This is a genomic window from Chromohalobacter beijerinckii, assembly GCF_023061185.1.
In the GTDB taxonomy this organism is placed as follows: domain Bacteria; phylum Pseudomonadota; class Gammaproteobacteria; order Pseudomonadales; family Halomonadaceae; genus Chromohalobacter; species Chromohalobacter beijerinckii.
This window is the reverse complement of the sequence record NZ_JAKGAK010000003.1, coordinates 1-229,825: the sequence shown is the minus strand read 5'-3', so window position 1 is coordinate 229,825 and position 229,825 is coordinate 1. Positions and strand designations below refer to the sequence as shown.

Annotated in this window: 224 protein-coding genes, 1 tRNA gene and 5 pseudogenes (1 of these 230 cut by a window edge); 139 read left to right on the top strand and 91 right to left on the bottom strand. The window is 62.3% G+C overall.

The features are described 5' to 3' along the window. Positions 1-458, top strand: partial view of a hypothetical protein gene (locus L1075_RS04620; protein WP_075368147.1) — the 3' portion only. It extends 16 nt beyond the left edge of the window; the window shows 458 of its 474 coding nt (coding positions 17-474); its start codon lies beyond the left edge, outside the window; its stop codon occupies positions 456-458. Positions 459-502: 44 nt separating this feature from the next. Here the strand turns inward: L1075_RS04620 and L1075_RS04615 are convergent, their stop codons facing one another. Next, positions 503-1,702, bottom strand: coding sequence for an NnrS family protein (locus L1075_RS04615; RefSeq protein ID WP_246940353.1), 1,200 nt, complete (start codon positions 1,700-1,702; stop codon positions 503-505). After that, a complete protein-coding gene (locus tag L1075_RS04610; RefSeq protein ID WP_281504082.1) occupies positions 1,699-2,079 on the bottom strand; it encodes a cytochrome P450 in 381 nt (126 codons plus the stop codon). The genes L1075_RS04615 and L1075_RS04610 overlap by 4 nt, the downstream gene beginning before the upstream one ends. A 402-nt stretch (positions 2,080-2,481) precedes the next feature. On the opposite strand from L1075_RS04610, the gene L1075_RS04605 reads away from it, so the two are divergent. Together L1075_RS04605 and nirK are read left to right on the top strand one after the other, a co-directional pair. Next, positions 2,482-2,871: a SirB2 family protein gene (locus L1075_RS04605; RefSeq protein WP_246940350.1), complete on the top strand. Its 390-nt coding sequence runs from the start codon at positions 2,482-2,484 to the stop codon at positions 2,869-2,871. A gap of 155 nt (positions 2,872-3,026) precedes the next feature. Continuing rightward, on the top strand, positions 3,027-4,412 hold the full coding sequence (gene nirK, locus L1075_RS04600; protein WP_246895587.1) for a copper-containing nitrite reductase: 1,386 nt from the start codon (positions 3,027-3,029) through the stop codon (positions 4,410-4,412). Between the two features lie 72 nt (positions 4,413-4,484). On the opposite strand, the gene L1075_RS04595 is transcribed toward nirK, so the two are convergent. Together L1075_RS04595 and fnr are read right to left on the bottom strand one after the other, a co-directional pair. Next, positions 4,485-5,849, bottom strand: a complete 1,365-nt coding sequence (locus L1075_RS04595) for an oxygen-independent coproporphyrinogen III oxidase (protein WP_246940348.1) — start codon at positions 5,847-5,849, stop codon at positions 4,485-4,487. Positions 5,850-5,917: 68 nt separating this feature from the next. Next, positions 5,918-6,664, bottom strand: a complete 747-nt coding sequence (gene fnr / locus L1075_RS04590; protein ID WP_246895589.1) for a fumarate/nitrate reduction transcriptional regulator Fnr — start codon at positions 6,662-6,664, stop codon at positions 5,918-5,920. 305 nt (positions 6,665-6,969) lie between these two features. On the opposite strand from fnr, the gene L1075_RS04585 reads away from it, so the two are divergent. Then, on the top strand, positions 6,970-10,749 hold the full coding sequence (locus L1075_RS04585) for a nitrate reductase subunit alpha (protein WP_246940345.1): 3,780 nt from the start codon (positions 6,970-6,972) through the stop codon (positions 10,747-10,749). Between the two features lie 180 nt (positions 10,750-10,929). Here L1075_RS04585 and L1075_RS15715 read toward each other — a convergent pair whose 3' ends face one another. Then, positions 10,930-11,052 carry a hypothetical protein gene (locus L1075_RS15715; protein ID WP_277809875.1) on the bottom strand — a complete coding sequence of 41 codons (123 nt, stop codon included), beginning with the start codon at positions 11,050-11,052 and terminating at the stop codon, positions 10,930-10,932. A gap of 105 nt (positions 11,053-11,157) precedes the next feature. Further along, positions 11,158-12,819: a Na+/H+ antiporter gene (locus L1075_RS04580; RefSeq protein ID WP_246940341.1), complete on the bottom strand. Its 1,662-nt coding sequence runs from the start codon at positions 12,817-12,819 to the stop codon at positions 11,158-11,160. Between the two features lie 286 nt (positions 12,820-13,105). Between L1075_RS04580 and L1075_RS04575 the strand changes: the two genes are divergently transcribed. Together L1075_RS04575 and L1075_RS04570 are read left to right on the top strand one after the other, a co-directional pair. Next, positions 13,106-13,510: a ribonucleotide reductase subunit alpha gene (locus L1075_RS04575; protein WP_246940338.1), complete on the top strand. Its 405-nt coding sequence runs from the start codon at positions 13,106-13,108 to the stop codon at positions 13,508-13,510. Between the two features lie 60 nt (positions 13,511-13,570). Continuing rightward, positions 13,571-13,786: a hypervirulence associated TUDOR domain-containing protein gene (locus L1075_RS04570; protein ID WP_246940336.1), complete on the top strand. Its 216-nt coding sequence runs from the start codon at positions 13,571-13,573 to the stop codon at positions 13,784-13,786. Between the two features lie 9 nt (positions 13,787-13,795). Here L1075_RS04570 and narL read toward each other — a convergent pair whose 3' ends face one another. Together narL and L1075_RS04560 are read right to left on the bottom strand one after the other, a co-directional pair. Further along, positions 13,796-14,437, bottom strand: coding sequence for a two-component system response regulator NarL (gene narL / locus L1075_RS04565; protein WP_246940333.1), 642 nt, complete (start codon positions 14,435-14,437; stop codon positions 13,796-13,798). Then, positions 14,434-16,269, bottom strand: coding sequence for a type IV pili methyl-accepting chemotaxis transducer N-terminal domain-containing protein (locus L1075_RS04560; protein ID WP_246940330.1), 1,836 nt, complete (start codon positions 16,267-16,269; stop codon positions 14,434-14,436). Before L1075_RS04560 ends, narL begins: the two co-directional genes overlap by 4 nt. Before the next feature lie 323 nt (positions 16,270-16,592). Here L1075_RS04560 and L1075_RS04555 point away from each other — a divergent pair, with 323 nt between their 5' ends. The 8 genes from L1075_RS04555 to L1075_RS04520 all read left to right on the top strand — a co-directional run bounded on the left by L1075_RS04555 (position 16,593) and on the right by L1075_RS04520 (position 25,608). Next, positions 16,593-17,945, top strand: coding sequence for an MFS transporter (locus L1075_RS04555; protein ID WP_246895594.1), 1,353 nt, complete (start codon positions 16,593-16,595; stop codon positions 17,943-17,945). Between the two features lie 68 nt (positions 17,946-18,013). Continuing rightward, entirely contained in the window at positions 18,014-19,411 is a 1,398-nt protein-coding gene (locus L1075_RS04550) for a NarK family nitrate/nitrite MFS transporter (protein ID WP_246895595.1), read from the top strand. A gap of 404 nt (positions 19,412-19,815) precedes the next feature. Next, on the top strand, positions 19,816-21,444 hold the full coding sequence (gene narH / locus L1075_RS04545; protein WP_246895596.1) for a nitrate reductase subunit beta: 1,629 nt from the start codon (positions 19,816-19,818) through the stop codon (positions 21,442-21,444). Then, on the top strand, positions 21,437-22,174 hold the full coding sequence (gene narJ / locus L1075_RS04540) for a nitrate reductase molybdenum cofactor assembly chaperone (protein WP_246895597.1): 738 nt from the start codon (positions 21,437-21,439) through the stop codon (positions 22,172-22,174). The genes narH and narJ overlap by 8 nt, the downstream gene beginning before the upstream one ends. Before the next feature lie 17 nt (positions 22,175-22,191). Then, the gene (gene narI, locus L1075_RS04535; RefSeq protein WP_246895598.1) at positions 22,192-22,869 is read left to right on the top strand and encodes a respiratory nitrate reductase subunit gamma; all 678 of its coding nucleotides are present in this window, start codon (positions 22,192-22,194) and stop codon (positions 22,867-22,869) included. A 14-nt stretch (positions 22,870-22,883) separates the two neighbouring features. After that, positions 22,884-23,699, top strand: coding sequence for a peptidylprolyl isomerase (locus L1075_RS04530; RefSeq protein ID WP_246940326.1), 816 nt, complete (start codon positions 22,884-22,886; stop codon positions 23,697-23,699). Positions 23,700-23,764: 65 nt separating this feature from the next. Next, positions 23,765-24,358 (top strand): molybdenum cofactor biosynthesis protein B, encoded by a 594-nt coding sequence (moaB, locus tag L1075_RS04525; RefSeq protein ID WP_246940322.1) that lies wholly within the window; start codon positions 23,765-23,767, stop codon positions 24,356-24,358. After that, entirely contained in the window at positions 24,355-25,608 is a 1,254-nt protein-coding gene (locus tag L1075_RS04520) for a molybdopterin molybdotransferase MoeA (RefSeq protein ID WP_246940319.1), read from the top strand. The genes moaB and L1075_RS04520 overlap by 4 nt, the downstream gene beginning before the upstream one ends. Positions 25,609-25,944: 336 nt before the next feature. Here L1075_RS04520 and L1075_RS04515 read toward each other — a convergent pair whose 3' ends face one another. Further along, positions 25,945-26,547, bottom strand: a complete 603-nt coding sequence (locus L1075_RS04515) for an exopolysaccharide biosynthesis protein (RefSeq protein WP_246940316.1) — start codon at positions 26,545-26,547, stop codon at positions 25,945-25,947. Positions 26,548-26,757: 210 nt separating this feature from the next. Between L1075_RS04515 and L1075_RS04510 the strand changes: the two genes are divergently transcribed. Then, entirely contained in the window at positions 26,758-27,588 is an 831-nt protein-coding gene (locus L1075_RS04510) for an AraC family transcriptional regulator (RefSeq protein WP_246940314.1), read from the top strand. Positions 27,589-27,605: 17 nt separating this feature from the next. After that, the gene (locus L1075_RS04505; RefSeq protein ID WP_246940311.1) at positions 27,606-28,214 is read left to right on the top strand and encodes a LysE family translocator; all 609 of its coding nucleotides are present in this window, start codon (positions 27,606-27,608) and stop codon (positions 28,212-28,214) included. A 62-nt stretch (positions 28,215-28,276) separates the two neighbouring features. Here L1075_RS04505 and L1075_RS04500 read toward each other — a convergent pair whose 3' ends face one another. The 12 genes from L1075_RS04500 to doeA all read right to left on the bottom strand — a co-directional run bounded on the left by L1075_RS04500 (position 28,277) and on the right by doeA (position 43,320). Next, a complete protein-coding gene (locus L1075_RS04500) occupies positions 28,277-29,827 on the bottom strand; it encodes an alkaline phosphatase D family protein (protein ID WP_246940308.1) in 1,551 nt (516 codons plus the stop codon). 142 nt (positions 29,828-29,969) lie between these two features. Then, positions 29,970-30,929 (bottom strand): cyclodeaminase, encoded by a 960-nt coding sequence (locus L1075_RS04495; protein WP_246940305.1) that lies wholly within the window; start codon positions 30,927-30,929, stop codon positions 29,970-29,972. A 60-nt stretch (positions 30,930-30,989) separates the two neighbouring features. Beyond that, positions 30,990-31,985, bottom strand: coding sequence for a hydroxyectoine utilization dehydratase EutB (eutB, locus tag L1075_RS04490; RefSeq protein ID WP_246940303.1), 996 nt, complete (start codon positions 31,983-31,985; stop codon positions 30,990-30,992). A 53-nt stretch (positions 31,986-32,038) separates the two neighbouring features. Further along, entirely contained in the window at positions 32,039-33,445 is a 1,407-nt protein-coding gene (locus L1075_RS04485; protein ID WP_246940300.1) for an aspartate aminotransferase family protein, read from the bottom strand. Positions 33,446-33,626: 181 nt separating this feature from the next. Next, on the bottom strand, positions 33,627-35,096 hold the full coding sequence (locus tag L1075_RS04480) for an NAD-dependent succinate-semialdehyde dehydrogenase (protein ID WP_246940297.1): 1,470 nt from the start codon (positions 35,094-35,096) through the stop codon (positions 33,627-33,629). Between the two features lie 241 nt (positions 35,097-35,337). Then, on the bottom strand, positions 35,338-35,994 hold the full coding sequence (locus L1075_RS04475) for a hypothetical protein (protein ID WP_246940294.1): 657 nt from the start codon (positions 35,992-35,994) through the stop codon (positions 35,338-35,340). A gap of 193 nt (positions 35,995-36,187) precedes the next feature. Then, complete coding sequence (locus tag L1075_RS04470; RefSeq protein WP_281504074.1) at positions 36,188-38,611, bottom strand: FdhF/YdeP family oxidoreductase; 2,424 nt, start codon at positions 38,609-38,611, stop codon at positions 36,188-36,190. A 78-nt stretch (positions 38,612-38,689) separates the two neighbouring features. After that, positions 38,690-39,469: a formate dehydrogenase accessory sulfurtransferase FdhD gene (locus L1075_RS04465; RefSeq protein ID WP_246894942.1), complete on the bottom strand. Its 780-nt coding sequence runs from the start codon at positions 39,467-39,469 to the stop codon at positions 38,690-38,692. Positions 39,470-39,676: 207 nt separating this feature from the next. Continuing rightward, a complete protein-coding gene (locus L1075_RS04460; protein WP_052445027.1) occupies positions 39,677-40,570 on the bottom strand; it encodes a LysR family transcriptional regulator in 894 nt (297 codons plus the stop codon). Between the two features lie 6 nt (positions 40,571-40,576). Further along, entirely contained in the window at positions 40,577-41,053 is a 477-nt protein-coding gene (locus L1075_RS04455; RefSeq protein WP_246894941.1) for an Lrp/AsnC family transcriptional regulator, read from the bottom strand. A gap of 19 nt (positions 41,054-41,072) precedes the next feature. Beyond that, complete coding sequence (gene doeB / locus L1075_RS04450) at positions 41,073-42,089, bottom strand: N(2)-acetyl-L-2,4-diaminobutanoate deacetylase DoeB (protein ID WP_040242723.1); 1,017 nt, start codon at positions 42,087-42,089, stop codon at positions 41,073-41,075. A gap of 31 nt (positions 42,090-42,120) precedes the next feature. After that, positions 42,121-43,320 (bottom strand): ectoine hydrolase DoeA, encoded by a 1,200-nt coding sequence (doeA, locus tag L1075_RS04445; protein ID WP_246940291.1) that lies wholly within the window; start codon positions 43,318-43,320, stop codon positions 42,121-42,123. A gap of 183 nt (positions 43,321-43,503) precedes the next feature. Here doeA and ehuR point away from each other — a divergent pair, with 183 nt between their 5' ends. Then, positions 43,504-44,907: a MocR-like ectoine utilization transcription factor EhuR gene (gene ehuR / locus L1075_RS04440; RefSeq protein ID WP_246894939.1), complete on the top strand. Its 1,404-nt coding sequence runs from the start codon at positions 43,504-43,506 to the stop codon at positions 44,905-44,907. Between the two features lie 63 nt (positions 44,908-44,970). Then, positions 44,971-45,903: a 2-hydroxyacid dehydrogenase gene (locus L1075_RS04435; RefSeq protein ID WP_246940288.1), complete on the top strand. Its 933-nt coding sequence runs from the start codon at positions 44,971-44,973 to the stop codon at positions 45,901-45,903. Here the strand turns inward: L1075_RS04435 and L1075_RS04430 are convergent. The 7 genes from L1075_RS04430 to zwf form a co-directional block, all read right to left on the bottom strand. Next, on the bottom strand, positions 45,897-47,000 hold the full coding sequence (locus L1075_RS04430) for a sn-glycerol-3-phosphate import ATP-binding protein UgpC (protein ID WP_246940285.1): 1,104 nt from the start codon (positions 46,998-47,000) through the stop codon (positions 45,897-45,899). The two genes, L1075_RS04435 and L1075_RS04430, sit on opposite strands and share 7 nt — an antisense overlap. Before the next feature lie 40 nt (positions 47,001-47,040). Next, on the bottom strand, positions 47,041-47,886 hold the full coding sequence (gene ugpE, locus L1075_RS04425; protein WP_246940281.1) for a sn-glycerol-3-phosphate ABC transporter permease UgpE: 846 nt from the start codon (positions 47,884-47,886) through the stop codon (positions 47,041-47,043). Beyond that, positions 47,886-48,764 (bottom strand): sn-glycerol-3-phosphate ABC transporter permease UgpA, encoded by an 879-nt coding sequence (gene ugpA / locus L1075_RS04420; RefSeq protein WP_246940278.1) that lies wholly within the window; start codon positions 48,762-48,764, stop codon positions 47,886-47,888. Before ugpA ends, ugpE begins: the two co-directional genes overlap by 1 nt. A gap of 88 nt (positions 48,765-48,852) precedes the next feature. After that, on the bottom strand, positions 48,853-50,169 hold the full coding sequence (gene ugpB / locus L1075_RS04415; protein ID WP_246940275.1) for a sn-glycerol-3-phosphate ABC transporter substrate-binding protein UgpB: 1,317 nt from the start codon (positions 50,167-50,169) through the stop codon (positions 48,853-48,855). A gap of 215 nt (positions 50,170-50,384) precedes the next feature. After that, a complete protein-coding gene (locus L1075_RS04410; protein WP_040242734.1) occupies positions 50,385-51,047 on the bottom strand; it encodes a bifunctional 4-hydroxy-2-oxoglutarate aldolase/2-dehydro-3-deoxy-phosphogluconate aldolase in 663 nt (220 codons plus the stop codon). A gap of 32 nt (positions 51,048-51,079) precedes the next feature. Beyond that, on the bottom strand, positions 51,080-51,754 hold the full coding sequence (pgl, locus tag L1075_RS04405) for a 6-phosphogluconolactonase (RefSeq protein WP_246940272.1): 675 nt from the start codon (positions 51,752-51,754) through the stop codon (positions 51,080-51,082). Positions 51,755-51,772: 18 nt separating this feature from the next. After that, on the bottom strand, positions 51,773-53,248 hold the full coding sequence (gene zwf / locus L1075_RS04400) for a glucose-6-phosphate dehydrogenase (protein WP_040242736.1): 1,476 nt from the start codon (positions 53,246-53,248) through the stop codon (positions 51,773-51,775). Positions 53,249-53,530: 282 nt separating this feature from the next. On the opposite strand from zwf, the gene L1075_RS04395 reads away from it, so the two are divergent. From L1075_RS04395 to L1075_RS04285, 23 genes and pseudogenes are all read left to right on the top strand, one after another. Beyond that, on the top strand, positions 53,531-54,388 hold the full coding sequence (locus tag L1075_RS04395) for a MurR/RpiR family transcriptional regulator (protein WP_246940270.1): 858 nt from the start codon (positions 53,531-53,533) through the stop codon (positions 54,386-54,388). A 109-nt stretch (positions 54,389-54,497) separates the two neighbouring features. Beyond that, positions 54,498-55,349: a putative selenate ABC transporter substrate-binding protein gene (locus L1075_RS04390; RefSeq protein WP_246940269.1), complete on the top strand. Its 852-nt coding sequence runs from the start codon at positions 54,498-54,500 to the stop codon at positions 55,347-55,349. Continuing rightward, positions 55,346-56,044: an ATP-binding cassette domain-containing protein gene (locus L1075_RS04385; protein WP_246940266.1), complete on the top strand. Its 699-nt coding sequence runs from the start codon at positions 55,346-55,348 to the stop codon at positions 56,042-56,044. The genes L1075_RS04390 and L1075_RS04385 overlap by 4 nt, the downstream gene beginning before the upstream one ends. Beyond that, positions 56,041-57,567, top strand: a complete 1,527-nt coding sequence (locus L1075_RS04380) for a PhnE/PtxC family ABC transporter permease (RefSeq protein WP_246940263.1) — start codon at positions 56,041-56,043, stop codon at positions 57,565-57,567. Before L1075_RS04385 ends, L1075_RS04380 begins: the two co-directional genes overlap by 4 nt. Beyond that, positions 57,561-57,881 carry a YnfA family protein gene (locus L1075_RS04375; RefSeq protein WP_097021993.1) on the top strand — a complete coding sequence of 107 codons (321 nt, stop codon included), beginning with the start codon at positions 57,561-57,563 and terminating at the stop codon, positions 57,879-57,881. Before L1075_RS04380 ends, L1075_RS04375 begins: the two co-directional genes overlap by 7 nt. A 275-nt stretch (positions 57,882-58,156) precedes the next feature. Then, positions 58,157-58,339 (top strand): annotated as a pseudogene (locus L1075_RS04370) (con-10 family general stress protein); the annotation flags it as partial. 613 nt (positions 58,340-58,952) lie between these two features. Beyond that, positions 58,953-59,642: a beta-ketoacyl synthase chain length factor gene (locus tag L1075_RS04365; protein WP_246940260.1), complete on the top strand. Its 690-nt coding sequence runs from the start codon at positions 58,953-58,955 to the stop codon at positions 59,640-59,642. A gap of 98 nt (positions 59,643-59,740) precedes the next feature. Further along, positions 59,741-60,583 (top strand): lysophospholipid acyltransferase family protein, encoded by an 843-nt coding sequence (locus L1075_RS04360; RefSeq protein ID WP_246940258.1) that lies wholly within the window; start codon positions 59,741-59,743, stop codon positions 60,581-60,583. Further along, positions 60,555-60,824: a phosphopantetheine-binding protein gene (locus L1075_RS04355; protein WP_178999250.1), complete on the top strand. Its 270-nt coding sequence runs from the start codon at positions 60,555-60,557 to the stop codon at positions 60,822-60,824. Before L1075_RS04360 ends, L1075_RS04355 begins: the two co-directional genes overlap by 29 nt. Then, positions 60,814-61,077, top strand: coding sequence for an acyl carrier protein (locus tag L1075_RS04350; protein WP_246940255.1), 264 nt, complete (start codon positions 60,814-60,816; stop codon positions 61,075-61,077). The genes L1075_RS04355 and L1075_RS04350 overlap by 11 nt, the downstream gene beginning before the upstream one ends. Positions 61,078-61,082: 5 nt before the next feature. After that, positions 61,083-61,619, top strand: a complete 537-nt coding sequence (locus tag L1075_RS04345) for a COG4648 family protein (protein WP_218976015.1) — start codon at positions 61,083-61,085, stop codon at positions 61,617-61,619. Continuing rightward, a complete protein-coding gene (locus L1075_RS04340; protein ID WP_246940253.1) occupies positions 61,616-63,358 on the top strand; it encodes an ApeI family dehydratase in 1,743 nt (580 codons plus the stop codon). Before L1075_RS04345 ends, L1075_RS04340 begins: the two co-directional genes overlap by 4 nt. Then, positions 63,351-65,108: a glycosyltransferase family 2 protein gene (locus L1075_RS04335; RefSeq protein ID WP_246940250.1), complete on the top strand. Its 1,758-nt coding sequence runs from the start codon at positions 63,351-63,353 to the stop codon at positions 65,106-65,108. The genes L1075_RS04340 and L1075_RS04335 overlap by 8 nt, the downstream gene beginning before the upstream one ends. Continuing rightward, positions 65,095-65,538 (top strand): acyl-CoA thioesterase, encoded by a 444-nt coding sequence (locus L1075_RS04330; protein WP_246940247.1) that lies wholly within the window; start codon positions 65,095-65,097, stop codon positions 65,536-65,538. The genes L1075_RS04335 and L1075_RS04330 overlap by 14 nt, the downstream gene beginning before the upstream one ends. Before the next feature lie 8 nt (positions 65,539-65,546). Continuing rightward, positions 65,547-66,152, top strand: coding sequence for a LolA family protein (locus tag L1075_RS04325; protein ID WP_246940244.1), 606 nt, complete (start codon positions 65,547-65,549; stop codon positions 66,150-66,152). Between the two features lie 5 nt (positions 66,153-66,157). Further along, positions 66,158-68,440: an MMPL family transporter gene (locus L1075_RS04320; RefSeq protein WP_246940489.1), complete on the top strand. Its 2,283-nt coding sequence runs from the start codon at positions 66,158-66,160 to the stop codon at positions 68,438-68,440. Positions 68,441-68,446: 6 nt separating this feature from the next. Continuing rightward, positions 68,447-69,748, top strand: coding sequence for an NAD(P)/FAD-dependent oxidoreductase (locus L1075_RS04315; protein WP_246940241.1), 1,302 nt, complete (start codon positions 68,447-68,449; stop codon positions 69,746-69,748). Between the two features lie 2 nt (positions 69,749-69,750). Further along, positions 69,751-70,377 carry a DUF3261 domain-containing protein gene (locus tag L1075_RS04310; protein WP_246940239.1) on the top strand — a complete coding sequence of 209 codons (627 nt, stop codon included), beginning with the start codon at positions 69,751-69,753 and terminating at the stop codon, positions 70,375-70,377. After that, positions 70,362-71,573, top strand: coding sequence for a beta-ketoacyl-ACP synthase (locus L1075_RS04305; protein ID WP_246940236.1), 1,212 nt, complete (start codon positions 70,362-70,364; stop codon positions 71,571-71,573). The genes L1075_RS04310 and L1075_RS04305 overlap by 16 nt, the downstream gene beginning before the upstream one ends. After that, positions 71,570-72,070: a hotdog family protein gene (locus L1075_RS04300; RefSeq protein ID WP_246940234.1), complete on the top strand. Its 501-nt coding sequence runs from the start codon at positions 71,570-71,572 to the stop codon at positions 72,068-72,070. Before L1075_RS04305 ends, L1075_RS04300 begins: the two co-directional genes overlap by 4 nt. Next, entirely contained in the window at positions 72,067-72,798 is a 732-nt protein-coding gene (fabG, locus tag L1075_RS04295) for a 3-oxoacyl-ACP reductase FabG (protein ID WP_246940231.1), read from the top strand. The genes L1075_RS04300 and fabG overlap by 4 nt, the downstream gene beginning before the upstream one ends. Beyond that, a pseudogene (locus L1075_RS04290) lies at positions 72,798-74,005 on the top strand (beta-ketoacyl-ACP synthase). The gene fabG and the pseudogene L1075_RS04290 overlap by 1 nt, the downstream one beginning before the upstream one ends. 51 nt (positions 74,006-74,056) lie before the next feature. After that, positions 74,057-74,515, top strand: coding sequence for an excinuclease ATPase subunit (locus L1075_RS04285; RefSeq protein ID WP_246940228.1), 459 nt, complete (start codon positions 74,057-74,059; stop codon positions 74,513-74,515). Between the two features lie 82 nt (positions 74,516-74,597). On the opposite strand, the gene L1075_RS04280 is transcribed toward L1075_RS04285, so the two are convergent. Next, a complete protein-coding gene (locus L1075_RS04280) occupies positions 74,598-75,248 on the bottom strand; it encodes a flagellar biosynthesis protein (protein WP_178999240.1) in 651 nt (216 codons plus the stop codon). 317 nt (positions 75,249-75,565) lie between these two features. On the opposite strand from L1075_RS04280, the gene L1075_RS04275 reads away from it, so the two are divergent. Continuing rightward, positions 75,566-76,186: a hypothetical protein gene (locus L1075_RS04275; protein ID WP_246940225.1), complete on the top strand. Its 621-nt coding sequence runs from the start codon at positions 75,566-75,568 to the stop codon at positions 76,184-76,186. Between the two features lie 51 nt (positions 76,187-76,237). Here L1075_RS04275 and L1075_RS04270 read toward each other — a convergent pair whose 3' ends face one another. The 7 genes from L1075_RS04270 to L1075_RS04240 all read right to left on the bottom strand — a co-directional run bounded on the left by L1075_RS04270 (position 76,238) and on the right by L1075_RS04240 (position 83,418). Continuing rightward, a complete protein-coding gene (locus tag L1075_RS04270; RefSeq protein ID WP_246940222.1) occupies positions 76,238-77,095 on the bottom strand; it encodes a universal stress protein in 858 nt (285 codons plus the stop codon). 111 nt (positions 77,096-77,206) lie between these two features. Beyond that, positions 77,207-78,697 (bottom strand): SulP family inorganic anion transporter, encoded by a 1,491-nt coding sequence (locus L1075_RS04265; RefSeq protein ID WP_246940220.1) that lies wholly within the window; start codon positions 78,695-78,697, stop codon positions 77,207-77,209. A gap of 300 nt (positions 78,698-78,997) precedes the next feature. After that, the gene (locus L1075_RS04260; protein ID WP_246940216.1) at positions 78,998-79,729 is read right to left on the bottom strand and encodes an HAD family hydrolase; all 732 of its coding nucleotides are present in this window, start codon (positions 79,727-79,729) and stop codon (positions 78,998-79,000) included. A gap of 61 nt (positions 79,730-79,790) precedes the next feature. Beyond that, on the bottom strand, positions 79,791-80,651 hold the full coding sequence (locus L1075_RS04255) for a slipin family protein (protein ID WP_246940213.1): 861 nt from the start codon (positions 80,649-80,651) through the stop codon (positions 79,791-79,793). Positions 80,652-80,717: 66 nt separating this feature from the next. Next, positions 80,718-82,097 (bottom strand): NfeD family protein, encoded by a 1,380-nt coding sequence (locus tag L1075_RS04250; protein ID WP_246940211.1) that lies wholly within the window; start codon positions 82,095-82,097, stop codon positions 80,718-80,720. Further along, complete coding sequence (locus tag L1075_RS04245; RefSeq protein ID WP_246940208.1) at positions 82,081-82,503, bottom strand: hypothetical protein; 423 nt, start codon at positions 82,501-82,503, stop codon at positions 82,081-82,083. The genes L1075_RS04250 and L1075_RS04245 overlap by 17 nt, the downstream gene beginning before the upstream one ends. A gap of 45 nt (positions 82,504-82,548) precedes the next feature. After that, positions 82,549-83,418: a LysR substrate-binding domain-containing protein gene (locus L1075_RS04240; protein WP_246940205.1), complete on the bottom strand. Its 870-nt coding sequence runs from the start codon at positions 83,416-83,418 to the stop codon at positions 82,549-82,551. A gap of 156 nt (positions 83,419-83,574) precedes the next feature. Between L1075_RS04240 and L1075_RS04235 the strand changes: the two genes are divergently transcribed. The 3 genes from L1075_RS04235 to L1075_RS04225 all read left to right on the top strand — a co-directional run bounded on the left by L1075_RS04235 (position 83,575) and on the right by L1075_RS04225 (position 86,515). Beyond that, on the top strand, positions 83,575-84,801 hold the full coding sequence (locus L1075_RS04235; protein WP_246940202.1) for a TauD/TfdA family dioxygenase: 1,227 nt from the start codon (positions 83,575-83,577) through the stop codon (positions 84,799-84,801). Further along, a complete protein-coding gene (locus L1075_RS04230) occupies positions 84,801-85,739 on the top strand; it encodes an ABC transporter substrate-binding protein (RefSeq protein ID WP_246940199.1) in 939 nt (312 codons plus the stop codon). Before L1075_RS04235 ends, L1075_RS04230 begins: the two co-directional genes overlap by 1 nt. 95 nt (positions 85,740-85,834) lie before the next feature. After that, the gene (locus tag L1075_RS04225) at positions 85,835-86,515 is read left to right on the top strand and encodes a TVP38/TMEM64 family protein (protein WP_246895442.1); all 681 of its coding nucleotides are present in this window, start codon (positions 85,835-85,837) and stop codon (positions 86,513-86,515) included. A gap of 18 nt (positions 86,516-86,533) precedes the next feature. Here L1075_RS04225 and L1075_RS04220 read toward each other — a convergent pair whose 3' ends face one another. Next, positions 86,534-87,841 (bottom strand): glycosyltransferase, encoded by a 1,308-nt coding sequence (locus tag L1075_RS04220; protein ID WP_246895443.1) that lies wholly within the window; start codon positions 87,839-87,841, stop codon positions 86,534-86,536. A 101-nt stretch (positions 87,842-87,942) separates the two neighbouring features. Continuing rightward, entirely contained in the window at positions 87,943-88,869 is a 927-nt protein-coding gene (locus tag L1075_RS04215) for a LysR family transcriptional regulator (RefSeq protein ID WP_246940195.1), read from the bottom strand. A 124-nt stretch (positions 88,870-88,993) separates the two neighbouring features. On the opposite strand from L1075_RS04215, the gene L1075_RS04210 reads away from it, so the two are divergent. Both L1075_RS04210 and L1075_RS04205 read left to right on the top strand, forming a co-directional pair. Beyond that, positions 88,994-90,064, top strand: coding sequence for a tartrate dehydrogenase (locus L1075_RS04210; protein ID WP_246940192.1), 1,071 nt, complete (start codon positions 88,994-88,996; stop codon positions 90,062-90,064). A gap of 101 nt (positions 90,065-90,165) precedes the next feature. After that, positions 90,166-90,603 (top strand): hemerythrin domain-containing protein, encoded by a 438-nt coding sequence (locus L1075_RS04205; protein WP_246895446.1) that lies wholly within the window; start codon positions 90,166-90,168, stop codon positions 90,601-90,603. 110 nt (positions 90,604-90,713) lie between these two features. Here the strand turns inward: L1075_RS04205 and L1075_RS04200 are convergent, their stop codons facing one another. After that, the gene (locus tag L1075_RS04200) at positions 90,714-92,348 is read right to left on the bottom strand and encodes a methyl-accepting chemotaxis protein (RefSeq protein ID WP_246940189.1); all 1,635 of its coding nucleotides are present in this window, start codon (positions 92,346-92,348) and stop codon (positions 90,714-90,716) included. A gap of 253 nt (positions 92,349-92,601) precedes the next feature. Between L1075_RS04200 and L1075_RS04195 the strand changes: the two genes are divergently transcribed. Next, positions 92,602-93,633, top strand: a complete 1,032-nt coding sequence (locus tag L1075_RS04195; RefSeq protein WP_246940186.1) for an SMP-30/gluconolactonase/LRE family protein — start codon at positions 92,602-92,604, stop codon at positions 93,631-93,633. Positions 93,634-93,744: 111 nt separating this feature from the next. Here L1075_RS04195 and L1075_RS04190 read toward each other — a convergent pair whose 3' ends face one another. Next, positions 93,745-95,055 carry a carbohydrate porin gene (locus L1075_RS04190; protein ID WP_246940175.1) on the bottom strand — a complete coding sequence of 437 codons (1,311 nt, stop codon included), beginning with the start codon at positions 95,053-95,055 and terminating at the stop codon, positions 93,745-93,747. A gap of 523 nt (positions 95,056-95,578) precedes the next feature. Between L1075_RS04190 and L1075_RS04185 the strand changes: the two genes are divergently transcribed. From L1075_RS04185 to L1075_RS15855, 8 genes and pseudogenes are all read left to right on the top strand, one after another. Then, positions 95,579-96,571 (top strand): succinylglutamate desuccinylase, encoded by a 993-nt coding sequence (locus tag L1075_RS04185; protein ID WP_246940172.1) that lies wholly within the window; start codon positions 95,579-95,581, stop codon positions 96,569-96,571. A 285-nt stretch (positions 96,572-96,856) separates the two neighbouring features. Next, positions 96,857-97,627, top strand: a complete 771-nt coding sequence (locus tag L1075_RS04180; protein ID WP_246895451.1) for an ABC transporter ATP-binding protein — start codon at positions 96,857-96,859, stop codon at positions 97,625-97,627. A gap of 21 nt (positions 97,628-97,648) precedes the next feature. Further along, positions 97,649-98,365 (top strand): ABC transporter permease, encoded by a 717-nt coding sequence (locus L1075_RS04175; RefSeq protein ID WP_040242856.1) that lies wholly within the window; start codon positions 97,649-97,651, stop codon positions 98,363-98,365. Beyond that, complete coding sequence (locus tag L1075_RS04170) at positions 98,353-99,084, top strand: ABC transporter permease (RefSeq protein ID WP_040242858.1); 732 nt, start codon at positions 98,353-98,355, stop codon at positions 99,082-99,084. The genes L1075_RS04175 and L1075_RS04170 overlap by 13 nt, the downstream gene beginning before the upstream one ends. 77 nt (positions 99,085-99,161) lie before the next feature. After that, positions 99,162-99,956 carry a transporter substrate-binding domain-containing protein gene (locus L1075_RS04165; RefSeq protein WP_246895453.1) on the top strand — a complete coding sequence of 265 codons (795 nt, stop codon included), beginning with the start codon at positions 99,162-99,164 and terminating at the stop codon, positions 99,954-99,956. Between the two features lie 48 nt (positions 99,957-100,004). After that, positions 100,005-101,123: a succinylglutamate desuccinylase/aspartoacylase family protein gene (locus L1075_RS04160; RefSeq protein ID WP_246940169.1), complete on the top strand. Its 1,119-nt coding sequence runs from the start codon at positions 100,005-100,007 to the stop codon at positions 101,121-101,123. A 540-nt stretch (positions 101,124-101,663) separates the two neighbouring features. After that, positions 101,664-102,593, top strand: a complete 930-nt coding sequence (locus L1075_RS04155) for a hypothetical protein (RefSeq protein ID WP_246940166.1) — start codon at positions 101,664-101,666, stop codon at positions 102,591-102,593. A 152-nt stretch (positions 102,594-102,745) separates the two neighbouring features. Next, positions 102,746-102,925 (top strand): annotated as a pseudogene (locus L1075_RS15855) (transposase); the annotation flags it as partial. Here the strand turns inward: L1075_RS15855 and L1075_RS04150 are convergent. Next, positions 102,902-103,021, bottom strand: a pseudogene (locus L1075_RS04150) (helix-turn-helix domain-containing protein); the annotation flags it as partial. The pseudogenes L1075_RS15855 and L1075_RS04150 sit on opposite strands and share 24 nt — an antisense overlap. 126 nt (positions 103,022-103,147) lie before the next feature. Here L1075_RS04150 and L1075_RS04145 point away from each other — a divergent pair. Continuing rightward, on the top strand, positions 103,148-103,459 hold the full coding sequence (locus L1075_RS04145; RefSeq protein WP_246940163.1) for a cupin domain-containing protein: 312 nt from the start codon (positions 103,148-103,150) through the stop codon (positions 103,457-103,459). A gap of 85 nt (positions 103,460-103,544) precedes the next feature. On the opposite strand, the gene L1075_RS04140 is transcribed toward L1075_RS04145, so the two are convergent. Next, positions 103,545-103,811: a BrnA antitoxin family protein gene (locus tag L1075_RS04140; RefSeq protein ID WP_075368248.1), complete on the bottom strand. Its 267-nt coding sequence runs from the start codon at positions 103,809-103,811 to the stop codon at positions 103,545-103,547. Next, positions 103,786-104,097 carry a BrnT family toxin gene (locus L1075_RS04135; protein ID WP_075368249.1) on the bottom strand — a complete coding sequence of 104 codons (312 nt, stop codon included), beginning with the start codon at positions 104,095-104,097 and terminating at the stop codon, positions 103,786-103,788. The genes L1075_RS04140 and L1075_RS04135 overlap by 26 nt, the downstream gene beginning before the upstream one ends. Positions 104,098-104,304: 207 nt before the next feature. On the opposite strand from L1075_RS04135, the gene L1075_RS04130 reads away from it, so the two are divergent. After that, positions 104,305-105,072, top strand: a complete 768-nt coding sequence (locus tag L1075_RS04130) for an ABC transporter substrate-binding protein (RefSeq protein ID WP_246940160.1) — start codon at positions 104,305-104,307, stop codon at positions 105,070-105,072. A gap of 70 nt (positions 105,073-105,142) precedes the next feature. Here L1075_RS04130 and L1075_RS04125 read toward each other — a convergent pair whose 3' ends face one another. After that, positions 105,143-106,249 (bottom strand): AbrB family transcriptional regulator, encoded by a 1,107-nt coding sequence (locus tag L1075_RS04125; protein WP_246940158.1) that lies wholly within the window; start codon positions 106,247-106,249, stop codon positions 105,143-105,145. A 168-nt stretch (positions 106,250-106,417) separates the two neighbouring features. Here L1075_RS04125 and L1075_RS04120 point away from each other — a divergent pair, with 168 nt between their 5' ends. The 3 genes and pseudogenes from L1075_RS04120 (at position 106,418) to L1075_RS04110 (ending at position 108,862) form a co-directional block, all read left to right on the top strand. Then, positions 106,418-107,779 carry a DNA-3-methyladenine glycosylase 2 family protein gene (locus tag L1075_RS04120; protein ID WP_246940156.1) on the top strand — a complete coding sequence of 454 codons (1,362 nt, stop codon included), beginning with the start codon at positions 106,418-106,420 and terminating at the stop codon, positions 107,777-107,779. 1 nt (position 107,780) lies between these two features. Beyond that, positions 107,781-108,281, top strand: coding sequence for a methylated-DNA--[protein]-cysteine S-methyltransferase (locus tag L1075_RS04115; protein ID WP_246940154.1), 501 nt, complete (start codon positions 107,781-107,783; stop codon positions 108,279-108,281). Further along, positions 108,187-108,862 (top strand): annotated as a pseudogene (locus L1075_RS04110) (DUF924 family protein). Before L1075_RS04115 ends, L1075_RS04110 begins: the two are co-directional and overlap by 95 nt. Positions 108,863-108,885: 23 nt before the next feature. Here the strand turns inward: L1075_RS04110 and L1075_RS04105 are convergent. After that, entirely contained in the window at positions 108,886-109,722 is an 837-nt protein-coding gene (locus tag L1075_RS04105; protein WP_246940152.1) for a hypothetical protein, read from the bottom strand. 499 nt (positions 109,723-110,221) lie between these two features. On the opposite strand from L1075_RS04105, the gene L1075_RS04100 reads away from it, so the two are divergent. The 6 genes from L1075_RS04100 (at position 110,222) to L1075_RS04075 (ending at position 114,362) form a co-directional block, all read left to right on the top strand. After that, positions 110,222-110,569, top strand: a complete 348-nt coding sequence (locus L1075_RS04100; protein WP_040242874.1) for a putative quinol monooxygenase — start codon at positions 110,222-110,224, stop codon at positions 110,567-110,569. Between the two features lie 57 nt (positions 110,570-110,626). Continuing rightward, complete coding sequence (locus L1075_RS04095) at positions 110,627-111,502, top strand: LysR substrate-binding domain-containing protein (protein WP_246940150.1); 876 nt, start codon at positions 110,627-110,629, stop codon at positions 111,500-111,502. 159 nt (positions 111,503-111,661) lie between these two features. Further along, a complete protein-coding gene (locus tag L1075_RS04090; RefSeq protein ID WP_246940148.1) occupies positions 111,662-112,246 on the top strand; it encodes an NAD(P)H-dependent oxidoreductase in 585 nt (194 codons plus the stop codon). 181 nt (positions 112,247-112,427) lie between these two features. Then, positions 112,428-113,627 carry a CynX/NimT family MFS transporter gene (locus L1075_RS04085; RefSeq protein WP_246940145.1) on the top strand — a complete coding sequence of 400 codons (1,200 nt, stop codon included), beginning with the start codon at positions 112,428-112,430 and terminating at the stop codon, positions 113,625-113,627. Positions 113,628-113,733: 106 nt separating this feature from the next. Continuing rightward, positions 113,734-114,024 carry a nucleotidyltransferase family protein gene (locus tag L1075_RS04080; RefSeq protein WP_040242880.1) on the top strand — a complete coding sequence of 97 codons (291 nt, stop codon included), beginning with the start codon at positions 113,734-113,736 and terminating at the stop codon, positions 114,022-114,024. Continuing rightward, complete coding sequence (locus tag L1075_RS04075; RefSeq protein ID WP_246940142.1) at positions 114,021-114,362, top strand: HepT-like ribonuclease domain-containing protein; 342 nt, start codon at positions 114,021-114,023, stop codon at positions 114,360-114,362. Before L1075_RS04080 ends, L1075_RS04075 begins: the two co-directional genes overlap by 4 nt. A 55-nt stretch (positions 114,363-114,417) precedes the next feature. On the opposite strand, the gene L1075_RS04070 is transcribed toward L1075_RS04075, so the two are convergent. From L1075_RS04070 to L1075_RS04045, 6 genes are all read right to left on the bottom strand, one after another. Further along, complete coding sequence (locus tag L1075_RS04070; RefSeq protein ID WP_246940140.1) at positions 114,418-114,903, bottom strand: GNAT family N-acetyltransferase; 486 nt, start codon at positions 114,901-114,903, stop codon at positions 114,418-114,420. Positions 114,904-114,963: 60 nt separating this feature from the next. Then, on the bottom strand, positions 114,964-116,310 hold the full coding sequence (astB, locus tag L1075_RS04065) for an N-succinylarginine dihydrolase (protein WP_378112122.1): 1,347 nt from the start codon (positions 116,308-116,310) through the stop codon (positions 114,964-114,966). Between the two features lie 11 nt (positions 116,311-116,321). Next, positions 116,322-117,791, bottom strand: coding sequence for a succinylglutamate-semialdehyde dehydrogenase (gene astD / locus L1075_RS04060; RefSeq protein WP_246940134.1), 1,470 nt, complete (start codon positions 117,789-117,791; stop codon positions 116,322-116,324). Between the two features lie 165 nt (positions 117,792-117,956). After that, the gene (gene astA, locus L1075_RS04055; protein WP_246940131.1) at positions 117,957-118,973 is read right to left on the bottom strand and encodes an arginine N-succinyltransferase; all 1,017 of its coding nucleotides are present in this window, start codon (positions 118,971-118,973) and stop codon (positions 117,957-117,959) included. Then, positions 118,973-120,037, bottom strand: a complete 1,065-nt coding sequence (locus tag L1075_RS04050) for an arginine N-succinyltransferase (protein WP_040242891.1) — start codon at positions 120,035-120,037, stop codon at positions 118,973-118,975. The genes astA and L1075_RS04050 overlap by 1 nt, the downstream gene beginning before the upstream one ends. A gap of 23 nt (positions 120,038-120,060) precedes the next feature. Further along, positions 120,061-121,275: an aspartate aminotransferase family protein gene (locus L1075_RS04045; protein ID WP_246940129.1), complete on the bottom strand. Its 1,215-nt coding sequence runs from the start codon at positions 121,273-121,275 to the stop codon at positions 120,061-120,063. A gap of 219 nt (positions 121,276-121,494) precedes the next feature. On the opposite strand from L1075_RS04045, the gene L1075_RS04040 reads away from it, so the two are divergent. Together L1075_RS04040 and L1075_RS04035 are read left to right on the top strand one after the other, a co-directional pair. Next, positions 121,495-122,289 (top strand): SDR family NAD(P)-dependent oxidoreductase, encoded by a 795-nt coding sequence (locus L1075_RS04040; RefSeq protein WP_246895501.1) that lies wholly within the window; start codon positions 121,495-121,497, stop codon positions 122,287-122,289. Positions 122,290-122,412: 123 nt separating this feature from the next. Next, positions 122,413-123,030, top strand: coding sequence for a class I SAM-dependent methyltransferase (locus tag L1075_RS04035; protein ID WP_040243309.1), 618 nt, complete (start codon positions 122,413-122,415; stop codon positions 123,028-123,030). Positions 123,031-123,122: 92 nt separating this feature from the next. On the opposite strand, the gene L1075_RS04030 is transcribed toward L1075_RS04035, so the two are convergent. Then, positions 123,123-123,602 (bottom strand): GNAT family N-acetyltransferase, encoded by a 480-nt coding sequence (locus tag L1075_RS04030; protein ID WP_040242894.1) that lies wholly within the window; start codon positions 123,600-123,602, stop codon positions 123,123-123,125. 146 nt (positions 123,603-123,748) lie between these two features. Between L1075_RS04030 and tsaA the strand changes: the two genes are divergently transcribed. Continuing rightward, a complete protein-coding gene (gene tsaA / locus L1075_RS04025; protein ID WP_246895520.1) occupies positions 123,749-124,507 on the top strand; it encodes a tRNA (N6-threonylcarbamoyladenosine(37)-N6)-methyltransferase TrmO in 759 nt (252 codons plus the stop codon). A 56-nt stretch (positions 124,508-124,563) separates the two neighbouring features. On the opposite strand, the gene purC is transcribed toward tsaA, so the two are convergent. From purC to dapA, 4 genes are all read right to left on the bottom strand, one after another. After that, positions 124,564-125,274 (bottom strand): phosphoribosylaminoimidazolesuccinocarboxamide synthase, encoded by a 711-nt coding sequence (gene purC / locus L1075_RS04020; protein WP_246895499.1) that lies wholly within the window; start codon positions 125,272-125,274, stop codon positions 124,564-124,566. A gap of 133 nt (positions 125,275-125,407) precedes the next feature. Continuing rightward, on the bottom strand, positions 125,408-126,199 hold the full coding sequence (locus L1075_RS04015) for an MBL fold metallo-hydrolase (RefSeq protein ID WP_246940126.1): 792 nt from the start codon (positions 126,197-126,199) through the stop codon (positions 125,408-125,410). A 13-nt stretch (positions 126,200-126,212) separates the two neighbouring features. Next, complete coding sequence (locus L1075_RS04010; RefSeq protein WP_246940123.1) at positions 126,213-127,163, bottom strand: outer membrane protein assembly factor BamC; 951 nt, start codon at positions 127,161-127,163, stop codon at positions 126,213-126,215. Positions 127,164-127,252: 89 nt separating this feature from the next. Continuing rightward, positions 127,253-128,137 (bottom strand): 4-hydroxy-tetrahydrodipicolinate synthase, encoded by an 885-nt coding sequence (dapA, locus tag L1075_RS04005; RefSeq protein ID WP_246940120.1) that lies wholly within the window; start codon positions 128,135-128,137, stop codon positions 127,253-127,255. A gap of 260 nt (positions 128,138-128,397) precedes the next feature. Here dapA and L1075_RS04000 point away from each other — a divergent pair, with 260 nt between their 5' ends. Beyond that, positions 128,398-128,874: a peroxiredoxin gene (locus L1075_RS04000; protein WP_097022055.1), complete on the top strand. Its 477-nt coding sequence runs from the start codon at positions 128,398-128,400 to the stop codon at positions 128,872-128,874. On the opposite strand, the gene L1075_RS03995 is transcribed toward L1075_RS04000, so the two are convergent. Beyond that, positions 128,875-129,966 (bottom strand): AI-2E family transporter, encoded by a 1,092-nt coding sequence (locus L1075_RS03995; protein WP_246940118.1) that lies wholly within the window; start codon positions 129,964-129,966, stop codon positions 128,875-128,877. After that, entirely contained in the window at positions 129,963-130,214 is a 252-nt protein-coding gene (locus tag L1075_RS03990) for a sulfurtransferase TusA family protein (protein WP_097022057.1), read from the bottom strand. Before L1075_RS03990 ends, L1075_RS03995 begins: the two co-directional genes overlap by 4 nt. Positions 130,215-130,357: 143 nt before the next feature. On the opposite strand from L1075_RS03990, the gene L1075_RS03985 reads away from it, so the two are divergent. After that, positions 130,358-131,803 carry a M48 family metalloprotease gene (locus L1075_RS03985; RefSeq protein WP_246940116.1) on the top strand — a complete coding sequence of 482 codons (1,446 nt, stop codon included), beginning with the start codon at positions 130,358-130,360 and terminating at the stop codon, positions 131,801-131,803. A gap of 19 nt (positions 131,804-131,822) precedes the next feature. Here the strand turns inward: L1075_RS03985 and L1075_RS03980 are convergent, their stop codons facing one another. From L1075_RS03980 to fabV, 3 genes are read right to left on the bottom strand one after another with little or no spacing between them, the layout of a single operon-like run. Next, positions 131,823-132,797: a GlxA family transcriptional regulator gene (locus tag L1075_RS03980; RefSeq protein WP_246940114.1), complete on the bottom strand. Its 975-nt coding sequence runs from the start codon at positions 132,795-132,797 to the stop codon at positions 131,823-131,825. Next, positions 132,784-133,464 (bottom strand): DUF2959 family protein, encoded by a 681-nt coding sequence (locus L1075_RS03975; protein WP_246940112.1) that lies wholly within the window; start codon positions 133,462-133,464, stop codon positions 132,784-132,786. Before L1075_RS03975 ends, L1075_RS03980 begins: the two co-directional genes overlap by 14 nt. After that, positions 133,461-134,666 (bottom strand): enoyl-ACP reductase FabV, encoded by a 1,206-nt coding sequence (gene fabV, locus L1075_RS03970; protein ID WP_246940110.1) that lies wholly within the window; start codon positions 134,664-134,666, stop codon positions 133,461-133,463. Before fabV ends, L1075_RS03975 begins: the two co-directional genes overlap by 4 nt. Positions 134,667-134,851: 185 nt before the next feature. Here fabV and L1075_RS03965 point away from each other — a divergent pair, with 185 nt between their 5' ends. Continuing rightward, a complete protein-coding gene (locus L1075_RS03965; RefSeq protein ID WP_246940108.1) occupies positions 134,852-135,241 on the top strand; it encodes a DUF7079 family protein in 390 nt (129 codons plus the stop codon). 12 nt (positions 135,242-135,253) lie between these two features. Here the strand turns inward: L1075_RS03965 and L1075_RS03960 are convergent, their stop codons facing one another. The 3 genes from L1075_RS03960 to L1075_RS03950 all read right to left on the bottom strand — a co-directional run bounded on the left by L1075_RS03960 (position 135,254) and on the right by L1075_RS03950 (position 137,726). Next, on the bottom strand, positions 135,254-135,748 hold the full coding sequence (locus L1075_RS03960) for a glutathione peroxidase (RefSeq protein WP_075368303.1): 495 nt from the start codon (positions 135,746-135,748) through the stop codon (positions 135,254-135,256). 66 nt (positions 135,749-135,814) lie between these two features. Further along, complete coding sequence (locus L1075_RS03955) at positions 135,815-136,372, bottom strand: NUDIX hydrolase (protein ID WP_246940106.1); 558 nt, start codon at positions 136,370-136,372, stop codon at positions 135,815-135,817. Between the two features lie 121 nt (positions 136,373-136,493). Then, a complete protein-coding gene (locus tag L1075_RS03950) occupies positions 136,494-137,726 on the bottom strand; it encodes an MFS transporter (protein WP_246940104.1) in 1,233 nt (410 codons plus the stop codon). 87 nt (positions 137,727-137,813) lie between these two features. Here L1075_RS03950 and L1075_RS03945 point away from each other — a divergent pair, with 87 nt between their 5' ends. Together L1075_RS03945 and L1075_RS03940 are read left to right on the top strand one after the other, a co-directional pair. Continuing rightward, positions 137,814-138,383, top strand: coding sequence for a TetR/AcrR family transcriptional regulator (locus L1075_RS03945; RefSeq protein ID WP_040242912.1), 570 nt, complete (start codon positions 137,814-137,816; stop codon positions 138,381-138,383). An 88-nt stretch (positions 138,384-138,471) separates the two neighbouring features. After that, positions 138,472-140,124 (top strand): acyl-CoA dehydrogenase family protein, encoded by a 1,653-nt coding sequence (locus L1075_RS03940; RefSeq protein WP_246940102.1) that lies wholly within the window; start codon positions 138,472-138,474, stop codon positions 140,122-140,124. Between the two features lie 19 nt (positions 140,125-140,143). Here L1075_RS03940 and L1075_RS03935 read toward each other — a convergent pair whose 3' ends face one another. Next, positions 140,144-140,752, bottom strand: a complete 609-nt coding sequence (locus tag L1075_RS03935) for a LysE family translocator (protein WP_075368308.1) — start codon at positions 140,750-140,752, stop codon at positions 140,144-140,146. A 51-nt stretch (positions 140,753-140,803) separates the two neighbouring features. Next, positions 140,804-141,178, bottom strand: coding sequence for an MliC family protein (locus L1075_RS03930; protein WP_040242916.1), 375 nt, complete (start codon positions 141,176-141,178; stop codon positions 140,804-140,806). A gap of 107 nt (positions 141,179-141,285) precedes the next feature. Between L1075_RS03930 and L1075_RS03925 the strand changes: the two genes are divergently transcribed. Then, the gene (locus L1075_RS03925) at positions 141,286-141,681 is read left to right on the top strand and encodes an EAL domain-containing protein (RefSeq protein WP_425531262.1); all 396 of its coding nucleotides are present in this window, start codon (positions 141,286-141,288) and stop codon (positions 141,679-141,681) included. A 66-nt stretch (positions 141,682-141,747) separates the two neighbouring features. Here the strand turns inward: L1075_RS03925 and L1075_RS03920 are convergent, their stop codons facing one another. From L1075_RS03920 to L1075_RS03905, 4 genes are all read right to left on the bottom strand, one after another. Next, positions 141,748-144,195 (bottom strand): membrane-bound PQQ-dependent dehydrogenase, glucose/quinate/shikimate family, encoded by a 2,448-nt coding sequence (locus L1075_RS03920; RefSeq protein WP_343310850.1) that lies wholly within the window; start codon positions 144,193-144,195, stop codon positions 141,748-141,750. A 618-nt stretch (positions 144,196-144,813) separates the two neighbouring features. Beyond that, on the bottom strand, positions 144,814-145,488 hold the full coding sequence (locus tag L1075_RS03915) for a hypothetical protein (protein ID WP_246940096.1): 675 nt from the start codon (positions 145,486-145,488) through the stop codon (positions 144,814-144,816). Then, positions 145,489-146,352, bottom strand: coding sequence for a DUF2726 domain-containing protein (locus tag L1075_RS03910; RefSeq protein ID WP_246940093.1), 864 nt, complete (start codon positions 146,350-146,352; stop codon positions 145,489-145,491). Between the two features lie 83 nt (positions 146,353-146,435). Then, a complete protein-coding gene (locus L1075_RS03905; protein ID WP_246940091.1) occupies positions 146,436-146,720 on the bottom strand; it encodes a hypothetical protein in 285 nt (94 codons plus the stop codon). A gap of 122 nt (positions 146,721-146,842) precedes the next feature. On the opposite strand from L1075_RS03905, the gene L1075_RS03900 reads away from it, so the two are divergent. The 13 genes from L1075_RS03900 (at position 146,843) to L1075_RS03845 (ending at position 156,241) form a co-directional block, all read left to right on the top strand. Further along, complete coding sequence (locus L1075_RS03900) at positions 146,843-147,049, top strand: DNA-binding protein (RefSeq protein WP_246895058.1); 207 nt, start codon at positions 146,843-146,845, stop codon at positions 147,047-147,049. Further along, positions 147,046-147,561, top strand: coding sequence for a hypothetical protein (locus L1075_RS03895; protein WP_246940088.1), 516 nt, complete (start codon positions 147,046-147,048; stop codon positions 147,559-147,561). Before L1075_RS03900 ends, L1075_RS03895 begins: the two co-directional genes overlap by 4 nt. Beyond that, complete coding sequence (locus L1075_RS03890) at positions 147,558-147,773, top strand: hypothetical protein (protein ID WP_246940085.1); 216 nt, start codon at positions 147,558-147,560, stop codon at positions 147,771-147,773. Before L1075_RS03895 ends, L1075_RS03890 begins: the two co-directional genes overlap by 4 nt. 373 nt (positions 147,774-148,146) lie before the next feature. Beyond that, a complete protein-coding gene (locus L1075_RS03885) occupies positions 148,147-148,491 on the top strand; it encodes a hypothetical protein (protein WP_246895061.1) in 345 nt (114 codons plus the stop codon). A gap of 16 nt (positions 148,492-148,507) precedes the next feature. Beyond that, complete coding sequence (locus L1075_RS15850) at positions 148,508-148,606, top strand: tail virion protein G7P-2 (RefSeq protein WP_378093229.1); 99 nt, start codon at positions 148,508-148,510, stop codon at positions 148,604-148,606. Positions 148,607-148,709: 103 nt separating this feature from the next. Then, entirely contained in the window at positions 148,710-148,973 is a 264-nt protein-coding gene (locus L1075_RS03880) for a major coat protein (protein WP_246940083.1), read from the top strand. Between the two features lie 335 nt (positions 148,974-149,308). Beyond that, positions 149,309-150,445, top strand: a complete 1,137-nt coding sequence (locus tag L1075_RS03875) for a hypothetical protein (RefSeq protein WP_246940081.1) — start codon at positions 149,309-149,311, stop codon at positions 150,443-150,445. A gap of 2 nt (positions 150,446-150,447) precedes the next feature. Further along, positions 150,448-150,798 (top strand): DUF5455 family protein, encoded by a 351-nt coding sequence (locus L1075_RS03870; protein ID WP_246940079.1) that lies wholly within the window; start codon positions 150,448-150,450, stop codon positions 150,796-150,798. Then, positions 150,798-151,865, top strand: coding sequence for a zonular occludens toxin domain-containing protein (locus tag L1075_RS03865; RefSeq protein ID WP_246940077.1), 1,068 nt, complete (start codon positions 150,798-150,800; stop codon positions 151,863-151,865). The genes L1075_RS03870 and L1075_RS03865 overlap by 1 nt, the downstream gene beginning before the upstream one ends. Then, the gene (locus tag L1075_RS03860; protein WP_246940075.1) at positions 151,846-153,102 is read left to right on the top strand and encodes a secretin N-terminal domain-containing protein; all 1,257 of its coding nucleotides are present in this window, start codon (positions 151,846-151,848) and stop codon (positions 153,100-153,102) included. The genes L1075_RS03865 and L1075_RS03860 overlap by 20 nt, the downstream gene beginning before the upstream one ends. Further along, complete coding sequence (locus L1075_RS03855) at positions 153,099-153,854, top strand: TraX family protein (RefSeq protein ID WP_246940073.1); 756 nt, start codon at positions 153,099-153,101, stop codon at positions 153,852-153,854. Before L1075_RS03860 ends, L1075_RS03855 begins: the two co-directional genes overlap by 4 nt. 70 nt (positions 153,855-153,924) lie before the next feature. Then, the gene (locus L1075_RS03850) at positions 153,925-155,229 is read left to right on the top strand and encodes a hypothetical protein (protein WP_246940070.1); all 1,305 of its coding nucleotides are present in this window, start codon (positions 153,925-153,927) and stop codon (positions 155,227-155,229) included. 1 nt (position 155,230) lies between these two features. Then, on the top strand, positions 155,231-156,241 hold the full coding sequence (locus L1075_RS03845) for a phage integrase (RefSeq protein ID WP_246940068.1): 1,011 nt from the start codon (positions 155,231-155,233) through the stop codon (positions 156,239-156,241). 53 nt (positions 156,242-156,294) lie between these two features. Here the strand turns inward: L1075_RS03845 and L1075_RS03840 are convergent. After that, positions 156,295-156,381, bottom strand: a tRNA-Leu gene (locus tag L1075_RS03840). A gap of 158 nt (positions 156,382-156,539) precedes the next feature. Here L1075_RS03840 and queA point away from each other — a divergent pair. From queA to secF, 5 genes are all read left to right on the top strand, one after another. Continuing rightward, a complete protein-coding gene (gene queA / locus L1075_RS03835; RefSeq protein ID WP_246940065.1) occupies positions 156,540-157,610 on the top strand; it encodes a tRNA preQ1(34) S-adenosylmethionine ribosyltransferase-isomerase QueA in 1,071 nt (356 codons plus the stop codon). Between the two features lie 47 nt (positions 157,611-157,657). Then, the gene (gene tgt, locus L1075_RS03830) at positions 157,658-158,776 is read left to right on the top strand and encodes a tRNA guanosine(34) transglycosylase Tgt (RefSeq protein ID WP_246940486.1); all 1,119 of its coding nucleotides are present in this window, start codon (positions 157,658-157,660) and stop codon (positions 158,774-158,776) included. A 69-nt stretch (positions 158,777-158,845) separates the two neighbouring features. Continuing rightward, complete coding sequence (gene yajC / locus L1075_RS03825) at positions 158,846-159,175, top strand: preprotein translocase subunit YajC (protein ID WP_040242920.1); 330 nt, start codon at positions 158,846-158,848, stop codon at positions 159,173-159,175. Between the two features lie 100 nt (positions 159,176-159,275). Continuing rightward, complete coding sequence (gene secD / locus L1075_RS03820; RefSeq protein WP_246940062.1) at positions 159,276-161,126, top strand: protein translocase subunit SecD; 1,851 nt, start codon at positions 159,276-159,278, stop codon at positions 161,124-161,126. Between the two features lie 12 nt (positions 161,127-161,138). Beyond that, on the top strand, positions 161,139-162,047 hold the full coding sequence (gene secF / locus L1075_RS03815; protein ID WP_178999611.1) for a protein translocase subunit SecF: 909 nt from the start codon (positions 161,139-161,141) through the stop codon (positions 162,045-162,047). Positions 162,048-162,132: 85 nt separating this feature from the next. Here secF and L1075_RS03810 read toward each other — a convergent pair whose 3' ends face one another. Beyond that, positions 162,133-163,548, bottom strand: coding sequence for a sigma-54 interaction domain-containing protein (locus tag L1075_RS03810; protein WP_178999610.1), 1,416 nt, complete (start codon positions 163,546-163,548; stop codon positions 162,133-162,135). Positions 163,549-163,742: 194 nt separating this feature from the next. Here L1075_RS03810 and speB point away from each other — a divergent pair, with 194 nt between their 5' ends. The 7 genes from speB to L1075_RS03775 all read left to right on the top strand — a co-directional run bounded on the left by speB (position 163,743) and on the right by L1075_RS03775 (position 172,241). Next, positions 163,743-164,705: an agmatinase gene (gene speB, locus L1075_RS03805; protein WP_246940059.1), complete on the top strand. Its 963-nt coding sequence runs from the start codon at positions 163,743-163,745 to the stop codon at positions 164,703-164,705. A gap of 49 nt (positions 164,706-164,754) precedes the next feature. Continuing rightward, positions 164,755-166,146: a YjiH family protein gene (locus L1075_RS03800; RefSeq protein WP_246940056.1), complete on the top strand. Its 1,392-nt coding sequence runs from the start codon at positions 164,755-164,757 to the stop codon at positions 166,144-166,146. 10 nt (positions 166,147-166,156) lie between these two features. Then, the gene (locus tag L1075_RS03795) at positions 166,157-167,788 is read left to right on the top strand and encodes a 5-guanidino-2-oxopentanoate decarboxylase (RefSeq protein WP_246940053.1); all 1,632 of its coding nucleotides are present in this window, start codon (positions 166,157-166,159) and stop codon (positions 167,786-167,788) included. 68 nt (positions 167,789-167,856) lie between these two features. Then, positions 167,857-169,254 (top strand): purine-cytosine permease family protein, encoded by a 1,398-nt coding sequence (locus tag L1075_RS03790; protein ID WP_246940050.1) that lies wholly within the window; start codon positions 167,857-167,859, stop codon positions 169,252-169,254. Between the two features lie 5 nt (positions 169,255-169,259). After that, the gene (locus L1075_RS03785) at positions 169,260-170,042 is read left to right on the top strand and encodes a carbon-nitrogen hydrolase family protein (RefSeq protein ID WP_246940483.1); all 783 of its coding nucleotides are present in this window, start codon (positions 169,260-169,262) and stop codon (positions 170,040-170,042) included. Continuing rightward, positions 170,039-170,782: an MBL fold metallo-hydrolase gene (locus L1075_RS03780; RefSeq protein ID WP_246940047.1), complete on the top strand. Its 744-nt coding sequence runs from the start codon at positions 170,039-170,041 to the stop codon at positions 170,780-170,782. The genes L1075_RS03785 and L1075_RS03780 overlap by 4 nt, the downstream gene beginning before the upstream one ends. Positions 170,783-170,792: 10 nt before the next feature. Continuing rightward, positions 170,793-172,241, top strand: coding sequence for an aldehyde dehydrogenase family protein (locus L1075_RS03775; protein ID WP_246940044.1), 1,449 nt, complete (start codon positions 170,793-170,795; stop codon positions 172,239-172,241). Between the two features lie 80 nt (positions 172,242-172,321). Here L1075_RS03775 and L1075_RS03770 read toward each other — a convergent pair whose 3' ends face one another. Beyond that, a complete protein-coding gene (locus tag L1075_RS03770) occupies positions 172,322-173,116 on the bottom strand; it encodes an inositol monophosphatase family protein (RefSeq protein ID WP_246940041.1) in 795 nt (264 codons plus the stop codon). A 133-nt stretch (positions 173,117-173,249) separates the two neighbouring features. On the opposite strand from L1075_RS03770, the gene L1075_RS03765 reads away from it, so the two are divergent. The 13 genes from L1075_RS03765 to der all read left to right on the top strand — a co-directional run bounded on the left by L1075_RS03765 (position 173,250) and on the right by der (position 185,888). Beyond that, entirely contained in the window at positions 173,250-174,029 is a 780-nt protein-coding gene (locus L1075_RS03765; RefSeq protein WP_246940038.1) for an RNA methyltransferase, read from the top strand. A 113-nt stretch (positions 174,030-174,142) separates the two neighbouring features. Beyond that, positions 174,143-174,625: a Fe-S cluster assembly transcriptional regulator IscR gene (gene iscR / locus L1075_RS03760; RefSeq protein WP_246940481.1), complete on the top strand. Its 483-nt coding sequence runs from the start codon at positions 174,143-174,145 to the stop codon at positions 174,623-174,625. Between the two features lie 45 nt (positions 174,626-174,670). Beyond that, entirely contained in the window at positions 174,671-175,819 is a 1,149-nt protein-coding gene (locus L1075_RS03755; protein ID WP_075368320.1) for an aminotransferase class V-fold PLP-dependent enzyme, read from the top strand. Between the two features lie 47 nt (positions 175,820-175,866). Next, complete coding sequence (locus L1075_RS03750; protein ID WP_075368321.1) at positions 175,867-176,193, top strand: HesB/IscA family protein; 327 nt, start codon at positions 175,867-175,869, stop codon at positions 176,191-176,193. Positions 176,194-176,348: 155 nt separating this feature from the next. Then, entirely contained in the window at positions 176,349-176,774 is a 426-nt protein-coding gene (gene ndk, locus L1075_RS03745; protein WP_246940037.1) for a nucleoside-diphosphate kinase, read from the top strand. 60 nt (positions 176,775-176,834) lie between these two features. After that, positions 176,835-177,959: a dual-specificity RNA methyltransferase RlmN gene (rlmN, locus tag L1075_RS03740; protein ID WP_075368323.1), complete on the top strand. Its 1,125-nt coding sequence runs from the start codon at positions 176,835-176,837 to the stop codon at positions 177,957-177,959. A gap of 103 nt (positions 177,960-178,062) precedes the next feature. Next, a complete protein-coding gene (pilW, locus tag L1075_RS03735; protein ID WP_246940035.1) occupies positions 178,063-178,803 on the top strand; it encodes a type IV pilus biogenesis/stability protein PilW in 741 nt (246 codons plus the stop codon). 41 nt (positions 178,804-178,844) lie between these two features. Continuing rightward, complete coding sequence (locus L1075_RS03730; protein WP_246940033.1) at positions 178,845-179,948, top strand: RodZ domain-containing protein; 1,104 nt, start codon at positions 178,845-178,847, stop codon at positions 179,946-179,948. Between the two features lie 7 nt (positions 179,949-179,955). Beyond that, on the top strand, positions 179,956-181,071 hold the full coding sequence (gene ispG, locus L1075_RS03725) for a flavodoxin-dependent (E)-4-hydroxy-3-methylbut-2-enyl-diphosphate synthase (RefSeq protein ID WP_040242945.1): 1,116 nt from the start codon (positions 179,956-179,958) through the stop codon (positions 181,069-181,071). 40 nt (positions 181,072-181,111) lie between these two features. Next, positions 181,112-182,398 (top strand): histidine--tRNA ligase, encoded by a 1,287-nt coding sequence (gene hisS / locus L1075_RS03720; RefSeq protein ID WP_246940031.1) that lies wholly within the window; start codon positions 181,112-181,114, stop codon positions 182,396-182,398. A gap of 73 nt (positions 182,399-182,471) precedes the next feature. Next, on the top strand, positions 182,472-183,131 hold the full coding sequence (locus L1075_RS03715) for a YfgM family protein (protein WP_246940029.1): 660 nt from the start codon (positions 182,472-182,474) through the stop codon (positions 183,129-183,131). Beyond that, positions 183,131-184,294, top strand: coding sequence for an outer membrane protein assembly factor BamB (bamB, locus tag L1075_RS03710; protein ID WP_040242949.1), 1,164 nt, complete (start codon positions 183,131-183,133; stop codon positions 184,292-184,294). Before L1075_RS03715 ends, bamB begins: the two co-directional genes overlap by 1 nt. Positions 184,295-184,484: 190 nt before the next feature. After that, positions 184,485-185,888 (top strand): ribosome biogenesis GTPase Der, encoded by a 1,404-nt coding sequence (der, locus tag L1075_RS03705; protein ID WP_040242950.1) that lies wholly within the window; start codon positions 184,485-184,487, stop codon positions 185,886-185,888. 6 nt (positions 185,889-185,894) lie between these two features. Here der and L1075_RS03700 read toward each other — a convergent pair whose 3' ends face one another. Both L1075_RS03700 and L1075_RS03695 read right to left on the bottom strand, forming a co-directional pair. Continuing rightward, positions 185,895-187,511 (bottom strand): diguanylate cyclase, encoded by a 1,617-nt coding sequence (locus L1075_RS03700; RefSeq protein WP_246940027.1) that lies wholly within the window; start codon positions 187,509-187,511, stop codon positions 185,895-185,897. Between the two features lie 44 nt (positions 187,512-187,555). Further along, positions 187,556-188,425, bottom strand: a complete 870-nt coding sequence (locus L1075_RS03695) for an ATP-binding protein (protein WP_246940024.1) — start codon at positions 188,423-188,425, stop codon at positions 187,556-187,558. A 122-nt stretch (positions 188,426-188,547) separates the two neighbouring features. Here L1075_RS03695 and L1075_RS03690 point away from each other — a divergent pair, with 122 nt between their 5' ends. Continuing rightward, positions 188,548-189,363: a M48 family metallopeptidase gene (locus L1075_RS03690; protein ID WP_246940021.1), complete on the top strand. Its 816-nt coding sequence runs from the start codon at positions 188,548-188,550 to the stop codon at positions 189,361-189,363. A 112-nt stretch (positions 189,364-189,475) separates the two neighbouring features. Here the strand turns inward: L1075_RS03690 and aroE are convergent, their stop codons facing one another. The 4 genes from aroE to L1075_RS03670 form a co-directional block, all read right to left on the bottom strand. Then, the gene (gene aroE / locus L1075_RS03685; RefSeq protein WP_246940018.1) at positions 189,476-190,306 is read right to left on the bottom strand and encodes a shikimate dehydrogenase; all 831 of its coding nucleotides are present in this window, start codon (positions 190,304-190,306) and stop codon (positions 189,476-189,478) included. After that, a complete protein-coding gene (hemF, locus tag L1075_RS03680) occupies positions 190,303-191,223 on the bottom strand; it encodes an oxygen-dependent coproporphyrinogen oxidase (RefSeq protein WP_246940015.1) in 921 nt (306 codons plus the stop codon). Before hemF ends, aroE begins: the two co-directional genes overlap by 4 nt. Before the next feature lie 81 nt (positions 191,224-191,304). After that, on the bottom strand, positions 191,305-191,862 hold the full coding sequence (gene tsaC / locus L1075_RS03675; protein WP_246940012.1) for an L-threonylcarbamoyladenylate synthase type 1 TsaC: 558 nt from the start codon (positions 191,860-191,862) through the stop codon (positions 191,305-191,307). A gap of 103 nt (positions 191,863-191,965) precedes the next feature. Next, positions 191,966-192,943: a LysR family transcriptional regulator gene (locus L1075_RS03670; protein ID WP_343310840.1), complete on the bottom strand. Its 978-nt coding sequence runs from the start codon at positions 192,941-192,943 to the stop codon at positions 191,966-191,968. 11 nt (positions 192,944-192,954) lie between these two features. Here L1075_RS03670 and L1075_RS03665 point away from each other — a divergent pair, with 11 nt between their 5' ends. Continuing rightward, positions 192,955-193,938, top strand: a complete 984-nt coding sequence (locus tag L1075_RS03665) for an aldo/keto reductase (RefSeq protein WP_246940009.1) — start codon at positions 192,955-192,957, stop codon at positions 193,936-193,938. A 69-nt stretch (positions 193,939-194,007) separates the two neighbouring features. Next, a complete protein-coding gene (locus tag L1075_RS03660) occupies positions 194,008-195,195 on the top strand; it encodes an MFS transporter (RefSeq protein WP_246940006.1) in 1,188 nt (395 codons plus the stop codon). A 31-nt stretch (positions 195,196-195,226) separates the two neighbouring features. Here L1075_RS03660 and dprA read toward each other — a convergent pair whose 3' ends face one another. After that, positions 195,227-196,366 (bottom strand): DNA-processing protein DprA, encoded by a 1,140-nt coding sequence (gene dprA, locus L1075_RS03655; RefSeq protein ID WP_246940004.1) that lies wholly within the window; start codon positions 196,364-196,366, stop codon positions 195,227-195,229. Positions 196,367-196,377: 11 nt separating this feature from the next. Beyond that, a complete protein-coding gene (locus L1075_RS03650) occupies positions 196,378-197,289 on the bottom strand; it encodes a peptidoglycan-binding protein (protein WP_246940000.1) in 912 nt (303 codons plus the stop codon). Positions 197,290-197,538: 249 nt separating this feature from the next. Between L1075_RS03650 and def the strand changes: the two genes are divergently transcribed. The 13 genes from def (at position 197,539) to L1075_RS03585 (ending at position 210,575) form a co-directional block, all read left to right on the top strand. Further along, positions 197,539-198,051, top strand: coding sequence for a peptide deformylase (def, locus tag L1075_RS03645; protein ID WP_246919409.1), 513 nt, complete (start codon positions 197,539-197,541; stop codon positions 198,049-198,051). 101 nt (positions 198,052-198,152) lie between these two features. After that, positions 198,153-199,127: a methionyl-tRNA formyltransferase gene (gene fmt / locus L1075_RS03640; RefSeq protein WP_246939997.1), complete on the top strand. Its 975-nt coding sequence runs from the start codon at positions 198,153-198,155 to the stop codon at positions 199,125-199,127. Next, complete coding sequence (gene rsmB, locus L1075_RS03635) at positions 199,124-200,440, top strand: 16S rRNA (cytosine(967)-C(5))-methyltransferase RsmB (RefSeq protein WP_246939994.1); 1,317 nt, start codon at positions 199,124-199,126, stop codon at positions 200,438-200,440. The genes fmt and rsmB overlap by 4 nt, the downstream gene beginning before the upstream one ends. A gap of 80 nt (positions 200,441-200,520) precedes the next feature. Then, a complete protein-coding gene (gene pncA / locus L1075_RS03630) occupies positions 200,521-201,168 on the top strand; it encodes a bifunctional nicotinamidase/pyrazinamidase (protein ID WP_246895098.1) in 648 nt (215 codons plus the stop codon). Positions 201,169-201,204: 36 nt separating this feature from the next. Continuing rightward, a complete protein-coding gene (locus L1075_RS03625) occupies positions 201,205-201,411 on the top strand; it encodes a dodecin (RefSeq protein WP_040242962.1) in 207 nt (68 codons plus the stop codon). Positions 201,412-201,511: 100 nt separating this feature from the next. Beyond that, positions 201,512-202,885 (top strand): Trk system potassium transporter TrkA, encoded by a 1,374-nt coding sequence (gene trkA / locus L1075_RS03620; protein WP_040242963.1) that lies wholly within the window; start codon positions 201,512-201,514, stop codon positions 202,883-202,885. A gap of 46 nt (positions 202,886-202,931) precedes the next feature. Further along, positions 202,932-204,386, top strand: a complete 1,455-nt coding sequence (locus tag L1075_RS03615; RefSeq protein WP_246895100.1) for a TrkH family potassium uptake protein — start codon at positions 202,932-202,934, stop codon at positions 204,384-204,386. A 203-nt stretch (positions 204,387-204,589) separates the two neighbouring features. Next, positions 204,590-205,801, top strand: coding sequence for a serine/threonine transporter SstT (gene sstT, locus L1075_RS03610; RefSeq protein WP_246895101.1), 1,212 nt, complete (start codon positions 204,590-204,592; stop codon positions 205,799-205,801). Positions 205,802-205,910: 109 nt separating this feature from the next. After that, positions 205,911-207,125 (top strand): TraB/GumN family protein, encoded by a 1,215-nt coding sequence (locus L1075_RS03605; RefSeq protein WP_040242967.1) that lies wholly within the window; start codon positions 205,911-205,913, stop codon positions 207,123-207,125. Positions 207,126-207,182: 57 nt separating this feature from the next. Continuing rightward, a complete protein-coding gene (solA, locus tag L1075_RS03600; protein ID WP_246939991.1) occupies positions 207,183-208,325 on the top strand; it encodes an N-methyl-L-tryptophan oxidase in 1,143 nt (380 codons plus the stop codon). Between the two features lie 91 nt (positions 208,326-208,416). Beyond that, on the top strand, positions 208,417-209,007 hold the full coding sequence (locus L1075_RS03595) for a SagB/ThcOx family dehydrogenase (RefSeq protein ID WP_246939988.1): 591 nt from the start codon (positions 208,417-208,419) through the stop codon (positions 209,005-209,007). A gap of 66 nt (positions 209,008-209,073) precedes the next feature. After that, positions 209,074-209,787, top strand: coding sequence for a LysE family translocator (locus L1075_RS03590; protein WP_246939985.1), 714 nt, complete (start codon positions 209,074-209,076; stop codon positions 209,785-209,787). A gap of 95 nt (positions 209,788-209,882) precedes the next feature. After that, positions 209,883-210,575 carry a DJ-1/PfpI family protein gene (locus L1075_RS03585; RefSeq protein ID WP_246939982.1) on the top strand — a complete coding sequence of 231 codons (693 nt, stop codon included), beginning with the start codon at positions 209,883-209,885 and terminating at the stop codon, positions 210,573-210,575. On the opposite strand, the gene L1075_RS03580 is transcribed toward L1075_RS03585, so the two are convergent. After that, positions 210,572-211,468, bottom strand: a complete 897-nt coding sequence (locus L1075_RS03580; RefSeq protein WP_246895104.1) for a LysR family transcriptional regulator — start codon at positions 211,466-211,468, stop codon at positions 210,572-210,574. The genes L1075_RS03585 and L1075_RS03580 overlap by 4 nt on opposite strands. A 4-nt stretch (positions 211,469-211,472) precedes the next feature. Between L1075_RS03580 and L1075_RS03575 the strand changes: the two genes are divergently transcribed. From L1075_RS03575 to L1075_RS03560, 4 genes are all read left to right on the top strand, one after another. Then, positions 211,473-212,525: a HalD/BesD family halogenase gene (locus L1075_RS03575; protein ID WP_378112112.1), complete on the top strand. Its 1,053-nt coding sequence runs from the start codon at positions 211,473-211,475 to the stop codon at positions 212,523-212,525. A 197-nt stretch (positions 212,526-212,722) separates the two neighbouring features. Then, a complete protein-coding gene (locus L1075_RS03570) occupies positions 212,723-214,000 on the top strand; it encodes a M24 family metallopeptidase (RefSeq protein WP_246939979.1) in 1,278 nt (425 codons plus the stop codon). A 57-nt stretch (positions 214,001-214,057) separates the two neighbouring features. Then, positions 214,058-215,059, top strand: coding sequence for a 2OG-Fe(II) oxygenase family protein (locus L1075_RS03565; protein ID WP_246939977.1), 1,002 nt, complete (start codon positions 214,058-214,060; stop codon positions 215,057-215,059). 122 nt (positions 215,060-215,181) lie between these two features. Then, positions 215,182-216,042 (top strand): glycine betaine ABC transporter substrate-binding protein, encoded by an 861-nt coding sequence (locus L1075_RS03560; RefSeq protein ID WP_075368347.1) that lies wholly within the window; start codon positions 215,182-215,184, stop codon positions 216,040-216,042. A gap of 121 nt (positions 216,043-216,163) precedes the next feature. Here the strand turns inward: L1075_RS03560 and L1075_RS03555 are convergent, their stop codons facing one another. The 6 genes from L1075_RS03555 to L1075_RS03530 all read right to left on the bottom strand — a co-directional run bounded on the left by L1075_RS03555 (position 216,164) and on the right by L1075_RS03530 (position 223,228). Then, positions 216,164-217,717 carry a BCCT family transporter gene (locus tag L1075_RS03555; RefSeq protein WP_246939974.1) on the bottom strand — a complete coding sequence of 518 codons (1,554 nt, stop codon included), beginning with the start codon at positions 217,715-217,717 and terminating at the stop codon, positions 216,164-216,166. Between the two features lie 271 nt (positions 217,718-217,988). After that, positions 217,989-219,542 (bottom strand): BCCT family transporter, encoded by a 1,554-nt coding sequence (locus tag L1075_RS03550; RefSeq protein ID WP_246939971.1) that lies wholly within the window; start codon positions 219,540-219,542, stop codon positions 217,989-217,991. A gap of 122 nt (positions 219,543-219,664) precedes the next feature. Then, on the bottom strand, positions 219,665-220,447 hold the full coding sequence (locus tag L1075_RS03545) for a tRNA-uridine aminocarboxypropyltransferase (protein WP_246939968.1): 783 nt from the start codon (positions 220,445-220,447) through the stop codon (positions 219,665-219,667). Positions 220,448-220,502: 55 nt separating this feature from the next. Continuing rightward, the gene (locus L1075_RS03540; RefSeq protein WP_075368352.1) at positions 220,503-221,453 is read right to left on the bottom strand and encodes a bile acid:sodium symporter family protein; all 951 of its coding nucleotides are present in this window, start codon (positions 221,451-221,453) and stop codon (positions 220,503-220,505) included. 100 nt (positions 221,454-221,553) lie between these two features. Next, the gene (locus tag L1075_RS03535) at positions 221,554-222,282 is read right to left on the bottom strand and encodes an SIR2 family NAD-dependent protein deacylase (RefSeq protein ID WP_246939965.1); all 729 of its coding nucleotides are present in this window, start codon (positions 222,280-222,282) and stop codon (positions 221,554-221,556) included. 58 nt (positions 222,283-222,340) lie between these two features. After that, a complete protein-coding gene (locus L1075_RS03530; protein ID WP_097022125.1) occupies positions 222,341-223,228 on the bottom strand; it encodes an EamA family transporter in 888 nt (295 codons plus the stop codon). A 65-nt stretch (positions 223,229-223,293) separates the two neighbouring features. On the opposite strand from L1075_RS03530, the gene L1075_RS03525 reads away from it, so the two are divergent. From L1075_RS03525 to L1075_RS03505, 5 genes are all read left to right on the top strand, one after another. Further along, positions 223,294-224,079, top strand: a complete 786-nt coding sequence (locus L1075_RS03525; RefSeq protein WP_246939962.1) for a tRNA pseudouridine(65) synthase TruC — start codon at positions 223,294-223,296, stop codon at positions 224,077-224,079. 14 nt (positions 224,080-224,093) lie between these two features. Continuing rightward, entirely contained in the window at positions 224,094-224,918 is an 825-nt protein-coding gene (gene tcdA, locus L1075_RS03520; protein WP_246939959.1) for a tRNA cyclic N6-threonylcarbamoyladenosine(37) synthase TcdA, read from the top strand. Beyond that, a complete protein-coding gene (locus tag L1075_RS03515; RefSeq protein WP_246939957.1) occupies positions 224,915-225,145 on the top strand; it encodes a DUF1653 domain-containing protein in 231 nt (76 codons plus the stop codon). Before tcdA ends, L1075_RS03515 begins: the two co-directional genes overlap by 4 nt. 99 nt (positions 225,146-225,244) lie before the next feature. Beyond that, on the top strand, positions 225,245-225,754 hold the full coding sequence (gene purE, locus L1075_RS03510) for a 5-(carboxyamino)imidazole ribonucleotide mutase (RefSeq protein WP_246939954.1): 510 nt from the start codon (positions 225,245-225,247) through the stop codon (positions 225,752-225,754). Continuing rightward, positions 225,755-226,849, top strand: coding sequence for a 5-(carboxyamino)imidazole ribonucleotide synthase (locus L1075_RS03505; RefSeq protein WP_246895726.1), 1,095 nt, complete (start codon positions 225,755-225,757; stop codon positions 226,847-226,849). Between the two features lie 81 nt (positions 226,850-226,930). On the opposite strand, the gene bfr is transcribed toward L1075_RS03505, so the two are convergent. The 3 genes from bfr to L1075_RS03490 form a co-directional block, all read right to left on the bottom strand. Then, positions 226,931-227,410: a bacterioferritin gene (gene bfr, locus L1075_RS03500; RefSeq protein ID WP_040242989.1), complete on the bottom strand. Its 480-nt coding sequence runs from the start codon at positions 227,408-227,410 to the stop codon at positions 226,931-226,933. A gap of 313 nt (positions 227,411-227,723) precedes the next feature. Then, positions 227,724-227,927 carry a (2Fe-2S)-binding protein gene (locus tag L1075_RS03495; RefSeq protein WP_040243348.1) on the bottom strand — a complete coding sequence of 68 codons (204 nt, stop codon included), beginning with the start codon at positions 227,925-227,927 and terminating at the stop codon, positions 227,724-227,726. A 586-nt stretch (positions 227,928-228,513) separates the two neighbouring features. Beyond that, positions 228,514-229,299, bottom strand: a complete 786-nt coding sequence (locus L1075_RS03490; RefSeq protein WP_246939951.1) for a hypothetical protein — start codon at positions 229,297-229,299, stop codon at positions 228,514-228,516. Between the last annotated feature and the right edge of the window lie 526 nt (positions 229,300-229,825).

Here is a 229,825-nt window from a genome sequence, read left to right as displayed (position 1 = left end):
TGGCCCGGGTCGTGCATGTGCTGGCCGTCGTGCTATGGATCGGCGGCGTAGCGATGGTGACCACCGTCCTGCTACCGGCAGTGAAGCGCTTCAAAAGCGATACGGAGCGCGTGGCATTCTTCGAGAAAGTGGAAGCACGCTTTGCCTGGCAGGCACGCATCACCACGCTGCTGGCGGGACTCAGCGGTTTCTACATGCTGGATGTCGTCGGCTGGCAGCGCCTGACGATGATCGAGTACTGGTGGATTCACGCCATGATCGTGGTGTGGCTGATCTTCACGCTGATGCTGTTCGTGTTCGAGCCGCTATTCCTGCACCGCTGGCTCCATGCACGCGCCGAACGCGCCCCCGGATCCACGTTTCGGCTCGTCCAGGGGCTGCACTGGTTCCTGCTCGTCATCAGCCTGATTACGATCGCGGGGGCGGTGGCAGGTAGCCACGGCTGGTTCTGGATATGAACATCCCAGACGGCAATGGGTTTCACCATATTCCGAGCTTGCATTCAGCCGGGGCGCCCGTCAGCGCGTGGTCGGCTCAGGATCGGCCAGTAGATAAGCACGAAAAGTAGAAAAGCAACCACCCAGGCCACTGCCGAGACGGTGAGCGCAGGATAGGCCAGTTGCGGCACGAAGGCCGCAATCACTCGCACCGCCCCCGCAGTGATGACAGCGATATAGATCCATATCGCCAAACGCGGCAGACGCATTGGCCGCCCCGTATGCCCCACCGCTACACGGGTCATCACGCCCAGTATCAAGGTACCGCCTGCTCCGGCCCCCATCGCGTGCATCCAGACACTGGGAGATAGCGCCAACCAAGGCGTCATCGCCTTGAGAAGCAGGGCAACGACAATCCAGGCCATGGCAAAGTGAAGAATCCATATGAGGGGCTCCCCCGAGGCCTTCCAACCCCGCCAAGCATGGAGTCGCCAACCATTGACGAGTGCGGCGAACAATGCCATGAGGCTGGTTAGCACGGGAAACGGCATCGCCAAGTCGACCGGCAGTATAGCGACCATACTCCAGAAGGCCGCACGATCCAGCGCCTCCGAGCGTCTCACCTGGGTGGGATCCTTGCCCTGCATGCGTAGCCAGTTGGCAGTGAACGCCGGTGTGATCCGACCGCCGATTACGACCATGAGCGTGGCAATCAAATCCAGCGCCAGGACTTCACCCAGCCGTCCCCCGCCAAGCCAGGGCCTACTGAACCCCAGGTGCATCAACAGGTTGGCTCCGGTGAGCAGGGAAAGCAGCGCAACCAGCACCAGATTGCGGTAATTGCCATGCCGCAGCAGTACTCGCGCGACATAGGCCGCCATTGCCGGCAGGAAGGCCAGGTCGATCGCCGCGACCAGCCACAGCGGCAGCCAGCCCGACAGCCACATTGCCGCCCGCCCCGCTGTCCATAGCAGAATCAACGCCAGCAGGCCGCCACCCTTCAGAGGCGACGCTCCCGTCCAGTTGCACATGGCGGTGAGCAAAAACCCTGCGATGGCTGCCGGCATCATGCCGAAGAGCAGCTCATGCGCATGCCACTGGACCGGATTCACACCCAGCGGCAGGGGCAGCCCGCCGAACAGGAAGGCGACCCATGCCGCTACCAGGCCCGCCGCGTAGAGCGCGGTGAGCAGGAAGAAAGACCGGAACGCAAAGGCGAGCAGCACGGGGCCGTTGTCATGGCGGAGGCTGGTCGTGTCATTCATGGCCCGGATGCTCCCGATTGAAATGATTGGCGTGGCCGTATCAGGCATTGGATGTCTCCCCCTCCCCGGACATGCCTTCGAATAGCACAGGATGAAGCCATGGAAAGCTCAGCGTTTCGTCTGCGTCTCCAAACCCGCGAGTAGCCACCCGCCGGAAAGCGCGCCCTGACGGCGGGCTTGTCCGCTACGGCAACCAGCGCCCGGGTATGTCCGAGCGGCGCTTGCAGGAACAGCTGCAATTCAATGCGCGCCAGGGGCGCCCCCAGGCAGACATGAACACCGCCGCCATACAACAGGTTCAGATCTGGATCGCGATCCAGCCGGAACTCATCCGGATCGCCGAATACCGCCTCGTCTCGATTGGCCGAGCCCCACAGCAGGGTAAGGCCATCAGATCAGAACGAGCGCGCAGGAGCCTTGACTTTAGTCAGGGCAAGTCATGCGATACCGCCCCGCGCGTTGACTACCCCATCCATCCTGTCGTCTCCGGGGCAGGCCGGGATGACTGGGCACCATGATCGCGACGCGCCAACCGCTCCAGTCATTTGCCCAGGCGACCCTGCGCCAGCCCTTCCTCTAGCCCCAGGGTCAAGATGATGTCAAGATCCTCGACCATCAGCGAGATGCGACGCCCCTCGAGGGTGTCGAACCGCCGTCGGCCCGTTCGAGGGCGTGACGTATGGCTTGCCACTCCACTGGCTGCGCGCCATGCTGTCGTGCAACGCTCCCCCCCCTGACATGACATGCTGGAAGGCGGCTATTTCCTGGTGGAGGTCCGCGTGGACTATTCCCTGATCAAGCAACTCCACATCACCGCCGCTGCTCTCAGTCTGGCGCTGTTCATCCTGCGCGCCTGGTGGTCAGTGAGGGAGTCGCCGCGACGTCGGCAGCGCTGGGTGAAGGTGCTGCCGCATCTCATCGACACGGTGCTGCTGGCGGCGGGCATCGCACTGATGGTCATGTCGCAAGCCTGGCCTACCCAGCAACCGTGGCTGGCGGCCAAGCTGATCGGCCTGGTGGCCTACATCATCGTTGGTACCCTGGCCATCAAGCGCGGCAGGACAGCGACCCTTCGCGCCGTGGCGTCACTCGTAGCCATCGTCATCTTCCTGTACATCGTCGGCGCGGCGATGAATCACCATCCACTTTCCTGGCTGGCAGGTGTCTGAGACTTCGCCGCCATGCCGACGCCGGCGGCCCTTTGCGAACACGCGGTCGAACCCTCGAAGCGGGCTCCTTGAGACGAATCAATAATGGGCGTCCTTCGCGATGCTAACGTGGAGCGTATTTCAAGATTGTCCCAGCAGGGCAAGGATAAGACCTCATGAATAGAGTTCCCCGTCGGTTGATTGCTGGCATGCTTGTGCTGTTGACCGGACTGGCGTGCGCAGCCGGCTTCGCGGCGCCCCAGGACGAGCCGGTTCCCGGCGATGCGACGCCGGATGTGAGCTACACACTACGTACCGCGCTCACTGACGGCCGATTGGCATTCGTCGGCGCAACCGGCTCCATAAAGGGGCAGGTCAATCCCGACCTGAGCGCTCCCGAGGGTGCCATCGTCCGGATCAAGCTGATCAATGGGGACGGCGTCATCCACGACATCGTGGTGCCCGAGTTCGGTGCCGATTCTGGAAAGGTCAGCACCCGGGGGGCGGTCACCACGATCGTCTTCAAGGCCGACAAGAACGGGACCTTCGAATATTACTGCTCGCTGCCCGGCCACAAGGCGATGGGCATGCTCGGCCGCCTTATCGTTGGCGAAGCACGGGAAGCGTCGGCTGACGACACGGGCACCATCGCGCAGGACCCGACAGCGGTGGGCCAGCCGGTCGGCACGCGCGCGCCTCGGCATGTCACACTGGATCTGGAAACTAGTGAGGTCGTCGCCCGCCTTGCCGATGGCTCGAGCTACAGCTACTGGACCTTCGATGGCAAGGTTCCCGGCCCCTTGCTGCGTGTTCGGGTCGGCGACCGGGTAACCGTCAACCTGAGCAACGACGAGTTCAGCGAGCATGTTCACTCGATCGACCTGCATGCCGCCACCGGTCCCGGTGGCGGCGCAGCGGTCACGCAGGTTGCCCCGGGCCAAACCAGGCACTTTACCTTCAAGGCCCTGGCACCGGGGCTCTATGTCTATCACTGCGCCACGCCGATGGTCGCTCAGCATATCGCCAACGGCATGTACGGCATGATCCTGGTCGAGCCCGAAGGCGGTCTGCCGCCGGTGGACAGGGAGTTCTATGTCATGCAGGGCGAGCTCTACACCCGCGAACGCCACGGCAGCCCGGGACCGCAGGCGCTATCGCTCGACAAGCTGCTCGACGAGCGTCCCGAGTATTTCACGTTCAACGGCGCGGTTGGCGCATTGACCGGCATCCACAAGATGGAAGCCAGAGTCGGCGAAACCGTGCGTATCTTCTTCGGCGTCGGCGGCCCCAACAAAACGTCCAGTTTCCATATCATCGGTGAGACCTTCGACAAGGTTTACAACCTAGGATCGTTGACCAGTCCTCCGCTGACCGATGTGCAGACCATCTCAGTCCCCCCAGGCAGCACCGCCATGGTCGAGTTTAAGGTCGATTATCCAGGTAAATATACGTTGGTGGACCACGCCCTGGCCCGTGTCGAGAAAGGCCTCGTAGGCTTCCTGACGGTACATGGCGATAGCAACAGCGACATTTTTCAGGCCCCGCGCGCCCCCGAGCATTGATAACTCATCGTCAACCGCCGTCCCCTCCAAGACAACGGCGCCCTCCGCACGATGTCAACGTGGCAGCGCCGATCAAACCATCTGCAAGTACCGCGGTTTCGATTCGCTGAAGGCGCCGTCGAAGACCATGGCGAGACGGTTCGGCAGTAACCGTCCCGGTGGCGTCAATGCCATGCTGCCGCGTCGGATATCGACCAGACCATCGCCGGCCATCTCCTGCAGGGCCTGCAACTCCGGCGCAAAATAATTGCGGAATACGATGCGGTGACGTTTCTCGATAGTCGCATAACGTACGCTGCCCTTCGCCATGAGGTGCTGAATGACATCGTTCCTCACCCGGTCATCGGCGTTCAGCTCATAGCCCCGGCAGACGGCCAGCTCACCGACATCCAGGCGGGCGTGATAGTCCGACAGTTTTCGCGCATTCTGGTAGTACCCATCGGCGACATGGCTGATCGCACCAACACCGAACCCGATACAGTCGGAATCGCCGTGGAGGTGATAGCCCTCGAGGCAGCGCTGCGACCACCCACGGCGTTGCGCTGCTACCAACGTATCGCTGGAAAGGACAAGCCGCCCCATGCCTGTATGTACGTAGCCCTCCGCCACCAGGCGTTCTATACCTTGTACAAGGAGGGCCAAGGTCTCGCTACGCTCGGGCGTACCGCCCTGATCGCCCGGCACTGAACCGCCAGAGCCCCTTGGCCAGTCAGCTGTGCAGTGACCTACATCGCGAGACAGGGTAATACGCTCGGGACGTAGGCATACCAAGCGTTCGAGCAGCGCCGAGAAACCAGCGGGCGTCCGTCCAGGCAGCCGCAGCGCCAACTCGAGAGTGGGCGGGTGAAGATAAGCTTGGCGAGACGCGGCCTGGATCTCGACCAGGCGCTCTATCGCCGCGGCCCCGGAATCCCGTATATCGATATTGAACCGGTTGAAGCCAAGGGCAATCAAATCGGCCAAGCGTTGCGGCGACAGACGGTTCGGCCCGGTGCGCAGCGAAAAGTCCCTGTCGCGGCTGCGCTTCAGCCCGAAATGGCGACGCAACTCGGTCATCAGGCCGGCCAACTGGTCATCGCCAAGGCACCCCGCGCCATTCCCAGTCAGAACAAGCTGCTCGATGCAGCGGTCGACATCAAACAGACTCCCCTGAAGCGCTATTTCATGCTTGAGATAAGACAGATAGCGAGCCACCCCATTGACCTCGTGGCCCAACCTGGCGGGCACATGCACATGAGCCGTCAATGGTTTGGGGATGGGGTCTTCGTTACTGCCATGCGCCGCCAGCCGGTAATCGTCTGCTGTGAGCTTTGCAGGAAAGCGGACCAGGCTGGGAAAGATCCCATAATCCGGAGCCGGACGATCATGCTTACCGAGAAGAACAGGATTGAGGAAGCGGGTCATTTCGATTACCAGAGCGAGTATATCCAGACTCACTCTAGCGCCCGCTGCGGACGGCCAGGTTGACTGAAGTCACGCCGCCATGAGATGCATCGCGCTCCCGCTCAGGTCCGCGCCGTCTGTGAATCTTCCGCGCCGAATGCCAGTGCCTTCATCGCGCCGCTATCGACGATCTCGATCTCCTTTCCGGCGATGCTGACCAGGCCCTGCTCCTCCAGGCGGCGGAAGGTGCGGCTCATGGTCTCGGGCACCAGGCCCAGGTAGTTGCCCAGGTCGAGGCGCGACATCGGCAAGCGAAAGCGCAACGCCGAGAGGCCACGATCGGCGAAGCGCTCCGAGAACTTGAGCAGCACGACGGCCAGGCGCTGTTCAGCGGAACGACGCGACAGTAGATGATTGGTGCTCTGCTCGGCGAGCAGTTCGCGGCTCATGATGCGCATCAGCCGATGCTGCAGGGCCGGCGTGCGTTCGCTCAGGGTTTCCAGTTCGGCGTAAGGAATCTCGCAAATACTGGCCGTTTCCAGGGCGATCGCGCTCGACGGGTGATCCCGCGAGACGATGGCATCGAGGCCAATGACTTCGCCCGGCAGGTGAAATCCCGAGATATGTTCGTCGCCATTGGCCATCAGGGTCGACGTCTTCACGGCCCCGGTGCGCACCGCATAGATCGAGTTGAAACGCTGCCCGGCCTGGAATAGATAGCCCCCCCGGGATACCGGCTTGCGACGCTGCACGATCCCTTCCAGCTTCCCGATGTCTTCCTTCGGCAGATTGTCGGGCAGGCACAGCGTGCGCAGACGACAGTTGTGGCAGCTATCGCGCGATTCGCTCAGCGTGGCAATGCGGGTCATGGCGTATTTCTCCTTCCTGCGGGGGTTACGCAACATCATGAGCACGATGTTACCCAACCCCCGCTTAGCCCCCGATAACCCTTTAGAGGTAGTCCGGGTGATATTGCGAGGTAAGCGAAGGAGTTCGCTACCCAACTTGACTGAAATCAAAATCGACCCGACGTAGGCTCCTTATGGTGGGTTCAGTTCATGCATGGGAGGTTCGCCATGGCAAGCCTGCTGGCGCAGCCATACCTCATTGGCCCCGGCGATATGACCGAGACGACTCCCTGACTCCTGACCGGACTCCATAGAGGCAAGATATAATGAGCCATTTCCTCGACCGACTGCAGTATCTGGGCAAGCCCCGAGAGGCATTTGCCAATGGCCATGGCGAGACCCGTGACGAAACCCGCGACTGGGAAGACGGTTATCGCGCCCGCTGGCAGCACGACAAGATCGTGCGCTCCACCCACGGGGTGAACTGTACCGGCTCGTGCAGCTGGAAGATCTACGTCAAGAATGGCCTGGTCACCTGGGAAACCCAGCAGACCGACTATCCGCGCACCCGTCCCGACCTGCCCAACCACGAACCGCGCGGCTGTCCGCGCGGGGCCAGCTACTCCTGGTATATCTACAGCGCCAACCGTCTCAAGTACCCGCTGGTGCGCAAGCGCCTGATCAAGCTGTGGCGCGAGGCGCTGGCCCAGCACGTCGATCCGGTGCTGGCCTGGGCCTCCATCGTCGAGAACCCCGAGAAGACCGCGCAGTACAAGAAGGTTCGCGGTATGGGCGGCTTCGTGCGCGCCGACTGGGACGAGCTGGAAACCCTGATCGCGGCGTCCAACGTTTACACCGCCAAGCAGTACGGCCCGGACCGCATCATCGGCTTCTCGCCGATTCCCGCCATGTCGATGATTTCCTACGCCTCCGGGGCGCGCTATCTGTCGCTGATCGGCGGCGTTTGCCTGTCGTTCTACGACTGGTACTGCGACCTGCCGCCGGCCAGCCCCCAGACCTGGGGCGAGCAGACCGACGTACCCGAATCCGCCGACTGGTACAACTCCGGCTATATCATCGCCTGGGGCTCCAACGTGCCCCAGACGCGCACGCCGGACGCCCACTTCTTCACCGAAGTCCGCTACAAGGGCACCAAGACCGTCTCGATCACCCCGGACTATTCCGAAGTCTCCAAGCTCACCGACGAGTGGCTGTCGGCCAAGCAGGGCACCGATGCCGCCCTGGCGCTGGCCATGGGGCATGTGATCCTCAAGGAATTCCACCTTGACAATCCCAGCGCCTACTTCACCGACTACGTGCGCCGCTACACCGACATGCCGTGCCTGGTCGAGCTCGAGCCGCGCGAAGACGGCAGCTACGCGCCGGGCCGGCAGATGCGCGCCAGCGACTTCGAGGCGAGCCTTGGACAGGGCAACAACCCCGAATGGAAAACCCTGGTCTGGGACGAAGCCCGGGACCAGCTGGTGGTGCCGCGCGGCTCCATCGGCTTTCGCTGGGGCGAGGACGAGGTCAACCGCGGCAAGTGGAACCTGGAGTCCCTGGACGCAGACGGCGCCGAGCTTGCGCCGCTTTTGAGCCTCGACAAACGTCGCGACGAAGTGGCTCGGGTGGCGTTTCCGTACTTTGGCGGCATCGAGCACAAGCACTTCGAAAGCGTCAAGAACGAAGGCGTCCACGACGAGATCCTCTACCACAGCCTGCCGGTCAAGCGGGTCACCAAGGCCGACGGCACGGAAGTGCTGATGGTCACCGTCTTTGACCTGATGTGCGCCAACTACGGCATCGACCGCGGCTTCGGCGCCGAGGGCGAAGACGACGGCGCTACCGACTACGGTCAGCTGCGCCCCTACACGCCCGCGTGGCAGGAGAAGATCACCGGCGTGCCCGCCGAGCAGGCGATCCGCATTGCCCGGGAGTTTGCCGACAACGCCCACAAGACCAGCGGCCGCTCCATGATCATCGTCGGTGCCGGGATGAACCACTGGTACCACATGGACATGAACTACCGCGGCCTGATCAACATGTTGATCCTGTGCGGCTGCATCGGCCAGAGCGGCGGCGGCTGGGCGCACTACGTGGGCCAGGAGAAGTTGCGCCCGCAGACCGGCTGGACGCCGCTGGCCTTTGGCCTTGACTGGCAGCGCCCGCCGCGCCACATGAACGGCACCTCGTTTTTCTACAACCACTCAAGCCAGTGGCGCTACGAGAAACTCGAGATCAAGGAGCTGCTCTCGCCGCTGGCTCAGGCCAAGGACTACTCCGGCAACCTCATCGACTACAACGTGCGCGCCGAGCGCATGGGCTGGCTGCCGTCCGCGCCCCAGCTCAACACCAACCCGCTGCACCTGGCAGGCGCGGCACAAAAGGCCGGCATGGGCACCGCCGACTACGTGGTCGACCAGCTCAAGAGCGGTAAGCTAAGCTTTGCCTCGGAAGACCCGGACAATCCGCAGAACTTCCCGCGCAACCTGTTCATCTGGCGCTCCAACCTGCTGGGCAGCTCGGGCAAGGGCCACGAGTACATGCTCAAGTACCTGCTGGGCACCCGCCACGGCATCCAGGGCAAAAACCTGGGCGAGGCCGGCGCGCATAAGCCCGAAGAGGTCAAGTGGCACGACGAGGCCCCGGAAGGCAAGGTCGACCTGCTGGTGACCCTGGACTTTCGCATGTCCACCACCTGCCTGTACTCGGACATCGTGCTGCCCACGGCAACCTGGTACGAGAAAAACGACCTCAACACCTCGGACATGCACCCCTTCATCCACCCGCTGACCGCGGCCACCGACCCGGCGTGGGAGTCGCGCAGCGACTGGGACATCTACAAGGGTATTGCCAAGGCGTTCTCCAAGGCCTGCGTAGGCCACCTGGGCGAAGAGACCGACCTGGTCACCCTGCCCATGCAGCACGACTCCCCCGGGGAGCTTGCGCAAACCGCGGTGCTCGACTGGAAAAAGGGCGAGTGCGAGCCGCTTCCGGGCAAGACCATGCCGAGCCTGGTCGAGGTCAAGCGCAACTACCCGGAAACCTACGAGCGCTTTACCTCGGTGGGCCCGATGCTTGAGAGCGTCGGCAACGGCGGCAAGGGCATCAACTGGCAAACCGAAAGTGAAGTCGAGCTGCTGCGCAACCTCAACCACCGCAAACTCGACGGCCCGGCGAAAGGCCAGCCGCTGCTCGACAGCGCCATCGACGCCGCCGAGATGATTCTCACCCTGGCCCCGGAAACCAACGGCCAGGTAGCGGTAAAAGCCTGGGGGGCGCTGTCGAAAATCACCGGTCGCGACCACACCCATCTGGCCAGGCCCAAGGAAGACGAGAAGATCCGCTTCCGCGACGTGGTGGCCCAGCCGCGCAAGATCATCTCAAGCCCCACCTGGTCCGGGCTCGAGGACGAGCACGTGTCCTACAACGCCGGCTACACCAACGTTCACGAGATGATTCCGTGGCGCACGGTGAGCGGCCGCCAGCAGCTGTATCAGGATCATCCCTGGATGCGCGCCTTCGGCGAGAGTCTGCTGGTGTATCGTCCGCCCATTGACACCAAGGCGGCGGCCAGCGTGTCCGAGCCCCAGGGCAACGGCAATCCGGAAATCGCGCTCAACTTCCTCACGCCGCACCAGAAGTGGGGGATTCACTCCACCTACTCGGACAACCTGCTGATGCAGACGCTGTCCCGGGGCGGGCCGATCATCTGGATGTCTGAAGACGACGCCCAGTCCATCGGCGTGGAAGACAACGACTGGATCGAAGCCTACAACGCCAACGGCGCCATTGCCGCCCGGGCGGTGGTCAGCCAGCGAGTCAAGAACGGCATGGCGATGATGTACCACGCCCAGGAGCGCATCGTGAATATCCCCGGTTCCGAGATCACCGGCACCCGGGGCGGCATTCACAACTCGGTCACTCGGGTATGCCCCAAGCCGACCCACATGATCGGCGGCTACGCGCAGCTTTCCTACAGCTTTAACTACTACGGCACCGTGGGCTCCAACCGCGATGAGTTTGTGCTGGTGCGCAAGATGCACAACATCGACTGGCTCGACGACGAAGGCAACGACAGCGTGCAGGCCAAAGTGGAAGGCTGAAGCCAGCGACTCACCTGCCAACGAATTGCCCCACATCAGTGGGGCAATTTCGTTCGGCACGGTTTACCACCCGACCAGTTACCCCGGCACATCGACATCGGTGACACTCTACGAACGGGGGGAACGGGACGACCGGGCCGACCACATCGGCCGCGTCAACCGCGAGTTGCTGGACGCTACCTACCCGACGATTCGCCCGAATGCTATTTCGTCGATCCACAGGGCTTCATGACCGCGATCGACGAGGCGCTGCAAGAACTCGGCGTGCCCGCCGAGCGGCGTCACTACGAGCACTTCGGGCACGCCCGCCTCATGCGGCTTGAGCCACTCTCCCCTCGCCGGCCATCGACACACGGCCGCTGATCCTGACGAAAAAGCCAGTCGCCATGGCGACTGGCTTTCCCATGCCTACTGAAGCGCAGCCTCTTCGTAATCCAGTTCGCGAATCAGGGTCTGCAGCATCTGTTCATCGATATGCCGCCGCTTGCGCAACCGATAGAGTTCCTTGCGCTGGGCTTGAATGGCTCGGATGCGCAAATCCGTTTCCAGTTGGTGAAGCTGATGCGCCTGGTCGGCCCGATCGTCACGCTCCATCGCCATCGCCTGCATTTCCTGACGATAGGAATCGATGATCCGGGCCGTCACCGATCCTTTCGGTTCGGGCTCGTCGCTCGATTGTGCCTTTGACCACTCTTCCAGCCAGTCGACAGCGGCCTGGGAGGCGATCTGCCGTGCCTTCAGCAACTCGCGTTCGTGCTCCTTGAGGTCGTTCAGCGACAGGAATTTCAAAAAGTAGGGAATGCCCAGCGCGCCGATCAGCAACGACAGGATAATCACCGCGGCCGCCAGAAAGATCATCAGGTCGCGCCCGGGAAAAGACGCGCCATTGATGAACAACGGCACCGAAAGCACGCCGGCGAGGGTAATTGCCCCACGCACGCCGGCCACCGAGCTAAGAGTGGTGATCAACAGCAGCGGCTGGTTCTCTCCGCCCTTGGCTCGCGGCTTGAGCAGGCGGGTCTCGATCCAGTGGTAGGCATAGATGAAGGCAAAGCGGATCGCCAGCAGCAGCGCCATGAGCACGACGGCGTAGAGCACCAGCGTACCCATCGCGTAGCTCTGCGTGGCGGAATCCGCCCACACACGCTCGACGATCCCGGGGAACTGCAGCCCGAGCAGCAGGAACACCACGCCGTTGAAGGTGAAGTCGAGCATTTCCCAGATGCTGCGATTTAGGATGCGGGTGCTGGTTTTCACCGGCAGCATGTCGACACGACTCTGCACCATGCCGGCGGCCACCGCCGAGAGAATGCCCGACATGCCGGCATGCTCGGCAAGGTAGAACGCCGCGAACGGCAGCAACAGGATGGTGACCACGTAGGTGGCCGGATCATAGAGGTTGCGCGCGGTCATCCACTGTTTGATCTTGCCAACCGTCCAGCTCAGCGCGCCACCGATCAGCAGGCCACCCAACGCCACCATCAGGAACTCGCCGGACACGGAGAGCAACGAGAAGCCGCCGGTCATGGCGGCCGCGATGGCTATCTTGAACGAGACCAGCCCCGTGGCGTCGTTCATCATCGCCTCGCCTTCCAGCTGGTGCGACATATGGCGCGGCAGGCGCCCCTGGGCGATGGCGATCACCGACAGCGCATCGGTGGGCGACAGGATCGCGGCCAGCGCGAAACTGGCCGCCAGCGGAATCGAAGGCAACAGCCAGTGGATGAAGTAACCGACCGCCACCACAGTGACCAGCACCAGCAGCAGCGACATGGCGGCGATCTGCCCGCCGTGATCGGTGAACTCCTTCTTGGGAATCTTCCAGCCGTCGTAGAACAGCAACGGCGGAATGAACAGCATCATGAAGATCTCGGGGTCCAGCTCGACTTCCATCCCGAAAAGCGGTGAAGCCAGCAGGCAGCCCATCAGGATCTGCAGGATAGGCAGGGGCAAGGGGATGATGTTGGCCAGTATTCGGCTGACGCCAACGGCCAGGGTGAGCAGAAAAACGAGATTGAGTATGTCCATGGTGTTGGCGGGGCCGGATAGGTCACTAAGAAAGTCTTTCACCAATAGCTATCGACTGCCATGCGGCATCTCTGCAACCCTTTGGCAATACCCCAAAAGAACCACGCTCGGCGTCGTTGCCCTGGTGCCTCTTGTCGCGCATAAGTGGCGCACAGGAGAATTGCTGCATATCTTACTCCTAAAACAGTGTTTTTTTACGCAGTCTCGTTAGATATCCAACCAACATTGATTGAAGTCATCAAAGCCATAAGCCGGACCGGTCAGTGTGGGGCTATGTCGCGTGTTAAATCACGCGTTGTCCAGCCGACATTCTCTTGAGGAAAGCCATATGGCCATTGCCAACTACGCCAAGCTTCTCAGCGAAGCGCACCGCCAGCCCGATCCCCAACGCCTGCTGTTCGTCTTCGCCAGGGCCGAACTGCCCGACAATCCCGACACGCAGCAGCGCAAACGCTTCGAACAGGGTGAAGGCGGCGTGCTGACACCGGCCCTGTGCGTCGACAAGACGCTGGATGAACTGAGCGACATGGAATCGCTGGTCGTGGAATCCCGACTCACTGGCGTGGCCTGGGACATCGTCTTTGTCGCCGCCCTGGCCGGTGACGGCACGAACCCGCCGACCAGCGAAGAGGCCGAACGCCCCCTTCAGCGTATGGTCGAAGCCTTGCAGATGGGCAGCATCGATAACTTCCTGGCGTTCGACCGCCGTGGCGATGCCGTCGATATTCAGTAATCCGACAGAGGTCTATGCTGGATGCAGCGACTCCACTAATCCTCGCAATGGAGGGCCAACATGGCTAAACGTTTCAAGGTAGGCGATCGCGTCCGCTGGAACTCGGAGGCGGGCCATGTCAGCGGTCGGGTCATCCGTGTCCACACCCGCGATACCGAATACAAGGGACATAGGCGTCATGCCAGCGAGGACGAACCGCAGTACGAGATCAAGAGCGACAAGACCGATCACATCGCCATGCACAAGGACTCGGCACTGTGCAAGATCGACGAGTAACGGTTCTTCTTACGAAACTCCATGATTGACCGCCCACACCGCCGCCTCCACCCGCGAACGCAGGCCGAGTTTCTTGAGCAGATTCTTGACGTGAACTTTCACCGTGCCCTCGGTGATATCGAGCCGCCGCGCGATCATCTTGTTGCTCATGCCGCGGGCCAGCGTCCGCAGGATATCCAGTTCGCGCGAGGTGAGCGACGACAACGCATCGGCGGGTGCGGCGCGGCCGCCGCTGACGATGCCCGCCAGGATGGCGGCGAGCTGTGGGCTGATCACCAGCTTGCCCTCGGCGGCCTCCTTGATACGCGCCAGCAGGTCCTCGGGCTCCATGTCCTTGAGCAGGTAGCCGTCGGCACCGGCACGCAGCGCGGCGACCACATCGTCGTCGGCATCGGACACCGTGAGCATCACCAGGCGCGTATCGACGCCATTGCTGCGAATCTGACGCAGGGCCTCCAGCCCATCCATCCTGGCCATGTTCAGATCCATCAGGATCAGGTCAAGCTCGAGCGTGCCGGCGGCCTCGACGGCTTCGGCGCCGTTGGATGCCTCGCCGGCGATGGTCATGTCCGGATCCATCTCGACCAGCTGGCGCACGCCGCGCCGGAACAGCGGATGGTCGTCGACGATCAGGATGCGTGTTTCGCTCATTGAGCTCCTCCCAGCAGATTGACCGATTCGCTCCCGGCGGTGACCTGCGGGATAAAACGCAGTACCACTTCCGTTCCGCCCTCGGCGCGATTGTGCATTTCGAGTGCGCCGCCCAGGCCGGTGGCACGCTCGTCCATGATCGTGGTGCCATAGTGGTTGAGCCGCACGTGCTGCTCGGGCAAGCCCACCCCGTCGTCGCGGATAGACACCCTGACCTGCCCCGAGTCGGTGGTCTGCAAGTGAATATCGCAGTTTTCGGCCCTGGCGTGATGAACCACGTTGGAGAGCGCCTCGCGCACGATCTGCAGCACATGAATCTCCTCGTTGGGGGTCAGCGGACAGTGCCGCAGCTCGTATTCGAGCAGGATTTTCAGCTCAGTGCGCTGGGCGAATTCACGCACCGTCTCGTTGAGCGCGGCCTCGAGCCCCGGCTCGGTCATCTTCAGGCGGAAGGTATTGAGCAGCTCGCGCAGCTGCCGGTAGGCCGAGTTCAGTCCCTCGCGCAGTTCGTCGATGACCGCATCCTGATCGGCTGACGAATTCTGCTGACGAATCAGCATCTGCAGGCGCGCCACCTGGATCTTCAGATACGAGAGCGACTGGGCCAACGAGTCGTGCAGCTCCCGGGCGATCACCGCACGTTCGTCCATCAACGCCAGACGACGCTGCTCGTCGTTGTTCTGAGCCAGCGAGAGCGCCGTGGCAATCAGTCCCGCCACAGTCTCGACCAGGTCCATCTGCCAGCGCAGCGGAGGGGCCCCCGCCGGGTGCTGCATCAACAACACGCCATAGCGGCGGTCGGACTCGCTGACCACCACCGGGCGTACCCGCGGCGGCACCCGATCGCCACTCAGGCAGGGGCCGCAGTCCGGCGCCCGGCAGAAATCGGGGCGATCGCCCAGTTGGGTGGAAATACGCTGATAGGCACGTTCGGCCTCGCCCTGCGACAGGCACAGGGTAATCGGGCCGAGCCCCGTGACCCCTTCCAGACGATTGAGCACGTCGCGGAAGTCCTCGCTGCCGGGGGTCGAGCTGTTGAGCTGCCGTGCGGCCTCGTAGAGCAGCCGCAACGACTCGTTGCTGCGCTTGAGTTCGATCGTCTTGGCCTCCACCCGCTGCTCGAGTTCCGCATACATCCGCGACAGGCTTTCGTTCATCTGGTTGAGGGTGCGCGAGATCAGGCCCAGTTCATCGTTGCCCTCATAAGCCACACGCCCTGTGAAGTCGCCGTGGCGCGCCCGATTGACCACGTGGAACAGCTCACGCAGCGGAGGCATCACGTCATTGACCAGTTTGTACATGGTCCCCAGCACCAGAATCAGGGTCAGGAACAGAACGATGCCCTGAAGCAGATGCAGCATTCGGATTCGCGACTCGGCGCCCTGCTGCAACTGGCCGACCAGGCGATCCACCTCACCGACGAATTCGGCGGTCTGGTCAACCAGAGCCCGGGAGGGGCGTGACTCGGCGGCCAGCAGGGCCGGGCGCAGCATGTCCTGCCACATCTCGGTCACGCTGGCGTAGCGCTGGGTCAGAGGATGCTGCGGATCGTCGGGAATCAATCCGGTAATGACCGGGCTGGTCAGGTCGGCATCGAAGCGCTCGATCCGCTGGCGCAGCACCTCGCCATCCACTGGGGCCTGCAGGTGCGTGCTCAGCAGACGGTAGGCCTGCATGCGCAGGGTGCCAGCCTGGTTGATGGCCGCGGCGTCGCCACTGGCGGTCTCGGCGATCATGATCGACCCGAGCATGCTGGTCAGGGCGAGAACGACGATCCCCGCCATGGCGAGGCCGGCCCGGAAGATCAGCGAACGGGTGAGGGATTGGGACATGCGCGCTCCAGACGGGACTACCACCTATGCCTCGCTACCGCTTCAGCGGACCTCAGCGTGACCCCATGCTTGTTAAAAATGCTTATAAAACAAAACGATGAATAAAAATATCTGGCTACCTCTTAGGGGGTAGCCACGCTAGCCTACCCCGCCCGCCCCATGAGCTCCCTTGATTCGCGTCAACAACGGTCGAGTGCACCGTGCCTATGGTGGCCTCAGGTTCCAGCGGGAGGGCTCGCGATGGCAAGCCAACAAGTCAAGCATATTATCCGTTCTCGTCCTGAATCCCACTCGATCATTTCTTTCGTGTCAGGAAGGCTATCATGAAGAATCTGGAAGGCGTAACGAGGCCCGATCAGTATCGGGCACTGTCGCTGAGCACTGTAGCGTTCACCGTGTGCTTTGCGGTGTGGACGATTTTTTCGATTATCGGCGTGAGGATCAAGCAGGATCTCGGCCTCAGCGAGACGGAGTTCGGCATCCTGGTCGCAACCCCTGTGCTGACCGGCTCCATCAGCCGGATCTTCCTCGGTATCTGGACCGAACAACTCGGCGGCCGCCGGGTGTTCAGCATCCTCATGCTCGTAACCTCGGTGTGCGTATTCCTGCTCTCCTATGTGGAGACCTACTGGATGTTCCTGATCGCCGCGCTCGGTGTGGGTCTGGCCGGCGGGTCGTTCATCGTAGGGATTGCCTACACCTCCTACTGGTTCGAGGAAGAGCGCCAAGGCACCGCACTGGGGATCTTCGGCGCCGGTAACGTGGGCGCGGCGATCACCAATTTCGGTGCCCCGTTTCTGCTGATCGCCCTCGGCTGGGAGCACACGGCGGTGATCTACGCCGTGGTCCTGGCGATCATGGCGGTGGTTTTCTGGGTATTCACCAAGGAAGACCCGATGACGATGGCCCGTCGCCGTGCCGGCGCACATGGCACCTCCGCACTCACCCAACTCGAGCCTTTGCGTCACCCCCAGGTATGGCGCTTCGCGCTCTACTACTTCTTCGTGTTTGGCGGCTTCGTCGCCCTCGCCTCCTACCTGCCGCGCTACTACGTCGGCGCTTACGACGTGAGCATCGCGGTCGCCGGCACTCTCACGGCGCTGTATTCGCTGCCGGCAAGCGTGTTCCGGGCCTTTGGCGGCTACCTCTCCGATCGTTTCGGTGCCCGCGCGGTAATGTATCTGACCTTCATTGTCTCGCTGGTGTGCCTGTTCCTGCTCGCCTACCCGGAGACTCGATACGCCGTTCAGGGCAAGGAAGGCCTGATCGAGTTCAGCCTGGCGATGCCTCTGTGGGGCGTGGTGGTGCTCACGGTGCTGCTCGGCTTCTTCATGTCCCTGGGCAAGGCGGCCGTCTACAAGCACATCCCCGTCTACTACCCGAATCACGTCGGCTCCGTCGGAGGCCTGGTGGGCATGATCGGCGGCCTGGGTGGCTTTTTCCTGCCCATTACCTTCGGAATCGTACTCGACCTCACGGGCGTGTGGACCACCTCCTACATGGTGATGTTCGTGCTCGTCGCCGTTTCCCTGGTCTGGATGCACATGGCGATCCGGCGCATGGAGCGCCGGCGCATCCCCGAGCTCTCGGAGGAGGGCTATCGATACCTGCCGGAAGTCCAGGAATCGACGGGCGGAAACCGTCGGAAGACCGGGGAGACGGATGCCCGAACCTAACCACGAAAACGGTGCAACCGGAGCGCTGGGCCCCGGTCGCCAAGAGCAACTATCAGGAGATAACGAGCATGTCCATGGACAACACGCTACACAAAGGTGAGCAGTCGCGGGTACTCACCGACTGGCGACCCGAGGACACCGAGTTCTGGGGGAGCATCGGCAAGTCCATTGCCACCCGCAACCTGTGGATCTCCATTTTCTGTCTGCTGCTGGCCTTCTGCGTATGGATGGTCTGGTCGGTGGTGGTCGCCAAACTGCCCCAAGTGGGTTTCGACTACACCTCCAACCAGTTGTTCTGGCTGGCCGCGCTACCAGGTTTGTCCGGCGCCACACTGCGCATCTTCTACAGTTTCATGGTGCCAATCGTCGGCGGCCGACGCTTTACCGCGCTGTCGACCGCTTCGCTGGCGCTGCCGGCGCTGTGGATCGGCTTTGCGGTGCAGAACCCGGATACCCCCTATCTGGTGATGCTGATCGTGGCACTGCTGTGCGGCTTCGGCGGCGGCAATTTCGCCTCCAGCATGGCCAACATCTCGTTTTTCTACCCCAAGCGCGAGAAAGGCAATGCCCTGGCGCTCAATGCCGGCCTGGGCAACCTGGGGGTCAGCGTCATGCAGTTCGTGGTGCCGCTGGTGATCACCGCCGGGGTCTTCGGGGCGCTGGGCGGCGAGCCGCAGATGCTGGGGGATAGCCAGCGCCTGTGGTTGCAGAACGCCGGCTTCATCTGGGTGCCGTTCATCCTGCTCGGCGCCGCGGCCGCCTGGTTCGGCATGAACGACATCGCCAGCGCGCGCTCCTCGTTCAAGGATCAGTCGGTCATCTTCAAGCGCAAGCACAACTGGCTGATGTGCATGCTCTATACCGGCACATTCGGCAGTTTCATCGGCTATTCCGCCGGCTTTCCGCTGCTGGCATCCAATCAGTTCCCCGAGGTCGACGTACTCAAGTTCGCCTTCTTGGGGCCGCTGGTGGGGGCGCTGTCGCGTGCCGGCACCGGCTGGGTCTCGGACCGCTTCGGCGGTGCCCGGGTCACGCTGTGGGTGTTCGCGGGGATGATCATTTGTGTCGCCGGGGTACTGTTCTTCCTCGGCATCAAGGACCAGCCGGGCGCGTTCTGGGGCTTCTTCGCCATGTTCCTGCTGCTGTTCTTCTTTACCGGAGTAGGCAACGCCAGCACCTTCCAGATGATTCCCGAGATCTTCCGCCAGGAGGTGGCGCGCCTGATGCCGAACCTCGATAGCGCGGCACAACGTCAGCAGGGCGACAAGGAATCCGCGGCAACCATCGGCTTTACCTCGGCGATCGCCGCCTACGGTGCCTTCTTCATTCCCAAGACCTTCGGCAGCTCCATCGCATTGACCGGCGGTGCGGAATCGGCACTCTACGGCTTCATCGTCTTCTATGCGCTGTGCATGGGCCTGACCTGGTTCTATTACACCCGTAGGAATGCCGAGACACCCTGCTGATACCGCCCTGATCGCACGACTGGAAAGAGAGCCGGCAATAGCCGGCTCTCTTCATTGTTGCCCGTCGTAGGTCTTCCGGCGCCCCTACCCCCAAAGAGCCTGCCTCTTTTCGCGGCTACCTCCTAAGGCATAATCCGAGCAAAAAAACATATTTTAAAACAATTGCTTGCCAACGCCGGCGCGACTACCCCCAAGGGAGTACACGGCGCCTCGGCACCGGGCGGTGGACCCGGCGACTTGATTCGAGTCAAAAACCTCCCTCACCGAAAGGACCAAAGTGGCTGACGAAACAACGCTTCAACGGGTCCAGGGACATCGAGCAGCGGCTTGCACCGGCGGACACCGCCCGGCCCTGATGCACGCTGCCGACTGGTTGAAGACACAACTACTGCGGAGACCGTGATATGAAAATTCGCTCGCAGGTGGGCATGGTCCTCAACCTCGACAAGTGTATCGGCTGCCACACCTGCTCGGTGACCTGCAAGAACGTCTGGACCAGCCGCGAGGGGGTCGAGTACGCCTGGTTCAACAATGTCGAGACCAAGCCCGGCATCGGCTACCCGAAGGAGTGGGAGAACCAGCAGAAGTGGAAAGGCGGCTGGCTGCGCAACAGGAACGGCTCCATCCAGCCGCGCATCGGCGGTCGCTACCGGGTACTGGCCAAGCTGTTCGCCAACCCCGACCTGCCCGAGATCGACGACTACTACGAGCCGTTCGACTTCGACTACCAGCACCTGCATCAGGCCGGCGAAGGCAAGCACCAGCCCGTGGCGCGCCCGCGCAGCGCCATCACCGGGCAGCGCATGAACAAGATCGAATGGGGGCCCAACTGGGAAGAGATCCTCGGCACCGAGTTTTCCAAGCGCCGCAAGGACAAGAACTTCGAGCAGGTCCAGGCCGACATCTACGGCCAGTTCGAGAACACCTTCATGATGTACCTGCCGCGCCTGTGCGAGCACTGCCTCAACCCGACGTGCGTGGCGTCGTGCCCGAGTGGCGCGATCTACAAGCGCGAGGAAGACGGCATCGTGCTGATCGACCAAGACAAGTGCCGCGGCTGGCGCATGTGCATCTCCGGCTGCCCCTACAAGAAGATCTATTACAACTGGAAGACCGGCAAGTCCGAGAAGTGCATCTTCTGCTACCCGCGCATCGAGTCCGGCATGCCGACGGTCTGCTCCGAGACCTGCGTGGGCCGCATCCGCTATCTCGGCGTGTTGCTGTACGACGCCGACCGTATCCAGGAAGTAGCGTCTTCCCCCGACGAGCGCGACCTCTACCACCGCCAGCGCGAGATCTTCCTCGACCCGAACGACCCCGAGGTGATCGCCCAGGCCAAACGTGACGGCATTCCAGAGAACGTGATCAAGGCCGCCCAGGCCTCGCCGGTCTATAAGCTGGCCATGGACTGGGGCCTGGCGCTGCCGCTGCATCCGGAGTACCGCACCCTGCCGATGGTGTGGTACGTGCCGCCGCTGTCGCCGATCCAGTCCGCCGCCGAGGCCGGACACATCGAAAGCGACGGCGTGCTGCCCGACATCGAGTCGCTGCGCATCCCGGTACGCTATCTCGCCAACCTGCTCACCGCCGGGGAGGAAGAGCCCGTGGTGCTCGCCCTCAAGCGCCTGATGGCGATGCGTCTGTACAAACGTGCCCAGCAGGTTGACGGCCACAGGGCCGAGGAGGTGCTCGACGCCGTGGGCCTGACCGAAGCCCAGGTCGAGGAGATGTACCGCTACCTGGCCATCGCCAATTACGAAGACCGCTTCGTGATCCCCACCAGCCATCGCGAGCAGGCCCGAGATGCCTTCCCCGAACGCGGCGGCTGCGGCTTCTCGTTCGGCAATGGCTGCCATGGCGGCGACAGCGATGCCAGCCTGTTCGGCGCGCGCAGGCAAACCACCATGCTGGTCAAGCCAATGACCCACCCGGATGACGAACCCACGGCTCTGGCCACGACAGAGGCCGTCAACCACTACACGCCGACACCGGCCCCGAAACGCCCCGCGCCGGAGGAAGAGTCCAATGCGTAGCCTGATCGTACTTGCCCGTCTGCTCGACTACCCCACCGAGGAATTGCAGCGGGCCGCCACCGAGATGCAGAACGTCATCGCCGACGAAGCCCACCTGAGCCATCCCCAGCGCGCCGCGCTGCATGGCTGGATCGGGCGTATCGCGACCAGCGACCTGCTCGATCTGCAGGCCGACTACGTGGCGCTGTTCGACAAGGGCCGGTCGACCTCGCTGCTGCTGTTCGAGCACGTCCACGGCGAATCCCGCGACCGTGGCCAGGCCATGGTCGACCTGCTCGAACAGTACCGCCAGGCCGGCTTCGAGCTCAGCGCTCGCGAACTACCGGACTACCTGCCGGTGTTCCTCGAGTACCTGTCGGCCCGCGACGAGGCCGACATCGCCCAGCAGCTGAGCGATATCGCCCATATCCTGGCGCTGCTCGCCGCCCGCCTGCGGGAACGCGAGTCCGACCATGCACTAGTGCCCACCGCGCTGCTGGCCATGGTCGGCGCCGATACCGCCATCGACGAGCACGCCGAGGCGGTCAGCAAGGAAGCGCGCGACGACACCCCCGCCGCCCTCGACGCGGTGTGGGAAGAGGAAGCCGTGCGCTTCAACGCCGCCTCCGACGAGGATTGTGCCCTGCAGTCCGCCACCGGCCGTCGCCAGGCGGAACTCAAGCGCCAGTCCCAGGCCGAGATGCCGATCCGCATCGTACCGCCCGTCGTCGACGCCACTTTAGGTCACTGAGTCAGGAGTCTGCCGTCATGAACTATCTCAATGAACTGCTGTTCGGCCTGTATCCCTACGTGGCGGGCACCATTTTCCTGGCCGGCGCCCTGCTGCGCTTCGATCATGGCCAGTACACCTGGAAGACCGGCTCCAGCCAGATGCTTTCCAAGCGCCAGATGCGCCTGGCCAGCAACCTGTTCCACGTCGGTATCCTGGTGATCTTCTTCGGCCACCTGGTCGGCCTGCTCACCCCGCACTGGGTCTACGCCCCGTTCATCAGCGCCGGCAGCAAGCAGATCATCGCCATCGTCGTCGGCGGCATCGCCGGGCTGATGTGCCTGACCGGCGGTGCCATGCTGCTGCATCGCCGCCTGACCAACCCGCGTGTGCGGGCCACCTCCAGCCGTGCCGACATCGTGATCCTGGCGCTGCTGGTCGCCCAGGTGTCGCTGGGGCTGTTGACCATCATCCCGGCGATGGGGCATCTGGATGGTGGCGCGATGCTGGAGCTGGCCGAGTGGGCGCAGTCCATCGTGTTCTTCAAGGGTGGCGCCGCCGAGCATCTGGCCGAGATCGGGCTGGTCTACAAGCTGCACATCCTGCTCGGCCTGACCATCGTGCTGGTGTTCCCGTTCACCCGTCTGGTGCACGTGTGGAGCGCGCCGCTGGGCTACATTGGTCGCCGTTATCAAATCGTGCGTCGTAAAGCATGAATGAGGGCAATCCCATGCAACTGATTTCACTCGAAACCCTGCCCGACAACGCGCAGACCATGGCGATCCCGCCGGTGTGGGTTGGCGACGTGAACATCCCCACCGACGAGATCGCCCGGGAGATGCAGTACCATCAGGCCGACTCCGTGGAAGAAGCCCAATTGCAGGCGGCGCGCGCCCTGGTCGTGCGCGAGCTGCTGCGCCAGCGCTGCGACGAGCTGGGCTGGGACGTCGAGGATGGCGAAGAGGCGGCCCTGGCCGCCCTGCTGGACGCGGAACTAGAGGTACCCGAGCCCGCCGAAACCGACTGTCAACGCTACTTCGAGGCCAACGCCGAGCGCTTCAGCGAACCGCTGCGCCTGGCGGTACGCCATATTCTGCTGGCCGCCGCCCCGGACGATGCCGAGGCCCGCGATCGTCAGTACCGTCTGGGCCGGACGCTCATCGCCGAGTTGCAGTCGATGCCCGAGCGTTTCATCGAGTTCGCCCAGCGCCACTCCGCCTGCCCGTCGAAGGACGACGGCGGCGAGCTGGGCTGGCTGACGCCGGGGCAGACCGTGGCCGAGCTGGACCGCGCCCTGCAACGTCTGCCCGAAGGATTGCACGACCGGCCGCTGGCCTCGCGCTATGGCTGGCATGTGGTCAGCGTCGACCAGCGCGACGGTGGCCGTGCCCTGCCTTACGCCAAAGCCGCCGAGCGGGTCCGACATACCCTGCGCGAACAGGCCACACGCCGCGCGCTGCGTCACTACCTGCTGGCGCTGGAAGCGCGCCTGGGCGTGAGCGGCGTTGCATTGGACGACGAGAGTACCGGCGCACTGATGCAGTAAGTCATTCACAGATGCGCTCCGTAATTTCATATTGCCGCCACCCACGGGTGGACGAGGAGGATTCCATGGCCCACATTCACGCCGATGCGCCCTTCGTGCCGCTCAACATCGCGGTGCTGACAGTCTCGGACACCCGTGGCTTCGACCGCGACGGCAGCGGCGACCTGCTCTGCGCACGCCTCATCGCGGCCGGCCACTGGCTGGGCGAGCGGCGCATCGTGCCGGACGACATCTACCGTATCCGCGCGGTGGTTTCCGAGTGGATCGCCCGCGACGACATCCATGCCGTGCTGGTCAATGGCGGCACCGGCTTCACGCCACGCGACACCACCCCCGAGACGCTTGCGCCGCTGTTCGACAAGGCCATCGACGGCTTCGGCGAGCTGTTCCGGCAGATATCCCATGGCGATATCGGCGCCTCGACGATCCAGTCCCGGGCCATCGGCGGGGTGGCCAACCACACCCTGGTGTTCGCCCTGCCGGGCTCGCCCAAGGCCTGTGCCACCGCCTGGGACGGCATCCTCGCCTCGCAGCTCGACGCCCGCACCCGGCCCTGCAATTTCGTCGCCATGGTTCGCCCCGATGCCACGCCCTGTGTCAGTCGGCAACCCGCCACAACGCCAGTGGCCGCGGAGCGCGTCGAGGAGAAGCCGGCATGAGTTGCGTCAGCTGCGCTACCCTCACTCCCGGCCTTCTCGATCTGGAAGACGCCCGCCGACGCCTGCTGGCCGCCGCGCATCCACCGGTAGCGCGTGAACGCTGCCCGCGCAATGCCGCGCTGGGGCGCATCCTCGCCGCGCCGATCAGTGCCCGCCTAGCCATGCCCGGCGCCGACAACAGCGCCATGGATGGCTATGCGCTGCGCATTGCCGATCTCGCAGCCCCTCACGACGGTCTGCCGGTGCTCCAGCGCATTCCGGCGGGCTGCGCGCCGGCCCCACTTGGCGAGGGCGGCTGTGCACGCATCTTCACCGGCGCGCCGCTCCCGGCCGGCGCCGACTGCGTCGTCCCGCAGGAACGCTGCCACATCGATGATTGGGGCCGCGTGCATGTCCAGGGCGAAGCACTACCCGGCGCCAATATCCGCCAACGCGGCGAAGAGTGCCTCGCAGGCGCGCCGCTGTTGCCCGCCGGCCAGCGCCTCGACGCCGCCGGCCTGGCATTGCTGGCCAGCCAGGGCATCGTCGAGGTCGAAGTCTTCGCCCGCCTCAGGGTGGCGCTGCTCTCCACCGGCGACGAGCTGGTCGAGCCGGGCACGCCCCTGGCCTCGGGCCAGCTCTACAACAGCAACCGCGTCATGCTCGACGCCCTGCTCCAGCAGCAGGACTGCACCGTCGTCGACCTGGGCATCGTTGCCGATACCGCCGCCGCGCTGCGCGAGGCACTATGCCAGGCGCGTGACCGTGCCGACGTGGTGATCTGTACCGGTGGCGTCTCGGCCGGCGAGGAGGACCACGTTCGCCCGGTGCTCGCCGAGCTCGGCGAGCTGATTTTCCACGGTGTTGCGATGAAGCCCGGCAAGCCCTTCGCCTTCGGCCGTCTCCATGGGGCCGACGGCAACGTGCCGCTGCTCGGTCTGCCCGGCAACCCGGTCGCGGCACTGGTGACCTGGCAGGTGCTGGGACAGGCCTTCGTGCAGGCCTGCCAGGGCCGGCATCCACGCCCGCTTCAGCAGTTTTCCGTCAAGGCGGGTTTCAGCCGTCGCGCCACCCACGGGCGCCGCGAGTTGCTGCGCGTCGTTCTCGATCATGCCGAACTCGAACCCATAGCCCAGCTGGCCGGCGGCCAGGGGTCGGCCATGCTCGGCGCGGCCTGCCAGGCGGACGGCTATCTCATGGTGCCCGGCGACACGCCGGTGATGGAAGGAAACGACTATGCATTCCTGCCCGTTGCACAATTCGCCATCTGACGCCGTGCGGCTGTTGCGTGCCACCGACGACGGCCACCTGGAACGATCCGCTGCGTCGAGCGCGGCGGCACGCTGGGCGAGTTGAGTCTGATCTCGCAGCAGACCACGTACCTCTATCCCGCCGAGGCGCTGCGCCGTACCCACGTCCTGGCGATCGGCGTTAGCCGTTGCTGGGACAGCCTGAACCATGAAGACTGCCGTGGCCTCGTCGAGCGCCATCAGTCATCCTCGACCAAAGCAAACTATGTTCGATGCACGACTAGGTGCCTAGGCTATGTGTCATTATCCGCCGCCCAAAGCCTGAGGGCCGGCTCGGAGCACCATTACTGACAGGCCTCACAGCAACGCGACGATCACCGCTCCCACCGTGCCGCCTGTGAGGATCAGCGCCAGCAGCGCCCAAAGGCCATCGTTGGCCATCAGCGACAAGCCGAACATCATCAAGGCAAGCCCCGCGCCATTGGCCGAGAAAGGCACCACTTCCATCAGTGGCATGGCCAAGGCAATGAGAAAGCAGAAAAGCGCCACGAGATAGGTACCGGCACGTTGGGTCAGCCACGTCAGACGCGGTTTCAACAAGCGGTCGATGGCCCGGGCCGGCTTACGCATCCAGGCCACCGCCTTGTCCAGCTTGGCTCGGGAAACCGAGCGCTTCAAAAGCCATTGCGGCAACCAGAACGTGCGGCGTCCAAGCAGCAGTTGGCCCGCCACCAATAGCACCAACAGCGCCATGAGCGTGGGCACGCCCGGGATATCGCCCACCAGCGGCAATAGCGTGATCACCCCGGGCACCAGCAGCAAGGAGCCAAACGACCCCTGCCCCACCGCCGTCAGCATATCGCCAAGCTGGACACGTTCATCGTCGCGCCGGGGCGCCTGCCCGATCCGCTCGAGCAAGTGAGCCAATCCCGCGAGTTCCTGATGTTCCCTTTCCGACATGCACGCGCCCTACCTTTCATGAACCGAGCTTGCAGCCTAGCAGGCCCGGTCCCCCATGCCGACATGCAGCAGACAAGTCCGTACTGGCCCTGGCGGTACGCACCCGAGACGCCGAAAGCACGAAGTGCGCAATTTCGTTCAAGCCCGCTCCCTCGTGACGCGCTAAAGTGGCGTTGTCATGGCACGACCGGGACGTAAGGAGGACACCACATGCAATCCACGAGTCGTTTCCGGTTCATGAAAAGCCGGCATGTGGCACGCATCACTGCATTGCATGCCACGATGAACGACTTCCAGTACGACCGCCATGCGCATGAAGAATATGCACTGGGTGTCACACTGGCGGGACGTCAGGATTTCTTCAGCAACGGTGAATTTCACCGCAGCCCACCAGGTAGCGTGATCACCCTGCATCCCGATGAGGTGCATGACGGCCACGCCGGGGGCGGCGACGCCCTCGATTATGTCATGCTCTATATTCACCCCGACGAGCTCGACCCGCTCATTGCCAATGCCATCGGCGTGCAAGACCTGCAGGCCACTCGCCTGGCCCCCACCCTCATGAAAGATGTCCCCTTGCGCGACGAGATCATCGCCCTGTCACGCATGATCGAGGAACAGGAGACGAGTCAGATCGAGCAAGAATATGCTCTGTATCGCATTGCGGCTCACCTGGCTGAGCGCGCCGGAAATTTTGCCCCAAACGAGCGGGCCAGGCGGCCGGACTCGCTGCTCGAAAGGGCGAAGGACTTCATTCATGAAAATGCCAGATACGATATCAGCCTGGATGACATCAGCCATTCCGCCAACATTTCCAAGTATCACTTCCTGAGAACGTTCAGGACACAGTACGGAATTACGCCGCACCAATATGTATTGAACTGCAGGGTCAATGCCGCCCGGCGCCACCTCGAAAACGGCGAGAGTGTCATGGAGGCTGCCTTATGCTGTGGCTTTTCTGACCTCAGTCATTTCAATCGCCGTTTCAAGCGTATTTACGGCATGACACCACGACAATACCAAGCCCATATTTTTACCTAGCAAGACAGGAAACCCTCATGCTCGCGATGCTCGCCTATGCCATAAGCGTGATGTACACGCCCGGGCCGGTGAACCTGCTTGGCCTGAATGCCGGAATCAACGGGCAAGCCAAGGAATCGACAGGATTTTTCATCGGAGTCGGCACAGCGATGTGGCTGATGCTTCTACTGTTTGGCTGGCTGGGAGGCGTGTTCATCCAGGGAAAGGCACTCCTGATCATCAGTGCGCTCGGCACGTTTTACATTCTTTACCTGTCGATCAAGATAGCCAGATCCACTCCTCACAGGAACGATGTGGATGCGGTATCGCGTCCCTTGCGCTTCAAGGAAGGGTTGTTAATGCAATTACTCAACCCTAAAGGCATCGTCGCCACGCTACCCATCGCGACCATCCAGCTACCCGCAATGCATATAGAAGGGCCAGGCCTCGTCATGGTGGCGCTACTCATCGGCGTGCTGGCAACTGGCGCACCTGGAAGCTACGCATTACTGGGTAGCGTGATGGGAAAAGCCATTCGTGATCACTCCTTATTGCGGCTCATCAATATCATCCTGGCGCTTCTTTTGGCTCTGACGGGCTTGGTTATCGGGTATGAATACGTCGCCTTACCGCTTATCGATTCATAGCATTTCCCTGCCGTTCTCAAGCCTCAATGTCGGAACGCGGCGATGGGGCCGGGGTGCTCGTATTACACCCTCTCCGGCGTCAACTGCTGGCGATGCAGCATGTTGCCGGCGGCGTCCATCAGGCTCACGGTCAATGTCTCGCTGTCGCCGTCGAGGTCGACTTGGCCGAAGAATTGATAGCCCCGTGACGGCGGCAGGTTCGACTCGCCTTCGGGCGGTGCCTTTTGGAAGATCACTTCGGGACCGAAGGTCGTATCCAGCTCGCCAGGGCCGAAGGTGCCAGCATGCAGCGGACCGCTGACGAATTCCCAGAAAGGCGCGAATTCCTGGAAACTGGCCCGCTCCGGCGAATAGTGATGCGCCGCCGTGTAGTGCACGTCCGCCGTCAGCCACACCACGTTCTTGATCTTGTCGTCGCGGATCGCCCGCAACAGCCTGGCGATCTCCAGCTCACGTCCCAAGGGGGCACCCGAATCACCATTGGCGATGGCCTCGTACGCATCGCCATCGCTGACCACCAGGCCGATGGGCATGTCCGAAGCGATGACTTTCCATGTCGCTGTGGACTCTTTCAGAGAACGGCGTAGCCAGTCGAACTGATCCTCCCCCAGAAAGGCCGTCTGCGCGGTGCTCTCGGTCTGGCGATTGCGGCTGTTGGCGCCACGATAGGTGCGCATGTCGAGCATGAACACCTCCAGCGAGGGCCCATACGCAAAGCGCCGATGAATACGTCCCGGCGCGGTAGGGCGCTGGCGCACCGGCGTATGCTCGAGAAAGGCCTGACGTCCGCGTGCCGCCAACAGCGATACGTTCTTTTCCGTGTAGCGCTCATCCTCGAGCCACTCGCCGGGGTACCAGTTGTTGGTCGTCTCGTGATCGTCCCATTGCGCGAGCATGGGCACCTCGGCATTGAAGCGCCGCAGGTTGGCATCAAGCAGGTTGTAACTGTGCTGGCCACGATACTCGTCCAGCGTTTCCGCCACTTTCTGCTTGGCCGGGGTGACCACGTTGCGCCAGGTTTCGCCATTGGCGAGCGTCACGCTCTCTTCCAGAGGGCCGTCGGCGTAGACGGTATCGCCGGAGTGGATGAAGAAATCCGGACGCTGGCGACGCATGGTGTCGTAAATCGTCATGCCGCCACGCGATTCGTCGATGCCCCAGCCTTGCCCGACCGTATCGCCGGACCACACGAAGCGTACGTCTCGCGACTGGGACGGCGGCAGGCGTAGACGTCCCTCGACCGGCTCGCTCAGAGCACGCGGATCATCCAGAGCGGCAAAGCGCACGCGGTAGTGCAGCATATCGATGTCGCCGAGCCCCACGACATCCAGTTTGCCGGCCAGGCCACCGCTCGGCAGCACCTCGGGGCCGCGCACCTGACGCGCGCCATGGAAGGCGGGATTGTCAGCCAGTTCGACGAGCATCCGCGCGGGGCGATCGCTGCGCGACCAGAGCATCGCCCGGTCACTCAGCATGTCGCCGCTCATCACCCCCGAGGTCACCTGCGGGCGACGTGACTCGGCCAGCACGATCGACGGCGCCACCGATACGGCGCCTAACGCCGCGCCAGCCTTGACGCCCCATCCCAATACATCGCGGCGGGAATATCGCATCGCCAACTCTCCACTGAGTGTCCATTATTCACTCAGCATCTCAAGAGGGCATGACGACGACATGGCAGCCCCATGACGATTGAGTGGCACGCCACGAGGCACGTTCCAGACGAGACCTAGACCGCGCCAGAACGCACTCTGTTTAGGCTTCCAACCGCCTCAGGGCGTAATCGGCAATCGCCGTATCCTGCACGCCGGTGCCGGTGAGATCGCAGACGGTGATGCTGGCACTCGAAAGGCGTAGCGTCAGCCCTCGGTCGATTACTTGGCCAAGTTCGAAGACCTTGAACGGCACGTTGGCCGCCGCTTCGCCGGATTTGACGAAGGCCTTGAGCTCACCGTTGTGCTCGCTTTGCGCGCGGGTATCACAGACGAAGGCATCGGCGCGGGTCATCACGCTATCGTCAAGCTCGCGCTTGTCCGGGCTGTCGGAGCCCATCGCCGTGACATGAACGCCTTCGGGGAGATCGGCGGCCTCGAGAATCGGCTGTTGCGAAGGTGTCGCGGTGACGATGATATCCGCCTCACGACACGCCGCATGGACATCGTCGTGAACATTGACCGTCAGGTCACGCTGCCGCAACCGCTCGGCATAAGACTCGGCGGCCTCACGCCGACGCGCCCAGACATCGACGGTCTCGATATCATGCACCAGACGCAAGGCATCGATCTGCAATTCAGCCTGTTCGCCGGCGCCGAGGACCGTCACGCGACGGCTGTTTTCACGCGCCAGATACTTGGCGGAAAGCGCTCCCGCGAGCGCCGTGCGTACCGCCGTCAGATAGCCTTCGTCGAAGAGCACGGCATCTACCAGCCCGGTGCGGGCCGAGAACATCATCATCAGCCCGTTGAGGCTGGGCAACCCCTGCTTGGGATTGTCGAAGAACCCCGAGCTCACCTTGATGGCGAAGCGCTCGAAACCGCGAATGTGAGCGGTTTTGACGTCGACCTCGCCATTGGACTCTTCGATGGCCATCGACAGGATCGGCGGCTGCACGGCCTCGCCACGCCCCAGGGCCGCGAATCCCGACTCGATGACGGTCAAGGCCTCCCTGTCCAGTTGAACGGCGGCTTCGATGGCTTCGCGTTGATGGAGCTGCATGACGTCCTCCAGACGGAAGAGAAAAGAATGAAGAAGGGAAGTAACAAGAAGGGGGAAGTATCAGGCTCCCGCCAACGCCCGAGCGCGGTCAAACGTTTCCAATGCCACACCGTTGCCGGAGACGATCAATGCCACGCGCTGGCCACGAATGTCGAGATCATGTTCGTCGAGCGCCGCTAGCCCCACGGCCGCCGCCCCCTCGACCAGCATCTTCTCGGCGTCGAGCAAGTCGATCATGGCACGGGCGATGGCAGGTTCCGAGACCTGGAAATGATCATCCATTACCTTGCGCACCAGCGCGAAGGTACAGCGATTGTCCAATCCGATGCCGCCACCCAGCGAGTCACCGAGACTCTCGACTTCCGCCACGTTGACCGGATGCCCGGCCTGGAGGCTTTCCCACATCGCCGCGCCTTGGGAAAGACTGATCCCGGTCACCCGCGTCGCAGGACGAATCGCCTTTACCGCCGCGCCGATGCCTCCCAGCAGGCCGCCGCCAGAAAGCCCGACGAGGACCCGATCGAGCGCGGGTTGATCCTCCATCAGCTCGAGGCCGATGGTGCCCTGCCCGCTCACGATCAGCGGATCGTCGAAAGGCGGAATCGCCGTCATGCCCGAGGCCACCAGACGCTCGACCTCGTCGAAGGCGTCGTCCTGACTCTCCCCGACACGCCGCACCTCGGCGCCCAAGGCCTCGATGGCCGCGGCCTTGTTGTCGGGCACCAGCCGCGACAGACAGATGACAGCGGGAATCCCCAGTTGATACGCGGCGTGGGCGACGGCACGGCCATGATTGCCTGTCGAGGCCGTGGTTACGCCACGCGCCAACGCTTGGCGTCCGTCGCGTTCGATCAGCGCGGCAATCATGTTGGTCGCACCGCGCAACTTGAACGCCCCCGTGGGCTGACGGGTTTCCAGCTTGAGGAATACCTCGGACTCGAAACGTTGCGATAGCGCCTGCGACCGAATCAGCGGCGTTCGCGCCACCTGCCCTCGCAGGCGCGCACGAGCGTGGTAGATCGACGCTAAATTGATATCAGACTGGAGATCGGCCATGTGCCCTCGCGCAACGTTCGCAGGTACCCCTCATCACAGTAGGCAAGGCGCTCTCAGGCTTTCAAGTCCCCCGAACGAGACAATTCGTCGGTCACCTTGTCGACGGCGCGCTTGGCGCGAGCGACGATGTCATCGACCTCATCGCGAGTCGTCACCAACGGCGGCGCGAAGCCGAGAATGTCACCTTGCGGCATGGCGCGTGCGATCAGGTTTTCGCTCAACGCGGCGGCACTTACGCGCGGGCCGACCTTGAGCGCGGGGTCGAAGAACGCACGCTTGGCCGGATTGGGCGAGAATTCCAGCGCCGCCAACATGCCCACACCACGCACGTTCCCCACCAGCGGATGCTCGCCGAATGTCTGCTGCATTTGCCGCTGCAAATAAGCGCCGGTCTCGGCGGCATTGGCGGTCAGCCCTTCGCGCTCGATGATGGCCAGGTTAGCGAGCCCTGCAGCACAACCCAGCGCATGGCCTGAATAGGTCCAGCCGTGGCCGATGGGGCCGTATTCACCGGCGCCCTGCTCCAGCACCTGCCACACGCGATCGCCGACGATGACGCCTGACAATGGTTGATAGGCGCTGGTCAGGCCCTTGGCGATGGTGATCAGGTCGGGCTTGATGGCGTAGTGATGACTACCAAAATCGGTACCGATGCGTCCGAAGCCGCACACCACTTCATCGGCGATCAGCAGCACGTCATACTTGCTCAAGACCGCCTGGATCGCTTCCCAATAGCCCTCGGGCGGCGGCACGATACCGCCGGTTCCCAGCACCGGTTCGCCGATGAAAGCCGCCACGGTGTCCGGGCCTTCGGCCAGAATCATCTCCTCGAGCCTGGCCGCGCAATGCTGGGAAAACTCGCGCTCGCTCATGCCCTCCTGCTCGGCGCCACGGTGATAATAGTAAGGCGCTTCGGTATGCAGGATGCCGTCGATGGGCAGGTCGAAATGATCGTGAAACGCCTTGAGGCCGGTCAGCGAGCCTGAGGCGATGCCGGAACCGTGATATCCGCGCTGCCGCGAGATCACTTTCTTCTTTTGCGGCCGTCCAAGGACGTTGTTGTAATAGCGCACGATCTTGAGTTGCGTCTCGTTGGCATCGGAACCCGACATGCCATAGTAAACCTTGGACATGCCCGGCCCGGCCAGCTCGAGAATCTTCTCGGAAAGCTGGATCTGCGGCTCGTTCGAATGGCCGACATAGGTATGGTAATAGGCCAGCTCCAGCGCCTGCTGATAGATCGCCTCGGCGACTTCGGTACGCCCATAACCGATATTGACGCAATAAAGACCGGCGAAACCGTCGATGAACTCGCGGCCGTCCTTGTCGACGATATTGATGCCCTGGCCGCCGGTGACTACACGCCCCGGTACATCGCCGTGCGCGAAATCGCGTAGATGCGTGGACGCATGGAAAGTGACCTTGCGATCGCGATCGACCAGGTCTTGGTGCTGACTCATGTCTGGCTCCTAAAAAATGATCGTAAATAACAGAGTGGGGGCACAAAACTAGAGAGCTCTGCGAGCGACGGCCTGACCAGGCGGGCCCGACGGAGAACAGCGGAGTTTACTGGCCGTAAATGAGCATGTTCGATGTCGGGCCCAACGCCGTCAGGCCGAGCGCAGCTAGCTCCCGGAAAAGCTAGCTCCCAGAGACAGAACCCAAGGCACCCAGACAATAAAACTTCGTCTCCAGATATTCCTCGATGCCGGCAGTGCCGCCCTCACGCCCGAGGCCGGACTGCTTGACGCCGCCGAAGGGTACCGGCGGACCGGTCATCTTCACCGAGTTGATCGCCACCATGCCGTACTCCAGGGCACGCAGAAGCTTCCATATGCGGCGGATGTCGTGGGTATAGACATAGGCCGCCAAGCCATACTCGGTATCGTTGGCCAGCTTGATGACCTCATCGTCATCCTTGTAAGCGGTGACTCCCGCCACCGGCGAGAAGCTCTCCTCACGCCAGGACTTCATGTAGGGCGTCACACCGGTGAGCAAGGTGGGCATGAAGAAATTGGGTCCCGGTGCCATGGATTGATCGCCATGCACCAGCGTCGCGCCGCGCGAAATGGCATCGTCGACAATGCTCGCCGCCTTCTCCACCGCCTGCTGATGAATCAGCGGGCCGATATCGATATTGGTCACCAGGCCATTGCCGACCTTGAGTGTTTCCATGCAGGCGACGAACTGCTCGATGAACTCGTCATGGATCGACTCGTGCACCAGGATCCGGTTGGCGGCCAGGCAATCTTGCCCACCGGTCTGGAACTTGGCGGCGACTGCGGCACGCGCGGCCTCGGCGGGATCCATGTCGGGGCCGACGATGAACGGCGCATTGCCGCCCAGTTCCAGCGAGACGCGCTTGACGCTATTGGCGGACTGCTCCAGCAATAACCGCCCAACGCGGGTGGAGCCGGTGAACGACAGCGCCTTGACGCGCTCTTCTTCGCACAGCAGCTTGGACACCTCGGCGGGCTCACCCAACACCACGTTGAAGACCCCGGCAGGAATTTCGGCACGTTCGGCGAGTTCCGCCAGCGCCAGGGCCGAGAACGGCGTCTCGCCGGCCGGCTTGACGATGACCGTGCAGCCGGCGGCCAGCGCGGCTCCGGCCTTGCGCGTGATCATCGCCAGCGGGAAGTTCCAGGGCGTGATCAATGCGGCCACCCCCACCGGCTCCTTGAGCGTCCCCAGAGCGGCGTTGGGGATATGACTGGGAATGGTCTGCCCGAAGGTACGCTTACCTTCCTCGGCGAACCATTTGATGAAGCTGGCGCCATATTCGATCTCGCCGCGTGAGTCGGGCAACGGCTTGCCCTGCTCGCGCGTCATGATGACCGCCAGATCTTCGCGATGCTCGATCAGCAGGTCATACCACGCCTGAAGACGCTCGGCACGCTCATCGGCACGCAGCGCCCGCCACTGAGCAAAGGCAGCATCCGCGGCATCTACCGCCTCCCGCAATTGCGGAGCCTCGAGCCAGGGAATGTGACCCAGCACTTCACCCGTGGCGGGATCGACGACCGCTTCTTCGCGACCGCCGTCGCCATGAGTCCATTTACCGTCGATATAAGCGTACTGACGCAATAGACGCGGATCGTTGAGTTTCATGCGCTACTTCTCCCAAAAACGAACCGGGCCTGAGTTGACTAGCATCGGCCCGGATAGGTCGTGGCGGACGACGTTCATCCGATGCCCACAGGGTAAAGCAGCACAAGGCGGGAGAGTTTTTGTCTGATGGGGTGATCGACACCGGTTTTTTTCGAGTCACGCTCCAGGAAGGGCGTTTTTTTCTGCGTCGCATTTTTTACGCCCCACCGCCGCAAGCAGGGGCGGCATCGGGGCGATTCGCTCAGATATCGTGGCGCGGTAGTAAATGCAGCTTACGCAGGCGTGCGTGGGCATCCAGATACTCTTCGGCGGGCACCGCACGATACGCATCCTCACGGGCGACATGCTTGACCAGCACGCGGCGCTCACCAGCGATGCAGCCGTTCCCTTTGCCATGCAGGGTCACGACCACATCGGAATCGCTTTCCAGCGTCGCCTGGCAGCGCCCTTCGCTGTCGCTTGCTTGACGCACCACGACGGTTTCGCCCAACAGCCAGCGCGGAGAGGCCCGACGCGAATGATGAAAACGCCGCGCCAAGCCGTGGCAGGCAGCAACGCTCGGTGACGACGCCAGCGCGAAAGCCGCCCAGATAGCCAGAAAGCCCAGCGGCAGACGTAGCAGCCCCAGCGGCAACCATTGCAGCACCAAACTTAGAGCGAACGCGATAGGCGTAGCGGTGACGATCAAGGCACTCAGCGCGAATGACGCTGGCACCCCTGCAAAGCCCAGGGAAATCAAGGTACTGGCGAGATGATCGTCACGCAGGCTGTCATGGTCGAAGCACGAGACGCGTATGACGCGCAGCCCGGCCAACAACCAGTAAATTGCCACTAGTGCCAGCAAGATGAGAAAGAAGGCGAAAGGAAACCCCAATGCAGTCTGGATGAACAGTTCCATGACAGCACCTCCCGGGCGATCCCGTTAAGTTGAGCGGCGTGCCCCCGGTTATAAGAGGGGCATTAATAGCGTCGTCCGAATATTTTGTGTAGTCCAACTTATGTGGCGACGCTTATGTAGTATTTAATAGCATAGCGCCGCAACACCGGTCATGCGTCACAACTTTGGTCGTACGACACGTATCACCAACGCATCAAACGATTCGCTGACTCGGCTCCAGGCGTATCGCGACCGCCTTGGAAGTGGGCGTATCAGTGCCCACGCCGACGCTTTCCAACGGCACCAACGCATTGGTTTCGGGATAATAGGCGGCGGCGCACCCTTCGGGAGTTTCGTAGGCGACGACCCTGAATGCCGGGGCGCGACGGGGCTCACCCTCGTGATCGAGCCCCACCAGATCGACCCACTGGTCGCTTTCGAGCCCCAGTCGCGTGAGGTCGGCGGGATTGACGAACACCACCCGCCGCTGGCCCTTGACGCCTCGGTAACGGTCGTCGTAACCGTAAACGGTAGTGTTGTACTGATCGTGGCTGCGCAGCGTCTGCAGTGTCAGCCAGCCGTCATCGCGGCGTGCGTGCAGGCGCTGGTGCATCACCGCTTCGGGCAGCGGCGCGGCACAGAACGTGGCCCGACCGGATGATGTATTGAAGCGGCGTTGGCTGGCGGCGTTTTCCAACCAGAAGCCACCTGCCTGCCCCAGACGCGCATTGAAGTCCTCGAAACCGGGAATGACTGCCTCGATCTCGTCGCGAATGCGGTCGTAGTTCGCCACCAAGGCGTCCCAATCGACGACGTCGGGCGCCACTCCGCGCCTTGGCAACACCCGTGTCAGCGTGGCCTTGGCGATACCTGCAACGATCGCGGGCTCTGAACGCAGCCACTCGGAAGCCGGCTCCTGAATGCCGGCACTGCCGTGCACCATCGACATCGAATCCTCGACGCTGACCTGCTGCGACGCGCCCGCCTCGCCTTGGCGATCGATCTCGGTACGGCCCAGGCACGGCAGGATCAGCGCATCGCCACCGGTAATCAGATGGCTACGATTGAGTTTGGTGCTGATCTGCACATTGAGCCCAAGGCGTCGGAAGGCGCGCTCGGTGCGCTGACTGTCCGGCGTGGCCCGGGTGAAGTTGCCGCCCAGCCCAATGAAGACATCGGCCTCACCCAGCTCCAGCGCGCGAATGGCACCCACGGTGTTATAACCCGGCGCACGCGGCATGGTGACACCGCTTTTTCCATAACGCGCCTCTAGAGCATCGATCAGCCGCGCGGGCGCCTTCTCGTCGATGCCCATGGTGCGGTCACCCTGCACGTTGGAGTGTCCGCGCACCGGGCAAGCCCCTGCACCGGGGCGCCCGATGTGGCCACCCAGCAGTAGCAAGTTGACCAGCTCGCGAACGGTATCCACCGAATGCTCGTGCTGGGTAATGCCCATCGCCCAAGTGATGATCATGCGCTCGGCACGAGCGACGATATCCGCCACTTCCTCGATCTGAGTGCGCGCCAGTCCAGCCTGGTCCTCGATGTCCGCCCACGGCGTGGCCTCGACCTGAGTCCGCCACTGCTCATAGCCGGCAGTGTGCGACTCGATGAAGGCGCGATCCGGCGTAAAGTCTCCCTGGGCCTCGAGCGCGAACAATGCCTTGGCGATACCGCGCGCCGCCGCCATGTCGCCCCCCATCTTGGGCTGATAGTAATGCGAGGAGATGCGATGGCTGCCCTGGGTGAGCATTTCGCGCTTGTTCTGGGGATCGGCGAACCGTTCCAGACCACGCTCCTTGAGCGGGTTGAAGCTGACGATACGCGCGCCCCGCTCCGCCGCACGGCGTAGATCGCCGAGCATCCGTGGATGATTGGTGCCGGGGTTCTGGCCGAAGACCAAGATGGTATCGGCATGTTCGAAATCTTCCAGTTGGACAGTACCTTTACCCACGCCCAGGCTGGCATCCATGCCCACGCCACTGGCCTCGTGGCACATGTTCGAGCAGTCCGGAAAATTGTTGGTGCCATAGAGGCGCACGAACAACTGATACAGATACGCCGCTTCGTTGCTGGCCCGCCCGGAGGTGTAGAACAGCGCACGGTTGGGATCGGGAAGTGCCGTCAAGCGTTCGGCGATCAGCGCAAACGCCGCCTCCCAGTCGATGGGGACATAGCGGTCGCTGGCCGCATCATAACTCATGGGCTCGGTGAGCCGGCCCTGATCCTCGAGGCGAAAGTCATCCCACCCGCGCAGCTCGCTCAGCGTGTGACGCTCGAAAAAGCGCCGCGTGACGCGTTTCTTGGTGCTTTCCCAAGCCACCGCCTTGACGCCGTTTTCGCAGAACTCGAACGACGAGCCGTGTAGCGGATCGCCCCACGCGCAGCCCGGACAATCGAAGCCTTGCGGCTGATTGGTGGACAGCAATGCCCGCGCTCCCTTGAACGGCGCCTTACTACGCTTGAGGTGGCGTCCCACGCTTTGCATCGCACCCCAGCCCCCGGCCGGGCCAGTGTAGGGTTCGACGCTAGGCGCGCGGGTCAGGGTTGCATCCGCCTCGGGGAGACGTTCCCCGGCTTCACTTGCGGGAGGCGCCTTGCGGTCGTCGGGTAACGGAGTCTGATGATGGGAAGCCATGACAATCTCGGTGACTTAGTGAAGAAGTGAAAGGATGACGCGATGACGGCAGAAAAAGCTCCTGGTAAGCATCCGGCGCTATGTCGCGCCACTCAGGCGTTCGAGGTGCCGGCCGCGATGACAACAGATCAAGTTGAGGTCGCAGGCACGCGCGATTTCTACCGCCAGGGCCGAGGGTAACGACAGCGTGGCCAGGGTCGCGATACCGGCACGCACGGTCTTCTGCACCAGTTCCATGCTACAGCGGCTGGAAAGCAACACCGCCGCCGGCATTTCGCCATGTACCAACCCTTCGCCGATGACTCGGTCCAGGGCGTTGTGGCGTCCGATATCCACGCCGCGCGCCACTACCTCGCCATCGCCGTCGAGGGCCAACGCCATATGCAGCCCGGCACGGGCGTGACGCTGCAAACTTTCCACGCCGCGCATCAAGGCCCAGGGCGGCAGAGGCGCGCACGACGGCAAACGTTTAAGCCCCTGCATCAACTGCGACTCCTCGGCTACCCCGCAGGCGCCACAGCTCGACACCGAGGCCCCGGCACGTTGCAGACTAGCAGCGCGCGCTTCGACCTGCGACGAAACCGACAGCCGCACCAACTGCCCGTGACGCAGCCGTGACACACGAATGTCTTCGACCTGCTCGGCGCGTTCGATCCAGCCCGCCGTGAAGGCATGCCCCAGCGCCAGCGGCTCGAGGGCTTCGGGCGTCGCCAACAACGTCACCATGGCGGTATCGTTGAGCGACAGGGTCAGCGGTTGTTCCTGTGGGCCATCGAGCGTCCGCAAAGGCCGGTCGCGCTGATCGTCATAGCGCGAGGCAGCGGAAAATGAATGCGATTTCATCGGCTCTAGTGGCATATAAAGGTTCCATCGGGAAACGAAATGACCGACGCGAGACACATCCTGTGTAACGCCCGCGCGGGCATCGACTTCCCCTCAGGCGGACTCGCTGCCGGAGCGTTCGCCCCGCGCCCGAACGGAAACACGAAGTACGTCGTTCACCCTAGCGCGTCCTTTCACGCCTAGGCCAATCGAACTAAGCGATGCATCGATAGAGCGGCTCGATCAAGTCGCCCCGGATACCGCTTGCCACAGGTCGAGCACGGCTTGCAGGCGCCGCCCGCGCGGTGTCCTCTGTGGCCACAGCATGCCGACACGGTCTCCCTCGCCGGGCAGGCGACGCGCCACGAGGCCGGGCGCCCCTTCGCCGTCTTGTAGCCAGCGGCGGCGCACGAACTGCTCGGGTAACACCGATACGCCCAACCCCGCAAGCAGCCATTCCCCCAATGCCGCGGTAGCATCGGTTTCGAGGGCAGGCGTCAGCGTCAGCCCCTGGCCCGCCAAGCGCCTTTCCAGCAAGTGGCGCTGATGCATGTCCGGGGTCAGCAGACACAGCGGGTACTCGGCCAACTGCGCCCACTGCGGTGCCTCGGGCACGGCAAAGTGCGCGGGGGATGCCACCAGGGCGGGATATTCATCGAACAGGGGACGATGCGCGAACCCCGCCATCGCCGGCGCATCCAGGTAGCCGATCGCCAGGTCCAAGTCACCGTCTTCCAGGCCCTGCGCCAACATGGGCGTCGCCAGTTCGCGCACGCGCAGAACGAGGCCGGGATGCGCGGCGCGCAGCGGCGGCAGCAACTCGGTGAGCGCATTCAGTGCCGTGGGGATCACTCCCAGGGTCAGGCGGCCGACCAGCGGCGCCGAGGATGCCAGGTCACCGCGTAGGGCTTCGAACTCGCCGAGGATGCGGCGTGCATGTCCCAACACGCGCTCACCCTCGGCGGTGAAACCCTCGAAGCGATGGCCGCGACGAATCAACGGCGTGGCCAGCTCCTCCTCGAGTTGCCGCAGGCGCGCCGACAGGGTCGGCTGGGTCACATGGCACGTCTTGGCGGCGCGTCCGAAGTGGCGCTCTCGCGCCAGGGCACATAAAAACGCAAGTTGGCGATGATCCATGGCGCGCTACGATTCGTCGTCGTGCAACGACAACGGCGGTGTGGTGCGTTTTACGGTCTTGGTGACGATATAGGTGAAGTAGCGCTCGATCCCCAGGCCATCCACCAGCCAGGCATCGATGGTGCGCTGGTAGGCATCGATGGAGTCGGTTTCGAACTTGACCAGGTAGTCGACGCCGCCACCTACCGCGACGCATTCGGTCACTTCCGGTGTCTCGGCGACGGCTTTCTCGAAACGTGCGAAGCTAGCCGCCTGATGGGTCGCAAGCTCGATCTGCACCCAGACGGGAGTGCGCTTGACCACCAAGGTCGGGTTGATCCGGGCGCCATAACCTTCGATGACGCCGGCTTTTTCCAGGCGCCGCACGCGCTCCCAGCAGGGACTCACCGAGAGGTTGATCGCCTCGGCCAGTTTCGACTTGGTGATGCGCCCATCGCGAGACAGAATGTCGAGAATCTTGAGGTCGTAGCGGTCGAGTTTCATGTGGTGTGGCGACCCATCCTCAACGCTCGAGACTATCGACGACTTCCGCGATCACTGCAATCGTATCGCCCATGTTCACTTGTGCCGGGAAGCGCCGCGCCACTAACACGCCATCACGTTTTGCGTGGTAGATGATCGGTTCGCTACCGGTTCGCGTCATGTCATATATCCGTGCGATCACATCGCCACGCCGCACCGTCTCGCCCAGCGCGAAACTCAGCTCCAGCAGACCGCTATGCTCGCTCTGCACGTAGCAAGAAGCATCGGGCATGTCCACGTATACCTGCTGGCCGGCCGGGGATTCCAGCTGCCCTTCGATCAAGCCGTAGTGAATCAGGAAATTGCGCACGCCGCGTTCAGCGATGGCCATGCGCTCCGGCGTGGTCGTGCCGCCGCCACCCAACTCGGTGGTAACGAAGGTTTTGCCCTGGGATTCCACGGCGGTGTCGTAGAGCTTGGTGGCGTCGAGTTCGAACATCATCATCGCCACCGGTGCGCCAAAGGCCACTGCACCGCCCAGGCTTTGCGCTTCCTGATCGTGATCGTCGAGGCGGTGCGCGGCGGCGAAAGGTAAGATGTCCAGGGTACGACCGCCAGAATGTAGATCCAACGCCACGTCGCACATCGGCACCAGTTCGCGCGTGAAGTAATCGGCGATTTGCTCGGTGACGCCGCCATCCGGGTCGCCGGGGAAGCTGCGGTTGAGATTGCCGCCATCCAATCCCGACGTACGCTTGCCGGCAGTCGCGGCGGGCACGTTCATGATCGGCACGATGATCACCCGGCCACGCACGTCCTCGGCACGCAGTGTATTGCTGAGCTTGAGAAGCGCCGTGATGCCTTCGTATTCATCGCCATGGTTGCCAGCAGTAAGCAACGCCGTGGGCCCCGCGCCGTTGTTGATGACGGTGACCGGAATCATCACCGCGCCCCAGGCCGATTCATCGGTAGAGATCGGCAGCTTGAGAAAACCGTGCTGAATGCCATCGGCATCGAAATCGACGGTGGGTGACACCGGGCTGGGTCGCTTGCTCATATCATGTTCTCCTCGTCTCGCATCCCACGACTCAGCACACGAACAGCTGGCGTGGAAAGTTGGCCAGCGTCTCGCAGCCAGTCTCGGTAATCAGAATGCTTTCGGTGATCTCCAGGCCCCAGTCGTCCTCCCAGAGACCCGGCATGAAATGAAACGTCATCCCTGGTTCGAGGATGGTGTCGTCGGAGGGACGCAGACTGATATTACGCTCGCCCCAATCCGGCGGATAGCTGATGCCGATGGAATAGCCACAACGCGCGCCGCCACGGTCGAAGCCGTACTTGTCCATCGCTGCACCCAGTGCCATGGCGATGTCGGCGGCACGATTGCCCGGCTTGGCCACCGCCAGGCCATTCTCGATGCCCTCGAGCAGTGCCGACTCAGCGCGCAGGAACTGGCTCGGCGGCGTGCCCAGAAACACCGTGCGCGACATCGGCGCATGATAACGCTTGTAGACGCCGGCGATCTCGAAGAAGGTGCCCTCGCCCTCGCGAAACGGGGTGTCGTCCCAGGTCAGGTGCGGTGCGGCGGCGTCCTTGCCGGTCGGCAGCATGGGCACGATGGCCGGATAATCACCGCCGTAGACACGCCCGTGCGGATCGACCCAGCCCTCGATGCCCACGCGATAGATCTCGGACACTACCTTGCTCTTGGGCACACCCGGTTGAATGACCTCAAGGATGCGCGAATGCATGCCCTCGACGATCCGCGCCGCGATGCGCATATACTCGATTTCCTGCGGCGACTTGATCGCCCGGCACCAGTTGACCAGCGAATTGGCATCCGCGAAACGCGCGTGCGGCAATTCGCGCACGAGGCTCAAATACGCCTTGGCGGAAAAGTAGTAGTTATCCATCTCCATGCCGATGGTACCCTCGTGCCAGCCACGATCCGGGAGGATCGACTGCGCCAGGTACTCCATGGGATGCATATCGGGATTTTGAACGTAATAATCCGGGTAATAGGTAATGTTATCCGGATGGATCCAACAGGTGCGTAGCGCTCCGTTGGCATCCATGCGGCGTCCATACCAGACCGGCTCGCCTTCCAGGCCGAGCAGCACGCACTGATGCACATAGAAAGACCAACCATCGTACCCCGTCAACCACGCCATATTGGACGGATCGCTGACGATCAGTACGTCGATCCCTCTTTGGGCCATGGCCGAACGCACCTTGTGCAGCCGGCCGGCGTATTCCTCACGAGTGAAAGGCAGGGAAACCTCAGACATGGCACCACTCGCCCGACAGAATTGCTCATCCCTGATCTCCCGGACGGGAGGCAGGACCCTGCATTCGATGAAATAAATTGTACTGACACAAGGAAGGAAGAAAATCAGTACAATTGTCGATCAATGCGTTGTCGACGATACTAGCATTCACGCGCTGCTTGCCGTCAAAGGCTTTATTGTGTCATGACAATTGACCTGACATCTTATCTCCCGGCCCATGGGCCCAAGTATCTAGCCATTGCCCGAGCACTCGCCGAGGCCATTCGCCAGGGCGAGCTCACGCCCGGCACACGCCTGCCACCACACCGCTGTCTTGCCGAGACATTGGCGGTGAGCGTTCAGACCGTTTCGCGCGCCTACGCCCAGGCAGAAAAGATGGGCTTGGTACAGGCCCGCGTGGGTAGCGGCACCTGGATCAACAGCCTCGACGATGGTCAGGAGGCCGAGTACCTGCGTAGCGCCAACATGGCTATGGATGCTTCCCCCATAGATCTTTCCATCGCGCATCCGATCTGCCCGCCCGGGCATCATCTACGCTTTCGCGAAACGCTTCGCGACGTGGCAGACAGCGCGCATCCCGATGTCATCGATGCCTGCCGCCCCATCGCGGGGCTGCTTCACCAGCGCGAGCGCGCCAGCCAATGGCTACACGACACGCTTGGCGTGCCCGGTACGCCCGACGACCGAGTGCTGTGCAACGGCGCTGCCCACGGTGTGATGCTGGCCATCGCCACGCTGGTCCAGCATGGCGACGTGGTATTGACCGAGGCGCTGACCGACCACGGATTGATCGCCTTGTCACGCACGTTGGGCTTGCAGCTACGTGGCGTGGCCATCGACGAACAAGGCGTGACCCCGGATGCCCTCGACGCCGCGTGCCGTCGCTACCGACCGCGTGCCGTGTGCCTGACGCCCACGCAGCTCAACCCCACCGGCGCGACCATGGACAACGCACGCCGTGATGCCGTAGCCGAGGTGCTGTCGCGACACGGCACCTGGTTGATCGAAGATGACGTTCACGCCTTGCTCGAACCGCCGGGACTGAGCCCACTGACCGCACGTTTGCCCCGTCAGAGCTTTCATGTCACCAGCCTGACCAAGGCCACTGTCTCGGGGCTGCGCGCCGGCTATCTCAGCGTGCCGCGCGGTCAACTGCATCACACCCTACCCCGGTTGCGCGCCACCAGTTGGATGGCCACACCGCTCGTCTTCGAGATCGCCGACCGTTGGCTGGCCGATGGCACCGTCGATGCTCTGGCCTGTGAGCAACGGCGTCTGCTTGCCGAGCGCCAGCAGTTGACCCGCACACGCCTCGCAGGCCACGCCATGGCCTCGCGTCCCACGGGCATGCATATCTGGCTGGCCCTGCCCGTGGCATGGCGTGCGGAGGAACTGCAACAACAGGCGCTTCAGGAAGGCCTGGCTATTTCCACGGCACAGTCGTTCATGGTCGATCAGGGCCCCCCACCTCGGCGTATCCGCTTGAGCCTGGGTGGTGAAAACGATCCCGAACGCTTCAATCAGGGATTGACGATCCTCGCCCGCTTACTCGGCGAGGCACCACCACCGATGCTACAAATCGTATAGCGCGATGGGCGCGCACCAACGCTGCCTCTCGTCCACCATCCACGACCACCTCATGAGGACTTCATGCGCATCTTGATCCATGCCGACGACGCCGCGCTCTGGAAAGACAGGCTCGCTTCGCGTTTACCCTCGGCGGAATTCGCCATCAGTGGCGAAACGAGCGATTTTCAGGCTGACTATCTCGCGGCATGGAAGCCCCCGGCGTCGCTCTTCGAAGCCCAGCCAGCGCTCAAAGGAATCGTCAATCTCGGCGCCGGCGTGGATGCGTTGCTCAACAACCCTGCGCTTCCCCAAGACATCCCCATCGTCAAGCTGCGCGATGCCGGTATGGGCGAGCTGATCGCCGACTATGTACGCTATGGCGTATTGCATTTTCAGCGCGATTTCGACCGTTACCGTCGCCAGCAGCATCACACCACTTGGCGCGAACACGCGCTCACGCCCAAGCGCGAATGGGCGGTTGGCGTTCTCGGGCTGGGCGCCATCGGCCACCATGTGGCCCGCCAGCTCGCCGACGACGGCTACCCAGTGCACGGTTGGAGCCGCTCGCCCAAGGCCCTCAAGGGTATCACCTGCCATCACGGCGACGACGGCCTCCAGGCCCTGCTCAGCAAGGTCCACACTCTGGTGACGTTGCTACCCGATACGCCTTCCACACGCGGAATCATCGATCGCGACGCCCTGGCCGCTTTATCCGACGGCGCCAGCCTGATCAACCCCGGACGCGGCACGCTGATCGACGAAGCCGCATTGCTCGAAGCCCTGGGCACCGGAGAGGAAGAAAACGGCCGCTTACGCGGCGCGGTGCTCGATGCCTTTCCCACGGAGCCGCTGCCCGACGACAGCCCGCTGTGGCAACATCCGCGCCTGTGGATAACGCCGCACATGGCCGGCCCGACGCCCATCGACGAAGCTGCCGACCAGGTCGCCAAGGCCCTCACCGCCATGCAAGCCGGAGAGGCCATCGATACGGTGGACCCCAAGGCCGGTTACTGACAGGCCTGGGTCTCGGGCTCGGCCAACGGAACGCGGGCGCCCTGGCTATCGAAGACATGACAATGCGCCACCGCAAACGCGAGTGACAAGCGCTGCCCTTCGCGGGCGGCGTGCGCGCCATCCAGGCGCACCACTAACCATTCTTCAAGCCCCGGCAAACGCGTATAGGCCAGCGTGTCCGCCCCCAACGGCTCGAGCATCTCGACCGTCACGTCCAGGACCGCTGCTGCATCTGCCATGGACGTCGCTTCGACGAGGTGTTCCGGGCGGATGCCAAGGGTCGCCGCGCGCCCTTCGGATAGCATGTCGGGGAGTGCGACCTCTACCCCATTGGGCAACACCACACCGTCGCGGTGCGCCGTCACGGGCAGGAAATTCATCGCCGGCGAGCCCAGAAAGCTCGCCACGAAACGCGTCGCCGGCTGCGCGTAGAGCATCATCGGCGTACCACACTGCTCGACGTGCCCCCCGTTCATCACCACCAAGCGGTCCGCCAACGTCATCGCCTCGACTTGGTCATGTGTGACGTAGACAGAGGTGATTCCCAGGCGCTTCTGCAAACGCCGGATTTCCAGACGCATCTGCACACGCAGCTTGGCATCGAGGTTGGAGAGCGGCTCATCGAATAGAAACACCTGCGGTTCACGCACGATTGCCCGCCCCATCGCCACACGCTGACGTTGCCCTCCAGATAGATGTCGCGGACGCCGATCCAGCAGCTCGGCGAGGTCGAGCAAGCGCGCCGTGTCGGTTACTCGACGACGTATCTCATCCTTGGGCGTGCCTCGATTCTTCAATGCGTAGGCCATATTGTCGAACACGCTCATATGGGGATAGAGCGCGTAGTTCTGGAATACCATGGCAATGTCGCGCTCAGCGGGCTCCAGCGCATTGACGCGCTGCTCGTTGATCATGAGCTCTCCATCGCTGATCGACTCCAGCCCCGCCACGGTCCGTAGCAAGGTCGACTTGCCACACCCTGACGGTCCGACCACCACGATCAACTCGCCATCGGCGACGCTCAGGTCGATGCCATGCAAGGCGGTAATACCATTGGGGTAACGTTTGTGAATGCCGTTGAGTCGTAAAGTCGCCATATAGAATCACTCATTGAACACCGGCCAACGCCGGGTGCACTTATTTTTCGCTGTCGACCAGCCCTTTCACGAAGTAACGCTGCATCAGCAGAATCACAGCGACGGGGGGCAGCATGGCCAGGACCGCCGTGGTCGTAACGTTCTGCCAAGGCACGAGACCGTCAGTGCTAGTCAATAAACGTTTGAGGCTGACCACGATGGTCAGATAATCGGCATCGTTCGTGATCAACAACGGCCACAGGTATTGATTCCAGCCATACAGGAACATGATCACGAACAACGCCGCGAGATTGGTCTTCGATAGCGGCAGCAGGATGTCACGCAGAAAGCGCCAAGGGCCGGCGCCATCGATACGTGCCGCCTCGACCAGCTCTGGAGGAACGGTGAGAAAGAACTGGCGCATCAGGAACGTCGCGGTGGCACTGGCGATCAACGGCAGAATCAATCCCGCGTAACTATCCAACAGCCCCAGGTCGGCGACCACCTCGAATGTCGGAAGGATCCGCACTTCCACCGGTAGCATCAGGGTGATGAAGATCAGCCAGAAACATAGGCGGCGAAAGGGAAACCTGAAAAAGACGATGGCATAAGCGGCCAGCACCGAGATCGCTATCTTGCCGATGGCAATGCCTAACGCCATGATCGTCGAATTGATGAGCAGGGTCAGGACATCGGTCCCCAGGCCACCGAACGAACCGCTGAGCAGGTGGCGATAATTGTCCCACCCCGCCTCTCCGAACCATAACGATGCCGTCTGCGAATAAAGCGCGCCCAGCGTATGAGTACTCGCCGTGAAAGCCAGCCACACCGGTAGTAGAAACAATAGGCAACACAGCGCCAGCAGTGCATGACTCAGCCTATCCAACCCGGGTCGACGATACTGCATCAGTACTGCACCTTTCTTTCGACATAGCGGAACTGAAACCACGTCAGGCCTCCGACCAAGGCCATCAACAACACCGACTGAGCGGCGCTGGACCCCATATCCTGACCGACGAAGCCATCCTGATAGACCTTGTAGACCAGTGTCGTGGTTGCTCCACCAGGGCCGCCGGACGTCACCGTATCGATGGTGCCGAAGGTCTCGAAGAAGGCGTAGACGCTGTTCATGACCAGCAGGAAGAACGAGGTCGGCGACAATAGCGGGAAGATGATGGTCCAGAAACGCCGCCACGGGCCCGCACGGTCGATGGCCGCTGCTTCCAGAAGACTCTTGGGTAGCGCCTGCAACGCGGCGAGGAAGAAGACGAAGTTGTAGCTCATCTGCTTCCACACCGACGCCATGATCACCAAGGCCAAGGCCTGTGCGCCATTGAGCTTGTGGTCCCAATCGATCCCCACATTGCCCAGCAAGCTACTAATCAGCCCTAGCGTCGGATCGAACAAAAATAGCCACAGCACGCCCGCCACCGCCGGCGCGACCGCATAGGGCCAAACCAGCAGTGTCCGGTAGACACGTGCACCGCGTATGACGCGGTCAGCCATGACCGCCAGGAGTAACGCGATGCTCATCGCACCGAGCGCCACTGCAAGCGAGAAGACCAGCGTGGTCCCCAGCGCCTGGTAATACGTCGCATCGCTCAATACGGCCTCGAAGTTGGCAAGCCCGGCGAACTCCCGCGACAGGCCGAAGGCATCCTCGACATAGAAGGCTTGTTCGATGGCCTGCAATGCCGGCCAGAAGAAGAACACCAGGACGATGCCTAGCTGCGGCGCCATCAATATCCAAGGCGTGAGCCGATGACGCTGGAATGGAGCACTCATGACATCCCCCGGCATCTCGATGAGGATCTTCTTGCATGCTCAAAAGCGAACGCCCGGGATCCGGGCGTTGTTTTAAAGATGCACAGTTTCACTGATGGGCGCTCTCGAACTTTTCCAATAGCCCATTGCCACGCGAGACGGCCTCATCGAGCCCCTCCTGCGCGCCTGCATCGCCGGAGAAGATCTCTTCGAGCTCGCCGTTGATCACATCGCGAATCTGCACCATGTTGCCCAATCGCAGCCCCTTGGAGTTCTCGGTGGGCTCGCCGTCGGTAATCTGTTTGATGGCCACATCGGTACCGGGGTGATCGGCATAGAAGCCTTGCTTGCGGGTCAGGTCGGCCGCCGCCTGCGTGATCGGCAGGTAGCCGGAGTACTGATGCCAATCCGCCTGCACCTCGGGCGAGGACAGGTATTCGAAGAATTCGGCCACCCCCTGCTGGTGCGTGTCGTCCAGTCCATCGAACACCCAGAGCGAAGCACCGCCGATGATCGAGTTGTTGGGCTTTTCGACGACGTCGGCATCGTACGGCAGCGGTGCCACACCGAAGTCGAAATCGGCGTTCTCCTTGATATTGGCGTAAGACGCCGAAGACCCCATCATCAGCGCGCACTCACCGGAATAGAACTTGGGCGCAGCATCATCGAAGCGACCGCCATAGGCGAAACGCCCATCCTCCTGCCACTGCGTGAGACGCTCGATATGATCGACCGCAGGGGTGCTATTGAACTGCAATCTAGCGTCGGTTCCCTCGAAGCCATTGGCCTGCGACGCGAAAGGCACGTCGTTGATGGCGGAGTAGTTCTCGAGCATGACCCAGGAAGGCCAGGTCGTGGTCAAACCACAGCTCGCCGCCCCGGAGTCGACGACCTTTTCCAATGCATCGCCCAATGCCTGCCAGGTGCGAGGAACTTCCTCGACGCCCGCTTGTTCAAGGAGCTTGCGGTTGTAATAGGTCACCGGCGTCGAGGAGTTGAACGGCAGTGACAGCATATTGCCATCGGGATCGGTGTAATAGCCGGTGACTGCGGGTAGGTAGGCCTGGGGGTCGAAGTCGACATCGGCCGACTCCATCAATTTATAAACCGGCACGATGGCCCCCTTGGCGCCCATCATCGTCGCCGTGCCGACCTCGTATATCTGGACGATATCCGGCCCCTTATCGGCACGGAATGCCGCGATAGCGGAGGTCATCGTTTCGCTGTAATTACCCTTGAAGACCGGTTTGACGGTGTAGGTGTCCTGGCTGGCGTTGAAGTCGGCCGCGATCTGCTCGACCTTATCGCCCAGCGCGCCCCCCATGGCGTGCCACCAGGTAATTTCGGTATTGGCCTGGGCGCTACTCGCGTAGCTCCCCAAAGCGAGGGTGATGCCAAGTGACGTAAGCAGGAAAGCACGTTGCATGAAAGACTCCTTGACCAGTACAGAGGGGCGATACCATTTGCACTAGGCTAGGCAAGCAATCTTTCAATTAGATGACGGCAGATCATCTACGCCATTCCGGTAACGTACACGAAGCAAAAAAAGACCCGCCAAACGGCGGGTCGGAAGAACAGCATCAGCTGTCGAGAGAGAAGCGGTTACCTACTTAATAGCAAGTAGTCCTAGTAATGAGCAGTTTAGTGATGGAAGCGTTCTGCGGCCTGGCGCGCCAGTTCGCGAATGCCGTCCCAGTCTTCGTTTTCGACCAGAGAATTGGGCGTCAGCCATGAGCCACCCACGCACATCACGTTGGGCAGACTGAGATAATCGTCGGCGTTGTCCACGGTGATGCCGCCGGTGGGGCAGAAGCGCGCCTCTGGAATCGGGCCGCCAATCGATTTGATTGCCTTGGCGCCGCCGCTGGCTTCCGCCGGAAAGAACTTGAAGCGCCGATAACCGTATTGCCAGCCGGTCATCAGCTCGGACACCGTAGCCACCCCCGGCAGCATCGGCACAGGACTTTCCACGCCATAGCGATAAAGCGCCTCGGTCGTGCCAGGCGTGACCACGAAATCTACGCCGGCCTCTTCGGCCAGCCGGTACTGGGCGGGCGTCAGCACGGTGCCAGCACCGATGCTTACGCCTGGCAACGCGGCACGCATGCGACGGATGGCGTCTAGCGCACAGTCGGTCCTCAGGGTAATTTCGAGCACGTTGAGCCCGCCCTCGACCAAGGCACGCGCCATGGGCACGGCATCCTCGAGGCGATCGATCACCAGCACCGGAATCACCTCCACCTTTTGGCAGATGCTGTCGAGTTCCGTCGTGCGAGTGGAAGGAAGCTGTTTGTCGATAGTCATGGGGATGCTCCGGGTGTTCGTAAACGCTGGGCTCAGGGGGCCCAATACGTCGCGATCGGCTGGGAGAGAAAGGTGCGAATCGGCAATTGCCGGGCATCATCGCCACCCAACGCGTTGGCCAGGACACGACGCTTGTCCTCGCCGGTCATGTGCAGGACATGCAGATGGGCATCGGCCAGGCGTGCGGCGCTCAACGTAATGCGCGCCTGCGGGACGCTGGGCGCATGCACCGCCACCGTCGCCTCGGACGTTTCGAGCGCCGTGGCTAGCTGTTCGCTGTCGGGAAACAGCGAGGCCGTGTGTCCATCACCGCCCATGCCGAGGACGACCACGCTGGCCGGCCATGGCAGCGATGCGACACGCGCCGAAACCGCCTCGACGCCAGCCTCGGGGGTGTCGTCATCGGTGGTCAGGGAATGAAAACGCGCTTCGGCGGCCGGCCCGACGAGCAACGTCTCGCGGACCAGACGCGCATTGCTGTCAGCATCGTCGTCGGCCACCCAGCGCTCATCGGCCAGTGTCACGTCGATACGTGACCAAGGCAGCGCTTTGGTGGCAAGGGCGCTGAAGAACGGCTTCGGCGTAGAGCCGCCGGAAACCACCAGCAGCACCCGTTCGCGACTGGCCAGATCGGCTTCGAGCGCCTTGGCCACGGTATCCGCGAGGCGCTCGGCAAGGTAACGACGGCCTTCATCGATGCTTGTCATAATCGGTTGCCTATCCAATCAATAGTCTTCATACCAGGAGCGACCGTCTTGGGTAATCATGGCGATCGACGCCACGGGCCCCCATGAGCCAGCCGGATAACGACGCGGCGGCATGTCCCGCGCCTCCCAGCCGGCGATCAGCTGATCCACCCACTTCCAGGCATACTCCACCTCGTCGCGACGCACGAACAGGTATTGCTGGCCTTTCATCACCTCGAGCAACAAGCGCTCGTAGGCATCGGGAATCCGCGTCTTGGGGAAGGCGTGATTGAAATCCAGGTGCAGCGGCCCGGGCCTCAGGCGCATGCCCTTGTCGAGCCCGCTGTCCTTGGTCAATACCTGCAGCGCGATGCCTTCCTCCGGCTGCAAGCGGATGACGAGCTTGTTGGCCGCGAGTCCACGCTGGTCGGGATCGAAGATGTAGTGCGGCTGCTGGCGAAAGTGGATAACGATCTGCGACATCTTTTCCGGCATGCGCTTGCCGGTACGCAAATAGAACGGCACCCCCGCCCAGCGCCAGTTGGCAACCTCGAGCTTCATGGCCACGAAAGTCTCGGTATGGCTCGCGGTGTTGGCACCTTCCTCTTCGAGGTAACCCGGTACACTCTCGCCGTCGACGGAACCGCCGATGTATTGGCCGCGGACCACGTTGCGCGACAGCTCTTCGCCTACCAAGGGCTTGAGCGCCTTGAGTACCTTGACCTTCTCGTCACGAATGGCGTCGGCATCGAGATTCGACGGCGGATCCATGGCGATCAGACACAGCAGCTGCAACAAGTGGTTCTGGACCATGTCGCGCAACTGCCCGGCCTCGTCGAAATATCCCCAGCGGCCTTCGATGCCCACCTTCTCGGCCACGGTGATTTCCACATGCGAAATCTGGTTCTGGTTCCACTGATTGCCGAACAAGGGATTGGCAAAGCGCAGCGCGATCAGGTTCTGGACCGTCTCCTTGCCCAAGTAGTGATCCATGCGATAAATGCGCGATTCGGGGAACACATCGCCGATGGCATCGTTGATCTGAATAGAGGATTCGAGATCGTAGCCAATGGGCTTTTCGACCACCACGCGAGTCTCGTCATCAAGGCTGCCACTGGCATGCAGATTGGCGCAGATATCGCCGTAAATGCTGGCCGGTACCGCTAGATACACCACCATGGGGCGCGCGGTGGCGTCATGCCAATCGCGAATGGCGTCATATCCCTCGACGGTGGCAAAGTCGAGTTGCTGGTAATCGAGACGCGCCAGGAACCGCTCGAGACAGGCTTTTTCCAGCTCGTTGGGCTTGAGCCGCTTGTTAAGGGCTTCCTTGACGTTGGTGCGGAAACTATCGACATCGCGCTCCTGGCGCGCCAGCCCCAGGATACGCGTGGTATCGCCAAGCAACCCTTCGCGATCCAAGTGGTACAATGCCGGATACAATTTGCGCAGCGCCAAATCGCCAAGCGCCCCGAAAAGGGCCAGATCGACATCGGGCGTGATATCTCGACTCATGACGCGGCCCCCAAAAATCTGGTTAACTTACCTATAAAATAAGCCATATCAGGGCTCCTCGGCAAATATATTATGTAAATTTACTACCATTGCGGCACGCATTCGATCTCACCCACGAACGACTTGGCTTGGCGACCCTGCGCCACCACGCTAGGATGCCTTATCTAACACAACGTAGTTACTTGAAAACGTAGTCACTTGAAAAAGTAGCTACTGGAAAATGTGGTTACGTGACAACGTAGTTAATTCGACACCCTTGGCAGACAGAGACTCCCATTACGCATGCCAGCCTTCGATCTGATCGACCGTATCCGTTCCCGTTTGGAGGAACTCAATCGTTCCGAACGCAAAGTGGCCGACGTGATTCTTCACGACCCGGCCGCCGCCACTGGCATGAGCATCGCAACGCTGGCGCAGGCGGCAGCGGTCAGCGAACCAACGGTCAATCGCTTCTGCCGTAATTTCGACGCCAAGGGGTATCCCGACTTCAAGATCAAGCTGGCCCAAAGCCTAGCCGGCGGCACGCCCTATGTCAGCCGCAGCGTGGAGCGTGACGATGGCGCCGCGAGTTATGGCGACAAGATCTTCGGTGCCACCATTGCTGCCCTCGACGACGCCCGCCGCGCGCTCGACGCCCAGCGTGTCGAGCGTGCCGTCGATTATCTGATCCAGGCCAAGCAGATCAGCTTCTTCGGCCTCGGCGCCTCGGGCCCCGTGGCCCAGGACGCGCAGCACAAGTTCTTTCGCTTCAACCTGCCCGTCACCGCCTACGAAGACGTGCTGATGCAACGCATGGTCGCCGCCGCCACACACACCGGCGACGTCATCGTCATCGTGTCCTACACCGGCCGCACCCGCGAGCTGGTCGAGATCGCCCGCGTGGCACGTGACAATGGCGCCATCGTGCTCGGCATCACCGCCCCCGAATCGCCACTCGCCCACGAGTGTACCGAAACACTCGAGGTCATCACCCCGGAAGACACCGATGTTTACATGCCGATGACCTCGCGCATGATCCACTTGGCCTTGATCGATGTACTGGCGACGGGCGTCACGCTGCGTCGCGGCGAAGACTTCCTGCCGCACCTCAAGAAGATAAAGGACAGCCTGCAAGCCACGCGATTTCCGCTCCACGACTGAGCGTCGTGGAGTACGCTTGCCGCCGCAACGCGCAGTCACGACAATGAGCGTCTCACCGCTCTCATTGAGCCGTTTTTATTAAATGGCTTTTCTTCCAAGGAGTATGCCCATGCGCTGGCTCGTCGCCTGCCTGTTGATTCTCGTCAGCACAGCCGCCACGGCGGAAACGTTTCGTTTCACGGCCATCCCCGACGAAGACCAGTCGCGGCTCGAGGAGCGCTTCGACAAGGTCGCCAATTACCTCGAGGATCAACTGGGCGTGGCAGTCGAGTACGTGCCGGTCAAATCCTATAGCGCTGCCGTCTCGGCCTTCCGCAACGGCCAGGTGCAACTGGCCTGGTTCGGCGGACTGACTGGCGTGCAGGCGCGCCGCCTGGTGCCCAACTCTCGCGCCCTAGCCCAAGGCCAGGAAGACGCCGAGTTCCGCACCTACTTCATCGCCAACCATGACAGCGATGTCGACACGCAGGGCGATGACTTGCCCAAGAACGTGCAGGGCAAGTCGTTCACCTTCGGCGCCAAGACCTCCACCTCCGGGCGGCTCATGCCCGAGTACTTCATTCGCGAACAGTTCGGAGCGCCACCCAAGTCGCTGTTCTCGCGCGTCGGCTTTTCCGGCGACCACTCCCGCACTATTGCCTTGGTCGAATCGGGTGCGTACGACCTCGGCGCGGTCAACTTCAAGGTCTGGGACGCCGCCGTGGCCGATGGACGCGTGGATACCGACAAGGTCGATGTAATCTGGAAAACACCGACCTACCCCGACTATCAATGGACCATACGTGGGGACGTTGACGACCGCTATGGCGACGGCTTTACCGGGAAGGTGCGCAAGGCGTTGCTCGATATGCACGATCCCGAGCTGCTCGAGAGCTTCCCCCGTCAAGGCTTCATTCCCGCCGACAACGATGACTATCAACCCATCGAAGACGTCGGCGAGAAACTAGGCCTGCTGCGTTGAGTGTGGAGGAACTCGTTCGCTTCGACGGCGAGGCGCTGGGCCATGCACGCCATACCGTCCTCGCCGATCTCACACTAGAACTTCGGGCCGGCGAACGCGTGGCCCTGCTCGGTCCCAGCGGGGTGGGTAAATCGACCCTGTTGGCCGCCTTGCGCCGGCGCCTCGGGCAGCGCGCGGCCTGGTGCCCACAAGAGCACGGCTTGGTGCCGCCGCTGTCGGTCTATCACAACATCTACATGGGCCGCCTGGAGCGCCACTCTGCGCTCGCCAACCTCGTCAATCTGCTGCGCCCGCGACGCGACGCCTGGCGCGACATTCAAGCGCTATGCAGAGAACTGGGCCTCGAAGGACTTCTCAAACGTCCTGTGGCACAGCTCTCCGGTGGTCAACGCCAGCGCGTGGCCATCGCCCGGACGCTCTATCAGGCGCGCGAGGTATTTCTCGGCGACGAGCCGGTCGCCAGCATCGACCCGCACCAGGCACGCCGCCTGCTTAATATGATCCAGCGTCAACACGCGACCTGCGTGATCGCCCTGCATCAGCGTGAACTCGCGTTGACGCATTTCGACCGCGTATGGGGCCTGCGCGACGGCCAACTGATACTCGATGCGCCAGCGCGCGAGTTGACGCTTGAAGATCTCGACACGCTCTATCCTGACGCCCACTCGCCTGATGCCTCACCGGAGCCGGCATGAGTGCCGAACGTGCGCCAGGTCTGCTCGCCGGTGACTCCCTCAATTTGCGCCTTGCCCGGCGCTCGCTGGGGCTGATTGCGCTGTGTCTGGTATTGCTGCCATTCGCCGACCTGGCGATCACCACCCACGATCCTTGGGCCGAGCTGGGACGCATGATCTCCGGCCTGCTGCGCCCCGACATCCTGGCGACCCAATCGCTGCCCCATGCCATCGCCCTGACCATCGGTTTCGCGCTGTGGGGAACGCTTCTCGGCGTGGTACTGGGCTTCCCGCTGGCCTTGCTCTTCCCACGTTCGCGCCTGCTACGCGGGAGTTGTGCGTTCGTACGCGCCATTCACGAGCTATTTTGGGCGCTACTTCTGCTGCAAGTCTTCGGCCTTTCCGCCGTCACCGCCATCGCCGCTCTGACGATTCCCTACGCCGGCATCTTCGCCAAGGTCTACGCCGAGATCCTCGAGCTCACGCCGCGTGCACCGGTCGATGCCCTTCCTGAGGGCGTGGGCCGCTTCTCGCGTTTCGTGTATGCCGAACTGCCCATGGTCTGGGCGAGGCTATCGAGCTATACCCGCTATCGCTTCGAATGCGCCATGCGCTCGAGCGTACTGCTGGGCTTCGTGGGTCTACCGACGCTAGGTTTCCATCTGGAGAGCGCCTTCCGCGAGGGGCGCTACGCCGAGGCCGGTGCCTTGCTGTGGGTGTTCTATCTCATGATCGCCTCGCTGCATCTATGGGGACACCGCCGCCTGCTGCCGTGGGTCGCGCTGGGCAGCCTGTTCCTGCTGGGGCCATGGCCGGACATCGACGGCGCGCTGCTGTGGCGATTCATGAGTGTCGACCTATGGCCGAAACCCCTGCTCGACGGTGATCTGGCAGGGCTTTGGCAATGGTTCGGCGAAATCCCCGACCTACTGCCCGCCATCGGCAACACCCTGCTACTGGGGCTGATGGGCACCGCCGGTAGCCTGGTGGTGGCCTTGCTGCTGTGGCCATTGGCCTGCCGCCATTTCGGCAACCGTCCGACCCGCATGGCAGGCAAAGGCGTCTTGATCCTGATGCGCTCGACACCGGAATTGATGCTGGCGTTCATCTTCCTGTTGATGCTCGGCCCCTCGATGCTGCCCGCCTGGCTGGCGTTGTCGTTACATAACGGCGCACTGATCGCTTTCCTGGTGGCGCGGCATGCCGATGCCATCGTGCCGGGCAGCCACGCACTGCCGGCATCTGCCCGTTATACCTACGAGTTACTGCCACGCCTCTATGGCGGCTTGCTGGCGCTGCTTTTCTACCGCGCCGAGACGATCATTCGTGAAACCGCACTGTTGGGCATGCTCGGCATCGCCACGTTGGGCTTTCACATCGACTCCAGCTTCGCTTATCTGATGTTCGATCAGGCATTCTTCCTGCTGCTGGTCACCGCCGGCCTGAACATCGCCGTCGACGCCTTGGCGCGCCGCTACCGGCCGCGCGAAATCGCCGACACCATAGGCGAACACGACCGGTCCACGGGGGAAGCCACATGCTGATCACGACGCTGCTGTTCATCGCCACCGCTCTGGCGGAAATCGTCGGCTGCTATCTACCCTGGCTGTGGCTGCGCCAGCAAGGCTCGCCCTGGCTGCTAATCCCGGCGGCCGCCAGCCTGGCGCTATTTGCATGGCTCTTGACGCTGCACCCCGCCGCCAGCGGGCGTATCTATGCCGCCTACGGTGGCGTCTATGTGGTCTGTGCCTTGGGCTGGCTGTGGGCGGTCGATGGCGAACCGCTGCAACCAACCGACTGGATCGGCGCCGGCCTCGCGCTTGCCGGGATGGGCGTGATCGCCAGTGGATGGCGATAAGAAAACACCGCAGAAGATTACGTTTTGCTGCGCTGTGTTGCACGTGAACCTGCTAATGTCTGGAGACGATGTGCCGCCCCATGGAGGGGGAAACATCGCCAGTGACCCGGCTAATTGCCTGGTCTCGTGTCGCTAACGTGTTCCATTGACGAAGGTTCACATGACCACACCGCCACGCCCGCTGATCAAGGACGAAGAGACACCGCCCCCCAGCATCGCCTTCTTCAACGCCAAAACGCAGCACCAGCAATTTTGCCAATGACCCCGGACGCGCCGCCGAAGCTGGACGCAAGGGCGGCCAGGCCAGCCCCACCAACTTCAAGAACGACCCTGGGCGCGCCGCCGAAGCGGGACGCAAGGGTGGCCGGCAGAGCCCGGGCAACTTCAAGCAAGACACCAACCGCGCTCGTGAGGCGGGCCGTAAGGGTGGGCGCCAACGCTCATCCCATGCCTCGTAACGATCACCCAGTGCATGGCCAGTCGCTTGCGCCGCCCCGCGGGCATTGCCTACGCCTTTCGCCACCATGTCTGACAGCCAGCTACATGGCGCTGACATAGACTGACACCTAACAGCACATACCACTCGCGTTGCACATCAGCGCCAAGCGCCGTTTCCCTGCGCCCGCACATGCGGGTTTGGCCTCAGGCCGGACCGTCCGCCAGGACGGTCTTTTTTTGCGTGCGCCACAACTCCCATGTCGGCGCCCCGAGACAGTAGCCATCACCCATCGCATTTCATGACACCAATGATGGCCGCTCTGCGTCACAATCACCTCGCGCATGGGTATTCCTCTCCAGATTGGCAGCCAGCATGCTAGCCAGTAAGCTATGCCCAGTAGAGGTAGCCACTCAATAACCGTTACCCGTCGACAGTGAGACCGAACCGGGACGCCAACGCGCCCCATCGGCCTTGGTTATATCGAGTTAAAGAATCTCCTCCCATTGCCGATAGGTTTTTCCTGGCATTAGATTTCTTTCACAGCATGTAGGTGTTGTCTGAAAAGTCAGCGAACCTTGGGCAACGGGAGCGGATTCCGTTAGTATTCTGGCCCGCATTATCCGGATAACGCGATGTCTTCGAGCTTACAGATAGAAAGTTGGTATGCGTGGAGCGCGGCCCCTGTTAGCTGCGCCGGGGACGAGCGTCATGACATCGCCTCTTTGTCCGACCTCGAACCGCTACCGCCACTGTTGCGGCGACGCCTCGACCAAGCTGGTCGCGCCACCTGCCAGATCCTGCGGCGCCTGGATCCGGAAGCGGCCTGTCCGATCGTACATGCCTCCCGCCATGGCAACACGTCGCTCACCTGGGGGTTGCTCACCGAGCTGAACGACGGCAACCCCTTATCCCCCGGTCGATTTTCTATGTCGGTACACAATGCTGTGCTAGGCCTGCATGCCATTGCCCGCGATCACCGGCAACCACTACAGGCACTGGCCGCTTGCGGCGACGAGCTGGATGCTCTGTTCGACGAGGCATTGGGCTATCTTGCCGAAGGTTATCCCGCGGTGATCGCCGTATTTTCGGAATCAGCGCTACCCGAGGCCTATCAGGGTTTGACGTCGCACCCTGCGGCACCCTGTGTCGTGGGCATGCGTCTTGCTGCCTCGCCAGACCAGAGCATCGCCGATAGGCCGTTTGCCCATACGCTTTCCCTTTTGTTCGGCGATAACGCGCAACCCACGCCACTCGATGTCATCGCCTGGCTGAATGACCTTGACGACCAGCAGCGCTTGGAGCGAGGCAACGCGTGTCAGTAAAAGAAACCCAGAATCCATCGGCGAGCGGGACGCGGTGGACGGCACACCATCGCCAGGCGCCAGACGCCGGGGCGACGGAACCTCCCGTAACGCCAGAGGTGTCTTCGAGTACCCTGCGACACAGCAATTCGCCTGCGCGGACATGGATATCGCGCCACCTGAATCGCGGCTGGCGGGCGCTGGGCACCCTGTTTTCCTTTACCCTTTTTGGTTGTGGCGGACTCGTCATCGGCCTGCTGGCCGCTCCGATGCTGAACGTGCTCTACAGGGAACCACGCAAGCGCCAGCACACGGCACGGCGGTTGATCGCGTTCTCGTTCCGTGGTTTTCTCATGCTCATGCGTGGACTCGGCGTGCTCGAATACCGCTTGTCCCATGTCTCCCGGCTCAAGCGCCCAGGGCAGTTGATACTCGCCAATCACCCGTCGCTGATCGACGTTATCTTCCTGCTGGCCTACACCCCGAATGCCGACTGCGTGGTGAAAGGCAAATTGGCCACCAACCCTTTCACGCGTGGCCCGGTCCGTGCCGCCGGCTATATCACCAACCAGGATCCCCAGGACGTCCTGGAAGCCGCTGGACACAGCCTGGCCCAGGGCCATTCGTTGATCCTCTTTCCCGAAGGCACCCGCACGACACCGCAGCGGCCGATCAAATTCCGCCGGGGCGGTGCCAATATCGCGCTGCGTATCGGCACACCGATCACGCCGGTGCTCATCCTCTGTGCGCCGCCGACGCTAAGCAAGGAGCACCCCTGGTACCATGTGCCGGCACGCAAGGTGGAAATCGAGCTGCACGTGCTCGACGACATACCGCTGCCCACCGACAAACAACAACCGATGGCGCAGACCGCAAGGCGGCTGACGCACCAGCTAAGCGATTATTTCAACCAGGAACTGGAACAACGAAGACATGAGCGAAACCCTCGACCTGTCGCTTGAACTGAAGCGCATGATCATCAAAACCCTGGAACTCGAGGATATTACGCCCGAGGATATCGACCCCGAGGCGCCCCTGTTCGAGGAAGGACTGGGGCTGGACTCCATCGACGCCCTGGAAATCGGTCTCATGCTGCAAAAGCACTACGGGATCAAACTCGATTCGGAAGCCGAGGAGACCCGCCAACACTTCGCGAGCCTCAATGCGCTCAAGGCCTTAGTGGAGGCGCATCGTGACCACTGATTCCCTGTCCCAACGCGAAAACATCTATCAGCACGTCCGCCAAACACTGGCGGAGCTTTTCGAGATCGACGCCGCAGAGATCACGCCGCAAGCGCGACTGTACGAAGATCTCGACATCGATAGCATCGACGCCGTGGATCTCGTCGTCGAATTGAAAAAATACACCGGGCGGCGCATTGATCCTAGCGATTTCAAGAGCGTCAGGACAATCGACGACGTCGTCAGCGCCGTCGAGCAGATCATGCAACGTTAAGCGCCATGTCGCGACGTGCGCTAACTATGGCAGGCGGCTGCCTGGCGGCCGCCTGGCCTCTCATCGTGCTGTTCCTGCATGAGGACGTGGGCAACTGGCCTCTGCTCGCGATTGGTATTGCCCTACTCGCCTGGCGCCTGCCCGGGTCGTTACGGGTAGTGTTCCCACTGGCCGTCGTCCTGCTCGGGCTGGGACTAGTGGGGCGCGCCGAGTGGGGGGTGCGCGCTTATCCGGTGGCAGTCAACGCAGGCATGCTGATGCTGTTTGCGGCCAGCCTGATGCATGGCCCGCCCATCGTCGAACGCCTGGCGCGGTTGCGAACGCCGACGTTACCACCGCACGCCATCAGGTACACGCGCCGCGTGACCCAGGCCTGGTGTCTATTTTTCATGATCAATGGCGGTATCGCCGCCGGGACCGTTTTCGCAGGTGATCTTGCCTGGTGGTCGCTCTATAACGGGGCGATCAGCTACCTGCTGATGGCGGCGATGTTCGCTGGCGAATGGGTGATTCGCCGCTACCGGATCGGGAAATCCGTATGACGTTCACTTCTTTGTGTCACTTGCCCTGGCGTCGGGCCGCGTCGTCAAGCGGGGCGCGACCTGAAATACACGCGCTGGGCGATGCCTGGCTGACCACCTCGCGACTGGCCAACGAGATCGACCGCTGGCACGCCTGGCTCGCCACCCAGCCGCAAGGCGCCTGGCTGCTTTATAATCGCGACCCAGCCCTCTTCTGCCCCGCGCTGCTGGCGTTATGGGAAACGGGCCAGACCGCCGTGCTGCCGGGAGACGATCGCCCCCAGACTCTGGCGGCGATGGCATCCCAAGTGGTGGGACGCATACCCGAGCGACTTCCCGACGAGGCCCCGCGTTCACGCCCCATGCCGGCGATTCCTGCCACGCTCGCCCGCGATGCCATCGCGGTCACGCTGTATACCTCTGGCTCCACCGGCGCGCCGGTCAGCGTCGATAAGCTTTTTGCCTGCTTGGAAGCCGAACTCGACGCGCATCACGCCCTGTGGCCGCTGGTCGGCGGCAAGCCCAACGATGCCGCCGTGATTTCCCAGGTCAGCCATCAACATATTTACGGCCTGTTGGTGGGGCTTTTGCATCCCTTGTGCGCTGGCGTGCCGTTTTGTGCCCGGGATTGCGGCTATCCCGAGGTACTCAGCGCACGACTCGAAGAAGCCCACGCCGCCGGGAGGACGGCAGTCATCGCCAGCTCGCCACCACAGTTGGCACGCTTGCCGGCGTATTTGGAGTGGGCCGCACGGGGTCGCATCGAGCGCCTCTTTTCCTCCGGCGCGCCGTTGCCGCAACGCCATGCCGCGCGCACGGAAGCGCTTCTGCAAGCGCCCGTCATCGAGATCTACGGCAGCACCGAAACCGGCGGCATCGGTTATCGCCGGCAACGTGACGACACGGACTGGCAGCCCTTTCCCGGCGTCGAATTTCGTATCGAGGCAGGCACCCTGCGGCTGCGCTCGCCGTTCTTGTCAGACGCGCCATCGCCCCCCCAGTGGTGGGCACAGCCGGATCGCGCCGAAGCCAACGGCGAGCGTTTTCGCTTGCTGGGCCGCCAGGACCGCATCGTCAAGGTCGCCGGCAAGCGCGTCTCGTTGACGGCGCTCGAACAAGCCTTGCACGAATGCGACGCCGTGCTCGATGCCCGCTGCGTCACGCTGCACGACGACCAGGAGCGGCTAGGCGCCATCGTGGCCCTCGAGGCAGATGCCATCCCCCAAGCGCGCGATGAACGCCATGCCCTGCTGACGACGCTGCGCCAACACCTGAGCCAACGTTTCGAGGGCGTGGCAATCCCCCGTTATTGGCGCTTCGTCGATGCCGTGCCACGCAATACACAAGGCAAACTCGACAACGTGCTGGTGAAACGGCTATTTGCCGACCTCAACGACTCCCGCCTGCCTCGCTGGCTGGGCGACAGCCACCCGGCGCCGAACACGGTTCGGGTCACCCTCGAAGTCCCGGAGCAGTTGCGTTATCTGGATGGCCACTTCGATTCCCTGGCGCTAGTGCCCGGCGTCGTCATGGTGCAGTGGGCCTACCGGCTGGGCGAGCAGTACTGGGGCAAGCTGGGCCCGTTCCGCGGCGTCGAGCGGGTCAAGTTCCAACAGATGTTGCGCCCTGGTACTCGCTGCACGCTGACGCTCGAACGCCATCCACGCCATATCGCATTCCGCTTCTCATCAGGGCACGCATCGGGGCAGGAACACTACTGCCTCGGCAAGCTGCGACTCGACGAGGTCACGGATGCCTGAGATTCGCCCCTGCGCCCTGGTTCCCGTTTACGACCACCCGACGACCGTCACCGGAGTCTGCCAGCGCCTGGAACGACTCGGGCTACCGGTGATCCTGGTCGATGACGGCAGCGGCGACGCCTGCGCCAGGGTGCTCGACGCACTACATCGCCAAGGGCATGCGCTCGTCCGACATGCCATCAATCGAGGCAAGGGCGCCGCCTTGCGTAGCGGCCTTCGCGAAGCACAGCGCCTGGGCTACACTCATGCGCTACAAGTCGATGCCGACGCCCAGCATGACATGCAGGACCTGCCGTCATTCCTGGCCGCCCTGGAGGCGCAACCGGACACCCTGTTCGTCGGCTACCCGCGCTATGACGACAGCGTGCCCCGCGCTAGGCTCTACGGGCGCTACGCGACCCACGTCTGGGTGTGGATCAATACGCTGTCGCTGGCGATTCGCGACACCATGTGCGGCATCCGCGTCTACCCCGTCGCCGCCGTCAATCGGCTGCTCGCGCGCCACGATTGCGGCGACCGCATGACTTTCGACACCGAGATCCTGGTGCGCTGGCATTGGGCCGGCCACGACCTCGTCAATCTGCCGATCAAGGTGCACTACCCCGAGGATGGTGTCAGCCACTTCGCTCTGTGGCGCGACAATCGCCAGATCAGCCTCATGCACGCCAAGTTGTTCATCGGCATGCTGTGGCGCGCGCCCCTGCTGCTCCGTCGCCGCTGGCGGGCAAGGCGTGAGACCACCAAGGCGACACAACGCACCAATGCCCGTTCCACACACTGGTCCAGCATGAGAGAACGCGGCACTCTAGGCGGTATGCTGTTGCTGGTCCGGCTACGCCGCTGGCTGGGCCGCTGGCCGTTTCGCGTTGTCTTGTGGCCCGTGATGCTGTGGTACTTCCTGACCCATAGTACGGCTCGCCAGGCTTCAACCGCCTATCTCAAGCGCCTCGACCCTGCGCTCACGCATCGCCCCGCGCGCTTGTTCGGGCAAAGCTTCCGACACTTTTTGTCGTTCGGCGATACCTTGATGGACAAGGTCGATGCCTGGAGCGGACAAATCGCCCGCGAGCGCCTGACCGGGCCTGGCATCGACGCCTTCGAGTCCGCCATCGCGCAGCAAGCCGGCGGTCTCATACTGGTCGCGCACCATGGCAATCTGGATGTCGTCAACGCCTTGACCCAACGACATCCACAGCTCGACCTGACGGTCATGCTGCATACGCGCAATGCCGGCAAATTCAACGAGCTGCTCGAAAGCGCCAGCGGGATCGGGCGCCCCAACGTCATCGAGGTCAGCGAGATCACTCCCGGCACCGCGCAACGACTAGCACGACGCATCGAAGCCGGCGGGTTCATCGTCATCGCCGCGGACCGGGTGCCGCTCTCTTCGAGCCGCACCCGCGCCGTCGATTTCTTGGGCGAGCCGGCCGACTTTCCCGAAGGCCCGTTTCATCTGGCGGCACTGCTGCGCTGCCGAACCTATTATCTTTCCTGTATTCGAGACGAGAGGCGTTTCGTCATCGACTTCATCCCGCTGGAGAGCGCCAAAGCCTTATCCCGGCGCGACCGCCACGCCTGGATCGGACGCTGCATGCAGCGATACGCCGACACCCTGGCGGCGCAGGTGCGCCGCGCGCCGCTACAGTGGTTCAATTTCTTCCCTTTCTGGGGGCAGGATCGCGAATCCGACGTGAATCCTCGGAGCCCCGACACCGACGCTCGATACGAGAACCGACATGATCCCCGATGACCGCCCGTTACCCCATACCGAAGTCGAGCTGAGCGTTCCCTTCCACGATGTCGACATGATGCAGGTCGCTTGGCACGGTCACTATGTCCGCTATCTGGAGATAGCCCGTTGCCAGTTGCTCGACATGATCGACTACAACTACCCGCAAATGCAGGCATCGGGCTTTGCCTGGCCCGTCATCGACTTGCGCCTGCGCTACGCGAACCCCGCCACCTTCGCCCAACGCCTGGCCATCGAAGCCCGCCTGACGGAATGGGAGCATCGCTTGAAGATCAATTACACCATTCGCGATGCCGGCACCCGCCAGCGCCTGACCCGCGCCTGGAGCATTCAGGTCGCGGTCGGCCTTGATGACCATGATATGTGCCTGGCCTCGCCGCCGGCATTGGTGCAGCGCTTGGTCGCCTGGCAGCAGGCTAACGAGGCATGAGGAACTGCATGAGCGACAACCGCACCACCGCCCGCATCGCATGTCTGCTGGCACTCGTCTGCCTGCCGACGTTTGCCTGGGCCGCCCCTACGCCCCAGGCGCTGAGCGAGCAGTTGGCAGAGCATGCCGAGCCTTGCGGGCGCTTCGAGCAGTCCCGACATCTGGCCGATCTCGATACCACGCTCGAGAGCCGGGGCATTTTTCGACGCGACGGCGAGCGCCTGATCTGGGAAACGCAATCCCCCATCGAGGATCGGGTCGTGCTGGGCCCGAACAACCCGGACCTGCCACCGCAACTGCAAACCATACTGCCGATCTTCGACGGCTTGCTGGCGGGGAATTGGCAAGCGCTGTCGCGGCATTTCACATTGCACCTGGAAGGTACATTGTCGGCGTGGCACGCCGATCTGGCGCCCAAGGACGCCGCCGTTCGTTCGCGCCTCACGCGTCTTGCCGTAGGCGGCGGGCAGCAGGTCGAGACGATCAAGCTGGATTTCGATAACGGCGACGCCCTGACCCTGTCGCTATCGCCGCATGAGTGCGCGACCACCGGCCCGGCCGGGGCGTCGTCCCATGATGCCGACGGAAAGTATGTGGATGGTAAGTCGCCTTGACGCGTATGTCGTTCACCCGGCCCACCCTGGCCGCGCTCGTCTGGCTCGCGGTGATGATCGGCTGTGGGGGGGCGCTGACGCTCCTGCTAAGCCAGGGCGGAGAGTTCGACACCCGCATTACCGCTCTGCTGCCGGATGACGAGAGGAGCGCACTGATCGCCGCCGCCGACCAACAGCTTTCGCAGCAGGTCGAGAACCGTTTCGTGCTCTTGGTCGGCGGGCCGGACGCGGCGGCGCAAGTCGCCGATCTCAAACGGCGGCTTCAGCGCTCCGGCATGGTGGCCGACTTCGACGATGACATACCGCTGGCCTCACTCGATGCCCTAAATGCCTATCGCTACCGATTATTGGCACCGTCGCTGGCCAAGGCGGACGCCGCTGCCTGGACACGACAGGCCTTGCAACGCCTGTTTGGCCCCGGTGCCCAGGTCGACCCGATCGAGGATCCCTTCGGCTTGCGGGATGCCTGGCTAGCGCACCGCCTGCAAGGCCCGGTCACCCTCGTCGACGGCATGCCCACAGTAAGCGATGACCATGGCCAAACCTGGTTTGCGGTGAGTGGCCGAGTGCGGGGCAGCCCCTTCGACATGGGCAAGCAACAGCGTTTGCTGGCCACCATCGACGCCTTCCGGGACGCGCATCCCGATACCCGACTGCTGCGTGCGGGGCTGATCTTCCACGCCGCGGCCGGTGCCATGCAAAGCAAGCGGGAAATCTCCACGATCGGCTTGGGCTCCCTGCTCGGCGTCATCGCCATGATCTGGCTAACCTTCAGGCGCTGGCAGCTCGTGGGGCTGCTGCTAATTCCGATCGCCTGCGGCATCCTCTTCGCCCTGCCCCTCACCTGGCTGGCGTTCGGCACCCTGAATCTGCTGACCCTCGCCTTCGGTGCCAGCCTGATCGGTGTCAGCGTCGACTATGCCCTGCATTTCCACTGCATGCGCCTGCTCGCCCCTGAGCAGCCGTTGCGACGGATCTGGCCCGGTTTGTGGCTCGGCTTGATCTCCAGCCTGGCCGCGTACCTAGGTCTATTGGCGACCCCCATGCCGGGCCTGCGGCAGATGGCGACCTTCGCCCTTCTAGGACTCTCGGGCGCCTGGCTGACCGTACGCTTGTGGCTGCCGTTGCTGCCCGTCCGCGGCCATCCCGCGACGCCCGCCATCGCGGCCCGGCTCGACAGCTTGCGCGTGCCTCTCTCCCAGCCCCTGCGACGCGATCCGCGCTGGGTGTTGCTGGGCGTGCTCGGTATCGTCGCGGCCGCCGTGGCACTTACCCAATCGACTACGAGCGATGACCTACGGCAGTTGAATCCCTCTCCCCCGGCGCTGATCCAGGAGCAACAACAGGTCCAGACATTGATGAACGCGTCGTTCGATGGCAGCTACCTGCTGGTCACGGCCCCTGACGAGGCGGCGCTGCTGACCCAACTCGAAGCGCTGAATCCCCGCCTAAACGCGCTGGTCGAAAAGGGCCATCTCGGTCACTACCGCCACCTGGCCCAGGCAGTACCCGCCCCCGCCACGCAGAATGCCAACCTAGAGTTGGTGAGAGAGCGTTATCGCCACGTGTTGCCCACGGTCTTCCAGCAGGCCGGGCTGTCCGACCGCCTGCTGGATCAGGCCCAGGCGCGGGTCGCACAGCCGGTGCCGGTATTGAAGGTCTCGACATGGTTGCAACAGCCGCTGGGCGAACGTAACCGCTCGCTCTGGCTCGGCACCTCACCGCATTGGGACGGTACTGCCGCGCTAGTCGCACTCGGCCACGCCGATGCCGAGGCCGCGCAGGCCCTGAACGCCATCGCGACAGCGCCGGATATCCGCTATCACGACAAGATAGCCAGTCTGTCGTCGCACCTGGGGCAGCTACGCGACACCCTCTCCCTGTGGCTCGGCGGGGCCATCGTGCTGCTGTCGCTGCTGTTCATCTGGCGCTATCGCCGCCGCGCCTGTCGCGTGCTGTTGCCGCCCCTGGGCGCGCTGCTGGCGACACTCGCCACGCTGGCACTGCTCGGCAACGGGCTGACCCTGTTTCATGTGCTGGGATTGATGCTGGTCTTCGGCATCAGCATGGATGCCGGCATCTTCAGTGCCGAGCACACCCAGCATGCCGCCAGTTGGCTGGCAATCACGCTGTCCTGCGCCTCCAGCATTCTCGCCTTTGGCCTGTTGGCCTTCAGCGCAACGCCGGCCCTGCACGCCCTGGGGCTGACCTGTCTGATCGGCCTCGCGGCCACCTGGCTGCTGGTGCCCTTTGCTCGGGCGAGCCGCCCCGTTTCCTCATCGGAGTAACCCACCATGAACCGACCCCACCAGCCGCATACCACCTCCGACCTTGCCGCCTCCGACTCTGTGGACAGCACCGATATCGCCATCATCGGCGCGGGCCCGGCCGGTGCCGCCGCGGCGGCCTGGCTCGCCCGCCGCGGCTGGCGAGTCAGCGTGATCGAACGCAACCACTTTCCGCGTTTTTCCATCGGCGAGAGCCTGCTGCCGCAATGCATGGTGCATCTCGATAGCTGCGGACTGCTCGATGCCGCCCGTGCCGGCCATTTCCAACCCAAGAACGGCGCAGCCTTCACCTATCGCGGCCAGGACTCGGCCTTCGACTTCCGTGACAAGTTCAGCGACGGTCCCGGCACGACCTGGCAAGTCGAGCGCGCCGATTTCGACCAGCGCTTGATCGCAGGCGCGCAGGCGTTCGGTGCGCAGGCCGAGTTCGGCATGCAGGTCACCGACTTCTCCGGCGATGCCGACGGCCAACGTCTGACGCTGGTGGACGAACAAGGCGATAGCCGCACCCTGTCGGCCCGCTTCGTGCTGGATGCCAGCGGTTACGGCCGGGTGCTGGCGCGCTTGAACAGCCTCGCCCGCCAGCCGTCGCTGGAATCCCGCTGCGCCTTATTCACGCATGTCGAAGACCGCATCGCGGATCCCCGCTACGACCGCGAAAAGATCCTCATCGGCCTCCATCCCCAGGATCCGAACGTCTGGTTCTGGTTGATTCCATTCGCCAACGGTCGGGCCTCGCTGGGTGTCGTCGGCGAACGCAGCCGGCTCGAACGAGGGGGCGCGGATGACGGTGAGCGCCTGTGGCATTTCGTGCGCCAGGAACCCCGCTTTGCCGAGCTGCTCCACGACGCCCGCAGCGTGCGCGATGTTGACAGGATCGAGGGCTATTCGGCCAGCGTCGAGACCCTGCATGGCCCCGGCTACGCCCTGCTGGGCAACGCCGGGGAATTTCTCGATCCCGTCTTTTCATCCGGCGTGACCATCGCGCTGGACTCCGCCATGCGCGCCGTGCCGCTGGTCGAGCGCCAGCTCCAGGGCGAGAACGTGGATTGGCAGCAAGACTTCGAGCAGCCCATCCGCCGTGGCAGCGCGACCTTCCGCGCCTTCGTCGAGGCTTGGTATGACGGACGCCTGCCCGCTATCATCTTCCACCATCGTCAATCTGCGCGGATACGCACCATGATCAGCGCGGTATTGGCCGGTTACGCCTGGGACGAACGCAACCCCTACGTCAGCGCCAGCGAACGCCGTCTGAGTCGGCTTGCCGAAGTCTGCCCCCCACTCACGTCTTTATCCGTCGAAGCTTGAACATGTCGCCGATTCCCGCCAAACGTTTGCTTGTTTCATGTGGGGCACTGTGCCTGGCCTGGCTGGGCGGCTGCGCCGCCATGCCGGACACTTCGCCGTGGCCTGCGATGTCGGCCCTGCCCGAGAGCGAACCAGTGACCCAGCGCTTGACGTTCCACCACGGCGGCAAAACCCAGCAGCTGTTGGGGATCCTGCGGCACGACGCCCGTTCGCTGACGCTGGTCGTGCTGAGTCCGCAAGGGCAACGGCTGCTGACCCTCGATGTGGATGACGAGCAGGCCCACTTTCTCGCCGATGCCGCGTTCGAGCCGCCGTTTAGTGCCGATTGGCTAGCCAGTCGGCTGATATGGAGCCTGTGGCCCGAGCCCAGCCTGACAGCTGCCTTTGCCGGCACGCCGTGGCGGCTGGAGCAGGAAGGGACGACCCGGGACGTCAGCTACCGGGGCACGCCGGTCGTGCGCATCGAGCGGCACCCGCATTGTCTGTCTATCGACGACCGTCAGGGGCGCTATCGCCTCCAGATCGAACGCCTTCAGACCGCGACGCTCGGCAAGGCGTCCGCCAACGGCGATTCCCCCAATAAGGATGCTTCCAATAACAATGTGGAGGGCTCATGTCCCACTCCATGACCGCACGCGCACCTATACCTTGCTGTCTTTCGCGCCCCGCCGTGGTCTGTCCGCTAGGAGACACGCCGGCGGCCATCGAAGCGGCGCTGTTTCAAGGCCAACGCGGGCTGGTCGACGATGACGCACTGATTGACGCGCGCACGCTTCCCGTCGGCCGGGTGGCGACGCCGCTGCCGGATGATAGTGCCTGGCCGGCGCAACACCGCTCACGCAACAACCGCCTGCTCGCCGCGGCGCTGACACAACTGGCCCCCACGCTGGAGGCGTTCCGACAATGCCATCCCGACGCAAGGATCGGCGTCGTTATCGGCACCAGCACCTCCGGCATCGGCGAAACCGAGCGCCATCTCGGGCACTACCGGCAAACCGGCCAGTGGCCTGAGGCGTTCCACTATCAACGCCAGGAAATCGGCGCCAGTGCCCGCTTCATCGCCGAGCGCCTCGGCCTCGACGGCCCCGCCTATACGTTGTCGACCGCCTGCACCTCCAGCGCTCGGGCGCTGACCAGTGCCCGACGCCTGCTCGCGAGCGGCCGCTGTGATGCGGTCATCGCCGGTGGCGCCGACAGCCTGTGCCGCTTGACCGTCAACGGCTTCGCCGCCCTGGGAGCTTTGAGCGACGCGCCCTGCGAGCCGTTTTCCGTCAATCGCCGGGGCATCAACATCGGCGAGGCCGCCGCGCTGTTTCTCGTCACCCGGGAAACGGGCGGCATTCAGCTCAGCGGCTATGGCGAAACCAGCGACGCCCACCATATCTCGGCGCCCAAGCCGGATGGCGCGGGCGCACAAGCCGCCATGGAAATGGCACTGGAGATGGCATCGCTCACGCCGGGGGAGGTCGACTACATCAACCTGCACGGCACGGCGACCCGCCTGAACGACAGCATGGAAGCCTTGGCCGTCGCGAAAGTGTTCGGCGAGGCGTCGGCCTGCCGTTCTATTCCAGCATGTAGTTCCACCAAGGCCCTGACCGGCCATACACTAGGTGCCTGCGGCGCGCTCGAAGCCGCTTTCTGCTGGCTCGCCATGCAGACCGAGCGCCTGCCGCCTCAGGTCAACGATGGCCACATCGATCCGCAACTAGCGCCTTTGCGATACGCCACGGCCGATACCCGCCAGACTTGCCGCCGGGCCATTAGCAATGCCTTCGCATTCGGCGGCAACAACATCTCACTGCTTCTGGAGCGCGCCTCATGAGCGAACCGAGCCCGCCACGGGCGTCGAGCGCACCGGCGCTGCCCTGCGACATTGCGCCTTATGTGCCGCACCAACGAGAGATGTGCCTGTTACAGCGTCTGATGGCGGTCGACGCCGACACTTTGATCGCCGAGATCACGCCACGGCGCGAGGATCCCTTCGCCGTCGAAGCAGGCATCCCGGGCTGGGTCGGGCTGGAATGGATGGCCCAGGCCATCGCGGCCTGGGCAAGCGTCATGGACGATGGCCCGGAAGCGCCGACCATCGGGTTTCTCTTGGGCAGTCGCAGCTTCCATGTCACACAACCGTTTTTCGCATTCGACATCCCTCTGTATGTCTCGATCCAACTGGATTTTCAGGCCGAAAACGGCCTCGGTGCCTTCCAGGCGCAGATAACAACCGCCAGTGGAGAAGCGCTGGCCCAAGGCTCGCTAAACGTCTACCGTCCGCCTTCGAATGAAGCGTTGGATGCCATGAAACAAGGGAAAATGCCATGAACCGAACGATACTGGTCACAGGATCGAGCCGGGGAATCGGGCGCGCCATTGCGCTACGCCTGGCACGGGACGGCTTCGATATTGTCCTGAACTACCGCCAGCGCCAGACCGATGCCGAAAGCGTTGCCGCCCAGATACGCGACATGGGGCGCCAAGCCCGTACGCTATGCTTCGATGTCACCGACCGGGCGCAGGCACGCGCCGTGCTGGAGCAGGATATCGACCAGTACGGCACTTATTATGGCGTTGTCTGCAACGCGGGCATCACCGCCGATGCGGCCTTTCCGGCGTTGACCGACGAGGATTGGGACAGCGTCCTCCATACCAGCCTCGACGGTTTCTACAACGTGATCAAACCGATTGTCATGCCCATGATTCAGCGCCGTGCGCCGGGCCGTATCGTGGTCATGTCCTCAGTCTCGGGCATGGTGGGTAATCGCGGACAGGTCAACTACAGCACCGCCAAGGCGGGACTGATCGGCGCCGTCAAGTCGCTCGCGGTCGAACTCGCCAAACGGCGTATCACCGTCAACTGTGTCGCGCCCGGCTTTATCGAGACCGACATGACCCGCGACGATCCCGACCTCGCGGAGCAAGCCTTGAAGCTGGTTCCCATGCGCCGCGCCGGCACCAGCGACGAGGTCGCAGCTATGGTCTCCTTCCTGTGTGGCGATGACGCCGGTTACGTGACACGCCAGGTATTGTCGGTTAATGGAGGGGTGTGTTGATGGCAGAGACACCGATGCCCGCCTCCGGAATGCGTTCCGATGGCCTCGGCTACCGCGTTGTCGTCACCGGCATGGCGGGGTTTTCTCCGATCGGCAATGATTGGGCGCAGATCCGGACGAACCTCGAACGCCAGCACACCGGCATTCGCTACATGCCCGACTGGGATGCCTACGAAGGGCTGAACACGCGACTGGGGGCGCCCAGATGGCGACACGAGCCAGCGAACTAGCCCTCCGCGATGCCGGGCTGCTCGAGAGCTCATTGCTGGGGTCGGGCGATATGGGCATCGCCTATGGCGCCTCGGCAGGCGAACCCGACGCCGTGGCCGACTTCGGTAACATGCTCATACGCAAGTCGACGGATGGGCTGAACGCCAACTCCTATATCCGCATGATGGCGCACACGGCGCCGGTCAATATCGGCGTGTTCCTGGGCGTCCAGGGTCGCATTCACACCACCTCCAGCGCCTGCACCTCGGCCAGCCAGGGCATTGGCTACGCCTATGAAGCGATCCGTTTTGGCCGCCAGGTGGCCATGATCGCCGGTGGCTGCGAGGAGCTTTCCGCCTCGGAAGCCGCCGTGTTCGATACCCTCTTCGCAACCAGCACCCAAAACGATGCGCCCCACGCCTCCCCACGCCCCTTTGACCGGGAACGGGACGGTCTGGTCATCGGCGAAGGAGCTGGTACGCTGATTCTCGAACGCCTGGACCACGCCCTGGCACGCGGCGCCCAGATCCATGCGGAAATCGTCGGCTTCGGCACCAATAGCGATGGACGCCACGTCACCCAACCCAATGCCGCCACGATGGAAGGCGCGATCCGGCTGGCGCTGGACGACGCCGACCTCGCCGCCGAGCGCATCGGTTACGTCAGTGCCCACGGCACGGCCACTGATCGTGGCGACTTGGCGGAAAGCCAGGCAACATTCGCGGTCTTCGGTGACCGTGTGCCGGTCAGCGCGCTGAAAAGCTTCACCGGCCACACCCTTGGTGCCTGTGGCGCGCTGGAAGCCTGGGCCGCGATCGAAATGATGCGCAACGAGTGGTTCCACACCACGGTCAATCTGGACACACCGGACCCCGAGGGCGCACCGCTGGATCACATCATCGGCGCTCCCAGACAATTCGCCTGCGACCATGTCATGAGCAACAACTTCGCCTTTGGGGGGATCAATACGTCGCTGATTTTTCGGCGCTGGTCCTGACCCCATCAGCCCAGGCACACAACAAACCACGATTTCACAAGGGAACATTCCATGAAAAACATCGGTATGAAAAAGTGCATCGCAGCAATTGGTCTCGCCGTGATCTCCATGGCAGTCGCTGCCCAGAGCGAAGCGCGAGACACGCGTTTGCTACTGTCCATCGACGAGGCCATGAACACCCCCGCCGCCAAGGAGAAACTCGACCCATCGATCCGTTTCGTCTTCGCCGGTCAATCGCACGCCAGGACGACGCGGGATTTCGGCAACTTCGTGACCAACAAAAAAACTAATGCGTTCAACAAGAGCGACGAGGAAGCCTGCCGCTGGGTCATGCTCTCCGCGCTGCTCAGCCTGCAGGATCGTGTCAAATCGGAAGGGGGCAACGCCGTGGTCAATATCGAAAGTTATTATGACCGTCAGCCCATGGCTTCCAGCACCCAGTATGAATGTCATGCCGGTATGCTGATGGCAGGCGTGGCGTTGCGAGGAGATGTCGTCACGTTGCCGTGAACCGTAAAGCTTTCTGATCGATGCTCGAAAACCTTACTGCCCGCCGTCAGCTCAGGCGACGGGCAGTGAGTTTACGGACGCGTCATTCAGGCTTGGCTTCACGGGCCAGCTTGTCACGGTACTGTGCCAATGCTTGCTGAATCGTGTTCTGCCAATCGCTGTCAGTGACGAATTGCATATGGTCCTCGTACTCGGTCACCACCGGAGCGAGTCGATACGGGCTCGAGAAGTCGAACTCGGTTTCGATGCGCGCATTGGTGGCTACCGCCCAAAACCCGGGCTGGAACCAGCTCCAAAACTGCTTGATGGTGATATCCACGGCAGTCGTGTCCTGGGCGACATTCGCTGTCTGGACAACTCGCCAGCCAGCCTCCTGGAAGCCGGCGGTTGCGGTATCCCGGACAAGCTGCTCGACCGTGGTATTTTCTGGCAACAGTACATCGCCCAACGCCTTGCCCCAGCCATTTCGTTTGCGACCGATGGCACGCGCCTTGAGGTCTTCGGTGGCGGCATTCGCCCCTCCAAAGCCTAGTGAAGGGATGTCAGCAGAAGGCGGCTCCTGCTGAAATTCCCGGGCGTCCGTCACATCACGAATGTAGAGCGCCGGCGCGGACTCGTTCGCTACCTGAGCGGTAGTCGTGGTTGTAGGAATATCGATGACACTACGTGAGGTAGCGCAACCCTGAAGGGTCATGGTCACAGCCAACGCTAGTAGGAGAAGCCATTTTTTCATGGTGGGATCCGGCATCCTGGTTGTTGATAAGAGGCCGAGCATTGAGTAACACGAGGGGAACCCACTGACTCGGGGGCAAAACGTAATATCGGCAGGGAGAAGGAAAAATTAAGCTATGCCGAATAAAGCGTCGAAGAGATGAACCAGGAGGCTTTCCGCCGCATGGAAATCGGCTTCTAGCTCTTCGGTCGCGGCCGACCAAGCCCTCACTCTCGCTTATCAGAATGCCGATCGTGCTCACGACGGCACACCACCATCAAGCTTGGCGCGACGGGGCCGATAATGAGGCATACGCCTGAGGTAATGGATACGACACAATGAAACGCTTGGTTCTGACGCTCGCCGTGCTTCTCGCGACCGCCCTGCTGGGGGGTGCGCTGCTGTCGGCCACCGATCTCGCCTGGCCGCTGCCGCCTGCGGCCTTGATACCGTTGGGCGCTTTCGTGCTCGCGCTGGGCGCGTTGGCGATCCTGGCGCTGCTCGGCCTGGCGTTCTGGCAGCAGCTCGTGCAACAACAGCGAGCTTTACGCGACAGTCTCGACGCCCTGGCGCACCATGGGCGCACGCAGACCACTGCCTTGCTGGCCGAGCATTTCATGCAGCATGCCGAGCGCTTGCTGGAGAAGGAAGGATTGGACCCGAACAAGCGCAATGTATTGCGTTGCCTGTCCATCGATGCGTTACGTGGCAACAGCGGGCGCGGCGATCCCAACTATGCGCGCCTGGCACGGCTCTTCGAATGGTTCGATGGCGAGGCACGTGCCACCGACGACGGCGTCGAACGGCGGCGCCTGCTGGTACCGGTGTTGATGCAATATGCGGATGTCGCCGTCCAGCTATGCCGTGTCGGCGAAAGCGAAGAGGAGCGTCTGGGCGAGTTCCTGAGTCATCAGCCGCCAGCGGCGACACAGACGGACGACGCCACGCCAACGGAGTAAGCCGTCGACGTGACAAGTACTCAATAACGAGTATTCAATAAAAGGAAACGCTCAGCGCAGCAACAGCAGCGGCGATTGGGCGCGGCGAATCATCGCCGTGGTGGTACTGCCCACCAGGAACTGACGAATGCGCGAGTGGCCGTAGGCGCCCATGACCAGCAAATCGATATCATGCTCATGTTGATAGTCGCACAGCACCTTTTCGACCTCGCCGGCAATGATCCGGGTGTGCACGGCGCTGCTGGTCGGCGCCAGCTTTTTCTCCGCCCAGGCCAGTTGCTCGCGATGCTCGTCGGTGTCAGCCCCCACCAGCACCAGGTGGCATTCCAGACCACGCAGCAGCGGGCGCTCCGCGAGCAATTCGACCATCTTGCGGGTAGTCGGCCCGCCATCGAAGGCAATGAGGTAGCGCGAGGGGCTGGTGAAGGTTTCCGGCACCACCAGAATCGGCCGGTGCAGCCCACGGATCACGCGCTCGAGATTGCTGCCCATGTGCTCCGGCGCCGCCTCGGCCGATTCACCGCGCTTGCCCAGCACCACCAAGCGAGATTCCTCTTCGATCTCGACCAGCGCCTCGACCAGCTCCCCGTTGCGCTGACGCGTCTCGACCTCGGCAATGCCGGCGGCTTCGGCCCGCTCGCGCGCCGCGCTCAGCATCAGGCGGCCATGCTCCTGGGCGAGCTTGCCGCGCTGCTCGTCGAGGCTGGCCAGTTCCTCCAGCAGGTGCTCGCGCGAACCGAGCCCGATGTTGCCGCGCGGGTCGAACTGGCTGGGCGCCTGGTTACGATCCAGCACATGCACGAACGATAGCGGGACATCCATGCGCTGGCTCGCCCAGACCGCCGCTTCGCTCACGGTTTCCGCATAGTTCGAGCCATCGATACACGCCATGACGTGGGGGGCTTTCATGTGGCGGGCTCCTTCCAATGTTCTTATCGGGTCCCATCGTAATGGGGCTAACTGCATGATACTCAGGGCGGGGGAGACTTGTCGTCTCCCCTTTAAGGCTCAGGTCGCGACTCAGTGACCCATGAGTTTTTCCACGGCATCGGGCTTGTTGTGCACCGCGAACCGGTCCACCAGGGTGGCGCTAGCTTCGTTGAGCCCCACGACCTCTACCTCGGTCCCCTCACGACGAAACTTGATGACGACCTTGTCGAGTGCGCCCACGGCGGTGATATCCCAGAAATGCGCGCGGGTCAGGTCGATACGCACGCGCTCCACGGTTTCCTTGAAGTCGAAGGCATCGGTGAAGCGATCCGCCGAGGTAAAGAACACCTGGCCAACGACACGATAGACGCGTGTCTTGTCGTCATCGCCTGTCTCGCTGCCCACGTAGAGGATCTGGCCGACCTTGTTGGCGAAGAACAGCGATGCCAGTAGGACCCCCACGAGCACGCCGATGGCCAGGTTGTGGGTCGCCACCACCACGGCCACCGTGGCGAGCATGACGATATTGGTCGACATCGGGTGCTTACGCAGGTCGCGCAGCGACTCCCAGCTGAACGTCCCGATGGCGACCATGATCATTACCGCCACCAGCGCCGCCATGGGAATTTGCGCGACGAGATCGCCAATGAATACCACCATGATCAGCAGGATGACCCCCGCGCACAGCGTGGAAAGCCGCGTACGTCCACCGGATTTGATGTTGATCACCGACTGCCCGATCATCGCACAGCCGGCCATGCCGCCCAGAAAGCCAGTGGCGATGTTGGAAACGCCCTGGCCCTTGCACTCACGGTTCTTGTCGCTGGGCGTGTCAGTAAGCTCGTCGACGATGGTCGCGGTCATCAGTGACTCGAGCAGCCCCACCACCGCCAGCGCGGCGGAATACGGGAAGATGATGGCCAGCGTCTCGAAATTGAGTGGTACATCCGGCCACAGGAACACCGGCAGCGTATCCGGCAGCTCGCCCATGTCGCCCACGGTGCGCACCATGGAGAAGTCGCCCAGCATGTAAATCGTGGTGAGCACGATGATGCACACTAGCGGCGAGGGCAGCATGCGGCCGATGACCGGCACATAGGGGAATAGATAGATGATCGCCAGGCCGCCGGCGGTCATGGCGTAGACGTGCCAGGTCACATCGGTCAATTCCGGCAATTGCGCCATGAAGATCAAAATCGCCAAGGCATTGACGAAACCCGTGACCACCGAACGCGAAACGAAGCGCATCAAGGCTCCCAGACGCAGATAGCCGGCCACGATCTGCAACACCCCCGTCAGCAAGGTCGCGGCAAGCAGGTACTCCAGCCCATGCTCCTTGACCAGGGTCACCATGAGCAGTGCCATGGCGCCGGTAGCGGCGGAAATCATCCCCGGCCGGCCGCCGGTGAAGGCGATCACCACGGCCATGGAAAAGGACGCAAAAAGCCCCACCTTGGGGTCGACCCCGGCAATGATCGAGAAGGCAATCGCCTCGGGGATCAGCGCCAACGCCACCACGGCGCCAGCCAGGACGTCCGATCGGACGTTCGAGAACCAACGTTGTTTGATTGATGCGTACATGCGTGTGTCCAGTCGATGAGAAAGGTCAGAAGTTTCACGCGGCGCGCCTAGCGACGGCTCATCCGGTCACGGGCATCGTGTCATGTATCGATGTCTAAAATGCGACGGGGAACCGAGAAGACGGCCGAACGCGGCCCCGCTGGACGCGACGCGTCATGCGTTCAGCGGGGCCGCGCAGGAGCGAAGAGACGCTCCGGGGAGAGGGAGAAACGCTAGGGCGGCGTTGCGCTCATAAAATCAAGCGGCCTTGGACGGTCGGTTGTGGGCACATAGGCCATGTGCCCGGGAAAGCGCGAGATTCTACCAACTCGACGTTGCATTTGCATCTTGAGTCGTAGAGCCAGACGCGGTACGCCAATCGAATCGCGGCCAGCCACGCTGTTCGGCGACACGCGCCAGCCGGGCGTCGGGCTGCGTGGCATGCGCATGGTCGACATGCTCGAGCAGCGGCAGATCGTTGTGCGAATCGCTGTAGCCCCAGAGGGTGCCAGGACGCGTGTGCTCGACATCACGCTCGGCGAGCCACGCCTCTAGCGCCTTCAGCTTGCCTGACTGATAGGTGACGATGCCAGTGGGTTCGCCGGTGAAGCGGCCCTCGGCGTCGAACGCCGGTGGCGTCGCCAGGGCGTCGTCGGCACCGACCTCACGCGCGATGGGGTCAACCAAGTGATGCATCGAGGCCGAGATGACCAAGGTGGCGTGCCCCTGGTCGCGGTGCCAAGCCAGGCGCTCCAGCGCGCCCGGCATCAGGCGTGGCCGGATCCAGGTCTCGACGAACGCCACGACCTCGTCGCGCACCGTGTCGTGCCGGCGCCCGACCAGCGGCGCCAGCACGAAGCGCAGGTGCGCCTGCATGTCCAGCGTGCCGGCGTGATACTGCTGATCGTGACGCGCCACCTGCTCCATGAACGCTTCGCCATCCTCCACCCAGCGGCGCCTTACCAGCCAGGCGATCCACAGGCCGGTACAGTCACCGTCGAGCAGGGTGTCGTCGAGATCGAATATCGCCAGATGGCGCCTGTCATCGGGCATGCCGCCTTGCTCCTCGTGAAAACGAGGCGACATTCTAACCGCTCGAGATGACAGCCGTCTGTCACGCTTCGTTGCCCGGTGTCTCGTCATCCGCCGAGGCGCGGCCCGACGACGTGCCGGATGCCGCCGCTCCATTCGGGGGTTGGCCTTGCGAAGACGCACCGCCTGCCTTGTTCAAGTGCCCCTTGAAGGCCTCCATGATGTCCATCGGCAGCGGGAACACGATGGTCGAGGCATTCTTGTTGCTCATGTCGCTGAGCGTCTGCAGATAACGCAGTTGCAGTGCCGCCGGGTTGCTGGACATGACATCGGCGGCCTCGACCAGCTTGTGCGAAGCCTGCAGCTCGCCCTCGGCATGGATCACCTTGGCACGCCGTTCGCGCTCGGCTTCGGCTTGCCGGGCGATGGCGCGAATCATGCTCTCGTCGAGGTCGACATGCTTGATCTCGACATTGGCGACCTTGATGCCCCATGACTCGGTCTGTGCATCGAGGATCTCCTGGATATCGTTGTTGAGTCGGTCGCGCTCGGAGAGCATCTCGTCGAGGTCGTGCTTACCGAGTACCGAGCGCAAGGTCGTCTGCGCCAGTTGACTGGTGGCGACACCGAAGTTCTCGACCTGGATGATGGCCTTCTCCGGGTCGACCACGCGAAAGTACAGCACCGCGTTGACACGCACGGTGACGTTGTCCTGCGAGATGACGTCCTGTTCCGGCACATCCAGCGTCACGGTGCGCAGATCGACGACCTGCATCTTCTGAATTCCCGGGATCAGCAACAACAGCCCCGGCCCCTTCACCGCCTGAAAACGGCCCAGAAAGAACACCACGCCGCGCTTGTACTCCGGCAAGATGCGTATCGCCGCAAACAGCAACAGCACGACCAGGACGATCGGCACTAAATAGGCATAACTCGCGTACATGGCGTTACTCCTTCTCGATGAACCCTTCTCGATAAACGATAGCGTGCCCCAGGCGCCGCATGGCGACTAAGGGGTTGCCGTCATTGGCTCGACGATCAGCGTCAAGCCCTCGTTGGATACGATCCGCACCCGCTGACCGCGTGCCACGGGCGATGCACAGCGCGCCTGCCAGCGCTCGCCGTGCACCATGACCTTGCCCTGCCCCTGGAAATCCGCCAGCACGGTGGCCTCTTGGCCGATCATTTCCTCCTGGCCGCCCTGCGGACGGCGTTGGCGTATGCCCAAAAAGCGTGTCACTACCCACAATAGGAAGCCGGCGGCCACCAGCGCCACACCGCCTACCAGAGGCAACGCCAGCGCCTGATGCGTGTCGTCCATCAACATCACCGAGCCGGCGACGAAGGCGGCGAGTCCGCCGAAGCCCAGCACGCCAACGCTGGGCACGAACGCTTCGGCCACGACCAGCGCCATGCCTAGGAAAATCAGTGCCAGGCCCGCATACCCCACCGAGAGCATCTGGAAGGCATACATGGCCAATACCAGACTGATGGCGCCGATCACGCCGGGAAATAGAGTGCCTGGACTCAGCAATTCGAAGATCAGCCCGTAGAAGCCGATGATCATCAGGAAATAGGCGACGTTGGGATCGGTGATGAATGCCAGCACCTTAGCGCGCCAGTCCGGTGGCTGACGCTCAAGCGTCATGTTTTCCGTAGAGAGCGTGCGCTCCCCGTCTTCCATGACCACACGCCGCCCGTCGAGCTGGGTCAGCAAGTCGTCGAGATCGTTCGCCACGACCTCGATGACATTGGCCTCCAGCGCCTCGTTGGCCGTGAGATTGGCCGCCTCGCGCACGGCGCGTTCGGCCCACTCGGCGTTGCGTCCATGACGCTCGGCCAACGAGCGAATCGTGGCCACCGCATCCTCGAGGACCTTGCGCTCCATCGCCGATGACGACGTCTCCTGATCGTCGCCCTCTTGCGCTTCGTCCGGCGTCGATTCGCCGCCACCTCCGCCGAGCTGCACCGGGGTCGCCGAGCCAAGGTGCGTGGCTGGCGCCATGGCGGCGACATGACTGGCATATAGCAAATAGGTACCGGCACTGGCGGCCCGCGCGCCGGCGGGCGTCACATAACTCACCACCGGCACCGGCGAGGCCAGCATCGCGCGGATCATGTCACGCATGGAGGCGTCCAAGCCGCCCGGTGTATCGAGTTCGAGAATCACCAGCGAGGCACCCGCTTCGTCGGCACGTTCGAGACCGCGCTGAAAGTAATCGCTGGTGGCGGGGCCAATGCTGCCGTCGATGCTCAGGACCACGCCGTGGGGTGCGTCACGCGCGTCGGATTGCGCACTCGCCAGCCACGACAGCCCCAGACCCGCGAGCACCAGGCAGGCCCACATCAGGCAGCGGCGCATTACGACTCCGTCATTGCGGCGTAGCATCGCGGCTCTCCGAAGCCGAGGCACAAGGCGTAGGGCGCGTCGACCAAGTGGTGGCACCGTCGTCCCCGCGACATACACGGCTACCTTCAGGCGTGGCGGAGCGCGTCTCGACGCCTGGCGACGAAGACGCGCTGGGCTGCACTATGATCGACGGGTGCACGTTGACGCGATCGCGTCCTTTTCGCCACCCAGGTTCATCCCATCCATGCCAGGCGTGACGCTCACGGTCGTATCGTCTGTCCTCATGTCCGCCCTGGTGCGACTCGAGCGGCAGCAAGCGCCCGCTCTCGGGATCGTAGACCTTTACACCGTCCGCGCTGGCCGTCGTAATCCCTGCCACCGCCAACAACAAGACAATGCCCATCGCGACAGGCATTACATCACCCGCGTGCCGATACCTCGTCATGCTCGTCTCCTCGGGCTCGCCAGCCTCATTCATGGGCCACTGCCGTCAGTCTAGTTCACGTGCATCACGCAACCATTCCCATAGTGCCTCGCATGCAGGACGCAATACCCGCGCCTGCGGGCGTACCAGCCAGAAGGCCTCGTCGGTGGGCATGCACAATTCAAAGGGCGCCACCAGATCGTCACGTCCATCGAAGAGGCGCCGATGGGTCAGCGCGATGCCCGCCCCGCGTGCGGCCAACGCCAGCGTGGCGACCTGAGTATCGCAAATGAACGAAGCACAACGCGCTTCCAGCCCTTCGGATCCGGCCATCGCCAGCCAGCTCGGCCAGCCCAGCGCGAAGCCGGCGGCGTGCAACAGGGTATGCCCGGCCAAATCGTCGGGCGTCTGCAACTCACGGGCCAGATCCGGCGAGCACACCGGTAGCATGACTTCCTCGTTGAGCAGCACCGACTCCATATCGGTCCAATCACCCTGGCCGTAGCGAATCTCCATGTCCACACCCTCGGCGCTGAAGTCGCCAGGCCACACGGCGCTCACCAGACGCACCGTGACATCGCGATGGCGCCGATGGAAATGGGTCAGTTCGGTGGCCAGCCAACCAGCCTGCACGGCAGGCGTGGCCCGCAGCGTCACCGGCGCGTCGGGGTGCGGTCCGAAGACCTCGGCAGTACCCTCGGCGATGCGTGTAAAGGCCTCCTGAATGCTTGGCAGCCAGGCCTGTCCGGCCGGCGTCAGCGACAGGCTCCGCGGGTGCCGCACGAATAGCGCCTGGCCGAGACGGTCTTCGAGCAGGCGAATCCGTTGGCTAATGGCCGACTGCGTCACGCCCAGCTCGCGACCAGCCTGGGTGAAACTCAGCGTACGCGCGGCAGCCTCGAAGGCTTGCATCCACAGAATCGGTGGCAGGGACATGGTGAACTCGGTGGTAATGGACGTCCGCCCATGATCGTCAATAAGCTGCCCATTAGCAAAGCTTGGCCTTAGGTCCGATATTCATCGTTTGTCTAATGTCGCCATGAGGCGACATGCTAGAGGCCGATTCGCACGACCCAACACCAGGAGGCCGATATGCAGTCCCAGAGCCAATCCCCCGCCGTCGAAATGAGTGAGCTGTTCCCTTACGTACAAGGGCCCGCGTTGCGCACCAGCCAGGCCCACGACAAGGCGCTGGAGGTAACCTGGGATAACGCCGATACCGCGCGTTACAGCTATCGTTGGCTGCGCGATCACTGCGCTTGCCCCGAATGCCGTCACCCCATGACGCGTGAACGCCTCTACAAGCCTCTCGGAGACGAAAACTTCCTGAATGCCCATCCCGAAGCTGCCGTCGAAGACGGCGTGCTGGTGCTGCGCTGGGCCGACGGACACGAATCGCGCTTCGACGCCGGCTGGCTGCATCAGCGTCGTCCTGAAACGCACATCGATGATGGCGTCCCGCGTGCCGTCGCGTGGCCGGAAGGCTTCACACCGGCTCACGTGCCGCATGCCGAGATGATGGGCGGTAACCAAGGCCGTCGTGAGTGGTTGACTGCCCTGCTGCGCGATGGTTTGGTCCTACTCGACGACGGCCCGCGCGAGCTCGAGGAAGTCGTGCGCATCGCCGAGCTCTTCGGCCCGATGCGTGCCACCAACTTCGGGGCGCGTTTCGACGTTCAGTCCAAGCCCAACCCCAATAATGCCGCTTACACGGCCATCGGCCTCGAGCTGCATTCCGACCTCCCCAACTGGCGCCATCCGCCGGACATCCAGCTGCTGTATTGCCTGGAAAACGAAGCCGAAGGCGGCGAATCGCTGTTCGCCGATGGCTTCGCCGTGGCCGAGGCACTGCGCCACGAAGCACCGGACGTCTTCCTTCGCCTGCGCGACACGCCTATCGATTTCCGCTTTCAGGACGAGGATAGCGACATCGCCGTGCGCGCACCGGTCATTGACGTCGATGACACGGGCCGCCTTCGCGAAATCCGCTTCAACAACTGGATTCGCGACACCCTGCGTCTCCCGCCGGAAGAAGCCGATGCCTGGTACGAAGCATACCTGATCTTCTGGCAGCGCCTGCGCGAGCCGCGCTTCCGCGTCGACTTCGCGCTCGAACCCGGTCAGATGGTGGCTTTCGATAACCGCCGTGTACTGCATGGGCGCGGCGCCTTCGATCCCAATACCGGCCGTCGCCACCTGCAAGGCACCTACCTGGACATCGACCACCTCGAATCGCATCTACGCGTGTTGGCGCGCCACGCCTCTACAGCCGCGCCCGCTACTCCGACAACATCCACCAATGAAACGGGAGTTTTCTGATGTCTCATTCGCTTCGTCCCTTACTCGCCGGACTACCGCTTGCCGCCGGTATCGGCCTGGCACTGCCGGCCCAAGCCGCTGACACAGTGAGTTTTGGCGTGCCGTCGTGGCCCGGGATTACCGTCAAGACCGAGATCGCCAGCCAGCTGTTGGCGCCCCTCGGTTATCAGGCGCAGACCGACGATATCGGCCTGCAGGTCATCTACCAAGGCATGGAAAGCGGTGATGTGGACGTGTTCCTGGGCGGTTGGCTACCGGCGCAAGAGCCGATGCTCACTCCCATGGAAGACAAAGGAAGCGTGAAGCGTATCGCCAATAACGTCGATGGTGCGCAAATGACGCTAGCGGTGCCCGAGTATGTCTACGAACAAGGTGTGACCTCGTTCGAAGATCTCGACGAGCACCGCGACATGTTCGACGGCAAGATTCATGGCTTCGGCGCCGGGTCCGCCGCCAGCGAGATCCTCAACAAGGCGATCGATAACGACACTTGGGGACTCGGCGACTGGCAGCTAGTGGATACCAGCACCGTTGGCATGCTAAGCGCGGCGCGCGATTCCATCTCACGCGAGGACCCCATCGTCTGGGTCGGCTGGACGCCGCACTGGATGAACCTCGAGCTGCCGATGCGCTACCTGGAGGACAGCAAGAACCTGTTCGGTGAAGGCAACGGTGCCAGCCAGGTGCTGACCCTGATGGGCTCAGACTTCGCTGACGACAACCCCAACCTGACGACGTTCTTCGAGAACTACACCTTCACGGCGGAACAGCAAAGCTGGATGATCAAGGCCTTTGGTCTTGATGAGAAAGAGCTCGACACCGTGGCCACGACCTGGATCGAGGATCATCCGGATCGCGTCGAGGAAATGCTCGACGGCGTGACCACTACCGATGGCGACGCAGCTTGGCCGGTAGTGAAAGAGGCGCTGTCACTGTAAGAGTGGTCCGCGCCCGACACGGCACGCAAAGTGCCGTGTTTTCCCCGTGCGGGCTCTCACGTATGCTTGGCGCAGTTCACGCATAGAGTGCCCGCATGTCTCGTTCTCTCGGAATTCTCTTCACATTGCTCGGTGTCATGCTCGGCTGTGGCCTGCTCTGGCAATGGCTCGCCATGCACGACATTCTGACCCCGCAAGCGCTGCTCCATCTGCTGCAAAATGCCGCCGCATGGCGCGACGCCCCCTGGGCGCCTCTGGCCGTCATGGGTGTGTATGCCCTCACTTCCCTGGTCGTCTTTCCATTGAGCGTGCTAGTCGCTGCCACCGGCCTGGTCTTCGGCCCCGCCTGGGGCTTCGTCTACGCCATGCTGGGGACGCTGTCGGCGTCGATCGCCACTTACTGGGTAGGGAGAGCGCTAGGACGCGACGCACTCCTACGCCACGGCGGCCAGAAGCTCAACGGCCTGGCTCGGCTTCTCGCCGGACGCGGCGTTCGCACCATGGTGCTGTTCAACCTGCTGCCGCTGGCACCTTTCACCCTGACCAACATGCTGGCCGGCGCCTGCCATTTGCGTTTTCGCGATTACATGCTCGGCTCCACCTTGGGAATAGCCCCGGGGCTACTTGGCGTCACCTTGCTGGGAAGTCAGTTGGGGTCGCTGGTCACCGCTGAAAGCCGCGAGGGATTGCTGATCGCCGTCGGCGGCATCGTCGTCGCCATGGGTATTTTGTGGGGACTCAAGCGTTATGCAGAGCGACGTAGCAAGCGCGTGTAACGCCCATCCTGTGAGCGCTCACTTACTGGGGGCTTCTTCCTTGGCCTGGACTGCGTCGCGCTCCGGCACGGTTTGAAACACCGAGCGCAATACCCGGCCGCGATGCCGCAGCAAACGCCACTCGGCTTCGAGACGCCCACGCACCTTCTCCCAGGCACCATCATCACGCTCCGCCACGCTCGCCTCGGCCTCAAGCACCTGACGATAGATGCCCAAGCAGCGCTCGGCACAGCGTCGATCATCAAGCTTATGCGCGCTGTCGAACGCTCCCTGACGCAACCTGGCATGCAACATCGGTTCTTGAAGCGTTTCCAACGCTTTCGCGAACGTCTCGACATCATCGCTGGGAAGCATGATGCCGTTTAAGCCGTCGCTCAGAACTTCGCGCACGCCACTGGCATCGACCGCCACCACCGGCAGGCCCGACGCCATGGCTTCGGCGATGACCATGCCCTGGGTTTCACTGTGCGAGGCGAAAGCAAAGGTATCCATCGCATGGTAGGCATCGATCAAGGCTTGATCGTGCAGCTTGCCGGTGTAATGAAAACGATCCGCCACGCCCTCGCGGGCGGCATGGTCGTGCATCACCGTACGGGCTTCACCCTCGCCGACGACCAAGACCCGGGCCTTGGGATGACGCGCCAGGAAACGCGATAACGCCGCGGCCAGAAAACCTAAGTTCTTCTCCATCGCCAGGCGCCCCACGTGCCCTATCACCATCGCATCCTCGGGGATGCCAAAGCGCTGACGCCAGCGCGCCCCATCCCCTCGACCAAAGGCGCGCGTATCCACGCCACTAGGAATCACGCGCACCTTGTCGGGCAACACGCCCCGTTGGGCCAATAGTGCAGCGATACTCTCGCTGGGCGCGATCACTGCATCGCATAACCGCGTGTACTCACTGGATAGCGCGATGGCGAAACGCTGCATGCGCGGCGAGTCGCCGGGCACGTAATGCGTGTAGTGCTCGTAAAGCGTGTGATGGGTAAAGACCAACGGTAGGCCATAGGTCTGCGCCACGCGTGCTGCGGTATCGCCGAGCAGGAAGGGATGGTGGGAATGCACCAGGTCGGGCTCGAATTCCTCGATGGCCTCGTAGAGTTGGCCGGGCACCGGCACCGGAAGAGAAAAGTCACTGCCATTGAAGCGCTGCATGGCCACCACACGCACCACATCGCGCTCGAAACGTGGCTGACCGTCCAGTTTGGGCGCGACGACCAACACACTGTGCCCCGCATGCTGCAGGCACCGCTTGAGACGCTGAACGGATTCACTCACTCCACCCACGGTCGGACAGTAGGTGTTGGTGAACATCAGGATATTCAATCCCTCGACTCCCTATGACCTCGAAAGCGCGACGCCGGCCTGGCCCGCCGCAAGGCGGCATATCATAGCAGATAGCATGGCACCAAAGGCCAGCGATGGGGTTAACGTGATGCGTCAGGTAACTCGGGCACACGGCCGGTCATCTCCGTGATCATGAAATCGATGAACCTGCGCATCCGTACGCTGTCCCGCATTCGCTCACTGTAAAGCAGGTAAAAATCCGCGCGAACTCCCTGCCACTGCGGCAACAAGGCCACTAGTTCGCCGCTCGCCAGGTACTCATGGACATCCCACCAGGAGCGCAGCAATACGCCGTGACCATCGAGTGCCATCCGCGTCATGGCCTCGGCATCGTTGCTCGCCAGGCGACCGTGAACGCGTATGGCGCGCTGAGTGCGTATGCCGTCGGTGGACTCGAACCGCCATAGCGAATAGTCGGTATCGTTCTCGCGTACGATCAAGCATCGATGGTGGGCCAGATCCTCAAGTTGTTCGAGCCTCGGGGCGCCGGCTAGATAATCAGGTGCCGCGCAGAGTATCCGACGGTTGGTGAGCAACCGCCTGGCGATCCAACGCGAATCCGGCGGCTCGCCGACGCGGATGTTGATATCGAACCCCTGCTCGTCGAGCCCCAGCGGGAAGCTGGTCAATTCCAGCAGCAGTTCCAGTTGAGGATGGAGCTCGGCAAAGCGCGAGATCAGCGGCGCCACATGGCGCCGTCCGAAGCCGAACGTGGCATTGATTCGAAGCCGTCCCGACAACGAAGCGCCCTGGTCTCGCAGTGAGTTTTCGAGATCACCCAGGTCACCGAGAATCATCGCGCCACGCGCCAGATAGCGCTCCCCTTCGGCGGTCAGGGTCAACCGCCGCGTGGTGCGTGTGGCAAGCGACACGTCGAGTCGCGCCTCCAACTGCATGAGGCGCTTGCTCACCGCCGACAGCGATAGACCGAGCTCACGCGAGGCCCCGGTCAAGCTGCCCGAACGTGCTACCTGCTGAAAGAAGGCCAGATCGTCGAGCGGCGTCACATCATTCTCCACTTTTATTCAAGAGTGGCTTGCATTTTAGCTTGATTATCATCGTGACACCGCACGCTAGACTCAAGGGACACACCAAGACGTAGCGTTCCCCCGATTATTGAAGGAGCCCTTCATGACCGCACACAACATCGCCGTCATTCCCGGCGACGGCATCGGCACCGAAGTCACTCCGGAAGGCGTTCGCGCCCTCCAGGCCGCGGCCGAGCGCTTCAATCTCGACCTCACCTTCGAAGACTTCGACTTCGCCAGCTGCGACTATTACCTCGCGCACGGCCAGATGTTGCCAGACGACTGGAAAGCCACGCTGTCCCGCTTCGACGCCATCTTCTTCGGCGCCGTGGGCCTGCCCGACAAGGTCCCCGACCACATCTCACTATGGGGATCGCTGCTGCAGTTTCGGCGTGAGTTCGACCAATACATCAACCTGCGTCCTTGCAAGTTAATGCCTGGCATCAAGAGTCCTCTGGCCGACCGCCAGCCCGGCGACATCGACTTCTACGTGGTACGCGAGAATACCGAAGGCGAGTATTCGAGCATCGGCGGCAAGATCTTCGAAGGCACCGAGCGCGAAACGGTGATGCAAGAGACTGTGATGACCCGCACCGGCGTCGACCGCGTTCTCAAATACGCCTTCGAACTGGCCAAAAAGCGCCCGCGCGGCAAGCTCACCTCGGCCACCAAGTCCAACGGCATCTCGATCACCATGCCCTACTGGGACGAACGCGTGAAAGCCATGCACACGGCTTATCCCGAGGTCGATGTGGATCAGTTCCACATCGACATCCTCACCGCCAATTTCGTGCTCCACCCCGACTGGTTCGACGTGGTCGTCGCCAGCAACCTGTTCGGCGACATCCTCTCCGACCTGGGCCCGGCGTGCACTGGCACCATCGGCGTCGCGCCCTCGGCCAACATCAACCCGGAAGGCAAGTTCCCCAGCCTCTTCGAACCCGTACACGGCAGCGCGCCGGATATCGCCGGCCAAGGCATCGCCAACCCCATCGGCCAGATCTGGTGCGGCGCCATGATGCTCGACCACCTGGGTCACGAAGATGCCGGCAAGGCCATGCTCGACGCCATCGAGTCGGTACTCGCCAAGGCCGACACCAACGTGCTGACGCCCGACCTCAAGGGTCAGGGCACGACACGCGATCTGGCGCAGGCGATCATCGAGGCGATCTGAGGGGCGCTTGGGTCGCACGAGTCCCGTGAGTCGCCTAAGGTAGATGGGCACGTGGCACGACAAGCCACGGCCCAGACCGTAACCGCTCCAGGGAGAGGATCATGACGATATTCGAGGCACTGCGCGAAAGCCACGATAGGCAGCGCACCTTGCTCGACCTGCTGGTCAAGACGCACGGCGATAGTGATGGTCGCGACGAGTTGTTCAAACGCGTGCGCGCCGAGCTGGAACATCATGCGGGGGCGGAAGAGCGCGCGCTCTACATCCCCATGATGGAACACGACATGACGCAGGAAAAAGCCCGCCACAGCGTCGCCGAGCATCATGAGATCGACGAACTGATCGAAACCCTGCAACAGACCGATTACAGCTCACCGTCCTGGCTGGCAACGGCGCGCCAACTGCAGGAGATGGTCACTCATCATCTCGACGAAGAAGAACAGGAAGTCTTCCAACTGGCCGGTCGCGTCTTCGACGATGCAACCAAGCAGTCGCTGGCCGACACCTACCAGGAAGAAATGCGGCGCCTGGCATCTTGAGAGGAGGACTGATAGCCACGTCATAACGCAAACGCCCGGCGAGATATTCTCGCCGGGCGTTCGTGTCTTCCGCCGTCGCAAGTTGCGAGGCGAACGTTACAGGACCGGTATCAGTGGTCCGATGCTACGCGGAAGCGCACCACGGCCTGATAAAGATCACCCGCTTGCGTTTCGAGCGAACCGGCAGCACCCGCAGCCTGCTGTACCAGCGCCGCGTTTTGCTGCGTGACCTGATCCATCTGCGTCACGGCCTGATTGACCTGCTCGATCCCCGAGGACTGCTCTTGTGAAGCAGCGGAGATTTCAGCCATCAAGTCGCTGACACGCTGGGCGCCCTCGCGGATCTCGCCCATCGCGCTATCGGCCTGATCAACGAGTTCGGCACCAGCGTTGACGTGGCTCACCGAACCTTCGATCAGTGACTTGATATCACGCGCGGCATCCGCGCTGCGACTGGCCAGATTGCGCACTTCACTGGCGACCACCGCGAAACCACGGCCCTGCTCGCCGGCACGCGCCGCTTCCACCGAGGCATTGAGCGCCAGCAGGTTGGTCTGGAAGGCGATGTCATCGATCATCGAGATGATATCGGCCACCTTGCTGGAACTGCTGCGGATCTCGCCCATGGTGCTCACCACCTGGGAAATCACCTCCTGGCCATGCACCACCGACGCCGTCGTGGCATCCGACACCTTATTGGCCTGGTCAGCGTTTTCCGCGTTCTGCCGCACGGTCGCTGTCAACTCTTCCATGCTCGACGCGGTTTGTGCCAGCGAGGCCGCCTGCTCCTCGGTCCGCGCAGAAAGATCGTTGTTACCCGTGGCGATCTCGCGCGCGCCTTGGTCGATGGCTTCCCCGGATTCACGGATACGCGCGATCGTCTTGCTCAACTCGAGGCGCATGCGCTCGATGGCATACATCAGGCTGTGCGTATCGCCGTCACGCAACGTGGTGGGCGTAATCAGATCGCCTTCGGCAATACGTCCCACGACGCGGGCGGCTTCATCCGGCTCACCGCCCAGGCTGCGATACACGTTACGGATCACCAGCAGGAAGGCCGCGGTCAGGAGACCACCCGCCACCAGCAAGACCAGCGCGTACTGCCACAACTTGTCGATGAAGGCCGACTGAATGTCGTTGGTGTAGACACCCGCCGCCATGTTCCAGCCCCAAGGCTCAAAGCGCTCGACGTAGCTGAGCTTGGGAAAGAGCGCATCGCTGCTGGCATCACGCGAGGAATACGGCAGATAACCGCCGCCCTCTCCGGCAAGCGAGGCTAGATCACGATACACCGCGACGCCGTTGGGATCCTCGTAGTCCGACATATCCGAGCCCGCGTCACGGCGAGGGTGATAGACGAGTTTCGCGTCAGCATCGAAGACGAAGACATAATTGTCACGGTCGGCACCGAAGCGCATCGCGTCGAGATCCTCGGTGGCCCGCGCCTTGGCCTCTTCTTCACTCAGCTCACCTGCTTCGACTCGCTCGGCGTAGCCATCCAGCAGGGTATGCACCATGCCGATGGTATTGGAAAGCGCCGCCTGACGCTCATCGAACATCGTATTCCGACTTTGCCACGCCATGCTGACCACGATAGCGATCATCACCAGCCACATCAGCGCCAGCGTCAGCCATAACTTCCCCTTGAGCGTCCACTGCTTACGTGTCGTCTCCGCATGAGAACCGTGCGATACCGCCGGCGCCGTCGGTTCGCCCGCGTGAGCGACCACGTTCGAATTAGCCATTGACCCCCCTTGCCCCTTTTTACGTATTCACTATGGGTGACACAGAAGAGTTATCGACCACCAAGGCCGGTTCTTTAGGGTATCGCTGCAATGTGAGTGCCCACTTCGACCAGCTCTCTTGTACGACGTGCGTCACCGTCGTCCCTCGCCCATTGGTCGAATAGGTTCAACATACGTACATATTAGTTCTACATTCAAAAAGACAGGGACCCTTCACACATCACACTCAACAAATGCAAAGGATCTTCACGCCATGCAGATGGGACGTCGCCAGTTTCTCGCCACTTCCAGCGCCCTTGCCGCCACGGCCACCTTCGCGCCGACGCTATTGGCGCACACGAACGGTGCCAGCACACCACAGCGTTATCCGGATGATGCCTGGGAAGTGCTCGATGACCGTTTCAAGCCCTATTACATCTTCAACACGCCGCTCGAACAGCAATGGACCGGAGGCCTTTGGCTCGAGGGCCCGGCCTGGAATGCCGTGGGCCGCTATGCCGTATTCAGCGACATTCCCCGCGCCCGGCAGATGCGCTGGGATGAAGCCACGGGAGAAGTCAGCGTGCTGCGCGAAGGCGTCGGTCATTCCAACGGCAATACCTTCGACCGTTGGGGGCGCCTGGTAGCATGTGAGCACTCACCCGCGCGCGTGGTCCGCTATGAATGGGATGGCAGCGTCACGACCCTAGCCGACCAGTTCCAGGGCAAGCGCCTCAATGCGCCCAACGATCTGGTGGCTCTCGACAACGGGGGCATCTTGTTCACCGACCCCGGCTATGGCGCGCACGTGGATTATGAAGGCCATAAGCGTGAGCTAGAACTCGATCCAGCGATCTACTACATCGACGACGACCTCGACGAGCCACGCTTATTTTCCGATGCGCTCTACAAGCCCAACGGGGTCGCGCTCTCCGCCGACAAACGCACGCTCTACGCCAGCGACACCGCGCCGTCCCACTATCCCGACCAGCCGGCCACCATCTCGCGCTGGCGCCTGGCGGAGGACGGCACCGCGCAAGGCGAACGTGAGACGGTGATCTCGAGCAAGGATGAAGGCTACGACGGCATCACGCTGGATCAGGACGGCAATATCTGGGCCGGCGTGTCAGGCGGAGAAGGCAAGGACGGAGTCTCGGTCTTCACCCCCGACGGCGAGCGCCTAGCGCGCATTCTGCTACCCGAAGTCTGCGCCAACCTCTGCTTCGTGGGCGAAGACCGCAACCGCTTGCTGATGACGGCCAGCCAATCGATCTACACGCTCTATACCGGTGCGCGCGGAGCCTAAGCACCGTTTTCCGCGCATCCGACATCCGCCCGGTTTCCATGAAACCGGGCGTTTCGTGCTGTCCGGCAACGCGTGATGGCCTAACGTGAGTACCGAGGCACGCTGCGTGACTCAGAAGCTCGCCTGGATCGTGGTGCCGGCGACCCAGGCGTTGTCGACTGAATCCACCGCCGATGGATTGACCACGTACTGCAGGTTGGGACGCAACGCCAAGTAGTTGGTCAGGTTGAAGCTGTAATAAATCTCGGCATCGTACTCGTGGCCCTGGCGTGGCAGTGGCGAGGATAAACCCGCCGGCGTGGCGTTGTAGTAATCAACGTAGTCGTTGACGTCGTCATTGACGTGGAGATAAGCCAACCCGATGCCGGCGTCATCCTGCGGGCGGGCGTCGAATGGTCCCTCGTAGGTCGCACCAATCGAAACGTAACGATCGATACCCGCCGTATCGCCGTGGTTGGCATTGCCCATGCTGAACAACGCCAGCCCGCGATCGGGATTGCCGCCGCGCGTCGTCACCTGCTGCTGAACCACGTAGTAGAGCCCGGTATTGGTATCGCTGGTCTCCGTTGCCGGGCCATCGCCATAGGCGCGATTCTCCACGTTCTGGGTGTAGAAGCCGAGCTTGTAGGCGCCTTCCATGCCATTCAACGTCGGGGTGTATCCGAGTTCCACCGGGAAAAGCGTGCCTTCAGTGCCACTGGTGCGCAGATCGAAGCCGTTGTCGTTCTCCAAATTGCTGTCATTGATATTGAAAGCCCCCAACTGGGCATACCAATCGGACGCGAAGTTCGTACGGATAACCGCCGCCCACTGCGAGATCGGCCAGTTATAGATATTGTTGCCCCAGTTGCCCGGCTGCGCCCCGCCGAACGCCAGATTCTGGAACTTGCTGTCGATGGTGGCAAAATCATCGCCGAAGGGAATCCGCCCCAGCTTGATAGCCAAGGCGTCGTCGAAGAACCGCTGGCGATACCAGAATTGCGTCAGTCGCGTGACCGGCCCGCGCCCCTGCACTTCCTGCACGTTGGAGCCACCGACCGTCGCGTCCGGGTCGCTGAGCCGGTCGTTGGCCGTATGGCCATTGCGGTTGACCATCGTTATCTGGAACTCCGCGTCGGCAATACCGGCCAGCTTGTCGAGGTCGACGTTGGCCCCGACGGCGAACTGATCGGCGTACTTGGTCACGTGACTGTCGCGGTAGCCTCCGTCGAGAATGGTGGCGGCCTCGCCGACGTAATCAAAGCTGAAAGCAACGCCGGCGTCTTCCAGCGCGGTGCGCTCTCCTCCCCAGTCACCGAACATATAAGGAGAATCCGGCGCGAAGGCCGAATAGGCGTGGGCTGTACCGGCGATCAAGAAGCTGCCGATGATGACGAGCGGCGCGCCACCTGCGCGAAGCCTGCCGAACGTGCGCGAGGTCATGATGTTCCATCCTCTTTTAGTTAGCGTGTTATCAATAGCACGTTAATAATATTCTCGAATACGGCATCATGAAAGCCTCCCGTGTCCCAACACCTCCTCTTGCTCTCAGACGTCGTCGATTATCCTCAGTGACACGGTTTTCATCTTGAGACCGGGCATTTTCATTACGCCGACCTCCCCTCTTGTGATGGTGCGCCCGGTTCGTACTGTAGAGGCATCGACATTGCTAATGCCGTATTAGGAAAACACTGCATAAATGCCTGCACGAGCGAATCGCTCGTCGATTTATTCAGTGCATCCTTAGCGATGCTTGCGGTCATGCGACGCTGGCACGCAGCGGCCCTTGCAGTGACTCGAACCGCACAACAACAGAAGAGCAGGCGCACGACATGATCGACCAAGCGTTCCTCACGCCGTCATCGAATCACGACGGGTCTCGAGAGCAAGACTCCTTAGTTACCGGCCTGCATATCCTCGGTGCCGTAACCGATGCATGCGGTGCGCACCGCGAGGAGCGTTGAACATGCTCGACGAGTGGCTCGCTTCGAGTCTCGACGCTGATCCCGTCGAGCCGCGCGAAGGACGCAGTGGAAAGGTGCCCGGCGGGCGCTATCGCCTGCACGCACCCGGCGTACTCGAACTGCTCCCCGATGAACTCGCCCCCGAGGCGCAGGCATGCGTCGTCTCGGCGGGTATCCACGGCAACGAGACCGCCCCCATCGAGCTCGTCGGCGCATGGCTGGCGCGCCTCGAGGCCGGCCAGCTCAGACTAGGCGCGCCGGTACTGGTGATTCTTGGCAATCTCGAGGCGATTCGACAGGGCGTGCGCTTTTGCACCACCAACCTCAATCGCCTTTTTCAGCGAGGCCTGGACCTGGAAGGTGACGAGCCCGACCGCGCTCGCGAGCTGATGGCCGTCGTCGATGCCTTCTTCGCGCGCCATACCTTGCCGCGCGTGCATTACGACATGCACACCGCGATTCGCGACAGCCGCTATCCGCGCTTCGCCGTCGAGCCCTTCGCCGACGCCGAGACCGACCCCGCGCAATGGCATGGCCTGGCCGCCGCCGGTATGCAGGCGGCCTTGCATCAGCATCGCCATAGCTGGACCTTCTCGCATTATTCCAAGCATTATCACGCCGCGCAGGCGTTCACGCTGGAACTCGGCAAGGTGCGCCCCTTCGGCGAGAACGACCTCGACGCGCTGGCGGGCATGCTCACACTGCTCGAGGCATTGCTCGAGGGCCGTCAGATGCCATCGGGAAATCTCGAGGATGTGCGTTTCTTCAGGGTCGTCAGCGAGCTGATGCGCCAATCGCAGGACTTCGAACTGTGCTTCTCCGAGCAGACGCCCAACTTCACCGAATTCGCCGTGGGCACCCAGCTCGCGCATGATGGTCAAGCTGGCGACACCGTCGTCGAAGAAGCGCCGGTGGCAGTGGTGTTCCCCAATGCCCAGGTGGAGCTCGGCGCACGCGCGGCGCTACTGGTGCGCGCGTGCCCGCCGCCGACATGACATGACGCTTCCCAACCCAGTCCCCGCCGTCGTGAGCCACGTGGGCGGGAGGATGTAGCACAATGACAACAACGACAGGATGATTTTCATGCACAAGACGACGCATCCATACGACAAACGTCGTATCATCGGCCGCCAAATCGAGCCTGCTCGGTCGCCTGCGGCCTGCTAGAATCGCTCCCTTTTTCGCGCTAGCCGCCCCAAGGTTGTCGCACCGCGCTCAATGGCTTCTTCATCGCCACCCGGTGTGCCGACCGTGACTTACCGCCACGTTTGGAGCTTTTCATGGCTGATACGCCCATTCCCCTCGAAGTACGAGACATCACCAAGCGCTTCGGTGACACCGAAGTCCTCAAGGGACTCTCTCTCACCGCCCACAAGGGTGACGTGATCACGCTCATCGGCGCCTCCGGCTCCGGCAAGAGTACCTTCCTACGCTGCATGAACCTGCTCGAACAGCCCAATGAAGGCGAGTTGATCGTGCATGGCGAAAATATCGCCTTCAAAACCACGCGTCGTGGCCGCGAGCCGGTCGACTGGAAACAGGTCGAGCGCATTCGCGCCAAGCTTTCGATGGTCTTCCAGAGCTTCAATCTCTGGGCCCACATGACGCTGCTGGAGAACGTCACCGAAGCGCCGATTCACGTGCTCGGCAAGTCGAAGCGCGAAGCGACCGAACACGCACGCCAACTCCTCGACCGTGTGGGGCTGCTCGATCACGCCGACTACTACCCGGCGCAAATGTCCGGCGGCCAGCAACAGCGTGGCGCCATCGCCCGGGCGCTGGCCATGGACCCGGAAGTGATGCTGTTCGATGAGCCGACCTCGGCGCTCGACCCCGAACTCGTCGGCGATGTGCTCAAGGTCATGCGCGACCTCGCCGAAGAGGGACGCACCATGATCGTGGTGACCCACGAGATGAGCTTCGCCCGCGATGTCTCCTCGCAAGTGATCTACCTGCATCAGGGCATGGTCGAGGAAATCGGTCCGCCGAAAGAGGTCCTCGACAACCCGCAGTCGGACCGCCTCAAGCAGTTCCTGGCTCCGAAGCACTGACGCCCGACGGGAGAAAATCGCATGATCGACCTGCAGGGCTACGGCCCCCGGCTTCTCGAAGGCGCCCTGGTCACCTTGGAAGTGGCTGTGCTGTCGTTGTTGCTGGCCTTGATCCTCGGCCTGCTCACCGCCAGCGCCAAGCTGTCGCGCCACTGGCTGTTCCATCGCATCGCCACGCTCTACACCACGCTCATTCGCGGCGTGCCCGATCTCGTCTTGATGATGCTGCTATTCTTCGGCGGCCAGATAGGCGTCAACATGTTCACCGACTGGCTCTACTACCAGTTCGATGTGGATATCTTCATCAACATCAACGAATTCATCGCCGGCGTGGTGACCATCGGCTTCATCTTCGGCGCCTACATGGGCGAAACGTTTCGCGGCGCTTTCTTGGCCGTCGACAGCGGCCAGATCGAGGCCGGACGTGCCTACGGGATGTCCAACCGGCTCATTTTTCGGCGCATTCAATTTCCGCAGATGATGCGTCACGCTCTTCCCGGGCTGGGCAATAACTGGATGGTACTGCTCAAGACCACTGCGCTGGTCTCGGTGATCGGGCTTTCCGACATGGTGCGTATCGCCGCCGAAGCGACCAAAGCCACGCACGAGCCGTTCTTGTTCATGATCCCGGTGGCCGTGGTGTATCTACTGATCGCCAGCGTTTCGGAGTGGATCGTCGCGCGGCTGCAAAAACACTATAACGTCGGTTTCGGGGAGGCAGACGAATGGAACAACTAAACGCCTGGTTCACCGAACTACTCTCGGACAATGCCATCTTCACGGCCAATACGCTCGGCTACTACCTCGACGGGCTGGGCAGCACCGTGCGTCTGGTATTTCTGTCTCTGATCATCGGCTTGGTGCTGGCGGTACCGCTGGCCATCGCACGGGGCTCGCGTCGCAAGTGGATCAAGTGGCCCGTGTTCCTCTACACCTATGTGTTTCGTGGCACCCCCCTGTTGATCCAGCTTTACCTTATCTACTACGGCGTGGTGTTCATCGAAGGCATTCAGGACACCTTCTTGTGGGCGATCCTCAAGGACGCCTTCTACCCGGCGCTGATCGCCTTCACGCTCAACACCGCCGCCTATACCACCGAGATCTTCCACGGCGCGATCAAGGCCACGCCGCGCGGTGAGATCGAAGCGGCGCGAGCCTACGGCATGTCACGCGCGCTGATGATGCGGCGCATCATCATGCCCAGCGCCTTCCGACGCGCCCTGCCGGCCTACGGCAACGAGGTGATCTTCATGCTCCACGCCAGCGCCATCGCCAGCGTGGTCACGATCATGGACCTCACCGGGGCCGCACGGTTCGTCTATGCACGCTTCTACGCGCCCTTCGACGCCTTCCTCTTCGTGGCGGCGATTTACCTGTGCCTGACCTTCGCCATCCTGTATCTCTTCCGCTATCTGGAAAAGAAACTCCTGGCGCATCTCAAACCGCTGAACGGGTGACACCCAGCTTGCCGCGGCCCATATCATGGGCACGCGGCAAGCCACACCCGCCGAACGACATCCCAATGAGGCTTACCATGAAAAAGCTCCTGGCGCTGACTCTTCTAGGCGTGGTCATGACGACCGCCACCGCTCAGGCCCGCGATACCGACGAAGTACGCCTGGCCATCGACGTGCCTTACGAGCCTTTTGTGTATCGCACACCGGCAGGCGAGCTGGAAGGTTTCGAGATCGATCTCGGCAACGAACTGTGCAAACGCGCCAACCTCGACTGCACCTGGGTCGAGCAATCCTGGGACGGCATCATCCCCGGCCTGCTCTCGCGCAAATACGACGCCATTCTCTCCTCGATGGCCATCACGCCCGAGCGTGAAAACCAGGTGCTGTTTTCGATCCCCTACTACAACACCCCCAGCGTCTGGATCACGCGTCGCGATCGCGATATCGACATCAGCGACAAGGACGCACTCGAAGGGCTCAGCGTCGGCGTGCAGCGCGGCACCATCCGCGATAGCTATGTCACGCAGATGTACGGCGACACCCTCGATATCCACCGCTACTCATCCTCCCAGGACGTCGCCAACGACCTGATGTCGGGGCGCCTGGACTTGTCCTTCGAGGACTATCCCCTCGCCGTGGATACCTTCCACTTCAAGGATGACGACAGCGAATTCAAGAAGATCGGCGAGAGCATCAAGAAGCCCGTCTCGATCTTCGGCAAGGGCGCGGCCATGGCATTTCGCAAGCGCGACAAGGCACTCGCGGAGAAATTCAATCAGGCCATTCGCGACGTCTATGCCGACGGCACCTACGAAAAGCTGATGAAGCAATACTTCGACTACGACCTGTCGCTGCCCGTCGGCGAAAAATGACCGTTTGCCGGCGGCAAAATCAACCGCCGGCATTCACGAGGACACCCCATGCAACACCATGCCCATCCTCTGCTGAGCCCCGTCCCCGGGACTCAGCGCAGCCTGGAGAGTTTTCACTTCGGCCCCGCCGAGGCGGAAAAGCGTGTCTACATCCAAGGCTCGCTGCATGCCGACGAACTCCCCGGCATGCTGGTCGCCTGGACCCTCAAGCAGCGCCTGAAAGCGCTGGAAGAGGCCGGACAGCTCAACGCGCACGTCATCGTGGTACCGGTCGCCAACCCCATCGGGCTCGACCAGCAACTGATGGACATCCCACTGGGGCGCTACGATTTCGAGAGCGTCAGCAACTTCAACCGGGGCTATCGCGACGTCACCGAGCACATCGCCGAAGGGCTGGAAAGCGCGCTGACGCAGGATGCCGAACACAACCGGGCCGAGATTCGTCGGCGCTTCATTGCTGCCCTCGATGAACAGCCGGCGACCTCGGCCTACGCGTCTCTGCACCTTACGCAGCAACGCCTGGCCTGCGACGCGGATTTCATTCTCGACCTGCACTGCGATTTCAACGCCGTCGAACACCTCTACACCACCCCGGCGGCATGGCCCGACTTCGAGCCCCTGGCGCGTTATTTCGGCGCCAAGGCCAGCATGCTCGCCACCGACTCCGGCGGCGGCTCGTTCGACGAGTGCTTCACCCTGGTCTGGGAGCAACTGCGCGAGCGTTTCGGCGACCGCTATCCGATCCCTTACGGCAGCCAATCGATCACCCTCGAGCTACGCGGCCAGCAAGACGTCGCCCGCGACATCGCCGAACGCGATGCCGACGCGATTCTCAACTGGATGCGCTACCACGCCCTGATCGACGGCGAAGCACCGCCCCTGCCGGCATTGCCGTATCCCGCCACCGAACTCGCCGCCATGGACTTCCTGCGCGCCCCCGCGGGCGGCGTCGTAGTCTTCCATCGCACGCCAGGGGAAGAAGTCAAAAACGGCGACCTGATCGCCGAGATCATCGACCCCATCAGCGACGCCGTACACCCCGTGCGCGCCGAGCAAGACGGCATGTTCTACGCCCGCACCCAGCGCCGCATGGCCACCGCCGGCATGATCGTCGCCGACGTCGCCGGCCACTACGCACACCGCAGCGGCTACCTACTCGCGCCGTAAAGTAGCACCAAAGGCAGAAATAACCACACCTACTCGCGTTCTTATTTCACCGCAACAACTACCACCGACAACGGGCAGCCCACGCTGCCCGTTGTTTCAAAAGTAAGCTAACGCTCACCACCCTCACCCAAGATTGCTACACGTCCTTATAAATCCACGAACTGCATCGATAAGCGCCCCCTTATCCGCTTTGCTGGCCGACCTCATCCCGCCTAGTATGAAACCCTAAGGCTGCTTAGACGGCTCGAAAAAATAACCGATACGCACGGGACTACCGCATCAATACGATATGCAGTGGCCTTAGCGGTAGCGTGCCTGAGGATAAATCCGTACTGCGTCGCAACGCTGAAAGAATGGCGAAAACCGGCAAAGGCAGCAGGCACGCGAATGCTGCATAACGCGCCGAATCATTCTTAGCATGGCTTAAAATCAATGGTTTAGGTGCGTAAAAGCAAGCCAGATAAGATTTATTAAACGCGCGCGCTCGTTCAAGTAGCAAAACGAGCGCGCTAGGTAATACCTGTTAGGCAAGAGGGAGCAATGGAAATATACAGGGTTGGATTCATTTTCAGTAGATCTTTCGTTCAAAAGGAAATCAAGCTCCCTTCCGCGACAGTAAAGCCGCTTTCGCCTACTGGTTTTGCTGGTGAGATTCATGACGGCAAGAAGAAGCTTGAGTCAGTACGTTTTAGTTTCACGCGAAAGGATCTCGGAAACACGCTGAGGAACTACGCGAGCACTGGGCACTGCACGCTTGTAGAGTTTGAAGCTGTTGAAGGCGATAGCTTCGTCGAAGCGATAGAAAGTAAAGAAGGCGAAGCGGAGAATATTGTTGGTGCTTTGTCTGTGATTTCCGCTAACCCAGCGACTCCACTATGTGCATTTGCTGAAGGACCTGAAAATCCAGGTATAAAGTTCTACATACCTTCCGACCGTGTTATTCGGCACGGCACTAATATTCCTGGACATCTTGATGCTCTTCCCGACATTGAGCAGAAAGCGCAGACGGATACAAAGTTTTCGTTATTGCTTCGCTTGTTTAGGGCCTCCCTCAGAGAGTCGGAAATCGACAATCAGATATTGTTCCAGCTCATCTTGTTCGAAGAAGCATCTGACAATGAAGATGCCTCTTCATTTGCTGAAAGGCTGAGAAGCTTCAGTGAGAAAATTGGCTTTTCCGGTGACCTAGCGTTGTTAGCTACTGAATGCGGTATAAAGTTGCCAGAAGGGCGAGATGTCATTGATTTGCTAGTCAAATTAAGAAATTCGGCTGCGCACAATGGAAACATCAGTGAACAAAGCCTACGGGAGTTTAACGGCGACTGGGTGGTGCCAGTAGTGCATGACAAGAAGAAGCTGCACAAGCTTATCACCGAAGCGGTCAGATATATGTTTTGTTGCCTTGTTGGACATGCTAGAGACAATATGGCGGTCAAAGTAACTGAATCTATTGAGATCAAGTTTGACTAATGCCTAACAATCACAGGCACGGCGACGGTTTTTACATTGCGGCTGCGCCTCCATTCCAAAACCGCGCGTGCTGTTGGCGTTGAGGCTGTAGAAAAACCCCGCTGACTCCTTGGTTTTGGTAGGATCAGGAAAACAGATGAGGAGTGGTCGGCATGCCCCGCTTCAAGCCCTATAACCACGATCAGAGCGCCATGGTGGTGATCAACTACCAAGATCAGCTTCAGCCCGGCACTTTTGAGCACGCGGTACACTACCTGATCGAGCACAAGCTGGACCTGTCGATTTTCCACCCCAAGTACCGCAACGACGCGACTGACGGTGCTGCTATGGATGCCAAGCACTTTAGCGATCTGCCGCTGGCTCATACGGACACCCTGTTGGGCGTGGATCTGGTATCGTTGGGTCTGGGTCAGCTGTCGGTATCCCATGCTCTGCTTCACTTTGGTCGGTAAAGTCGAGAGGGTACCGGCGCTGGCCCTCCTTCCTCTACTTGGCGGCCCAAAGTGCTGCGGTTATTCTATGAATCCAAGACTCTCCACCAATGGAGATAAGACGTGGAAGTAATCAGAAGCAAAGGATTCAAGGCAGATCATGCTTGGGGTGCGAAAAATATCGCCAATATGAGTGGCATCACAACCCGCTTACATTGGACAGACCAACCTTACAAGTGGCACATCAATGATGGTGAAGAGGTGTTTGTCGTTCTTGATGGTCAAGTAGAAATGTACTATAGAAAGGGCGGCACAGAAGAATCCGTTGTCTTGGAAGTCGGTGATATTTTTTTCGCTACAGTCGGAACTGAGCATGTCGCTCATCCAATCGGCGAGGCTAGGGTATTGGTCGTTGAAAATGAAGGTAGTGTGTAACAAATAGTTATAATCGCCACTCTTTCTGTTGCGGCTTCGCTCTCACTGCAAAGCCGCGCATGCTGTGATCATTAATACCTCAGCCCTAACGACTGCCGTTCACGTCATCTGCAAGCCAAGCTTTGATCAGGGATTGGTAAGGCATATCCCGTTTGTTGGCTTCGATTTTGATCCGATCAAGCAGCGTCTCGGGCAAGCGGAGTGAAATCGTCTTGGTTGAGGGCTTCAATTTTGGAAAAGACGCTTGTTTCGCCTGGCTCCAGTCCAGGTAATCGGAGGAATCGTGGGTTTCCCAGAACTCCTGTTCTTCCGCTTCGGTTTTGAACTCAGGCATCTTTTTTAGCTTGCTCATAAACACCCCTCTCTTTGCGGTGCATGTCTCGGGCCGAAATTACCCGAATCAGCGTATCGTCCTTCCTGAGTGTGAACGTGATGTGGAGCAGCCGCTCATCATCTGTTTCACCAAGGGCATGGAAACGGGCCTCGGCTTGGCTGTGCTTGGAGTCTTCCAGCACTAGAAGCGGCTCATTGAAGAAAATTGCTTCCGCTTCGGCCTGGCTAACGCCATGCTTCTCCGCATTTTTCCGGGCGTTACCCTCATCCCAGTCAAAGCCAGTAACTTTTACCCAATTGATCATAGAAGTATATTATCAACATATACAGAGGCGTCAACACATGCCAACCAGTGCAGACCTCACAGTCTTTCCCATTGCATACGCCCTTCGCCAAGCCACGCGACGCTAGGCATCGCGGCGGTGCTTCGATATGCTGCAAGACGTGAAACTCAGGGCTGCTCACGAGGCGGCTCCATAACAACACACTGCAAATTCCGTAGAGAGCTTTCCATGAAAAAATTGCTGACCATCACCCTTCTCGGTAGCGCCTTGCTGGCCGGTAGCGCCGTCGCGCAGGACACCTTGCGTATCGGCGTCGATGTGCCTTACGAGCCGATGGAATACCGCACAGCCGACGGTGAACTCACCGGCTTCGACATCGAGCTCGGCAACGCCATCTGCGAAGAGATCGACAGGAAGTGCGAGTGGGTCGTGCAGGCGTGGGACGGCATCATTCCGGGCCTGATGGCGCGTAAGTACGACGCGATCATGTCTTCGATGACCATCAACGAAGAACGCAAGGGAACCGTGCTCTTCTCCGACCCGTACATCAAGCCGCCCTCCGCGTGGTTCACACCGGAGGACAGCAGCATCGACTTCCCAGCCAAGCAAACGCTCGAAGGCAAGACCATCGGGGTGCAGCGCGGCACGTTGCAGGATAACTACGCCACCGACATGTTCGGCGACGCGGCCGAGATCAGCCGTTACTCCACCGCCGATGATCTCGTCCTCGACATGGATGCCGGTCGTGTCGATATCGCCTTCCTGGACTTCCCGGTCGGCAAGTCGACCCTGCTGGACAGCGAAGAGGGTAGCTATAAGGTGGTCGGCAGCATGATCACCGAGCCCGAGAAGTACTTCGGTGAAGGCTTTGGCATTGCATTCCGCAAGCGCGATCAGGAGCTGGCAGACCAGTTCAACGAAGCGCTAGCGACGCTGAAGGAAAATGGCACCTATCAGGAAATCTACAACAAGTATTTCGCTACAGGATCCAAGTAAGACGTCGGGACAACCAACGCCACGCCAAAGGGGCGGCCTGCGGGCCGCCCCTTTGCGTTACGGCAAACGCTCAGGACGTACCTTTCCCGGACGGGGCGAAACGCGCGATGAAACGCGCCATTGCCGGCCCCAGTAGCACCACCGTGAAGAGCCGCAATGTCTGCAGCGCCACCACGAGACCCAAATCGGCATGCGTGTCGATGGCGATGATGGTCATCGAGTCGAGCCCGCCAGGGCTGGTCGCCAGGTAGGCGGTGATGAAACTCGTGTCCATGAGCCCTACCATCAACAGCGCGGAAAGCGCACATAGCCCGATCAGCACTATCGACGCCATGACCATCTTGCCCAGCGAGCGAGCCACGGTCGCCAGCGCGTCGCGGTCGAAGCGCAGCCCCACATAGACACCGATGAAGCCGTAAGCCAGCATCAGCAAGGGTGCCGGCATCGACAGCGTCGCCCAGCCGGCGAGATGCAGCACTGTGCCGATCAGCATCGGCCCCAGCAAGGCGCCCGCAGGCAAGCGGCGATCGCACAGCCAGACCCCGCCGACGATAACCGCCAAGGTGATCGCCAAATCGACCGTCCCGGCCAGGTCGTCAGGAAAGCCGCCCCCGCCACGCGATGGTGTATCGCTCACCCCCAGCCAATGGCTCACCAGGGCCCCCACGAGCACCACGCATACCACTCGCACGTATTGCATCGCCGCCACGATACGCGGGTCGGTATCTTCGCGCTCCTCAGCCATCGCCACCATCGCCGCCGCCGCGCCCGGCGTGGTGCCCCAGGCCGCCGTGCTGCCCGGAAGCCCGCCGTAACGCACTAGAACGATCCCCACCAGCAGACTGAGCAGCAGGGTAATGGCCGTGGCCAACAGCATCACCAGCCAGCCATCGAGGATCGTCATCAGCACGCTCATCGTCATGGCATGCGCGATCAACACGCCGACCGTGCCTTGGCCGAGCTTGAAGCAGCGTCTCGGCAGACGCAGACCGCTGCCGCCAATGCCGAAGGCGATGCCCACCAGCATCGGGCCGATGAAGCCACCCGCCGGCATGTGCCAATGATTGAGCACGCCACTCGCCACGCAGCACGCCACGAATAGCGCCAGCCACAGCCCGGCACGGTGCATGCGGGGAGACGACGGTCGAGAAGGCACAGGGGTCGGGGAAGGGGCCAAGGGGGTACTCCACAAAAGAGAAGCATTATAGCAAGCTAAGGACTTTCCGCAGTACTTCTCGCTGCAGCTACCGCGAGACCGCCGCCGTGTATATCACTGCCGAATCCGGCGAGTCCGGTGCCGTCAGCGCGTTACACTGGTAGCGTTGCCGCTTCGAGGAACCTCGCCATGCTCGATCCCGACCGCTGTCGCGTGGCCCGTCTATCTCGGGATGCTCGCTTCGATGGGCGCTTCTTCGTCGGCGTGACCACGACCGGTATCTACTGCCGGCCGATCTGCCCTGCCCGGCCGCCGCGCGATGACAATGTGCGCTATTTCCCCAGCGCTGTAAGCGCCGCCCAGGCGGGATTTCGGCCTTGCCTGCGCTGTCGCCCGGACAGCGCCCCGGAATCGCCCGCCTGGCATGGCAATCACACCACGCTACGCCGCGCCTTGCGGCTGATCGACGAAGGCGCCCTGAGCCAAGCTTCCCTGGGCGCGCTCTGCGACCGCCTCGGCATCGGAGAGCGCTACCTGCGCCTGCTTTTCAAGCAGCATCTGGGCGTCTCGCCCAAGGCCTACGCCCTGCATCGCCAGTGCCTGTTCGCCAAGCAGTTGCTGCACCAGAGCGCGCTGCCGGTGGCCGATATCGCCTACGCCAGCGGCTTCACCAGCCTGAGGCGCTTCAACGATGCGTTTCGTCGCCAAGTGGGACACGCACCGCGCGAGTTGCGCCGTACGCCTCGGCCCCCCAGCGAGGACCTCACGCTGACGCTGGCCTATCGCCCGCCTTACGCCTGGGAATGGCTGCGCGACTTCCTCGCCGTGCGGCGTATCGACAAACTGGAATGGGGAGACGCGCATCGCTACGGACGCTACATTCAGTGGGGAGCGGCGCGTGGCCATTTCACGGCCGAGCACATGCCCGACCAGCATTGTTTTCGCGTCACGCTGAATCTCGACGACCTCGGGGCGCTCTCGCCGGTGGTACGCAACATCCGCCGTGTGCTCGACCTGGACGCCGATACGGCCCTGATCGAGGCCCAGTTGCAAAAGACGCTCCCGGAGACGTTTTCCCTCGTCGAAGGCTTGCGCTTGCCCGGCCTGTGGAGTCCCTTCGAGGCCGGCATTCGCGCGGTTCTCGGCCAGCAGGTCTCGATCTCGGCGGCGCGCGGGCATACGACCAATCTGGTCGAGGCGCTCGGCGAGCCGACCGCCGAGGGCGGTCGCCACTTCCCCACGGCTGCGCGGATCGCCGCCAGCGATCTCACGTTTCTGCGCATGCCCCAGGCGCGCCGCGACTGTCTGCGTGGCCTGGCGCACGTCGCATGCGAGCAGCGGCTCGACGACGACCCTCGCTGCTGGACCACACTCAAAGGCATCGGCCCCTGGAGTGCCGATTACGCCGCCTTGCGCGGCACCAGCCATCCCGATATCTGGCTGGGCGGCGACCTGGGCGTCAAGCGGGCCCTGACGTCTCTGGACGCGATCGAGCCGGATCTTGCCGCGCCGTGGCGCAGTTATCTCACCCTACAACTCTGGAGTCGCTGATATGGCATCCCCCGCCTACGCTCTCGATTACGTCACGCCCGAACCGACCTCGCCGCTGGGCATGCTACGCATCCTCGCCAGCGAGCACGGGATTCGCGAGATCGCCTTCGTCGACGATACCGAGACACCGGCGGCGCCCTCGCCGCTCACCGAGACCTGCCGCGAACAGTTAAGCGCCTATCTCAAGGGGGAATTACGCGATTTCGACGTGCCGCTCGACCCGCAAGGCACGCCCTTTCAGCAGCGCGTATGGCAGGCATTGGCACGCATTCCGTTTGGGGAGACGCGCAGCTACGCGGAAATCGCCCGAGACATCGACAACCTCAAGGCGGTGCGCGCGGTAGGCGCCGCCAACGGCCGCAACCCGCTGCCCATCGTGGTGCCTTGTCATCGCGTGATTGGGCGTGATGGTACGCTCACCGGCTATGCTGGCGGGCTCGAGCGCAAGGCCTGGCTACTTGAGCTCGAGCGCACGCACATCAGGCACCATTCAACACGTTAATCGCATCAATCAACGGAGGTGCGCCATGACGCAAGATTTCGAACAGGCACGGCAAGTGCTGGATTTTTGGTTCGTAGAGGCGGGTCCCAAGCAGTGGTTCAACAAGAGCGCGTCGTTCGATAAGGCGCTCACCGAGCGGTTTGGGGCGCTCCACGACGCGGCATGTCGCTGCGAACTTTACGCCTGGCGGCAAAGTAGCCACGGCGCCTTGGCGGAAATACTGCTGCTGGATCAGTTCTCGCGCAATATCTACCGCGATCAGGCCCTGGCCTTCGCTCAGGACCCGCTAGCGCTGAGCCTCGCCCAGCATCTGGTCGCGCGCGGAGGCGATCAAGCGCTACCCCCCCGAACAGCGCGCGTTCGTCTATATGCCGCACATGCACAGCGAATCGCCCGTGATCCACCAGGAAGCCCTGCGGCTTTTCGATCAGCCGGGGCTGGAGCGCAATCTTGACTTCGAACGGCGCCATTGGGCGATTATCGAGCGCTTCGGCCGGTATCCGCATCGCAATGCGGTTCTGGGCCGGGAATCGACGCCGGAAGAACGCGACTTCTTACGCCAGCCGGGATCGTCCTTTTAAGCCTGATGACGCTGTACGTGCGATCAGGCGCCGCGAGCAACGGGATAACGCCCCGCCAACGGGGCGGTCAGCGTGCCGAGCAGGCGCCAGCTCAAATAGAGAAAACCGAGGGGGAATAGAATCGTCTGGACGATGAACACCGCCGACAAGGCCACCACGTTCTCGGTCATGCTATCCAGACGTGTCAGCAGGTCGCGCACCGGATGGCCCACGGCACTTTCCCATTTATCCTTGAGCTGTTGCCACACGCCGTCGTCTTCTTCACGAATGCCGGCCTGCGTCTCGGCAACGTCCTGGAACACCGCGCGATCTTGATCCAGTGCCGTATAAAGCCCCTCACGCTGATCGCCAATCAGCGCATCGCCCATCCAGGTGCTGGCCAGCGCCGCGATGAGCACCGCGAAACGTAGGAACGCCATCAGCAAGAACGCCCGACGGGCCCATTCGCGCCAAACACCACGCCTCCAGACGAGCGACACCGCCAGCAACAGGCAGCTCAACGAGAAAAGCGCCTTGATGACCGCGTGACTGGCCATCTGGATCAAGACTTTCTGCATGGCCAGCGAGGCCGTGGAGGCAAACATGATCCACGAAAAACGCTCGACGAGGTCATTGGCGGGGTCCAGCGCCTGGCCGAACTGTACCTGGAAAACCATGGCGTCGGCAGTGACGCTCTGCATCACCGAAATGGCCGCATTGAGCGCCTTGGCCAAGGCAAAGCTCTTGAACGCCGTGGCGAGAGCGTCATCCAGCGTAGATAGCGCTACGTCGTGCGTGACGCCAAGCCACGACACCAGCGCCAAGATCAATAACGCCGCCACCGCCCAACGGCGGTGGGGCATGCAAGAAGACAGCGACATGACGAAAGCTCCCGGGACAATGCCCAGACCCTAAGCTCTGTCTGAAAAATCGGCGAGCGATGGCCAGACAAGGCAAAAATTGGCGAAAAAGCAGAGTTTACACAGGGTAAATGAGCATTTTGAGTCGATTTTTAACGCCGTATGGGTGAGCGCAGGCATTTTTCCGATAGAGCGTAACCGCTCGGTGGCCCGAGCGCCATCGTCATCAGATCAGCAGTTGGTAGCTCAACGCCGAGACCAACAAGGTGGCGGAACCCATCAAGGCGACGATGAGCGCGTGGCGCAGGGTATCGGGTTTCATGACGCGCATGGGACGACCTCGCATGACGGTGGCTCGAGTCTCCTTGATAAGCGATTCCGTCGCCGCGCTCAATACACCTTTGGATTAGACGGCAAGCCAAGCGGCCCGGCGTCCCGAGACATGAGCCGATGCTACCGATACCAGGTACCGAGATGGTATCGTCTTCGCGTTCATTCGCATGCATTCAAGAGGTCACCCATGTCCAGCAAGATCTATTGCACTGCCCAGTTCAAGCCCAAGCCCGGCAAGGAAGAGAGCGTCTTCCAGGCGCTGCAGGCACTCGAACCCAATGCCCATCGCGAAGACGCCTGCATCCAGTACACCGTGACCCGTAAGATCGACAATCCGTTCGCCGATGGCACCAGCTATCCCATCGTTTTCCACGAGATCTGGGCCGACCGCGCCTCCTTCGAAGCCCATTGCCAGCGCCGCGAAGTGCAGGCCTTCTTCGCCGAATACGTCGAAGCCGAGGATGGCGATGTCGAAGATGCCAACGTCTGCGTGTACACCGATGAGCCGGCCGATTTCGACGCGCCCAAGCTGTAACGCGCCACGCCGGCGGATGATCGTCCTCGCCATTACCCCCGCACATCGCGAGGTCTCATGAAAAGCCGCTGGGACGATCTTGAGGCACTGCTCGCCGTGGTCGACGCCGGTGGCTTCACCGCTGCCGCCGAGCGCCTGAGCACCAGCACCGCGCGACTCTCGCGGGCCGTCTCGCGCCTGGAGAGGCGGCTCGAGACGACCCTCGTGCACCGCACCACGCGACGCCTGGACATTACCGAGGAAGGCGAGGCGTTCATCGCCCAGGCCCGCCAGGCGCTGGGCACCCTGGAAACCGCCGAGGAAGCGCTCACGGTGCGCCGTCGCGAGCCCGCCGGGCGCCTGCGCGTGGACGCTGCCACCCCGTTTCTGCTGCACCAGATCGTGCCCCACCTCGCCGAATTCCATGCCGCCTATCCCAAGGTACGCCTGGAACTGACCACCCACGAGACCAACATCGACCTGATCGAGCAACGCACCGATGTCGCCATTCGCATCGGTCGTCTGGAAGACTCCACCCTGCATGCGCGACCGCTCGGTCATAGCCGGCGTCGCCTGGTGGCAAGCCCCGCCTACCTGGAACGCTACGGCACGCCGCGCCATGTCGAGGACCTGGCGCATCACGTGCTGCTGGGCTTCACGCATCTGACCCAGCTCAACCGCTGGCCCATCGGCGACGGCCGCACCATCCAGCCCACTCTCGCCTCGAGCAGCGGCGAAGCGTTGCTGCAAATGGCCGAGGCTGACGTGGGCATCGCCTGCCTGGCGGATTTCCTGACACGCGGCGCCTGCCAGGCCGGGCGTTTGACGGTAGTTCTCGACGACGCCACCCACGAGCGCCACGAACCCATTCAAGCGGTCTACTATCGCAATACGGCGCTCCATGGCCGCATCAATGCCTTCCTGGATTTCTTCGCCGACCGCCTGACGCTCTGATTCCCTCACGCCGATTCCCTCACGCCGGAACATGCGCGCCGCAATCTTTGTGATTAATGCAAGAATGTTTTGCAATTAGGCACCTTTATCGCAAGGCCGCGACTCGGCAGACTGCCCCACCTTTTGCATTCACATGCCTACGAAAGTGGTAACGACACCATGAAGATTCTGCTGATCAACGGCGCCAAGGCCTTTGCGCATTCCGGCGGCCGTTATAACGACACCCTGCACGACGTGGCACGCGGCGAACTCGCCGAAATGGGCCACGAGATCCGCGAGACCCGCGTCGACGACGGCTACGATACCGATGCCGAAGTCGAGAAATTCCTGTGGGCCGATGTCATCGTCTACCAGATGCCCGGCTGGTGGATGGGCACACCGTGGACGGTCAAGCGCTATATCGACGAAGTCTTCACCGCCGGCCACGGATCGCTCTATGCCAGCGACGGACGCTCACGCAAGGACCCCAGCCTTCAGTACGGCAGCGGCGGCTTGCTGCAGGGACGGCGCTACATGCTCTCGCTGACCTGGAACGCCCCCGTCGAAGCCTTCGACGAGCCCGGCAACTTCTTCGAAGGCCAGGGCGTCGACGGCGTCTACTTCCCATTCCACAAATCGCAGGCATTCATTGGCCTGGACGCCATGCCGACCTACATCGCCAACGATGTCATCAAGGCGCCCGACATCGACGGCCATATCGACGCCTATCGTGCACATCTGCGCGAACATTTTTCCATCAGTTGAACGAAGCCCACGCCTGAACGCTAAAGCCAGCGCCTGAACCGGCCTCCGGGCCGCCGCCGCATCACGGTGGCGGCCCCGCGCGTGACCTGCCTCACCCTCTGACGTTGCACCTTTCGACGCACGGCAAGCTTTTCAACGAGATGCTAAGATAGCGCGCCCGTTCGAGAGGAAGGCTTTGTCCATGTCCGCGCGTTCCGCTTCCCCAGCCGCTCCCCTACCCGCTGCGTTATGGCTCGTCGCCTTCGCGCTGGCGGCGATCAATTTGCGCGCGCCCATCGTGGTGGTGGGGCCGGTACTGGAATCGATCATGCAGACACTGGCCATCGGTGCCGGCGTCGCCAGCCTGTTCACCACCGGCATGATCCTGTGCTTCGGCGTGCTCTCACCGCTGGCGCCCGGCGTTGCCGCACGCCTGGGGCTGGACCGCGCCATCGCGCTGGCACTCGGCGCCATTGCGCTCGGCGGGTTGCTGCGTGGCATCGAAAGCCTGCCAGTCATGCTCATCGGGACCTTCTTCGCCGGCCTGGGCATCGCCTTCGGCAACGTCTTCATGCCCAGCCTGGTCAAGCGCGACCGCCCCGAGCGCATCGGTCAAACCATGGGGCTTTACACCGTGGTAATGGGGATCGGCGCCACCCTGGGTGCGGGAACCGCCGTGCCGTTGATGAATCTCAGCGGCTCCTGGTCGGTGCCCATCCTGATGTGGGCGGGCATTGGCGTAGCGACGACGGCTCTCTGGATCTGGATGGCCTGGCGGCGGCCCAAGGCAAGCGACGACGGCCAATCGACACGCATCACGCGGCTGTTCAAGAGCCGCACCGCCTGGACCCTGACGCTGTTCATGGGCATGCAGTCACTGGGCTTCTACACCTTGCAGACCTGGGTCCCCGCCGTGGCATCGGCCGCGGGCGTCCCCAGCGCCGCCGCGGGTGGCATGCTATCGATCATCAATTTGACCACCATTCCCGCCAGCTACGTGATCGCGCGCCTCGCCGCGCGGCTGCATCACCACAGCCTGCTGGTACTGGGACTTTGCACGTTGATCGCGCTGGGACTGGGAGGCTTATGGCTAGCGCCCACGGCGTCGCCGACGCTATGGGCGATCCTGCTCGGCGCCGGCCAAGGCGGCTGTTTCAGCTTCGCATTGACCATGATCGTGATGCGCACCCGGCGCGCCAACCACGCCGCGATGCTATCCGGCATGGCCCAGAGCCTCGGTTACCTCATGGCCGCCGGCGGCCCGCTGGTGTTCGGCGCCCTGCACGGCGTCACCGGCGACTGGCGGCTCTCGCTGTGGCTGCTGATGGGACTGCTCAGCGTGCAGACCGTCGCCGGCGTGATGATCGGCCGGCCCAAACTGGTCACGGTGCGAGAGGGTTGACTCGCTACGCTTGTGACTAATCTGCGTCTATAGCAGCCTATACTTGCTCTTCAAGAAGAAAGGCATCGATTATACGGGACACGGTAGTTAGCCCTTGGGAGGCGCCATGTTACTTGAGGACCTACATCATCAGAAGGCAGCCATCGATAACATGGCCCGTCAGTACGGGGCTCGCCGAATCCGGGTGTTCGGGTCGGTCGCCCGCAAGCAGGAAAAGCCGGAAAGTGATGTCGACTTTCTCGTCGACTTTCCGCCGGGATACGATCTGTTCACCCAGCGCCTGCCTTTGGCGGAACGCTTGGCGGCCTTGCTCGGGCGCCGGGTCGACCTTGTGCCCGAGCATGAACTGAACCGTCATTTCCGCCAGCAGATACTGAACGAGGCGGTAGAACTATGAACAAGCCTTGGCAATCCTATGCTCAGCATATCCTCGATAACATTGCCAAGCTGCGGCGTATCCAATCACGCGGTGACCTTGCGTGCGACGAAATCCTGTACGACGCAGCACTGCGAAACCTGCAGACATTATCCGAAGCCACACAAATGCTGCCCGATGATTTAAAGCAGGAATACCCACAGATACCTTGGCGAGAAATTAGCGGCTTCCGCAATATTCTGGTGCATAACTATCTGGGCAACATCGACCCTTTAACGGTTATCAAGGTTATGGACCAGCACTTGCGTCCTCTTGAGAAGTGCCTCGAGGACATGCTCGAAAAAAGGTCAGAGTCTTGAGCTACCGGGTCGAGACCTTGCCGCATGGTCGGCGGCGCTGCTAGCAGTAGCTGACTCAGATCGTAGAGGCATCCAACCGCCGACTCATGACGGTCACAGACTCGCCGCGATAGGTCAGCGCCTCGCGATCCTCCCATCCTAGGTGACGATACAGCGCCTGTTGATCGGGCGTGTAGAGGTGGAAATGGCGGATGCTGTGGGCCAGCGCTTCCGCCTCGACCCGCTGCACCAGGCGCGAAGCGATACCATGGCCGCGCCATTCGGGCAGCACGAATACCGAGGCCAGCCAAGGCGTCAGTTCGCGGCGGATGCTCATGTCGTCGGCGACCAAGCTTGCCGTACCCACCGGCGACGCCCCGTGCATTGCCACGAACACCGAAGGCACGCCACCTTCGCCGCACTGCGCATAGAACGCCCGACGATACTCCGTCGCCGAGGTATCGGGGTGCAGATGCCCCCAGGCGTCATGAGTCCAGCCCGCCACGGTTCTCGCGTGAGGTGAGTCGGCCTGCAGCCTGACGATAGCGATATTCTCGATCACGCACATGCTCCTGATCGCTTTCAGCGAGGCTCGGCCCTATCTGGCGTCGCCTGGATGGTCTCAGGCTTCTAACTGAAACGGATATACCGCGCCGATGCCCAATAGCTGAGTCAGCTCGTCCAGGGCTGTCAGCGATTCCTGGGCGAGTTGCGGATCGGCGAGATCCTCGGGCGCTAGTCGATCGCGGTAATGCCGCTCGACCCAGGCTGTCAGGTCGCCATGCAGCGCCTCGTCGAGCAACACGCGGCCGCCGAGTGTCTGACGTTCGGCCGACGAGAGCGCTACCCGCAGGCGCAGACACGCCGGGCCACCGCCATTACGCATGCTCTGCTTGACGTCCTTGACCAGCACTTCGCTGATCGGGTTGTACCCCGCCAGCAGCAAGTCCTGAATCGTGCGCCACACGGTTTCGTTCTCCTGACACTCGCCGGGCACGACCAGTGTCATGCTGCCGTCGGGGTTGGAGAGCAACTGCGAGTTGAACAGATACGTCGATACCGCATCCTCGAGGCTGACCGCCTCGCTCGGCACGCGCACCGGGATCAGTGGCGTCGCCATCCGGGCGCGCAGCGCGTCCAGCGTGGCGTCTTCATCCCGAAACGCCATGTCGTGATAGAGCAGCACCGGGCCGTTGCCGACGGCGATGACGTCGTTATGAAAGACACCGGCGTCGATGGCGTCGGGGTTTTGCTGGGCGAACACCGTCTGTGCGTCGCTCAAGCCATGCTGGCGGGCGATCGCCTGACTGGCCTCCAGCGTCTGGCGCGCGGGGTAGCGCGTGGGGCCGTGTTGACCGCCGAAGGCCTGGCGTCCGTATACGTAGAGGTGCACGCCCGGTTCGTCGTGATCGCCGCACAAGCGGGTGTGGTTGGCGGCCCCCTCGTCGGAGAACGTCGGCGTGGCCGGCAGCACCGGATGATGCGCGAAATGCGCCGGGTCGTGGAACATCGCCGCCAGCACCCGCGCCGTGGTCCGCGGCTCGAGATAGCGGTGAAAGCTCGACTGTAGATTCGCGGCGGTGAAGTGGACGCGCCCGTCCGGCGCATCCAGGCTGGGCGTGACGGTGGCGGCATTCGCCGTCCACATCGACGAGGCCGAGCATACCGCGCGCAGCAGTTGCGGTGCCTGGCGTGCCGCCTGGGCGAGCACACCGGCGTCGTCGCCGGTGAAGCCGAGATCGCGCAATGCCCCCAGATCGGGGCGCTGCTGGGGCGGCAGCACGCCCTGCGCGAACCCTGCCTCCATCAGCGACTTCATCTTGGCCAGCCCTTGCAGGGCCGCCTCGCGCGGATTGGCGGTCAGCCCGCCATGGCGCATCGAGGCGACATTACCGTGCGCCAGCCCGGCGTAGTTGTGGGTCGGCCCCACCAGGCCGTCGAAGTTGACCTCGCGTACCTCTTCGCTCATAGAACTTTCGCTCATAGCACCACCCCCGGCGGCAGAGTATCGGGCAGGCTGAGCGTCTCGGTTTCCATCGAGGCGACCGGATACGCGCAGTAATCGGCGGCGTAATAGGCGCTGGGGCGATGGTTGCCGCTGTCGCCGATACCACCGAAGGGCGCGTCGCTGGAGGCGCCGGTAGTCTGGCGGTTCCAGTTGACGATGCCGGCACGGATGCGCAGCAGGAAGTCGTCCCAGTCGGCTTGCTCACCACCGATCAGGCCTGCCGATAGGCCATAACGGGTATCGTTAGCCAGGGCGATGGCCTCGTCCCAATCATGGTAGCGATGCACCTTGAGCAGCGGTCCGAAATGCTCTTCGTCGGGCACCTCGCAGCCGGTGACGTCGATCAGCCCCGGCGATAGCAGGCTGGTGCCCTCTTCAAGGCGGCGCATACGGCTCAATATCCGGCCGCCGCGTGCAACGAAATCGTCCTGGGCGGCCAGCAAGCCATCCGCTCCCTCGACACTGGCCAACCCCGCATAGAACGGCGCGGGCTCGCTGAATGGCCCCGCCACACGCAGCGCGCCGATGGCACGCACCAACGCTTCGAGCAGCGCATCCCCCGCCGCGCCGTGAGGCACGATCAGGCGGCGCGCACAGGTGCAACGCTGCCCGCCGGAGGCGAACGCCGACTGCAGGATCGACAATACCGCCGCTTCCTCGTCCGGCACATCCTTGACCACCAGCGGATTGTTGCCGCCCAGTTCCAGCGCCAGGATCTTGTCGACCTGACCGCCGAACTGGCGATGCAGCAGCCCGCCGATCTTGGCGCTGCCGGTAAACAGCAGACCGTCGATGTCGGCGCTGCCGGCCAGCGCCTGGCCAACTTCGGCCGCGCCCTGCACCAGATTGATCACGCCGGCGGGCAGGCCCGCCTCGAGCCAGCATTGCAACGTCAGATCGGCGGTCATTGGCGTCTGCTCGCTGGGCTTGAAGACCACCGCGTTGCCGGCCAGCAGTGCCGGGACGATATGCCCGTTGGGCAGATGCCCGGGGAAGTTGTAAGGGCCGTACACCGCCAGCACGCCGTGCGGGCGATGGCGCAGCACCGCGCGGCTGCCGCCGACATCCCGCGAACGTTCGCCGGTGCGCTCGTGATAAGCGGTAATCGAGATGGCGACCTTGCCGATCATCGCGCCGATCTCGGTACGCGCTTCCCAAAGCGGCTTGCCGGTTTCATGCGCGATGCTCGTCGCCAACGCCTCACGGTTGGCTTCCAGACGCTCGCGGAAACGCTCGACTACGGCCTGGCGTTCCTCGAAGCTGTGACGTGCCCATGCGGGGAACGCCCGCCGTGCGGCGGCCACCGCAAGCTCGACTTGAGCGGCACTGGCGGCAGCCGCCGTCCACAAGGTCTCGCCCGAAACGGGGTCAGTCTTATCGAAACGCGCTGCGTCACCCTCGACCCAGGCGCCGTCGATCAGCAATTGCTGCTTGGCGTGCATAGTTCGCTCCTGATTCATTTGTAAGCTACGAGCTACGAGCTACGAGCTACGAGCTACGAGCTACGAAAAGCAGTATTCGGCCACGCTGAAAGTTCGCCATCCTTTTCACGAAGCCCGATGCCCGTCGCTGACAGCTTATGACTTCTCACGCCCGGCGCAGCCGGGTTACGTCTCGAGCAGGCGCAAGCGGTCACCCGCAGCGACGCCGAGACGCCGGGCTTCATCCACGGTCAATGTGAGCACGCCGTCTGCGCTGGGCCCGCGGCCGATCCAAGCGGACCGGAAGTCGCTAATATTGGCCGTCGCCACCAACCAGGTCGGGCGTTCGACACTGCTGGCCTCGTCAACGATTTCCACGGGATAGGACGCCGAGTCGCGCACCGCGCGTACATCGTCGATATAGGCCTCCACCGTGGGACCGCCGTCGAAGATGTCGATGTAGCCTTCCCAACGCAGCCCTTCTTTCTTGAGCATTTCCAGCGCCGGACGGGTGTGTTCGTGCACTGCGCCGATGCAGGCGCGCGCTTCCTCGGAAAGAAACGGCGTGTAGATCGGGAACTTGGGCATCAACTCGCCGATGAAGCTCTTCTGCCCGAGGCCAGTCAGGCGGTCGGCTTCGTTGAAGTTCATGGGAAAGAAGTGGCTGCCCAGGCACTCCCAGAACGCACTGGTGCCGTTCTCGTCGAAACGCCCGCGCATCTCGGCGAGTACCTTGTCGGGGAAGCGATCGCGAAACTCGGCGATGAACAGCCAGCGCGCCTTGGACAGCAAGGCGCCATTGCGATCACGCCGGTATTCGGGACGCAGATACAATGAGCAGACTTCGGCATCGCCGGTATGATCGGAGCTGAGAAACAGCGTATCGATGGTGCGATGCAAATCGAGCTGCACCGACGAATGCGCCAGGGTGCCCAGACGGTAATTGTAAAACGGCACTTCGCGGCCGACCTGCGCCTCGATGGCGCAACATCCGGCCAGCTCGCCATTGACGTCGTCTTCGAGAACGAAGAAATACAGCCGATCGTCGATGGCGCTGCGCTCCTCGAAGGCACTGACCGCATGTTCGATCTTGGCGGCGAGGAAGTCGCGGTTGTCGGGCAGCGAGGTAAACCCTACGCCGGTCTGCCAAGCCAGAGCCTGCAGCTCGTCGATATCGCGGCGTTCGATGGGTCGAATGCGCATCAGGTTTCTCCCTCGTCGAACTCATCCAGGACGGTGGGCAACGCCAATGGCGCAGCCAGAACCGCGCGACCTTCCTCGACTCCCAGCAACTCGGCATGTTCGGGCGTGAGCATCAACTGCCCTGTGGGAGACAGCGCATAGCGCGCCACCAGACAGCGAAAGTCGCCCAGTTGCTGATTGGCGATCAACGCCGGTTCGGCATCCGGCAGCACGTTGCCGGGGCGCAAGCGCACCGGATGCCAGCTGGCCTGGCGTACGCTCTGCAGGCGGTCGCGCTCGCCGCGCACTACCGGTCCGCCATCGAAGATATCCACATGCCGCGAGCGCACGAAGCCTTCACCCAGCATTTCCTCGAGCGCGCCTTCGTGATCGGGATGCTCGCGGCCGATGGCGGCACGCGCCTGGGGCGTGAGCAAGGGCAGATACAGCGGGAACTGTGGCATCACCTCGGCGATGAAACTCTTAGAGCGCACGCCCGCCAGCAGGTTGATCTCCTGAAAGCCGCGGGCGAAGAAATGCCGCCCGACGCTGTTCCAGAACGGCGACTCGCCTTGGGCGTCGAGATACCCCGGAAAGGCCACGGCCAAAATCGATGCAAAGCGTTCGGGATATTGCGCGATGAACATCAACCGCGCACGCCGCAACAAGCTCTCGGCACTGGTGCCCTTGTAACGAGCGTCCAACGACAGCGCGCACAGCAGCGTGGTTTCGGAGGTCTCATGCGACAACGAAAGAGTCTGCACCTCGCGGCGCACGTTGAGTTGCTGCGAGGCGTGAATCAGCGTTTCCTGACGATAGGTGTAGTAGGCATCCATGGCGCCCGCCTGGGCGCGGATGCTGGCGGTCCCCACCACCTCGCCAAGCTCGAGGTCCTCAAGCACGAAGGTATAGGCCTCGTCGTCGGGAAAATCGACCTCGCGTGCCAGGGCCCGCGTCGAGCGTGCAATACGCTCTTCGAGGCGGTCGCGATGCGCCGGCAGATTGGTCAGGCGCGGCGTGGCACTGCCCGCCAGGCGCTCCAGGGCCGGCAAGTCGCGAGGTTGAACGGGGCGAACGACAAGCATGGCAATGTCTCTCGGTTGCGGGTTCATGCGTCCTGCACGAAGCGCGCTACGGCGCGTTCCAGGCGAGCCATCCCTTCACGGACTTCCGCCTCTGAAATCACCAGCGATGGGGCCATGCGCAGCACGTTGGGGCCGGCGACCAACGCCATCAGCCCTTCTTCCATGGCCAACGGCAGGAGCTCCTTGGCACGTCCTTCGAAGGCCGGTGCCATCTCGGCCCCGAGCAAAAGGCCCAGGCCGCGTACTTCCTTGAAGATGCCGTATTCGCGATTGATCGCCTCGAGGTGCTCCTTGAACAGCGCATGGCGATGCATGACGCCTTCCAGCACCTCGGGCGTATCGATGGTTTCCACCGCCGCCAGCGCCACCGAGCAAGCCAATGGGTTGCCACCATAAGTGGAGCCATGGGTGCCCACCGCCAACGACGGCGCCACGCGATCAGTGGTCAGCATGGCGCCGACCGGGAAACCGCCGCCCAGTGCCTTGGCGCTGGTCAGGATGTCGGGGGTCACACCGTAATGCATGTACGCATAGAGATGCCCACTGCGGCCCACACCGCATTGCACTTCGTCGAACACCAACAGCGCCTGATGCTCATCGCATAGCGTGCGCAAGCCGCTCAGGAAGTCGGGATCGGCCGGCACCACGCCGCCCTCGCCCTGCATCGGCTCGACCACCACCGCACAGGTCTCGTCGTCGATCAGCGCGCGGACGCTGTCGAGGTCGTTGTACACGGCATGCTCGATACGCCCAGGGATCGGCCCGAAGCCTTCGGAATACTTGGGCTGGCCGCCGACGCTGACGGTAAACAGGGTCCGACCATGGAACGACTGGCGGAAGGAGACGATCTTGTCCTTGTGCGCACCGAAATTGTCGTACGCCCAGCGCCGGGCCAGCTTGAAGGCGGCCTCGTTGGCTTCACCGCCGGACGAACAGAAATACGCCTTGTCGGCGAAGGTGCGCTCGACCAGCGACTTGGCCAGGGCCAACGCCGGCTCGTTGGTGTAGACGTTGGACAGATGCCAGAGCTTGTCGGCCTGCGACTTGAGCGCCGAGACCAGCGCGGGATGACAATGCCCCAGCGCGTTGACCGCGATCCCGCCGGCGAAATCGATGTATTCGCGCCCGTCCTGGTCCCACAGACGACTACCCTCGCCGCGCACGGGGATGGTCCGCTGCGGGGAATAGTTGGGTACCATGTAGCGGTCGAAATCATCGCGGGTCGGTGACTGGGACATCGTGTCGGTCCTCCTGGGTGGGTCAACGAATACGGTAGGTTGGCATTGAGTATACGAGGATGGGAGGTATCGGGTCTTTCAGCGATGTGACGACGAATTATGAAAAGAGGTTGAGTTTTGGCGTCTACGCCCCGACTCATTTATTTGCAGGCTCATGGTCGCGTCACCATGACGCGAAGAGCCAACTAGGACACACGAGGCGCTACAAGGAGACGCACCATGCAGATCGATCTCAGCGGCAAATCCGCCATTGTTACCGGCTCCACCGCCGGCATCGGCTTCGCCATCGCCCAAGGACTGGCCGAGGCCGGCGCCGAGGTCACGCTCACCGGCCGCACTCAAGCACGCGTGGACGCGGCGGTGAGCGACCTGAAAGCTGCGGTCTCGGGCGCGCAGGTGTCCGGCGTCGCCGCCGACCTGGGAAGCGCCGAAGGCTGCCAGGCGCTGATCGACGCACGCGCGGATACCGATATTCTGATCAACAACGTGGGAACCTTCGGACCGCAGGATTTCTTCGAGATCGACGATGACACTTGGGAGCAGTTCTTCCAGGTCAATGTGATGAGCGGCGTGCGGCTATCGCGCCATTACGCCCAGGGCATGAAGTCACGCGGTTGGGGCCGTATCCAGTTCCTGTCCAGCGAATCGGCACTGAACATCCCCTCCGAGATGGTTCATTACGGGATGACCAAGTCCGCCGTGCAGTCGATTTCGCGCGGCCTGGCCAAGGTAATGGCGGGCACCGGGGTGACCGTTAACGCGGTGCTGCCCGGGCCGACACGCTCCGAAGGCGTGGTCGACATGATCGCCCAGATGGCCGAGCAGGAAGGCGTGTCCCAGGAGGAAATGGAAGCGCGCTTCGTCAAGGAGAACCGCCCCAGCTCGATCATCGGCCGTCTCGCTACTCCCGAGGAAGTCGCCCACATGTGCGTCTACGCGGCATCACCGCAAGCCAGCGCCACCACTGGCGCGCCACTGCGCGTAGAAGGCGGCATCGTCGACAGCATGGCGTAACCGCACTCGCACGGCCCGGCATCCCCGGGCCGTGTTGCCATCGTGTCACGACCCCATCTCTACATGGACGCCTCGTCGGCAACGTGCTAAGACGGCGTTATGCCCTTGCCGGAGCGCCATGTCATGCTCAACACGACCGCCTGGAACCGACTGCGCTATTCGCTTTACGCACCGGTCTACGACTTGGTGGCCGCACGGACGTTCCGACGCGCGCGCCGCCTCGCGCTGGAGGCCGTGCATTGGCGGCAGGGCCAGCGCGTTCTGCTGGTGGGCGCCGGTACGGGGCTCGATTTGCCCTGCCTGCCACGCGACATCGAAGTGCATGCTATCGATATCTCGCCGGTGATGATCGCGCGTCTCGAGGCGCGTGCCGATCGCCACGGGCTGGACGTCATCGCCGCGACGATGGATGCCGCGCGACTGGCCTATCCCGATGCGCATTTCGATGTGGTCGTGATGCACTTGATCGTCGCCGTCATGCCCGACCCCAAGGCCGGGCTGAGCGAGGCACACCGCGTGTTGGCGGAAGACGGCCAATTGTGCGTGATGGACAAGTTCCAGAGCGATGCGCGCCCCGCCGGCCTGGGCAGGCGCCTGGTCAATATGGTGACCTCCTTTCTGGCCACCGACATCACGCGTCAGGCACGGCCGCTCCTGGAAGGCGCCGGCTTCATCGTCGAACACGACACGCCGGTGATGATGGGCTCGCTGTTCCGCGCCCTGCTGGCCCGCAAGGCGTAATCGGAGCGACCCGCCGACTTTTCATCAGACCCACCGACTTCTCATCAGACCCACCGGCTTTTCATCAGACACGCCGGCTTTTAACAAAAAGCTTAGAGTGCCTTGCTGAGCCGAACACGGGGCATTCGCTCACCGGCACGCTCGACCCAGTCTTCCCCCTCGTGACGCCAGTCACGGCGTACCAGAGCATCCGCCAGCACCAGGCTGGCCTCGATTCGCATGCACGCCACGCCACGCTGACGCATCTCCTCTTCGGCGTGCTCCAGCAAGCGGCCGCCCATCCCTCGACCGGCCAGCGAGGGCCACACATAAAGCGTTTCGATGCGCCCTTCTCCGGGGTCGAGCTCGCAGAATCCCACGCAGCGCCCATCGCAGACCGCCACCAACGTGGGATAGAGCACCTGGCGCGCCGCCCAGGCCTCGGCATCGCGTGGCAAAGCCATGGTCCACGCCTCGCGTTGCGCCAGCGTGTAATAACCGGCGGCACCCTGCATCACGGCATGGTGAAACACTTCCGCCTGATCGGCGGCATCACGCGGCGTAGCCTCGCGATAGACGATTCGTTCGGTCACCGTTGCCTCCTGGAAATGGCATGCCTGGCGGACGCTCCGCGAGCGCCCGGACCACCATGGTGATGGGCATCGCGCAGCCTACACAAGGCCTGCATGCCACGCCAGCATGTCTCGCTGCACGGGACAGCATTGGGCATAATGCCACGATGACCGACTATGATTTTCCTTATTCCGAGGCGTCGACGGCTTTCACGCTCACGCCCATCGGACGTATCGCCAGCGACTACCCGGACAAGTTCGGCATTCCACGCCAACCGGGACTGGCCAGTGCCGCGCGGGCGACGCTAACGCTTGCGCCACCATTCGACGATCCGCTCACTGTGCGCGGCCTGGACGCGTTCAGCCATCTTTGGCTGACCTTCGTCTTCCACCAAAGCCCCACGCGCTGGACGCCGCTGGTGCGCCCGCCGCGTCTAGGTGGCAATGCCAAGCACGGCGTTTTCGCCACGCGCAGCACCCATCGCCCCAACCGCCTGGGGCTGTCGCTGGTCGAGCTAGTGAAGATCGAGACGCACCACGGCGTGACGCTTCACCTGCGCGGGCACGATCTCGTCGACGGCACGCCGGTGCTCGACATCAAACCCTATCTGGCCTGGGCCGAAGCGCTCCCCGAGGCACGCAGTGGCTTCGCCCCCGCGCCCCCGCCGTCGCTACCGGTGACGTTCTCGGCCGCCGCCGAGACGGCCCTGTTAGCGCGCGACGACAGCGATTCGCTACGCAACCTGATACGCCAGGTATTGGCCCAGGACCCGCGCCCCGCGTACCACAAGAACGCACGTAACACGTCCGAGCGCCGCTATGGCGTGCGCCTGCGCGATGTGGACGTGCGCTTTCATCCGAGTGCGTCCAACGGCATCGACGCGATGCATGTGGAAGACATCGTCGTGGCGTCTTCCCCCGCGTGAACGACAGCGGGGCGCCCGTGGGCGCCCCGCTGGCATAAGTCGACAATGCGCGGCAATCAGAAGGTGATGCCGATCCGCCGCCCGACTTCTTCATAGGCTTCGATGACACCGCCCAGCCCCTGGCGGAAGCGGTCCTTGTCCATCTTCTCGCGGGTGTTAGCGTCCCACAGGCGGCAGCCGTCCGGCGAAAACTCGTCGCCCAGCGTCACCTGGCCGTCGAACAAACCGAACTCGAGCTTGTAATCGACCAGCAGCATATCGCCGTCGAGAAACAGCTGCTTGAGGACGTCATTGACCTGGAAGGTCAACGTTTTCATGGTCGCCAGTTGTTCAGGCGTCGCCCAGCCGAACGTCTCGGCCAGCGACTCGTTGATCATCGGGTCGCCATTGGCGTCGTCCTTGAGGAACAACTCAAAGGTCGGCGGCGTCAGCGCCTGACCTTCCTCGACGCCGAGACGGCGTACCAGCCCACCCGCGGCGACATTGCGCACCACGCACTCGACGGGAATCATCTCAAGGTTCTTGACCACACATTCGTCGTCGGAGAGCAGCGTCTCGAAATGCGTGGGAATGCCCGCCGCCTGGAGCTTTTCCATGATGAAGGCATTGAACTTATTGTTGACCGTGCCCTTGCGCGCCAGCGACTCCTTCTTCTTGCCATCGAAGGCGCTGGTGTCGTCGCGGAAGTGCAGGATCAAACGCTGCGGATCATCGGTGCGGTAGACGGACTTGGCCTTGCCCGCGTACAGCTCGTCACGTTTTTCCATGGGGTCTCCACAATGGCCCACGCGGGGCCTCTGGCTCTTGTCTGAGCGCGGATCGCACGACCCGCGACGTATTCAAAGGCTATTCAAGGCGTCTCTATACTGCCAAACACTTCCAACGACGCACGGTCTCGACTCACGCGATGCTCTGCCAGGCGAAACCGTGTTCCTGCGCCGATACCAGCAGCCGCGACTCATCGCCGGACAACAACGGCGTCAACGCCTCCAGCGCCAGTTCGGGGCGATTGTTCTCTTCAGAGATATGCGAACACACGATACGCTGCAGGCGATCCAGCCCCAGCCGCGTCAAGAGCTCAGCGGCCTGGACATTGGCCAAGTGCCCCCAGTGACCGCCTACTCGCCGTTTGAGGCGCGGCGGGTAGGGGCCGACATCGAGCATGTGGCGATCGTGATTGCACTCGAGAATCAACGCATCACAGCCCCGGAACGCATCGATGACATGTTCACTGGGATGGCCGAGGTCGGTAAGTACGCCCAAATGGCGACCATGGGCGCGAAACCGGAACTGCACTGGCTCGCGTGCATCATGCGGCACCGTCACCGGCTCGATCTCCAGCCCCTTGATCGCGAAGCGTGACTGAGGCACCACCCACTCATGGCGCGGTACTTCGCCCAGACGCCCCGACAACCAGGTGCCAGCGGTCAAGTAGACCGGTATCGCGTAACGCCGGGCCAAGGGCCCCACGCCACGAATGTGATCGCCATGCTCATGAGTGAGAAGCACGGCGTCGAGCTGGCGGGGATGCAGACCGAACTGCGCGAGACGGCGCTCCGCCTCGCGCATGCCAAAACCGCAATCCACCAGCACGTGCGTTTCACCGTCGCTGACCAGGGTGGCGTTACCCTTGCTGCCGCTACCCAGCGATGCGAAACGCAGGACCGACGACGCCTGAGGCTGATCTGTCATGCCAACCGGCATCTCAGCGCAAGGTCGCCGCCACGGCGTCGAGCACTTCACGGGCATCGCCCGAATCCACTGAGCCGCCGTCTTCGTCACTGACACGCACCTGCGTGGTGTCACGAGCGTTGGCGCTGACATTGAGACGATAGCGCTGGGTTGCATCGTCACCGCCGAACCAGTCGAACCAGCCGGAATCATCATCGCGGGCGGTGTAGTCGATTACGAACTGACCGGCACTACGGTTCTGGTCGACCAGGGCGCCCCGTTCGTCCTCGAAGTTGTTCTCCAACTGATAACGCAGCTCCGGCCAGGCACGCTCAAGATTCAGCGCCAGTTCGAGCTGCCACTCACCATCGTGGTTCGACAAGCGCACGCGCTCATTGCTCGCCAGCGGTTGCGCTGCCAGAGACACGCCTTCCTGGTCACCGACGTTGTCGCTCAGATAGCGCTGCAACGCTTCGAGGCACCGAGCTTCGTTGCTGCTGCCTTCACAACGCACTTCGCTGGAGCCATCACGCAACCCCTGCCGGACACTCAACGTCCCCAGGCCGGTCTCGAGACGTCCATTATCAACATCGGCATTTTCGACATTGGTGCCCTGCGCAGATGCGAATCCCTGCAACATCGGCCAGACACCCCCCGGAGCAGCATTGACGACTAACCAACGCTCGTCGCCGGCCTCGCGGGATTCGACGAAGGCCGCCTCGGCTTCCTGGCTAGAGGCCAACGGGCGTGGGCGCGGTACGTCGAAGTCTTCGTCCGTGGCCGCGAAATCACTCTCGGCATCGGGCACCGGCATGGCGTTCTGGTACCGTGACGAGTCGCGCGAATCCGGCAGCGTCACCGGCTCGACCATCTCGGCATCGGCGTATTCAGCGTTGCGGTCGTAATAATAACCGGAACGGCCACAGCCACTTACGATCAGAGTGGCGCCGATGATCAGCGGCATCCATTTAAGGACGGGTTTCATGCATACACCTTCTTTATGCGTTGATCGGCGTCGAGGAGTACCGCTAACGCCAATAAACGTCCGGCTCCTCAACGCTTCTCGACGGTTGGTCAGCCTTCGGTCACGCCCGCGAGCTGCAGCGCTTCACTCACCGTGGAATGATACTTGTCGGAGAGCCACGTCATCGGCAGGCGGATGCCCTGCTCCGCCAGCCCCATGCGGTTGAGCGCCCACTTCACCGGAATCGGGTTAGCCTCGACGCCCAGCGCAGTATGCAGCGACATGAGGCGTGAATTGATCTGATGCGCTCTTTCGGTATCGCCGGCAACGGCGGCTTCACACAACTCATGCATGGCGCGCGGCGCGACGTTGGCGCACACCGAGATATCGCCATGGCCACCCATCAGCATGAAATCGCACGCCGTGGGATCGTCGCCGGAATAAAGCGCGAAGTCGGTGTCCTTGAGACGCTCGACCAACTCCTCGGCACGCTCGAGATTGCCGGTGGCATCCTTGAGTCCGACGATGTTCTCGACCTCGGCGAGACGGAACACGGTCTCGTTGTAGATATCCGAGCAGGTACGGCCAGGCACGTTGTAGAGAATGACCGGCAACCCGCCGCCCTCGGCGACAGCCTTGAAATGCTGGTAAAGCCCTTCCTGGGTGGGCTTGTTGTAGTAAGGGGCCACCGACAAGCAGAGGTCCGCGCCTACTTCGCGTGCGTAACGCGCCAGCTCGACGGCTTCCGAGGTTGCGTTGGCGCCGGTACCGGCGATCACCGGCACGCGGCCGTCGACTTCCTCGACGACGCAGCGGATGACGTCGAAATGTTCGGCGAACGACATGGTGGTCGGCTCACCGGTGGTGCCCGCCGCGACGATGGCATCGGTGCCGTTGTCGAGATGGAACTCCACCAGGCGACGCAACGCCTCCCAGTCGATATCGCCACTGGCCTTCATCGGTGTCGCCAAAGCGACGATGCTGCCTGTGATCATCCTGCAGTGCTCTCCTGTGAATCGGGCCAGCGTGCCACCGGCATGCGCGGGCGATAAAAATGCGCGTATCGCCAACCGGGCGTTTCGAGCGCCGGACCGGCCTTTCCTGTCATGATGTCGATCTACGTTAAATGGTACTCAGCCAGCTTCATCCTGTACAGAAGCGGCGTGCTTTGACACGCGCGCCGGGCTGCAATGTAATCTTAACCGCCCACGTTCAGGCAACGACACCTTTCACGCCAGTACTCGAGGAACCCTACATGAGCGTCAGCATCGGCCAGCACGTACCCGATTTCAGCGCCCCCGCAACGGGCGATACGCAGATCACACTTTCCGATTACCGTGGCCGGCAGGTCGTGATCTATTTCTATCCCAAGGACAGTACCCCGGGCTGCACCACCGAAGGGGGCGACTTCCGTGACCATAAGGCCGACTTCGAGGCCGCCAATACCGTCATTCTCGGTGTCTCGCGAGACGGGCTGCGTGCCCATGAGAACTTCAAGGCCAAGCAAGGGTTCAATTTCGAGCTGATTTCCGACAAGGACGAGGCATTATGCCAACTCTTCGATGTCATCAAACTCAAGAAACTCTACGGTAAAGAGCACCTGGGGATAGAACGCAGCACCTTCCTGATCGACACTGACGGCAAACTGGCGCGCGAATGGCGCAAGGTGAAGGTCAAGGGCCACGTCGAGGAGGTACTCGACGCCGCCCGCGAACTCAATGCGGCCCCCTGATCACTGCTCCGCCGGGGGAGACCGCAGGCCTGGGTCGCGCACACCGCGCGGCCAGGCGTACACCAGCGCTTTGATCAAGGTCGCCAGCGGGATCGCGAAGAATACGCCCCAAAAGCCCCAGATACCGCCGAAGAACAGCACCGCCAGGATGATCGACACCGGATGCAGGTTGACCGCCTCGGAAAACAGGATCGGCACCAGCACGTTGCCATCCAGCGCCTGAATCACGGCATAGGCCAGCAGTACGTAGGCGAGTTGGTCGCCGATGCCGAAGTGAAAACCCGCGACGGCCGCCACCGGCAAGGTCGCCACGGCCGCGCCGATGTACGGCACCAGCACTGACAAGCCGACGATCAGTGCCAGCAAGGTGGAATAAGGCAACCCGAACGCCCAGAAGGTAATGAAGGCCACCACGCCCACGATCAGGATCTCGATCGCCTTGCCGCGAATGTAGTTGGCGATCTGATCGTCCATCTCATGCCAGATGCGCGTCATCAGGACACGCTTATTGGGTAGTAGGGACAGCAGGAACAGTGTCAGGCGCTCGCGGTCCTTGAGCAGGAAGAACACCAGGATCGGCACCAATACCAGATAGACGATCACTCCCAATAAATTGCCCAGCGACGCCAGCGACAGCGTCAGCGCCCGCTGACCGAGCTGGGTCGCCTCGCGCCCGGCGGTAGCGATCCACCGTTCGACCTGATCAGGGGTGATCAAGGTCGGGTAATGCGACTGCAAGGTATCCAGCCATGCTTGGCCACTGGCGAACATGCGCGGAGCCTCCTGCACCAGTTCCACCATCTGGTTCCAGACCAGCGGCATGATTACCAGGGCAAGCGCCAATAATGCGCCCAAAAAGATCAGGAACACGACCAGTACCGACAGCAGACGTGGCAAGCCGCGCCGCTCTAGCCACGCGACCACGCCTTCCAGGAGAAAGGCCAGCACCAGAGCCGTAAAGAATGGCGCCAGCATCCGGCCCAGGCAGATGACGGCGGCAAAGCCCAACACCAGCACGATGAGCAAGACGACCGCCTCCTCATCCGAGAAGTAGCGCTCCATCCACCCCTTGAAGAGGCCTTTCATCGTCATGCCGTGCTTCCTCGTTCACCCTTGCGCAGCCAATAGAAGTAGACGCCGTCTCTTTCTTCGCGCGCCTCGAGCCGGTGCGTCCCCTGCGCGGCAAAGGTCTCGAAATCCTGCCACGACCCTACATCGGTCGCCTGAACCTCGAGCAATGCCCCTACTTCGAGCGTCGACAGGGCCTGTTTGGCCTTGAGTAGCGGCAAAGGACAATGCAGGCCACGTGCGTCGAGCATATGATCGGGTTGCAACGCCATCTGCGCCCCCAGCGGTTCGGTAGTTGAAAACGCAACGATTTAAAGGCACTTTGCCACTCAGTTCAATGTCGAAGACAACGGTAGCATGGCGTGCACCATGCCGTCGGCCTATCCGCCCCGTCGCGCCATTCAAGAGGATGCCCATGCCACGTCGCTGGACGCTGCTTCCTGTCCTATGCCTCGCCCTGACATTTTGCGCCTTCGCGTCGAATGCCGTGGCACAAAACGATTATGGGCTTCCCGAGCTGGGTGGCTCGAGTGCCACCGTCTCGAGCGGTGAAGAACACCGTCTGGGGCGTGCCTGGCTACGCCAGTTCCGCGCCCAGACCGACGAGTGGCAAGACCCCATCGCGCAGGATTACATTCATGGACTAGTGGCACGCCTGTTACCGCATACGGGGGTCCATGACGACACTGTCATCACCCTGGTCGATAGCCGACTTCTCAATGCCTTCGCCGTGCCGGGTGGCGTGGTCGGTGTCAACAGCGGCCTGTTCACCTTCACCGAGAGCGAGGATGCGCTGGCCTCGGTGCTCGCCCACGAGCTCGGCCATCTGTCACAGCATCATTTCGCGCGCCGCATGCAGCGCGTGGAAGAAACACAGCTACCCACCATGGGCGCCATGCTGGTCGGCATGGTCCTCGCTGCAGGCGGCGCTGGCGATGCAGGGCTGGCCACCATGGTCGGCTCGCAGGCGGCGTTCATTCAGGATCAGCTTGCCTATTCTCGGCGCTTCGAGCAGGAAGCCGACCGCGTCGGGCTGGAGGCCCTGGCCGATGCCGGCTTCGATCCGCAGGCCATGCCCGAACTCTTCCGCGCCATGCAACGCCTGGCCAGCCTCCAGGGCGGCAACCCGCCGGAATTTCTGCTCACACACCCGGTCACCGAAGCCCGCATCGCCGATACCCAGGCCCGCGCCGACCAAATGCCCTCGCCCGAACCGCACGATAGCACGGCCTTCAGCCTGATTCGCGCCCGCGCCCTGCTCGCGCTCAATCGCGACAATCCCAACCAGGCCATGACCCAGCTACGTCAGGATGATGCTCCTGACGTAGCGATACGCTACCTGCAAGCGCTGATCGATGCCCACAACGGTCATACTGCACAGGCACTCGACGCGATCGACCAGTTAAGCGCGGCACAGCCGGATCTTTCGATGCTGCCGGCCAGCGCAGCCCAGGTGGCATTCGACGCCGGCCAGCGCGATGTGGCATTGACCCGCGCCCAGCGGATCCTGCGGTTGCAACCGGACTACCGCCCAGCGCAGCTCATCGAGGCAGAGGTCCTGCTGCAGCAAGACCCACGCCAGGCATACGACATCTTGCGCCGCATGAGCGATCAATATCCCGAGGATCCGCAAGTCTTCTCTCTGCTCGCCGAGGCCGCCGGGCGCAGCGACCGCAACCTGTGGGGTATGCTCGCCCGCGCCGAGCAATTGCAGCTGACCGGTCATATCGACCGCGCCATCAAACAGCTCGACATCGCCGAAGAGACGGCACGCAATCAGGGCGACTTCGCCATGGCCAGCCGCTTAGGCGAGCGCCGCAAGGCCTATCTGGGATACCGACGGGCACTCCAAGACTTCTAGCGGTATACGAAAACTGCCGTCAATGACGCGGTATGCGCTCGTCGCGCGGGCTGATGCCGAAATGATTACGGTACGCCGTGGAGAAATGCGCCCCGGAGGAAAATCCCGTGGACAAGGCAATGTCGCCGACCGCCTGCTCGCTGTCGCGCAGCAACTGACGGGCCTTCTGAAGACGCAGCTCCAAGTAGTAACGGCTAGGCACCGCCTGCAGGTACTTCTTGAACAATCGCTCCAACTGCCGCCGAGAAATCCCCAGGTGTTCCGCCAGCTCGTGGGTGGTCAGCGGCTCTTCGATGTTCGACTCCATCAGCGTCACCGCGTCGACCAGGCTCTGCGGTGCGTGCGAGAGACGCGCGCGCAGCGGCACTTGCTGTGGCTCATCCGCCATGCGGATCCGCTCACAGACGAAGTGCTCGGAGACGCGCTCGGCCAGCCGCGCGCCATGCTGCTGCGCGATCAACGTCATCATCATGTCCATCGCTGCCGTGCCGCCCCCGCAGGTCAAGCGATCACGGTCGATCTCGAACAGCTGATGCGAGACATGCACGCCGGGAAAGTCCCGCGTGAAGGCATCGGCCCCGGCGACGTGCAACGTGACCCGATAGCCCTCCAGTACGCCAGCGCGTGCCAGCACCTGGGTACCGCCGGCAATACCGCCCAGCATGACCCCGCGTGACGCCAGCCGTTGCAGCCAGCCATGCAAGTCGGGGGATTCGCTCGCTGGCGACGAACTCACGCCGCACACCATGAGCATATCCAAACGCTGGATATCGCTGCCTGCCACGCTTTCCGGCGTCAACGCCAACTCCGCAGCGCTTTTCACCGCGCGCCCATCGAGCCCGAAGGTCCGTGGCACATAGAGCCGACGCTCGGCCAGCAAGTTAGCGACGTGCAACGGCTCCATGGCGCAGGCCTGCGCCAGCAGCGAAAATCCCGGCAACAGCAAAAACCCCACCTGGCGGGGTGCATCGCGGCGCTCTTCACTCCCTGACATCGAGCAGCGCCTCCACCAGCGCATCCGTCTCGCGGTCGATATGCGCGGCACGCGTGGCGAGCTCGTCCAGCGCGTCGCGCATATCGGGCATCCGATCACCCAGTGAGGCCAGATCGCGAGCCTTTTCCTCGTGCTCGAGCAGCAGCGCGGTATCGTTGAGCGTCTCCGTCAGCGGCCGCATCTGCTCGCGCGAGGTGGCAAGCGCCTGGCGGATGTCTTCATAGCGTTCTCGGGACTCGGCCAATTGCCGCTCGCTGAGTTTGCGATAACGCTCATCGTGGTAATCGTCGAGCTCCTCGCGCCATTCGGTGAATACCGCCTCGGCCGCCTCGTCGGCGTCATCGAGCCGCCAGACCAGGTCGCGCTGCGCGTCGTCGCTTTCATCAAGCGCATGCGTCAGTGCCTCGCGCTCACGTGAGAAGGTACTCGGCGAGGCGGAAAGCGCCAGCTCCAGGCGCGACAAGGCGCTGTCCAGTGCCTCCCGGGCACGTTGCTGAGCCTGCCGGGCGGCGTCGACGCGCTCCGCCAGCACCTCGCCGCGCGACACGCCAAGGCGCTCCATCGAGGTGTAATACGGTGAGCTCTGACACCCAGCGAGCAGGCCCAGCAACACGACACACAGCCCCCAGCGCAACGCGCGGGAAAGGCGCTCGGACGCGACGATCACAGTTGCACGACGTCGAACTCCGCCACGGGGTCGACGTCCGCCTCGTAATCGACATCTTCGCGCTCGAAGCCGAACAGCTTGAGAAAGTCGTGCTTGTAGCCAGCGTAGTCGGTCAGCGTGAAGAGATTGTCGGTGGTCACCTGCGACCATAGCTCCTTGCACGGCTGCTGCACGTCGTCGCGCAGCTCCCAATCGTCGAGACGCAGGCGCCCCGCTTCATCGGTATCCGGCTCTTGAGATGAATAGAGACGCTCGGCATACAGGCGATTGAGCTGATCGATGGTGCCCTCGTGCAGGCCCTTCTCTTTCATGATCTTGTAGACCATCGAGATATAAAGCGGCATCACCGGGATCGCCGCGCTGGCCTGAGTCACCACCGACTTGAGCACCGCCACATTGGCGCTGCCCCCTTCCTTGGACAGACGCGCGTCGATTTCACCGGCGGCGCGGTCCAGGTCTTCCTTGGCCTTGCCCAGCGCGCCATGCCAGTAGATCGGCCAGGTAATCTCGGTGCCGATATAGCTGAACGCCACACTGCGAGCGCCCGGCGCCAACACGCCCGCCTCGTCCAGCGCATCGATCCAGAGTTCCCAGTCCTCGCCGCCCATGACGGTGATGGTATCGGCGATCTCCTGCTCGGTGGCCGGCTCTACGGAAGCCTCGGTGATGGCATCCTTGTTGGTATCGATGGCCGTGGCGGTATAGGTCTCGCCGATGGGCTTGAGGGCGGAACGCTTGAGTTCGCCGCTATCGGGCATCTTGCGTACCGGCGAGGCCAGCGAGTACACCACCAGATCGATCTGACCCAAGTCCTGCTTGATCAAGTCGATGGCCTTGGTGCGCGCCTCGTGCGAGAAGGCATCGCCATTGATCGCCTTGCTGTAAAGGCCTTCTTCCTTGGCGAACTTGTCAAACGCCGCCGAGTTGTACCACCCCGCCGTTCCCGGCTTCTTCTCGGTGCCCGGCTTCTCGTAGAAAACCCCGAGGGTCGACGCCCCGTAACCGAAGGCCGCGGTGACACGCGCGGCCAGGCCATAGCCGCTGGAAGCGCCGATCACCAACACCTTCTTCGGGCCGTTTTCCTGTTCGCTTGGCGGAATGTTCGCACGCGTGGTGGCAATCTGCTCGGCGACATTGCGCTCGCAGCCCTTGGGATGCGTCGTAGTGCAGATGAAGCCACGAACCTTGGGTTTGATGATCACAGAGGAAACCTCTTTGCTGACGTCATTCGTTGATCGCGGTTGGAACCGCCACGGGGAAACACGCGCCAATGCACGGTTTCTTTATTGTGGGGCATTCTAGCGGGTGATGGCGTCCATGTCCGCACCCCCTTGCTCGTCATGGACGAGTGGCCGAAGATGCCCCCTCACAGCGAAGGCCCAAAAACATGCACGACCCCAACGAGCTTGAAACCCTATTGGAACGCCGTGGCGCCCTGTGGCTAGCGCTCTCGCCCCTTTGGCTCGAGCGCGAGCCCCGGGAACGCGAATATCTCCGCATGCTCGAGGTGGTCGAGACACAAGGCCATACCCCTCAGGAGCTGGAAATGATCTATCGGCTAGAAATGGCGCCGGTCATGTCGCGTCGCCAAATGTCGGTGGCCGGCGAATGGCGCGCCTTCGACGAGGACCGCCTGCTGCTCGACCTGGCACGCCACACGCGTCGCTTGCATGGCTGGCGCAAGGGCTTTTGGCTGCTGTTTTCCGGGTTGACCACGATGATGAGCCGGCCGCGTTTCGACATCTTGATCGAACGTCTGCATGCAACCTCGCCATGAGCCGTACAAGCGTCATGCCGAGAACGGAATGTCCAGTGCCCGCTCGATATCCGCCGCCATGCTGCGCGGCGAGACGCGCGGTGCGAAACGCCGAATCACATGACCATCGCGCCCCACCAGGAACTTGGTGAAGTTCCACTTGATGGGGGTGCTGCCCAGCACGCCCGGCGCCTGGCGGCGCAGCAACACGAATAGCGGATGGGCATCGCGCCCGTTGACGTGAACCTTTTCCATCACCGGAAAACTGACCCGATATTCACGCATGCAGAAGGCGCCGAACCCCTCGGCCGACTCCGGCGTCTGGCGACCGAATTGATTGCAGGGAAACGCCAGCACGGTGAAACCTTGGTCGTGATAACGGCGATACAGCCACTCGAGTTCCTTGAGTTGCGGCGTATAACCGCAGCGGCTGGCGACATTGACGATCAACAGCACTTGCCCGCGCAGTGCGCGCAGATTGAAGGGCTCCATCCGGTTGGTATGGCAATCCTGGCTATATAGCGTCATGGCGGTCGCGCATTGCGTTCATCGTCGGGGATACCTCATTCATTGTCGTCCGCCTGCGGCAGGGCTTCAATCGTCCCGTGCCATCAACCAGCCTTGGGCGAGCATGCGTTCCAGCGCGACGCGACTATCCGGCGTGGCGTCTTCCAAAGCCAGCGCGGCCTCCACCGTCAACCAGGTGGCGTCGGCGACTTCATCCTCCTGCAGGACCAGCGGCCCATCGTAATCGGCCAAGAAGGCACTGCCATGAATGAAGTTACCGCCATCGGTATAACGAAACGTGAAACACGGCGTCAACGACACGCCTTCGATGCCGAGCTCTTCGGCCAGCTCACGACGCGCAGCGACATGCTCCGCTTCTCCCGCACCGACCACGCTACCGGTGGCCAAATCATGATAGCCGGGGAAAACTTCTTTGGTCAGTGTGCGGCGCTGCACGCATAGCTCGCCTCGACCATTGCGCACGAACACGTACGTCGCGCGGTGCCAGAAGCGAAAGCGCCGCATCAGCCGACGCGAGGCGCTGCCGCAGGGGCGATTGTGGGCATCGACTAGTTGGATGCGCTCATCCTTGATGACCGGCTCGGGTAGCGCCCCTGGTGTTGCGGAAGACGACAGCGTGACCATGGTGTGTCCTGTGACGTGTCGATGCGTAAAGAACTCAGCATGCCAGAGGCCGGGCATCGCGTCATGTCGAATACACTAATGAACATGTAAAAGGCCTACCCCAGACGCGTGGAGGCACACCTCAAGCGGGGCTATCGCAGGCTTGGCAACGTCGTGGCGTCGCGCGCTGTGTCAGCGCACCGATGAAGGCGGCGAGCGACAACGCCGCCACGACACCGCCATACACGTATGTCGTCGGCAGCAGCCCCATGTGCTGTGTCGCCACGCCGCCGACCATGGCCAAAAGGCTGGCAGACAAATAGCAAATGACGTAGAACGCCGCCATCAACGCCGAGCGCTCGGAGGGCGGAGCCAAAGGCATCACCGTACGCATGGCTCCCATGAACGCCGCGCCGAAGCCGATCCCCGCAAAGGCTGTGCCGCTCAACAGCACCGCTACGCTGCGCCAATACACACCTAACAACAGCACGCTCATGCCGACGATCAAGCAGCCCGTACCGATCAGCACGGCCACACGAGGCGGCTTGGCCCGCAGCGTCAACACACTGATGGCACCCACGCAGGGCAGCAGGAACGTAATCAGACAACCGATCAGCGGGTTATGGATACCGCTGACGGTCTCCACCAGCGTGGGGCCCAGCGACAGCGAGAAGCCGCCTAGCGCCCAGGACGAAATCACTGCCGACACCACGCGCATCAGCGGCCCTCGGACAGGCGGCGGTATATAGGCACGTGGCCGCAACGAGGCCCATGCGCCCGGGCGCGGCGTCACGCTCTCGCGGATGCGCCCTAGCAGCAGGCCTTGAACCACCAGAACCACGGCCAAGAGTGCGTACACCAGGTGCAGCGGCGCGGGCGCATACGTTACCAAGATGCCTGCAATCAGGGCGCCGATGCCCATACCGAAGAGCGGCGCGATACTCGCCATGACGGGTCCACGCTGGTGGTCGCTATCGAGCATGGCCGCCGCCAGCGCGCTGGTCACGACACCGGTGGCGATGCCCTGCAGAATACGCGCCAGCATGAGCCACGCCAGGCTATCGGCCCAGAAGAACACTCCCAGCGATAGGATTTCGCCCACGATCGCACCCGCCACCACTGGCCGCCGGCCGATATGATCCGACAACGATCCGGACACCAGTAACGCCACCAGCAAGGCGAACACGTAGCTGGCAAACACCAGTGTGAGCATCGTTGCCGAGAAGTGCCACGTCGTTTGATAGAGGCGATAAAGCGGCGTCGGAGCGCTGGATGCCGCCAGGAAGGTGATCATCAGGATGGCGTAATACGTCAGTTGCCCGAGGCGCGGCGCCGGGTAAGCATCCGTCGTACCCGTAGATGAAGGCGGTGTCATGATGAAGTCCATTAATGCTAAGATTATGCTTTAGTCGCAGTCTGAACTTAGCAGGCTCATAAAGCAAATATTTTGCGTTAGGTGACCATGGCCATCAAAGAAGCCGTTCGTCCCGGGGGACGCAGCGCGCGGGTGCAAGAAGCCGTGCATCACGCGGTCCGCGAGCTGCAGATCACCAAATCCCGCGAAGAACTCAGCGTGCCCCAGATCGCGAACAAGGCCGGCGTGACGCCGTCGACGATCTATCGTCGCTGGGGGAATCTTGCCGAGCTGCTGGCAGACGTGTCCCTCGAGCGCCTGCGCCCCGACGACGAACCGCCGCAGACCGGTTCCTTGGCGGGCGACCTACAGGCTTGGGGCGAGCAATATCTCGACGAGATGACCTCGCTACCCGGCCAGTGCATGCTCAGCGATATCATGGCCAGCGCCGAACGTGAACGACGTGAACGCTGCTACCGTTACAGTGAAACGATCATGGCGTGCTTGCGTGAACGTGCCGTGAAGCGCGGCGAAGCCACGCCATCGGTCGAGGACTTGATGGACGGCGTGATCGCGCCGATGACGTACCGGCTACTCTACGACCTCGATACGGCGACGCCCGCGCGCCTCAGTCGCTGGATCGCGCAGACGCTGCCAAGCGCCGACTCGCCCGACTAACCCCACCAGGGTCGCATTGACCCCGGTATCACGTCTGGCCATGCTCGAAGCACGACGCATCCCCTTGCCGTCTTCAGGAGTCGCTTCCATGGCCGATCATGCCGCTCGCACTCATCTCGCTACGCACGAGGTCACCAACCAGCCGTTGCTCGGTGGCGACCATGACCTCCTGGCAGAGGACATCGCCCTGCGTGAGACTCTGGCCCGCGAAGCCCCGGCTTGGGTCGCGACGCGCCTTGCCCCACTCGCCCGCGAGGCCGGGCGTGATACCTGGCAAGCCATCGCCGACGAGGCCAATCGCCATCCTCCCGAGCTACGTTTGTTCGACCGGCACGGGCGCAGGCTCGACGAAGTGCACTACACCGAGGCCTATCATCGCTTGATGCATCTCGCCTGCGATGGCGGCTGGCAGGCGGTGGCCTGGGAACATGAAGGCAACGGCGGTCATCAAGCGCATATCGCCGCGCTGTATCTCTTGACCCAAGTCGAGCCGGGATTCTGCTGCCCGATCACCATGACCCACGCCGCGTATCCGGTGCTACGCCACGACAGCGCCATACTCGAGACATGGGGGCCGCGCCTGCTGGCAAACGACTACGACCCTCGCGCCCTGCCCGCCGACGACAAGCGCGCGGCAACCTTCGGCATGGCGATGACCGAGAAACAAGGCGGCAGCGACGTGCGCCGCAACACCACCCACGCGACACACCAGTCGGATGGCAGCGTACGCCTCACCGGCCATAAGTGGTTCTGTAGCGCCCCGATGTCGGATGCCTTCCTGACCCTCGCACAAGACGACGCCGGCCTCGGTTGCTTCCTGGTGCCACGCTTTCGCCCCGATGGCGAACGCAATGGCATTCAGCTACAGCGCCTCAAGGACAAGTGCGGCAACCGCGCCAACGCCTCTGCGGAAATCGAGTATGCCGATGCCTGGGCGCACCCTATCGGCGAGCCAGGGCGCGGCGTCGCCACCATTCTCGAGATGGTCCAGCAGACCCGGCTCGATGCCGCCACTGCACCCGCCGGCATGATGCGCCAGGCGACGCTCGAAGTCTGGCGCCACGTTCAGGGCCGCGAAGCGTTCGGTAAACGCCTCGCCGACCAGCCGCTGATGCAGCGCGTGATCGCCGACCTGGCGCTGGAAACCGAGGCCAGCCTGGCACTCTGCCTACGCACGGCGCGCGCCTTCGATGGCGCCTCCCGAGACCCGCATGAGCACGCCCTGGCGCGCCTGCTCCCCGCGCTGGCCAAGTTCTGGCACAACAAGCGTGGTCCAGCGTTCATGGCTGAAGCCATGGAATGTCTCGGCGGTATCGGCTACGTCGAGGAGGCGCCGCTCGCGCGGCTTTACCGCGAGGCGCCGGTGAATTCGATATGGGAAGGCTCGGGCAATGTCATGTGCCTGGACGTGATGCGCGTACTGGCCCGCCATCCGGAAAGCATCGCCGCCCTGCGCCAGGAGCTCGCTCTGGCACGCGGCGCGCATCCCGATTTTGACCGGGCGCTCGAGGCCCTCGAACGATGCCTCAAGGCCACGCCGGACGTACTGGAAGCGCAGGCGCGCTGGTTGACCCAGCGCCTCGCACAATGCCTACAGGCCGCATTGCTATTGCGTCATGCGCCCATCGCCATCGGTGAGATCTTTTGTGCTGCCCGCCTCGGTGAGGAGGCTTCGCCGCTGTTCGGTGTCTTGCCGTCACACGCACCGCTGGACGCCATTCTTGAGCGAATCGAGACCTGACAGCAGTTTCAACGGCCCATCAACCGATGACGATGCGCAGCGCCAGCCCCAACAGCAGGACGCCCGTCGCCCGATTGATCCAATGCGCACGCGCCTGAAGCCAGGGCAAAACCGCCGAATGCGAGAGCGCCAGCGCCACCAGCACGTACCAGCCGGCATCGATCAGTGACGCGGTCGCCACGATCATCGCCTTGGCCCCCGCGCCCATGTCGGCGCTGACGAACTGGCTCAACAAGGCCACGAAGAACAGAATCAGCTTGGGATTGGCCAACGCCACCAATACGCCGTCCCGCGCAGCCACCCCAGGCCGGCTCGCCACACCGCCTGTTTCCAAGGCGCCGCCCCTGCCAGCGCGCAACGCCTTCACGCCAAGCCAGGCCAGATAGGCCGCCCCGCCCCAGGTGATGGCCTTGAACAATACCGGCTGATGCACGATGACCGCGCCCAAACCCCACACGGTCAGCGCCGCGTAGAAGCCTACGCCCGCCGCGTGGCAAACGCTCGCGACGACACCCGGTACGCGCCCGCCGCCTAATGTATGGCGCAGCACCATCGCCAGGCTCGGCCCCGGCGACATCGCCCCCATGGCGCAGACGGCCGCCAGCGACAGCCATAAACTCAATGACATCGCACAGGCCCCGTCATGAAATGAGCGTACAACTTAAAATCAGCGCTCAACTTAGCGGTCGGCGTCCTTCATGCGACCCTGACAGTCGCGCTCGATGACGTTGCGTTCACCCTCGTCGTTCTCGCGATACAACATGCCGTTGTCGCCTTTGGTGTGCCAGACGTAAGCGAGCTGTTCGTCGTCGCTGGCATAGCGCGCGCCGGAGCCCGAGGCGATTTGGTGCATGGGGATGGAGTCGTGACCGTAGCTCAGCATGGCGCGGTCAGTATCGGCGTCATATTGGAAATAGGTCACCGACAGCGATGTCTCCCCCTCACATTGGTAAATCTGGGTATGCTGATCGACGCGATCGGCATCGCCACCTTGCATGGCGCACCCTGTCATCAAGGTCGCTAGCGCCAACAGGGTAAGACTCACAGATTTCATCGGAACTCCTTATCCAGGATCTTTATCCAGGAATATCATGATGGAAGCGCAATACGACGCGACGTGCTCGAAGGCGTATCGCAGCTAATTTATGATCGTACAATAATATCGCAGACATCCTAACCTTAAACGACGCGTGCCGCGCCCACCTGCACAATATCATCGACACCTATCGCCAGATGGGGTTTACCACCGCCCTGGACGATCTCGGCAAAGGCCACGCCAATCTCGACCTGCTCGTCGACCTACGTCCCGACAAGCTCAAGATCGACCGCGCACTGGTCATGGATTGCCATCAAGACACACGCCGCCAGGTACTGCTCAAGGCGGTCGTCGATATTGCCAGGCAATTGGAAATCGACCTCGTGGCCGAAGGCATCGAGTGCCGGGAAGAAGCCCGCTGGCTCCATGAAGAGGCCGGCATCGTGCAGCACCAAGGCTTCTATTATGCGCGTCCCGCGTTCGAAGCACTGCCCCCTATTCATGGCTTCGCGGCTTCCTAGCCCCTAAATGCAGCGACCCCGACACGCATGCCGGGGTCGCTGTGCTTCTCCTACCCTATCGAGCCGTCAGGCATCGTCGGGCAACGCATAGGCGATCACGTAGTCACCGCTAGGGGTTTCCATGAAGTGGTGCCCCGTGGCGACGATCACCAGATACTGACGACCATTCGCCTCGTAGACCATCGGGTTGGCCTGACCGCCCGCCGGCAGCGGCGCTTGCCACACGGTCTCGCCACTCTCGATGTCGATCGCGCGGATCAGGTCATCGGTCGCCGCAGCGATGAAGATCAGGCCGCCGGCCGTGACCACCGAACCACCGTTATTGGGCGTGCCGATATCGATGGGCAAGCCGGAACGAATTCCCCACGGGCCGTTGGCGCGCGCCGTACCCAACGGGCGATCCCACAGCGTATCGCCACTGGCAAGCTCGATGGCGCGGATATGGCCATACGGCGGCTGCTTGCACAACATACCGGTATAAGGAACGCGCCAGCCGGCATTGACATTGATGGCGTAAGGCGTATTGGCCTGCGGATCGCCCGCGCCTTCGGCGCCGCCGCTGTCGCTATCGAGCTCCTCGCGAGGCTTCCAGCCCAGTTCATTGGCCACATCACGGGGCACTAGCTCATTGTAGTTGGGCATATCATTGTAGTTGGCGATCATCACGCCACGCCGAGGATCGATGGAGACACTGCCCCAGTCGGAGCCCCCATTATAGCCAGTGTACTGAATCCACGGCTGATCGGCGGTGGGCGGCGTGTACATGCCCTTCCAGCTGGCTTGCTGGTACTGGATACGGCAGAAAAGTTGATCGAAAGGCGACATGCCCCACATGTCCTTCTCGTTGATGTCGGGCTGACGCAGCGTGGCATAGTTCGAGAAGGGTTGGGTTTTGCTACGCTCCTCTGGCTCGGCGCCGCCCTGGGGAACCGGACGCTCCTCGGCGCCGCCGCCTAGCAGTTCGCCGGTCTCGCGGTTGAAGACGTAGATCTCGCCCTGCTTGGTGGGCATCACCAATGCCGGCACCTCGCCCTCGTCGGTGGGGAAGTCGATCAGCGTCGGCTGCGAACCGGGGTCATAGTCCCAGACATCCTTGTGGGCGGTCTGGAAGTGCCACTCGGGCAGCCCGGTCTCGACGTTGAGCGCCACCATCGAGCTAGCCCACTCGTTTTCTTCCGGCGTGCGCGAACTGCTCCAGTAATCGGCGGCGCTATTGGCCATCGGCAGATAGACCAGACCGAGCTGGCTATCGCCGGCGGCTGTCGTCCACATATTGGGAGAGCCACGCACATACGTTTCGTCACCGCTCAGCGGTTCGCTCTGCTCAGGACGACCCGCATCCCAGGCCCATTCGAGCTCGCCGGTCACGGCATCGAAACCCTTGATGACGCCGGAGGGCGGATAACGACGCTGGCCATCGAGCACCTGGTGACCGGTGACGACCACATCGCGCACCACCACTGGCGCGGAGTTGATGGAGACGTAACCGTCCGGCGTCTCGCCCATGTTCTTCTTGATGTCGACCTGGCCATCGTCGCCGAAACCGGTACACGGCTCGCCAGTCGCGGCATCGACTTCGAGCATACGACCATCGAGCGTGCCGGAAATGATGCGGGCGCGGCAGCTCTGCGAATCGCCATCATCGCCACTGGCCAGATCGTCGAGACGGTCATCCGGTACCTCATAGTACGTAACGCCACGACAGGCGGCTGTATAAGGAATCGCATCCTCGGATACTTGCGGATCGTAGCGCCAGTTCTCTTCGCCACTATCGGCATCGAGCGAGATCAGAATATTGCGCGAGGTGCATAGGAACACGTCGTCACCGACCTTGAGCGGCGTGGTTTCTGCGCCCCAGCGATGATCGAGCAAATCGCCGGTGCGGTATTGCCACGCCACCTCGAGATCACCGACGTTGTCCGGGGTAACCTGGTCGAGCGGCGAGTAACGCGTCGCGGCACTGTCGCGTCCGTAGGCGACCCAATCCTCATCGTCGGGCGTATCCGCGGGCTGGGCGCCGCCGACATCGGTCGCCAATGAATTCTCGGCGACGTCCGGCACGTCCTCGAGATGTTGATAACCGCGCGGCACGAACGCCAAGGCCCCGGCGACGATCAGCCCCAGGCACAACACGCCTGCCACCGAGAACCCCGCCTTGCGCGAAGGCCCGCCCCGAAGGCTCGGCATGACCAGAGCGACCAGAATGGCCAGGATCAACGCGACGTCGAGACGCGGAATCCAGCGCCAGTAATTCAACCCGGATTCCCAAGCGGCCCAGATCAGCGTGCCAATGAACACCACCCCATAAATCCAGGCACCGGAAACACGACCACGCAGCAACTGAACGCCGGAGACGAGCATCAGAATGCCCGCGATCGCGTAATACCAGGAACCGCCCAGTGACGCTAGATAAAGCCCGCCGCCGCCCAGCGCGAGGCCGGCGAGCGCAACGATAATACCCACCAGCTTGGCGAACAGCCCGCCAGCCCTGTGGGAAGATGTATTAGTAGCCAAAGCGTTTCTCCTTGAATGACCGTGATCCTTTGCATCGCCGGTAAAAGCGACACGCCACGCGGCTTTAGGCACGTTATCGACGCGCCCTGCCATCTTGATGGCTCGCCCTCAGGATAGAGCAATCAAAGCGTTTTACATAATTGGTTAATAAAAGATATAAAAAACGAAAGGCAGGCAGAACGCTTGGCACGCGCGCACGAACACGCGCGCACGAAAAAAATGGACGCATGTCTCATCGACATCATCAGGAAAAGAAGATAGATAGAAGCTTGTCTTGCTGGAATGACCAGAGGTCATGAAGGAAGGCTGGTGCCCGGGGTCGGACTCGAACCGACACGGTGTCGCCACCGGGGGATTTTGAAATATCCGCGATACCGGACACTAATCGCCTTTACCCGTCAAAACAGTAAGTTACGAAAGGCGCTTTTGACTGTGAGCGCCTTTGCCGGTCTTCGGCGTGGACACTTTGTGGTCACTTTCCACATGAGCGATTTTGAATTCGTCTTGAAAACTGTCACTGACGGCTTTTATCTGCAAAATCATGATGTTACGAAAAATTAAACTGCCAACATACGCCACGAGGCCTCAACGCGGTTGACAGTTGGTTGACAATTCTGACTATTCTCGGTCGTCATTTCGCTCTCTAGAGAAATCACCTTCTCCTAGGACTTCATTGAATAACCGTTGGAACCTTTTTATTATTTTTTCTGAGAAAAAACCTGTAATTGCTGAAACACCGGCGACCCCCCACACATTAAAAGTGTCTATGCTTGGCTCCTTCACAATCCCGGCTCTAAGCAGAAAAAACAAAACTATGGATACAAATAAGGCCACAAAAAGAGAGTGAAAAATCTTCCAAACGTCCGGCCCCATCTTACTCAACAGCGATTCACCAGAGTAAATTCGCATGACTCCACCAAGCATCCCCGATGAGCCTACCACCAAGAATATTTGGAAATCCCTAAGCGTGTCCTCATTGGAAATCGGCAGATTTTGAGCAAAAAACAGAGAAAACACAACAAGACCCACAACGCTAGTAACTAACATTATAAGCAGACTTTTTAAGCCTATCGCTGGCGCTTCATCCTTGTTAACAACCATGCCGCAAAATACTGCGACTATAAAAATTAAAAATAAAAATGCCGGCACTAATATGGTGATTAACAACCCATACTTAAAAACTAGGAAACTTAGAATCAATATATAAACAAAGGCCATCGCGCCATTAACGAGAAGAATGATCTTGTACTTCTCTTCATCCGTCCACAGCCTTACGCTATTATCTTTACTCATTTAGGTACCATCCCCTTTTACTCTCTCGACAATTTTGCCTTCATAATTCAGCCGCATTCGCTCTAATCTTATCCCAGCCACCTCGCACGCCCTATTAAGTATCCTATCCCGTTTTTGGCGTGCCGTGTGCTGGTGACTGGGATCATCCAGCTCTATGACGCAGCAAATGCGAAAATCATCCCTATAACAAAGCACAAAGTCAAAGTGCCATTGTGAAAGCTGCCTAAACAATGCATTAAATTCACGAGAACTCTTGGGATAAGCATCTTCATTCGGCTTGATGATATCGACGACCCGAACCTGAGAAAATATAAAGAACCGGTCTTTATACTTATTCTCTATAACTCGATAGGCTAGCTGTTCCGAAGGTGTCATCAACTGAGCTTTAGCAGTATATGCCTGTCCGGCGTCCATTAGATGTTCGGAAAGGTTCCTATCGTCTATCTTCGGCTCTTGCTTACCGCTGCTCTTGCCTCCCCACCCTTTCTTAAGTTCTTCCCAATCTTTTCTAAGCTCTTCGCCTACATCTTCCATGCTGTTCTTTTTTCTATTTGAAGGGCTACCAAAAAGCCGCCTTCCTAGCCCCCATTCCAATGGTTCCCAGACTGTCACTGTTCCACAATAGGAAATTACCGAGATAGCCAAATAGCTCAATAAAGGGCTTTCTTTTATATAATAAACCAGCACAACCAGAGGAGTATTAAAAACTAATAACAGTGTTGCCAGTGTTATAACACTGCATATGGGCAACTTAATTTTAAGCCATTTCCTGCCAGCGCCTAACCACAGGCTAAACCATATGCCTGTTGCTCCTGCGAACGCTATTATCATTAATACTTCACTTAACGATGAAATTAGCTCCATATTAACACCGATATAAATTAATAATGTTTAATATAATTATCCAAACCCACCCTACGCGTACCAACTATCCACAACCCGCTTGGCTATTCGGTATCCGTTCCCGTCGGCTTAAAGGCGCGACGTGCCTTTTCTATCTCTGGGCTCACCTGCCCTGCTGCTTCGTTCACCTGGTCGGTCATCAGCCACAGCGTGTATTGCGGCCATTGACTGCATATCGCTTGCAGCAGATCTCCCTTAGGAACCCTGCCTGTTTGCTCTATGCCCTCGAGCGTTTTTTTAGCAATACCAACTACTTGCGAAAACTCAGCACGACCTGACGTTTCGACTTCTCTTATCTCGCGGATTTTTTTGGCAAGGTCGTTTGACATATACCTATCTCTGGGTATACTCGGATATAAGGTGTACTTAACTATGAGCATATGCGCAGTCTGACATAGCGCACAACACGCTCCTCAAAGACTAACACAGACAAACAAAGGCAGGTGACAGCATGGAAGAAACGAAAGCACCCCAGATTCCGCCCTTCGTGCCTGTCATGACCATCGAGCGGTTCGCCCAGATGTCCGGCCTAGAGGAAGGCGTGATTCAAGGCCACATCCGTCGTGGCTACCTCCCAACCATCAAGCTGGGCCGCTATCGCGTCATCAACCTGTCTTTGCTGCAAATGCAGTGCCTGGAAGAGGGGGACTGGTCATGAGCGTCTATAGCCTTCAACACGTGGATTCCACCTTTCCCACCCCCGCACGTTTCGTCCGGGTGCTGTGCCACGGCAAGCCCTCCGTGCGTGCCGCCTCCTGCGAGTTGAAAGACGCCCCTCGTCGTGGCATCGCCGCTACCGTGCATGTCCCTTACGTCGCCTACCTCGAAGCCCAGCAACGCTTTCAACGCGATGCCGACTTCGTCGCCGACGATGGCACCCGTCTTTACGACTTCACCTCCCAGGAAGACGCCCTTGCCTTCATGGCCTGGCTTTACGGTATCGACGCCCACGACGCCGCCTTGCTCCTGGCGACCGATACCCAGCACGACACCGAATCCCAAGCCGCTGCCATCCCCAGCGCATCCCCCGCCGTCTCCCACGGCATCCCCGAGGTCCCCAACGCTTCGGCCCGGAACGTGGTGCTTACCCCTCCCGTTCTCCTGGGCACCACCGCCCGGGCCATCTTTTTGGGCACCCCACTTATCCACCCCCGGAGGATCACCCAATGACCACTCCCAAAAAGTCGCCCGTTCGCGTGTTCCTGTATCAGCCGACCCACTCACGGTTGTTGATCCAGGCCGGTACCCACGGGCTTACCCCATCCATCCTAAGCGAAACGCTCATCATGGATGGCCTCTCACGCCTGGAGCGCGGCGATCTATCGGCACTCGATCCCAACACGGTTGAAGCCGCCACCCCGCGACCCAGCTCGGGGCTCTAAAAGATGTTTGTGCCTGCCCGTCACCCGTCGCCCGTCGGTCGCACGGCTTCCCGAGTCGGCGACGCCGCCCCCGTCATACCCTGCGCAGCACGGGTTGACGGGGGTGGCGGAGTCGACTGCCGTGCAACTCGACCGACGGGCACGGGGGCGGCGCAGGTACACGCCTGCCCGGAGCCCCGAGCCTTGAGGGAGCGGGCTTCGCGGTGTCTCCAAGGCCGGGACTACGGCCACGCCGCGCTTTTGTACGCCCAAGCCGAACACCTTTCCCGGATGCTCGGATTCGACGCATCCACCCTCGCAGAGCTAGCCGTGCTTGCTCACCACTGCTTAACCCGTGCAGCCCAGCACACACGCCAAGAAGGAAACCAAGACCATGATTAACACCATTACCGCCCACGTCATCGGCGCCACCCGCTACGAATTCGAAGGCCGTAAGGGCGGCAAACTCGGCATCATCGAAAAGGTCGATCCCGACAACGACAACCAGCTTGGCTTTCAATACGCCACGTTGACCGCGCCCTATGAACTGCTCGATCAGATGCACGCCATCGCCCCGCACCTGCCGTGCAATGTCGAGATCGACGCCGAGATTCGTTCCTCTCAGGGCAAGATGACCATGCACGCCATCGCCGTGCGCCTGCCTAGTAACCAGCGCCAACAAGGGCAGAACACCGCCCCCAAAACTGACGCGAAACCCGACGCCAAAAGCGCGTCATAACCCAGGATCCTGAGCCATGGACGCCGACCAATATCAAAGTCTGTGGCTCCTGATTTATTGCATCGGGCTCATGCTCTCTTTCGGGCTCGGCGCAATAAAAGGGGGCCAGCGATGAACGATGTCAGCTTCATCGTTAGCACCCTGTTCGGTGCCTATGCCCTTGGTTGGGTGTGGGGAAAATCAATGCTTACCTTCAAGCGATTTATGGAAGTCTCAACATGAAAGCTAAACTTCAGTACCTCCAAGCACTCTCGCAAAAAGCTGCCGCCAAGATCGCCACCGCTGGTGCATTGACCCTGAGCGGTATCGGTGTCGCCGCTGCCTCTGATGGTGGGGCAACCTCCTCCGCCTCCGAAGCCTTCGGCGAACTCCAATCTCAGGCCAGCCAGATGGCCTCCGATGCCTGGCCCGTCGTGGTGGGCGTCGTCGGCTCCCTGCTGGCGATCAGCCTGTTCAAGAAATTCGCCAACCGCGCTACCTAATCGGCCGGCGCATCCTGGATCGGGCTACCGATCATCCGGGGGCCTCACGGCCCCCTTTTCATGGGTAAGGTGGTATGAAGCTATCTCCAGGCGTATTTCTACTTCTGCTGACGCTCGCACTGTTCATGCAGGTTCCGCTATCGGCACCTATCAGGGCGGCTACTGGCGGTGGGGGCAGCGTGACCTCACATACCATTAAGCCATGGGATGAAGCCGCCGCCACCGCCAACCTTTACGCCAGGATTTATAGCTCTTGCGACGGCTACCCCTACAGCTACTTCAATATTTCGAATATCCGCCGCGTGAATATGAGTATGTTCTCGACGCGGTGGGCCATGAAGGCCACCGTCTCCTATCACTGCACCGATACACTGGTGACCGACCCCGATATCCTCTCGAGATACACCGAACAATACGGCATGCCGCTTACTGACGAACAATGCCAATCCCAATACGGCGGTTATTCCCGTGTCAATTATTCCCAGGGCGTAGACTCTAGTGGTAGCGGTGCCGTCGATACCGGCGCGTGTTCCATCTCCCTCGCCGATGATGAAGATCTAGAGTGTTTCGATAGGCCGAGCATCCCCACGGGCGGCTTTTGCTATGGCAACCGTGTTGCCACCTCGACGGGCGATCCCACCCAGGTTCCTACGCCCAACTCATCCGGCTCTGAAGATACTGACGACTTACCTGACTACCTCACCCCGGATTCCGATTGCCAGGTCAACTGCGTCACCTTCGATGGCACCACCTACAAAGTCGATCAATCGGCCATCGATACCGGTTACGTGAATTCCCCCGATCTCGATAACTCTGGCGGAGGTTCCGACGATGGCGGATCTAGTGGCGGTTCTGGCGGCGGCGATAGCGGTAGTGATGACGGAACTGATGGCGGCTCGTCTGGCGGTGGCAGTGACGGCGGCGATTCGGGCGACTCAGGCGGCGGTGGCTCTGGCGGTTCTGGTGGCGGTTCGGGCGGCTCTGATAGTGGCTCTGGCGACACCGGCGACGATGACGGCCTCGGCCTGGGCGATGTAATCGACGCCATCAACGACGGCTTTAACGGCCTCGTCGATACCTTCACCGACACCGAGGGCGCGCCCTCTGAAAACGAAATACGCGAAGGCTTCGATGGCGAGGGCGTCAACGATGATGTCATGTCCCAACTCGACGAAGACGCCACCGCCGCCCAAGGCGATCTTAACGACCGCTTTCGCGACTACTTCACCAATGAAGGCAGCGCACTCGGCCAGACCCTCGGCTATGTCCGCGACAAGGTCACGGGCCTGGTACCCGAGGTCTCCTCCGGCGGCTGTACGCCTCTTGTCTTCGGCAGCGGTGAACGCTCATTCACCATCGACTGCGAACACTTCAATCTCATCAAAGCCGCGCTTGCCTGGTTGCTGTACTTCTTCACCGCCTATCAAGTGACCGCGATTGCCTTCTCTTACCGTAACGGCTCGGAGGCATAACCATGGGCGCTTTATTACGTATTCTGCTCACCCGGTTGTCGCCGCTCCTGGAAGAGCTGCTTCGCCACTTCGGCACGCTCCTGGTCCGCTTCTTCCTGTGGCTCAAGGTCGCCCGCTTCGGGATCTTCCTCATCAAGGCCGGCGTCATCCTAGGACTCGTCGAAGTCATGGCGGATCTGATTGCCAGCGGGATAGATCGTCTCATCGTCTCCATGCCGCCCATGCTGGCCGATGGCATTGGCCGGGTGCTGCCAGATAACTTCTCGCTGTGCGTCTCCGCGATCCTGATGGCCAAGTTCGCCGTGTGGGCCTTCACGATCAAAGATCGCCTCATCGGCATGGCGGGGCTCTAATGGCTGTCTACGTCGTCACCGGCAAACTCGGCGCCGGGAAAACCCTCGTCGCGGTGGGCAAGATCAAGGACAAGCTCAACCGGGGGTGCCCGGTCGCCACGAACCTGGATCTTAATCTCGATAAGCTCATCGGCCCCACGCCCAAGAACACTCGCGTTTACCGCATTCCCGACAAGCCTCAGCTTGCCGACCTGGAAGCCATCGGGCAGGGCAATGACACCTACGACGAGGCAAAAAACGGCCTCCTGGTGCTCGACGAGTGCGGCACCTGGTTCAACTCGCGCGGCTGGGCCGATAAATCCCGCCAAGCCGTCATCGACTGGTTTCTTCACGCCCGAAAGCTCGGCTGGGACATCATCTTCTTGATCCAGGATCTCAGCATCATGGACAAGCAAGCGCGGGTCGCCCTGGCCGAACACGTCGTCTACTGCCGTCGCCTGGATCGCCTCTCGCTGCCCTTCATCGGCTCGTTATGGTCGATGTTCGCCGGGGGCAAGATCCCCATGCCCAAGCTTCACCTGGGCATCGTCAAATACGGCGATTCACCGCAAAGCCTCGTTGTCGAGCGCTGGACCTACACCGGTCGCCCGCTCTACGCGGCCTACGACACCAAGCAAGCCTTCTCCGATAACTACCCCCATCAAACCTACATGATGCTGCCGCCGTGGCTCACCCATGGCGTGTTTCGCGTCCCCCGCGATGCGAGGTTCTTCATGCGCATGACCCGGATTCACTGGAAACGCTTCAACCGCCCCTTGCTCACCCTGGGCGGCTTTCTCCTGGGGATCGTCCTCACTACCTCGGTGCTTGTCGTCGATCAGGTCAACGCCCGCAACGACGCCGCGCCCGATCCCGACGCCGCCCCGGTCGATCTCTCACGCTTCACCGATTACCGCATCACCGGTTACGCCCGCCTGGGTGACCGTATCGACTACCGCCTCACCGACAGCGACAACCAGCCCCACACCACCGACGACCTCGAACGCCAAGGCGTCTCCGTCGTCCCGGTCGCGGCCTGTCGCCTTCGCCTAGAACAGGGAGCCCAACATGTTGAAATCGGTTGCTAATCTTGGCCTTGCGCTCATCTTGAGTGGCACGGCACTACCCGCGATCGCCGTCCCGATCGAACTCCAGGACGCCGCCATTCAAGACGTGGTGCGTTGGTACTCGCAGCACACCGGCACGGCCATCGCCATCGATCCACGCGTGGACGGCACCTTGACCGCCTACGCCCCCGATGTGCCCGACGATCAGTTACCCGACTTCTTCCGGGGCGTCCTTGAGGCCAACGGCTACCAACTCGTCCCTGGCGATCCCCCGCGTGTAGTGCCCGGCGAGCAACAAAACGACTTCATGGGCCAACTGGACGTGCCGCGTACACCCCAGGCATCGCGTGTCCTGCCTGTGCAACACCTCCGCGCTCAGGATCTCGCGCCACTGGTCACGGCCTTTCTCTCGCAAACCACGTCCGGCAGCGTCAGCCCCGCCAAGGCACAGGTACTCAACGCCTCCAACTCACTCTTGGTCAGCGGCCCGGAAAAACGCCTCGACGCCCTGGAACGGCTGTTACCGCAACTCGACGTCACCCGCCCCCAGGTGCTGATTCGCGCCGTGCTGTTCGAAACCACCCAAGGCGACACCCTCGATTTCGGCGTGTCGTTCGGTCGCGCTCGCAGTGGCGCGGGTCTTGCCGGGGGCGTCAACACCAACAAGCTGGATACCTCGCTCGCCAGTCCGGGCGGTACCTTCGGGATCTTCGATGGCAACGTGCTGGCCGTCGCCCTCAACGCGCTGCGCAAGGACTCCCACGCCGATATTCTCTCCACGCCCCAAGTACTCGCGCTCTCCGGCGAACGCGGCAAGATCTCCGTCGGTCAGAACGTCCCCTTCATCACCGGGCGCGTTACCGGCGAAGCGGCCAGCGTCGACAGCCCCTTTCAAACCATCGAGCGCCGCGACGTGGGCATTCGCCTCGACGTTACCCCCGTCGTCACACCGGGGGGCCTGGTGGTCATGGACGTCTTCACCTCCTCGGACAGCATCGCCGACTCGCTCACCGCCTCGGATATCGTCACTAACCAACGCTCGATCAATACCACCGTGCAGATCACCTCCGGCCAGGCCGTACTCCTGGGCGGACTCATCAGCAACGAAAGCCGCGAACAGGAATCCAGCGTGCCCGGTCTCGGCGATATCCCGTTGATCGGTCGCTTGTTCCGCTCCACCTCCGATAGCCACCAACGCACCCGGCTTTACGTCCTGCTGCAAGCCACCGTGCTACCGACTCAGGAAGCTAACTCATGAACCAGCCATGCACAGCCCCACCAGACTATACGTATAGTCTGAGCCAGGTATGTACACGCAACGCCTGGATCCCCCTCGCCCAGTGGCTCGCGCTCCTCAGCATGTCGCTCGAGCACGTCACCAAATTTCTATGGCCCGCCTCCGCCTTCACGCCCTGGGCCATCCTGGTTGGGCGTATCGCTTTCCCGCTGTTCGCCGGCATGGTCGCTTGGCACTTGGTCTACAACACGCGCCACCCGATGCGCTACGCCCGTCGGCTGCTCTTGATCGGCTTCATCGCGCAACTGCCCTATGCCCTGGTCGTGACGCCCTTCACGCTAAACGTCTGCTATACCCTGGCGTTCGGGTTGTTCGCCGTGGCCCTGGTCGACCGGCTTACCGACACTCCTTCTCGGCTCGCCGCGGTCATCGTGCTTGGCTGTGTCGGGCTACTCGCGGGCGGCTCTTTCGAATACGCCCACCTGGGCTTACTCCTGGTCCCGGCCTACGTGCTGGCCTTCCGGCATCCGCACCACCTGGCCGCCGTGGTACCTCTCCTGCTGATTGCGGCCTTCATCAATGCACCGCCTCTAGCGCCTCTGGTCAGCCTGCTCACCGCCACGGCCTTGATCGTCATCGCCAGGCAACCCGCTATGCCCCTGCGCCCGATCATCCGCCTTCCGCGTCGTCTCTGGCTGGCCTGGTACCCGTTGCACCTCGCATTGATCGCCTTGTTATTGCCGCTCATTGGGCAGGCGAGACCCGCCCTGTAACACGTCTCGCAAAATACCCTTTATGGGTGCCGTTAATTGACAGTGTTGGACTTTATTGGAGTTTAGAAAAATGGACCGTTGGGAACGCTATTCGGTGGAATCGCTCGCGCAGGGAAACGGAGAGCAAGACGACAAGGGCCGTTTGTTTTTGAGTCCTCAGGGCCAACGCCAGCTAGGGGGAGTTCGCTTCCTGCATACCGGTGTCGACACCGTACGCCAGCTCTACAGCGGGCAACCCCACATGTCCCACCTCAACGATTTGATGACGCGCTATGAGGAAGGACGCGGGGCCACTGTACGCCTGTTCGGGCATACCTGGGTCATCGGGGCCGGGGCCAGTGGATCGGGCTTTCGCTATCGCCTGCAGAACAATGACCTGGGCGTAATCGTCTTCTTCTATGCCCGCCACGTGAAGGTCGAAAGCATCGGTACCCACGTCAAGGTCGAGCTGTCCCCGCACTTCATCCATGAGCGCACCCCCGACGACTGCCAAGCCTTCATGGACACCATTGCCACGCACCTGCTCGAGCACGTCGAACCTATCGGTTGTGCCGTGCATCTGGCCCTCGACGTCCAGGGCTGGGAACCGCCGAGCGACTTCATGGACCGCTTCGTTACCCGCTCCAAGAAGGTCATGCGCATCGACGGCATCGACGAACTCGCCTTTCAGCATGGCAGTATCGCCACCACCTACGGCCACGGCGAAACCTACATGTTCGGCACGGCGGGTGCCTTACAGTGCTGTATCTACAACAAGACCAAGCAGGCCCACGCCACCGACAAGCTTCACTTCTGGGAAAGCATCTGGACCACCACCGGGGGCGATGAGCCCTTTACCAGCGCCTACGATCCCGAGGCACCCGTCTGGCGTATCGAATTCCGCTTCCATCAATCCGTGCTCCGCGAATACGCCCAGGGCACCCCGGTCAACGTCGACACCGGCGAATGCCTCGACATGGATCACGGCTTCAAACGCTTCACCGACACCGTGCCCCACCTCTCTGGCATCTGGCGTACCGCCTTGCAGTCCTACCGCCTGGATCTCACACGCGGCAAGCTCATCGATGCCACCTGGCAACTGTTCCAGGAAGACGCCCGGTTCTACGCCCACACCCCGGATTTCTTCTACAAACGCGCCCGCAAAACCCCCGGCCTCGGCAACGAAAAGAACGTCGCCCTGGTCGTCGGTAACTTGATCTCCATCTACGCCCGTCAAGGCTTCACCGCTGCCCAAGCAATGCGCGGCCTTCATTTCTGCGGGGCCTGGGAAGACATCGCCAATTACTACCGACGCCGGGGTCTGGATCGCGCCCAGCTCCATGAACTCATAAGCCAACGCCTCGTCGAGCGACGATTGCTAGGGAAAGCGGCATAACATGACGATCAAGAAGACCAAGACCGGCTGGCAAGTCGACATTCAACCTGGTGGGCGAGGCTTCAAACGCTACCGGAAGTCGTTTAAGACACAAGGTGAAGCCAAGCGTTTTGAGTCCAAGGTTCGTGCCATAGTGGACGGCGGAGAGACCTACACCCCTCCGAAAAAGGACCGGCGTAAGCTCAGCCACTTCATAGAGTTCTGGTTCCAGGTCCATGGTGGCTCGCTGAAAGATGGCCAGGCTCGGCGCAAAAAATTGCACTACCTATGCGACCTGCTCGGCGACCCCATATTACTGACGCTCAAGCCAAGCGACATTGCCCACTTCCGTCAGCAACGCCTGGAAACCGGCAAGACTCCCAACACCGTTAACCACGATATTGGCTATCTGCGTGCCGTTGTGAATGTCGCCATTCGCATGGACGAGTGGAAAGGGGATAACTCCTTCTCAGCCGTGAAAGCCTTGCGCCTGCCGGAAAACGAACTGACCTATCTCAGCAATGAGCAGATTCAACGGCTATTTGAAGCGCTCAAGATCTCGCGCAGTCGCGATGTCAGCTTGATCGTATGGCTCTGTTTGAAAACCGGGGCACGCTGGAGCGAAGCACAAACGCTACGTAGTGAAATGGTGCGCAATCAAAGCGTCACCTTTGCCAATACCAAGAACGGGCGATCTCGTACCGTCGCCATTTCCGACGACCTCTACCACGCGCTTAAAGCCCATGGCCCTAGTGTTGGGCGCATCTTTCGTCATGACGCTTACGAGGCTTTCACCAACGCGCTGTCCAGGGCCGGCATCACTCTGCCCAGGGGACAACGAACTCACGTGCTCCGGCATACCTTTGCCAGTCACTTCGTCATGAACGGGGGAGATCTACTCACGCTGCAAAAGATCTTGGGCCATCGAACCCTACAAATGACGATGCGTTACGCGCACTTATCGCCAGGCCATCTCAAGGAGGCGGTCAAATTCGGCCCGCGAATCTCGGTTGACACTTCGTTGACACTTTAGGGAAAGCAGGCAAAACCAAGCGAGGGAGGGGAATGCTAAGTGCTTGATTTTGTTGGTGCCCGGGGTCGGACTCGAACCGACACGGTGTCGCCACCGGGGGATTTTGAATCCCCTGCGTCTACCAATTTCGCCACCCGGGCAGCGGAGACGTATTATACGGAGCAGATTGGCGACGTCAATCATTGGGCCTGACTTCGTCGCCTGTCTCGATTATCATAGGCCGCCTTCGTCGAGCGCACGCCGTGCGTGCCTCATCTCCGATTCAGTTTTCCGATTCCAGGTCGTCCTCTCCAACGCCATGCAGCGCGCCGATTTCCATTTCGATCTCCCCGATGAGCTGATCGCTCGTTACCCGTCCGAGACGCGCAGCGATTGCCGTCTACTGTGCCTGGACGATGAGAGCGGCGAGGTCCAGCACCGCCGTTTCACCGACCTGCTGACGCACCTCGAGCCCGGCGATCTGCTGGTGTTCAACGACACCCGCGTGATCCCCGCGCGACTATTCGGGCAAAAAGCCAGCGGCGGGCGCGTGGAGATGCTCCTCGAACGCCCGCTGGATGCGCATCGGGGCCTGGCGCATCTGCGCGCCAGCAAAGCTCCCAAGCCCGGCACCGAGCTGATTTTCGAGGGCGACATCCACGCGGTGGTCGAAGAGCGCCATGAGGGCTTGTTCGAGCTGCGCTTCCTGGGCGAGACGCCGATGATCGAATTGCTCGAACGTCACGGACATATGCCCCTGCCGCCTTATATCGACCGCGAGGATGAGCTCGACGATCGTGAGCGCTACCAGACCGTCTACGCCCGACGTGAGGGCGCGGTGGCGGCGCCCACCGCCGGCCTGCATTTCGACGAGGCGCTGATGGCGGCGCTGCGCGAGCGTGGCGTGGAGATGGGCTATGTCACCCTGCATGTGGGCGCGGGTACCTTCCAACCGGTACGCGTGGACGATATTCGCGAGCACCATATGCACAGCGAATGGCTGGAAGTCGACGAGACACTCTGTCGCCAGGTCGAGGCCACGCGGGCACGCGGCAAACGCGTCATCGCCGTGGGCACGACCAGCGTGCGCTGCCTGGAAACCGCCAGCCAGGGCCGCGACGACGGCCGCATCGCCCCTTACCGTGGCGATACCGATATCTTTATCTATCCCGGTTACGCTTGGCGCTGCGTCGATGCGTTGATCACCAACTTCCACTTGCCCGAATCGACCCTGTTGATGCTGGTCTCGGCATTCGCTGGCTATCGCCAGGTGATGCATGCCTACCGCGAAGCCGTCGCCGAGCGCTACGCCTTCTTCAGTTATGGCGATGCCATGTTCCTCAGCCGGACCGAGACGTCGCACCCTTTCCCCGAGACTCCTCATGCGTAACGAGGCACCCATGCGTAACGAGACTTCCCATGCGTAACGAAAGCTTCATGCGTTTCGAGCGCCTCGCCGAAGACGGCATGGCACGACGCGGCCGTTTGAGCTTCCCTCGCGGCACCGTGGAAACGCCCGCCTTCATGCCCGTCGGCACCTACGGCACGGTCAAGGGCATGACGCCCGAGTCGGTCGAGCAGATCGGCGCCGAAATCATCCTCGGCAACACCTTTCATCTCTGGTTGCGGCCGGGTACCGAGGTCATCGAGACGCACGGCGACCTGCATGACTTCGCCCAATGGCAAAAGCCGATCCTTACCGACTCGGGCGGCTTCCAGGTCTTTTCGCTGGGCGATATGCGCAAGATCACCGAGGAAGGCGTGCATTTCCGCTCGCCCGTGGATGGCGCCAAGGTCTTCATGGGGCCTGAGGAATCGATGGCCGTGCAGCGTTCCCTAGGCTCGGACATCGTGATGATCTTCGATGAGTGCACGCCCTACCCGGCCACCGAGGAAGAAGCCAAGCGTTCGATGGAGATGTCGCTGCGCTGGGCCGAGCGCTCGCGCATCGCGCATGGCGACTCGCCCTCGGCGCTGTTCGGCATCATTCAGGGCGGCATGTATCCCGAGCTTCGCGAGCGCTCCCTGAAGGGGCTTTTGGACATCGGCTTCGACGGGCTCGCCATCGGCGGTTTGTCCGTGGGCGAACCCAAGGAAGAGATGCTCAAAGTACTCGACTATTTGCCGGGCTGGATGCCGGACGACAAGCCGCGCTACCTGATGGGTGTCGGCAAACCGGAAGACTTGGTCGAAGGCGTGCGGCGCGGGGTGGACATGTTCGACTGCGTGATGCCCACACGCAACGCGCGCAATGGCCATCTGTTCACTGCCGAAGGCACCGTCAAGATCCGTAACGCCCAGCATCGCCACTCCACGCAGGCACTTGAAGCGGATTGCGATTGTCATACGTGCCAGCACTTCACGCGCAGCTATCTGCACCACCTGGACCGTTGTGGCGAAATGCTCGGTGCGATGCTCAATACCGTGCACAATCTACGCTATTACCAGCGCGTCATGGCTGGTTTGCGCACTGCCATTGAAGCGGGTACATTGACTGCCTTTGTCGAGGACTTCTACGCACGGCGCGGCATGCCGGTGCCGCCGCTGTCAGCGTAATCCAAGGCCATCCGGGATACGCTCTCGGGTCCAGGTTCACCCCCAACTACCATCCGGAGATAACAATCCATGCTGGAGTTTTTCATTCCCGCAGCTCACGCGCAGGATGCTTCCCCCGCGGGCGGCGGCATTGCCCAGATCGTCATGCTAGTCGGCTTCGTGCTGATCTTCTACTTTCTGCTATGGCGCCCGCAGTCCAAGCGTGCAAAGCAGCACAAACAACTGATCAGCAATCTGGCCAAGGGCGATGAGATCGTCATCGGCGGCGGCCTGATGGGACGTGTCACCAATGTCGGCGACGATTTCATCAGCTTGGAAATCGCCGAAGGCACCGAGGTGAACGTTCAGAAGAACTCCGTCGCCGCGGTATTGCCCAAGGGCACCCTGAAGTCCATCTGATCTCCTATCAGGAGGCGCGAAACCGCCCCTCCTCAACGCCACCGGCCATGCTCTATGGTCGGTGGTTGTCTTCTGCGTCAGCAACAAGGACAGGGCTTCCATGCTCAACCGTTATCCCCTGTGGAAGTATCTGCTGATACTCATCGTACTTCTCGTCGGCGTCATCTACGCGTTACCCAATCTTTACCCCGCCGACCCCGCCGTTCAGATCAGCAGTACCGCCAGCGGCACCGCACTCGATCAAGAACGTCTCGACCGCTTGACCCAAGCGCTCGAAGACGAAGGCATCGACGTCAAGCAAAGCGAACTGGATGGCAACAGCGCGCTGATTCGACTCGACGAGGCCGATCAGCAAATCGCTGCCCGTGACATTCTCGACGACCAATTGGGCGACGCCTATACCGTGGCGCTCAACCTCGCCGATGCGACGCCCGACTGGTTGGCCGGTCTTTCCGCCACCCCCATGAAGCTCGGCCTCGACCTCCAGGGCGGAGTGCACTTTCTGCTGCAGGTCGACATGGACGCCGCCGTCCAGCAACGCCTGGAAGCGAATGCCAGCGCCGTCCGCGACATCCTGCGTGACGAGCGTATCCGTTACCGTGATACCGAGATCGGCGACCGCACGATTACCTTCCAGTTCGCTAGTGAGGAGGATCGCAACGCTGCGCGCGATTTGATCGCCGACCAGTTCCCTGACTTCGACTACGAGAACGAAGACGGCAGTAGTGGTGCGGCTCTGACAATGACCTTCACCGAACAGGCCGTTCAGGCGCTGCAGGACTATGCCGTCAATCAGAACCTGACGACGATCCGCAACCGCGTCAACGAGCTGGGCGTCTCGGAACCACTGGTGCAACGCCAGGGCCCCAGCCGCATCGTCGTCGAGCTGCCCGGCGTGCAGGACACCGCCGCCGCCAAGCGTATCGTGGGGGCCACGGCGAACCTGGAGTTCCGCCTGGAAGCCCGCCCGGATACACCCGATCGCGAGGTCGAAACGCTCAACTTTCGCAATGACGAAAACCGCAGCGCAGAGTTGATGCGTGACGTCATCGTCACCGGCGATCATGTCTCCAGCGCTAGCCGCAGCTTCGACCAAAACAACCGTCCGCAGGTCAACATCAACCTCGATGGCACCGGTGGCTCGATGATGAGTCGCGCCACGCGCTCCAATATCGGGCGCAACATGGCGGTCGTCTTCATCGAGCACAAGACCCGTACGCACACGGTGATGGAAGACGGCGAAGAGGTCGAAAAGCGCGAGGCCTATACCGAGCGCGGCATCATCAGCCTGGCGACCATACAAAGCGCCTTGAGCAATCGTTTCCGCATCACCGGCCTCGATTCCTCGAGCGAGGCGGCAGACCTGGCCTTGCTGCTGCGCTCCGGCTCGCTGGCAGCCCCCATCTACTTCGCCCAAGAGCGCACCATTGGGCCCAGCCTGGGTGCCCAGAACATCAACCAGGGCATTCTCTCGGTAGAACTCGGGCTGTTGCTCGTGGTGCTGTTCATGCTGGCGCGCTACAAGGCCTTCGGCGTCGTCGCCAACATCGCGCTGGGGCTCAACCTGGTGCTGCTGGTTGCCGCGATGTCGATGCTCGGTGCCACGCTGACGCTCCCCGGGATCGCCGGGATCGTGCTGACCCTGGGCATGGCGGTCGATGCCAACGTCTTGATATTCGAACGAATACGTGAAGAGATCAGGGCCAAAATGCCGGCACAACAGGCCATACACGCTGGCTTCGAGCGCGCCTTCACCTCGATCGTCGACGCCAACATCACCACCCTGCTGGTGGCGGTCATCCTGTTCTCGATCGGCACCGGGCCGGTCAAAGGCTTCGCCGTCACGCTGTCGCTGGGCATTCTGACCTCGATGTTTACCGCCATCCTGGTCTCACGTGCCCTGATCAACCTCACCATCGGCGGACGCCCGCTGAAGAAAATCTGGATCTGAGGAGAGCGAGCGATGCGACAGTTAGACTTCATGGGCAAACGCCGCATAGCCTTCGCCGTTTCCGTGCTGCTCGCGGTCGTTGCGATCGGTGCCCTGGCGTTCAAAGGCCTCAACCTGGGCTTGGACTTCACTGGCGGCACGTTGGTGGAAGTCCGCTATGAGCAGGCCCCAGCCCTCGACGACCTACGCAGCCAGTTGGGCGACCAAGGCTTCGAGGATGCCCAGGTGCAAACCTTCGGCACCTCCAATGACATCCTCGTGCGCCTGCAGCAGACATTCGACAATGATGTCGGGCAACGCGTCGTGGGTATTCTGGACAGCGAGGCGAATCCGGTCGACCTGGTTCGCGCCGAGTTCGTTGGCGCGCAGGTCGGTGATCAGCTACGCGATCAGAGCGGCATGGGCATGCTGCTGGCCCTGGCGGTGGTCATGGTGTACGTGGCGTTCCGCTTCCAGTACAAGTTCGCGCTCGGCGCCTTGATCTCTCTCGGCCATGACGTGGTGATCATACTCGGCATCTTCGCGCTGTTCGGGCTGGATTTCGATTTGACGGTGCTGGCCGCCATATTGGCGGTGATCGGTTACTCGCTCAACGACACCATCATCGTCTACGACCGAATACGCGAGAATATACGCAAGTCGCAAATCGACGACATGGCGCAGATATTCAACGAGTCGATCAACCAGACTCTGGCGCGCACCATGGCGACATCGGGAACGACATTGCTGGTACTTCTGGCCCTGTTCTTCCTCGGCGGAGACATGATCCACAACTTCTCGATCGCCTTGATACTCGGCGTCGTGGCGGGGACCTTCTCGTCGGTATACGTGGCCGCCGCGTTGTTGCTGGCCATCAAACTGCAGCGCCAGGACCTGATTCCATCGAAGAAGGAAAACGACGAGGAAGAAGAACTGCCTTAGAACTCGTCGGCCTAGCCGTTCAGTATCCGATACGCCTCCCTCCGGGGAGGCGTATTGCGTTGGGTGGACTTTTTTGCGCTAGAGGCTAGTCGCGCGGGACGATCTTCAGCCCATGACGGCGCAGCTTGCGCACCACGCTAGGCTGGCTGATACCCAGGCGCTCGGCCATGGCGTAGGTACTCGACACCCGCATCGCCAACTCGCCAAGGATCTCGGCCTCGACGGTCTCCAGTGTCTCGCGTAGGGAGCGCCCTTCTTCTAGCGTCGCCAGCGGACTAGCGACGCGTGTCGATGTGCTCACGCGTGCTGGCGCCACGTCACGTTCTTCCATTGGCGCGCCGATGACACCCCCCTCGGCCGACAACCAGGCGCGTTCGAGCCAGTTTTCCAGCTCGCGAACGTTTCCCAGCCAGTCGCCCCCCATCAACTCCGGCCACACGCGAGGATGCAGCACCTTATCCATGCCATAGCGCTCGTTGAGCCGGGCGAGCTGGCGTTCCGCCAGGCCGGGAATATCTTCGCGACGCTCGCGCAAGGGCGGCAGCGTGACGGGGATCACATTGAGCCGATAGTAGAGGTCGAGGCGAAAACGCCCCTCCTCCACGCGTTGCGCCAAGTCCTGGTTGGTGGCGACCACCAGGCGAAAATCCACTCGCCGCGAGCGCGTATCCCCCAGCCGTGTCAGGTAACCGTCCTGGATCACCTTCAGCAGTTTGCTTTGCATGGCCAGGGGCAACTCGCCGATCTCGTCGAGAAATAGCGTGCCCTTGTGGGCCTGCTCCAGGAGCCCGGCCTTGCCCATGCGCGCAGCACCGCTGAACGCGCCGGGTTGATAGCCAAACATCTCGGATTCGAACAGCGACTCGGGGATCGCCGCGCAATTGACGTCCACGAAGGCGCCATCGCACCGCTGGCTCCAACGATGGAGCTGGCGCGCGAAGGCTGTCTTGCCAACCCCCGACTCTCCGAGCATCAGTACCGTGGCATCGGTCGGCGCCACCCGCTTGATGAGCTGCGCTACCTCATGCATGACCTGGCTGCGGACCTCCAGCGACTCCAGCTCTAACGCGTCTCCCGATGCCGGAGCGCCACCACGCTTGAGGTGTTCGTTGAAGCGCCGCTGGAGCAATGCATATTCGTCCTGCAGCAACCGCAGGTCGGTCATGTCCATGGAGCGACTGATGACGCGCACTAAGCGCCCGGATGAATACACCGGGTATGCCTCGGCGATGACCTGGCGTCCCGTGCCGGTGCGCTGCATGACCTGCGCCGGCTGACCGGTGCGGATCACCTCGAGCGAGACCGAGGGCGATAGCACGCCACGCGCCTCCAGCTCGTACACCGTGGTCGCACACAGCGCCTCACGGCTCATGCCGTAGACGGCGGCACTTCCCGGGCTGACATCCAGCACCTGGCCATCGACATCGACGATGAAGACATGATCGTGCCCGGTGTGCACCAGCGCCTTTAGAGTCTGGGCCTCGATATCGTGGTCGGGCATGTCACCTCTCGATTCAGTATTGCATCGTAATCCGATAGTGAATCACTCAAGGCACGATAACAATACATTTTTGCATCACCTTTCGTGCTAACCCATTGATTTTTCGTTAGCGAGACTTGGCATGTTTCGTGCTACTTCATACTGGAGTACAGGCAAGTGCCACAAAAAACCGCGCTGACTGCCAGGAGAGATGCATGAGCGAGCACGACACCCCGCGTTTCAACCAACCGCTAGGTGGCAACGACATGCCACGCTTCGGCGGTCCCGCCAGCATGATGCGCCTACCGACGCAGGAAAGCGCCCAGGGACTCGACGCCGCCTTCGTGGGCATCCCCATGGACATCGGCACCTCGAACCGTCCCGGCACCCGCCTCGGACCGCGCCAGATTCGCGATGAATCGCGCATGCTGCGTCCCTACAACATGGCCACTCGGGCGGCCCCCTTCGACAGCCTGCAGGTCGCCGATATCGGCGATGTCCCGATCAACACCTTCGATCTCAAGAAAAGCATCGGCATCATCGAGAACTTCTACCACGAACTGCTCTCGCACGACGCCGTACCGCTGACCCTCGGCGGCGACCACACCCTGACCTGGCCGATCCTGCGCGCCATGGCTCGCAAGCACGGCCCCGTCGGCCTGATCCACATCGACGCCCACGCCGACGTCAACGACCACATGTTCGGCGAGGAAGTCGCCCACGGCTGCCCGTTCCGCCGCGCCCAGGAAGAAGGCCTACTGGACAGCCAGCGCGTGGTGCAGATCGGCCTGCGGGGCACCGGCTACGCCGCCGACGACTTCGACTGGTGCCGTGAGCAAGGCTTCCGCGTCGTGACCGCCGAGCAATGCTGGCATAAGTCGCTGGAACCTCTGATGGCCGAAGTCCGCGAGCAGATGGGCGATGGCCCGGTGTACGTGTCCTTCGATATCGACGGGCTCGACCCATCGGTGGCACCCGGCACCGGCACCGTCGAGGCCGCCGGCCTGACCATGCCGCAAGGGCTCGAGATCGTGCGCGGCATCCAGGGCCTCAACATGGTCGGCGGCGACCTGGTCGAAGTCGCACCGCCCTACGACACCAGCGGCAACACCGCGCTGATGGGCGCCACGTTGCTCTATGAAATGCTCTGCGTGCTGCCCGGCGTCAAGCGCCGCTAAGCCCATGCCCCCGATACCGGGGGCCATACAACAACAAGTGGTGACACCTATGTCTGCATCCCTCGATTCAACCGCACCTAGCGGTGGAACTCCCGACAACGCGCGTCTGACGCCGCGCGGGCTTTTCAAGTTTCTCATCCCCTCGCTGATCGGCATCGGCATGTTTCTGGTGCCCTTCTCGACGGGCGACACCATCAATATCGGCATGGGCCTGCTCGCCGATGGCCTCAAGGCACTGCTCGGCGACACCCTGCCCGCCATTGCCGTCGCCGTACTATGCGCTTCGGCAGTGCTGACCCTACTCGTCAAATGCGCCAACCCCCGCTGGGCCCGCGAGAATGCCTGGGGTGAACTGTTCAACGTCGAACCGCTATGGATGGCAATGCGCCTGCTGGGCGCCGCCTTCGCGGTCATGACCTATTTCCAGATCGGTCCCGAGTTCGTCACCGCTTCGTTCACCGGCGGGGTAATGCTCAACGACCTGGCCCCCGTGCTGCTGACGTTCTTCTTCTTCGCCGCCATTCTGCTACCTTTTCTGGTCGACTTCGGCTTCATGGAGTTCATCGGCAGCCTAGTCCGCACGCCATTCCGCAAGATTTTCGGTCTGCCAGGACGCAGCGCCATCGACGCCACCGCTTCGTGGATGGGCTCAGGCACCGTGGGTGTGCTGATCACCACGCAGCAATACGAACAGGGCTACTACAATCGACGCGAGGCCTCGGCCATCGCCACCAACTTCTCCATCGTCTCGATTGCCTTCGCGCTGCTGGTGACCAACTTCATCGGCATCAACCACCTCTTCGTGCCGTTTTACCTGACCGTGGTCGTGGCGGGGTTGGTGGCGGCGGTGATCGTGCCGCGCCTGCCGCCACTCTCGCGCAAGCCGGACACCTACTACGAGCCGGTGGGTTGCCGACTCGCCGAGGAACGCACCGGCACCAAGGGCCTGTTCCGCTACAGCCTGGGCATGGCGGTCGACCGCGCCGACAAGGCACCGGGACCGCGTCAGTTGTTGCGGCATGCCCTGCTGAACGTGGCCGACATCTTCTTCGGCCTGCTGCCTCTGGTCATCGCCATCGGGACCGTGGCCCTGATCCTGGCCGAGTTCACACCGCTGTTCACCTGGCTGTCCTATCCCATGGTGCCAGTGCTCGAGTGGATGCGAATCCCCGAGGCCACCGCGGCCGCTCCCGCGACCCTGGTGGGCTTCGCCGACATGTTCCTGCCCGCCGTGCTGGCCAGCGACATCGAGAGCGAACTGACTCGCTTCGTGATCGCCTGCCTGTCGCTGACGCAGTTGATCTACATGTCGGAAATCGGCGCCTTGCTGCTCAAGTCCAAGATCCCGCTCAAGCTCTGGGAGCTGGTGGTCATCTTCTTGCTGCGCACCGCCATCACCCTGCCGATCATCGTCGTGATGGGCCACTGGCTGGTCGCTTAAGGAGCGCTCCATGACACACGAGACATCCGCCTCTACCCAGATCAGCTGCGCCGAGGCTCTGGTCCGGCTGCTGCGTGACCGCTACGCCGTAGACACCGTCTTCGGGATCCCTGGCGTGCATACCGTGCCGCTCTATCGCGGCCTGGAGGCAGGCGGCCTGCGTCATGTCACGCCGCGCCACGAGCAGGGCGCGGGCTTCATGGCGGACGGCTACGCCCGCGCCAGCGGCAAGCCCGGGGTGTGCTTCATCATCACCGGGCCGGGCATGACCAATATCGCCACCGCCATGGGTCAGGCGCTCGCCGACTCGGTGCCCATGCTGGTGATTTCCAGCGTCAATCGCCGCGACACCCTGGGACGCGGCCAGGGTCGCCTGCACGAGCTGCCCAGCCAGCAGAACGTGCTGGCGGGCGTCAGCCGTTTCAGCCACACCCTGCTCGACCCGAGCGCCTTGCCGGAGGTGCTCGCCCGCGCCTTCGCGGTGTTCCAGTCGGCGCGACCCGGGCCGGTGCACATCGAGATCCCCATCGATCTCTTCGAGGCCCCCATCGACCTCCCCGACACCGCCTCGCCGACACGACTATACCGTGCCGGCGCACATCCCAAAGGCATCGCCCTGGCGGCCGAATGGCTGCGCCAGGCGCAGGCGCCACTAGTACTGCTGGGCGGGGGCTGCGCGGAGGCATCAGAAGCGGCGCGCACCCTGGTCGAGCATCTCGACGCGCCGGCCGTGACCACGATCAATGCCAAGGGCGTGCTCGGGCGCGGGCATCCCCTCGACCTGGGCGCCAACGCCACCTGGCCCGAGGTCCGCGCCCTGGCACGCGATGCCGACGTCATCCTCGCCGTGGGCACGGAGCTCGGCGAAACCGATTACGACGTGGTATTCGACGACGGCTTCACCTTGAACGGTCGCCTCATCCGCATCGACCTGGAGGCCGAGCAACTGGTGCGCAACCAGGCGACGGCCCTGGGGCTGGTCAGCGACGCCCAGGCCGCGCTGGAGGCACTGACGGCGCATTTCCCCGCGCCGCTCGCGCGCCAGGGGGCGGCCCGCGTGCGCGCCGTGCACGAGGCGCTGGCCCTGCCGCAACGCCCGGACATGGCGCCTTTCGTGCCGCTTTACACGGCCCTCGACAAGGCACTGCCGGAGGCCATTCTCGTCGGCGACTCCACGGCGCCGGTCTATGCCGGCAATCACCTCGTCGGGCGCGCGGCGCCGCGGCGTTACTTCAACGCCTCGACCGGTTACGGAACCCTGGGATACGGCTTGCCGGCGGCGCTGGGCGCCCAGCTCGCCGCTCCCGGCACGCCGGTCGTGGCTCTGGTCGGCGACGGCGGCGCGATGTTCACCCTGAGCGAGCTGGCCACGGCCGTCGACGAAGGCCTGCCGGTCGTCGTGGTGCTCTGGAACAACAGCGGCTATGAGGAAATCCGCCGCTACATGGATGCGCATGGCGTCGCTCGCGTCGGCGTCGACCCCACGCCGCCCGACTTCCAGTGCCTGGCCGACGGGTTCGGCCTCGCCTCGCATCGGGTCGAGTCGCCCATCGCGCTGGATCTCGCGCTCAGCAAGGTCTCGCGCACCTCGCCGACGTTGATCGAGATCGACGCCGAACGCTGGCAGGCGGCACTCGACTGAGGCGCCAACCGCGGCCCGAGAGCCGTCTCGGAAACAACGGTTTTCCAAAACACTACAAGGACAACACCATGGCTTTCTTCCATCGTCTGCTCGGTCAGGACACCCTCGACGACCACCAGCACAAGAGCCTCGGGGCGTTCGGCACTGTCGCCCTGTGGCTCGGCGCCAACGTCGTGGTCACCACCATCCTCACCGGCATGCTCCTGGTGCCCGATCTGCCCTTCACGACCGCCATGGGCAGCGTGCTGATCGGCTCGTTGATCGGCGCCATCCCGCTCCTGCTGGTCGGGCTGATGGGCCAGCGCACCGGCCTGCCCTCCATGGCGTTGACCCGGCGCGCGTACGGCCCGCTCGGCAGCCGGCTGATCTCGCTGGTCAACATGGGGGTACTGATCGCCTGGAGCTGGATCCAGGCCCTGCTCGCCGGCATGAGTCTCGACTACGCCATCCAGGCGACCACCGGTTACTCCAACCTGCCCTTGATGACCATCCTCTGCGAGACCGTGGTGGTCCTCATCGTGCTGCGTGGCCACCTGGGCATCGAGCGGGTCGAACGCTGGGCGGCGATGGCCATGGTGGCGCTGGCCGCCGTGGTGCTCTACCAGTTGAACCTCCACTACGATGTCTCGACCCTGCTGGACATGCCGGTCGAGGCCCGTAACGGCATCACCCTGGGCATCGCCTTCGACATCGTCATCGCCACCGCCTTCTCCTGGATCTCGTCCTCGGCGGATTACAATCGCAACTGCAAGAGCGGCGCCATCGCCGTCTGGGGCACCTACCTTGGCTACGTGATGGCCGCCATGATCGCCATGGGACTGGGCGCCGCCGTTTCCGGACTGTCGGTCATGAACGGCATGGAGCAGACCTACGACCCGACCCGGCTGCTCTCCGGTTTCGGCTTCGGCCTGCCCGCGGCCCTGGTCATCTTCTTCTCCGTGATGACCACCAATGTCATGGCCGTCTACAGCGCCACCCTGTCCTGCATGAACGTGTCGCCCGGCATGACCTTCTGGAAGCCAGCGCTGATCATCGGGGTCGTGACCGTCTTCGGCGCCCTGATTCCCGGCATCCTGGACCAGTTCCAGAACTTTCTGCTATTGATAGGCGCGCTGTTCATCCCGGCCTTCTCGGTGATCATCGTCGATTACTACCTGGTCGGTCGCGAGGGTTACAGCCCCGAACTGCTCAAGGCGCGTCACCAGCTGGGACGCCCCACCGCGCCGGTGGCCATCGGCGCCTACGTGATCGGCGCCTACGTGATCGGCGCCGGGCTGGCCGCCTACTGGTCGCTGGTCGCGCCGCTGGCCTTCGGCGCCGGGCTGGCCGCCTACTGGTCGCTGGTCGCGCCGCTGGCCTTCGGCGCCTCGCTGCCGGTCTTCATCATCACCGGCGGCCTCTACTGGCTCGGCGCCATGCTGTTGACCAAGTCCCGCGCGAACGCTTCACAGACCGCAGGAGAGTGACACCGATGAGACTGATGCTGGCGCAAACCGACCCCGTGTACGGCGACGTGGCCGCCAATCTGGCGTCTCTTGCGCGCCAGTGCCAGCAGGCAGCGGCGGCCGGCGCGGACCTGTTGGTCCTCCCCGAGCTCGCCCTGAGCGGCTACAACATCTTCGAGCGACTGGAGGAACTCGCCGAGCCGGTGGGCGGCCCGATCGCCCAGCGGGCCGCCGAGCTCGCCGCCGAGTACGAGCTATTCCTGCTCTTCGGCCTGGCCGAGCGGCAAGCCGACGGACGCCTGACCAATTCCGCCGTGCTGATCGACGACCGGGGCGAGCGTATCGCCACCTACCACAAGCGCCAGCTGTGGGATCGCGAACATGCCTTCTTCACCGCTGGCGAGGACTGCTGCGTGGTGGATACGCGCCTCGGCCGCCTCGGCCTGATGATCTGCTATGACAACGAGTTTCCCGAGGTGGCCAGGGCGCTCGCCACTCAAGGGGCTCAGGTCATCCTCTCGCCCACCGCCAACATGGTGCCCAATGCCGAGCGCCAGGCGCTGCAGATTCGGGCCCGGGCCCTCGACAACCAATGCTTCGTCGCCTGCATCAACCGGGCCGGCGAGGAAGCCGAACTGCGTTATTGCGGCAACAGCCTGATAGCGGGACCGGATGGCGAGGTCCTGGGGCGCCTCGGCGACACGGCGGGCAGCCTGGTGGTTGACATCGACCTGCGTCGCATCGACGCAAGCCGCGCCCACCAGGACTATCTCCAGGACCTCAGGCCGATGCCGGAGACAATCGCATGAGCCGTTTCTCGCTTCCTCAAGGCGATGCCGCGAGCTGGTATCGCACCAAGTCGCTCGATGACGGGGTCACGCATATCGACGAGCCCGCTATCAAGCCGTTCTACCGCTGCAATATCTGGCACGTGCGGGGCCGCGAGAGAGACTTGCTGGTGGACTTCGGCCTGGGTGCCGTGCCGCTGCGCCGGCAGGTCCCGCTGCTCAGCGAACGCGACCTGATCGCGGTGGCGAGCCACACCCACTTCGATCATATCGGTAGCGCGCACGAGTTCGACTGCTGCCATGTGCACGCTGCCGAGGCCGATATCCTGGCCGATCCGGACAACGCGCGTACCCTGGCCGACGCCTTTCTCGACGACGCCATGTTCGATGCCCTGCCGCCGGCACCCTTCGAGCATCATCGCTACCGTATCGCCCCGCCGACGCGTATCGCCACGCTCGAGGACGGCGAGATCATCGACCTCGGTGACCGCCGTTTCGAGGTCATCCATACGCCGGGGCACTCCCCCGGCGGCATCGCGCTCTGGGAAGCCGCCAGCGGCATCCTGATCTCGGGCGATCTCATCTACGACGGGCCACTGATCGAGGATGTCTATCACAGTAACGCCCGCGATTACGCCGCCAGCATGCGCCGTCTGCGCGAATTGCCCGCGCGCGTCGTCCATGGCGGTCATTTTCCCAGTTTTTCCGGGGCACGCCTGCACGCCATGATCGATGACTGGCTGCGCGACCACGCCCTCTGAAGGAGCCACCATGCAAGCACTCGACCACCAATTCATCGATAACCGCTGGGTCGCGAGTCACGGCACTCGACGCCTGGCGGTGATGGACCCGTATCATGAGCGCCAGATCGCCGAGGTCACGGCCGGCGATGCCCGCGACGTCGAGGCGGCCGTCGAGGCGGCACGCCGTGCGCTGCCCGGATGGCATGCCCTGGGCGGCGAACGTCGCGGCACCTATCTGAATGCGCTGGCCGACGCCCTGACGGCACGCCGCGAAGCCTTGATGGAGCTGTCCGCGACCAACAACGGCAAGGCGCTCGCCGAGGCCGGCATCGATCTCGACGACGCCATCGCCTGCTACCGCTACTACGCACGTCAGGCCGGCGACCTGGAAGCGCGTCAGGGGCGTCGCATCACCCACGACATCGAGGGCGTCGACGCCTACTGCTACGAAGATCCCGCCGGGGTGATCGGCCTGATCACGCCGTGGAACTTCCCGCTGGTGACCAGCGCCTGGAAGATCGCGCCGGCCCTGGCGGCGGGCTGCACGGTGGTCTTCAAGCCCTCCGAGGTCACGCCGCTGCCGGAACAGACCCTCGCCGAGATCGCCCTGGAGATCGCGTTGCCGCCAGGCGTGCTCAACCTGCTGCATGGCGATGGCGACGGCATCGGCATACCGCTGACGCATCATCGCGGCATCGACAAGCTGTCGTTCACCGGCAGCAACGCCGTGGGCGAGCGCGTCATGCAGGCCGCCGCCGAGGGGAGCCGCGGCGTGTCGCTGGAACTCGGCGGCAAGTCGCCGATCCTGGTACTCGAGGATGCCGAGGTCGAACAGGCCGCCGACTGGGTCATGGCCGGCATCTATTTCAACAGCGGGCAAATTTGCTCGGCGACCTCGCGGCTGATCGTGCACGAGACCCTGGCCGACGCGCTGTACGAGGCACTGGCCACGCGCATCGACGCCATACGCCTGGGCGATCCGCTGGGCGAGAACACCGACATGGGACCGATGACCAGCCAGCGTCAGCGCGATCGCGTCCGCGACTACCTGGCCGTCGCCGAGCGCGAGGGTCTGGATGCGGTGCGCGACGCCCGCCATCGCCAGTTGCCGTCGCAGGGCTATTTCATCGCCCCGACGCTGTATCGCGACGTGCCCACCGACAGCCGCCTGTGGTGCGAGGAGGTCTTCGGTCCGGTGCTGTGCGCACGCAGCGTCGCCTCCGATGACGATGCCATCGCCCTGGCCAACGACAACGCGTTCGGCCTGGCCGCCACGGTCATCAGCGGCGATCCGCAACGCGCTCAGCGGGTCGGCCGTGCATTGCGCGCCGGCAACATCTGGTACAACAGCGAGCAGATCGTCATGCCCGAGGCCAGCTGGGGCGGCTTCGGACGCAGCGGCATCGGCCGCGAGCTCGGTCCCTGGGGGCTGGCCGCCTATCTGGAAGTCAAGCACCTGATCGGGCCGTCGGGCTGACCCATACAAGCCGCAAAACGAAAAATACCCCGCCGAACACGATGTCGGCGGGGTATTTCGTGCGGATCAGTCCAAAGGACTTACATCCGCGGCTTGAGCTGCTGTACCAGTGTCTTGTAAAGGCGCGGCGTAGCAGCCATGAGATTCTGTTCGATACTGACCGTAGGGCTACCGTCCGGACCGCCCAGCAGCGCTCCGGCCTCCTTGAGGAGGAGGCTACCGACCAGTTGATCCTGTTCTTCGAGCCCCAGCACGAAGGCGGCATCGACACGGCCGGCAGCGAGTTGCGCGAGATCCAGGAGGCCACTACCGCTGCTGAGGAAGTTTTCGACCTGCGGCCCGAGGGCTTGGACCAAGGCCAAATATGTCGGGAGATGGCGCGAACGCAGCCAGGGCTCCGGCAAACCGGCGGCAATGCGTGCGCCCTCGACTGAGATGTGATTGGGCACACGAATGCGGCGCCCATTGAGCTGCGCGCCACGCCCACGGCTGACGAGATATTCATCGTCGCTGAAGGGGCAGACAATCACCGCATGTTCGGGCTTGCCTTTGACCAGACAGATCACGGAAATGGCAAAGTTGGGCGATGCCACGGCCAGGTTGGAATAGCCGTGGAACGGCTCGATACGCCAATGGAAATCGGCACCTTCACCTTCGCCGTCACGGTGCGCCGTATAGCGACCGGAAAGGCCATGCTGGGGATAACTGCGACGAAACTGCGAGTCGATGAGCGTTTCGGCATTACGCGCGGTATCTGCCAGCAGCTGATCGAGCTGCTGGTCGCCACGCGCGACTTCGATGCGGTCGCGAGCACGCACGAACTGCTCGGCGGCACTACGCGCGGCGCGCAGTGCGAATTGAACCATGGGATGCATGATACGGGCCTGAATCTCGGAAACTGTTAAAGAACGTCGCGCATCCTAGCAGAAGGCGCCCAGGACGGGAAGTTTCGCGGCCTCAAGCCATGATAGACTCGCCATTCGTTTCTCAGCCGCGCGCCCTATCATCATGCTCGACAAACTGCGTATCGTTCTCATCGGCACCAGCCATCCCGGCAACATCGGCGGCACCGCCCGCGCCATGCATAACATGGGCCTTGCCGATCTTGTCCTCGTCGCGCCACGCTGCGAGGTTTACGGCTCCGAATCTCACGCTCGTGCGTCCGGTGCCGATGCCCTGGTGAGTAATGCCAAGGTGTATGCCACGCTCGAGGAAGCTGTCGGTGACTGCACCTTCGTGGTCGGCGCCAGCGCCCGCGTACGTCATCTCCCATGGCCCATGCTCACTCCCCGCGCGCTGGGCGAACGTCTCCCAGGCGAGTGCGCGCCCGAGGCCGCCCAGGCTGCGCTGGTTTTTGGGCGCGAGGACAGCGGCATGACCAACGGCGAGTTGCAGCGCTGCCATGCCCATGTGCACATCCCCACCAATCCCGACTTCAGCTCGCTCAACCTGGCCGCTGCGGTCCAGGTGCTTGCCTACGAGTGTCGCCTGGCGTTTCTGGGCAGCGACGCAGAGGATACCGAGACGCCCTTCGGCGTCGAATGGGACAACCCACCGGCCAGCCATGACGACCTGGAACGTTTCTTCGATCATCTCGAGCGGACCCTGATCGAGGTCGACTTTCATGACCCCGATAACCCGCGCCAGTTGATGGCACGTCTGCGCCGACTCTTCATGCGCAGCCACATCGACAGCATGGAAATGAATATCTTGCGCGGCATTCTCGGCGCCGTGAACAAGCAAAGCCGGGCGTTGGCCCGCCAGGAGAGCCACGACGGGAATGGTTGACCGCGTTACTGGGTTTTCCCATAATACGGACACGTTTCAGGCAAACAGTCCATATGGATTGCATGTCCTGCCTGGTCAATCGCTTCATCACCGACGCCCGATTACCTCGACTTATGCGCTTGACGACCAAGGGACGCTATGCCGTCACCGCGATGCTGGATTTGGCGCTGCATGATGATGCCGGCCCCATCAGTCTCGCCGACATTTCCAAACGCCAAGCGATCTCACTGTCCTATCTGGAACAGTTATTCGCGCGGCTCAAGCGTGCCGAACTGGTCAATAGCGTACGTGGCCCGGGCGGCGGTTACATGCTCGCGCATGCGTCCAACGCCATTTCGGTGGCGTCGGTCATCGGCGCGGTGGATGAGTCCGTAGACGCAACGCGCTGCCAAGGGCTCTCGGACTGCCAGCAGGGCGATACCTGCCTGACGCACCATTTGTGGTGCGATCTGTCAGACAAGATTCATGGCTTTCTCGACGCCATCACGCTCGCCGAGCTGGTGGAACGCCAGGAAGTCCGCGATATCGCCGCCCGCCAGCAGCGCGTCGCGACAGAGACGATCAGCACCGATACCATCAGCATTGCGCCGCAATGAGCGTGCGGGCAATAGGCGCCAGCGCCATCATCGATACGAGCCGTCATGACCTCACCCGTGTATCTTGACTATGCTGCCACCACCCCCGTCGACCCACGCGTCGCGGAGGTGATGGCGCGTCACCTGACACTCGATGGCGTCTACGCCAATCCTGCATCGCGTAGCCACATGCCGGGATGGCTAGCCGAACAGGCAGTAGAAAGCGCACGCCGCCAAGTCGCCGATTTGATTGCCGCCGATCCGCGAGAGATCGTTTGGACCAGTGGTGCTACCGAGGCCGATAACCTGGCGTTGACCGGCTTCATGCGTGCCAACCGAGCGCGCGGTCGACATCTGGTCACCTCGCGTATCGAACATAAGGCCGTCGTCGATACCGCCCTCGCACTCGAGGCCGAAGGTTTCGACGTGACCTGGCTGACGCCCGGCGCGGATGGCCGCGTAACGCCCACGCAGCTCAACGACGCCATGCGCGAGGATACCGTGCTGGTCTCGCTGATGGCCGTCAATAACGAGCTGGGCAGCCTTCATGACCTGGCCGCACTCGCTGAGGTCGTCCACGCCGCTGGTGCAGTCTTCCATGTCGATGCCGCCCAAGCTACCGGCAAGATCGCGCTCGATGTCAACGCCATGGGCATCGACCTGATGTCGATGTCGGCGCACAAGACCTATGGCCCCAAGGGCGTCGGCGCGCTCTATGTACGTCGTAGCCCCGACATTCGCCTCGAGGCGCTTATCCATGGCGGCGGTCACGAACGTGGTATGCGCTCGGGCACGCTGCCCACGCATCAGATCGCGGGCATGGGCGAAGCCTTCGCGCTGGCGAGTGACGAGCGCGAAGCCGATCACGCCCATGGCCTGGCCATGCGCCAGCGCTTTCTCGACGGTCTCGCGGCATGCGAAGGCGTGCACTGCAATACGAAGCTCGACGTCTCGGTCCCCATGATCGTCAACCTGGCGTTCGACGACGTCGACGGTGAATCGCTACTGATGGCGCTGCGCGCGCTGGCGGTATCGACCGGTTCGGCGTGCAACTCGGCCAGTGTCGAGCCATCCTATGTATTGAAGGCCATCGGCACCGATCGCATTCGCGCCTTGGCGTCCATTCGCTTCAGTTTCGGCCGCTTCACTACCGAGGCGGACATCGACACCGCAAGCGCCGAGCTCAGACACGCACTCGGCGCCCTACGCCAATGATTCGAGGTCGCCGCACCGTGCGTCGCGACCCAAGCAAGGAGGTCAACATGGCTAACATCAGTATCAGTTCCGCTGCCGCCGATCAGATCCAGCATGTGCTCGCCGAACGCGGCAATGGCCTCGGCCTGCGCGTGGCGATCAAGCCCAGCGGCTGCTCCGGCTACAGCTACGTGCTCGATATCGCCGACGAGGTGGGCGCCAACGACGTGCCCTTCGAGGATCATGGCGTCAAGGTGCTCGTCGACAAGGAGGCCTTGACCATGCTCGACGGCACCGAGGTGGACTACGTCAACGAAGGGCTTAACCGTTACTTTCGCTTCAACAACCCCAACGCCACCGACGAATGCGGCTGCGGGGAAAGCTTTAGCGTCTAAAGGCGTCACTCGCCGGGCGTGCGCCACGTCCGGCGACACGCTACAATGACGCGCTTTTTTCGACATCCGTCGAGTTTCATGCAACGCGTCGCCTCGAGCGGCGCGTTGGCGTATCGATCAAGACCCTCGATTTCAGTCACGGAGACATTGACCTCATGGCCAACGAACGCACCCTGTCCATCATCAAACCCGACGCCGTCGCCAAGAACGTCATTGGCGAGATCGAAAGCCGCTTCGAAAAGGCCGGCCTCAAGATCGTCGCCGCCAAGATGCTGCAGCTTTCCCAGGCGCAGGCCGAAGGCTTCTACGCTGAGCACAAGGAACGTTCCTTCTTCGGCGACCTAGTGGGCTTCATGACCTCCGGCCCGGTGGTCGTGCAGGTACTGGAAGGCGACAACGCCATCGCCGCCAACCGTGACCTGATGGGCGCTACCAACCCCAAGGAAGCTGAGGCCGGCACCATCCGCGCCGACTTCGCGCAGTCCATCGATGCCAACGCCGTGCACGGCTCTGACTCGCCGGAATCCGCCGAGCGCGAGATTGCTTACTTCTTCGGCAGCGAAGAGATCTGCGCACGCTGATCGCTTCCCGCGGGGGCCGCAAGGCCCTCGCACCGCCATCCACCGAGCGTACGACCCACCATGACCCTCGATACCGTCACGCCCCGTACCAACCTTCTCGGCCTTACGCGCGAGGAGATGGAAACCTTCTTCGTCTCATTGGGCGAGAAGAAATTTCGCGCCGCCCAGGTGATGAAGTGGATTCACCACGAAGGCTGCGACGACTTCGAGTCGATGACCAATCTCTCGAAGGCGCTGCGCACGCGCCTCGAGGAACTCGCCGAAATACGTGGCCCACGCGTGGTCTACGAAGGCGCCTCGCAGGATGGTACGCGCAAGTGGGTCCTCGAAGTGGAAGACGGCAGCTACGTGGAGACCGTGCTGATTCCCGCCGAGGGCGGCAAACGCCGCACGCTTTGCGTGTCGTCTCAGGTCGGTTGCTCGTTGGATTGCAGCTTCTGCTCCACCGGTAAACAAGGCTTTCAGCGCAACCTCACCAGCGCCGAGGTCATCGGTCAGGTGTGGGTGGCCAGCAACAGCTTCGGCGCGCGACGTGATACCAACCGCCCGGTCACTAACGTGGTGATGATGGGCATGGGCGAGCCGCTGATGAACTACAATGCCGTCGTGCCGGCCATGAAGCTCATGCTCGACGACAACGGTTACGGCCTTTCCAAGCGCCGCGTCACGCTCTCCACCTCCGGCGTCGTACCGATGATCGACAAGCTCGGCGACGAGCTCGACGTGAGTCTGGCGATTTCGCTGCATGCCGCCAACGACGAGCTGCGCAACGAACTGGTCCCGCTGAATCGCAAGTACAACATCGCCACGCTGCTAGATTCCTGCCGTCGCTATCTCGATAAATGCGATGACACGCGCATGCTGACCATCGAGTACACGCTGATGAAGGATGTCAACGATCAGCAGCTCCATGCCCAAGAGCTGGCGACGCTGCTCGGGGATCTGCCGTGCAAGATCAACCTGATTCCCTTCAACCCGTTCCCGCACTCGGGCTACGAGAAGCCGTCACGCAACCAGGTCATGCGCTTTCAGCACTGGCTCGAAGAACTGGGCCATACCGCTCCCGTCCGCATGACGCGCGGTGACGATATCGATGCCGCTTGCGGCCAGCTGGTGGGACGTGTCAAGGACCGCACCAAGCGTCACGAGCGTTACATTCAGTCCATTCAGATCGACGCCGATTGAGCCTCGCCTTGACTTCACTAAGGTGCGGCGCTTTGATGGGACACTTTCAGACGACGAATACCGTCTCATCGCACCGATTGATGCCATTGTTCGAGAGGGCTCCATGACGCGCCGCCATCGTCCACCTTCGATCCGCTCGTTGAGTGCCGCGATGTCGCTCGTCTGGCTATTGAGCGGTTGCGCCGTCCAGGTCGAAAGTAACTCCCCCTACGCATCGCCGAACAACGGTCAAGCGGTGTCGGCGTATACCGAGCTGGGGTTGGCCTATCTCAAACGCGATAACTTAACGCGCGCCCGCGATGCGCTGGAACACGCACTGGAACTGGGTCCCGACGACCCACGGGCGCTGGAAAGCATGGCACTTCTCTATCAACGTCAGGACGAGCCGGCACTCGCCGAGGAATATTTCGAACGTGCGCTGGATGCCGACGGCAATTATACTCGCGCGCGCAACAACTACGCTGCTTTTCTGTACGATGAGGGCAAGCTTGACGCCGCCTGCACGCAACTACAGCAAGCAGCACAAGACACCACGTATAATAATCGCGCCCAATTGCTTGCCAATCTGGGCCGATGCCGGTTCGAGCAAGGCGAGCTCGATGCCGCGCGACGTCCGCTAGAACAGGCTATCGCGTCCGACTCACGCGATGCACAAAGCCTGCTCTTGCTGGCGAGACTCGACCATACGCAGGGTCATGATGAACGTGCCTGGGAACGCTTGCAGCGTTTCTTTACCTTGGCCGAGGCGACTCCGAAAAGTCTCGAATTGGCGAGCGAGATCGCTCGCGCACGGGGCGACGAGGAAGCCGCAGCCTTTTATCATCGGCAGCATGACGATTCCTGAGGCATGATCCGACCACACGAATTCGAGAAGGATGCTCTGGTATGAGCGACACTCACGAACAACACGTCTCCCCCGCTCCCTCCGAGGGTCACGAACCTCCGGGCACTCGGCTGAGGCGCGAGCGCGAGCGACAGGGGCTGTCGCTTGAAGAAGTCGCCGAGCAGCTCAACCTCCGGCCCGCCGTGGTCACCGGTTTGGAAGAAGACCGTTACGATCAGGTCCCCATTGCCACCTATCGGCGGGGTTATCTGCGTGCTTACGCCAAGTTGCTGGGGCTCGACGATACACGTGTGGCGCAAGACTACGATGCCCTGCATGGCCGTGACGATCTCGACCGCAAAGTCACACCGCCATCGTATCGCTCGCAACCGCCTTCACGGATTGGCGCTTGGGTCTTCAAACTGGTCACGCTAATCATCATCGTAGGCCTGATCGGCTTGACGCTGCTCTGGTGGCAGAGCCGTGAGGGTAACGAGTTCTTCGGCCTGGGCGATGAACCCGCCGCCATGGAAAGTTCAGATGGCGGTAGCGCCACCGAGGGCAGCGCGGGGAACGTGGGGAGCGAGGCCATGGCAAGCGACGCCCTCAACGATGACGCTTCCCCAAACGACGAGGCACAACGCGACGGCATCGCGTCGCAGGCTGCCACGGGCGAACAAGGCGACGCGAGCGAACAGGACAACCTGCCGCCGCTACCCGACGAAAACGACAATCTAGGCCTCGTCAACAATGACGAAGCGAGCGATGGCACTGGCACCAGCGATGACGCGGACGAGGCCAGCCGCGACGATGCCGATACGCAGGGCACGAACGTCGCCGTCAACGACACCTCGGCGAACGCCGAATCCACCACGCAGGACGGCGACAGCGATGACACCAGCAGCGTTGCAAGCGCTGACAGCGCCAATGGCCTGACGCTGACTTTCAACGAGCAGTCATGGACCGAGATCTATGATGCCGACGATCAGCGCCTGATGGCGGGCCTGCAAGACCCCGGTACCGATACCGAACTGCAAGGCACGCCCCCGTTTCGCCTGACCATTGGTAACGCCTCCGGCGTCGAGCTCCGCTATCGGGGCGAGAACGTCGATCTGAGCCAGCATACCGGCGGCAACAATGTCGCCCGCTTCACCTTGGGAGAGTGATACGCACATGCATATGCAATCTCCGATTCAACGGCGCCAATCTCGCCAGATTCATGTCGGGAATGTCCCCGTCGGTGGTGGCGCGCCCATCGCCGTTCAAAGCATGACCAACACCGATACCCTGGATGTCGCCGCCACTGTGGCGCAGATCCGCCAGCTCGAGGCCGCAGGAGCGGACATCGTGCGCGTTTCGGTGCCCACCATGGAGGCCGCCGAGACTTTCGGCCAAATCAAGCGCCAGGTCTCGGTCCCTCTGGTTGCCGATATTCACTTCGACTACAAGATCGCCCTGCGCGTGGCAGAACTAGGCGTCGACTGCCTGCGCATCAACCCCGGCAATATCGGCCGCGAAGACCGCGTGCGCGCGGTGGTCGATGCCGCCCGCGAACACGGCATTCCGATCCGCATCGGCGTCAACGCCGGATCGCTGGAAAAGGATCTGCAGAAGAAATACGGCGAACCGACGCCGGAGGCGCTGGTCGAATCCGCCATGCGGCATATCGAGCACCTCGACCGCCTCGATTTCCAGGATTTCAAGGTCAGCGTCAAGGCCTCCGACGTGTTCATGGCAGTGGCCGCTTACCGCCAACTCGCGCAGCGTATCGACCAGCCTCTGCATCTAGGCATCACCGAAGCCGGCGGTTTGCGTTCGGGGACCGTGAAGTCCTCGATTGGGTTGGGCATGCTGCTGATGGAAGGCATCGGCGACACCATTCGCGTCTCGCTGGCGGCCGACCCCGTCGAAGAGATCAAAGTCGGCTATGACATGCTCAAGAGCCTGCGCCTGCGCTCCAAGGGCATCAACTTCGTCGCCTGCCCGAGTTGCTCGCGCCAAAATTTCGACGTCATCGGTACCATGAACGCCCTCGAGGAACGCCTCGACGACATCATGACGCCGCTCGATGTCTCGGTCATCGGCTGCGTGGTCAATGGCCCCGGCGAGGCCAAGGAAAGCGATATCGGCCTCACCGGCGGCGACCCGGCCAACCTCGTTTATATCGACGGCAAGCCGGCCAGCAAGCTTCGCAACGACCACTTGGTCGACGATCTGGAAGCGCTGATCCGCGATAAGGTCCGCGAAAAAGAGGCCCGCGAACGCGATACCATCGCCCGCGAGGCATAAAGCGCCGCTCGCGCGCCCCGTACCGGTTCAGGAGTCAGCATTGAGCAACAAGATCCAGGCCATCCGTGGCATGAACGATCTGCTACCGGAGCAGTCGCCTGTTTGGCAATACTTCGAGCGTCAGATCCAGCATCTCATGCAGCGCTATGGGTATAGCGAAATCCGCATGCCTATCATCGAGCAGACGGCGCTGTTCAAGCGCTCGATCGGCGAAGTAACCGATATCGTCGAGAAGGAGATGTATACCTTCGATGATCGCAACGGCGACAGCCTCACGCTGCGGCCCGAAGGTACCGCTAGCTGCGTGCGTGCGGCACTGGAGAACGGTCTGCTTTACAACCAGACGCAGCGCCTGTGGTATCAGGGGCCGATGTTCCGCCATGAGCGCCCTCAAAAGGGGCGCTATCGCCAGTTCCACCAGGTCGGTGTGGAAGCTTATGGCATGTATGGACCGGACATCGACGTCGAGATGATCCTGCTCAGCGCCCGCCTATGGGAGGCGCTCGGCCTGATGCCCCACGTCCAATTGGAGCTCAACTCGTTGGGCTCCAACGAGGCCCGTGCCGCCTACCGCGATGCGCTAGTCGCCCACTTCGAGGCGCATTCCGATGTCCTTGACGAGGATTCTCGGCGCCGTCTGAGCACCAATCCGCTGCGTATTCTGGACTCCAAAAATCCCGACATGGCGGCGATGCTCGCCGACGCGCCGCGCTTGATGGACCACCTCGACGAAGAATCGCGTGTTCACTTCGCCGAGCTCACCGCCATGCTCGAAGCAGCTGGCATCGACTATGTCATCAATCCACGCCTGGTGCGGGGGCTGGACTATTACAGTCGAACCGTGTTCGAGTGGACCACCCAAGCGCTGGGCAGCCAGGGCACGGTATGTGCCGGCGGTCGCTATGATGGCCTGGTCGAACAGCTCGGCGGCAAGCCTACGCCTGGTGTGGGGTTTGCCATGGGCGTCGAGCGACTGATCCTGCTACTCGAAACGCTCGACCTGATCCCTGAGGCCGCGCGACCGCGCACCGACGTCTATCTGACGGCCATGGGCGATGCCGCTAGCCGTGAAGCGATGCTGCTGGGTGAACGCCTGCGTGACGCTCTGCCCGGCATGCATCTGCAGCTCCATTGCGGCGGCGGCAGCTTCAAGAGCCAGATCAAGAAAGCCGACAAGAGCGGTGCCCGCATGGCGTTGTTACTCGGCGAGGATGAGCTGGCCAGCGGTCAGGTAGGGATCAAATTCCTACGTGAGGACCGCGATCAAGAAAGCGTTGCCCTCGATGCGCTCGCGGCGCGTCTCAAGACGCTTCTCGCGGAGGCTTGAAGAGCGGACTTGAAGAACGGACTTGAAGAACGACGCGCCGTTTCGTACGAACAGCCATTGAAGGAGACCGCCCGTGGCGGAGCTTATTACTAGCGAAGATGAACAGCTTGAGACGCTCAAGCGCTGGTGGAAGGAGTACGGCAAGGCGATTATCGCCGGCATCGTGCTGGCCGGCGCTGGCGTATTCGCCTGGAACGCCTGGCAGGATTACCAGGCCTCTCAAGCGGAAGCGGCGTCGCAACGCTACCAGCAGCTCACGATGCTGATGCAGCAACCGCAGATGAGCGCCGAGCAGCGCGAACAGGCGACGACCATGATCGATGGCCTGGAAAGCGAACACGGTGGCACCCTTTATGCCGAGCTTGCCGAGCTGATGCGTGCCCGTTTGGCTGTCGACGCCGATGACTTGGAGGGCGCACGCGAGACACTATCGTCCTTCATCGATGGCAGCGAACATGCTTATCTCAGTGGCCTCGCGCGCCTCAACCTGGCACGCGTGCAGATCGCCCTGGACAACGCCGAGGGCGCCCTGACCACACTCGAGGGCGATATCCCCACCGCGCTCGCGGCGCAAGCCGCCGAGATCAGCGGCGATGCCCACGCCGCTTTAGACCAACCCGATGAGGCGCGTCAAGCCTATCAGGACGCGCTCGCCCGCGCCGAAGAGCAGGATCAACCGCTTTCCGGCGTACGGCTCAAGCTCGACAATCTCGGTGTAGAGGACGCCAGCTGATGAAATTGAACCACCTACTGTTACCGGCCGCGCTCACCTTATCTACCTTGCTGGTGGGCTGCGCTGGCGACGTCGAGCCGCAGTATCCACCCAAGGAACTCAAGGACTTCTCGGCCTCGGCGACCCTCGACGAGCGTTGGTCCACCTCGGTCGGCGATGGCCTGGGTCGGGCGCGTTATCCCTTGATGCCCCTACTCGCCGACGGCACCCTCTATGCCGCCGATGAAAACGGTCTGTTGCGTGCACTCGACGCCGATAACGGCGACACCCAATGGGAAGTACGCTTCGACACGCCGCTTTCCAGCGGCATGTCCCGCGATGGTGCGCGTTTATATGCCGGTACGCGCAACGGTTCCGTCGTTGCCATCGATCGCGAGGACGGCAGCGAGGCCTGGCGTTCCAAGGTCTCCAGCGAAGTGTTGGCCACCCCCCAGGTCAACAGCAAGCTGGTCGTGGTGCAGAGTGTCGACGGCACGGTGACTGCCCTTGATCGCACCTCAGGGCAGGAAGAATGGACCTATAGCAGCAGCCAGCCTTCCCTGACCCTGCGCGGTACAGGCACGCCGCGCGTCATCGAGCCGGTATCGTTCGTCGGCTTTGCCAATGGCCGCCTGGTGACACTCGATAACCGCAGTGGCCAACCGCTGTGGGATATGCGCGTCGCCGTGCCGCAAGGACGCACCGAAGTGGAACAGCTCGTCGACCTCGACGGTCAACCGGTGCTGTCCCAGGACGGTCGTCTGTTCGTGACCAGCTACAATGGCCGCGTCATGGCGCTGGAAGCCACCAGCGGCGAAGTAATCTGGTCGCGCGACGAATCCAGCTATCTGACCCCATTGCGCGTCGGCAATTACCTCTTCACCGTCAACGAAGCCAGCCATGTCTTGGCGCTCGACGTCGATAGTGGCAGCGTGCTGTGGGAATCCGACGCCCTCGAAGGCCGCGACTTGACTGCGCCCACTTTCGTCGACGGTAAGCTGGCATTTGGCGACTATCAGGGCTATGTCCACCTGCTCAACGCCAGCGATGGGGAAGTCGTGGGCCGTACGGAACTCGGCGGCGATGGCATCAGCCTGCCGTTGTTGGCCGACGACCAACGGGTCTATACCCTCACCAACGACGGCGAACTGGCGGCCTACGATATCGACGCAAGCGACGATTGACTGAGCCGCACTTGAACGTCTGAACGGGCACCTCGCGATGAGGTGCCCGCGTCATTTGTGGGCCCGCACCGATCAGCAATGCTAGAATCACGCCACGACAACGTGACGCTTGCGTCATGTCCTCTTTGAAGCGACCACGTCGCATGTCCAGCCTCACTCAACGCTTTTGTGCGCCGGTTTACGAGACACCATGAATCCTGTCATCGCCCTGGTAGGCCGACCCAATGTCGGCAAATCGACCCTCTTCAATCGCCTGACCCGCACGCGTGACGCGCTGGTCGCCGACTTCGCCGGCCTGACCCGTGACCGCAAGTACGGCAACGGCGCGCTCGGCGACAAAACCTATACCGTCATCGACACCGGCGGCATCAGCGGTAATGAAGAAGGCATCGACGCCGCCATGGCCGAGCAGTCGCTGCTGGCCATCGACGAAGCCGATATCGTGCTGTTCATGGTCGACGGGCGTAGCGGTCTCACCGCCGCCGATGAAGCCATCGCCAATCATCTACGCGTCAATCAGAAGAAGACCTGGCTGGTGGTCAACAAGACCGATGGGCTCGAAGAACACTCGGCTTCGGCGGATTTCTGGCAGCTCGGCCTGGGCGATCCACGCCCGATAGCCGCTGCGCATGGGCGCAACGTGACCGCCTTGATCGACGAGGTACTGGCGCCCTTTCCCCCGCGTGAGGCCAACGCCGCGCCGCCGGATCTCAGCAACGGCATTCGCATCGGCGTCATCGGTCGCCCCAATGTCGGCAAGTCGACGCTGGTCAACCGCCTGCTGGGTGAAGAACGTGTCATCGTCTTCGATGAGGCCGGCACCACACGCGATGCCATCGAGATCCCCTTCGAACGACGCGGAAAGCCCTATGTGCTGGTCGACACCGCCGGCGTGCGGCGACGCAAGAACGTCAAGGAAACCGCCGAGAAGTTCTCGATCATCAAGACACTCGAAGCCATCAAGGACTGTCATGTGGCGGTCATGGTGCTCGACGCGCGCAGCGGCCTGGTCGATCAGGACCTGCACCTACTCGACTATGTCCTGAGCAGCGGGCGGGCGCTGGTGCTGGCGGTCAACAAATGGGATGGTCTCGAGCAAGAGGCGAAAGACAAGATGCGCACGGAGGTCAAGCGCCGCCTGGGCTTCGCCGATTACGCCGAAATGCACTTCATCTCCGCGCTGCACGGCACCGCAGTGGGCGATCTCTACCCATCCGTCACGCGCGCCTTCGACTCGGCCAACAGTCACTGGTCGACCAACCGCCTGACCACACTCTTGCAGGATGCGGTGAGCGAACATCAGCCACCGTTGGTCCACGGTCGCCGTATCAAGTTGCGCATGGCCCACCAGGGTGGCAGCAACCCGCCCATCATCGTGGTCCACGGCAATCAGACTGGCTCACTGCCCGAGGCGTACAAGCGGTACCTGATCAACACCTTCCGCAAGGTGCTCAAGGTACGCGGCACGCCGATGCGCTTCGAGTTCCGCTCGGGCGACAACCCCTACGACGAAAATGCCGGCGCCAGCGACCGTGAGAAGGCCAAGAAGCGCGAACTGAACCGCACGCGCGAAGCGCGCAAGAATCGCCGCTGAGATGCGTCACTCGTCGCCATTGCCGAGCACTCGATTGCGCCCCGCCAGCTTGGCGCGGTAGAGCCTTTGATCGATGGCGTCGAGGCCCGCCTCGACGCTGGGCGCATCATGCAGACCCGCCACCCCGGCGGAAAACGTCACCCCGAGATCGCCACGGTCATTGATCATCTGCGTCTGCGATTGGAACTGCAGGCGTATGCGTTCGATCGCATGTTGCGCGTCCTCGGGGCTACAGTGCGGCAACAAGACACAAAACGCCCCACCGGCGTAACGTCCCACGTGGTCGATGAAACGCAGTTGCTGCGTCAAGTGCTCCGCGAGGAGGCGGATCACGTAGTCGCCACTGGCATGTCCGTGATGGGCATTCAACGCCCCGACATGATCGATATCGATTAGCGCCAGGCTAGTGGGGGTACCGCTACGCTGGGCACGGGCGAATTCGACTTCCAACAGCTCCTGCAAGGCGGCGTGGGTAAGCACGCCAGTCATGCCATCGCGCGCCACCCAGCGCCGCGAGCTACGCGCTCGGTGGGCGTGTGACAACACCGTGGCCACCAGGGCATCGTCATCGACCGGCTTGCCAAGAAAAGCGTCACCGCTGCGCGTCAAGGCTTGATCACGCACGTCATCGCCGGCCGCCAGATAAACCACGGGCAAGTCCCGCCAGGTGTCGTCGAGGCGCATCACGTTGGCCATTTCGCGTCCTGTGCACGTAGGCAAGCGCGTGTCCACCAAGGCCAGATCGGGGCGATAATCGCGCAGTGCGGCCAGGGTCTCGGCCGGCACATTGACCACCCATGAGTCGATCCCCGCACCGTCCAGCACGAGGTGGTAGTGTTCGGACAACTCGGCATCGTCCTCGACGATCAATACGCGCAGCGGCTCCGGAGTGGAGCCTGGCACCAGTCGTTCCAGGCATCTGTCGATCAACGAGGCGTCCAGCGGTGGCACGAAATAGCCCGCCGCGCCATGGCGAATCGCCGAGAGTCGTGCCGCAAAATCGTCCTCGTCGCCGAACACCAGAAGGTGCGGAGGAGACTGCCAGGCGCTCCACCAAGCGCTCCAGCGCGAACGCGGCACGCTACACTCGTCGATCAGCACGGCGTCAGGCTGCCACGCCATCAGGGCGTCGACGTCATGCATGACATACGCGTGACACACATATCCCAACGCGCTCAAGGCCTCGCCCAGCGCGCGTCGCCGTAGAGGTTCGTCACCGAGCAAGGCGACACGTACCGACGCGGTATCTCGCTGAGCCGTCGTGGCATGTGCGGAAAGCAGATCGTCGAGATTGGGCAGTTGCTCCGCCCCGTATTGCAGACGCGATTGCAACGCTGCCAGTGTATAAGGGGCGGGCAGCACTCCCCCATCGAGCCACTGGCGAACCTGACATGCCACCTCCCCGCATGTCTCGCTCAAGGCGTCATAGCCGAAGCTGCCGGCGGAATCCGCGATACGTTGCAGGGCCTCGCAGACTGCCTCCAACTCCACCGCCGATGCGGCATTATCGCGAGTACTCATCTCTTCGACTTGCGCCATTGCCGCCTGCACGTCGTTATGCAATCGCTCGACGTATTGCACGCGTAATGCTTCGAGGCGCCGACTGCGTTCGCTCTCTTGCATACCGCCCTCTCCCTGACCGTAAGTCCGCCTCGCAGCACTGAATACTACGACTCTTGCGCCTCTTGCCTCGCACCTACCCACTGGCAGGCAAACTGCCAGGCGGCGCGCCCGCTTCTCACCCCACGCAAGGTGGCAAAGCGCACCGCGTCCTCGCGGGCTGCATCGCTCCAAGCGTCATCCCCGCCCAGGTAGTGTACCCAATGCAGGCATGCCGTCAGGTACGCATCCTGATTGAAAGGATGGAAGGCCAGCCACAGCCCAAACCGGTCGGAGAGCGAGATGCGCTCTTCCACTGCGTCGCCATGATGGAGCTCGCCGTCGACCAGTTGGGTGTCCTGATTGTCGGCAAGCGACTCGGGCAACAAGTGGCGCCGATTGGATGTCGCATACAACAAAACGTTCTCGGGCGGCCCAGTCAAGGTGCCATCGAGCACGCTCTTGAGCGCTTTATAGGCGTCATCGTGGCCTTCAAAGGAGAGATCGTCGCAGTATACGATGAAGCGATGCGTCGAGCCTCGCAGTCGCTGCACCAACCCTGGTAGACCCACCAGGTCGTGTCGGTCGACCTGAATCAGGCGCAACCCTTCCGGTGCCAGCGTGTTGAGCAAGGCTCTGACCATCGACGACTTGCCGCTGCCACGTGCGCCCCAGAGCAGCGCATGATTCGCCGGGCGCCCGTGCAAGAAGGCGCGCGTATTACTCAAAAGCGCCGTCTTCTGGCGCTCGATGCCAACCAGGTCGTCCATGCCGACACTATCGCGTGCCGCCACCGGGATCAGTTGGCCGCCCAGCGCGTTACGCTGCCAGATCGCCGCCACATCGCGCGACCAATCGACAGCTTCGGGTTCTGGCGGCAACCATGCCTCGACCCGGTCCAGCACCTTGTGCAGACGTTGCGCTAGATCGGCGTCCATCCTTCTCCTCCTGTCGTTGTTCATTCTAGAATCCCGCTATAGTTCGCTGGTTGACCCAACGGAGCATCAGGGTATCTTGGAGCCGTTTGGTTGCCGGGTCCAGAACCCATCAGGAGATCCTCATGCAAAGGACGTTGCCGTCTCGCCTACGCACGCCGCTCGCCATCGCCATGGTCGGCCTAACGCTCGCCGCTTGCAGCACTTCGCCCCTGGGTCGAAACCAGCTGGCGCTGTTTTCCAACGATGAGCTCGAGCAGATGGGGCAGCAAAGCTTCGCCCAATATCAGGAAGAACTGCCCGAGGTCGGTGGCGCCGCGCACGACTACGTGCAGTGCGTAGCCGATGCCATCACCGCCGAGGTGCCCGCCGATACGCAGGTCGATGATTGGGAGGTCAAGGTCTTCGATGACGACTCGGCCAACGCCTTCGCACTCCCCGGGGGCTACATCGGGGTCAATAGCGGCCTGCTGGATATCGCCGAGGACCAGGACCAACTGGCCGCCGTCATCGGTCACGAGGTAGGCCACGTTCTCGCAAACCACGCCAATGAACGCGTCTCGACGCAAGCCGCCACCCAGACCGGGCTCTCGATCCTGCAATCGGCCGCAGGGCTGGAAGGTGCCGCCGGCGAGCAGCTCATGGGTCTCCTCGGCGCGGGCGCCCAGTACGGTGTGATCCTACCCTTCTCGCGCAAACAGGAGTCGGAAGCCGACAAGGTCGGCCTGGACTTGATGGCCGAGGCCGGCTTCAATCCCAGCGCTAGCATCGATCTATGGCAAAACATGGCCTCGCAAAGCCAGGGCGCACCTCCGGAATGGCTCTCTACCCACCCCAGCAATCAGTCACGCATTCAAGGCTTGCAAGATCGCCTGGACGAAGCCACGCCGCTCTATGAGCAGGCCCGGGCCAGCGGCAAGCGCCCCAACTGTCAACGCTGATCGTTCCCTGAAAAGCCAGTGGGAGAGAACTTGTTCCCGATGATGTCAGCCACTTCCATCGCGAATGAATTCGCTCCCACACCAGAGCCTGACCTCAGGTGCCTGCGGAACGTCAAAGCTCGCGGCGTAGCATATTGCGTACTGGCTCAGTGTCAGGGCGCACGTGCCGCCACAGGAAAAACGACTCAGCGGCCTGCTCGACCAACATGCCCAAACCATCGATCGTGCGCACGCCACGTGCACTCGCCCATTGCAGGAAGACGGTCGGATCTGCGGCATACATCATATCGTAGGCCACGCCATCAGCAGCCAATAGCGTATCCGGTAAGGGTGGCAACTCGCCGCTCAATGAGGCGCTGGTGCCATTGATGACGACATCATAAGCACCTTCCAAGGCATCATAGCCACTACCCTTCACGCACGCCTGTTGCTGCCCACGTTCTTGCGAGTGAAAGTCAGCGGCCAGGCTGACGGCCTTCTCGGCCGTACGGTTGGCAATATGCAATGCGCGTGGCCCCGCCGCCAGCAACGGATCGATCACGCCGCGCACGGCGCCGCCCGCACCGAGCACGAGAACGCGCGCATCGTCGAGCATCACGCCGTGCGCCTCGAGATCACGCACCAGCCCCACGCCATCGGTGGTATCGGCATAGGTGCGCCCGTCGCGGCCATGTACCAGCGTATTGACGGCTCCCGCTCTACGCGCGCGCTGGCTGAGCACGTCCGCCACGCGATACGCCTCTTCCTTGAACGGCACGGTGACATTGGCGCCACATCCGCCAGCCGCCACGAAGGCCTGCCAGGCGCCAGCGAAGTCCTCGCGCGGCGCCTCGATGGCCTCGTAGGTCATGGCCTGGCCACACTGCTCGGCGAACAGCGCATGAATGCGCGGTGAGCGCGAATGCGCGATGGGGTTGCCGAAGACACAGTAACGCTCGCTCATACCTCGGCCTCCTCGAGCCATTCGCGTGGGTGCAGAAATTCATCGCCCAGGCGCGCCTCATCGCTTCCCGGCTCGGGCTCCCAACAATATTGCCATTGCGCCAGCGGCGGCATCGACATCAGGATCGACTCGGTGCGCCCACCGCTTTGCAGTCCGAACAGGGTGCCGCGATCCCAGACCAGATTGAACTCGACGTAACGGCCGCGCCGGAACGCCTGAAAGTCGCGTTCACGCTCGCCGTAGGGCATCTCGCGCCGCCCCCGCACGATGGGTAGATAAGCGTCGAGGAAAGCATCGCCCACCGCCTGCTGGAACGCGAAGCAGTGCTCGAAGTCCCATTCGTTGAGATCATCGAAGAACAACCCGCCGACGCCGCGCGTTTCGCCGCGATGATGGAGCTTAAAATAATCGTCGCACCACTGCTTGAAGCGCGGGTAGACATCATCGCCGAACGGCTGGCAAGTGTCGCGGGCCACGCGGTGCCAGTGGACCACGTCCTCGAACACCGGATAAAACGGCGTCAGGTCGAAACCGCCGCCGAACCACCAGACGGGATCGGCATCGTCCTTTTCGGCGATGAAGAAGCGCACGTTGCCATGCGCGGTGGGCACGTGCGGATTATGCGGATGCAGCACCCAAGACACACCCACGGCATGAAAGCTGCGCCCAGCCAATTTGGGCCGCGCGGCCGAGGCCGAAGCCGGCAGACGTTCACCGAAGACATGCGAGAAATTGACCCCACCCTTCTCGAACACGTGACCGTTCTCGATCACCCGCGAGCGACCGCCACCGCCCGACTCGCGTGTCCAGCTGTCTTCGCGAAAGGCCGCGCCATCCTCGGCAGCCAAGCCTTCACAGAGACGTTCCTGCAAGTCGAGTAGATACTCCTTCACCTTGTCGAGATGGGGATGTGCCACGTCACGCTCCTCGGGTTGTCGGTTGGTTTGACTCATGTAGCGCGCGGCCATGGCGCAAGAGCGTGCATACACCGGCACGCCTCAATCGCGCAGGACCTCGCCGCTTTCCAGATCACGGATCGTGCTCGGCCGCGCATATCCGCCCAGCGCCCCCTCGACGAGCGTCACCGCCTCACCGAAGGCCGCGCGTATATCGTCGGCGCTCATCGCGGGCGGCTCTCCGGCGCGATTGGCCGAGGTCGAGACCAGCGGCCCGCCGAAGGCATCGCACAATGTCTGTACCAGAGGATGGTCGCTGACACGCACCGCCAGGGTGGCGTGCTCGCCGCGCAACAACGGGCGTGCCCGCCCGTTGTCGGGTATCAGCCAGGTGGTGGGCACCGTGTGGCTGGCCGCCAGGCGCGCGCGCTGCGTCTCATCGAGCCCTTCCAGCCAAGGAGCCAATTGAGACACGTCCCCGGCGATCAGAATCAGACCCTTGGCAGGATCGCGTTGCTTGAGTTCGATCAGCCGCGCCAGCGCGGCATCGTCATCGGGATCGCAGCCCAGCCCCCACACCGCTTCGGTGGGATAGGCCACGATGCCGCCACGGCGCAATGCCGCGACGGCGTGACTGAAAGTGTCGGAGGTCTCTGACATAGCGCAGGATGTCGCTTCACGGCGATACAAGGTATAGCCATCTTATCATGCACGTGGGGGAAGACGCCGTGCCAAGCTGTCGCAGGCGGTTTAGAGCCATTTTTCAGCCGCTTAGGCGAGTACTATTGCGGCTCACCAGATCGACAAGAAAGTCAGCCACTGCACGAGTTCGGCGTGACTGTGTCAGATCAGACTGAACTACCAGGTAGATTGGCTGATCGACACCTATGTCTGAAGCTACGCAGATCAGCCCAGCATTTAGGGCAACGAAATGAGGTAAAACTGCAAGTCCGAGTCCTGCCTTGGCTGCCGCTACCTGAGCCGCGACCGAGGTGGTCGTCAGCACGGGTTCGCGCCCCTGCAGGATCCTTTCAACCCATTGCGCAGCAGGCAAGTGCGACTGCATCTCGCTCCAGGTAATGAATTCATCCAAGTCATAGGCACCAGCATCGGGGTTGGTCTCGCACTGTGCCGCATAGTTTGAACTACGATATAGCCCGTATCCCAAGGTGCCAAGGCGGCGTAACGTGACGTTGCCACGCTCCGGCTTGACCATCCGTAAGGCAAGATCAGCGTCGCGACGATGCAGATTGACGGTGGCTATATCGGTTACGAGTTCAATCGTAATACCAGGGTACTGTCTGCGAAACATCGGCAATGCTGGAAGAATGAGCTCATTCGCCAAATTCTCTGCCGTGGCAAGCCGTACTTTTCCAGTCATCTGCGCATGCTTGGATATCCCCGAAGTAAACGCAGCCGCGGCAGCTTCCAGCACCTCAGCCTTCTCGACCAAACCGGCCCCTTCCTCGGTAAGTTGATACCCCGATTGTTGGCGTACGAAGAGCGGCAGTTTTAGAGCCTTTTCGAGACGCTCGATTCGTCTCGAAAGCGTCGCGATACCAAGATTGAGTTCTGATGCAGCGCCGCTCAGCGTGCCGTGGCGAGCGACGGCAAGAAAAGCACGAGTGTCATCCCAGATCCAACCTCTCGGCATCTGCTTTTCAAAAACGGAAATCTCTTTACCTATATCGCTCATTTTTTCCATATATGGATAGTGCCACGCTGCAACTCCGGCACTCAAGGAGACGCATCATGGAAAAGCGAACGCTTGGTAACGACCTATCCATTTCCGCCATCGGACTGGGTTGCATGGGAATGAGCGAGTTTTACGGCCCTCGCGATGACAGTGAGTCACTGCATGTGCTTGCGCGGGCCGTCGAGCTTGGTATCGACTTTTTCGACACGGCGGATATGTACGGGTCACATCATAACGAGGAGCTGATTGGCAGCTTTCTAGCTCTCCACAAGCCACAGGTTCGAGTCGCAACCAAATTCGGCATCGTTCGTAACCCTGGCGAATACAAACGCAGCCTGGACAACAGTGCTAGCTATGCGCGCAAGGCCTGCGAGGCCTCGCTACGTCGACTCGGCGTGGAGCAAATCGACCTCTACTACGTCCATCGGATCAATCCAGAGCAGCCGATCGAAGAGACGATCGATGGGCTCGCTCAGTTGGTCAAAGCTGGAAAAATCGCCCGCATTGGCCTCTGCGAGGTCAGCGCAGAAACGCTGCGCCGAGCCCATGCGGTGCACCCGATTACTGCAGTGCAAACTGAGTATTCTCTCTGGACACGCGACGTAGAGCGAGACGTGTTACCCACCTGTCGCGAGCTAGGCATCGGCTTCGTGCCCTATTCACCACTGGGACGCGGGTTCCTGACTGGACGGTTTCAGGATACGGCAGACTTCAGCGAGGGTGACTTCCGCCCCAACCTGCCGCGTTTCACAAAAGAAGCGATTGGCACCAACCGCCGGATCGCGGAAGTGATCGCTGACATGGCCCGCCATAAGGCATGTAGCCCGGCCCAGCTCTCCTTGGCCTGGCTCTTGTCAAAAGGGCCCGACATCGTGCCGATACCTGGCACAAAGCAACTGCGCTATATCGAGGAGAATGCCACGGCAGCGCAGATCACGCTTAGTGCACAAGAACAACAGCAGCTCGAAACGGCAACCGCACGCCTACCAGTAATGGGCGAACGCTACACCTCAGAGGGCATGAAGGGGGTAAACGCATGAATACCACCACAGCGACTACATCCACTTTTCAGCCCACTGATCCGATAGCCAAGGAGGATAGACTCTGACATGTCTACCCAAACCAGGACCTGGCACAACTGGGTCGCCGTGGCGGCGCTTGGCGTCGGCAGTTTTACCATCGTTACTACCGAGCTTGCACCGATAGGGTTGCTCTCTGTCATCGGGGCCGATCTCGGAACATCCACCTCCCAGGCTGGGCTAATCGTGACCCTTTATGCCTGGATCGCTGTGGCTGCGGCGCTATTTACCGCTGTCGTACTTTCTCGTTTGCCAAGACGACCGCTTCTGGTTGCTCTGATGTTGATTCTGGCGCTGTCCAGCGCGCTTGCTGCGTGGGCTGACACCTTTCCCGCGCTGATGGGCGCGCGAGTAATCGGCGCACTCTCTCACGGTGCCTTCTGGGCAATGATCGGTACTGTCGGTGCACAGCTCGTACCGCCCCACCGCGTTGGTCTGGCCACATCGATCATATTCGGCGGCGTCTCGGCTGCCAGCGTGCTGGGTGTACCACTGGCCAACCTGGTCGGTACTAACGAGGGCTGGCGTACTGCCTTTGCCGGCGTCGCCGCCCTTTCCTTCGCCGTCGCCACGGTATGCTTTATCACCTTGCCCAAGCTACCAGGCCACGAAGGTGTCGGTATCACCGCACTCGGCCGCGTTCTATCAGGCTACCGATTCATTCGCATCTTTGCCGCCATAATCCTGACGATCACCGCCCATTTCATGGCCTTTACCTATATTGAGCCATACCTTGGTGCGCAAAGTGGCATAGCCCCATCGGCAATCGCCCCGCTGCTTTTTGCGTTTGGTGGAGCTGGGCTTGCCGCCAACGTCGTGACCGGTGGCCTGATTGATCGTAGGCTCAAAACTGTTCTACTGATCTCGCTCTGCATGGCGTCGATGGCGTTGTGGGTATTGTCCACGGTGGCAGGTGATCTGGGACTGATAAGCACGACACTCGTCTTGATTGTCTGGGGTGGTGCAATTGCCGCTATTTTGGTGGGCTTCCAGACTTGGATTCTCAAGGAAGCGGGTGCCGACGCACTGCCGGCCTCGGCAATCTACGCAGCGATTTTCAATGGATCGATCGGGCTTGGGGCGATATTGGGAGCCTCTATCTCTACGCTGGCCGGCCTCTCAAAGCTCTTTTTGATCGCGGCTACGGCAATAGCAATGGGAACACTCGCCATCGTGTTGCTAGCTGCTCCAGCGACAACTTCCGATGCTACAGAATAGGCTGGTCACGCTTTTTTCTGCTTCGAAAGGCCTAGCGCGTGGCACGGCGCACCCACCCCCCGCTCACCTGCGCGGCCTGGCCAGCGAGCTCCAGTTCCAGCAGGCGCATCTGGCATCCGCCGACATCCAGCTCGCTGCGCTCGACGAGCACGTCCAGCGGCGTAGGGGCCGTGTCCAACAGGGCGAGTAATGGATCCTGGGATACATCGGAGGGCGCCGGCGCCTCTGCATGCACCGGAAGCGTTGACGTGTCGGCCTCGGGCCGCGCCGCGTTCAGCGCCTGCCAATGGCCGAGTTGCTCGAGAATATCGTCGCGCCCGCACACCAGAGAAGCACCGTCGCGGATCAGTCCCAGGTTGCCACGCGCCTGCACGTTGTGCAGCGAGCCGGGAATCGCGAAAACCTCGCGGTTCTGCTCCATCGCCAGCCGCGCACTGACCAACGAGCCGCTCTTCTCGGCCGCCTCGACGACCAGCACGCCCAGCGAAAGCCCGGTAATGATGCGATTGCGGCGTGGGAAATAGCGCGCATGCGCCCGCGTCTCGGCGGGATGCTCGGAGAGCAGCAAGCCACCTTCGTCGAGTAGACGACGATACAGGCCGGCATGACGGGGCGGGTAGATCACGTCCACGCCGCAGCCGAGTACCGCGACGCTGCGACCGCCGGCATCCAACGCCGTGCGTTGGGCTACGCCATCGACACCCAGCGCCATGCCGCTGACGATGGAGAAGCCCGCCTCGACGAGTTCGCGGGCGAAGAAGGCCGCGTTGTCGCTGCCTTCGCGGGTCGGGCGCCGCGTACCGACCATGGCCAGACCCGGCAATTCGAGAGCACCCAGGTCGCCCTTGGCCCATAACAGCGCCGGCGGATCGACGATTTCATCGAGCAAGGCGGGCCAGGCCGGATGACCGGGATACAAGAGATGATGCGATGGCTGGCTCGCCTCCCATTCCAGGGCCGCCGCGACCGGTGCTTCCAAAGGGCTCTTCGCGGGATGATCGAGCCAGTGCCGCAACGTGTCACGCGGCCCGGCAGGCATTGCCGCCAGCCAAGCCTCGGGCCAGTCATCGGCCAAGCCTTGCGCGGCCAGTTCACGGCGAATGACCGCCAGACGCCGTGCGCCGAGTTTGGGGAGATGCGCCAGGGCACACCACTCTCTTGCAGTCATCATGTACAACTTCCTCACCGAGCTTCGAATGACGTCAATACACTCCGCTCGGGCGTGCTCACGCCATCGCCCACTTCCAGCGGCCGCGAAGCCTTCATGACTAGCGCGTAGCTGACCCGCTCGAAGCTCTCGAACACCATCGCCATGCCGCCGGGCTCGCCCGCCAAATGCAAGGTGCCACCTTCGAGTGGATCACTCACCTGCACCGACGAGGCATCCAAGGCCAGCACAGTCCCCGGCGTCACGTCATTCCTGCGCCCCAGATCGAGCGCCACGATGGTGTGCCGGCCGACATAGCTCACGCCTTCGGGCACGCCCAGAATCTCGCCATCGACGGCATGGTCTGGCACATGAGGGGAAAATGTCAGAGAAAGAGGCTCTTCACGATACGGCAGCAGGCGATCGCCGGGGCGTATTTCCTGACGCGCCTTGCGCACCTCGAAGACATCCAGGTCGCCTTCGCGCTTCACCCAGCGGGCCTCGCCCACTGCCCGCAGTTCAATGCCCAGCAGCGCGTCGCTGTCCGGATCATGATAGATCGTACCGGGGCGATAGATGACACGCCGCACGTCACGCGAGCGCGCGGCGTCCTCGCCTGCACGGACATAAAACCGATCGCCACTGCCGATCAGTTGATGCCCCTCCTCGCCCGCGACGACGTAGGGCGTATCGTCCAGCGTGGCCCGCGAGTCGATGAGGCGATATTCGTTCAGGAAGGGCGCCACCGTCTGGCGCTCGATGGTGGGGACCGCCTCGCTCGGCGGCAGTTCACGCACACGTGGGGACAGATGCACGACCTCACGCGGTTCACCTCGCTCCTCGGCGGCATAGACCGAGCCGACAATAGCGACCAGTGCCAACCCGAGTCCCACTCGCATACCGCTGCGCCACCACCCGGCAGCGCTCCCGCCATATCCTGCCCACATGATCGTCTCTTCTTCTGAGTGCTCGCACGTCAACCTGCCACTGCCCGAGGCTCTCGACCCTCGGCATGCGTCAGGACGCACTGCTATACTTTTCACATGTTCCGTCGCCCTGCTTCACCGCTGCTGGCGACGCACCGCCTAGCCGTTCGCTATCGGCGGCATCGGCGCCCTTTCGGTTCCGTTCCTGCCGGTGGCGCATTACACTAGCGGACAAATTTCACGTGACAGCATAACGGTTTTCTTAACGCCATGGCCAAGCTGACCATTCTCGAATTTCCCGACGGACGCCTGCGCAACAAGGCAGCGCCTGTCGAGACCGTCGACGACGAGATCCGTACGCTGGTCGACGACATGCTCGACACCATGTACGACGCCCAGGGCATCGGCCTGGCCGCGACCCAGGTCGATGTGCACCGCCGTGTCATCGTCATGGATGTCAGCGACGATCGCTCACAGCCCCGCGTACTGATCAATCCCGAATACACTCCGCTGGGTGAGGAACGCGAGCCTATGCAGGAGGGCTGCCTGTCGATCCCCGACCATTACGCCGAGGTGCCGCGTGCGTTGCGGGTATCGCTCAAGGCGCTGGATCGCGATGGCACGCCTTACGAGCTGGAGGCCGATGGTCTGCTCGCCCACTGCATCCAACATGAGTGCGATCACCTCGAAGGCACGCTGTTCGTCGACTATCTCTCGCCGCTCAAGCGCGACCGAATCATGAAAAAGATGCAGAAACGCCACAAGGCCATGCAGGACGCCTGAGGCTACTACGCCATCCTCGCCTCGCACTCGCCAAACGGGCCGGCATTTGCCGGCCCGTGGCATTCATCCAGGTCCCGCAAGCCGTTACGGAAGTCCGCCCGATGTCCCAATCCCTGCGCGTCGCATTCGCCGGCACGCCCGATTTCGCCGCCGCCAGCCTCGCGGCACTGCTCGAAAGCCGTCACGAAGTGGTCTCGGTGCATACCCAGCCCGACCGTGGCGCGGGACGCGGGCGCAAGCTCACGCCCAGCCCGGTCAAGGCGCTGGCGCTCGAACACGCGCTGCCCGTTCATCAGCCCACCACGCTCAAGGACGCCTCCGCTCGGCAGACACTCGCCGACTGCAACGCCGACGTACTGGTCGTGGTCGCCTATGGATTGATCCTCCCGCAAGCGGTGCTGGATATCCCACGCCTGGGCTGCCTCAACGTGCATGCCTCGCTGTTGCCCCGTTGGCGCGGCGCGGCACCCATTCAGCGTGCCATCGAAGCCGGCGACACGCGTAGCGGAGTGACCATCATGCAGATGGACGCCGGCCTCGATACCGGCGACATGCTGCTGGTACGCGACACGCCGATCACCGCAACGACTACCAGCGGCGAACTGCACGACCGTCTTGCCGCATTGGGTGGAAAGTCCATCGTCGAGGCGCTCGACGCCCTGTCGGACACGGGCCTGGCCGCGACGCCACAGCCGGCGGAGGGTGTCACCTACGCCACCAAGCTCAGCAAGGCCGAGGCCGAGCTCGATTTCACGCGCCCTGCCGCCGAACTCGCCGCCCGCGTGCGTGCCTTCAACCCCTGGCCGGTGACCTGGACGCGCCTCGCAGGCGAGCCGCTACGCCTGTGGCTAGCCGAGCTCGACACTGAGTCCGATACCGCCGCAGCCCCCGGCACACTGCTGGAGAGCGCCCCGGACGCCCTGCGTATCGCCTGCGGCCCCGATGGCACCCAAGTGCTACGCATCACCCGTGCCCAGCTTCCCGGCGGCAAGCCGCTCGCGGTGCGCGATCTGCTCAATGCCCGTGGCGAGCGCTTTGCTCCGGGACAGCTACTGGGTCAGGAGACCACCTCATGAGTACACCGGACATTCGCGCCGTCTGCGCCTCCGCCCTGGCCCCCGTGCTCGACGGCAAGGGGTCGCTGAACGCCCTCGATAGCGCCTTGGAATCCGCGGGCGTCGAGGGCCGCGATCGCGGCCTGGCCAAGGCGCTGTGCTTCGGTGTATGCCGCACGCTGCCGCGCCTCGAGGCGCTGTCCAAGATTCTGCTGCGCCAGTCCTTCAAGCGCCGCGATCAGGATGTCCAGGCGCTACTGCTGCTCGGCCTCTATCAGCTCTTGTACATGCGCGTGCCCGCGCACGCCGCCGTCGGCGAAACCGCCGGGGCCGCCCGCGCCCTGGGCAAGGGCTGGGCCACGCGCGTGCTCAATGGCTGCCTGCGCCGTTTTCAGCGCGATACTCAGGCGCTTCAAGCGCAAGTCGACCGCGACCCAAGCATCGCGCTGCTGCATCCCGAGTGGATGCTCACGCGTTGGCGCGAGGCCTGGCCCGACGACTGGCGCGAATTGGCCGAGGCCAACAATCAGCCCGGCCCCATGACGCTGCGCGTCAATCGTCGCCACGTAGATCGCGAAACGTACTTGGCCCGCTTGCGGGACGCCGGCCTGGCTGCCGACCCTACGCCGTACGCGCCGGATAGCGTGACCTTGCACGAAGCCTGCGACGTGCGCGCCCTACCCGGCTTCAGTGAAGGCGCGGTGAGCGTGCAGGACGAGGCCGCCCAGCTGACCACACTATTACTCGAACCGGCCCTGGCCACGACGCCCGGCGCTCGCGTGCTGGATGCATGCAGCGCCCCCGGCGGCAAGACCGCGCACCTGCTCGAAGCCTTCGATCTCGAACTCACCGCCCTGGACAGCGACGCCGAGCGGCTCGGCCGCGTCGACGCTACCCTGACGCGCCTCGGGCTCGAAGCCACCACATTGGCCGCCGACGCCAGCCGCCTCGACTGGTGGGATGGCCAAGCCTTCGATGCCGTGCTGCTCGACGCGCCCTGCTCGGGCACCGGTGTCATTCGCCGCCACCCGGATATCAAGCGCCTGCGTCGTCCCAACGATATCCGCGAGCTCGCTGCGCTGCAGGCCCGCCTGCTCGACACGCTGTGGACCACCCTCGCCCCTGGCGGCACGTTGCTATATGCCACCTGCTCGGTGATGCCCGAAGAGAATGTGGATCAGATCGCGACCTTCCTTGCCCGCACCCCGGACGCCAGCACCGACGAACTCGACGTCGACTGGGGCCGCCCCGCCGGCGCCGGACGCCAGCTCCTGCCGCGCATCGAAGGTCACGATGGCTTCTTCTACGCGCGTCTGCGCAAGCAGTCCGCATAACCCGACAACCGTCGGCGTCCCTTGCCAGAGGCGCCGGAGACTTCGATACTGAGGGTATCTCACCCACGTGTGGAGCCCTCGTGTTGCAGGATGCCCTCGAGATCATCGATACGCGTTGTGCCTTGCTCGTCATCGACGTGCAAGGTGACTTCATGCCTGGCGGGGCGCTGGCCTGCGCCGATGGCGATGCCATCCTGCCGGGGTTGAGCCAGTTGCTCAGCGAGCGACGCTTCGCACACGTCGTGGCGACCCAGGACTGGCATCCCGCCCGACACGTCTCCTTCGCCAGCGAGCATGCGGGCTATCAACCCTTCGACACCCTCGACCTCTACGGCGAGCCGCAGACCCTATGGCCCGATCACTGCGTGCAGAACACGTCCGGCGCCCGGCTGCATCCCGAGCTCGACTGGGCACCGGTGGACCTCATCGTGCGCAAGGGATGCGACCCCCGCATCGATTCCTACAGCGCCTTTCGCAACAACTTGGGGCCCGATGGCACACGTCCCACCACGGGGTTGGCCGGCTGGCTACGCGAACGCGGCGTCGATAGCGTCTATCTCTGCGGCTTGGCACGTGACGTATGCGTGCTGTGGAGCGCCGAGGATGCCGTCGCCGCGGGTTTCAAGACACGCTTTCTGTGGCCGCTGACACGCCCGGTCACCCACGACACGGACGCCGCTACGCGGCAGCGTCTCACTCGGCTCGGCGTCGAGATCATCGGCGCTTGAGCCAACCCATCGCACTTGAAGCGCAAGGAGAACGCCATGAGCGATCACGTCTACAAGCACATCGAGCTGACCGGCTCTTCGCCGCACGGTATCGAGCAAGCCGTGAACAATGCCTTGGAAAAGGCCCGCGAGACGCTGCACGGCATGCGCTGGTTCGAGATCACCGACACTCGCGGCCATCTCGAGGATGGACGCGTGGGCCACTGGCAGGTCACGCTCAAGGTCGGCCTAGCCCTCGATTGAATGCTACCGGGCGCCATGGCACGCCGCCGTGGCGCCCCTGTCATTGGGGGCGCCGCCTGGTTTATGCTACGCGCCAGTCATTGAGCGCGGATTCCCTCGCATGAAGATCATCATCCTCGGCGCCGGCCAAGTCGGCGGCACACTGGCCGAACACCTGGCCAGCGAAGAAAACGACATCACCGTCGTCGATATCGATACCAAGCGTCTGCGCGAGCTGCACAACCGTCTGGATATCCGCACGGTCGTCGGCACGGCATCCTACCCCATGGTGCTACGCCAGGCCGGGGGCGAGGACGCCGACATGCTGATCGCGGTGACCAACTCCGACGAAGTCAACATGATCGCCTGCCAGGTCGCGCATACGCTGTTTCGCACGCCGACCAAGATCGCCCGTGTCCGCGCCACCGCCTATCTGACGCGCAAGGGGCTGTTTTCCCACGATGCGATTCCCGTCGATGTGCTGATCAGCCCCGAGCAGGTAGTCACCGACCATATTCGCCGCTTGATCGAATATCCCGGCGCCCTGCAGGTGCTCGACTTCGCCGGCAGCCTGGCCCAGTTGGTGGCGGTCAAAGCCTACTACGGCGGGCCGCTGGTGGGTCAGGAACTGGGCTTCCTGCGCCGTCACATGCCCAATGTGGATACCCGCGTGGCGGCGATCTACCGCCGCAATCGCGCACTCATTCCTCACGGCGACACCGTCATCGAAGCCGACGACGAGGTGTTCTTCATCGCTGCGCGCAAGGATATCCGCGCGGTGATGAGCGAGTTGCGCAAGGTGGACCGTGACTTCCGCCGGGTGATCATCGCTGGCGGCGGCAACATCGGCGAACGCCTTGCCGAGACGCTCGAGCACAGCCACCAGGTCAAGATCATCGAGCATGAGCTGGAGCGCTGCACGGTGCTCTCGGAACGTCTCGACCGCACCGTGGTGCTCCATGGCAGCGCGACCAGCAAGCGCTTGTTGCTGGAAGAGAACATCGAGGACTGCGATATCTTCTGCGCGCTGACCAACGATGACGAGGTCAACATCATGTCGTCGATGCTGGCCAAGCGCCTGGGCGCCAAGAAGGTGCTGACGCTGATCAACAACGCCGCCTACGTGGATCTCGTCCAGGGCGGCGAGATCGATATCGCCATCTCGCCGCAACAGGCCACCATCGGCGGCCTGCTCACCCATGTGCGACGCGGCGATATCGTCAACGTGCACTCGCTGCGGCGTGGGGCCGCCGAGGCCATCGAGGCCATCGCTCACGGCGACTCGCGTTCATCCAAGGTCGTGGGGCGCACCATCGACGAGATCGACTTGCCTAGTGGCACCACCATCGGCGCCATCGTGCGCGGCAAGGAGGTCCTCATCGCCCACGACGATGTCGTGGTGGAAAGCGGCGACCACGTGATTCTCTTCGTCATCGACAAGCGCCGTATCCGCGACGTCGAACGTCTTTTCCAGGTCGGGCTGACGTTCTTCTGATGAGTAATCGGTTACCTACGACTTCCGTTTCGGCAAGGCGACTGCCATGAGTTTTCTGGTGATCCTGAGGATCGTCGGGCTATTGCTCATGCTGTTCAGCCTGACCATGGTGCCGCCGGTGGTGATTTCGTTGATCTTCGACGACGCCACCTGGGATGCCTTCGTCATCGGGCTGGGCATCACCTTCGTCACCGGGGCACTGCTGTACTGGCCCGCGCGCAATGCGCGTCGCGAACTGCGTACCCGCGATGGCTTTTTGATCACCGTAATGTTCTGGAGCGTACTGGGACTGTTCGGTTCGCTGCCGCTGATGCTCGCCGCGGACCCGTCGCTGTCGTTCACCGACGCCGTGTTCGAATCGTTTTCCGGCCTCACCACCACCGGTGCCACCATTCTCACCGGCATCGACTTGCTGCCCGAGTCGATCCGCTTCTATCGCCAGCAACTGCAGTGGCTAGGCGGCATGGGGATCGTGGTACTGGCGGTGGCGATCCTGCCGACACTGGGCATCGGGGGCATGCAGCTCTACCGCACCGAGATTCCTGGCCCGCTCAAGGATTCCAAGCTGACGCCACGTATCACCGAAACCGCCAAGGCCCTGTGGTACATCTATGCCGCCCTGACCCTGACGTGTTTCCTGGCGTATTGGCTGGCGGGCATGAGCTGGTTCGATGCCATCGGGCATAGCTTCTCGACCGTCGCCGTCGGTGGCTTTTCGACCCACGACGCCAGCATCGGCTATTTCGACAGCGCAACCATCGAGCTGATCTGCGTGTTTTTCATGATCGTCTCATCGTTGAGCTTCGGGCTGCACTTCGCGGTGTGGCGCGAGAAGCGCTTGCGCCATTATCTGGTCGACCCGGAGTTCCGTTTCTTCATCATCTTTCTGGCGCTACTGGTCACCATCACCATCGCTACGCTCATATTGAGCGGCACCTACGACTACGACGACTCTCTAGGGCTGCGCCATGGCCTGTTCGAGGTGGTGTCAGTGGCCACCACCACCGGTTTCGGTGTCGCCGACTTCACCGCTTGGCCGGGGGTTTTGCCGTTCATGCTGTTCATCGCCGCTTTCGTCGGCGCCTGCTCGGGCTCCGCCGGCGGGGGCATAAAGGTGATTCGCATCCTGTTGATCCTCAAGCAAGGCTTGCGCGAGATCCACCGCCTGATTCACCCCAATGCGGTGTTTTCGGTCAAGGTCGGCAAGATGCGTATTTCCAGCGGCGTGGCCGAAGCCGTGTGGGGCTTCTTCTCCGCTTATATGCTGCTTTTCGTGCTGATGCTATTGATTCTGCTTGCCACCGGGCTGGATCAGGTGACGGCCTGGTCAGCGGTGGGCTCTTCCCTCAATAACCTGGGCCCGGGGCTAGGCGGCGTGTCGGCTCACTACGGTGACATGCCGGACCTCGCCAAGTGGACACTGGTCATGGCGATGATGTTCGGGCGCCTGGAAATTTTCACCATCCTGGTGCTGTTCACGCCCGCGTTCTGGCGACGCTGAGTCAATATGGCACTATTCACTATAATTTTGCGAAATCTCTACTATCCATGCTAGGTAAGCGGGATTTCACGCTCTCTTTTCACTAAAGGCTAAGACCAGCGAGGCCGATTCGTCGGGTATCGCGATGACGGCAATGCTACCATGCGCGCTTCCCGGCCCACCGCGACGGGCCTTTATCCGTTATTCAGCCTCGAGAAAGCGTCATGTCCACCAGCCTCGCAAACCCTATACGTGCGGTAGCCCGCCTAGGGCTCATCCCGCAAATCGTCATCGGTATCGTGCTCGGCATCGTCGTGGCCACCACCTGGCCCGACGCCGCCGCCTCGATATCGCTTCTGGGTGATGTGTTCATCTCCGCCTTGAAAGCGGTGGCACCGGTACTGGTCTTCCTGCTGGTCATGGCGGCCATTGCCAATCACCGGCGCGGCCAGCCCACGCATATTCGCGGCGTGCTGCTGCTGTACGTGGTCGGCACCCTGTGCGCCGCCTTGGTGGCCGTCGTCGCCAGTTTCGCGCTTCCCACCACGCTGATCATCGACGCGCCCCAGGCAAGCGGCGAACCGCCGGGCGGTATCGCCGAGATCCTGCGCAACCTGTTGCTCAACGTCGTGGACAATCCCATTCACGCGCTGATGAACGCCAATTTCGTGGGTATCCTGGCGTGGGCGATCGGGTTGGGCATGATGCTGCGCGGCTCCTCGGAGACGACCCTCGGGGTACTCAACGCCTTCTCCGATGCCGTCTCCAACATCGTGCGTTTGGTGATCCGCTTTGCGCCGCTGGGCATCTTCGGTCTGGTCGCTGGCACGCTCGCGGATACGGGTATGAATGCCCTACTCGACTACGCGCACCTGCTCGCCGTCATCGTCGGCTGCATGCTGTTCGTGGCGCTGGTCACTAACCCCTTGATCGTGTTCCTGGCCACCCGGCGCAACCCGTATCCACTGGTGTTCGCCTGCCTACGTGGCAGTGCCATCACCGCATTCTTCACACGCAGTAGCGCCGCTAACATTCCCGTCAACATGGAGCTTTGCGAGCGTCTCGACCTGGACGCCGATACTTATTCGATCTCGATCCCGCTAGGCGCGACCATCAACATGGCTGGTGCCGCCATCACCATCTCGGTAATCACCCTGGCAGCCGCCCATACTCTAGGAATCGGCGTAGACTTCGCCTCGGCGCTATTGTTGTGCATCGTCGCCTCACTCGCTGCCTGCGGCGTTTCCGGCGTCGCCGGTGGGTCCCTGCTGCTCATCCCGATGGCCGCCAGCCTCTTCGGCATCTCCAATGACGTGGCCATGCAGGTCGTCGCCATCGGCTTCGTCATCAGCGTCGTGCAGGACGCCACGGAAACCGCACTGAACTCGTCCACCGACGTGTTGTTTACCGCCGCGGCATGCCGCGCCAAGCGCTGATTCGTACGTTCGACGCCCCGCTCGCTCCATCCTCGAGCGGGGCCGGGTTTGGCCCGCCCCCTGCCATCGTGGATAATCGAGCTTTTCCGCCACCGAAGCGAAACGCCGCATGCCCGATACTCACGCCGGCCCTCGCCAGGTCATCGATCAGGGTGAGACCCGTTATACCCTTTTGGGTACCGCCCACGTCTCGCGCGCCAGCGCTGACGAGGTCCGCGAGCTGATCCGCTCCGGCGACTTCGACGCCGTCGCCATCGAGCTGTGCCCCACGCGCCACCAGAGCGTTACCCAGCCCGATGCCATGGCCAAGATGGATCTCTTCCAGGTCCTGCGTCAGGGCAAGGCGGGCATGGTCGCCGCCAGCCTCGCGCTGGGCGCCTTTCAGCAACGCGTCGCCGAGCAGTCCGGCGTGACGCCGGGTGCCGAGATGCAGATGGCGATCAAGGAGACCCAGCGTGCGGACTTGCCGCTGTATCTCGTCGATCGCGAAATCGGCGTGACCCTCAAGCGCATCTATCACAACGTGCCCTGGTGGCAACGCATGAGCCTGATTTCAGGGCTGCTGGGCAGCGTGGTCTCGCGCAAAAAGGTCTCCAGCGAGGAGATCGAGCGCCTCAAGGAAGGCGATGTGCTCGAATCGACTTTCGCCGAGTTCGCCGAACAGTCGGAGTCGCTGTACACACCGCTGATCCGCGAGCGCGATCGCTACATGGCGCTTCGCCTACGCGAGGAAGTCGCCGGGAAAGCGCCACGGCATATCCTGGTGGTGGTCGGCGCCGGTCACATGAAGGGGCTGGGAGAACATCTCCAAACGCTAGGGCAACAACCGCCCAGTGCCGAAGCCATCGACGAGGAGCGACGCTCACTGGAAGTCACCCCGGCCCGCTCCAAGCTTTGGAAAGCCCTGCCGTGGGTGATCGTCGCGCTGGTGCTGACCGGCTTCGCCATCGGCTTTTCCCGCGATACCGGCCTCGGCTGGTCACTGGTCGGCGAGTGGTTCCTGATCAACGGCGTACTCTCGGCGCTGGGCACCGCCATCGCGCTGGCGCATCCATTGACCATCATCGCGACCTTCATCGCCGCACCGCTGACCTCGCTCAATCCGACCATCGGCGCCGGTTTCGTCGCCGCCGGTGTCGAACTGGCCCTGCGTCGCCCCACAGTGGGTGACTTCTCGCGCCTGCGCCGCGACGTCAGCTCACCGCGCGGCTGGTGGAAAAACCGCGTCGCCCGCACGCTGCTGGTATTCCTGCTCGCCACGCTGGGCTCCGCCGCCGGCACCTGGATCGCCGGGTTACGCATCGCCGGGCAGTTGTTCGGGTAAGGCCACCAAACGCTAGGCGCTACCGAAGTGCCATGTGAAAGTGTAACGTGAGGGCTTATGAGTTCTCACGAATCCAACTTGGACATTCTGCTCGTCGGCGCCGGCACCATGGGTCTGGCCATCGCCAATGCGCTTGCCGTGGAGGGACAGCACCGTATCGGCGTATTGGACAGATGTGCACCGCCTCATCGTGAAGGTGCGCATCATGGCCATACACGCCTAATCCGAGTGGCCTATGGTGAGGGCGACCAATACGTGCGCTTGGCACGCCGCGCTCACACCCTCTGGCAAACCCTGGACCAGCATGTCGACGGCGGCGTTTTTCATCGTGTGGGAGTTGCCAATATCGGCGATCCGGAACAACCGTTTCTCCGCGAAGTAGCAAACAGCGCCCGCCTTCATGATCTGCCGCTGACATGCCTTTCCGCCGATGAAGCCATGCACCGTTTCCCGGGGTGGCGGCTCGATACAAGCCAACGAGCCTACTTCGAACCCGACGCGGGCGTACTCTTGACCGAGCCGATCATCAACGCTTGGCGCCGCTCCCTAGAAACCAGCCGTAACGTCGCGTGGCATGACGACGCCGATATCGTGCGGCTCGAACGCAATGGCGAAGGGTTCACCGCCATCGCCCGGGATGGACGCCATTGGAGCGCCGAGCGTCTGATACTCAGTGCCGGGCGCGCCGTCACTGGGTTAGGCGCACAACTCGGCCTACATCTGCCCTTGCAACGCGTACGCAAAGTCTTCGCCTGGTTTGATGCGGATTCACGTTATACGCCGCTATGCTTCCCCGGTTTCAGCTTCACGGGCAGCATCGGCGACTATTACGGGTTTCCCGACCTCGACGATCAGGGCTTCAAGGTGGGCCGTCATGATGGCGGACAACCGGTGGATGCAGACGAGCCACTGGCCGAGTTCGGTGCCTATCCCGAAGACCTCAACGACCTTCTCGCTCTAACCAGCCGTCATTTGCCTGGCATCGGCGCACTACGCGAAGGTGCCGTATGCGAGTACATTCGAACACCTGACGAGGGTTTTCTGATCGATGAGGCAATGCCCGGACTCTTCGTGGCCTGCGGTTTCTCCGGCCACGGTTTCAAGTTCGCACCAGCGATCGGCGAGGCACTCGGCCATTGGCTAACAACGGGTGAACGTCCAGAAGAACTCGCGCCCTTCACGCTCGAACGTTTCCGGTAAACCCGCGGACTCAGCTCGAATGGAGCCAATGCCGCCGTCAGCGCTTGGGAGCCATCCGTTATTTCCGATCCAACAAGATAAGGAGAGAAATATGGCCTCGTTCGAGCACACCATCCAGTCGCGTTATAGCTGTCGTGATTTCAGCCCGCAAACGGTTCCTCGCGCACTCCTCGACAGACTGCTGGAGACCGCTCAGGGGATTACCCATGCTGATGGCAAACGCAGCGTGCCTTCGGCGAGTTCTCTCTACCCTCTCAAGCTATTAGCGATAGCCGGGCGCATTCGCGACCTGGACGCGGCGACCTACACCTTCGACCCCGAAAGCTGCAGGTTGAAAACGCACCTCGACCACGACATACGAGATGCACTCCAGTACGCGGCACTCGAGGAGCAACCTTGGATCGGCCAGGCAGCCGGCATTATCACGATCTGTGCCGACATAGGGGCCGCGACTCAAACCTTCAGCGATCAACCACCTTACGGGTCACGTGGCCAACGCTACGCCTGGATCGAGGCGGGCGCCGCAGCTCAGAACATGCAGTTGCAAGCAACGGCCGAGGGGCTGGGCAGCGTGCTCGTCGCTGGCTTCCGCGACGAGGCCACGTTAGAAGCACTGGCCCTCGAAGCGCCTATAATGCCGCTAATCCATTTGTGCTTCGGTTGGCCGGCTGCTAAGCAGTAACGGGCCCCGACGGAATAAACGATGTCCGAGAGCCACTGACGGTTTTCCACCAAGGAAGGAGTGACCATGATCCGCGTCCCATTATTCTGCAGTGGCCTGATGGCGCTGATCATCGTGGTCATGACACAGGCGTTCCCGGGTGCGGTTACCTCCATCGACTGGCCGCTCCTGATCGGTGCGTCCATAGTCATGGCTTTAACGCCTGGCGCCAATCAACTCTTATCGCTTTCCAATGGTTTCCATGTCGGTGTCGCGCCTGCCATGACGGCGGCCTGCGGACGCTTCGCAGCATTCGCCTTGATGGTGGTCGGTGTCGCGGTGGGGCTCGGGCATTGGCTGGCAACCTCCGCGATATTCTTCAGCGTGCTCAAGTGGATTGGCGTGGCGTATCTGTCATATCTCGGAGTGAGATCATTGCTCACGGCTTGGCGACCTAAAGCGGTAGCGCCGAGCGAGGACATCGAGGCCGCACAGGCCTGGTCGCTGCTCCGTCGGGAAGCGCTGGTCGCGCTCTCCAATCCCAAAGCGTATGTGCTGTTTGCGCTCTTCCTGCCGCAGTTTTTGCATACCGATAGCGTGTCGTTCGCACCGGCCATCATGCTGGCGGGACTGGCTTATATCTTGATCGAGTTCGTTTGCGCGCTGCTCTATGCCGGCGCGGGACATCTACTCGGGCGCGGCCGCATCAGTCTGAGCCGGCAACGCTGGCTGGATGGTATCAGCGGCTCGCTAATGGTTAGCCTGGCCGGGTGGTTGGCGTTGGCGAAACGCCAAGCTTAAGCCGGGAAATAGAGGTTTCGATACAATAAGTCATTCTAGGCTATTACGGTTCACGCTAATCTATACCTCGACCCCTTTCTACAGAGGAAGCTATCGTGGACTCGAAGATACGTATCGTCATACCGATCTACCCCGGCGTAACGCACCTGGATTTCACCGGGCCTCATCAATTCTTCTCGCGTGTGCCGCAAATCGATGTAGTGGTCGCATCCATTGGCGGAGAACCCGTCGACGCTCAAGGATTGACGTTTTCCAACCTGGACGACCTGACAGAGATCGCGGCTTGCGACGTTCTCTGCGTTCCCGGTGGCCTGGGCTGCCTCGATGCGGCGGAGGACATCCGTTTTATCCACGCCATTCGACACTTGGCCGGCACCGCAAAGTTCGTGACCTCGGTATGCACCGGCTCATTGATTCTGGGAGCGGCGGGCCTGCTCCACGGAAGACGAGCCGCCTGTCACTGGGCGTGGCGCGACATGCTGCCATTGTTCGGTGCTATCCCGGACCCGGCACGTGTAGTGCGCGATGACGAGATCATCACAGGCGGCGGTGTCACCGCCGGAATCGATTTTGCGCTGACCGTCATCGCAGAGTTAACCGATGACGAGACCGCTCAGCGTGCTCAACTGATTCTCGAATATGCTCCCGCACCGCCGTTTGATGCCGGACGCCCCGAAACAGCCCCAGCCGCCATCCACGACCACGTCGTCGCCGACATGGCCGAGCTGCAGGCCTCACGTTACCGCCAGGCGCAATACCTGGCCGAGCGTTACGCTGCTAGACGCTAGGCTTGCTGATCACCCTCCTCCAGCACCTCGGCGATCAAGGCGACGAAGTCATCGAAGGCCGGGTGCATCGGGCTGGGGGAACGATGCACCTCGAGCACGGCCGGTGGTAATGGCGGCAAGCCTTCGGCGGCACCCATCACTTTCCATCCCTCGGGTAGCAGGCGTCGCTCACCAACCGTCAAGGTTTGCCCCTGCCCCACGATGACTTTCAACCCACTGGGGCTCTGACTGGTGGAGACGAGCTGCCAGTCGCGACCGATGCTGGCCAGCGCGGCCAACGCCCGGCGCCGGTAGACGCACTGCTCCGGAAACAGCGCCAGTGGAATCGGTCGCTCGGCGTCGAGTTCGAAACGTCGATGCGCCGCCCAGACCACCTCCTCCGTGGTCACGGGGCGTCCACCGCTACTCGGTTCATGCTGCACTGCCAGCACGATATCCAACGACCCTTTCTCAAGCTGCTCCAGCAATTCCGTCGACATGCGGCAGTGAATATGCACGTGGACCTCGGGATGCCGAGCGCCGAAGCGTTCGAGTAGTGCCGGCAACCAGGTATCGGCGTAATCCTCCGGGAGCCCGAAGCGCAGCGTCACCGGCTGCGAACGCCCCAGCGCCGCGATCGCCTCGCGTTGCAGCTGCAACAGGCGCCGCGCGTAGACGAGAAAGGTCTCGCCATCGCCGGTCAACGTGAGCCGACGGCTGCCACGCTCGATCAGCAAGGTATCGAGGCGCGATTCGAGGGTGCTGATACGCAGACTGATGGTCGATTGGGTCTTGTGCAGATAGCGCGCCGCAGCGGTGAAGCCACCGCTATCGGCCACGGTGACGAAGGCCAGCAGCAGGTCGCTGTCCAACGCGGCCAGCGCCGCACTATCGGAATTTCCGATGGCTGACATTGAAATGACTCGTTTTACTGATGAGATGGTTCTGTCCAGCATAGAGGACATCGACGGGCCGCCCAACCTGCACGGCGGCAACGTCCTGTCACCTGACACCTTGCTGATCGAAAGGACATTTCCCATGCCGACGACTGCTGCCGCGACCGACCCCGACGTCGATCACAAGCCGACTCAGCGCTGGCTCGCCGATGCCGAGCGCACCGACCTGAGCGAACTGGTCGACACCGACCGCTATCCGCTGCATGACGTCGACGACCCGCGCCTTCAGGCTGAGATTGCCCGGGTACGCGAGGACCTGGACCGCGAAGGCTGCGCCGTGCTTCGTGGCTTCCTGCGCTCCGATGCATTGGAGCAGGCTCGCAACGAAGGGCGTGAACTCGCGACCAAGAGCTATTATTCCAGCTGTCGCGTCAACGCCTGGTTCACCAGCGACGACGAAAGCCTCCCCGAGAGCGATCCCCGGCGGCATTTCATGGAGCGCACCAGCGGCTTCGTGACCCGTGACATGATTCCCGCCGATACGGTAATTCAACAGCTCTACGTCTCGCCGGCAATGAAACGCCTGGTCGCCGCATGCCTGGACGAGGAAGAAGTGTTTGAGTACGCCGACCCGTTCGCCGGCCTGGTGCAGAACGTCCTCCCACCGGGCACCGAGCAGCCCTGGCACTACGATACCAACGAATACATCGTCACGATGATGACCGACATACCGGACAGCGGCGGCGAGTTCCAGTACTGCCCCAACATCCGTACGCCAGCGGGCGAGAACTACGACGGCGTCGGCGCGGTGATTCGCGGCGAGGACACGACCACTCCGCGTACGTTGCTGCTTCGTCCCGGCGACCTGCAGCTCTTCAAGGGCCGTTACTCGCTGCACCGCGTGACACGCGTCAGCGGCCAGCGCGAGCGTCACACCGCGATCTTCGCCTACTCGCAACAGCCGGGCGTGGTGGGGCGTCTTGAGCGCACGCGCCAGCTCTACGGCCGGGTCTCGGAAGCGCACATCGAGGCAGAAAAACGCCGTGAAGTTCGCGCCGACGGCCTGCTCGACTGATCGAAACGCCTGGAACGGGCTGCGCTCGGCCATGCTGTGTTGGAAGTCGTCTCAAAATACTCATTTAGGAACCTAAACTCCGCTTTTTCGCCGACTTCCGCCTTGCCTGGCCATCGCTCGCCTGCGTTCCAGCGCGTTTCGATATTGCTGTCTAGATAAATCACGCTGATGCAACTTCCATGACTGGACCAACGACCATGACCCGCTTGTCATCCACACTGCCTTCCCTGCTGGAAGGCACCGATATCCTGGCGCCGACGCACGATCCCGCCGAGTGCGAACCGACACAGTCAGAAATCCAGCAGATTCTTCTGGATCGCTTGGCGCGTACCCGGGCAGAGTTGAAGAAACGCGATATCGTCGCCGCCGTGCTGTTCGACCCGACCCATGTACGCTACGCGACCGGCGCCCGCAACATGCAGGTCTACTCGGCGCGCAATCCAGCGCGTTACGCCTTCGTGCCGGCAGAAGGCCCGGTGGTGATGTTCGAATTCTCCGGCTGCAGTCACCTGACCGAAGGCTTGCCCGGCATCGACGAGACACGTCCAGCGACGGCGATTTCCTATTACTTCTGTGAAGATAATCTGCAGCAGACCACCCAAGCCTGGGCGGCAGAAATCGACGACTTGGTGCGCCAGTGTGGCGGCCAAAAAGGCGACAAGGTGGCCATCGAAAGCGCCACCTCGCACGCCGCCTTCGCGCTGGTCGAACATGGCTGGCAGATCTGCGATGCCCAGATTCCGCTGGAGCGGGCCCGCGCCATCAAGGTGCCCAACGAAATCAAGATGGTGCGCAGCTCACTGCGCGCGGTAGAGAACGGCGTACGCAAGCTGGAAGCGGCGATTCGTCCCGGCGCCACGGAGAACGAGGTCTGGTCGCAGCTGCACCAGCACATCATCGCCACCGACGCCGACTATGTCGAAACGCGGCTGATGAACTCCGGGCCGCGCACTAACCCCTGGTTCCAGGAGTGCTCCAATAGAGCGATGCAGGCCGGCGAGCTGGTCGCGCTGGATACCGACGTGGTCGGCCGGTATGGCTACTACGCCGATTTCTCGCGGACCTTCCTGTGCGGCGATGGCAAGGCGACGTCTACCCAGCGCGAGCTCTATCGCATGGCCTTCGACCAGGTGCGCCATAACATGGCCCTGATCGCGCCGGGCATGTCATTCAAGGAGTACGCCGAGAAGGCCTGGCAGATTCCCCAGCCCTACAAGGCACGTCGCTATTTTGCGCTGGCCCACGGCGTCGGCATGACCGGCGAATATCCGTATATCGTTCACCGCGAAGACATCGACGACAAAGGCTACGACGGCATCATGCAGCCGGGTATGACGCTCTGCGTAGAGAGCTACATCGGCCACGAAGACGGTGGCGAAGGCGTCAAGCTCGAGGAGCAGCTTTACATTCGCGACGACGGTCAGGTCGAATTGCTTTCCGACTATCATCTCGATGAGCGATTGCTGGCCGAGTGACACGTCAGCCGACGCCATCTGACAACTGTTGCGTCCATCCGCCACCCGAGGAGCCCCATGAGCCAGACGCTGATTCCGCATATCGACCTGACGCCGTTACTCGCCGACGACCCAGCGCGCGACGAGACGCGCCAAGCCATCGTCGATGCCGCGTGCGGCTCCGGCTTCATGACCGTGGGCATCGCCCCGTCGCAACTGGATCTACCCGACGACATCCATGCGCGGCTGCTGCGCTTTTTCGAGCTCGACACGGCCGCCAAACGACGCCTGGCGCGGCACAAGTTCGAACCGGCCAACCGCAATGTCTATCGCGGCTATTTTCCGCCCCAGAATCAGGACCCGACCTGGAAGGAAGGCATCGACCTCGGCCCGGACGTTGCTCACCCCGAGCGAGCGGATACCCAGAGCGGCGACCCGCTGCGCGAATCCACGCCGCAGCCGACGGAATCCGAACTATCGGGTTGGTCGGCGGACGTCGCCACCTACTATGAAGCCATGGAATCGCTCGGCGGCGTGATCGCCGGGGCGCTGGCCGAGGGGCTGGGTATGTCGCGCGAGACACTCACGCGGCCCTTCGCCCACGGCAACTCGACGCTGCGCCTGATCCATTATCCCGAGCGTCCGGCCGAGACGCTGGCCGCGATGCCGGCCGTCGACGGCAGCGGCGATGCGCGGCGCTGGATGGTCGGCGTGCCGCATTGCGACAACGGCTTCATCACGCTGCTTTGGCAGGACCAGGTCGGCGGCCTGCAAGTGCGCACGCCAAGCGGCGACTGGGAAGAAGTACCGCCCCGTGAGCATGCCCTGGTGGTCAACTTCGGCCGCCTGCTGTCGGACTGGTCCGGCGGGCGCATTCAAGCCACGGAGCATCGCATCGTCGGTGGCACCCGCTCGCGGCACTCGATCCCGTTCTTCTTCGAACCCGCAGTGGATGCCCATATCGAGGCGCCCGACACGGCCGGCGACGGCGGCTATATCTACGGCGACCGACTGTGGGAGCGGATGCAGGCCTTCGTCGAATTTCAGGGCCTGGAACGCGCGCCCGCCGCCGACACCTGAACCGGCCTTGCCCGCTCGCCGGAGGGCTCTGGGTAAGCGCCCGCAGCTATCGATAGGCGCGATGCGTCGAATAGATATAATATGGAATTTTCGTTTTACACAAAAAACCGAGGGATAACGTTATGAAAAAGGTTCTGTACCCCCTGGCAGCCGCGGCAATCTTCACGGCCGCCACGACCGCACAAGCCGAGGACAAGACGCTGGTAATCGGTACCAACAACTGGGCCGAGAACGTCGCGGTCGCCAACATGTGGAAGCTCATCCTCGAAAACCGGTACGATTACGATGTCGAACTCTCCGATGTCAGCAAGAACGCCCTCTATAGCGGCCTTGCCAACAACGACTTCGACATCTCGCTCGAAATCTGGCTCCCCAACACCGATGCGCGCTATCTCGAGCCCTACAAGGATCAGCTCGAAATCAACGGCGCCTGGTACGAAGGCACCGGGCTAGGCCTGGTGGTGCCGAGCTATGCCGACATCGACACCATTCCCGAACTCAAGGCGCAAGCCGAGGAATACGGCTACCAGGGCAGTCCCAGCATCCTGGGCATCGACTCCGGCTCGGCGATCGCCGGTCTGACCGACGAGGCCATCGACGAGTACGAACTCCCCATGGAACAGGTCAACAGCTCCGGGCCGGCCATGATGGCCGCGCTGGATGCGGCCTACCAGCAGGAAGAGCCGATTGTCGTGACGCTGTGGAGTCCACATTGGGCCTTTGCCGAGTACGACCTCAAATACCTCGAGGACCCCAAGAACGTCTACGGCGACAACGAAACCATCTACTGGTTCTCGCGCCCCGGCTTCACCGAGGACGACCCCTGGCTCACCGAGGTGCTCAACGCCTGGCACATGGATGACGACAGCCTGGGCGGCCTGATGGCCGAGATCGAACAGGCCGGCGACCCGGTGGAAGGGGCCGAGACCTGGATCGAAGACAACCAGGACCTCGTCGACGAGTGGCTCGCCGCCGGCGAATGACCTGCTAGTCACAGCGTCTGATCCACACGAGGCCTGGTCCACACGGGGCCTCGCCCACAACGACAAGCGCCCCGGCATGCAACATGCCGGGGCGCTTTTCATGCCAGGCATCGCCCGTCGATTACGGCGTGACGATCCCCTGACGCTTGGCCATGGCCTGCGCGGCGCGCGGCCCTAGCCACAGCGTGGGCAGCAGCACCAGCGACACAGGGAACGCCGTAATCACGATGAATTGCTGCAATACGCTGATCTGCCCCTCGCCCATGTACAGCAGAATCGCCGCCATCAACGCCATCGCCACGCCCCAGAACGCGCGCAGCGCCGGCTGGGGGTCATCATGGCCGGCGTTGACCACGGAAACCGCATAACTCATGGAATCGCCGGTGGTCGCCACGAAGATCGTGGTCAGCATCAGAATCGCCAGCGCCATCAGGTTGCCGCCCGGCAGCGCCTGGGCCACCGCCAGCGTGGCAACATCGAACTGGAAGTTCTTGAGCGCTTCGCTCAGATCGATGGCACCGCTCATCTGGTAGAAGATCCCCGAGCCGCCCAACAGCGTGAACCACACCGAGGTGGCCACAGGAGCGAGCACGGCCACGGCGACGACCAGCTGACGAATGGTACGCCCCCGCGATATACGCGCCATGAAGATCGCCATCAACGGCGCGTAGCCAATGAACCAGGCAAAGAAGAACACCGTCCACCACTTCATCCACCAGTCCGGCGCAGTCTGCGAGGTCATGGTGGCCATCTCGAAGAATGACCCCAGATAGGTGCCAAAGCCCTGGAACCAGCTATCGAACAGGAATTGCGTCGGCCCGAAGAGCAGGATCGCGGCGCCGATACCCAATGCCAACATGACATTGCAGCGGCTCAAAAACTGGATGCCACGATCGATGCCGGTGATCGCCGAACTTACGTAGACCCCACCCAGCACGACGAGGATCATCAACTGGGTGCCATAGCCCTCAGCCACGCCGAACAGCGCATGCAGGCCGAAGTTCATTTGCGTCGCCAAAAATCCGATAGGGCCCACGGTGCCGGCGACCACAGCGATGACGCAGACGGCATCCACCACGCCACCTAAGACGCCGCGCATACGCGCTTCACCCAATAGCGGCGCCAACAGCGTGCGCGGCTGCAACGGCAGGCCACGATCATAGTGATGATGCGACAACACGATAGCCGCCAACGTGCCTAACACTGCCCAGGCATGAAACCCCCAGTGCATGAAGGACTGGGCCAGCGCATTGGGCACCGCTGCCGCCGTACCCGGTTCACTGGAAAATGCCGGCGGCGTGACCACGAAATGGTAGATAGGTTCGCCAGCGGCAAAGAACACACCGCCTCCGCCCAGCAGCGTGCACAAGATGATCGACACCCACTTGAAGGTGCCCATGTCCGGACGTTCTCGATTGCCGATGCGTGCGCGGCCCGCAGGCGATACCGCCACGCCCACGGCGATAAAGAAGGTCAACAACAGCAGCAGCTGGAAATAGGCCCCCAGATTCTTCGCCGTCCAGGCGAATCCCACGCCGATCGCCGCGGTCATCGCGTCGGCATCGAGCAACGAAAACGCCACAAACAGGATGATGAAGCCGATCGTCAGCCCCATCACCGTCGGGTCGCCAAAATGCGTGCCCGAGCGCGTGGCGCTCGCATCGTGTTGAGTCATCAATGTCCAGTTCCGATAGGCGTGAGGCGCGCACACTACCGACCTTCGTCGAACACGGCAAATCGAAATCTCAACATCGGGCGCGTCCGGCACCGCAAAAGAAGACAAAGTCGCCGATCATGTGCCATTCACATCGTTCGCATCGCCCACTCAGGTGATCGACGAATAGCTGGGGCCAGCGAGTAAAACCCTCGCGTCCAACGACAAGCGCCCCGGCATGCGATATGCCGGGGCGCTTTACGCGCAAGACATGCAAGGTATCGACCGTCGATTACGAGGCGACGATCCCCTGACGCTTGGCCATCGCTTGCGCGGCGCGTGGCCCCAGCCACAGCGAGGGCAGCAGCACCAGCGACACGGGGATCGCGGTGATCACGATGAATTGCTGCAGCACGCTGATCTGCCCCGCGCCCATATACAGCAGAATCGCCGCCATCAACGCCATCGCCACGCCCCAGAACGCGCGCAGCGCCGGCTGGGGGTCGTCATGACCGGCATTGACCACGGAAATCGCGTAGCTCATGGAGTCGCCGGTGGTCGCCACGAAGATCGTGGTCAGCACCAGCACCGCCAGCGCCATCAACTTACCGCCCGGTAGCGCTTGCGCCACCGTCAACGTAGCGACATCGAACTGGAAGTTGTTGAGCGCTTCGCTGAGATCGATGGCGCCGCTCATCTGGTAGAAGATCCCCGAACCACCCAGCAGTGTGAACCACACCGAGGTGGCCACGGGGGCGAGCACGGCCACGGCGACGACCATTTGACGGATGGTACGCCCCCGCGAGATACGCGCCACGAAGATCGCCATCAGCGGCGCATAGCCGATGAACCAGGCGAAGAAGAACACCGTCCACCACTTCATCCACCAATCCGGCGCGGTCTGCGGGGTCATGGTGGCCATCTCGAAGAACGACCCCACATAGGTGCCGAAACCCTGGAACCAGCTATCGAACAGGAACTGCGTCGGCCCGAAGAGCAGAATCGCCGCGCCGATGACCAACGCCAGCATGACGTTGAAACGGCTCAGGATCTGGATGCCTCGGTCGATGCCGGTGATTGCTGACGTCACGTAGACCCCGCCCAGCACGATGAGGATCATCAACTGAGTGCCATAGCCCTCGGCCACGCCGAACAGCGTATGCAGGCCGAAGCTCATCTGGGTTGCCAGAAAGCCGATGGGGCCCACGGTACCGGCCACCACGGCGATGACGCAGACCGCGTCCACCACGCCGCCGAACACGCCGCGCATGCGCTCCTCGCCCAACAGCGGCGCCAGTAGGGTGCGCGGCTGCAGCGGCAGGCCACGATCATAGTGATGATGCGACAGCACGATGGCCGCCAGGGTGCCGAGCACCGCCCAGGCCAGAAAGCCCCAATGCATGAAGGACTGTGCCAACGCATTAGGCACCGCCGCCGCCGTACCCGGCTCGCTGGAAAACGCCGGCGGCGTGACCACGAAATGATAGACCGGCTCACCGGCGGCAAAGAAGACGCCACCGCCAGCCAACAGCGTACACAGGATGATCGATATCCACTTGAAGGTGCCCATGTCCGGGCGTTCTCGATTGCCGATGCGCGCGCGGCCCGCAGGCGAGGCGGCGACGCCCACGGCGATCAGGAAGGTCAACAGCAGCAAGAGCTGGAAATAGGCGCCCAACGTCTTCGCCGTCCAGGCAAACCCGGCGCCGATCACCGCCGTCATGGCGTCGGCATCGGTCAGCGATAGCGCCACGAACAGCACGATGAAGCCAATCGTCAGCCCCATCACCGTCGGGTCGCCAAAACGCGTTCCCGAGCGCGTGGCGCTCGCATCGTGTTGAGTCATCTGTTTCCGGTTCCGATAGTCGCGTGAGGGGCGCACACCCTACCGACCTTGGTCTTAGACGGCAAATCGAAATTTCAACATCGGGGGGCGTCCAGCGCCATAAAAGCAGACAAGGTCGCCGATCATGTGCGATTCGAATCGCTTGCGCCATCTGCGTCGCCACGCCGCTCGAGCAAACGTTGCATCGCGCCGGAAGGTGCCTCGCCGGGCCGATCACGCCGGCTGGAGGCGTAGTTTTCGTTGAACACTTCGAAGTAGTCGTCGAGGATCGCCGAGGCCTCGGTGTCGCCGCTGATGCGCAACAGTTCGGCGGCGACTTCGGCGGTGCATAGATGCTCGCTGGAGGCGGCCTTGCGCAGCCGGTAGCGCGTCAGGCGTGATGTCTTGAGCGGTAGTACCGGGAGCGAGGCCAGGTACTCGCTACGCCGGAAGATCCGTCGCGCCTGGCGCCAGGTGCCGTCGAGCAGGATGAACACCGGCGTGCGCGAGTCGGCCAGTGCCGCATCGACGGCCTCGGGGCCCACTACGCGCTCGGCGTAATCCGCCTGGTCGTCGGGAAAGACGACGAACGGCGCAAAGCGGTCGTCATCGAGCAGTGCCAGAAGCCGCGGATCGGGTTCGGTGCGATACCAGGTGAAGACTTCGGTTTCAGGCAGGATATGGCTAATCAAACGACCGGTATTGGTCGGCTTGTAGTGCTCGATGGGATGCGTCAAAAGCCAGAAACGTACGCGGCTCTCGGCTGCCACACGGTACGGACACAAGCAGTTGAGCTTGGGCAGCCGGCACTCCGGACAGCGCGAGACGAAGCTACCGCGCGCATTGAACGGCTTGCGCGGCGCATCGGGGTCATAACCGGAGACCGTCGTGGCTGAATCGGCCGGTGCATCGTGGGATTCATGCATGAGACATCAGGCTGGGTCGAAAAGGCCGGGCATTCTAGCATGCCCGGCCAGGCTTTCATCCACGCGGTGTCGAGGCTGCGGGCGGCGCGTTCGAAGCATGCCGACGCTTCCAGTATCCCGCCAGCAGCGAACCGGAAACGTTGTGCCACACCGAGAACAAGGCGCCGGGCAGCGCCGCACCTGCGGTGAAGAATTGATTCGCCAGCGTCACCGCCAACCCTGAATTTTGCAGGCCAACCTCGAAGGCGATGGTGCGCGCGGTACGCGTGTCGAAGCGCAGCGCCCGCGCCAGACCGTAGCCCGCCGCGAGGCCGATGCCGTTATGCGCGATGACCGCCAGCGCCACGATGGGCCCCAGCGTGCTCAAGCGTCCGGCATTGAGCGCCACCACGATGGCGATGATCAAAACGATGGACGCCATGGCCAGTGTGGCCAAGGCCGGTTCCACACGTTGAATATGCGTACCCAGCAGGTGATGAATCACCACGCCCAGCACGATGGGCGCAACCACCAACTGAGCGATGCTCAGCAGCATGCCCAGCACCGGCACATCGATGCTCTGGCCCAGCAGCAGCAAGGTGATCAACGGCGTGGCGACCACCGAGATCAGTGTCGAGACCATGGTCATCGACACCGACAGCGCCACATGGCCGCCGGCCAGCCAGGTCATCACATTGGAGGAAGTTCCGCCCGCCGTGGCGCCGACCAGCACCATGCCGATGGTCAATTCGGGCGACAGGCCCAGCACCCGAGAGACCAGCAGTGCCGCCAGCGGCATGACCAGAAACTGCAGGATGACGCCCACGGCGATGGGCTTGGGCGACTTCACCACGCGTGCGAAGTCGCCCTTGGTGAGCGTCAGCCCCATGGCGAACATGATGATCACCAATAGCGCCTTGATATAGCCGGCCAAGCCGGTAAACAGCTCCGGCACCAGGGCGGCGATGACCGCCAGCAAGATGGCCCAGACGGGAAACAGACGATTGATACGTTCGAAGATTGGCATGAGTGTCCTAGCGTGTTTCGTCGGTGCTTTATGCACCTTGTTGTATCGAAGGGAGGCAATAGTGTGCCGTAAAACGTGGCGCAGGCGAAGCGCCTCGGCGTCAGGCCCAGTCCGGCATCCACAGCGCGCCCGCGTGACGCCAATGCTCGATCAGCGGCGGCACGCCCTGGCTCGCCGGTTGCGAAATGGCGCGCACGCCACGCGGCGCGAGAGACTCTGCCTGAGGGTCGACGAGCAAGCATGGCGCTTCAATCGGCGCTTGATCGAGCAGCATCGCCGCCGGCATCACCGCCAGCGATGTGCCCACCACCAGCACGAAATCCGCTTCGGCGACCACGTCGCAGGCCTGGGCGTAACGCGGCACCGGCTCGCCGAACCACACCACGTCCGGACGTAGTTGGCTGCCCTTGTCGCATAACTCACCCATCCGGATGCCCTGCCGCCCCACCGGGTAGCGCAAGCTAGGGTCGGCACTCGAGCGCGCCATGAGAATCTCGCCATGCAGATGCAGCACATCGCGCGATCCAGCCCGCTCGTGCAGGTCATCGATGTTCTGGGTGATGACGCTGACGCGGAACCCGGCTCGTTCGAGTTCGGCCAACGCGTGATGCGCGGCGTTGGGCGATGCCTGACGCGTCTGCTCGCGGCGCTCGTCGTAGAAGCGCAGCACGCTTTCGGGATCGCGGTCGAAGGCCTCGGGCGTGGCGACATCCTCCACGCGATGGTTTTCCCACAGGCCGTCGCCGTCGCGGAACGTCTTCAGGCCGCTCTCGGCGCTGATACCCGCCCCGGTGAGGACGACGAGATGCGGTGCCTGATGCTCGCTCATGCCTACCTCGCGATATGTGGTTCAAGAAGTGAATGTTGTTCAAGGAAATGAATGTGATTCAACCCAATTGAAATAACACGATGGCGCCCGCCATCACTACCGCGCACGCCAGACGCTGATAGAACACGCGCCCGCGCTTGAGCGGATCGGCCAGGCCCACGCCCAACCGCGTGGCCAGCAACGCCAGGGCGATCGACAGGATGCCCCGCGACGACTGGATGATATTGCCGTGGACCGCGCCCAGAATATTGAAGGCGATGAACATCAGCAGCATCGATACCAGCCACGCAGACGCCACCGGCCACGTCTTGAGCGCCTTGCGCCACTGGCGCTTGGAGAGCCCGATGCCCACCGGGGCCACCAGCAGGCCGGCCACGCTATACGCCAGGAACACCGACAGCAACGCGCCGTGCAGGCCCGGCACCTCGATGCCGCGGGTCAGCGCGACCACGCCCAAATCGCAGCCCGAATAACCGGCCACCGCAACCAGGATCCAGCCCGCCGCCGAAGGCTTGAGCCGTCCGCCCGCCAGGCTCATGGCAAGCGCCGCGCCACCACACAGGATCACCGCCGCCCACTGCAGAACGCTCAACGCCTGCTCCGCCGCCAGCGCCGTCACGCCGGCCAGCAGCACGACCTTGAGACCCAGCAGCGGCGAGACGCGCGACGCCACGTCTCGCCGCAGCGCACGAAACAGCGCCGCCTGGCCTCCGAGGTAGCACACGTTCATCGCCAGCAGCGGCAACCATACCGCCTCCAGGCGCGCACCGCTGCCCGGCAGCAGCAGCGCCACTCCCAGCAACGAGACGCCGCCCATCAACAGATGGGAAAACACCAGCATGGCGCGCGTGGATAGCGTGTAACGGCTGCCCACATAGGCGGCTACGAAATAATAAATCGCCTGACACAGAGCACCCAATAGGCCCGTGACGACCCCTAGCATCATCGGCTGTACATCCTTGGTGGCAAGATCGACAATAGGCGCCCTTCGAGCGAACCGAAGGCCCCTTCATGACGTCGGAATTGCCCATACTTTATCAGGACGAGCGCATGGTTGCCGTGCATAAGCCCTCGGGCATGCTCGTCCACCGCAGTGCGATCGCCGCCGATGCGCAGGTATTCGCCCTGCAAACCCTGCGCAATCAGCTAGGGCGCCACGTCTATCCGGTGCACCGGCTCGACCGGCCGACCTCGGGGCTGTTGCTGTTCGCCCTCGACCCGGAGATGGCCAAGGCGCTGGGCGAGGAATTCACCGCGCATCGCGTCCATAAGCGGTACTTGGCGGTGGTGCGGGGCGTCGGCCCGGAGCAAGACGTGCTCGATTACGGCCTGCGCGAGGAAGACGGCAAACGCCCCAAGTCGGAAATGCCCGAGCTTGCCGCCTGGACTGCCGTGCGCCGCCTCGATAGCGTCGAACTGCCGGTACGCATCGACCGTTACCCCCAGGTGCGCTATTCCTTGATGGAGGCCCAGCCCTGGACCGGCCGACGGCATCAGATTCGCCGCCACCTTTCGCGGCGTGGCTACCCGATCATCGGTGACGCCAAACACGGCAAGGGCGCCCACAACCGCTTCTTCCGCGATCATCTGGAAAGCCCGCGCCTGTTGCTGGCGGCCGTGGGCATGACGATCTGGCACCCCGAGCAAGCGCGCACGCTGCAACTCGACGCACCCCTGGCCGACGACATGCGCACACTGTTCGCGCGCTTCGGTTGGCAGGGCCACGCCCCGGCGACAAACGTCGACTGGCATGAGACGCGCCCTGTTTCGCTATGGCCCACCGGCCACGACCGGTAACGAGGAAAGATCACATGCACGACGATTACGATTTCCGCTTCGGCGGCATCCGCCGACTTTACGGCGCCAAAGCCGCCGCGTTCTTCCGCCGTGCGCACGTCGTGGTCATCGGCGTGGGTGGCGTCGGCAGTTGGGCCGTGGAGGCCCTGGCCCGCGCCGGCATCGGCACCCTGACATTGATCGATCTCGACGATGTCTGCGTATCCAACGTCAACCGCCAGTTGCACGCGCTGGACGGCACCATCGGCCGGCCCAAGGTCGAGGTGCTGGCCGAGCGTTGCCGTGCCATTCAGCCCGGGATCACCGTGCATGCGGACACCGCCTTCGTGACGCCGACCAACCTCGCCGAGCGCCTGCCCGAGGACGCCGATCACGTCATCGACGCCATCGACAGCGTTGTCGCCAAGAGCGCGTTGATCGCCTGGTGCAAGCGCCGCAAGATCGGCCTGACCGTCACCGGCGCGGCGGGCGGCCAGACCGACCCCACGCGGATCCGCGTCGCCGACCTGACGCGCACCGAGCACGACCCGCTGCTGGCCAAGGTGCGCGCGCGTCTGCGGCGGGATTTCGGCTTCTCGCGCAATCCCAAGCGACGCTTCAGCGTCGAATGCGTCTACTCTGACGAGCAGCTCGTCTACCCCAACGCCGATGGCGAGGTCTGTCAGCAAAAACCCGGCAATGGCGAGTCCACGCGTCTCGACTGCGCTTCCGGCGTCGGTGCGGCCACCTTCGTCACCGGGAGCTTCGGCTTCGTGGCCGCCTCGCGCACGCTCGCACGGCTCGCCGCCAAAGCCGAGCGCGAACCGGCCGATTCCCACGTTACGGAGATACCCTCATGAGCCATGAGACACGCCCGATCCCCGGCATCTATCGTCATTACAAGGGCGCCAGCTACGAAGTGCTGGGTGTCGCACACCACAGCGAGACCGAAGAACCGCTGGTGGTCTATCGCGCGCTGTACGGCGACTATGGCCTCTGGGTGCGCCCCCTGACGATGTTCTGCGAGACCGTCGAGGTCGCCGGCGAACCGGTCGCGCGCTTCGAGCTCGAGGCCGCCTTCCGCTGAGCGGCGTGCGTCGCTGAGCGAGGGCGCTGATGCTATAATGCCGCGCTTCTCGTTTCGCGCGACGCCATGACGTTGCCACACATCCGAAGGAGAGAACGCATGAGCGCACTGGTTGGTGTCATCATGGGCTCGAAGTCCGACTGGGCGACCCTGTGTCACACCGTCGACACGCTCGAGGCACTGGGTATCGAGCACGAGGTCAAGGTCGTCTCGGCCCACCGTACGCCGGATTTGCTGTTCGACTACGCTGCCGGCGCCGCCGACCGCGGCCTGGAAGTCATCATCGCCGGGGCCGGCGGTGCCGCGCATCTACCCGGCATGGCCGCTGCCAAGACGCCCTTGCCGGTGCTCGGCGTGCCCGTGCAATCGAGCATGCTCAGCGGCGTCGACTCGCTACTCTCCATCGTCCAGATGCCGGCGGGAATTCCCACCGGCACCTTGGCCATCGGCCGGGCCGGCGCCATCAACGCCGCCCTGCTCGCCGCCGCCATGCTGGGCAACAAGTATCCGGATATTCGTCAGGCGCTGGAAACCTATCGCGACGCACAGACACAAAAGGTGCTCGACGCGCCTGACCCGCGTCCCACCGACGACACGCAGGAGGAATGAATGAATATCGGTATCGTGGGCGGCGGCCAACTGGGTCGGATGCTGGCGCAAGCGGGCGCACCGCTGGACATGCGCTTTACCTTTCTCGATCCGTCGACCCAAGCCTGCGCCGCCATCCATGGCGTCCATCTCTGCGCCGAGTGGGACGACGAGGAAGCGCACCAGGCGCTGATCGAGGCTAGCGACGTCCTCACCTTCGAATTCGAGAACGTCTCGACGATGGCCCTGGCCCAGCTCGCCGAGCAGCGCCCGGCCTTTCCCCCGGCCAAGGCGCTTGAAACGGCACGCGACCGTGGCGCCGAGAAATCGCTGTTCCAGTCGCTGGACATCGCCATTGCCCCCATCGCGCTGATCGAGAGCCAGGACGACCTGGACCGCGCAGTGGCCGAGATCGGCCTGCCGGCGGTGCTCAAGACGCGCACCCTGGGCTACGACGGCAAGGGCCAGAAGGTACTTCGCAGCGCCGAGGACGTCCCCGGTAGCGTCGCCGAACTAGGCGATGTACCGCTGATCATGGAAGGCTTCGTCGACTTCGATCACGAAGTCTCTGCCATCGCCGTTCGTGGCCGCGACGGCGAAGTGCGGGTCTGGCCGCTGTCGCGCAACGAGCATCGCCAGGGCATCCTGCATCGCGCCGAGCCGCAGCCCGATCACCCGCTGCAAGCCAAAGCCACCGATTACGCCACACGCGTGCTCGAGGCGCTGGATTACGTCGGCGTCATGGCCTTCGAATTCTTCGTCACCCGCGACGGCGAGCTGCTCGCCAACGAAATCGCCCCCCGCGTGCATAATTCCGGGCACTGGAGCATCGAAGGCGCGACGACCAGCCAGTTCGAGAACCACCTGCGCGCCATCGCCGGCTTGCCGCTTGGCGAGACCACGCGGCTCGTGCCCTGCGCCATGCTCAACATCATCGGCGCCTTCCCCGAGCGTGACGCCGTGCTCAGCGTTGCCGGCGCGCACCTGCACGACTACCACAAGGCGCTCCGCCCCGGCCGCAAGATCGGCCATATCACGGTGCTCGCCCCCGACGCGGCCACGCTGGCCGAACGCACCGCCGATATCGAAGCACTACTGGTCAACGACCTGGGCTAAGACCTCGCCGCGCTCCACCCGCCGTAACGCAAGATGCCCGCCAATTGGCGGGCATCTCGTATCAGCATGGCAGCGACGCGATCACTCGTCGTCGGCACTCATCTGCTGCTGCAGGTAGTTCTGGATTCCCACCTTGTCGATCAGGCCGAGTTCAGTCTCGATTGTATCGATGTGCTCTTCCTCGTCGTTGAGGATGCGGCGGAACAGGTCACGGCTGACGTAATCGCGCACTTCCTCGGAATAAGCGATGGCGTCGACCAGGTCCTGCCAGCCCGTCTTCTCGATGGCGAGGTCGCACTCGAGCATTTCCTTGGTGTTCTCGCCGATGTGCAGCTTGCCCAGATCCTGCAGGTTGGGAATGCCCTCGAGGAACAGGATGCGCTCGATCAGCTCGTCGGCATGGCGCATCTCTTCGATGGATTCGTCGTATTCCCACTTGGCAAGCTTAGCCAGCCCCCAGTCCTTGTACATCTTGGCGTGCAAGAAGTACTGGTTGATGGCGACCAGTTCATTGCCCAGTGCGGTATTGAGGTACTGAATGACCTTGGCATCACCTTTCATCGTCACGTCTCCCTTGCAGATTCATTTGGTTTTAAGGCGAGATGGCCAGCCAGACACGGCCCAGCCGCCACCGCCATGGGATACAGGGAGTATCGACTATTTCGCCGAAAAAGTCGAATTAAGACAAGATCTTGCCGCGAAAACGCCGCATTTGTGAAGGATTGGAAATAACAGGCGAGAACGATTGCCACTCCGCTCTCGCCTCGCGGAGACAAGCATGACTCAGTCCAGACACGAAAACGCCGCTACCCAATGGGATAGCGGCGTTGGCGATGATCGGTAAGCAGCGAAGCGTTTATAAGCGATGCAACGGCTAGACGGCGTAGGCGAGATCCGCGCTCGGCATCATTTCCTGGGTGATGGCATCACGCGTGATGGCCTTGGCCGTGCAGGCACAGCGGCCGCACTGAGTCGCACACTCGGTGCGCTCGCGCACTTCTCGCCAACTACGCGCACCGTCTTCAACGGCCTCGCGAATGGCATTGTCGGTCACGCCTCGGCATATGCACACGTACATTCCATCACCTCGCTGATCGCTCTGATAGGGAATGTAAATGATTCGCATAAAGACTTTCAACCCCCAATCACTATCTTTTCGCTCGGCGGATGCTCGACTTTCGGCTAACGTGCCGGTAAGTGGCTGAAAGGTGGGGCTAAACGGAGACAACGCCAGCTGCCGGGATGACGCGTGAAACAGATGGCCCAGCCAGTATGCCTGTGTGGTGGTCAGCTCGTTTCAAGGTGTCCTCCTAAATAGAGGCCACCAGTGTGCATAACCCGACTCAACTCGAGAAGATGGGGTTTATGGAGCGGTTACTGGCCTGTTTCCTCCAATGGTAAAGGGTTGCGGCGAAATGCCTTCGCTCGGCGAGTTCCGGGATGGTCAGGCTCATGGGCGGTGCCATTTTCTTGAGAATGCTTACTTACGTTCCGGGAAGTAACGCAAGTTGATCACCTCTAAGCTTGATTAGATCATAACTACACTGACAGATAGAGGCGGTGATCCTGCCAGAACTTAGATAAACATCGAAAGTGCCTTGCATTATGTATTCGAAGTGTGGCTGAAAAGCTGGGAGGTAAGCTCCCAGCTAATAACACTTGCTTCAAGAGGAAATGGGCTTAATATTTCTTAAATTCCTTTCTATCTTAATAAAGATGGAGAGAAAAACGATAAGCAAGAATCCACCGAAAGCCCCACCAGCAACATAAAGGTTAGTCAAGGCATTGGCCTGGTCTTGGCGATGTTCTCGTTGCTCCTCCGCAAGTCGAGCATTTTCCTCATCTAACTGACGGTTAAATTCATCAGTATATGCATTTAATACTTGGTTGAGCATTTCAAAAGCACCTTCTTGACGAGCTTTTTCGATTACGAGATTGTCGCTCAGCATGTTATCAAAATATTGTGGCAATCCACTAGCATAAACAGAAGTGAGCCTAGTGTTGTAAGATTTTGCCCTCTGTTGCAATATACCAACTACACTTTCCTTGTCGAGCGAATTAACCTCGTCGACCGACTTAACAAAACTGCCCATTATATCAGCGGCTTTTTCGTAATGCTTTTTATTTGGATCAATTGCTTCTTGCTGTGTTGTTGCATTGCCTGCTTCTTTTTGGGGTGCAGTGCGAGTGCTGTTTGTGGTACTATCAATATCGTTTGATGCTATATCTTCTTTAATCGTTTCATATTTAACATTAGGAGTAAAGCCTCTTCGTTCAGGACCATCACCGAACCCTTTCAATGAACTGAGGCCGAATATTATTGCTCCCATGAGCAGAAGCCCTGAGATCACAATGACAAACACTCTTAGAATCCCTAGATAAATATCTTCAAGCTTTTGGAGCATTTTTTTTCCTGCTTTCAGGTGGTTGATAGCGATCTTTCCCTGCAAGATATAACACTAAATAAAATTTGTTGCAATAATGCGACAGGTATACTGAGAAAGCCTCTCAAAATCCTGAAAAGCGCTCTCAATTCTTCCCGGTGACTCCGTGCCAGTTTCAATGGATGTAAATCTACGCAGGCCGTTTGCTTCCCTGCTTCATTCCGGGCCACGTCCATGTCTCCGACTAGGTCCCACCAGAAGGCAACTGCTTGCTCCGCGTGTCTCACGTCTTGAGAAAAAGATGCCAATCTGTCTGCTACGCGTGCTCTTTCCGGCTTCACGAACGCTGCAACAACTTGTATTTCTGGAAGCTCCGGTATAGCGCTAATAAGAGGGCCTGCGTGCCCGGCGTAATCGTGGCCGTCCTGTGATCGGCCACCTTGTCAGCACAATGTAAAGCGTAATCCTCCAGAGCTACGGCAGCCTTTACCGCGACTAAACGCTCCGATGGCTGACACGCTGCACTCTCAACATTTCGTTCACGAGTGGGCCGACTATGGACGCGACCACAGAACTCGTCACGATGATGGTG

Coding starts and splice junctions, on each gene's coding strand:
- L1075_RS04615 (WP_246940353.1), bottom strand. CDS start 1,702: ATGAATGACACGACCAGCCTCCGCCATGACAACGGCCCCGTGCTGCTC.
- nirK (WP_246895587.1), top strand. CDS start 3,027: ATGAATAGAGTTCCCCGTCGGTTGATTGCTGGCATGCTTGTGCTGTTG.
- fnr (WP_246895589.1), bottom strand. CDS start 6,664: ATGACCCGCATTGCCACGCTGAGCGAATCGCGCGATAGCTGCCACAAC.
- L1075_RS04585 (WP_246940345.1), top strand. CDS start 6,970: ATGAGCCATTTCCTCGACCGACTGCAGTATCTGGGCAAGCCCCGAGAG.
- L1075_RS04575 (WP_246940338.1), top strand. CDS start 13,106: ATGGCCATTGCCAACTACGCCAAGCTTCTCAGCGAAGCGCACCGCCAG.
- L1075_RS04570 (WP_246940336.1), top strand. CDS start 13,571: ATGGCTAAACGTTTCAAGGTAGGCGATCGCGTCCGCTGGAACTCGGAG.
- narL (WP_246940333.1), bottom strand. CDS start 14,437: ATGAGCGAAACACGCATCCTGATCGTCGACGACCATCCGCTGTTCCGG.
- L1075_RS04560 (WP_246940330.1), bottom strand. CDS start 16,269: ATGTCCCAATCCCTCACCCGTTCGCTGATCTTCCGGGCCGGCCTCGCC.
- L1075_RS04555 (WP_246895594.1), top strand. CDS start 16,593: ATGAAGAATCTGGAAGGCGTAACGAGGCCCGATCAGTATCGGGCACTG.
- L1075_RS04550 (WP_246895595.1), top strand. CDS start 18,014: ATGTCCATGGACAACACGCTACACAAAGGTGAGCAGTCGCGGGTACTC.
- narH (WP_246895596.1), top strand. CDS start 19,816: ATGAAAATTCGCTCGCAGGTGGGCATGGTCCTCAACCTCGACAAGTGT.
- narJ (WP_246895597.1), top strand. CDS start 21,437: ATGCGTAGCCTGATCGTACTTGCCCGTCTGCTCGACTACCCCACCGAG.
- narI (WP_246895598.1), top strand. CDS start 22,192: ATGAACTATCTCAATGAACTGCTGTTCGGCCTGTATCCCTACGTGGCG.
- L1075_RS04530 (WP_246940326.1), top strand. CDS start 22,884: ATGCAACTGATTTCACTCGAAACCCTGCCCGACAACGCGCAGACCATG.
- moaB (WP_246940322.1), top strand. CDS start 23,765: ATGGCCCACATTCACGCCGATGCGCCCTTCGTGCCGCTCAACATCGCG.
- L1075_RS04520 (WP_246940319.1), top strand. CDS start 24,355: ATGAGTTGCGTCAGCTGCGCTACCCTCACTCCCGGCCTTCTCGATCTG.
- L1075_RS04515 (WP_246940316.1), bottom strand. CDS start 26,547: ATGTCGGAAAGGGAACATCAGGAACTCGCGGGATTGGCTCACTTGCTC.
- L1075_RS04510 (WP_246940314.1), top strand. CDS start 26,758: ATGCAATCCACGAGTCGTTTCCGGTTCATGAAAAGCCGGCATGTGGCA.
- L1075_RS04505 (WP_246940311.1), top strand. CDS start 27,606: ATGCTCGCGATGCTCGCCTATGCCATAAGCGTGATGTACACGCCCGGG.
- L1075_RS04500 (WP_246940308.1), bottom strand. CDS start 29,827: ATGCGATATTCCCGCCGCGATGTATTGGGATGGGGCGTCAAGGCTGGC.
- L1075_RS04495 (WP_246940305.1), bottom strand. CDS start 30,929: ATGCAGCTCCATCAACGCGAAGCCATCGAAGCCGCCGTTCAACTGGAC.
- eutB (WP_246940303.1), bottom strand. CDS start 31,985: ATGGCCGATCTCCAGTCTGATATCAATTTAGCGTCGATCTACCACGCT.
- L1075_RS04485 (WP_246940300.1), bottom strand. CDS start 33,445: ATGAGTCAGCACCAAGACCTGGTCGATCGCGATCGCAAGGTCACTTTC.
- L1075_RS04480 (WP_246940297.1), bottom strand. CDS start 35,096: ATGAAACTCAACGATCCGCGTCTATTGCGTCAGTACGCTTATATCGAC.
- L1075_RS04475 (WP_246940294.1), bottom strand. CDS start 35,994: ATGGAACTGTTCATCCAGACTGCATTGGGGTTTCCTTTCGCCTTCTTT.
- L1075_RS04470 (WP_281504074.1), bottom strand. CDS start 38,611: ATGGCTTCCCATCATCAGACTCCGTTACCCGACGACCGCAAGGCGCCT.
- L1075_RS04465 (WP_246894942.1), bottom strand. CDS start 39,469: ATGCCACTAGAGCCGATGAAATCGCATTCATTTTCCGCTGCCTCGCGC.
- L1075_RS04460 (WP_052445027.1), bottom strand. CDS start 40,570: ATGGATCATCGCCAACTTGCGTTTTTATGTGCCCTGGCGCGAGAGCGC.
- L1075_RS04455 (WP_246894941.1), bottom strand. CDS start 41,053: ATGAAACTCGACCGCTACGACCTCAAGATTCTCGACATTCTGTCTCGC.
- doeB (WP_040242723.1), bottom strand. CDS start 42,089: ATGAGCAAGCGACCCAGCCCGGTGTCACCCACCGTCGATTTCGATGCC.
- doeA (WP_246940291.1), bottom strand. CDS start 43,320: ATGTCTGAGGTTTCCCTGCCTTTCACTCGTGAGGAATACGCCGGCCGG.
- ehuR (WP_246894939.1), top strand. CDS start 43,504: ATGACAATTGACCTGACATCTTATCTCCCGGCCCATGGGCCCAAGTAT.
- L1075_RS04435 (WP_246940288.1), top strand. CDS start 44,971: ATGCGCATCTTGATCCATGCCGACGACGCCGCGCTCTGGAAAGACAGG.
- L1075_RS04430 (WP_246940285.1), bottom strand. CDS start 47,000: ATGGCGACTTTACGACTCAACGGCATTCACAAACGTTACCCCAATGGT.
- ugpE (WP_246940281.1), bottom strand. CDS start 47,886: ATGCAGTATCGTCGACCCGGGTTGGATAGGCTGAGTCATGCACTGCTG.
- ugpA (WP_246940278.1), bottom strand. CDS start 48,764: ATGAGTGCTCCATTCCAGCGTCATCGGCTCACGCCTTGGATATTGATG.
- ugpB (WP_246940275.1), bottom strand. CDS start 50,169: ATGCAACGTGCTTTCCTGCTTACGTCACTTGGCATCACCCTCGCTTTG.
- L1075_RS04410 (WP_040242734.1), bottom strand. CDS start 51,047: ATGACTATCGACAAACAGCTTCCTTCCACTCGCACGACGGAACTCGAC.
- pgl (WP_246940272.1), bottom strand. CDS start 51,754: ATGACAAGCATCGATGAAGGCCGTCGTTACCTTGCCGAGCGCCTCGCG.
- zwf (WP_040242736.1), bottom strand. CDS start 53,248: ATGAGTCGAGATATCACGCCCGATGTCGATCTGGCCCTTTTCGGGGCG.
- L1075_RS04395 (WP_246940270.1), top strand. CDS start 53,531: ATGCCAGCCTTCGATCTGATCGACCGTATCCGTTCCCGTTTGGAGGAA.
- L1075_RS04390 (WP_246940269.1), top strand. CDS start 54,498: ATGCGCTGGCTCGTCGCCTGCCTGTTGATTCTCGTCAGCACAGCCGCC.
- L1075_RS04380 (WP_246940263.1), top strand. CDS start 56,041: ATGAGTGCCGAACGTGCGCCAGGTCTGCTCGCCGGTGACTCCCTCAAT.
- L1075_RS04375 (WP_097021993.1), top strand. CDS start 57,561: ATGCTGATCACGACGCTGCTGTTCATCGCCACCGCTCTGGCGGAAATC.
- L1075_RS04365 (WP_246940260.1), top strand. CDS start 58,953: ATGTCTTCGAGCTTACAGATAGAAAGTTGGTATGCGTGGAGCGCGGCC.
- L1075_RS04355 (WP_178999250.1), top strand. CDS start 60,555: ATGAGCGAAACCCTCGACCTGTCGCTTGAACTGAAGCGCATGATCATC.
- L1075_RS04345 (WP_218976015.1), top strand. CDS start 61,083: ATGTCGCGACGTGCGCTAACTATGGCAGGCGGCTGCCTGGCGGCCGCC.
- L1075_RS04340 (WP_246940253.1), top strand. CDS start 61,616: ATGACGTTCACTTCTTTGTGTCACTTGCCCTGGCGTCGGGCCGCGTCG.
- L1075_RS04335 (WP_246940250.1), top strand. CDS start 63,351: ATGCCTGAGATTCGCCCCTGCGCCCTGGTTCCCGTTTACGACCACCCG.
- L1075_RS04330 (WP_246940247.1), top strand. CDS start 65,095: ATGATCCCCGATGACCGCCCGTTACCCCATACCGAAGTCGAGCTGAGC.
- L1075_RS04325 (WP_246940244.1), top strand. CDS start 65,547: ATGAGCGACAACCGCACCACCGCCCGCATCGCATGTCTGCTGGCACTC.
- L1075_RS04320 (WP_246940489.1), top strand. CDS start 66,158: ATGTCGTTCACCCGGCCCACCCTGGCCGCGCTCGTCTGGCTCGCGGTG.
- L1075_RS04315 (WP_246940241.1), top strand. CDS start 68,447: ATGAACCGACCCCACCAGCCGCATACCACCTCCGACCTTGCCGCCTCC.
- L1075_RS04310 (WP_246940239.1), top strand. CDS start 69,751: ATGTCGCCGATTCCCGCCAAACGTTTGCTTGTTTCATGTGGGGCACTG.
- L1075_RS04305 (WP_246940236.1), top strand. CDS start 70,362: ATGTCCCACTCCATGACCGCACGCGCACCTATACCTTGCTGTCTTTCG.
- L1075_RS04300 (WP_246940234.1), top strand. CDS start 71,570: ATGAGCGAACCGAGCCCGCCACGGGCGTCGAGCGCACCGGCGCTGCCC.
- fabG (WP_246940231.1), top strand. CDS start 72,067: ATGAACCGAACGATACTGGTCACAGGATCGAGCCGGGGAATCGGGCGC.
- L1075_RS04285 (WP_246940228.1), top strand. CDS start 74,057: ATGAAAAACATCGGTATGAAAAAGTGCATCGCAGCAATTGGTCTCGCC.
- L1075_RS04280 (WP_178999240.1), bottom strand. CDS start 75,248: ATGAAAAAATGGCTTCTCCTACTAGCGTTGGCTGTGACCATGACCCTT.
- L1075_RS04275 (WP_246940225.1), top strand. CDS start 75,566: ATGAAACGCTTGGTTCTGACGCTCGCCGTGCTTCTCGCGACCGCCCTG.
- L1075_RS04270 (WP_246940222.1), bottom strand. CDS start 77,095: ATGAAAGCCCCCCACGTCATGGCGTGTATCGATGGCTCGAACTATGCG.
- L1075_RS04265 (WP_246940220.1), bottom strand. CDS start 78,697: ATGTACGCATCAATCAAACAACGTTGGTTCTCGAACGTCCGATCGGAC.
- L1075_RS04260 (WP_246940216.1), bottom strand. CDS start 79,729: ATGCCCGATGACAGGCGCCATCTGGCGATATTCGATCTCGACGACACC.
- L1075_RS04255 (WP_246940213.1), bottom strand. CDS start 80,651: ATGTACGCGAGTTATGCCTATTTAGTGCCGATCGTCCTGGTCGTGCTG.
- L1075_RS04250 (WP_246940211.1), bottom strand. CDS start 82,097: ATGCTACGCCGCAATGACGGAGTCGTAATGCGCCGCTGCCTGATGTGG.
- L1075_RS04245 (WP_246940208.1), bottom strand. CDS start 82,503: ATGACGAGGTATCGGCACGCGGGTGATGTAATGCCTGTCGCGATGGGC.
- L1075_RS04240 (WP_246940205.1), bottom strand. CDS start 83,418: ATGTCCCTGCCACCGATTCTGTGGATGCAAGCCTTCGAGGCTGCCGCG.
- L1075_RS04235 (WP_246940202.1), top strand. CDS start 83,575: ATGCAGTCCCAGAGCCAATCCCCCGCCGTCGAAATGAGTGAGCTGTTC.
- L1075_RS04230 (WP_246940199.1), top strand. CDS start 84,801: ATGTCTCATTCGCTTCGTCCCTTACTCGCCGGACTACCGCTTGCCGCC.
- L1075_RS04225 (WP_246895442.1), top strand. CDS start 85,835: ATGTCTCGTTCTCTCGGAATTCTCTTCACATTGCTCGGTGTCATGCTC.
- L1075_RS04210 (WP_246940192.1), top strand. CDS start 88,994: ATGACCGCACACAACATCGCCGTCATTCCCGGCGACGGCATCGGCACC.
- L1075_RS04205 (WP_246895446.1), top strand. CDS start 90,166: ATGACGATATTCGAGGCACTGCGCGAAAGCCACGATAGGCAGCGCACC.
- L1075_RS04200 (WP_246940189.1), bottom strand. CDS start 92,348: ATGGCTAATTCGAACGTGGTCGCTCACGCGGGCGAACCGACGGCGCCG.
- L1075_RS04195 (WP_246940186.1), top strand. CDS start 92,602: ATGCAGATGGGACGTCGCCAGTTTCTCGCCACTTCCAGCGCCCTTGCC.
- L1075_RS04190 (WP_246940175.1), bottom strand. CDS start 95,055: ATGACCTCGCGCACGTTCGGCAGGCTTCGCGCAGGTGGCGCGCCGCTC.
- L1075_RS04185 (WP_246940172.1), top strand. CDS start 95,579: ATGCTCGACGAGTGGCTCGCTTCGAGTCTCGACGCTGATCCCGTCGAG.
- L1075_RS04180 (WP_246895451.1), top strand. CDS start 96,857: ATGGCTGATACGCCCATTCCCCTCGAAGTACGAGACATCACCAAGCGC.
- L1075_RS04175 (WP_040242856.1), top strand. CDS start 97,649: ATGATCGACCTGCAGGGCTACGGCCCCCGGCTTCTCGAAGGCGCCCTG.
- L1075_RS04170 (WP_040242858.1), top strand. CDS start 98,353: ATGGAACAACTAAACGCCTGGTTCACCGAACTACTCTCGGACAATGCC.
- L1075_RS04165 (WP_246895453.1), top strand. CDS start 99,162: ATGAAAAAGCTCCTGGCGCTGACTCTTCTAGGCGTGGTCATGACGACC.
- L1075_RS04160 (WP_246940169.1), top strand. CDS start 100,005: ATGCAACACCATGCCCATCCTCTGCTGAGCCCCGTCCCCGGGACTCAG.
- L1075_RS04155 (WP_246940166.1), top strand. CDS start 101,664: ATGGAAATATACAGGGTTGGATTCATTTTCAGTAGATCTTTCGTTCAA.
- L1075_RS04140 (WP_075368248.1), bottom strand. CDS start 103,811: ATGAGCAAGCTAAAAAAGATGCCTGAGTTCAAAACCGAAGCGGAAGAA.
- L1075_RS04135 (WP_075368249.1), bottom strand. CDS start 104,097: ATGATCAATTGGGTAAAAGTTACTGGCTTTGACTGGGATGAGGGTAAC.
- L1075_RS04130 (WP_246940160.1), top strand. CDS start 104,305: ATGAAAAAATTGCTGACCATCACCCTTCTCGGTAGCGCCTTGCTGGCC.
- L1075_RS04120 (WP_246940156.1), top strand. CDS start 106,418: ATGCTCGATCCCGACCGCTGTCGCGTGGCCCGTCTATCTCGGGATGCT.
- L1075_RS04115 (WP_246940154.1), top strand. CDS start 107,781: ATGGCATCCCCCGCCTACGCTCTCGATTACGTCACGCCCGAACCGACC.
- L1075_RS04105 (WP_246940152.1), bottom strand. CDS start 109,722: ATGTCGCTGTCTTCTTGCATGCCCCACCGCCGTTGGGCGGTGGCGGCG.
- L1075_RS04100 (WP_040242874.1), top strand. CDS start 110,222: ATGTCCAGCAAGATCTATTGCACTGCCCAGTTCAAGCCCAAGCCCGGC.
- L1075_RS04095 (WP_246940150.1), top strand. CDS start 110,627: ATGAAAAGCCGCTGGGACGATCTTGAGGCACTGCTCGCCGTGGTCGAC.
- L1075_RS04090 (WP_246940148.1), top strand. CDS start 111,662: ATGAAGATTCTGCTGATCAACGGCGCCAAGGCCTTTGCGCATTCCGGC.
- L1075_RS04085 (WP_246940145.1), top strand. CDS start 112,428: ATGTCCGCGCGTTCCGCTTCCCCAGCCGCTCCCCTACCCGCTGCGTTA.
- L1075_RS04080 (WP_040242880.1), top strand. CDS start 113,734: ATGTTACTTGAGGACCTACATCATCAGAAGGCAGCCATCGATAACATG.
- L1075_RS04075 (WP_246940142.1), top strand. CDS start 114,021: ATGAACAAGCCTTGGCAATCCTATGCTCAGCATATCCTCGATAACATT.
- astB (WP_378112122.1), bottom strand. CDS start 116,310: ATGAGCGAAGAGGTACGCGAGGTCAACTTCGACGGCCTGGTGGGGCCG.
- astD (WP_246940134.1), bottom strand. CDS start 117,791: ATGCACGCCAAGCAGCAATTGCTGATCGACGGCGCCTGGGTCGAGGGT.
- astA (WP_246940131.1), bottom strand. CDS start 118,973: ATGCGCATTCGACCCATCGAACGCCGCGATATCGACGAGCTGCAGGCT.
- L1075_RS04050 (WP_040242891.1), bottom strand. CDS start 120,037: ATGCTTGTCGTTCGCCCCGTTCAACCTCGCGACTTGCCGGCCCTGGAG.
- L1075_RS04045 (WP_246940129.1), bottom strand. CDS start 121,275: ATGTCCCAGTCACCGACCCGCGATGATTTCGACCGCTACATGGTACCC.
- L1075_RS04040 (WP_246895501.1), top strand. CDS start 121,495: ATGCAGATCGATCTCAGCGGCAAATCCGCCATTGTTACCGGCTCCACC.
- L1075_RS04035 (WP_040243309.1), top strand. CDS start 122,413: ATGCTCAACACGACCGCCTGGAACCGACTGCGCTATTCGCTTTACGCA.
- tsaA (WP_246895520.1), top strand. CDS start 123,749: ATGACCGACTATGATTTTCCTTATTCCGAGGCGTCGACGGCTTTCACG.
- purC (WP_246895499.1), bottom strand. CDS start 125,274: ATGGAAAAACGTGACGAGCTGTACGCGGGCAAGGCCAAGTCCGTCTAC.
- L1075_RS04015 (WP_246940126.1), bottom strand. CDS start 126,199: ATGACAGATCAGCCTCAGGCGTCGTCGGTCCTGCGTTTCGCATCGCTG.
- L1075_RS04010 (WP_246940123.1), bottom strand. CDS start 127,163: ATGAAACCCGTCCTTAAATGGATGCCGCTGATCATCGGCGCCACTCTG.
- dapA (WP_246940120.1), bottom strand. CDS start 128,137: ATGATCACAGGCAGCATCGTCGCTTTGGCGACACCGATGAAGGCCAGT.
- L1075_RS04000 (WP_097022055.1), top strand. CDS start 128,398: ATGAGCGTCAGCATCGGCCAGCACGTACCCGATTTCAGCGCCCCCGCA.
- L1075_RS03995 (WP_246940118.1), bottom strand. CDS start 129,966: ATGACGATGAAAGGCCTCTTCAAGGGGTGGATGGAGCGCTACTTCTCG.
- L1075_RS03990 (WP_097022057.1), bottom strand. CDS start 130,214: ATGGCGTTGCAACCCGATCATATGCTCGACGCACGTGGCCTGCATTGT.
- L1075_RS03985 (WP_246940116.1), top strand. CDS start 130,358: ATGCCACGTCGCTGGACGCTGCTTCCTGTCCTATGCCTCGCCCTGACA.
- L1075_RS03980 (WP_246940114.1), bottom strand. CDS start 132,797: ATGTCAGGGAGTGAAGAGCGCCGCGATGCACCCCGCCAGGTGGGGTTT.
- L1075_RS03965 (WP_246940108.1), top strand. CDS start 134,852: ATGCACGACCCCAACGAGCTTGAAACCCTATTGGAACGCCGTGGCGCC.
- L1075_RS03960 (WP_075368303.1), bottom strand. CDS start 135,748: ATGACGCTATATAGCCAGGATTGCCATACCAACCGGATGGAGCCCTTC.
- L1075_RS03955 (WP_246940106.1), bottom strand. CDS start 136,372: ATGGTCACGCTGTCGTCTTCCGCAACACCAGGGGCGCTACCCGAGCCG.
- L1075_RS03950 (WP_246940104.1), bottom strand. CDS start 137,726: ATGACACCGCCTTCATCTACGGGTACGACGGATGCTTACCCGGCGCCG.
- L1075_RS03945 (WP_040242912.1), top strand. CDS start 137,814: ATGGCCATCAAAGAAGCCGTTCGTCCCGGGGGACGCAGCGCGCGGGTG.
- L1075_RS03940 (WP_246940102.1), top strand. CDS start 138,472: ATGGCCGATCATGCCGCTCGCACTCATCTCGCTACGCACGAGGTCACC.
- L1075_RS03935 (WP_075368308.1), bottom strand. CDS start 140,752: ATGTCATTGAGTTTATGGCTGTCGCTGGCGGCCGTCTGCGCCATGGGG.
- L1075_RS03930 (WP_040242916.1), bottom strand. CDS start 141,178: ATGAAATCTGTGAGTCTTACCCTGTTGGCGCTAGCGACCTTGATGACA.
- L1075_RS03915 (WP_246940096.1), bottom strand. CDS start 145,488: ATGAGTAAAGATAATAGCGTAAGGCTGTGGACGGATGAAGAGAAGTAC.
- L1075_RS03910 (WP_246940093.1), bottom strand. CDS start 146,352: ATGGAGCTAATTTCATCGTTAAGTGAAGTATTAATGATAATAGCGTTC.
- L1075_RS03905 (WP_246940091.1), bottom strand. CDS start 146,720: ATGTCAAACGACCTTGCCAAAAAAATCCGCGAGATAAGAGAAGTCGAA.
- L1075_RS03900 (WP_246895058.1), top strand. CDS start 146,843: ATGGAAGAAACGAAAGCACCCCAGATTCCGCCCTTCGTGCCTGTCATG.
- L1075_RS03895 (WP_246940088.1), top strand. CDS start 147,046: ATGAGCGTCTATAGCCTTCAACACGTGGATTCCACCTTTCCCACCCCC.
- L1075_RS03890 (WP_246940085.1), top strand. CDS start 147,558: ATGACCACTCCCAAAAAGTCGCCCGTTCGCGTGTTCCTGTATCAGCCG.
- L1075_RS03885 (WP_246895061.1), top strand. CDS start 148,147: ATGATTAACACCATTACCGCCCACGTCATCGGCGCCACCCGCTACGAA.
- L1075_RS15850 (WP_378093229.1), top strand. CDS start 148,508: ATGGACGCCGACCAATATCAAAGTCTGTGGCTCCTGATTTATTGCATC.
- L1075_RS03880 (WP_246940083.1), top strand. CDS start 148,710: ATGAAAGCTAAACTTCAGTACCTCCAAGCACTCTCGCAAAAAGCTGCC.
- L1075_RS03875 (WP_246940081.1), top strand. CDS start 149,309: ATGAAGGCCACCGTCTCCTATCACTGCACCGATACACTGGTGACCGAC.
- L1075_RS03870 (WP_246940079.1), top strand. CDS start 150,448: ATGGGCGCTTTATTACGTATTCTGCTCACCCGGTTGTCGCCGCTCCTG.
- L1075_RS03865 (WP_246940077.1), top strand. CDS start 150,798: ATGGCTGTCTACGTCGTCACCGGCAAACTCGGCGCCGGGAAAACCCTC.
- L1075_RS03860 (WP_246940075.1), top strand. CDS start 151,846: ATGTTGAAATCGGTTGCTAATCTTGGCCTTGCGCTCATCTTGAGTGGC.
- L1075_RS03855 (WP_246940073.1), top strand. CDS start 153,099: ATGAACCAGCCATGCACAGCCCCACCAGACTATACGTATAGTCTGAGC.
- L1075_RS03850 (WP_246940070.1), top strand. CDS start 153,925: ATGGACCGTTGGGAACGCTATTCGGTGGAATCGCTCGCGCAGGGAAAC.
- L1075_RS03845 (WP_246940068.1), top strand. CDS start 155,231: ATGACGATCAAGAAGACCAAGACCGGCTGGCAAGTCGACATTCAACCT.
- queA (WP_246940065.1), top strand. CDS start 156,540: ATGCAGCGCGCCGATTTCCATTTCGATCTCCCCGATGAGCTGATCGCT.
- tgt (WP_246940486.1), top strand. CDS start 157,658: ATGCGTTTCGAGCGCCTCGCCGAAGACGGCATGGCACGACGCGGCCGT.
- yajC (WP_040242920.1), top strand. CDS start 158,846: ATGCTGGAGTTTTTCATTCCCGCAGCTCACGCGCAGGATGCTTCCCCC.
- secD (WP_246940062.1), top strand. CDS start 159,276: ATGCTCAACCGTTATCCCCTGTGGAAGTATCTGCTGATACTCATCGTA.
- secF (WP_178999611.1), top strand. CDS start 161,139: ATGCGACAGTTAGACTTCATGGGCAAACGCCGCATAGCCTTCGCCGTT.
- L1075_RS03810 (WP_178999610.1), bottom strand. CDS start 163,548: ATGCCCGACCACGATATCGAGGCCCAGACTCTAAAGGCGCTGGTGCAC.
- speB (WP_246940059.1), top strand. CDS start 163,743: ATGAGCGAGCACGACACCCCGCGTTTCAACCAACCGCTAGGTGGCAAC.
- L1075_RS03800 (WP_246940056.1), top strand. CDS start 164,755: ATGTCTGCATCCCTCGATTCAACCGCACCTAGCGGTGGAACTCCCGAC.
- L1075_RS03795 (WP_246940053.1), top strand. CDS start 166,157: ATGACACACGAGACATCCGCCTCTACCCAGATCAGCTGCGCCGAGGCT.
- L1075_RS03790 (WP_246940050.1), top strand. CDS start 167,857: ATGGCTTTCTTCCATCGTCTGCTCGGTCAGGACACCCTCGACGACCAC.
- L1075_RS03785 (WP_246940483.1), top strand. CDS start 169,260: ATGAGACTGATGCTGGCGCAAACCGACCCCGTGTACGGCGACGTGGCC.
- L1075_RS03780 (WP_246940047.1), top strand. CDS start 170,039: ATGAGCCGTTTCTCGCTTCCTCAAGGCGATGCCGCGAGCTGGTATCGC.
- L1075_RS03775 (WP_246940044.1), top strand. CDS start 170,793: ATGCAAGCACTCGACCACCAATTCATCGATAACCGCTGGGTCGCGAGT.
- L1075_RS03770 (WP_246940041.1), bottom strand. CDS start 173,116: ATGCATCCCATGGTTCAATTCGCACTGCGCGCCGCGCGTAGTGCCGCC.
- L1075_RS03765 (WP_246940038.1), top strand. CDS start 173,250: ATGCTCGACAAACTGCGTATCGTTCTCATCGGCACCAGCCATCCCGGC.
- iscR (WP_246940481.1), top strand. CDS start 174,143: ATGCGCTTGACGACCAAGGGACGCTATGCCGTCACCGCGATGCTGGAT.
- L1075_RS03755 (WP_075368320.1), top strand. CDS start 174,671: ATGACCTCACCCGTGTATCTTGACTATGCTGCCACCACCCCCGTCGAC.
- L1075_RS03750 (WP_075368321.1), top strand. CDS start 175,867: ATGGCTAACATCAGTATCAGTTCCGCTGCCGCCGATCAGATCCAGCAT.
- ndk (WP_246940037.1), top strand. CDS start 176,349: ATGGCCAACGAACGCACCCTGTCCATCATCAAACCCGACGCCGTCGCC.
- rlmN (WP_075368323.1), top strand. CDS start 176,835: ATGACCCTCGATACCGTCACGCCCCGTACCAACCTTCTCGGCCTTACG.
- pilW (WP_246940035.1), top strand. CDS start 178,063: ATGACGCGCCGCCATCGTCCACCTTCGATCCGCTCGTTGAGTGCCGCG.
- L1075_RS03730 (WP_246940033.1), top strand. CDS start 178,845: ATGAGCGACACTCACGAACAACACGTCTCCCCCGCTCCCTCCGAGGGT.
- ispG (WP_040242945.1), top strand. CDS start 179,956: ATGCATATGCAATCTCCGATTCAACGGCGCCAATCTCGCCAGATTCAT.
- bamB (WP_040242949.1), top strand. CDS start 183,131: ATGAAATTGAACCACCTACTGTTACCGGCCGCGCTCACCTTATCTACC.
- der (WP_040242950.1), top strand. CDS start 184,485: ATGAATCCTGTCATCGCCCTGGTAGGCCGACCCAATGTCGGCAAATCG.
- L1075_RS03700 (WP_246940027.1), bottom strand. CDS start 187,511: ATGCAAGAGAGCGAACGCAGTCGGCGCCTCGAAGCATTACGCGTGCAA.
- L1075_RS03695 (WP_246940024.1), bottom strand. CDS start 188,425: ATGGACGCCGATCTAGCGCAACGTCTGCACAAGGTGCTGGACCGGGTC.
- L1075_RS03690 (WP_246940021.1), top strand. CDS start 188,548: ATGCAAAGGACGTTGCCGTCTCGCCTACGCACGCCGCTCGCCATCGCC.
- aroE (WP_246940018.1), bottom strand. CDS start 190,306: ATGAGCGAGCGTTACTGTGTCTTCGGCAACCCCATCGCGCATTCGCGC.
- tsaC (WP_246940012.1), bottom strand. CDS start 191,862: ATGTCAGAGACCTCCGACACTTTCAGTCACGCCGTCGCGGCATTGCGC.
- L1075_RS03665 (WP_246940009.1), top strand. CDS start 192,955: ATGGAAAAGCGAACGCTTGGTAACGACCTATCCATTTCCGCCATCGGA.
- L1075_RS03660 (WP_246940006.1), top strand. CDS start 194,008: ATGTCTACCCAAACCAGGACCTGGCACAACTGGGTCGCCGTGGCGGCG.
- dprA (WP_246940004.1), bottom strand. CDS start 196,366: ATGATGACTGCAAGAGAGTGGTGTGCCCTGGCGCATCTCCCCAAACTC.
- L1075_RS03650 (WP_246940000.1), bottom strand. CDS start 197,289: ATGTGGGCAGGATATGGCGGGAGCGCTGCCGGGTGGTGGCGCAGCGGT.
- def (WP_246919409.1), top strand. CDS start 197,539: ATGGCCAAGCTGACCATTCTCGAATTTCCCGACGGACGCCTGCGCAAC.
- fmt (WP_246939997.1), top strand. CDS start 198,153: ATGTCCCAATCCCTGCGCGTCGCATTCGCCGGCACGCCCGATTTCGCC.
- rsmB (WP_246939994.1), top strand. CDS start 199,124: ATGAGTACACCGGACATTCGCGCCGTCTGCGCCTCCGCCCTGGCCCCC.
- L1075_RS03625 (WP_040242962.1), top strand. CDS start 201,205: ATGAGCGATCACGTCTACAAGCACATCGAGCTGACCGGCTCTTCGCCG.
- trkA (WP_040242963.1), top strand. CDS start 201,512: ATGAAGATCATCATCCTCGGCGCCGGCCAAGTCGGCGGCACACTGGCC.
- L1075_RS03615 (WP_246895100.1), top strand. CDS start 202,932: ATGAGTTTTCTGGTGATCCTGAGGATCGTCGGGCTATTGCTCATGCTG.
- sstT (WP_246895101.1), top strand. CDS start 204,590: ATGTCCACCAGCCTCGCAAACCCTATACGTGCGGTAGCCCGCCTAGGG.
- L1075_RS03605 (WP_040242967.1), top strand. CDS start 205,911: ATGCCCGATACTCACGCCGGCCCTCGCCAGGTCATCGATCAGGGTGAG.
- solA (WP_246939991.1), top strand. CDS start 207,183: ATGAGTTCTCACGAATCCAACTTGGACATTCTGCTCGTCGGCGCCGGC.
- L1075_RS03595 (WP_246939988.1), top strand. CDS start 208,417: ATGGCCTCGTTCGAGCACACCATCCAGTCGCGTTATAGCTGTCGTGAT.
- L1075_RS03590 (WP_246939985.1), top strand. CDS start 209,074: ATGATCCGCGTCCCATTATTCTGCAGTGGCCTGATGGCGCTGATCATC.
- L1075_RS03580 (WP_246895104.1), bottom strand. CDS start 211,468: ATGTCAGCCATCGGAAATTCCGATAGTGCGGCGCTGGCCGCGTTGGAC.
- L1075_RS03575 (WP_378112112.1), top strand. CDS start 211,473: ATGACTCGTTTTACTGATGAGATGGTTCTGTCCAGCATAGAGGACATC.
- L1075_RS03570 (WP_246939979.1), top strand. CDS start 212,723: ATGACCCGCTTGTCATCCACACTGCCTTCCCTGCTGGAAGGCACCGAT.
- L1075_RS03565 (WP_246939977.1), top strand. CDS start 214,058: ATGAGCCAGACGCTGATTCCGCATATCGACCTGACGCCGTTACTCGCC.
- L1075_RS03560 (WP_075368347.1), top strand. CDS start 215,182: ATGAAAAAGGTTCTGTACCCCCTGGCAGCCGCGGCAATCTTCACGGCC.
- L1075_RS03555 (WP_246939974.1), bottom strand. CDS start 217,717: ATGACTCAACACGATGCGAGCGCCACGCGCTCGGGCACGCATTTTGGC.
- L1075_RS03550 (WP_246939971.1), bottom strand. CDS start 219,542: ATGACTCAACACGATGCGAGCGCCACGCGCTCGGGAACGCGTTTTGGC.
- L1075_RS03545 (WP_246939968.1), bottom strand. CDS start 220,447: ATGCATGAATCCCACGATGCACCGGCCGATTCAGCCACGACGGTCTCC.
- L1075_RS03540 (WP_075368352.1), bottom strand. CDS start 221,453: ATGCCAATCTTCGAACGTATCAATCGTCTGTTTCCCGTCTGGGCCATC.
- L1075_RS03535 (WP_246939965.1), bottom strand. CDS start 222,282: ATGAGCGAGCATCAGGCACCGCATCTCGTCGTCCTCACCGGGGCGGGT.
- L1075_RS03530 (WP_097022125.1), bottom strand. CDS start 223,228: ATGATGCTAGGGGTCGTCACGGGCCTATTGGGTGCTCTGTGTCAGGCG.
- L1075_RS03525 (WP_246939962.1), top strand. CDS start 223,294: ATGACGTCGGAATTGCCCATACTTTATCAGGACGAGCGCATGGTTGCC.
- tcdA (WP_246939959.1), top strand. CDS start 224,094: ATGCACGACGATTACGATTTCCGCTTCGGCGGCATCCGCCGACTTTAC.
- L1075_RS03515 (WP_246939957.1), top strand. CDS start 224,915: ATGAGCCATGAGACACGCCCGATCCCCGGCATCTATCGTCATTACAAG.
- purE (WP_246939954.1), top strand. CDS start 225,245: ATGAGCGCACTGGTTGGTGTCATCATGGGCTCGAAGTCCGACTGGGCG.
- L1075_RS03505 (WP_246895726.1), top strand. CDS start 225,755: ATGAATATCGGTATCGTGGGCGGCGGCCAACTGGGTCGGATGCTGGCG.
- bfr (WP_040242989.1), bottom strand. CDS start 227,410: ATGAAAGGTGATGCCAAGGTCATTCAGTACCTCAATACCGCACTGGGC.
- L1075_RS03495 (WP_040243348.1), bottom strand. CDS start 227,927: ATGTACGTGTGCATATGCCGAGGCGTGACCGACAATGCCATTCGCGAG.